Below are 230,686 nucleotides of genomic sequence, written 5' to 3'. Positions count from 1 at the left end.
CAGAGTGACGCCTCCGAGCTTTACGGCATTAACGTCTTTAAGCTGCGGGAAATTGTCCCGATGCCGAGCTTCACCCGCCCTGCCGGAATTAAACCGCCGCTGATGGGGATGGTGAACATTCGTGACCAGATAATCCCGGTTATCGATCTCGCCGCCGTGGCGGGCTGTACGCCTAAAAACGGGCTGAATATTTTACTTATCACCGAGTATGCCCGGAGCGTGCAGGCGTTTGCCGTCGAGTCCGTTGAGAACATTACCCGTCTGGACTGGACGCAAATCCATACCGCTGAAAAAGCGGTGAACGGTAAATACATCACCAGCATCGCCTGCCTCGACGAGCACGTGGAGAGCAACAATCTGGCGATGGTTATCGATGTGGAACAGATTCTCTACGACATCACGCCAGCCAACCATGACCTGCACGCCAAAGAGCTGAGCCCGCGCAAATTCAATATCAAACCGGGCGCGACGGCCATCGTTGCCGAAGACTCCAAAGTGGCGCGCGCCATGCTGGAAAAAGGGCTGAAAGCAATGGATATCCCGGCGCAGCTGCATGTGACCGGTAAAGAGGCGTGGGAGAAAATCGAACTGCTGGCCGAGGAAGCCGCGAAGGAAGGTATTCCGGTGAGCGATAAAATCGCGCTGGTGCTGACCGATCTCGAAATGCCGGAGATGGATGGCTTCACCCTCACCCGCAAGATCAAAACCGATCCGCGGCTGAAGAATATTCCGGTGGTGATCCACTCATCTTTGTCGGGGAACGCCAATGAAGATCATATCCGTAAAGTGAATGCCGACGGCTATGTTGCCAAATTCGAGATTAACGAACTGGCGTCGGTTATCGAGCAGGTGCTAAATAAGGCCAGCACCAAAGGAGCCGGCCCGCTGCACGCGGTGCGGTAATTAGCAAAGAGAAAGCCGCCAGGATACATGCTGCGATTGACCTGGCGGTAAATTGGTAATGTAGCCATTAAATAAAGGCAACGAGATGTCGGTTGTTCTCCAGTTAGCCAATTCGCTTGTTATCAACCGTCTGCATCATCCATAAATAAATCAGATTCAATTGCGCTATCTTATTTTTAATTGACTGTTCTACGCTGCCATTGATAAGCAGTGGTGACCAGATGGTTAAGTGCGGGGAGACCGGCATCGCGCGGACAACATGGCGACCATCTTTTTTAACCAATGTCACAGCCTGTGTATTTCGTTTTTGATAATCATGTTTTTCATCCAGGCATCCCCGAGCCTCAACTAAAATTGAACACCAACACTCTGGCGTCAACTCGCCGAGAGGAAATATTTTCCCGCCAATATATTTCTCTTTGATTTCAGGTCTGGATGCAACTTGCCATGCATCTCGAGAAAACGTCATAAAAATGGCTTCAGGATTATCTAATTGCGGAATGACATTCAGTAATTCAGGGTTGGATAATTCAGCCTCGATCAATCGGGCTATCGGCCAATCCTTATACATCATCCCTTCAAGATTCACGCCAACACGAATATTACCCGTTTGGGTATTGACAGAAATATTCCACTGCACGCCTTCATGCCCATCGCTCATACCAAAGAAGGGTTTATTGAGCTGACCAAAAGCCCTGCCCTTTACCCCTAGCGTTTCGCAGAATGACTGCAGCAAATCGGCGTACTCAACCGAGTGATGTCTGGAATGAGCGGAATGACTGTTCTTCATTTTAGATTTGGGTTTACTCTCAGAAACGACCGCAGAGTCATAGTCACTTATCAGTGTTATATCATCTTGCACATCAAGAATGGACATCGCTGCTTTATAAGCATCATCGGCGTTGAGATTAAAAAACTCGCGCCTTTTTTGGCGTAATGGACTCAATTTATGATGAAGCAGTTTTTCAAATTTCTTACAGTCATTAACGGCCATACTGTAAGCGACGGCCCAAATAAAATCCCCGGTTGAACTTTTATTTATTTCCTGACATCGGGCGATAGGGTTTCTGGAGGTCATGCCAATTTTACAAACAGGCAAGTCAATATCTGAGACTTCCAGTATATATACATAGCCATTCAATTCTTCAGTCATATTCATCTGTCTGCCGTACGCCAGTCTATTTTTGCATTATGCTGCGATGAAAACGCATAAGCAATTATCATCGCATCCACGCAAAAATCTGTTCGCCTCAATGGTTAAGTTAGCGCCCCTTTGCCGATGGGGGACTAAGTTCATCACCCTGTCACCCGGCCTCCAGCATGCCGAAGCTGACTATCCGCGAGCGCCCCAGCTCTTTCGCGCGATAGAGCGCTACGTCGGCAGCGCGCAGCAGGTTATCGCTCTGCACATGCTGCGGATAGCTGGCCACGCCGATAGAGACATCAACGTGCCCCACATCCACCCCGCCAAAGCGTAGCGGCATCTCGCGCACGCCGTTGAAGATAACCGACGCACAGCGATTAGCGGCCTCTTCATCCATATTGGCCAGCAGAACCAGAAACTCTTCGCCCCCGTAGCGGAAGGCGATGCCGCCTTCACGGACCACGCGTTGAATAATGGCGGCGACGCTTTTGATAACCCCATCGCCCACTTCATGGCCGAAACGGTCGTTGATGTTTTTGAAGTGATCAATGTCGATCATCAAGCAGCTTATTGGTTGTTTATTACGGATTGCCTCGCTCATCTGAGTACCCATAATGTCTTCCAGGTGATGACGGTTACGCAGACCGGTCAGCGGATCGTAAAGCGCTTTTTCCAGCAGGGCATCACGCAGACGCTGGTTGGCTAACGCCAGCCCAAGCGCCTCGGCCATCAACTCCAGATAGCCGCGAAAAGAAGCAGTTTCTTCGTTGATATTCTGGAATGACAGTAGACCGATGGCCTCGCCCTGAGCAATGAGCGGTACACACAGGGTATCTTTCTGACACGACTCTGGCAGGTGATAACAGATGATATCCGGCTCACCGTGCTCCGGGGGATGGCCCTGTCCACGCCGCACCGCCCAGCATTCGTCCGGATGGAATGGCTCATCACTGCCTTGCGGTGAAAGCCACTGGGCAACGCAGCGCATCTGCCAGGGTTCTCTATCAAGAATATAGAGCCGCCCGGCAACGCCTGGAGCGATATTCGGCGCGAAAAGCTCTGCCACATTAATAACATCGGCAAAGTTTTCGCATCCCTGCAAACGCTGGGTCATACGCGCCAACAGTTCACGTATCGCCCAGTTGGCGTCGCGCTCTCTCTCCAGCTGCTGTCGCGCTAAACCATTCTCACGGAAAATACGGATGGCCTGCGCCATATCGCCGATTTCATCAATCTGGTTAAAATTAGGCGTTTCAACAGCGTAATCCTGCGAAGCCAGGCGATGAACCACATCGCTCAGGCGGACCACCGGGCGCAGTACGCGGCGCTTTAAAATAAAACCCATGACGAACAAAAAGAGCAGCGCGGTCAACCCGACCATCACTTCAGACAGGGTGCGTAACGTACGAGAAGCGTTGGTTGCATCGATAATGGCGTCACGCGCACGGTTGTCCAGCATCTGGCGGAAATGGTCTATCCGTTCCTGTACACGCTCCAGCTCCTGTTCATAGACTTTTCCATAGAGCAGCGCTACCGCCTCTTTATCTTCTCCCCGCGCGACGCTTTCGAACGCTGTTTTCTGCTCATCCAGCAATTCATCGGCAATCTGCAGCCCTTCATGCAGCAGCGTCAGCTCCTCCTGGGTGGCACCAGAATCTTTCAGTTTCGATAACCGATATTCTACTTTTTTCTGGGACGCAGCTTTCTGCTGATAATCATTCAACACATCGGGATCTTTCGCCAAAACGTACAGGCGAGCCAGGTCAGATAGCTCCCAGGCATCCGTTTCTACTTCACTGGTAAGCTGATCGAAAACCTGCCGCTGCTCTACCGCCTGGCGTTCGGTATTATCTGCGTTGGACGCCATCACCATGACGATGCCGGAGATAATCGTCAGGCATACCGTCGCGCTATAGGCCCAGTTCGTGATTGTGGCTATTCGCACCTGTTGATTCCTTCTGCGACAGATAATAAATAAGCATTACTGAAATTATAGGAAATGCATGATTTCGCGTAAAAATAAAAAGGCGGCCCCAAGGCCGCCTTCTGTTATCGTCTTCTTACTATAAATCTGGAGGGTTTTTCCCTTCCTCAATAAACTCTTCGTCCAGCCCTTCCACGTTCCCAGCGTGGTCGCGTCCGGAAAACAGATTCCAGCAAGCAAGAAATAGCGCCGCAATCAGTGGGCCTATCACGAAGCCGTTGATACCATATATTTCCATGCCGCCGAGGGTCGTAATCAGAATGAGATAGTCCGGCATTTTGGTGTCTTTCCCCACCAGCAGCGGACGCAAAATATTGTCCACCAGCCCGACGATAATCACGAAGAAGCCGACAATAAACAGCCCTTGCCACACCTGCTGCGTGGCAAAAAGGAAAATGGCCGCAGGTACCCAGATAATCGCCGAGCCGACAGCAGGCACCAGTGAGAGAAACGCCATCAACGCACCCCACAAAACGCTGCCGTCGATACCGACAATCGCGAAGGCGATGCCGCCGAGCGTGCCTTGAACGACCGCAACCACCGCCGTACCTTTTACCGTCGCACGCGTCACGCCGACAAATTTGGCGAACAGATGCTGTTTGGCAAAATCAGAAAGCGGCAGTGAATCCAGAATCTGGCGCACCAGAAACGGCCCGTCTTTGAGCAGGAAGAACAGCAGATACAGCATGATGCCGAAGCTTATCGCAAAGCCGAAGGTCCCCTTGCCGATAAGAAAGGCGCTGCCCGCCAGGTACTGTCCACCCTGTAAGGCAAATTCCGAGAGTTTTTTCTGGATCTGCGCGGCATTATCCAGATTGTGCTCCACCAGAAATCCTTTGGCCCATCCCGGAAGATGAGAAAAAATACTGGCGACCACTTCAGGAAACTGGGTGTTGTTCTGCTGCAGTTTGGTATCGACCACGCTCAACTCAAGCGCCAGCGAGGACAAAATCACCATTAAAGGAATAAAAACAATCAGGCAGATAATGCCGATGGTGAGCAATGATGCCAGCCCATTACGGTCGCCCAGCGCGCTGCGCAGCTTATTTTTAACCGGGTTAAAGACCACGGTTAATACCGCAGCCCACAAAATAGCGGAGAAATAAGGAGAGAGAACATCAAAGAATGCCCAGGTGACGAGGGCAAGAATAAAAATGAAAAAGCCTTTGGCCAGTCCGTTAAAGCGCATTGGTGGATCCTGTAGCGTGGAAACTGTCTCGACTATAGAGGCGTTTAGCCGGATTTACCAACCAGGACACTGACTTTAAACCCAAATGACCATTTTTCCGGATATTTCACCCTCGCCATCAATTCCCGGGAATATCCCCCATGCCGCTACGATAATTTCTGGCTTTGCCGACTTTGCCGATAAATAGCCAGTGCGGGCAGCGTATGGATAAGTAGCATACGGACCAGATGATTGGCCATGACAAATCCCGCATCGGCCTTTAGCATCAGAGCGGCAAAGGACATGGTTTCGACGCTGCCGGGAGCCCAGGAGAGCAGCAATAAATAGAAGGGATAATCCACCAGCAAAGAGGCCATCCAGGCCATCAGCACGGTGATACCCAGCCCTATCGCAGTAAGCTGGAGCGAAGACCACAGGTGGCGGCCAAATTCATGTAATGAAAAAAGGGTGAAATGATGGCCTAGCAGCATCCCCATCAGCACCATGCTCAGCTGATTGAGGACATCCGGGAAATAGAGCGTTTCTGCGGCCAACGGATGCAGCGCGGCGGCGCAAAACAGCGAGGTCAGCATAAACGGCGCGGGGAAATGATAGCGCTCAAGCAGCTTTCCCAACGCATAGCCTGCGGCAACAATCGCGGTCAGCCACAGCAAATTATTCACGGAGTAAAAAGCGGCTGGAGCCGGTTCTAAACTACCTTCCGCGCCACCACGTGAAATAAAGCCAGCCAGTAGAGTCAGCACAATCAGCCGCAATGAATGTGAAATCACAATTTTTTGCGGCGGCGTTTTGATATGCGAGGCCAGGGCCAGCACCGCGGCCATCGCCCCCGGAACGGCGCCCAGCAGGGCCTCGTCTTTACTCCAGCCTAATTTTCGCTGACACCAGAAATAACAGAGCGTGAATTGTAACGATAAACAGAGCAGCAAGAGGCCGAAAAACAGTCCAATCTCCAGCCCTTCGCTAAAGGAAAAATGGCGCATTAACAGCCCAATCGATGTTCCCAGCGAGAGCTGTATCAAGGTAATGCTACCGGATAGCGTTGGCACTGTGCCAACGAAGCGCGTGAGCAGAAAAACCGTCATCAGCGAACCAAACATCATGCCAAGTGGAATATGGCACAGGACAAAAACCTGACCAACCAGGATGCATAAGATGAAGCTTAACAGCCATTTCATATGAGACCCCGATGAATTCGACCGATCACGATTTCAGCTCGCTGCACAGTTAATACAGATTAGCGTAGTGCTGATAGAATAAAACGGGCTATGTATTTATCGCCCGGTTATTCATCCGCTGGCGTTATTGGCTTATTTTACGTAATTCAGTGACGGGTACACCGCCGATCCCCCAGTTATCGGTTTCAACCTCATCAATCACCACAATCGTGGTATTAGGATTTTTATTCAGAACATCAACCAATAATTGGGTGACGCCGGCCATGAGCCGTTTTTTCTGCTCATCCGTTGCGCCTTCTTTGGTAATTTTTATATTGACATAAGGCATGTTCATTTCTCCTGTAGGGTAGAGGTGGTCGTTGTTTTGCTCAATATTAAAATGCGCAGATGCGGTTATGATTTTGTTTTTCGGTATTGTAAATGGCTAATACCCGCCGCGATAAATAATGCCCCCGCGCCGAGTAGCGTCGGCCCGGTAAGACTCTGCCCGCGGCTGTCAAATACGCTAACCATCAGCGGCCCGGCAATTTGCCCCACGCCATAGGTTAAGGTCACAAGGCCGAGCAGATTCACTTTTTGCGGTGCGTTGAGTTTTTTCGCCAGCGGCATCACCAGTGAGCTGGTGCCCATAAATGTCGCGCCAAAGCCGATACAGCCTAGCGTGAGCAGAATAGAAGAATGGGTCATCGCCGCCAGCACCACGCAGCAGGCCTGGACAATCAGATTAATACTCAGGCACGGCAGGAGCTTCCATTTACCGGCAGCCCATAGCCAGCCGTAGCAGCCGGGAATCACCGCCAGACCCACAACCGACCAAATATGTTCGGCGATAAAGGTCTCCCCCAATCCTTTTGCCATCACCGGCAAATAGGTGGCGACAATAATATAGCCAAACCCAGCCAGGCCATATAACAGGGCCAGTAGCCACCATTGAATACTGTTGTCAGCTTTTACTGACTGGGCCATCGCCTTGGGAATATGGGCATCGCGGGGTAATAAAATCCACATGACCGTCAGCAATACGCCTGAAATAAAGGAAGCCCCTAGCCAAAGCATTTTTGCACTCAGCAGATGCGCGACGCCGGCGATGACATATTCATTACCGATAAAAATCCCGACGCCAACCCCGGAAAATAACGAGGCAACCACCGCAGGATGATGGCTGTGCTGGAGAACCAGCATGGCGCCAAATATCATCATTCCCGCACTCGCCACGCCGGCGAGGAATCGAATGAGGATGACCACTTCAGGTATCGTGACGACCGCCATCAATAAAATCAGCAGCCCGGTGATGAGCGCAACCGCCAACAGCATGCTCTTGAGATGGGCCAGACGATTAAAAACGCCAAACGAAAACAGCAGGCTGCCGAAAAGATATCCCGCATAGTTGGCGCTCGCAATCAGCGACAGTTGCGAAAAGGTAAAAAGCCCTTCATGCAACATAACGGGCAGCATCGGCGTATAGAGAAAACGTCCAATCCCCATCCCCAGCGTCAATACGACCATGCCAAATACCGCAGTACGGATTTGGTGACACCGCGCGTCTTTGTGATCAGGCTCCATTTTTAGCACTCAATCCGGCAATTAACTTGATTGTTATCTTACATGAGCAAATGATTATAAAAAGTTAATAAAACAGACCAGATCGTTCACTTTGAGTAACCGTCACAATGAACAGTACCGCGCTTAACTTATTCAAAACGGTAGCAGAAACGGGCTCGATATCCGCAGCAGCCCGGCAGCTTCACTGCGTATCATCCAACGTCACGACCCGTCTTAAACAGCTGGAGACCAGTCTCGACGTCTCGCTGTTCATTCGCGAGAAAAACCGTCTGCACATCACGCCAGAGGGCCAACTTCTGCTGCGTTATGCCAACAAAATCATGGCGCTACTGGAAGAAGCCCAGCTCTCGATGCAGGGAACAAAGGCCGCGGGTCCACTGCGAATTGGCGCCATGGAGACGACGGCAGCGATTCGCTTGCCGCCATTGCTGGCCAGTTTTCACCGCGAAATGCCCGCCGTCGAGCTGAATTTAAAGACCTCGCCGACGGAACTGCTGATGCAACAGGTGAGCAATAACGAACTGGATGTCGCTTTTGTTGCCGACCACCAAAAGCTGCATGATGAAAATTCCTCACTACAATCACAGATCTTATGCCAGGAGACGCTGGTGTTGGTGACGGCGGCCGAGCATCCGGCGGTCACTCAGGGTACCGACCTTCAGGTGACAAAACCGTTGGTGTTTGTGAAAGGCTGTAATTATCGTTCCCGCCTGGAGCAATGGCTTGAATCGCTGGGAGTGGAACATTCAACGCCACTTGAATTTGGTTCATTTCAGGCGATTCTTGGCTGCGTAAGCGCAGGCATGGGGATTGCGCTGCTGCCCGAAAGCGTCGTCCGGCAATATGAGGGCAATTTCAGCATACGCAGCCATGCGATTTCTCCGCAGATTGGTAACGTGAATACGATGGTCGTCTGGCGCAAGAACCGTGAGATAAGCCCGGTGATCAACTGTTTTATCTCGTTTATGACCGCTGAACAAGCGCGCAGCGCATAACGTACGCGGACTGAACGCCGCTCCCGGTCATCTCCCTGCAAAAAATAAATAGCCTGATGAAAAACATCAGGCTATTTTATTAATCAAATATTCTTTATACCGACAACGAGTTAATGTTCTCAGTGATTATATTTGTTTCGTATCGATATCAAGCTTACATTTAAAGAATATAATAAAGTCCCGACAGTGTACCGTCGCAGTGCTGGTCACCAGCACATTTTTTGTCGATGGCTGCACGGGAATTCTTACCTGTTTTGACGCGCCAATATTCACGCAACCCTGTAATAATGTCGTGAGAACCAAGAGTACATAACCTATTTTTTTCATTATAAACCTCTTAATATCTCATTTCGCTTAACTTTATATTCATCAGCGCTGATAAGCTGTTTCTTTTTTAACCCATCCAGTTCAGTCAGTCGCGATGAAGCACTGTCTTTAGCTGTAGTGGCGGTTGATGTCGCCTTTGCTAATGGAGCAGTTGCTATCGTGGAGTCAACGCCACCGACAGGTGTCATCTCAACGTTAAGACGGCAGGTAATGATAAAGAAAATATCCTTACATCGTGCAGACGCGTTGGTATCTACAACAATATGATCAACCCCAGGTTGTGGAATAACCTCAATCGTTTTCGTTGTTGAAACAGTCGCGCATCCTGCTAATAACAATGGTAATAACAATAGCGTCAAATATCGCATAGAGTCCTCATTATAATAATTTTGCTGGCTACTTTACGTCAAAATGCCCCCAAACCTTAAAGGTAAAGGCTTAAATGAAAACTATTAACAGCGATAACATCGCGATTAAAAGAGAGCAATGAGATATTTTACCGAGCAATTAACGCAGCATAAATTAAACATTTTCGACTATCGTATGTTGATCTACGTCACATTTATAGTTGTCAGCAATGATTTACCAAGCATTCATATGCCGTATCAATATTTGATGAGTAAAAACGCGATTGCGTAGACGCATTCGCATGATACAGTATTATGAAACATAGTTTCATTCAGACATTATCTCTAACAAAGACCCCTTATCACCATGAAAACGAATAATAAAAAAGGGCACGCTTTTCACTTTAGTGCTTTCCGCCACCTCTTTTTTGCGCGCCTGCTGACCGTACTCGGCAACGGTATTGCCCCCATCGCGCTGGCGTTTGCGGTACTGGATATCGGCGGGTCGGTCTCCGACCTCGGGATTGTCGTCGCCTCCCGCTCTCTGTTCAACGTGGCCTTTTTGCTCATAGGCGGCGTATTGGCCGACCGCTACTCGCGCAGCCGCGTGCTGGTTTCCTCTTCGCTGGTTGCCGCAATCTCACAGGCCATCGTGGCGTGGTTAGTTCTTGAGGGTTCCGCAACGGTCATGAGCCTGGCCCTGCTGGGTACGCTGAACGGCGCCGCTGCGGGTATTGCGTTACCGGCCTCCTCGGCGCTGGTTCCTCAAACGGTTCCCGCGCAGAATCTGCGTCAAGCCAATGCGCTTATCCAACTGGGTATTTATAGCGGTACGGTCATCGGCGCGTCGCTTGGCGGGATCCTGATAGCTGCCGTTGGCCCCGGCTGGGGTCTGGCGATTGATGCTCTCGGCTTTGCATTCGCCGCACCGCTGTATCGGTTGATTCGCGTGGCAGCCATCAAAGTGGATGAATCACAAAGCAATATCCTGCTGGATTTAAAAGAGGGCTGGAAAGAGTTCGCCAGCCGGGCGTGGGTATGGTCGATTGTCGTCCAGTTCACCATTATCAATGCGGCGTTCAGCGGTATTGTGATGGTGCTGGGGCCGGTGATTGCCGACGCCTCTTTTGGCCGCGCCAGCTGGGGCATAATCATTGCGGCACAAAGCGTTGGCCTGATTGTGGGCTCGTTCCTTGCCCTGCGCTGGCGCCCTCGGCGCGATCTGTTTATCGGCGCTATGTTGGTTGCACTGTGCGCTGTCCCTATCTTCCTGCTAAGCCAACCGGCATCAGCGCCGTGGCTGGTTGCCGCCTTTTTCACGGCTGGCGTCGCCTTTGGCCTTTTTGGTGTCTCGTGGGCTCACTCGCTGCAAACCCATATCCCGCCCGAAAAACTGGCCCGCGTTTATGCCTATGATGCGGTCGGCTCGTTTGTGGCGATCCCCTTTGGTGAACTGGTTGCCGGACCGCTGGCCGCGCGTTTTGGCACCAGCGATGTGCTGCTGGTTGCCGCGTTGGCTGTCGTTGTCGCCACCGCCGGCGTGGGTCTGGTTCCCGCCATCAGGCGCCTCGATAACGCCGCGCAGAGTAAACCGCACGCCGTGTAATCCTACGTCCGTTTGTCTCCCCCACTCCGGCGCCCATTCCTCGGGCCCGGAGATTTAGCGCCCCACCAAAAGCGATCATGAAGATCACTCATGTTGTTATGAAATTAAGTCGCTTTCCCTCATCCGGCGGCTCTGGCATAAATTAACTCATCTTAACTTATCAGCAACATGAACGCTGCTAGATGGCAACCCAGAGTTTTCTGGTGAGACCAGAAACAGGCACAATCTTCATGTCAGAACTCAGGATGCCAAGAGCGATGAATAAAGAATTTACCTTCACTATTTCCAGCAGTATTTTCGACGAGAATTATAACCCTTCGGAAAATACGCGTATTACCACCAACTTCGCCAACCTGGCTCGGGGAGAAAACCGTCAGGAAAACTTACGCAATACGCTGGCGATGATTGATAACCGCTTTAATACGCTGGCGCATTGGGATAACCCAAAAAGCGATCGTTATTCCGTCGAACTTGAAATTATTTCAGTGGAGATGAATATTGATGACCAGGCTGATACCTTCCCGGCCATTGAAATTCTGAAAACCAATATTATCGATAACAAGACTCACGAGCGTTTCGAAGGGATTGTCGGCAATAATTTCTCGTCTTACGTCCGCGATTATGATTTCAGCGTATTGCTGTTGGATCATAATAAGCAGCAGGCGCAATTTAGCATCCCTGAGAACTTTGGCGATTTGCACGGCAATATCTTCAAGCATTTCGTCAACTCTGCTGAATACCAGCAAAGCTTTAGTAAAGCACCGGTCATCTGCCTGAGCGTGTCGAATAAAAACACCTATCAGCGCACCGGCAACCAGCACCCGGTTTTAGGTTTTGAATACCAGCAAAATGGCACCTCTTTGACGGAAACCTATTTCGGCAAGATGGGGCTAAAGGTGCGCTATTTCATGCCGCAGAACAGCGTCGCGCCGCTGGCATTCTTCTTCACCGGTGATTTGCTCAGCGATTACACCAGCCTTGAGCTGATTGCGACCATCAGCACGATGGAGACGTTCCAGAAGATTTATCGTCCTGAAATTTATAATGCCAACTCGGCCGCCGGGCTGTGTTACCAACCGAACCTGAATAACCAGGATCACTCTTTAACCAAGATTGTTTACGATCGCGATGAGCGTAGCCGGTTAGCGATTGAGCAAGGGAAGTTTACAGAAGAGAACTTCATCAAACCATACAAGAACATTCTTGAGCAATGGTCTGCTAACTACGCTTTTTAATTAATTCGCCAGATAAGGTCATCTATTATGAAAACATTGCTTCCGACGTCTACTGCTGGCAGCCTGCCGAAACCATCCTGGCTCGCGCAGCCGGAGACGCTGTGGTCCCCGTGGAAATTGCAGAACGAGGAATTAATCGAAGGCAAACAGGATGCGCTGCGTTTATCTCTGGCAGAGCAACAGCTGGCCGGTATTGATATCGTTAGCGACGGCGAGCAAACTCGCCAGCACTTCGTCACCACCTTTATTGAACACTTAAACGGCGTAGACTTTGAAAAGCGCGAGACCGTGCGCATTCGTAACCGTTACGATGCCAGCGTCCCAACGGTTGTCGGTGCCGTCGAGCGTCAAAAACCGGTGTTTGTTGAAGATGCGAAATTCCTGCGTCAGCTCACCCAGCAGCCGATTAAATGGGCGCTGCCGGGGCCGATGACCATGATCGACACGCTGTATGATAACCACTACAAAAGCCGCGAAAAGCTGGCCTGGGAATTCGCCAAAATTCTTAACCAGGAAGCGAGAGAATTAGAGGCTGCGGGTGTCGATATTATCCAGTTCGACGAACCGGCCTTTAACGTTTTCTTTGATGAGGTCAATGACTGGGGTATCGCCACGTTAGAGCGCGCCATTGAAGGGCTGAAGTGTGAAACCGCAGTACATATTTGCTACGGCTACGGCATTAAAGCCAATACCGACTGGAAGAAAACGCTGGGTTCGGAGTGGCGTCAGTATGAAGAGGCCTTCCCGAAGCTGCAGCAATCGAACATCGATATTATCTCGCTGGAATGCCATAACTCCCGCGTGCCGATGGATCTGCTGGAGCTTATCCGCGGTAAAAAAGTGATGGTGGGTGCCATCGACGTTGCCAGCAACACCGTTGAGACGGCGGAAGAAGTGGCCGATACGCTGCGTAAAGCGCTGCAGTTTGTCGATGCCGATAAGCTCTATCCGTCAACCAACTGCGGCATGGCTCCGCTGGCGCGTCAGGTTGCGCGCGGCAAACTGAATGCCTTAAGCGCAGGCGCTGAGATTATTCGTCGGGAAATTCTGGCGAAATAACGCGGCGCATCGGCCGGATATTCTGAGGCTACGCTTTCGATCTCAGGCGATCACACTCATCGCCTGAGATCGGCAAAACATCATTTTCTGTTAGTCGATGGTCACACCAACCACTTTGCGGCTATCCACATCCTGGTTGAGAAAGGCATTAAATCCGGCCTTCTGCCACGTCACACCGTCTTTACCCACTCGCGTCCATCCCTGTTTGGTCATCACCTTAATTGCTTGAGCGAGATCCTTATCGCGAACCTGCGGCAATATTTTCGCCTGCACCGCTCGTGCGGCCTCCGGGTCCGCTTTCCCGTGGCGCTGACTCGCTTGTGGTTGTGCGGCAGCCTGATTCTGCGCTTTTGACTTATGGATATCGCAGCCATTGCCGTCGGTTAGCTGCGTACAGCCCGAACGTTCAAGCTGGGCACGATAGGCTTCGCTGATAGCGTGCGCCGGAAGTGCGGTAAACCCCGCCAACGCGGCGGCCGCAAGGATGGTCATCGCGATCGTTTTTTCATTGTGGAACCCTGTCTTCATCTCGTTTGACGCGGGGAGAAGCATCAAGCATAACTCCCCCACGTAGCGTTTATTGCCACCGCATTATCCCTGACGGTTGACCTTGCCTGAACTGAGCGTCATTTCAGGCCCTGTAATATGGAGGATGCGGCATCGTTGATACGTTGACGTCTATCAAGAATAGATGACACATTCCGCACGATTCAAATGAGTCAACGCTAAATCTGATTATTCCTGCCCGGCAGAAATTGCGGTAACGTAGCTCACCGCTTCCATTTTGGCTCACCCGTATGCCCACGACTGAAACATTCCTGACCTTCCTCGTCGCCTTAGCCCTGCTGGAAATCTCGCCAGGCCCCGACATGATGCTCACCATCGCGCGTGGCATTGGTCAGGGGCGACGGATCGCACTGCTGACCGTGCTAGGCAACGTCTTTATTGCAGGCACGATTCAGGTTTCGTTTCTGGTCTTCGGCCTGGTCGCCGCCGTCCATGCCTGGCCGCTGGCGCTGGATGTCCTCCGCTGGGTGGGTGCCGCCTACCTGATATGGCTCGGCGTCAAGATGCTCGCGACCTCAGGGGCCAACACCCGGATTGGCAAAACCGTCAAAATATCAGGCCGAAGAGCGGTTAAGGAAGGGGCGATTAACAGCCTGACTAACCCCAAATCACTGCTGTTCATGTTCGCCTTTCTCCCACAGTTTGTAGACCCGGCCGTCGGCCCTATCTGGCTACAGCTGCTTATTCTTGGCAGCATTCAAAAACTGGCCGGCATCCTTTCACTAGGATCAGTCGCCCTCGCCTCAGGCACCTTCGGCAACTGGCTTAGTCAGCATCCGGGCTTTTTAAAATGGCAGGAGCGATTCACCGGCGTGGTGATGATTGGGCTGGGCATTCGCATGCTGTTTAGCGGCGGTATGCCGCAAAGATCAGTGGAATAAGGGGAAGTCTGCGGCCCAGCATTCAGGTTGCGCTTTCTCCCAGGCACTCGCGCATACAGTCGATAAAGATTTTCATTGCCGGGCTGACGGTTCTGTCGGCATGGTAGGCGCAAAGCGCGGTAATGGTCGGCGGATTGGAAGAAAAAGGCAGCGCTTTAAGTTCACCGGATTCAAGTTCCCGCATTACGCTGAAATAAGGCAGGAAGGAAACCCCGAGATTACTGGCCACGCATCGCTTAATGCTCTCAATGCTCCAAAGCTCAATGGTGTTCTCTAAGGTTATTTTTCGCTCACGCAGCGAGGATTCGAATATTTGCCGGAAGATGCACTGTGGCTCATTGATAATAAAGCTGACCGGAATATGCTGCTCTGCCCTGGTAAAATCAACATCTTCGAGCTGCGGAGAGGCAACCAGCACTAACTCCTGCTGGCCAAAATATTCCATGTGAAGCGCATCGTCATGCCCTACCCGATAAAAAACGCCCAAATCAGTGTTATCGGCAAGCAGGGAATCCCGGATGGAATAACAGTTTACTGACTGTAGAGACAACCGAACTTTTGGCGCTTTAATACGAAACAATCTCAGTACTTCCGGCATTTTATAAGCCAGTAGCGTCTCCCCGACCATTATCCGTAATTCTCCCGCGATCTCTTCCTCACTGGCAGAGATCTCACGGATCCCTTCCAGCACGCGCGTTAACTCCCTCACTTTTGGCAGCAGTAGTTTTCCCGCCGGCGTCAGCACCATACGACGGCCGACTTTTTCGAATACCGGGTATGAGAGTTCTTGTTCCAGCTGTTGGATCTGGAAGGTGACGGTGGATTGCGTACAGCACAGCTTGCGGGCAGCCTGCGCAAAAGACCCCTCTTCCACAATCGTTTTAAAGGTGATGAAACGCCGCAAATCCATAAAGCCACTCCGCATCAAACCCATCGAAAAATTGAAAGTCAGATATCAAAAACATTCGCTTTTTTGAATATATATCGCTGGCTAATATGCGCTGACAACAAGGAGAATGCAAGTGACACCAACAATAATCAGTGGCTTTCTCACCTATACATTAATCACTGCGCTGACCCCCGGCCCTAACAATATTCTGGCGCTAAGTTCAGTGAACCAACATGGTTTTCGCCGCAGTTTGCGCGTGCTGGCAGGAATGAGCGCTGGCTTTTTGGTGCTCATGCTCGTCTGTGGCATTTTCACCTATACGCTTATCAGCGTACTTCCGTCACTCACCAACTGGCTAGTATGGATTGGCGCGGCCTATATTTTGTGGCTAGCGTGGAAGATAGCCAATAGCTCACCGGCCGCTGATGACAGCAGCGAAAGGCCCCTGAGTTTTTGGTTGAGCTTCTGGCTTCAATTTGCCAACGTGAAAATTATTCTGTACGGCATTACGGCGCTATCCGCCTTCGTGCTGCCGTATACGCAGAATATTCTCTCCGTGACCGCAGTCAGTGTTCTGCTCGCCGTTATTGGCTGTCTGGGAAATCTGGTGTGGGCATTAGCCGGCCATCTGTTCCAGTCGATTTTTCGCCAATATGGTCGGCTGGTTAATCGGGTGCTGGCCCTGTTACTGATTTACTGTGCCGTCAGGATGTTTTTCTAATGACTGATTCATAATACAAACCCGTCTATTCTCGTCAACCGCCCCTTCGCCCATAAAAAAACCGCCGTTCAATCGGCGGTTTTTTCTTAGAGCCACATCGCTTACATCAGCGGCATCGCTTTTTGCACAATGCTAATCAGCGGTTGCGGATAGATACCCAGCACCAGCACCAGCAGCGCGGAAATCAGCACCACAATACCGCCGGCGCTGTACTGCCAGTTCGACGGGGCATCGCGGTTCGGCTTTTCCGGAGCAGACAGGTACAGGCTCACAGCCACACGCAGGTAGTAGTACAAACCAATCGCGGAGCCCACAACCACGGCACCGACCAGCCACCACAGATGTGCCTGAACACCGACCGCCAGCACGTAGAATTTACCGATAAAGCCCAGCGTCATCGGGATACCGGCCAGAGACAGCATCATCACGGTCATCACTGCGGCCAGAATCGGACGGTGCCAGAACAAGCCACGGTAAGCAAACAGCGATTCTGCATCCGGGCCACGGTATGGGCTGGACATCAAGCTCACCACGCCAAAGGCGCCGAGGCTGCTGAACAGGTAACCGGCCAGATAGACCCCGACGGTCTCCATCGACATTTCGCCGCTTTGCAGCGCAATCATCGCCACCAGCAGATAGCCGAGGTGGGAGATAGACGAATAACCAAGCAGACGTTTGATATTGGTCTGGCTGAGCGCCATCAGGTTACCGAAGATGATAGAGGCGAAGGCGATAAGGCCAAGCACCACGCGCACCGCTTCGCTGTCGCCCACCGGAGCGTACAGGAACAGGCGCATCACCACGGCGAAAATCGCAATCTTGCTGGCGGTTGCCAGGAAGGTTGAAACCGGCGCAGGCGCACCCTGGTAAACATCCGGCGTCCACAGGTGGAAAGGCACCAGCGAGAGCTTGAAGCCCAGACCGACAATCATCATACCGAGGCCAGCCAGCAGCAGCGGTTCGTGCAGCATGTTATCGCCGAGGCTCTTACCGAGCGCGACGAAAAACAGGTTGCCGGACTGCGCGTACAGCAGCGCCATACCAAACAGCAGGAAGGACGATGCAGCTGCGGACAGAATGGTGTACTTGATGCTCGCTTCCAGTGAACGTTTCTGGCGGAACGCATAGCCCACGAGGCCAAACAGCGGCAGGGAAATCAGTTCAATCCCGAGGAACAGCGCCGCCAGGTGGTTGGCGTTCGCCAGCAGAATACCGCCCATGGCAGCAATCAGCACCAGCAGGTAGAACTCTTCCCGGTTATCGGTATAACCCTCAAGCCACGGGTAAGCAAAGGTACAGGTGGCAAGGCTCGCCAGCAGGACCAGCCCGGTGTAGAACATGGCATACGCGTCAACACGCATCAGCGGCGTGACGTCCATTGCGCCTGCCTGGCCAACAAACCAGAGCGAAACCAGCGCGGCGTTAAGCCCAATGACCGACAGCGTGGCATTGAGGAAGTGATTGCGTCGCCACGCAATGGAGAGCATCACAACCACCACCGTCAAGCCGACGATCAGCAGCGGTAACAGCGCGATCAGTTGTTGTGGAGTTATTGTCATGGCGAATTACGGCCTTGTAGTTGGAACAGAATTAACAAACCACTGCTGGATATTGCTCATCGCAGAATGTGACGTGTCCAGGATTGGCTGCGGGTAGAAGCCCAGCAGTACCAGAAGCACGACCAGCAACAGCACGATAAACAGCTCACGCAGCGACATCCCTGGCAGTTCTTGTGCCGCAATTTCAGTCTTCGCTTTACCGAAGTAAGCACGGTGCAGCATCGCCAGCGAGTAAACGGAGGCAAAGACCAGACCGAAGGTTGAAATCACCGTAATCACCGGCACCACTTTATAGCTGCCGAAGAGGATCATAAATTCGCCGACAAAGTTACCGGTCCCCGGCATCCCAAGCGTTGCAACGGCGAAGAACATGGACAGAGCAGGCAACCATTTAATTTTGCTCCACAGACCGCCCATCTGACGCATGTCGCGGGTATGCAGACGTTCGTACAGCTGACCGCACAGGATGAACAGACCCGCAGCCGACAGGCCGTGAGCAATCATCTGAATCACTGCGCCCTGGTACGCCAGCTGGCTGCCGGTGTAGATAGCAATCAGCACGAAGCCCATGTGCGAAACGGAGGTGTAAGCAATCAGACGTTTAATATCGTACTGAGTGAACGCCATCCACGCGCCGTAGAAGATACCGATAACGCCCAGCCACATCGCGATAGGTGCGAATTCGGCGGAAGCATTCGGGAACAGCGGCAGTGCGAAACGCAGCAGACCGTAGGCCGCGGTTTTCAGCAAGATACCGGCGAGGTCGACGGAACCCGCGGTTGGTGCCTGGGAGTGCGCGTCTGGCAGCCAGCCGTGCAGTGGAACCACCGGCATTTTCACCGCGAAGGCGATGAAGAAGCCCAGCATCAGCAGATATTCCACGCCGTGCGACATTGGCGTTTTCAGCAGCTCTTCGTAGTTGAAGGTCCATACGCCGGTTGCGCCGTGGTGAACAAACACCAGGCCCAGAATGGCAATCAGCATCACCAGACCACTCGCCTGGGTGTAGATGAAGAACTTAGTCGCCGCCGTGATACGCGTTTTACCGTCAGAGGCTTTGTGGCCCCACAGCGCAATCAGGAAGTACATCGGTACCAGCATCATCTCCCAGAAGAAGAAGAACAGGAACATGTCGATGGCCAGGAACACGCCGATAACGCCGCCCAGGATCCACATCAGGTTGAGGTGGAAGAAGCCCTGATATTTCTGGATTTCACGCCAGGAGCAGAGTACCGCCAGCACGCCCAACAGCCCGGTCAGCACCACCATCAGCAGCGACAGACCGTCGAGCGCCAGGTGCACGGTGATACCAAAGCGCGGGATCCACGGCAGGATAAACTCAGACTGCCACTGCGGCAGGCCTGCGGATTGAGTCAGCGAATAGCCCCCCTGCAACCACAGTTGCAGAGACAGCGCCAGCGTCAGTCCCATGGTTATCAGCGCAATCCAGCGCGGCATCTTCACGCCAAAGCGTTCAGTCTGCCAGCAGAGGAAACCGCCGATAAAGGGAATCAGTATTAGCCAGGGTAATAACATGGCAATTCATTTCCTTATTCATCTATCCGGTGGCAACGACGCCAGCCGGAACAGGAAAACAGCACGACATTTTCATGGGGAGGAAATCCCTCCCCAACGAATTAACGCAACACCATCAACAGCGCCAGAACAACCACGGCACCAATGCTCATCGACGCAACATACCAGCGCAGATATCCGTTCTCGCTCATCACCAGGCCTTTGCCTGCAAAGCGGGAGAGAATTGCTGGAATGTTCATCAGCGCATTGAGCGGGTCGCTCTTCAGCAGCCAGGCAATGCCCAGGAACGGCTTAACGAACACTTTGTCGTACAGCCAGTCGAAGCCCCAGGCGTTATACCACCATGTGCCTAGCAGACGGCCCGGCGCGCTATTAGCGATAGAGGTCACCAGCGTACGTTTGCCCAGCCACAGCCATGCTGCAATCAGGATGCCGGCAATCGCCACCACACCGGAAGTGATTTCCAGCGTCAGCACGCGACCGTGCTCAAGCTCGGTGGTCGCTGGCAGTACGCCATGCAGCGGTGGCACAATCATCGCGCCGATAAAGGTCGACAGCACCATCAGCACAATCAGCGGCAGGTGGTGGGTAATCCCCTTCCCTGCGTGGGCGTGAATCTGCTCTTTCCCGTGGAAGACGATGAAGATCATACGGAAGGTATACAGGGAGGTCATGAATGCACCGACCAGACCGGCAACCATCAGATTGATATGACCGTTGGCCATCGCCCCGGCAAGGATCTCATCTTTACTGAAGAAGCCCGCGGTAATCAGCGGCAGCGCGGACAGCGCGGCACCACCGACCAGGAAGCAGGCATACACCAGCGGAATCGACTTACGCAGGCCGCCCATCTTGAAGATGTTCTGTTCGTGGTGGCAGGCAAGGATGACCGAGCCGGACGCCAGGAACAGCAGCGCTTTGAAGAATGCGTGAGTCATCAGGTGGAAAATCGCCGCATCCCACGCCTGAACGCCCAGTGCCAGGAACATATAACCAATCTGGCTCATGGTGGAGTATGCGAGAACGCGTTTGATATCGGTCTGCACCAGCGCGGCAAAGCCTGCCAGCACCAGCGTAATCGCCCCGATAATCCCAACCAGATGCAGTACTTCTGGCGTCAGCAGGAACAGGCCATGAGTACGAGCAATCAGGTAGACACCGGCAGTTACCATCGTCGCGGCGTGGATCAGCGCAGAAACCGGCGTTGGGCCAGCCATTGCGTCTGCAAGCCAGGTCTGCAACGGCAGCTGTGCCGATTTACCGACCGCACCGCCCAACAGCATCAGGGTTGCCCACATCAGCATGTCGTTACCCGCAGCGAAGTGTGCCGGAGCCAGTTCAACCATTTCGCGGAAGTTCAGCGTGCCCAGCTCGTTGTAGAGAATGAACAGCGCGAACGCCAGGAAGACGTCACCGACACGAGTCACCACGAAGGCTTTCATTGCCGCCGCGCCATTCTTCGGATCGGTGTAGTAGAAACCGATCAGCAGATAGGAGCACAGGCCCACGCCTTCCCAGCCGAGGTACATCAGCAGCAGGTTATCCGCCAGTACCAACACCACCATGCTCGCGATGAACAGGTTGGTGTAGGCGAAGAAGCGGGAGTAACCCTCTTCACCGCGCATGTACCAGGAGGCGAACATGTGGATCAGGAAGCCTACGCCGGTAACAACGGACAGCATGGTCAGAGACAGGCCGTCCAGCACCAGGTTGAAGCCGATGTTGAAATCACCGACCGACATCCAGGTCCACAGCGGCAGGCTAAATGCCTGTTTGCCGTTGGCGAAGAAGTCCATGCCGACAAACGCGGTGACCAGTGCGGACAGACCAATCGACCCCATACCAATGGTGGCGGACAGGTTTTCCGACCAGCGTCCGCGGGAGAAGGCCAGCAGGACAAAGCCGATTAATGGAAAAATAATGGTTAAGGCAAGCATGTTCATCCGCGCAACTCACTTACTGAATCGATGTTCAGGTTCTGGCGGCGACGATGGAGCTGCAGCAGCAGCGCCAGGCCAATACTCGCTTCCGCAGCCGCAAGAGTAATGGCGAGGATATACATCACCTGACCATCGGTCTGGCCCCAGTAGCTACCGGCGACCACGAAGGCCAGCGCGGCGGCGTTAATCATGATTTCCAGCCCAATCAGCATAAACAGCAGATTGCGACGGATAACCAGACCGGTCAGCCCGAGAACGAAGAGTATCGCGGCGAGGATCAGTCCATGGGTTAAGGGGATCATGCGTGCTCCTCCGTTTTTCTTTTCGCGCTATCGCCTGCGCGATTGCTCAGCACTTCGCCCGCGCGGTCTTCACGGCCGAGGTGGAAGGCGACAACCAGGCCTGCCAGCAGCAGCATCGAAGCCAGTTCAACCGCCAGCACGTATGGCCCGAACAGTGCGATACCAACTTCTTTCGCGCTGATTGCGTTTCCGTCGATACCCTGGTCGTTAATGCCGAGGATGGCATACACCATCACCGCCAGCAGCACGGCGGAAAGAATCGCCGGGCCAATCCAGATTTGCGGCTTCAGCCACTGACGTTCCTGGGCGATTTCAGCCCCGCCCAGGTTCAGCATCATCACCACGAAGACGAACAGCACCATGATGGCACCCGCGTAAACGATGATCTCCAGCGCACCGGCGAAGTAAGCGCCCAGCGAGAAGAACACCCCGGCAATTGCCAGCAGCGAGATAATCAAGTACAGCAGTGCGTGTACCGGGTTAGTGTGCGTAATCACTCGCAGCGTCGCGAGGACAGCAACAAGGCCACAGATATAAAAAGCGAATTCCATTGCCCCTCTCCTTACGGTAACAGGCTCTTGACGTCGATAGGCTTGGCTTCGTTCTCTGCTTCGCCCTTATCTTTGCCGTCGATTGCCATACCCGCCATCCGGTAGAAGTTATATTCCGGGTATTTGCCCGGACCGGAAATCAGCAGATCCTCTTTTTCGTACACCAGGTCCTGACGCTTGTATTCACCCAGTTCGAAGTCCGGGGTCAACTGAATCGCCGTGGTTGGGCACGCTTCTTCACACAGGCCGCAGAAAATGCAGCGTGAGAAGTTAATGCGGAAAAACTCCGGATACCAGCGGCCGTCTTTGGTCTCTGCTTTTTGCAAAGAGATACAGCCCACCGGGCAGGCTACCGCGCACAGGTTACAGGCTACGCAGCGCTCATCGCCGTCCGGGTCGCGCGTCAGCACGATACGGCCACGATAGCGCGGCGGCAGGTAGACCGGCTCTTCCGGGTACATTTGCGTTTCGCGTTTAGCGAACGCATGCAGGCCGATCATCCAGATACTGCGTACCTGGGTACCGAAACCTACGATAATATCTTTTAAGGTCATGGTCTCATCGCCCCTTATGGCTGCTGCCAGAGAATGACAGCCGCCGTTACCAGCAAGTTGATTAGCGTCAGCGGCAGGCACACTTTCCAGCCGAAGGACATTACCTGGTCATAACGCGGACGCGGTAATGAGGCGCGAATCAAAATGAACATCATCATGAAGAATGCCGTTTTAATGGCGAACCAGATGAATGGTGGTAAGAACGGGCCTTGCCAGCCGCCGAAGAACAGCGTCACGATCAGCGCCGATACGGTAACAATACCGATGTATTCACCGACGAAGAACAGACCGAACTTCATGCCGGAATATTCAATGTGGTAGCCATCAGCCAGTTCCTGCTCGGCTTCCGGTTGGTCAAACGGGTGACGGTGACAGACCGCAACGCCCGCAATCGCAAAGGTCACAAAGCCGAAGAACTGCGGGATAACGTTCCACAGGTGTTCCTGGTTATTGACGATGTCGGTCATGTTGAATGAACCGGCCTGCGCCACCACGCCCATCAGGGAGAGACCAAGGAACACTTCGTAGCTCAGCGTTTGCGCAGAAGCACGCATCGCCCCCAGCAGGGAGTATTTGTTGTTGCTCGACCAGCCGGCGAACAGCACCGCGTACACCGCCAGACCCGCCATCATCAGGAAGAACAGGATCCCGATGTTGAGGTCGGCGACCACCCAGCTTGGGCTGACCGGCACAATGGCGAAGGCCAGCAGCAGCGAGGTGAATGCGATTACCGGCGCCAGAGTAAAGATCATACGGTCCGAGAATTTCGGAACCCAGTCCTCTTTAAAGAACATTTTGATCATGTCGGCAACCAGCTGGAGCGAACCGCCCCAGCCGACACGGTTTGGCCCGTAGCGATTCTGGAAGAGACCCAGCAGACGACGTTCGCCGAAGCTCATGAACGCGCCGCAGGTGACGACCACCAGCAGGATGACCACGGCTTTGATGATGCTAATCAGGATCTCAATCAGATCCGGCGTTAACCAACTCATTGCTGTGCCTCCTGCAGATTTTCAAGACGCGCGCCCGCCAGTACAGGAGCAATGCCCGGCATGCCCATCGGCAAACCAACCTGCCCTGCCACCAGCCCGCTGGAAATCACCAGCGGCAGCGTGACCGTCTGACCGTCGTAGCTGAACGCCATCTTCGCACCCGCATTCACGCCAAGCGCCGCGGCATCTGCCGGGTTGAGCTTGAGGTAAGGCTGCGGCATGCGCGTCTGGAATACCGGTGCGCGCTGCGACATTTCATCGCTGCCGAACAGGTGATAGTACGGTGCTACGCGCCATTTGCCCGCTTCCGCCTGGAAGCTTGCCGGTACGGTGGTGAAGTAATCCAGACCGTTTTCCGACGCTTCAATCAGACGTACGCCCGGGTCACCGTGACGCAGTTTACCGCCCACTTCAGCCTGGAACTTGTTCCACGCCTGCGGGGAGTTCCAGCCTGGAGCCCATGCAAATGGGATCTGCGAACGCGGTGCGTCCGGCTGGTTGTTCCCTTCCATCGAGAAGGCAAACATGGTGTCTTTATCCTGCGGCTGACGCGGTTCGTGCACGCTGATATTGGCGCGCATTGCCGTACGACCGCTGTAACGGTGCGGTTCACGCGCCAGTTTCTGACCGCGAATACGGAACGACGCGTCAGGAGCCGCATCTTTAATGCCCGCCAACTGCGGCAGCGCAGCAACGGCGGCGTCAATCACGTGATCCAGCTGAGTCCAGTCAACATGACGGTTTTCCAGGGTGCTGTGCAGCGAATGCAGCCAGCGCCAGCTTTCCAGCATGATGGTTTTGCTGTCGTAGTAGCTTGGGTCATAAACCTGGAAGAAGCGCTGTGCGCGGCCTTCGTTGTTAATCACCGTACCATCGCTTTCCGCAAAGCTTGCCGCCGACAGCACCAGATGCGCGTGATCCATAATCGCCGTGCGCTGATGGTCGATGACCATCACCAAAGGCGCTTTGTCCAACGCAGCATTGACGCGGCTGGCAGAAGCGTGACGGTGCAGGTCGTTTTCCAGCACGATAACCGCATCGGCAGCGCCGCTTTCCAGTTCGTTCAACGCTTCATCGAGTGAACCACCACCAATCAAGCCGAGACCGACGCTGTTCACCGCACGAGCAATCATCGTCACGCCAACATCGGAACCGCGAGCTTTCAGCGCTTTCGCGACGTTAGCCGCAGCCTGAATGACATCGGCGCTACCGGCGTTAGTACCGGAAACAATCAGTGGTTTCTTCGCCCCGGCCAGCGCCTGGACGATGACATCAATTTTGCCCTGCAGGTCACGGTCAATACCGTCAACAGCCGGTGCGTTGTTATCCAGCGCGTGGGCAATCGCAAAGCCTAAACGGGCCTGGTCTTCTACCGGTGCGCGGTAGGTCCACGCGGCGATATCATCCAGACGGGTGTCGTCGACGTTGGTGACGAACAGCGGGTGTTTGGCACGCTGGCCGATGTTGAGGATTGCTGCAATCTGCCAGTCAGCCACTTTCTGGGCTGCCGCCATTTCGCGCGCTTTACCTTTCACCGCCTGGCGAACCGCCAGCGCAACGCGGGCGCCGGTCTGGGTAATGTCTTCACCCAGTACCAGCACCGCATCGTAAGATTCGATATCACGCAGTGCAGGCGTATGGATGCCGCCTTCGCGCAGCACTTTCAGCGCCAGCTGCAGACGTTCCTGCTCGCCTTTGGCGATACCGGTGTAGAAGTTATCCGCGCCCACCAGTTCACGCAGCGCGAAGTTGCTTTCAACGCTCGCACGTGGAGAACCAATACCAATCACTTTCTTCGACTGACGCAGAATATCCGCCGCGCCCTGCATCGCCTGCTCGGCGTTGAGGGTTATCAGATCGTCGCCACGACGCTGAACCGGCTGACGCGGACGGTCTTTCAGGTTCACATAGCCATAGCCAAAGCGACCACGGTCGCAGAGGAAGTAGTGGTTGACGGTACCGTTATAACGGTTTTCGATACGACGCAGTTCACCATAGCGCTCGCCCGGGCTGGTGTTACAGCCAATAGAGCACTGCTGGCAGATGCTTGGCGCAAACTGCATGTCCCACTTACGGTTGTAGCGCTCAGAGTGCGTTTTATCGGTAAATACGCCGGTCGGGCAGATTTCAACCAGGTTACCGGAGAATTCGCTTTCCAGCGTACCGTCTTCCGGACGACCGAAGTAGACGTTGTCGTGCGCGCCGTACACACCCAAATCGGTGCCGTCTGCGTAGTCTTTGTAATAACGCACGCAGCGGTAGCAGGCGATGCAGCGGTTCATTTCGTGAGAGATGAACGGCCCCAGGTCCTGGTTACGGTGGGTACGCTTAGTAAAGCGATAGCGACGGAAGCTATGACCGGTCATCACGGTCATATCCTGCAAGTGGCAGTTGCCACCCTCTTCACAGACCGGGCAGTCGTGTGGGTGGTTGGTCATCAACCACTCCACCACGCTTTCGCGGAACTGTTTTGCTTCTTCGTCATCAATAGAAATAAAGGTGCCGTCAGATGCCGGAGTCATACAGGACATCACCAGGCGACCACGCGTGTCTTCCGCGTTTTGATATTGCTTCACCGCACACTGGCGGCAAGCACCGACGCTACCTAGCGCCGGGTGCCAGCAAAAGTATGGAATATCAAGGCCGTGAGAGAGACATGCCTGCAGCAGGTTGTCCGCCCCATTAACCTCGTATTCTTTGCCGTCTACATGAATCGTAGCCATTAGCGTGCTTCCAAAATAAATAAATCTTTAGATTACCAGCGCGTCTTAAGCAGGTTCGGCTGAATCCCATGAATAGCGTGGGTATTGCTGAACTGCTGCTTAATGCCTGCCTCGAATTCGTCGCGGAAATATTTAATTGCGCTCTGCAGCGGTTCAACCGCACCAGGCGCATGCGCGCAGAAGGTTTTCCCCGGGCCTAAGAATCGACACAGTTGCTCAAGTGTCTCGATATCGCCAGGCTGACCTTCGCCCCGCTCAATGGCGCGCAGAATTTTCACGCTCCACGGCAGGCCGTCACGGCACGGTGTGCACCAGCCGCAGGATTCGCGGGCGAAGAACTCTTCCAGGTTACGCACCAGGCCGACCATGCCAATTTCATGGTCAACGGCCATCGCCAGCGCGGTGCCCAAACGGCTACCGGCTTTACCGATGCTTTCAAACTCCATCGGCAGGTCAAGGTGCGCTTCGGTCAGGAAGTCGGTCCCCGCGCCGCCCGGCTGCCAGGCCTTAAACTTCAGACCATCGCGCATGCCGCCCGCGTAATCTTCCAGGATTTCACGTGCGGTAGTGCCAAACGGCAGCTCCCACAGGCCCGGATTTTTCACGCGGCCAGAGAAGCCCATCAGCTTGGTACCGGCGTCTTTGCTGGTAGAGATGTTCTGATACCACTCAACGCCGTTGGCCAGAATCGCTGGGACGTTGCACAGGGTTTCCACGTTGTTGACGCAGGTCGGTTTACCCCATACGCCGGAGCTTGCCGGGAACGGCGGCTTCGAGCGTGGGTTGGCGCGACGACCTTCGAGAGAGTTAATCAGCGCGGTTTCTTCGCCGCAGATGTAACGCCCTGCCCCGGTGTGCACGAACAGTTCGAAATCGAACCCGGTGCCCATGATATTTTTGCCAAGCAGACCGGCTTCGGTTGCTTCGGCAATGGCGCGGCGCAGGTGCACGGCCGCTTCAATGTATTCACCGCGCAGGAAGATGTAACCGCGGTACGCTTTCAGCGCGAACGCGGAAATCAGCATGCCTTCCACCAGCAGGTGCGGCAGCTGCTCCATAAGTAAACGGTCTTTATAGGTGCCCGGCTCCATTTCATCGGCGTTACACAGCAGGTAACGGATGTTCATGGATTCGTCTTTCGGCATCAGGCTCCACTTCAGACCGGTGGAAAAGCCCGCGCCGCCGCGCCCTTTCAGGCCAGCGTCTTTTACCTGATTGACGATTTCGTCCGGTGCCAGCCCGGTCAGCGCTTTACGCGCACCTTCATAGCCGTTTTTGCTACGGTATTCGTCCAGCCATACCGGCTGTTTGTCATCGCGCAGACGCCAGGTGAGCGGATGCGTTTCGGGAGTACGGATCACGGTTTTCATTATTTATACCGCTCCAGTAGGTCAGGAATGCCCTCCGGGGTCAGATGCGCGTGAGTATCCTCATCGATCATCATGCTCGGCCCTTTATCGCAGTTCCCCAGACAGCAGGTCGGCAGCAGCGTAAAACGACCGTCGAAAGTCGTCTGCCCCGGTTTGATGTCGAGTTTTTTCTCAAGCGCAGCCTGAATACCCTGATAGCCATTAATGTGGCACACCACGCTGTCGCAATAGCGGATCACGTGACGGCCAACCGGCTGGCGGAAGATCTGACTGTAGAAGGTCGCAACGCCTTCAACATCGCTTGCCGGGATGTCCAGCAAGCCAGCGATCGCATGGATCGCGCCGTCCGGCACCCAGCCGCGCTGCTTCTGAACGATCTTCAGCGCTTCAATGGACGCCGCACGCGGGTCTTCGTAGTGGTGCTTCTCGTGCTCAATGGCTTCACGCTCTACCGCACTCAGCTCAAAGGCCTCGGATTGTGGTTGTTGATTTTCGTGCATAATTAGCGGTCCACGTCTGACATAACAAAATCGATACTACCCAAGTGAACGATCAGGTCGGACACCAGGCTGCCGCGTACCGCGACCGGGATCTGCTGCAGGTGCGCATAGCTCGGGGTACGGATACGAGTACGGTAGCTCATGGTGCTGCCGTCGCTGGTCAGGTAGTAACTGTTAATACCCTTGGTTGCTTCCACCATCTGGAAAGACTCCTGCGCCGGCATGACCGGGCCCCAGGAAACCTGCAGGAAGTGGGTGATCAGGGTCTCGATATGCTGCAGCGTGCGCTCTTTCGGCGGCGGCGTGGTCAGCGGGTGATCCGCTTTGAACGGGCCTTCCGGCATGTTTTTGAGGCACTGCTCAAGGATACGCAGACTCTGACGCAGCTCTTCCACCTTCAGCATCACGCGGGTATAGCAGTCGGACACGCCGCCGCCAACCGGGACTTCGAAGTCGAAGTTTTGGTAGCCAGAGTATGGACGCGCTTTACGCACGTCGAAATCAACGCCGGTCGCACGCAGCGCGGCACCGGTACAGCCCCAGTCCAGCGCTTCTTTCTTACCGTAGGCGGCAACGCCCTGCGAACGGCCTTTCAGAATGGTGTTACGCAGCGCGGCTTTCTCATAGGAATCCAGACGCTTCGGCATCCAGTCGAGGAAATCACGCAGCAGCTTGTCCCAGCCGCGCGGCAGATCGTGTGCCACACCGCCGATACGGAACCAGGCCGGGTGCATACGGAAACCGGTAATCGCTTCAACCACGTCATAAATTTTCTGACGGTCGGTGAAGGCGAAGAAGACCGGGGTCATCGCGCCGACGTCCTGAATAAACGTCGAGATGTACAGCAGGTGGCTGTTGATACGGAACAGTTCGGAGAGCATGACGCGGATGACGTCAACGCGCTCAGGAACGGTGATTCCCGCCAGTTTTTCAACCGCCAGCACGTAAGGCATTTCGTTCACGCAGCCGCCGAGGTACTCGATACGGTCGGTATACGGAATGTAGCTATGCCAGGACTGACGCTCGCCCATTTTCTCAGCGCCACGGTGGTGGTAGCCGATGTCCGGTACGCAGTCGACGATCTCTTCGCCGTCCAGCTGCAGGACGATACGGAATGCACCGTGGGAAGACGGGTGGTTAGGACCGAGGTTCAAGAACATGAAGTCCTCATTCTCGGTGCTACGCTTCATGCCCCAGTCTTCTGGTTTGAAGGTCAGCGCTTCCATTTCCAGATCCTGCTTGGCTTTAGTCAGCTCAAACGGATCGAATTCGGTGGCGCGCGCCGGGTAGTCTTTACGCAGCGGGTGGCCTTCCCAGGTCGGTGGCATCAGCAGACGCGTCAGGTGCGGGTGGCCATTGAAGGTAATGCCAAACATCTCCCAGGTTTCACGCTCGTACCAGTTGGCGTTCGGGAAAAGTTTAGTGATTGTCGGCACATTCAGATCGTTTTCAGACAACGCCACCTTGAGCATAATGTCGCGGTTGCGGTCCATTGAGATCAGGTGATAGAAAACGGAAAAGTCCGCGGCAGGTAATCCATCGCGGTGAGTGCGCAGACGTTCGTCCATGCCGTGCAGGTCGAACATCATGACGTAAGGTTTCGGCAGCTTCTTCAGGAAATCGATAATTTCCAGCAGCTGTTCGCGCTTAACCCATACGACAGGTACCCCGGTGCGGGTGGCCTGAACGGTAAATGCATCCGGCCCAAAACGGTTGCGCAGTTCGCCGATGACCGGATCATCAAGGTGATCGCGGGTTTGCCAGGCGGCTACTTCTTGCGCAGTTAAATCGGTCATATTGTTCACCATTGCAAAAGGTCCGTGGTGACTGCCGGGCGTGGCTTCGCGCTGTTGTATGTTGATTTGCGAAGTAAAAATCTGCCACTGCCCGCAGGCGCAAATTAAATCTCGTCCGGAGAGCGGAGATTCGTCACAGCAATGCGTTCGCCGCGTTTACGCTCGCGTTCCGACTGCATATTGGCGCGATAAACGCCCTGATCGCCAACCACCCACGAGAGCGGACGACGTTCTTTACCAATCGATTCCTGCAGCAGCATCAGCGCCTGCATGTAAGCTTCCGGGCGCGGTGGGCAGCCAGGAATGTACACATCGACCGGAATAAACTTATCGACGCCCTGCACCACGGAGTAGATATCGTACATGCCGCCGGAGTTTGCACAGGCACCCATGGAGATAACCCACTTCGGTTCCAGCATCTGGTCATACAGACGCTGAATAACCGGTGCCATTTTGGTGAAGCAGGTGCCCGCCACGACCATCAGGTCGGCCTGACGCGGAGAGGCACGCAGTACTTCTGCCCCAAAACGCGCAACGTCATGCACCGCAGTGAATGACGTCACCATTTCAACGTAGCAGCAAGAAAGGCCGAAGTTGTATGGCCAGATTGAGTTCTTTCGACCCCAGTTGACCATGTCATGCAGCGCGTGTTCGAGTTTCCCCATATACACGCTTTTATTCACCTCTTGCTCCAGGGGATCGGTCACAATCTCCTGTTTTTGCAGGGGGTAACGGTCGTTCTCACCGTTAGGATCTATGCGGGTGAGCGTATAATCCATCTTATTGCCTCGCTTTTACTGCGTATTACGGTTAGTGACGCTGTCGGATTCTGGGTTAACCATCGTGCGGCGAGAACGCGCAGGCGTCCAATCGAGCGCGCCAATGCGAACGAGGTAAACCAGACCGGCCAGCAGCACAAATATGAAAATGGCGGCCTCAATAAAACCAACCCAGCCGCTTTCGCGAATCGAGGTTGACCAGGCGTAAAGGTAAAGCGCTTCCACGTCGAAGATGACGAAGAACATGGCGACCAGATAAAACTTAGCCGACAGGCGCAGACGAGCGGTGCCAACGGAGTCGATACCTGACTCAAACGGGGTGTTTTTGCTTCTGGCGCGCGCGCGACCACCAAGGTACCAGCCGCCGATTAACATCAAGCAGCAAAGGCCAATGGCAATGATCAGAAAAATAGCGAATGCCCAGTGATGAGCGATGATTTCAGTGGATGTTGACATACGCATTGCTTAACCAAATAGGTAGCATGACCACCACTGCTCTTACCGGCAGATGGACGCTACATGATTCATGGGGAGGATTAAAAAACCTACAAACAGCCCAATTCAAAACATAGACCGCAAAATGTTGAGGTTTTTTACTCCTTTCTATAACCTTTTGTCAACTTTAACAAAAGTTTCCTCACATTAGTTTACATCAAAAGCATTTCATTAACATTACGTGCCCTTTGATTCGATTCGCTTCAGTTCGCCTTACGGTTTACCTGTTGTTGAATCGTGTCCGTTTTGTAGCAATAACAAGAATAACCCATCTATTTTGACAGGATTTACTGATGATTCCTCCCCCCATTGAGGAGTATTTTCTTGATCTAAGACACGCTTTTGTTAATTCGACCCGAAAAACGGCAACAAACCATCCGTTTTTTTAACATTAGCAGGTGATGTGAGATTGCGTTTGATGATAACTCATTAGAATTGTGCATTAATGATAATTACATGATTATTATCACATTTTTGAGTTTATTTTTTGAGTTTAGACACGAAAGCGCAAAAAAAGAACCGCAAACTGTGTTTTCTTCGTCTACGATTCTTTTTTGCACTTACATTTTGTTACTACATTTAGGTCACAATGTTAATCGAAATCCCTTTCATGTATAAGGGGATTATCCCCCTCTTCAGGGGTATATGTGCCGGTCTGTGGCCACGGCGCGAGGCGCTGTACCTGAGACTGAAAAATCAACTGCGCCATTTCGTTTTCACTTTGCGGATTATAGGTCAGCATATACTCCGTTTCCGGTAGCTCAGGCATACCGTCAGCCTTACCTAATGCCAGGAGGTCGGGGCTCATCATTTCAACCGGACGCCCAGTGACCCCAAGACCCGCTTTTACTGCCGCACGAACGGCTGAAAGCGTAGAAGCCACGTAGGCCAGACGCCACGGCATCCCCACCGCATCCAGCGTTTTAATAATCGTATCGCGGAACGGACTAGGATTATCGAGCAGCACCAGCGGTACCGGCTCTTCAGGGCGCAGCGTAAACTCAGCGGCGCAGTACCAAAGCGTAGGTGACGAGCGCAGGACTGTCGACTCAAAGCCTTCCAGCGGATGGGTAGTGAGTGCCAGATCCACTTCCCTGTTTTTCAGCATATCCGCCATCACGCAGTGACGTTTAACCCGCACATCAAGTGCCAGCTTCGGATAAGCCGAACTGATCCGGTTTAATAAGAAAGGTAAAATGGTGTCGGCTGATTCATCTGACGAACCTAACGTCAACTGCCCTTGCAGGGAGCTAAACATAAGCGATGTGCATGCTTCGTCGTTAAAACGCAGAATTTTCCGTGCATAACCCAGCAGCTGGATACCATGTTCAGTCAGCAACTTATTACGCCCGTGACGAGCGAAAAGCTCTTTGCCCACGAGTTGTTCCAGACGTTGCATTTGCTGGCTAACAGCAGATTGTGTACGACAAACCGCCGAGGCCGCTGCAGCAAACGTGCTCAGGTCAGCCACCGCGACAAAGGTTCTCAGCAGATCGAGATCGAGATTTAGTATCGGACGATTGGCATTTATCATATAAATCCACTTACAGGTTCGGAAACCGAACTGCCTTATTGATGCTGCACTCTAATAATACAAGCTAATCCTTTAATTTGTCTTTCACCTCATAGCGATGAATGACTGCCTGCTGAGTGTCAGTATTAAAATTGTCTACCACTGCAAACAGTGACAGTTCCTTTTACAATATATCCTTTAGCCCTAAGGCTATTTACCTAGCTCCCGCTCAGCGGTATCCCGCGCAAGGAGTCGTAGATAACAATGCTGCTTTAACGCATCAGGGGGAAAACGGTGTTTTTAACTGAAGCCAATAAATCCAATAAGTAACATTACGTTACATCGCCCACACAGATAGCCATCAGCAAAGATGGCCAATACAGTCGGTAAACGTCATAGCATATTAACTGAAAACCATAAGCTTTATAAGCCTTAAGTAAGCTTATTCTTAAACAAGGTAAGGTTCAGAATCAAAACAATTTAAGGATTCTAACAAATCACTTTCATTACTTTTCAAAATATAAAGAAATATTAATATTTAACTGAAGCCACCATTAACATCGACTTCACAAAAATGGGTATCAGACCTAATACTTATTAACGGAGTTTAATTAAAAATAAAAATTGCTGAAGGAGTTTTAAAGTATATATGGGAAATCTGTCGCCTAAGCTAAATCATTTCTTTTTTGTTGGATGAAAAACCTGAAAAACAAAGGCATTCTGGTTAATTTGACTGTTAAACAATAAATTAACAATAGATACAACAACGATATCCGTAGACAACCAGTAAAAAAGAATGTTCCAACAACATAGAATCCACAAAATCTTCTCCTGTTGACCCTTCAAAACCCCCGGGATGCGGAGTACATTATTCCGTGCTGACTTCCACGGCAGGGAGTGGCAATCACAGCTAAAAAGGTCAAAGATTCATGTCACCAATCGAAAAATCCAGCAAGTTAGACAACGTTTGTTACGACATTCGCGGCCCGGTTCTTAAAGAGGCCAAACGCCTTGAAGAAGAAGGCAATAAAGTTCTCAAACTCAATATCGGCAACCCGGCACCTTTCGGGTTTGACGCGCCGGATGAGATTCTGGTTGATGTGATCCGTAACCTGCCAACCGCGCAGGGCTACTGCGACTCTAAAGGCCTGTACTCTGCCCGTAAGGCTATCATGCAGCACTACCAGGCACGCGGCATGCGCGACGTGACGGTAGAAGATATCTATATCGGTAACGGCGTGTCTGAACTTATCGTCCAGGCTATGCAGGCGCTGCTGAACAGCGGCGATGAAATGCTGGTTCCGGCCCCAGACTACCCGCTGTGGACCGCCGCGGTATCGTTATCCAGCGGTAAAGCGGTGCACTATCTGTGCGATGAATCGGCCGATTGGTTCCCGGACCTCGACGATATCCGCGCCAAAATCACCCCGCGCACGCGCGGCATTGTGATTATCAACCCGAACAACCCAACCGGCGCGGTGTATTCCAAAGAGTTACTGCAGGAGATCGTTGAGATCGCCCGCGAGCACAACCTGATAATCTTCGCCGATGAAATCTACGACAAGATTCTGTATGACGAAGCCCAGCACCATTCGATTGCCGCGATGGCGCCAGATCTGCTGACGGTAACGTTTAACGGGCTGTCCAAAACCTACCGTGTTGCCGGTTTCCGTCAAGGCTGGATGGTACTGAACGGGCCGAAGAAACACGCGAAAGGTTATATTGAAGGGCTGGAGATGCTGGCTTCCATGCGTCTTTGCGCCAACGTCCCTGCGCAGCACGCCATTCAGACCGCGCTCGGCGGGTATCAAAGCATCAGTGAATTTATTACACCTGGCGGCCGTCTGTATGAACAGCGCAACCGTGCCTGGGAACTGATTAACGAGATCCCTGGCGTCTCCTGCGTGAAGCCAAAGGGTGCGCTGTATATGTTCCCGAAAATCGATGCCAAGCGCTTTAACATTCACGATGACCAGCGCATGGTACTGGATTTCTTGCTACAGGAAAAAGTCTTGCTGGTTCAGGGCACCGCCTTTAACTGGCCGTGGCCGGATCACGTGCGTATTGTTACCCTGCCGCGCGAAGACGACCTGGAGATGGCTATCAGCCGTTTCGGTCGTTTCCTGTCAGGCTACCACCAGCTGTAATATTGCTCATGGCCGCTGGCATTTGCATCCAGCGGCCATCTCTGCGCACAATGCCTTCACTGAAGTTAATGAGTAAGGGTTGTTATGAGTCAGAGTCATTTTTTTGCCCACCTCTCCCGCCTGAAGTTAATCAATCGCTGGCCGCTGATGCGCAATGTGCGCACCGAAAACGTCTCTGAACACAGTTTGCAGGTCGCCATGGTCGCCCATGCCCTCGCCGCCATTAAAAATCGTAAATTTAACGGACAGGTGAATGCCGAGCGCATCGCACTGCTGGCGATGTATCACGACGCTTCGGAAGTATTAACCGGCGATCTCCCTACCCCGGTTAAATATTTCAATTCGCAAATTGCTCAGGAATACAAAGCGATTGAGAAAATCGCGCAACAGAAACTGATTGATATGGTGCCAGAGGAACTGCACGATATTTTCGCACCGCTTATCGACGAGCATCAGAGTAGCGACGAAGAGAAAGCCATCGTCAAACAGGCCGATGCGCTGTGCGCCTATCTGAAATGTCTGGAAGAGTTATCGGCGGGTAATAACGAATTTTTGTTGGCCAAGGGACGCCTTGAGAAGACGCTGGCCTCCCGGCGCAGCGAAGAGATGGACTATTTTATGTCGGTGTTTGTGCCGAGCTTCCATCTTTCGCTAGATGAAATAAGCCAGGATTCACCGCTCTGACTTTTCTCCGCGTCACGATGTTCAGCCGGGCTACGCTTTATCGCTAGCCCGGCGTTACCTCTTACTTCGTGGAACCCGATCAGAACGGGAACAAAATCGGAATCAGCAGTACGCAGACAATCATCACCAGCACCGTAAACGGCACGCCGATTTTGATGAAATCACTAAAGCTATATTTACCCGGCCCCAGCACCAAGGTGTTTACCGGTGACGATACCGGGGTCATGAAGGCCGCGGAGGCCGCCATCGCCACGACCATCGCGAACGGGTACGGCGACACGCCCATGGAATTCGCTGCCGCCAGTGCAATCGGCGCCATCAGCACCGCCGTGGCGGTATTGGAGATAAACAGTCCGATTGCCGCACACATTACAAAAAGACAGCCCAGCATCAGATAAGGCCCTTGCCCACCGCCAATATCCATCAGCGCTTTCACGATAAGATCGACGCCGCCGGTTTTTTGCAGCGCCAACGCGAAGGGCATCATCCCGACAATCAAAATAATGCTCGGCCAGTGAATAGACTTATAGGCGCTCTGGGCGTCAATACAGCGGAATTTGCCCATCAGCAGGCAAGCAATAATCGCGGCTATCGGGTTGGGAATTTCATCCGTGAGCATCAGTGCGACCATCAACACCAGACAGAAAATCGCGTGCGGCGCCTGGCTGTGGGCCGGTGACGCATCGCTAACCTCAATCGGCAGATTGAGCACCACGAAGTCGCGCCCGTTTTGCGCCAGCTGGCTAATCAACTTCCAGTTGCCAACCACCAGCATAATGTCGCCAAGCTGCAAAGGCTCATCAACCACCGAACCATCCAGCGCCTGACCATCGCGTTTCATACCCACAATATTCAGGCCATAGCGGGTACGAAAGCCCATTTCACGTACGGTTTTACCCAGCAGTTCAGACTCCGGGATCAGCGACACTTCCGCCATGCCCACGTCCAGGGCCTGGTCGGAGAAATACTCGCCGCGCAGCACCATCGGCTCCAGCATCTGCTCGCTGATAAACTGGCGCAGGTCAATATCCGCCGCTGACATATCGATAAGCAGCACATCACGAGCGCGGAACTCCGATACCCCATTCACATTCACGATAACCCGACGGAAGCGACGCCAGCGCTCAACGCCGATGATATTTGCGCCATAGCGCTCGCGCAGCTTCAGGTCATCCAGACGCTGGCCAATCATCGGCGAACCCGGACGAATCGCTAATCGGCGCGCACGGCCGGTCAGACGGTATTCTTTAATCAGATCGCGGAAAGTGCTCCGCTTGCGCCCTTCGCGCGCCGCATGCCCTTCATCACCTTTCAACATGAATCGCATGACCAGCATGTAGAAAATGCCGAGTACCAGCACCACCAGGCCAATTGGCGTCACGCTGAAGAAACCGAAGCCCTCCAGCCCTTCACGCAGCAGCTCACTGTTGATAACCAGGTTTGGCGGCGTCGCCACCAGCGTCATCATACCGCTGATAAGCCCGGCAAAGCTTAGCGGCATCATCAGACGCGAGGGGGAGATATTCATGCGCATGGAAACGCTCAGAACCACCGGGATGAAGATGGCGACAACCCCGGTTGAACTCATAAACGCGCCGAGGCCAGCAACGGTCAGCATCAGGTAAACCAGCATTTTGGTTTCACTGCTGCCCGCCACCTGCACCAGCCAGGAACCCATTTTGGTCGCCACGCCGGTGCGTACCAGACCGTCACCGATAATAAATAACGCGGCAATCAGAATAACGTTGGGATCGCTGAAGCCAGAGAAAGCTTCGCTCAACGTCAGCGTACCGCTCAGTACGAAGGCGACAATAATGCCTAGCGCGATAGCATCCATGCGTACCTTGCCGCTGGCAAACAGCACCACGGCAATGGCTAACAGACTGAGCACCCAAATCAATTCACCGTTCACAGCACATCCTTGTCATCAAATAAGCGGTAAGGTTTTCAACTCAATGGCGTTAACTATAGTGGCAGAAAAAAGCCCCAACGGTGTGGGGCTAAATCATAAGATCATGCATTCTGCGTGACGTTTACCTGTCCATCCGACAGCTTTTCAACGCGCAGCGTTGTCAGCGTAGAGAGGACAAAATCAACCTCCAGCAGCTCAGGGGTTTCCGCTGGCACATTCACTGCCGCAACATAGCAGCCTGCCGCCAGCCCGGGCTGTACGCCTGCCGGCGCATCTTCCACCACCAGACATTCCTGCGGCGACAGCCCCAGAAGTTTGGCACCTAGCAGATAAGCATCCGGCTGTGGTTTACCGTGCTGCACCTGTTCTGCGGTGACAAACACCGCAGGCGTTGGTAATCCTGCGGCGCGATGACGAGCATGGGCCACCGGAATCGAACCAGATGTAACAATAGCCCACGGAATGGCATTGGCTTCCAGGTGCTCCAGCAGTTCCAGCGCACCCGGCAGCGCACGGATCCCGTTAAGATCGGTCGCTTCGATATGCTCCAGACGCAGAAACTCAGCCTGAATCTCCGCCTCTGACTTGCCCGGCATAAAGTGCCGTAATGTGGTGATGGCCTGTTTGCCGTGGATATACGCCAGCACCGCATCCGGGTCAACGCCATAGCTTTCAGCCCAGAAATGCCAGGAACGTTCCACCACCGCCAGTGAGTCTACGAGGGTACCGTCTAAGTCAAAAAGAAAACCTTTACACTGCACGGAAGCCCCCATCAGGCGTTGATAATCTGATTAATTTCGTTGCTGCTCAGATGATACTGACGCGGGCAGCCGTGCCAGACATTCAGCATGCGCTGATATTTATCCCACATCGGGGTTTGCGCATTAAAACCGTGGGTGCCGGCATCAAAATGGGTATAACGGCCTTCGATATTCACCATAAAGCGGACGTAACCCAGGAAGCGCGCTTCGGTAGCCGCATCAAAACCGAGGAAGGTTACGCGACGTTCGTCGATGGTGGCGGCATCTTTTAGATTGGTCCACGACACGTGCAGCGCGTGATACATCTCCATGATGTCGATGACGATACGACAGGTCTCTTCTTTGAGTTCGCCAAATTCTCTGTCCAGCTCGCGCATCTGTAAACCATAGCCACGTTCAATTATGGTTTGCAGGCGGCGGTAGCGCTCAGCATTGTCGGGGTCAAGCATAGTCATCATTTTGTACTGATTGGACAAAATCAGACGTTGAGCGTGGGTCATTTCCATTTTTCGACTCCTGTTGCGCTTGGCAGCAAAAAAAAAGACACAAATATTGTGTCTTCTTTTATATGCGTTTTTCGCATGTAATTACAAATCATCAAGGAAAGTTTTATCCAGTTGTTTGAAGGCGCGCTTAAGCGTGTCAGCTAACGCCTGATAATCAGGCTTGCCTTCTACCGGTGCCAGCGCTTGTCCGGCTTCCTGTAATTTACCGCGTACCTCATAAAACCACTGTAATGTGGACGGCGGCAACGGGGTAACGGAGCGTTTACCTAACCACCATAATCCCTGCATCGGCAGGCTCAGCGCAAACAGCGCTGTGGCAACGGCTGGGCCAAGTTGCCCACCGAGGGCAATTTGCCAGCACAGCGTAAAAATGGCGAGCGGCGGCATAAAGCGTATGGCGTGGCGAGTCGCGCGAATCACGCGGTTCTCAACAAATACCGGCGCAAGTCGCTTCTCCAACGGCCACGTCTTTGAATAGTGCTGCCCCCGGCTGAACAAACTGAAGAAACTGACCGGGCGTTGCTCGGGTGTCGACATGGCTTACCTCAACTTCACGTATAAAAATTAAAATATTTTTGAAAAACAACAACTGGGTATGACATCGTTCAAAAAATTTTGGCATAGCCCCTGCAATCGGGTATCCTGTGCCAGCCTGAGATAGCCAGATTCTATACCCGTCGCCTTTCAAGTTGTAGATGCGTAGTCTGCGTCCGTTTACCCCCACTCACATAGTCATCTATGCTTAAGGGGTATCGCGGGCCCGTCGCTTTTCTATCACTCGAAATCCAGAGGGTAAATGCTCTCCGGCAAATCAAATTATTGCATATTCTGCCATTGGCTGAAAATTATGCAAAATGACTTAGAATCAATATGTATTTCTTAGATCATGCCTGAAAAACGTTTCGGGCATGATGTTAATCATAAATGTCGGGGTCATCCTGCGCTACGCTTAATGACTCATTGACGTTTTTTTAGCCACGTATCATAAATAGGTACTTCCATGTCGAGTAAGTTAGTACTGGTTCTGAACTGCGGTAGCTCCTCCCTGAAATTCGCTGTAATCGATGCAGTTAACGGTGAAGAGCACCTCTCTGGTTTAGCCGAATGTTTCCATCTCCCTGAAGCACGTATCAAGTGGAAAATGGACGGCGGTAAACAAGAAGCGGCTTTAGGTGCAGGCGCCGCTCACAGTGAAGCGCTGAACTTCATCGTTAATACTATTCTGGCACAAAAACCAGAACTGTCCGCGCAGCTGACCGCTATCGGCCACCGTATCGTACACGGCGGCGAGAAGTACACCAGCTCCGTTGTGATCGACGAATCCGTGATCCAGGGCATTAAAGATTCTTCTTCTTTTGCTCCGCTGCATAACCCGGCTCACCTGATCGGTATTGCTGAAGCGCTGAAATCCTTCCCGCAGCTGAAAGATAAGAACGTTGCCGTATTCGATACCGCGTTCCACCAGACCATGCCGGAAGAGTCTTACCTGTACGCTCTGCCGTACAGCCTGTACAAAGAACACGGCGTTCGTCGCTACGGCGCACACGGTACCAGCCACTTCTACGTTACTCAGGAAGCAGCAAAAGTACTGAACAAACCGGTTGAAGAACTGAACATCATCACTTGCCACCTGGGCAACGGTGGTTCCGTTTCTGCTATCCGTAACGGTAAATGCGTTGACACCTCTATGGGTCTGACCCCGCTGGAAGGTCTGGTAATGGGTACTCGCTCTGGCGATATCGATCCAGCAATCATTTTCCACCTGCATGACACCCTGGGCATGAACATCGACCAGATCAACAAGATGCTGACCAAAGAGTCTGGCCTCCTGGGTCTGACCGAAGTCACCAGCGACTGTCGTTATGTAGAAGATAACTACAAAGAAAAAGCAGATGCTAAACGTGCAATGGACGTTTACTGCCACCGTCTGGCGAAATACATCGGTTCCTACACCGCGCTGATGGATGGTCGTCTGGATGCTGTTATCTTCACCGGTGGTATCGGCGAAAACGCTGCAATGGTTCGCGAACTGTCCCTGGGCAAACTGGGCGTTCTGGGCTTCGAAGTTGATCACGAACGTAACCTGGCTGCCCGTTTCGGCAAATCCGGTTTCATCAACAAAGAAGGCACCCGCCCTGCCATCGTTATCCCGACCAACGAAGAGCTGGTCATTGCACAAGACGCCAACCGTCTGACTGCCTGATATCACACCGCCAGCCTAGCTGGCGGTGCTGTTTTGTATCCCGCCTGAAACTGGCGGTAACGAAAGAGGATAAACCGTGTCCCGTACTATTATGCTGATCCCTACCGGAACCAGCGTCGGCTTGACCAGCGTCAGCCTTGGCGTAATCCGTGCTATGGAACGCAAAGGCGTTCGTCTGAGCGTCTTTAAACCTATCGCACAACCGCGTAGCGGTGGCGATGCGCCAGACCAGACTACCACCATCGTTCGCGCGAGCTCTTCAACGACGACCGCCGCTGAACCGATGAAAATGAGCCACGTAGAAGCCCTGCTCTCCAGCAATCAGAAAGATGTGCTGATGGAAGAGATCATCGCTAACTACCATACGAACACTAAAGATGCAGAAGTTGTACTGGTTGAAGGCCTGGTCCCAACCCGTAAGCATCAGTTCGCTCAGTCTCTGAACTACGAAATCGCTAAAACACTGAACGCGGAAATCGTGTTCGTGATGTCTCAGGGTACCGATACTCCGGAACAACTGAACGAGCGTATCGAACTGACTCGCAACAGCTTTGGCGGCGTAAAAAACACCAACATTACCGGTGTTATCGTCAACAAGCTGAATGCACCGGTTGACGAACAGGGCCGTACTCGCCCAGATCTGTCTGAGATCTTCGATGACTCTTCCACCGCGAAAGTTATCAAAATCGATCCTGCTAAGCTGAACAGCACCAGCGCCCTGCCAGTTCTTGGCGCGGTACCATGGAGCTTCGATCTGATTGCAACTCGTGCAATCGACATGGCGCGTCACCTGAATGCCACCGTCATCAACGAAGGCGACATCAACACCCGTCGCGTGAAGTCTGTGACCTTCTGCGCACGTAGCATTCCACACATGCTGGAACACTTCCGTGCAGGTTCCCTGCTGGTAACTTCAGCAGACCGCCCAGACGTTCTAGTTGCCGCTTGCCTGGCAGCAATGAACGGCGTGGAAATCGGTGCTCTGCTGCTGACCGGCGGCTACGACATGGATCCACGTATCAGCAAACTGTGCGAACGCGCATTTGCTACCGGCCTGCCGGTATTCATGGTGAACACCAACACCTGGCAGACCTCTCTGAGCCTGCAGAGCTTCAACCTGGAAGTTCCGGTTGACGATCACGAGCGCATCGAGAAAGTTCAGGAATACGTTGCTAACTACATCAACGCTGACTGGATTGAATCTCTGACCGCTACCTCTGAGCGCAGCCGTCGTCTGTCTCCGCCAGCATTCCGTTACCAGCTGACCGAGCTGGCGCGTAAAGCGGGCAAACGTGTTGTTCTGCCAGAAGGCGACGAACCACGTACCGTTAAAGCTGCCGCTATCTGTGCTGAACGTGGTATCGCTACTTGCGTACTGCTGGGCAACCCAGATGAAATCACCCGTGTTGCAGCGTCTCAGGGCGTTGAACTGGGCGCAGGCGTAGAAATCGTTGATCCAGAAGTGGTTCGCGAAAGCTACGTTGCTCGCCTGGTCGAACTGCGTAAAAACAAAGGTATGACCGCAACCGTTGCCCGCGAACAGCTGGAAGACAACGTGGTTCTCGGCACCCTGATGCTGGAACAAGACGACGTTGACGGCCTGGTTTCCGGTGCGGTTCACACCACCGCGAACACCATTCGCCCACCGCTGCAGCTGATCAAAACTGCACCGGGCAGCTCTCTGGTTTCTTCCGTGTTCTTCATGCTGCTGCCTGAACAGGTTTATGTTTACGGCGACTGCGCGATCAACCCGGATCCAACTGCAGAACAGCTGGCTGAAATCGCTATCCAGTCCGCAGACTCCGCGATTGCTTTCGGTATCGAACCACGCGTTGCGATGCTCTCCTACTCCACCGGTACTTCTGGTGCAGGTAGCGATGTAGAGAAAGTCCGCGAAGCAACTCGTCTGGCACAGGAAAAACGTCCTGACCTGATGATCGACGGCCCACTGCAGTATGACGCCGCCGTGATGGCTGACGTTGCGAAATCCAAAGCACCGAACTCTCCGGTTGCAGGTCGCGCTACCGTGTTTATCTTCCCAGATCTGAACACCGGTAACACCACCTACAAAGCGGTACAGCGTTCTGCCGACCTGATCTCCATCGGGCCGATGCTGCAGGGTATGCGCAAGCCGGTGAACGACCTGTCTCGTGGCGCGCTGGTAGACGATATCGTCTACACCATCGCCCTGACCGCGATCCAGTCTTCACAGCAGCAGTAATCCTTTCACCACCCGTTCGCGGGTGGTTTTAAGGCAAAAAAAATCCGGAAGCGGGAAACCGTTCCGGATTTTTTTATGCCTGTGATAGCGCGAATTTATTCGGCTTCTTCCTCAACATGCGCTTCATTGTTCGCGTTGCGGGTCATCCACAGCGCCAGCGCTTTCAGCGAGTCATCGGTGAAGTCGTCGCAGCGAGCGGTGATCTCTTCCGGCGTCATCCAGCGAACCTCGCTGACCTCTTCTTCCTGCAGAGCAAACGGCCCGTGGGAAACACAGCTAAACAGGCTTCCCCACACCCGACAGTTCTTATCTTCAAAATAGAACTGGCCGTGATCGGCAAACGGTACGCCAGCAATCCCTAACTCTTCTTCCGCCTCACGGCGAGCAGAGTCCAGTAATGGCTCATCAGCCTGAACGACACCCCCAGCGGTGGCATCCAGCATACCCGGCTGGTAGTCTTTCGTCTCAGTGCGACGCTGAACCAGGATTTTCCCCATGCCGTCATGGACGACGATGTAGGTTGCCCGGTGACGCAGGCACTGCGCGCGCATTTGTTCACGGCTCGCTTGCGCGATGACCTCATTGTCTTCGTTGACAATATCGACCCATTCCGTGCTTGCCAAATGATTCTGCTCGACCATCAGAAAACCTTAAATTGAAAGCGCTCTTACGGCGCGTTTTATGATTGATGGGTAACTTACGGGTTAATAGCAACCTCTGCAATAACCCGCTGATCATTGAGTGCTAAAACCTGCAGATTTCTTCCGTCCATCAGCCCATAGCTAGCAGCAAAGCCGCCTTTAGGAATGCTAACCGAACCGGGATTAAATAAGAATATCTCGCCGCGTTTTTCTGCCACCGGCAGGTGCGTATGGCCAAAAATCAGCACATCGCCAGATGCCAGCGGTGGAAGATTATCAGGGCCGTAAAGATGACCGTGAGTCAGAAAAAGCCGCTGCGTGTCGGTTAACACCTGCTGCCAGGGTGCGGTAATGGGAAAGTTCAGGAGCATCTGGTCAACTTCGCTATCGCAGTTGCCGCGAACGGCAATAATTCGCGCGGCAAGGGTGTTCAGGCGATCGGCGACCTCGGCTGGCGCATAGCCTTCCGGAAGCGCATTGCGCGGTCCGTGGTTAAGCACATCCCCCAGAATCACCAACCAGTTCGCGCCGCTGTCGGCAAACAGCGACAACACACGTTCGGCGGCGGGCAACGAGCCATGAATATCCGATGCAAACATCAGCTTCATTAATCAAATCCCTACAGTGATAATCCTTACTATCATAATGGATTACCTCTTCTTTTTCAGCCTACACGTTTAGCCGATAACGCTGCATAGCGCTGAACAGAGGCACGTTGCCACTGGAAAGCCGCGTACTCAGCGAGTACTTCCGGAACATCATCCCCGTTTAGCACCAGCCGGTTAAGCATCAGCGCCAGGTCACTGTCGGCGATACACCATTCGCCAAACAGATTGGGCCTACCGTGGGCCAGAAGCACGCTGGCGGTGTCAAAAAGTTTAGCCGCGCTTTGGCGTCCTGCTTCACTTAATGGTGCTTTTTTCTCACCGGCAAAAACCACCGCGGTGGAGCGCTCTTCACGGATAGGCATGAGATCGCTGCGCAGCCACGCCTGCACCTGCCTGGCGCGGGCACGTTTTTGTATATCGTGAGGATACAAACGTTCCCACTCCGGCGGCGCAAAACGTTCGTCGAGGTATTCGGTAATGGCAGAGGATTCGCTGAGTTCAAAACCATCCACGTCAAGAAGCGGTACCCGGCGGGTAGCGGTATAGCCTTTCCAGCCCGGTTTCAGCTGTTCACCCAGATTCAGATTGATGGTTTTGAGCGTGAATGGCAGCCCTTTTTCCTTCAAGGCAACATACACGGACATCACATAGGGGGAGAAAAAATCGGAGTCTGACCAAAGGGTTATTACAGGCTGGCTCATGGCGCGTCCTCAATCACAGACAAAAGATGCACGAACGATGGGCGCAGAAACTGCTGCCCATCTAACATAATAGCCAAAATAGCCTGTCTACCGGGCGATGTCACTTGCCCACAACATGAGGATTTTGCAATTAGCCAACCACCAGCGTTTTGGGCTCCAGGTAGGCCTGCAATCCCCATTTGCCCATTTCACGCCCCAGACCAGACTGTTTAAAGCCGCCAAACGGCGCCAGATGCTCGTGCTCCAGAGTATTAACCTGCACGCGACCAGACTCAATCTGCAACGCCATTGCCTCACCGCGCTGCCGTGAGCCGCTTAATACCAGCGCGCTCAATCCATAATCCGTGTCGTTGGCGATAGCCAGCGCTTCGGCATCATCGGCATAAGGAATGACCACCAGCACCGGTCCGAAGATCTCCTCTCTGGCAATGCGCATTTGATTGTGCACATCGGTAAAGATTGTCGGCTTCACGCTCCAGCCGTTTTCCATCCCCGCAACGCGCCCTTCTCCACCGGTCAGCAATCTCGCGCCTTCCTGTACACCCAATCGAATATAGTCCTGCACGCGCTGCCACTGCTTGCGGCTAACCATTGGGCCGATAACCGTCTGCACATCGCGCGGAGAGCCTGCGGGGAACTGCGCGATAGCGGCAACCATTTCCTGCTCGAACTCCGCTTTACGCGACGCCGGAACCAGAATACGCGTACCGGCAATGCACGCCTGTCCGCTATTCATAAAACCCGCCTCCAGCGCCAGGTGTACCGAAGTTTTCAGGTCGGCATCATCAAGGATAACCGTTGGTGATTTGCCACCCAGCTCCAGCGTTACGCGCTTCAACGTGCGAGCCCCGCTTTCCACGATATGTTTCCCCACCGCCGTCGAGCCGGTAAAGGAAATTTTAGCAATATCCGGGTGATGATTAATAACATCGCCCACCACGTCACCACGACCGGTGACGATGTTAAATACGCCAGCCGGAATTTGCGCCGCGTGCAGCGCCTCGGTGATAATCTGAGTCTGCCAGGCACTCATTTCGCTTGGCTTAATGACGGCAGTACAACCCGCCGCCATCGCCGTCGCCAGCTTATTGCAGATAAAGCCAGCATCGCTGTTCCACGGCGTAATCAATCCCGCGACCCCGACCGGGGTCATAACAACTTTGGCCCGTCCAACCGACTCTTCAAAAGCAAAGGTCTTCAGCGCGTCAATTGCACAGCAGATAGTCTGCGCAGGCCAGGCCGCCATCCAGCTAGCGCGTGATGATGGCGCACCATATTCGGTGATAATGGCCTCCAGCAGGTCGGACTCACGTGCCACCACAGCCTGATGCATGCGTTCCAGTACCGCAATACGCTCTTCTCGTGAGGTCCGGGACCAGGTTGGGAATGCCGCTTTTGCTGCCGCAATCGCCCGCTGAGCATCATCGGCATCCGCCAGGCGAACCTGGCCAATCACCGCTTCCGTTGCCGGGTTAAACAAGTCAAATAGCTCGCTGCCGTGCGGGGTAACAAATTCGCCGTTGATATAAATTTTGTCGATGTGCTGCATTATTCTGTCCTCTCATCATGGGATGTCGCACAGTATAAGAAACGTCTATCATCGCGATAAGAGGGTATAATGAGGACAAGCTGTCACGAAAATCGGGATAATCATGCACCGTAGCGGTCTAACCGAACTTGAAGTTGTCCTTGCCGTCGCCCGGCAACAGAGTTTCCGCGCGGCTGCACGCGAGCTTGGGCTGTCGGCCACCGCCGTCAGCAACGCCGTCGCGGGGCTGGAGGCACGTCTTAACGTGCGCCTGTTTAACCGTACCACCCGCAGCGTAGCCCTGACCGAACAGGGGCGGCGGTATATTGCACGTATTGCCCCTGCGCTGGCGGAAATTCAGCGCGCGGCGGAAGAAATCACCGCCGAACCCGGAATACCGACGGGCACACTGCGAATCAATGCCCCGCGCGAAAGCGTATCGTTGCTGTTTAATCTGTTTGACACCTACTTGCAACGTTATCCGCAGATGCGGCTGGATATCACCACCGAATCAAGGATGATCGATATTGTCGCTGAGGGCTACGATGCCGGGATCAGGCTCGCCGAATCAGTGCCGCAGGATATGATTGCCAGCGCACTCACGCCGGACGCCAGAATGGTTATCGTCGGCTCGCCAGACTACTTTGCCCGCCATGGGATCCCGCAAACGCCAGATTCACTCGCAGACCACCACAGCATTGGCATGCGAATGTCACATGGTGGGGTTTATCACTGGGAACTGGAGCGCCATCAGCATAAATTCACCGTCAACGTCCCACCGCGGATGATCGTCAGCGAAATGCAGGTTATCCATCGAGCGACCCTGGCCGGGCTGGGGCTGGCGTTTATTTCAGAGTGGTTTATCCAGGACGATCTCGCTAATGGTAAGCTCATCAGCGTACTGGATGAATGGTGCCCTGTCTTCGGCGGTTTACGTCTTTACTATCCGGGCCACCGCCACATTCTGCCCGCGTTACGCGCATTTATTGAACTGGCGCACGAACTGAATACCCGCCAGACACTGCCGCGATAAAGATGCTTTCGTGTATGATGCCCAAGACAACAATAAATAAGGAGAATACCTGCAATGTCCGAGTCCAACGCCATTATTCGCATTAAGAATCTACGCCTGCGCACGTTTATCGGCATTAAAGAAGAAGAGATTGCCAACCGCCAGGACGTGGTCATCAACATTGAAATTCGCTATCCGGCGGAGCAAGCACGCAATAGTGAAGACATTAACGATGCGCTGAACTACCGCACCATCACCAAGAGCATTATTCGCCACGTGGAGAATAACCGTTTCTCTTTGCTGGAAAAATTAACTCAGGATGTGCTCGATATCGCAAGCGAACATCACTGGGTCACTTATGCTGAAGTGGAAGTCGATAAAGTTCACGCGCTACGCTATGCCGACTCGGTCTCTATCACCTTAAGCTGGCAACGTTAGGCGCCCCTTCCCAGGGAGGTCGCATGAAGATTCTGATTACCGGTGGTACCGGCCTCATAGGCCGCCACCTGATTCCGCGCTTATTAACGCTTGGCCACACGGTCTGCGTAGTGACCCGTTCCCCGGAAAAAGCGCGCCAGGTGCTTGATGCGCGCGTTGAACTCTGGCCAGGGCTACAGAATATTTCATCGCTCGACGGCATAGACGCCGTGATTAATCTTGCCGGTGAAGCTATTGCCGACAAGCGCTGGACCGACGCACAAAAGCAGAAGCTTTGCGACAGTCGTTGGACCATAACTCAGCGTATCAGCGAGCTGATTCTGGCCAGCACCACCCCGCCAGCGGTGCTGATTTCTGGCTCCGCCACCGGCTATTACGGCGATCTCGGCGAAGTGGTCGTGACGGAAGAAGAGCCGCCGCATAATGAATTTACCCATAAATTGTGCGCACGCTGGGAGCACATTGCCAGCAGCGCAGAAAGCGACCGCACCCGTGTCTGCCTGCTGCGTACCGGGGTTGTTCTCGCCGCACAAGGCGGTATTCTCGCTAAAATGCTGCCGCCATTTAAACTCGGTCTCGGCGGCCCTATCGGCAATGGCCGTCAGTATCTGGCGTGGATACATATCGACGATATGGTCAACGGTATTCTCTGGCTGCTTGATAACGATCTGAGTGGGCCATTTAATATGGTTTCGCCCTACCCCGTTCGCAACGAACGGTTCGCCCATGCGCTGGGGCATGCGTTAGATCGTCCCGCGATTTTACGCGTTCCCGCCACCGTGATACGCCTGCTGATGGGAGAGTCTTCGGTACTGGTACTCGGCGGACAGCGTGCGTTACCCAAACGGATAGAAGCCGCTGGTTTTGTCTTCCGCTGGTACGATCTGGATGAAGCGCTGGGCGATATTCTCGGCAAACGACACTGACAGTACGGTGATAGCGACCCGCTATCACCGCCTTCCCATGGAATACGCCTCGCATTTCAACTCTCTGATCGATTCCCCGTAAATACAAACGTGAAGCCGGTTCCAACACGCCGTAAATCCTCCTGTCATAACTGCCTGAGCTATCACTTATCGAACAATTACCGTTGACATTCGTCAACACCCATTTGATACTCAACAGGACAGATAGATGAAGGAACATCCAGACAAACATATCCGGGCAGCGATTGAATATGCGCTAGCGCGTGGATGGTTATTGAGTCCCGCCGGTCATAGCGCTCACTGTTTCGGTCGTTTGAAATGCGGCCTCGCGGAACACCGCGACCATATGATGAGTATCTGGTCGACACCGGCGGTTCCCCTTCATCATGCGCGGCAGATAATGCGGATGGTTGACCGCTGCCGGCGAAAACATTCATAGCTATGGAGGAAGGAACGATGTCGTTATTCAATTTCACGCTGACGCTTTCCGGCGTCACCCGCAGTACGCCTCACCTGGAAGACGCCTTGTATAAAGCACACTGCGACGATGCCCTAATCTGTTTTTATGGTACGGCGGTGTACCTCGATTTTGACCGTGAAAGCGACACGCTCGAGCATGCCATTTTGTCTGCTATCAAAGATATTGAATCCGCCCCAACGCTTAATGCCCGTGTCGAATCCGTCGATGCGGTGCTAGTTGGCTTGAGCGATATCGCCGAACTCACCGGCGTCTCCCGGCAGGCTATTTCGCTGCTGAAAGAGGGTTCCCGTGGTGCTGGTCAGTTTCCCGGCCCGATACAGCGCGTAAAAGGCAGTTCACCGCTATGGCGCTGGCAAACGGTGGTTAAGTGGCTGGTTGACGAGGGACGTTTGCCCGCGCAATCGCCGATGGTAGCCCACGCCCGCACACTGGACAGCCTCAACCTGGCGCTACAGCTACGCGCGTCACAGGAGAGCCAAACGGTACTGAATTATTTCCAGGGGTTGAATTGCCCCGTACCGATTAACCGTTAACACCCTGTTATTGCTGTCTTTCAGGTGCTAAGGTAGCCCTTTACTTCGCGCACTGGCACTCTGATGGCAACCCTCTCCACCGCACGTTTACAACTTTCGCCCTTTCATGAACACGACTGGCCTTTTTTCCTGGCGCTTCGACAAAACAATGAAGTGATGCGCTTTATGGGAGAAATTCTGGACGAGTCGGCGATACGCGGGGTGTTTGAACAGCGCTGTAAGGAGCCGGGGATTTTCGTCATCCGCGATGAAAAAGGCACTGCGCTCGGCGATATTGGTCTGCGGATCAGCCATAAAAACCCGCATGAGGCCGACATAGGCTACGCGCTATTGCCGCAGGCTCAGGGCCACGGCTATGCCAGTGAGGCGCTCAATGCTATCTGCGACTATGGTTTTAACCAGCTTTCGCTGTGGGCCATTAATGCATGGGTATTAGGCGATAATCGCGGCTCAGCGCGACTTCTGGAAAAACGTGGATTTATCCGCACGCAGGTGCTGGAAAAAGCCTATCAGCTGAACGGCGAGTACTACGACGACTGGGTTTACCGGCTGGAAAACGCCCCCACCGCCAGGTGAGGGCGAAAGACTTTTACTTGAGCGCTCCGCTCAGGAACTGCTGTAGGCGGGCACTCTTCGGGTTGCCGAAAACTTCATCCGGCGCTCCCTCTTCCTCGATTTTTCCCTGATGAAGGAAAATCACATGCGAGGAAACATGGCGAGCGAAGCCCATTTCGTGAGTCACCACCACCATGGTTTTCCCCTCTTCCGCCAGTTGCTGCATTATGCGCAGTACTTCCCCAACCAGCTCAGGATCGAGCGCGGAAGTCGGTTCATCGAACAGTAGCACTTCCGGTTCCATTGCCAGCGCTCGGGCAATAGAAACGCGCTGCTGCTGGCCACCGGACAAATGCACCGGGTATTTATTCTGCTGGCGTTCGTCAATGCCCACTTTCGCCAGGTATTTCACCGCCCGCTCGCGCGCTTCAAGCTTGCTGAGCCCAAGCACCTGAATAGGCGCTTCCATCACGTTCTCCAGCACCGTCATATGGCTCCAGAGGTTAAAGTGCTGGAAGACCATCGTCAGGCGGGTACGCAGTAAACGCAGCTGGTTCTTATCCGCCACCTTTAGCTGCCCGTCGGTATCGCGAACCAGGCCAATATTCTGCCCATTGACGATAATGGAACCTTCACTCGGTTTTTCGAGGAAGTTGATGCAGCGCAGGAAGGTACTTTTGCCCGAGCCGGATGAGCCGATGATGCTTATCACATCACCCGCATCAGCCTTAAGCGACACGCCCTTCAGCACTTCCTGCTCGCCGTAACGTTTGTGCAGGTCGATTACGTTAAGTTTTTTATCAGACATCATATTCTCAGTGCGTAGAAGACGGTTTCATATGCTGCAACCAGCGTTTTTCCGCTTTACGGAACAGGCTTATCAGCACATACGAGATGATTAAGTACAGCACGGCCGCGATCCCGAAGGCGGTAAAGGGCTGGTAGGTTGCGGAGTTAATATCACGGGCAATTTTCAGCAAATCGGGCACGGTGGCGGTAAACGCCAGCGCCGTCGAGTGCAGCATCAGGATCACTTCATTGCTGTAGGCCGGCAGCGCAATGCGCAGTGCCGATGGCAAAATGATGCAGCGATAGAGCTTAAATGACGAGAAACCGTAGGCCCGCGCGGCCTCTATTTCCCCTGCGGGTACCGAACGAATGGCACCGGCAAAAATCTCGGTGGTGTAGGCACAAGTGTTGAGCGTTAAAGCCAGCACAGTACAGTTGAGGCCACTGCGGAAAAAGGCATTGAGCATCTCGGTGCCCTTGACGATTTCCAGCGTGTACATCCCGGAGTAGAACACCAGCAGCTGCACGTACAGCGGCGTACCGCGAAAAATATAGGTGAACAGCCATACCGGGAATTTGATGTACTTGTTGCTGGAGACGCGAGCAATCGCCAGGAACAGAGCCATAAATCCACCCATCACTACCGACAGCACCAGCAGCCAGAGGGTGATTGCCACGCCGGTAAAACGATAACCGTCGCTCCACAGCAGCGCTTTCCAGTACTCCTGAATAATTTCAATCACAGGTCAGCCCTCTTCACACCCACGGAGTAGCGGCGTTCGAGCAGCAGCAACACGCCATTGGAAACGGTAGTAAACAGCAGATAAATCAATCCGCAGACGATGGCGAAGTAGAACGGCTCCCAGGTGCTTTTGCCCGCAAGCTGAGTCGCTTTGACCACATCTTCCAACCCAAGCAGCGATACCAACGCGGTGGCCTTTAAAATCACCTGCCAGTTGTTGCCAATCCCCGGCAGCGCATAGCGCATCATCGCCGGGAACAGAATGCGGCGGAAGGTTTGCGCGCCGGTAAACCCGAAGGCCGTGGCCGCTTCAATATGCCCTTTCGGCACCGCCATAAAGGCACCGCGGAAGGTTTCGGTAAAATAAGCCCCGTAGATAAAACCGAGGGTGATGATCCCCGCGATCATCGGGTCGATATCAAACTGCGATAACCCGAGCGCGTCAGTCACCAGATTAAGCGCCATCTGCAAGCCGTAAAAAATCAGCAGCATTAGAACTAAGTCGGGCACCCCGCGAATCAGCGTGGTGTAGCCCTCAAAAATTAACGCCAGTACGCGATTTTGGGAGAGCTTGGCTCCCGCGCCGACCAGACCAATAAGCACGGCCAGAACCACTGAGCTGAGAGCCAGCTCGAGGGTAACAACGGCGCCCTGAAAAATAACCTGTGAAAACCCGTACAGCATGCTGCCAGTCCTGTCTTGACGCCCATCGCCCGGTAAAGCCGAGACGATGGGTTACTGGTGATGATTACTCGCCGTAAACGTTAAAATCGAAGTATTTTTTCGCCAGCTTGTCGTAGGTGCCGTCAGCGCGCATCTCAGCAAATGCCTTGTTGAGCGCGTTCAGCAGTTCGGTATCGTCTTTACGCAGACCCATACCGGTACCCACCCCAAACAGCTTCTCGTCTTTAATCGACGGGCCGCCGAACTGGTAGTCTTTACCGATAGGCTGTTTCAGGAAACCCTCACTCGCCGCCACTTCGTCCTGGAATGCCGCGTCGATACGACCGGCGGTCAGGTCGGAGTAGATATTGTCCTGTCCCTGGTAGGAGACAATTTCAATACCTTTCGGTGCCCAGTGCTCGTTACCGTAAGTTTCCTGAGTGGTGCCCTGTAACACGCCAACGCGCTTGCCTTTCAACGTGGCGAGATCTGGCGTCACCGGGGAACCCTTTTTCACCACCAGACGGGAATCGGCGGCGTACAGTTTGTCGGTAAAGGCAATTTCCTGCTGACGTTTTTCAGTGATCGACAGCGACGACATAATGGCATCGATTTTCTTCGCTTTCAGCGAGGGGATCAGGGCGTCCAGCGGGTTTTCCACGAAGGTACATTGTGCCTGGATGCGCTTACACAGCTCTTTTGCCAGATCAATGTCAAAACCCACTAATTCACCCTGTGCATTTTTTGACTCGAACGGTGCATACGTTGGGTCAGTACCAATACGCACTTTTTGCGGGATTGCTGCAAATGCGCTTGAAGCAGAAGCAAGCGCTAAGACCAAAGAAAAAGATAACGCCAGTTTTTTCATATTATCCTCAACAGACAGTAATTCTTGTGGGTTTTTTAGAAATAATCTGAGCAGTTATCGTGCCATCTTTCGGCCTATCAAGGCAAAGCATTCTGCCCTGACTGATGGCTTTTTTCTCATTAAAAATGCTTAATTATGCAACCACGCGCAATTTTCGAGCAAAAAGCGCACCACCGTGGTGCATCACAAAATCAATGCACCACGATGATACATTTACTGCAGTTAGTCGCCGTAGACGTTGAAGTTGAAATATTTCTTCGCCATCTTGTCGTAGGTACCGTCAGCACGCAGCTCCGCCAGCGCTTTATCAAACGCTGCTTTCAGCTCAACGTCGTCTTTACGCAGCCCGACGCCGGTGCCATCACCAAAGAATTTCTTGTCTTTGACGGACGGACCTGCGAAATCAAAATCTTTACCCGCTGGTTGCTTGAGGAAACCTTCGCTAGCCGCCACTTCATCCTGGAACGCCGCGTCAAGACGACCGGCTGCCATATCGGAGTAGATCAGATCCTGGTTTTGATACGCTACAACATCGATGCCTTTGCTACGCCAGTTTTCGTTGGCATAAGCTTCCTGAGTGGAACCCTGCAGAACGCCGATATGCTTGCCTTTCAGCGCATCAAGGGTAGGCAAAATCGCCGAGCCTTTCGCCGCAATCAGACGTGAGTCCGCCGCATACAGCTTGTTGGAGAAGGCGATTTCCTGCTGGCGTTTTTCGGTTATCGACAGCGAAGAGATGATGGCGTCGATTTTCTTCGCTTTCAGCGACGGGATCAGCGCGTCAAAGTCGCTGCCCACCCAAGTACATTTGATGCTGGCGCGTTTACACATTTCATTGCCCAGATCGATATCAAAGCCGATGAAATCGCCTTTGGCATCTTTCGAGGAGAACGGTGCGTAGGTAGTATCGGTGCCGATACGAATGCTCTGTGGCAGTGCGGCAAATACGCTGGATGCGCTGCTGAGACCCAGCAGCAAAGAGAGAGCCAGAACCGTCTTCTTCATACGTTCCCCTATTAAATCGTGATGTCGTTAACTACTCATAATTATGTTGTGTGCGTCTGCAGAATCTTATTTGCATCTTCTGTGCCATCTTTAACGCTAATAAACACACTGTTAAAAATGTTAATGAAAAGATAACAAAAGGTGACCACAAAGAAAGATATCAGCCGCAGCGCATAAATCGAGCACAAATAGACAATCGGGATGATTAAATATCGAGGATTTGATCGGCGTTACAAAATCGCCCTGAAACAGGGCAAAGAATACATCATGCGCCCTGGTTGGGCGCGCTACGCGCCGGTCCAGCGCGTAAAGAGATCCTGCGGCAGGTCGATATCGAAAAGATCGAGCACGCGATTTACCGTCTGGTTAATCACATCGTCCAGCGTTTGTGGGCGGTGATAAAATGCTGGCACTGGCGGCATGATAATTGCGCCAATCTCGGCGGCCTGGGTCATCAAACGCAAGTGCCCCAAATGCAGCGGCGTTTCTCGCACGCACAGCACCAACGGACGGCGCTCTTTGAGCACCACGTCAGCGGCACGCGTTAACAAGCCGTCGGTATAGCTATTGACGATACCAGAGAGGGTTTTGATTGAGCACGGCAGAATAATCATCCCGGCCGTTTTAAAAGAGCCTGATGAGATACTGGCACCGATATCGCGGGCATCGTGCACAACGTCGGCCAGCGCCTGAACCTCACGCAGCGAAAAGTCGGTTTCCAGCGCCAGCGTCTGGCGTGCCGCCTGGCTCATCACCAGATGCGTTTCGACATCCGGGAGGCTACGCAGCACCTGTAGTAAGCGAACGCCGTAAATGGCGCCGCTGGCGCCGGAGATTCCAATGATGAGTCGTTTCACACAAACCGCCCTGTTTCCATAATGAAGCAAACTTTGCCGGATTACGGCGCCAGACGCAACCGCGAGGCGTGATTATCGATATTAGTTGGCTTAAAGGGGGTTGAGCCATAACTATAAAAACGGCTGTCTGAATTTGCTCAAAGCCAGATGACGAAAAACAAACGGGACGGTGTGCTATTTCGGCGCATCGAGGGACTGGGTTAGGGAAGGCGAAACGGAGATAGGAACTGATCCAGATGAAAAAATCGGATGCGAATCGATTCGCATCCGGCCTTTACCAACTTAACCTTCGTTGTGCATCTCTAAGTTTTCGACTTCATTTTGCAACAGCATCGCTTTGGCGTCGTCATTGCGCAGTGAATCGAGGAAATCAAGATAGGTCTGGTCAACGTCTTTGGTAACGTACACGCCGTTAAATACCGAGCATTCAAACTGCTGAATGTCCGGGTTCTCAGCGCGGACGGCTTCAATCAGATCGTTAAGATCCTGGAAGATAAGACCGTCTGCACCAATGATCTGCCGGATTTCGTCCACTTCACGCCCGTGAGCAATCAGCTCGGTAGCGGTTGGCATATCAATACCGTAGACATTTGGGAAACGAATCTCCGGCGCGGCAGAGGCCAGATAGACCTTTTTCGCTCCGGCTTCGCGCGCCATTTCGATAATCTGCTCAGACGTGGTACCACGCACGATGGAATCATCCACCAACAGGACGTTCTTACCGCGGAACTCGGCGCGGTTGGCGTTGAGCTTACGACGCACTGACTTACGACGCAGCTGCTGACCCGGCATGATAAAGGTACGGCCAACGTAACGGTTTTTCACAAAACCCTGACGGTACGGTTTATCCAGAATACGGGCAATCTCCAGCGCGATATCGCAAGAGGTTTCTGGAATCGGGATAACCACGTCGATATCCAGATCTTCCCACTCGCGCGCGATTTTCTCGCCAAGCTTGGTGCCCATGTTAACGCGAGCGCTGTAGACGGAAATCTTATCGATAAAGGAGTCCGGGCGCGCAAAGTAGACGTATTCGAACAGGCATGGGTTGCTCACCGGGTTGTCAGCACATTGACGGGTAAACAGCTGCCCTTTCTCAGTGATGTAGACCGCTTCGCCCGGCGCCACATCGCGCAGGAATTCAAAGCCCAGCGTATCCAGCGCCACGCTTTCGGAAGCCACCATATACTCGGTACGACCGTCGCCAATATCACGTTTGCCCAGCACCAGCGGACGGATGCCGTTAGGGTCGCGGAAAGCAACCATGCCGTGACCGATAATCATCGCGACGCACGCATAGGCACCACGAATCTGACGATTCGTCGCGGCAATGGCGGCAAAGATATTGTCGGCTTCCAGCGGGTAATGGCGGAAGTTATCCAGCTCGCTGGCAAAAATATTGAGCAGGATTTCAGAATCAGAAGTGGTGTTGATGTGGCGGCGTTTCTCTTCAAACAGCTTCTGACGTAACTCATGCGCGTTGGTCAGGTTGCCGTTGTGCGCAAGCGTAATACCGTATGGCGAGTTAACGTAGAAAGGCTGAGCTTCAGAAGCGCTGGAGCTGCCCGCCGTTGGGTAGCGCACATGGCCAATACCCATATTGCCCTGCATACGCTGCATGTGGCGGGCTTCAAAGACATCGCTGACCAGGCCGTTTGCCTTACGCAACCGGAAGCAGTTGTTGGCATCAATGGTGATGATGCCAGCGGCATCCTGTCCACGGTGCTGCAGCACCGTTAGCGCATCATAAATCGACTGGTTAACCGGCATGACACCGGCGATACCGACAATACCGCACATACGTCTTTTCCTCGTTAAGCAACGACCCAAAGTTTATACTTTGGGCAAGAAACTTGACGAGCTTTGGAGGTATTCGAAAAACCATCTGATAACCGGTGAAAAATAGGGAATAAACTGCGAGTGCAGCCAGTCATCGCTCTTCGCCATCCCGGTAAAGGTATCAAGGAAGAACAGGATGGCGGCGATAATCAGCACCCCACGTAAAGCGCCAAAGCAGATCCCCAACACCCTATCTGTACCCGACAGACCGGTTTTTTCCACCAGTTGGCCTATCACATAGTTCACGATAGCACCAACGATGAGCGTTACGATAAACAGCGCTGCAATCGCAATCCCGTTTCGAACCCGTTCATCTTCAAAGCCCGTAAACCAGACAGACAGTTCCGTGTAGTAATGGCTGGCAACATAGAAGGCACAGCCCCAGGTTACCAACGATAATGCTTCACGAACAAAGCCGCGGATAAGACTCACTAAGCAAGAAAAGCCCAGTACCGCGATAATGGCATAATCAATCCAGACCATAAATGTCCCACGATTTTACGCCCTGTCATCCAGTTCGGGCGCATTCTAACAGAAAAAGAAAACGTTTGCGTAGGGATTTCCTTCCCTGGCGTAAATAAAAAATGGCGCTGAAAAAATATTCAACGCCACGGTTTCGGGCCCACACCCACGGGCAAAAAAATGCCCCTCATCCCGCGGTGGGAAGGGTTTGGGTGCAGGGTAAAGCTGCGTTAGTTCGGGGTATATCCCATCACAACACCGCTTAATCCCGACAGCTGTTTCAGTTCGCCAAGCGAACCTTTCAGCTTATCTTTTGAGGCTTCCGGGCCAACAAGAATACGCGTAATTTTACCCTGAACCGGCGTAGAAGGCGACGTGTAAGCGCGATAACCCGCACCGCGCAGGCTGGCGACAATTTCATTCACCTTATCGGCGTTCTTCAGTGCCCCCAACTGCACCACGTAGGCTTTCCCCACCGGCGCTGGCTGCTCTTCCGGCGCGGCTTTTGGCGGTGGCGTGACGGCAACCTGTTCTGTTACCGGCTGTGGTTTAGGCTTAGGCTTTTCAACCGGCTTCGGTTTTGGCGGTTCAGCCGTCGGCGGGATCTGTTCCAGATCGCCGTTGCCGTTGACCGCAAGGCGGCTGGAATCCAGCGACGGTGCCGCAGCATCCCCTGCCCTGACTTCTTCTGCCGCGCCTTCAGGTGGCTGCGCTGGCAGCGCCTGCGTGGCGGTTGGCAACATATCGGGCTCGTCGCGATCGCCTGGTTTTGGCACCAGCGGAATAGCCGCGAACTCATCCTGATAATGTTTTTTTTGCCCGTCAAGAAGCCCTGGCAGCACGATAACGCCCAGGGCAACTAATACTATCGTCCCGACAAGACGGTTTTGAAACTTACTTGCCACCAGCTATCCCCGCGTCCAACTCTTCCATCACATGCGCTACCGTGTGGAACGAACCACACACCAGCACCGTATCCTCCGGCGTCGCGTCGGCCATTGCGGCACTCCATGCCTGTGCCACGCTAGCGAAGACGGTACCTGCGCGCAGATGTTCACGCAGCTGTTCCGCTGTCGCCCCTCGAGGCCCTTCCAGCGGTGCGCAATACCAGTCGTCAACGACCTCTTCCAGACATGCCAGCGTACCGGCAATATCCTTATCATGCAGCATACCAATAACCGCCCGCACTCGCCCATTTTTCGGCAGTGATTTGAGACGTCCGGCAAGGTAGGCCGCCGCATGCGGGTTATGCGCAACGTCTAAAATGACGCGCGGCTCAGTTTGAATTGTCTGGAAACGGCCGGGCAAAATCGCGTTAGCAATGCCGTCACGAATGGCATCTTCACTCACTACAAGCCCACTGGCACGCAGCGCTGCCAGCGCCGTGGCGGCGTTAGGCTGCGGCACGTTCGGCAGCGGCAGATTCCGCATCTCGCCCTGTGCGTCGCTAAAGCTCCAGCTGTCGGCCTCAATCGTGTAACGCCAATCAACGTCACGCTGGCGCAGCAGTGCACCTTTCTCGCGTGCCACATCAGCAATGGTATGCGGCATATCTGGCTCACCGACGACAGCCGGACGGCCAGCGCGAAACACGCCCGCTTTCTCACGACCGATACTTTCGCGATCCGGCCCTAACCAGTCGGTATGATCCAGCGCGATGCTGGTCACTACGGCAACATTGGCATCCACAATATTGGTGGCATCCAGACGACCGCCTAAACCTACTTCGAGGATAACCACATCGACCTTAGCCTGCTTAAACAGCCATAGCGCGGAGAGGGTGCCGTATTCAAAATAGGTCAGCGAGATTTCACCCCGCGCCGTTTCAATCGCCGCAAAGGAAGCTGTATGGTCGCTTTCCGCAAGCTCCGCGCCCTGAATGCGCACGCGCTCGGTGTAGCGTACCAGGTGCGGAGAGCTATAAACGCCTACCGTATAGCCTGCCGCCATCAGAATCGTTTCCAACGTACGGCAGGTGGTGCCTTTGCCATTAGTTCCAGCAACCGTAAACACAAACGGCGCAGGCTGGAGCACGTCCAGTTGACCCGCAACCTCGCTGACACGCGCCAGACCCAGGTCGATAGTTTTTGAATGGAGGTTTTCCAGATAAGAAAGCCACGTAGCCAGGGGCGACGTGGCCTGAGGAATAAGATGTTTTTCCATGGTGCCCGCAACTTTCAACGGTGAATAAAAGCAAAAAGGGCAGCGCCATCCGGCCCTGCCCTTTGCATTATCAGGCCTCGGGTTCCTGATCCGGTACCGGCGGTACCACCACGCTATCGCGCGGCGCATCCGGGTTCGGTGCCGGGAGATTCATCAGCTTCGCCAGAACGCTGGCCAGCTTCAGACGCATTTCCGGACGGCGAACAATCATATCGATCGCGCCCTTCTCGATGAGGAACTCGCTGCGCTGGAAGCCCGGCGGCAGTTTCTCACGAACGGTCTGTTCGATAACGCGTGGACCTGCGAAACCGATCAGCGCTTTAGGTTCAGCGATGTTCAGGTCGCCCAGCATCGCAAAGCTTGCGGAAACGCCGCCCATAGTTGGGTCGGTCAGCACGGAGATATACGGTAAACCGCGCTCCTGCATTTTCGCCAGCGCAGCAGAGGTTTTTGCCATCTGCATCAGCGACATCAGCGCTTCTTGCATACGTGCACCACCGGATGCGGAGAAGCAGATCAGCGGACAGTTATCTTCCAGCGCCTGCTCAACGGCACGGACAAAGCGCGCACCTACCACGGAACCCATTGAGCCACCCATAAAGGAGAACTCAAAGGCGGCGGCAACCACCGGCATGGTGTGCAGAGTGCCTTTCATGACAATCAGCGCGTCTTTTTCACCCGTCTCTTTTTGAGCGGATGCCAATCTGTCTTTATACTTTTTAGAGTCACGGAACTTCAGCACGTCTTTCGGCTCAAGTTCACTACCCAGTTCTACCAGGGACCCTTCATCTAACAAGCTATGCAGGCGATTACGCGCTGACATACGCATGTGATGATCGCACTTAGGGCAAACCTCGAGGTTACGCTCCAGCTCGGCGCGATACAAAACCTGACCACAGCTATCGCACTTGGTCCATACCCCTTCCGGGATGCTCGCCTTGCGGGTAGGTGTGATGTTGCTTTTAATTCGTTCAATCCAGCTCATTGATAACCTTTCTGCCTGAACCTGGTCGATGCCAGTTTTGCCATTAAGGGGGCGCGCATAATGCCACTTTTGCCCCTCATAGACCATGAATGTTGCACATTAAAACATAACAGCCCGAAACTTGGCATAAAAAAGTGGTCGAACCGCGAAACATGCCGTAACAGGGCACGGCTGAATCGTGCCCTTTGTGCTGCGTTTATTTTGCCTGCTTTGCTGCGGCGCGACGATGGCGAATCACTTCGATAACGCCTGGCAATATCGACAGGACGATAATCGCCACAATCAACAGCTTCAGGTTTTCCTGCACTATCGGCAGATCGCCAAACAGATAACCCGCGTAGGTAAACAGCAGCACCCACAGCAGCGCTCCGGTCACGTTATAGAATGCAAAATGACGATAGGACATATGGCCCATTCCCGCCACAAAAGGCGCAAATGTTCTGACGATGGGCACAAATCGCGCCAGAATAATGGTTTTTCCACCGTGCTTATCGTAGAAGGCGTGGGTCTTATCCAGGTAACTGCGACGGAAAATCTTCGAGTTTGGATTGCTGAACAGTTTCTCGCCGAACAGCCGTCCAATGGTGTAGTTCACCGCATCGCCAAGAATGGCAGCAATCACCATCAGCAGCACCATCAGATGCACGTTGAGATCGTTGGTCGGCAGCGCGGAAAGCGCACCGGCAACGAATAACAGCGAGTCGCCCGGCAGGAACGGCGTAACCACCAACCCCGTTTCACAAAACAGGATCAGGAACAGAATCGCGTAAACCCAGATGCCATACTGCGCGACCAGTTCAGCCAGATGCACATCGATATGCAGGATGAAATCAATTAAAAAACGGATAAGATCCATATTGTTTTAGCCCCAAATGACTACATTAGTCCGCCAGGAAAAGCGGCCCCATCGGCACGGAAGGCAGGTCAAAGTGCGCGGGATAATCTACCGCCACCAGATACAGCCCTTCCGCTTTCGCCGTCGCGGCGGCAAGCGTCCTGTCTTTTGCCGCCAGCAGTTCTGCAATCCAGCTCTCCGGCTGGTTTCCTGCGCCAACTTCCATCAGGCTGCCAACAATATTCCTTACCATGTGATGCACAAAGGCATTCGCTTTGATGTCCACCACGATGTACGCGCCGTAGCGGGTCACGTTGATGTGCATCAGATTGCGCCACGGCGTGCGTGACTGGCACTGCACCGCCCGAAACGAGGTGAAATCATTCTCGCCCAACAGACTTTGCGCCGCGCGGTGCATCCGCTCGGCGTCCAGCGGCTGGTGATAATGCGTCACGCCCTGGCCCAATACCGCCGGACGCAGCCGGTGGTTATAGATAATGTAGCGATAGCGACGCGCCGTCGCGCTAAAGCGCGCGTGGAAATCGTCGGGAACAGCTTTCACCCAACGTACCGCGATGTCACCAGGCAAATTCGCATTTACGCCCAATGTCCACGCCGCGTCTTTACGCGCAGCGTGGGTTTCGAAGTGCACAACCTGACCAGTACCGTGTACGCCGGAATCTGTACGCCCGGCGCAAAACACGTTAATCGGCTCATTCGCCACCTGCGAAAGCGCTTTTTCAAGCTTCTCCTGCACGCTACGCACTTCGTTTTGCCGCTGCCAGCCGTAGTATTTGCTGCCGTCATATTCAATGCCCAGCGCAATTCGGTAGACAGGCGGTTGCTCCATCCCGGACATTAGTACATATACTCCTGCACCAGCTTCTCAGCCGTTTTCACCGCCATCAGCGCGCCGCCGAAACGTACGTTATCGGCAACGGACCAGAATTGGATCTGCTCCGGCATACCGTAGTCGTTGCGAACGCAGCCAACAGAAAGGTGCGCACTGTTCGTCGCATCACCCACCTGTGTTGGGAATTCACCCTCTTCAGACAACACGACATCGTCGCCGCGAGAGAACGCATCACGCGCTTCTTCCGCTGCCAATGGGCGCATCGCCTCAAAGGAGACCATCTGCGCGTGACCGTAGAACACCGGTGACTGGATGCAGTTGGCGGAAATCATCAGGCCGTCGTCCTGCAGAATTTTACGCACCTGATCGACGATACGACGTTCGTCGCGCACGCTACCTTCGCGGTCTGGCAGCATCGGCAACATATTGAACGCCAACTGACGTCCAAAGAAGTCACCTTCATCAATCGGCATCCCGTTCAGCAGCTTGGCGCTCTGTCCCGCCAGCGCGTCGACCGCTTTTTTACCGTGCGCGGAAGCGGAGATCAGGCTGGTCACGTTAATGCGCGATAGGCCACCTTCATCAATCAGCGGCTTCAGCGCGCTCAGCAGCTGACTGGTCTGGCTATCGGCAACGGCAATCAGGTTACGGTTACGATAATCCGCAAGAACAGATGGATTCACATCCGGCACTACTAACGGTACATCTGGCTCCAGCGCAAACAGGCCGCTGAGATCGATAATCAGACAGCCTGCGTTACTGGCTTCTTCGACGTAGGTCGCCGTTGCTTCCTGACCGGCCACAAAGAACGCCAGCTGCGCCTGAGTCCAATCGAACTCCGCCGCATCCTGCACCATTACCGATTTACCATTAAAACGCAGATGCTCACCGGCGCTTTCATTGCGCGCCAGCGCATAGATATCACCCACCGGGAACTGACGTTCAGCAAGGGTTTCAAGCAGGGCTTCGCCTACGGCGCCGGTTGCGCCCAGGATGGCAATATTCCAGCCTTCAGACATGGTGATTTACTCCAGAAAAAATGGCGACCCTGCCGGAGTATCCGACAGGGGCATTAAGAAGACATTAACGATGTACGGCGTTAAACCCGATTTGTTGCAGCAGCGCGGCGGCGTCAGCATCGTCACACTCAACGGTGAGTGATGACCATTCGCGGCGCTCAAGGTAATTCTTACGCAGCTTGTCAAATTCGCCCGGGATCCCCGCGACTTTTCGCAGCGGTGCGTCATCGCGGCGCACATCATACACTAAATGAACCAGTCTTTTCAGCGTTGGCTGATCGAGCGGGCCGTGTAGGCTAATGTGGCCAAATTCCGGTGCCGGCAGCAGCGAGGAGAGCGCCACTTCCTGCGGCTGGCCGATAAACTGGCTATAGGCTTCAAACACCTGGGTGGTGCCGCGCGCTTTACCTTCAAGGGTATAGCCAGCGATGTGTGAGGTGCCCAGATCTACTTTATCCAGCAGCGCCAGGTTGAGATCCGGCTCCGGTTCCCACACGTCCAATACCACGCTTAGCTCCTGCCCTGCTTCCAGGCGAGCAAGCAGCGCCGTGTTATCCACCACCGGACCACGGCAGGCGTTGATCAAAATGGTTCCCGGCTGCAGGCGGCTAATCAGCGCGTCATCTGCCAGATGCAGCGACTTGTACGGCCCTTCTTTATACAACGGCGTGTGGAAGGTCAGAACATCGGCTTGTTCAACCAGCTCGTTGAGCGATTTGAAATCACCCGCGTCACCATTATCAGCACGCGGCGGATCGCACAGCAGCGTTTTAATGCCCAACGCTTCCAGTCGTTTTTGCAGACGACCGCCGACGTTACCGACACCCACAATCCCCACGGTACGATCGGTCAATGCGAAACCATCGCGTTCGGCCAGCATCAGCAGCGCGGAAATGACGTATTCAACCACCGCAATCGCGTTGCAACCCGGCGCCGCGGAAAACCCGATGTCAGCCTGTTGCAGCCACGCCTGATCAACGTGATCGGTGCCCGCCGTCGCAGTGCCGACAAACTTAATCGCTTTGTCACCCAGCAGCGCTTCATTAACCTTCGTGACGGAACGTACCATCAGCGCATCGGCATCGGTTAACGCTTCCATCGGGATCGGACGGCCAGGAACAGCCCTCACCTCACCCAAACGGCTGAAAAGCTCGCGGGCATAGGGCATATTTTCATCAACAAGGATTTTCACGATTAGTACCTGTCTGAGAACGAGAGTAAACCGGGGAAGTGTGCCATAATCTCGCCGCCAGGCATACTTGCGCCCGGCATTAAGTAATATGGAAAGGATGAATCATGACGCAACCCATTTCAGGTATGCCTGCGCGCCCTCCGGGGACCGGCACCACTCCCCTCTCCCCAGCGGGAGAACAGCCGTTAAGTACCCAGCAACGAACGGTGCTGGAACGGCTTATTACGCGCTTAATCGCCATGACTTCGCAGCAAAATGCCGAAGTTTGGGCGGGGGTTAAACACGATCTGGGGTTGAAGAATGACACGCCATTACAGGCGCGCCACTTTCCCGCCGCTGAACAAAATCTGAATCAACGTATTGGCACCGCTGAGCAAAAACTGAGTGTGCGCCAAACGCTGTCGCAGCTTACCGAACTGCTCGGCCAAGGCAATAATCGCCAGGCAGTGAGTGACTACATCCGCCAGCAGTTTGGGCAAACAGCCCTCAGCCAGCTAACACCGCAGCAGTTGAAAAGCGTTTTGCAGTTATTGCAGCAGGGGCAGCTGTCTATCCCGCAGCCGCAGCAGCGCCCGGCAACCGATCGCCCGCTGCTTCCGGCGGAGCAAAATACGCTGAATCAGCTGGTAACCAAGGTTTCTGCGGCCACTGGCGACTCGAGTAAACTGATCTGGAAATCGCTGCTGGAGCTTGCCGGCGTGAAGTCGGGAGACCCGCTGCCCGCGAAGCATTTTAACGCCATGGTAACGCTTTTACAGGCTCGCCTAACGCTCAGCACACATCCGGCGCCAACGCTCCATACGCTGCAGGCCGCACTCAAGCAGCCGATGGAACCGCAGGAGTCTCAGTTGGTTCGCGATTTTGCCCAGCAAAACTGGAACGGGACACCGCAAACGGTACTGACCCCGGTGCAAATCCAGGAGCTGCTGACGCTGCTGTTCTTAAAGCGTATTGAACGTGAGAAAATTTCGCAGGCTCACACGCTGGAAGCTCGCGATGTGCAGCCGATTTATGCGCCATTCGCCCCGGTCATCACCTCGCTGAAATCGCTGTCGGCACGTCCGGGGCTGGCATTCGTGGTTATCATGGTGGTGTTCGCACTACTTTGGCTACTGCTGTAGTTTTAGTACCTGCTCGATGGTGGTCATCACCGCGTCGTCATCGTTGTAGCCGGTAATAAACCGCGCAGCCTGTTTAGTTTCGTCAAAAGCATTACGCATAGCGAAACTCCAGGCGGCGCGGGTCATCAGCTCAATATCATTAAGCCCATCGCCAAACACCATCGTCTCTTCTGCACTCACGCCCAGCCTTTGCTGCAATATCTCCACCGTGTGGCCTTTGTGGACGCCAACATCGGCAATATCAATCCACGCATCTTCCGATACCACGATATAAGCCTTATCAAAATACGCAGCTAGATGCGGCTTGATTTGCGGGCATCGGCCCTTGATATCAAACAGCGAGATTTTCACGAAGTCATGTTTAACCTCAGTAAAACTCGTTACCTGCACCACGTTGGCGTAGGACATCTTCACCTTCGCCAGCATCTCCTGCGATAACGTCGTTTTGACATAGGCACCGACCGGCGTACAGGCAATGACCACGGGCTCGCTGTTCACCGCTTCGAGCGTGGCAATGATTTCCCGCCCAAGGCCGTTTTTTATCAGCGATTGATAAACGTATTCCCCCGCGTGTTTAATCCGCGTGGCGCTGTCGCCGAGAATCCAAAAGTCGTGTACCTGCTCGCCAAAAAGTTCTTCAACGCGCTCGCACTGTTTGCCGGTACAAAGAGCAAATGCCACGCCTTTTTGCTGCATCAGGTTTTTGATGTGTGGAAACAGAACACGATTATAGTCACCGTGACGGTTTAAAAAGGTCCCGTCGAGATCGGTAATAATCAGCTTAATCATAGGTTCTCCCCTTATTGAGTCGGTCACATGAGCGCATGGCTGATAGATTGCCCGGAGTCGGCAAAAATACCGCTCCGGGCGACAACACGTTTACCACCACACCTCAGCCTGAACGCCGGCCATAAACTCGTTTTTGCTGTCGTCGTTAAACTTAAACTGCGACAGTTCATTGTCGAGAATATTGATGTAGGTGCCGTAGAAGCGGATTTCAGGACGCGACCCCAGCAGGCTCGGCCCCACTTTTAAGGCGTGATAAAGCGTGGTTTTGTACGCTGACTCTTTCAGATCCTGACCCTGATGAGTGGTGTTCTTCTGAGCAAACCACGCCAACTCTACGCCGGTCTGGTTCCAGGTATCCCAAATCCACGCCGGGCGAATCACCGCCCGCAAGCTGTTAAAGTCGCTGTGTGCGCCACTTTCATAGCTATAGACATCTTCACCGTGCGACCACACCAGCGCGTTAGCCATAATAATGCGATCGGCCAGATACATTTCGCCCTGAGATATTAACCGCCAGGCGATACCGTTTGAGTGATCGCCATAGTAGTAGCGTCCCTGAGCCATCGAGTTGCTAGCGCCGGAGAAGTTGGAGAAGCTGCTGGCATAGGAATTATTCGCCACCTGCAGGGTAAATTCATTAAATCCGTCGCGTTCCAACGCCTGCCGCACGATGCCGGTCGCCATCCAGGTATCTTTCAGCTCGAAGTAGCTGTTGTTGCTCTCATTCTTTTTCTGCTCATCGGTCTTATTGGCAAAGGCGTATTTACCCATTAGCGACAAAGAGCCATCCTGCCATAGCGGAATATTGCGATAACGCAGGTCGACGGAGTTAGTATTCATTTGGGTGGTGTTGTTGAAATCACGCGAGTAAACGTCAACATCGTTTCGGCTAAGTGAGGCATCCAGTTGCCCAGCGCCCAGATTCCAGTTCTGAATCCCGACCGCTGCCGCCACATCGGTGGTGAGCGATTTCCAGTCCAGCATCTGGATTTCATACTCCGGCAGCTTATGCTTACCGACCCAGAAATCTGCTTCGCGCGCGAACGGCATGAAGCCCTTGGTGGTCAGGAAGATATCGCTGAACTGGAGAATATTTTCGTTATCGCTATCGCCAAACCAGGCGTCGTTATACTGCTCCCCCACGTTGCCGTCGTACGTCACGACGGCGTTGGCCGTTTTACCATCCTGATTGTAGACCCGCTGATTCATGGTTAAGTCGAACCAGCCGCTCATTTCGTTACCAAAACGGCCCAATGAACCGGCCGCATAGGTCTGCGTCGAACCGTGGTTGGAAGTGCCCCAGCCGGAACGGAAGTAACCTTCGTAGCTAAAGCCAATGTCTTCCTTCACAAACTTGCTGATATCCTTCATGGTCACGCTTTCAACCTTTGGTTTATTCCCGTCGGTATTGATTACGGCAACCTGCTGGGTGGCTTTAACTTCTGGTTTCACTACTGCATTTGTTTTTTCGCTATTCTCATTTTCAATATTATCCGCCACCGGCGACTGCGGGGCTATATTTGTCGCAGTCTGACTTTTCTTTTCATTATCTTTAATATTCTGCTGAAGCTCGGCCACTTTATTTTTATAACTTGATAACTCCGCCTCTAACAATTCTAAACGCTGTTCCACCGTTAATTTAGCAGCCATTACGTTTAATGGCGATAAGGCGGCAAAGACTGAAAAAGCCAATAAGCTAACCTTCAATTTATTTGAATTCATCGGAAACCCTTAAGATTTAATTATAATGTTCCCTCAGCCATTGCTGACTGAGGGTGAAATGAAAATTAGAATTTATATTAAAATATCGTCAATCCCTGGCGAAAATATCCTGAATGGAATTAACTGTTCTGCTCAGCAGCGGTGGACACATTCACTTTGTTAGCCGCAATCACGAATGGCAGATAGATAAGAGTCGCCACGGCCAGACACAAAATACCGACAAACAGTGCCATCCAATTTCCTCCAGTACCGAAGAAAGCAATCAATGGCCCAGGCGTTGTCCACGGTACGGCGTAGGCAATCGGTGGAATAATCTCCAGAGTGATGAAGGCATAACCAATCAACGCATTCACAAACGGTACCAGGATAAACGGAATCACCAGAATCGGGTTCAGCACAATTGGCAGGCCAAACATCACCGGTTCGTTGATATTAAACAGACCGGGTACAAAGGCCATTTTGGCCAGATCGCGATAATCTTTACGGCGTGAAGCAATAAAAATCGCCAGCAGCAGACCTAAGGTCATCCCGGAGCCGCCGCAGTTGGCGAAGGCATCATTGATGCCGGTCCAGGTGATCGGATACGGCGCACCCCAGGTGGAGCCATGAGATGCCGCATAGGAGAGGTTTTCCAGATTCGCTTCGGAGAAAATGGTTTCGCGAATCGCCGCAACCGTATTGGGCCCATGAATGCCGAGGATCCATAGGAAGTTGGCGACCAGCCCCAGAATCAGCACGGTAAAGATGTTGGTCCCCATGTCCTTCAGCGGTGCCTGAATCAGAGTGTAGATCAGGTCATTCAAGCCGTTAGGCGAGATTTTGGACAGCAGGTAGTTGAGGACAGAGAAGAAAATCATCACGAAGAAGATAGGCAACAGCACCTTGAAAGAGCGTGCCACCGCTGGCGGCACCGCATCAGGCATGGTGATCGTTACTTTCGGGTTACGCGCCAGACGGCAGAAAATCTCGCTGGAAAGCAGTGCGACAATTACCGCGACGAACAGCCCCTGCGGCCCGAGGTATTTAGTGGTCAGATAGGCCTGTCCATCAATAATGACATACGGGGTATACACCACGAAGAAGGCACCAATCGCCGTCAGGCCACACAGCAAATCATCCTGCTGGTAGCTAATCGCCATGTTACGCGCGACGAGGAAGGTTATCAGCACCGCCATAATATTGACCGAGCCGTTCATCACCGGAGTAAAGATTTGCTGGGCATCGGCAAGATTCGGGAACAGCGTGCCTAAATGCAGAATGCTGGCAATGAAACCATCCGGCGATAAAATTGCAAAGTTGATCAAAATAATCAGCGAACTGGCCATGACAATTGGGAATGACAGAATAAACGCATCACGAATTGCCGAAACGTGTATCTGAGAGTTCAATTTAATAGCAACAGGAACGAGGATTTTTTCCATCCCTCGTTCAAACGAATTCATAAATCCCATAGCTAACCCTTAATCTTAATATTGGAGTTATTTATTTAATAGCTGACAAGCCTTTTCAAATACCGTTTTACCATCCATTTGGCCGTAGCTTTTCATATCAATGACGGCGACTGGAATCTTCCCTTGTGAAATCGCTTCAATTTCATTTTTTTGGAAACGAACCTGTGGCCCTAATAGCACCACGCTAACTTCATTTTTCTTTATTTTCTCTTTAGCTTCAGAAATAGCCAATGCATTAATATTCGCTGGATTATTAACCGCCTCTGCGTGTTCACGCATGCGTTTTACCAACATACTCGTCGACATCCCTGCAGCACACACCAACAATATATTTTCCATACCCTGTATCCTTTCCCATAAAATATGTCATAAATTGACGTACACTTTAATAATTGTTAATTTTCGTAACTCGTCTTCCGATCACAGTTAACGGCGGCCAAGTTGTTCAAAAATGGACTAAAAGCTGAACATATCAGCCATAAATTGTGTGAATGTATTTTCAACACATTGTATTAAAAGGATTTAAGGAGGTTCAAAAGTGGTTTATCAAAACATCATCAATCTGCTTAAAAACAGATTAAACAGTGCGATCTACAATATTGGCGATCTTCTGCCGTCAGAAAAAGAATTGGCAGAACTTTATGATGTCTCGCGTAATACCTTGCGCAAAGCATTAAAGGTACTGGAAGAGGAAGGGATGATTGAACGGCGGCATGGCTCTGGCACCTATCTGCGAAACAAGCATTTTCAGGCCTCTGTCACCCACCTTGATAGTTTTACTGAAATAGCGAAAAACGAAGGTAAAACACCCACCAGTCAGATCCTCAAATTTGAGCTACAGACGGCATCAGATGAAATTGCCAATAACCTGCAAGTCACGCTTGGCGAACCGGTGTATTACGCCAAACGCCTGCGTCTTATCGATAATATCGCCATGCAGGTCGAAGAAACCTGGCTTTCCGCCAGCCGTTTCCCAGACCTGACGATTGCGCATATGAAGAAGTCTAAATTTTCCTACATTGAGAACGAGTGCGGCGTAAAAATCATGGGCTGCTACGAATCTATTCAGCCCATACTGCCCTCGCCAGAAGTGGCGAAACTGCTGCATATCAGCGCGTTAGATCCCATTATTCGCATGCAAACGCAGGCCGTAGATGAGCAGTCAACGCCCATTGATTACTCGATTCTCTACACCAACATGTACGAATTTCAGGTGAAGTATTTCTTACCACGAAAAGCGGCGGCCGGCCCTACTGTGCGCAGAGCCGGAACCTAAACGCTACTTACGAAACGCCCACAGCGTCAGCATAATGCCCAGCACGGCGGAAATTGCCCCACCGAGGAATACCGATGGGTAGCCAAACGAGGTGGCGAGCATTCCCGCCAGCGGGCCGGAAACGCCAAGCGCGATATCCTGAAACGCCGCATAGCCGCCCAGCGCCGTACCGCGTACCTGTTGCGGCACGCGTTTGACAACCTCAACCCCCAGCGCCGGGAAGATCAGTGAACAGCCGGCCCCGGTCAGCGCCGCACCGGATAAAGCCACCCATGCGTCAGGTGCCTGCCATAGCAGAAGCAGGCCAACGGTTTCCACCAGCAGCGAAACCACCGCCACCCTGACGCCGCCGAAGCGGTCCGGCATCCAGCCAAACAGAATGCGCACCAGCACGAAAGTGCCACCGAAGGCAGTCAATGTGAAGCCCGCCATCGTCCAGCCTTTACTGACAAAGTACAGCGAGACGAAGGTGCCAATCACCGCAAAGCCCACGCCCTGCAGCGCCAGCCCCATTCCGGGTTTCCAGATGAGCCCAATCACGCTAAACAGCGACGGACGCTCACCGGCCATCGCCGCCACCTTGCGCACCGAGCCGTTAAAAGCCCAGGCGAGCAGCGGCAGCATCATGGTTACCCCAGCCAGCACGGCAAAACCATAGCGGGCGTTGATGAACAACCCCAGCGGCGCCCCGACGGCCAGCGCGCCAAAAATCGCCATACCATTCCAGGACATCACTTTTCCGGACTGCTTCGGGCCAACCAGCCCCATCCCCCAGGTCAGCGTCCCGGTCAGCAGTTGACTCTCGCCAAAACCGAGGATCAGACGCCCAACGATTAACAGCCCAAATTTAACCATCGTATCGACCGGCAGCAGCGCGGCGCCAAGCCAGGCGGCACCGGCAAACGCGCAGGCAAACATCCCTTGCAGAGCGGAGCGTTTACCGCCGTACTGATCGGCCAGCCGCCCGGCATAACCGCGCGTCAATACGGTGGCGAAGAATTGAACGCCCACGGCGATGCCCACCATGGTATTGCCGTAGCCCAGCTCCTGGTGCACAAATAGCGGAATGACCGGCAGCGGTATACCGACGGTTAAATAGGTCAGAAACACCGCGAAAGCGATGCGAAATAGTGAAACGTTTGATGAAGCTGAACGTTCAGTTTGAGTTACTGCGGTCATGCTTTACTCCAGAATGCTGAGTAAGGCGAGGATCTGTAGCCACGCCCCCTCTACCCGATTATCAGGATTAAGGTGCGTTGGTTGACGTTAAACGCTTACGCATTATCAGAATGATAACGTTGAGGCGGAAGTTTGCCCGTTATTTCAGGTCATTGTCAACGCATAAAAAAGGAGCCATCAGGCTCCTTTTTCACATTAGCTTGCCAGACTTAGGCTTTCAGCTTACGCATCACCAGCGTGGCGTTGGTGCCACCGAAGCCGAAGCTGTTGGACATCACGGTGGTCAACTCACGATCGGTCGCTTCAGTCACGATGTTCAGGCCAGCAGCTTTTTCGTCCATCTCGTCGATGTTGATGCTTGGGGCCACAAAGCCATGTTCCAGCATCAGCAGAGAGTAGATAGCTTCCTGCACGCCAGCGGCACCCAGAGAGTGGCCGGTCATTGCTTTGGTTGCGGAGATGGCCGGGCTGTTGTCGCCGAACACTTCCTGAATCGCGCCCAGCTCTTTCACGTCGCCTACTGGAGTAGAAGTACCGTGGGAGTTCAGGTAGTCGATTGGGGTGTCAACGCCATGCATCGCCATCTGCATGCAGCGTACTGCGCCTTCGCCGGATGGAGCAACCATATCGGCACCATCGGACGTTGCGCCGTAGCCAACGATTTCTGCATAAATATGCGCGCCGCGAGCCAGAGCGTGCTCCAGTTCTTCAACCACAACCATGCCACCGCCGCCAGCGATAACGAAGCCATCGCGGTGTGCATCATAAGTACGGGAAGCTTTATCTGGAGTTTCGTTGTACTTGGTGGACAGTGCGCCCATCGCGTCGAATTCACAGGCCATTTCCCAGCCCAGCTCTTCGCCGCCGCCGGCAAATACGATGTCCTGTTTGCCCAGTTGGATCTGCTCTACCGCGTTACCGATACAGTGCGCGGAAGTGGCGCAGGCGGAGCTGATGGAGTAGTTAACGCCGTGGATTTTGAACGGCGTGGCGAGGCAGGCGGAAACCGCTGAGCCCATCGCTTTGGTCACGACATAAGGACCCACTGCTTTCAGGCCGCGCGGGCTACGCATTGCATCTGCACCGAATACCTGTGCTTTTGAAGAACCACCGGAACCGGCAATCAGGCCGACGCGCGGGTTGTTCTGATATTCTTCTTCCTTCAAGCCAGCATCTGCAACAGCCTGCTGCATAGAAAGGTAAGCGTAGATAGAGGCATCGTTCATGAAACGGACCACTTTGCGGTCGATAAGACCGGTGGTGTCCAGTTTGACGTTACCCCAAACGTGGCTACGCATACCAGAATCTTTGAATTCTTGAGAGAAAGTGATCCCCGAGCGTCCTTCACGCAGGGATGCCAGGACTTCCTGCTGGTTGCTACCGATGCTGGAAACGATACCCAGGCCAGTAATCACTGCACGTTTCATTCAATACCTCTGTAAGTCATCACTATTTTAAGTTTCGAGTGGCAAGATAGCGTACACTTGTACGCCGAACAAGTCCGATCAGCAATTTTATGCAGAAATTTGCACCTGCGGGCACGCATCGTTAAGATCGGCTGACTCCTTGCCGCGCGAGTAACTTACGTGAAACATAACGCCATACAATCCGCCAACCTCGAATTCAACAGTGAGGGTACACCTGTTTCCCGAGACTTCGATGATGTCTACTTCTCTAATGATAACGGACTGGAGGAAACGCGTTACGTTTTCCTCGGCGGTAACCAGTTAGAGGTACGTTTCCCCCACCATCCGCATCCGCTATTTGTGGTAGCGGAAAGTGGCTTTGGTACCGGCCTCAATTTCCTGACGCTATGGCAGGCTTTCGATGCCTTCCGCCACCAGCATCCTGACGCTACGCTACAAAGATTACATTTCGTCAGTTTTGAAAAATTTCCGCTGAAAGCTGACGATCTGCGTCTGGCACACCAGCATTGGCCAGAACTGGCCGAATGGGCCGAGCAGTTGCAGGCGCAGTGGCCGCTACCGGTTGCCGGGTGCCATCGCCTATTGTTAGATGGCGGGCGGGTGACGCTGGATTTGTGGTTTGGCGATATCAATGAATTGACCGATAAGCTCGACGACTCGTTTAACCAACAGGTTGATGCGTGGTTCCTCGACGGTTTTGCCCCAGCAAAAAATCCAGATATGTGGACCCCGGCACTATTTTCCGCCATGGCCCGTACCGCCAGACCCGGCGGTACTCTGGCAACCTTCACCTCGGCGGGTTTTGTCCGTCGTGGACTGCAGGATGCTGGCTTCACCATGCATAAACACAAAGGATTTGGCCGTAAACGCGAGATGCTTATCGGTGAAATGACGCAGCCTCAGCCAGACGCGACGCGAACACCGTGGTTTGCCCGTACCGGCAGCCAGGTACACGAAGCAACGATTATAGGCGGCGGTATCGCCAGCGCCCTGCTCTCACTTGCTTTACTGCGTCGTGGCTGGGCCGTCACGCTGTACTGCGCCGACGATGCCCCCGCACAAGGTGCGTCCGGCAATCGCCAGGGCGCGCTCTATCCGCTGCTGACGGCTCACGATCCTGCGCTGGCGCAGTTCTTCCCGGCAGCGTTTCTCTTTGCCCGCCGCCTGTATGATGCTTTGCCTATCGAGTTTGATCATCAATGGTGCGGCGTCACCCAGCTGGGTTGGGATGACAAAAGCGCGCAAAAAATTGTCCAGATGCTGTCGTTGAATCTTCCTGAGGAGATTGCCCATGCTTCTTCTGAGGCTGAAGTTGCGGCGACCATCGGCCTTGAAACCGGCTGCGGTGGCATTCAGTATCCGCTCGGCGGCTGGCTGTGCCCGGCCGAGCTAACCGCTGGCGTGTTTGCGCTGGCCCGCCAGCAAGGGCTACAGGTGCACTGGCAAAAAACGCTGACGGCGCTTGAGTCCTCTGAAGATGGTTGGCAGCTACAATTTGCCGACGGCGAAACAGCTAGCGCCCCGAGCGTCGTGCTGGCGAACGGTCATAACCTCAGCCAGTTCACGCAAACCGAACACCTGCCGGTGTATGCAGTCGGTGGTCAGGTCAGCCATATTCCCACCACTGAAAATCTGGCCAAACTGCGCCAGGTGCTCTGCTATGACGGCTATCTGACGCCGCAAAACCCGCGTAACCAGCAGCACTGTATCGGGGCCAGTTATCACCGCGGTGAACGCGAGATGACCTTCAACGAAGACGACCAACTGCATAACCGTCAGCGTTTAATTGACTGCTTCCCGCATGAAGCCTGGACGCAGGAAGTGGACGTGAGCGCCAATGAAGCCCGCTGCGGCGTGCGCTGTGCGACCCGCGATCATCTGCCGATGGTCGGTAACGTGCCGGACTACGAGCAGACTCTCGCACAATATGCATCGCTTTATGAAAACGCGCAGGAAGCCGAACCGGCGCCGGTTTACCCAAACCTGTTTGTGCTGGGCGCGCTGGGTTCACGTGGGCTTTGTTCAGCGCCACTGGCGGCAGAAGTGCTGGCAGCACAGATGAGTCAGGAGCCGTTACCGCTGGATGCAGTGACGCTGGCAGGATTAAATCCGAATCGGTTATGGGTAAGAAAACTGCTGAAGGGAAAAGCGGTGAAATAAGAGAGTGGATTGCCCGGCAGCGATTCCGGGCAATCGGCAAACTTAGCGGGAGGCCTGCTGATACAGGTTATCCCACATATCTTTGACCAGCGCCTGATCACGCGGCGACAGTTCACCTGCACTGATTGCCGTTTCCAGACTGCGGGTCACATTACGGTACAGCGCTTCGGCGCTATGGGCTTCGCCCTCTTCCAGATCGGCAACGGCTAACGTCAGGTGACCGCGCAGATAACCGCTGGCAAACAGCTCATCATCACTGGCGTGTTCCACCATATCGTCAATTAACGCCAGAATGCGCTCTTCAAACTCCGCGATCATCTTCTTTCCTCTTTCGGTAACATGGCCTTAGAGATCTTCCGGCCATGGGAATTGTTCCGCCGTTAGGGCCGGCGTATGGTAGTAATCCTGTAATGCTTTGATAAGTTTGGCCGGGCGAGGTGGAATACCTTCTTTCAGATAGGTCATCACCTGCGCATGAACGCGTCGCTGGAATACGATACGGTCCGGCTCAAAATCACCTTCCAGGTTGTCGCAACTGACGTTAAACGGGAAACCCGCCGCCACGCAGAACAGCCAGTCAAAAGCCTGCGGCTTCACTTCCACGTCTTCAAACTGCCCCTGGGTTTTGGCATCGCGTCCGTCCGGGCAGTACCAGTAGCCAAAGTCAACCTGCTCGCGGCGCGCTTTCCCGGCAATACACCAATGGGAAATTTCATGCAAACCACTGGCGTAAAAGCCATGGGCGAAAACGATGCGGTTGTACGGCACGTCGGCATCAGCGGGAAGATAAATCGGTTCGTCATCGCCTTTAATCAGACGAGTATTAAACTCTTCGGCAAAGCAGCCGTCGAAAATCGCAATCAGCTGCTGATAATCATGGGTCGTTGTCATCAGTTCATCCCTAACCATTGAAGTATTTCCTGTCCATGGCTGTCATACAGCAGCTTGGCACTCATGACGGCGGAAACCACCACAATCATCGGCCGGATCAGCGCCTGCCCTTTGCTTAACACTAAGCGTGACCCCATACGCGCGCCGAAAAACTGCCCCACCATCATCACAAAACCGGTCGCCCAAATCACTTTGCCGCCAATGATAAACAGCAGCAGGCCGCCGACGTTTGAGGTGGCATTCAGCACTTTGGCATGCGCTGTTGATTTCGCCAGGTTAAAGCCCATCAGCGTGACAAACGCCAGCGCATAAAACGAACCCGCGCCAGGGCCAAAAAATCCGTCGTAGAAACCCACGCAACCGCCGGCCACCAGCGCAAACGGCAGGCCATACAAACGCTGCTGGCGATCGGATTCCCCGAGTTTTGGCATCAGGAGAAAATAGAGGCCAATACCGATAACCAGAATCGGCAGGATTTGGCGCAGAATATCCGACTTCACGTACTGCACCAGCAGCGCGCCGCTCATCGAACCGATAAAGGTCATCAGAATATTCAGTTTCTGATCCGCCAGGTTCACCACCTTACGGCGAATAAAATAGAGCGATGCGGAAAGCGAACCGCCGCAGGCCTGCAGCTTATTGGTTGCCAGCGCCTGTGCGGGCGGCATTCCCGCTGCCATTAGAGCGGGAACGGTGAGTAAACCACCGCCGCCGGCCAGTGAGTCGATAAATCCCGCCAGGATGGCGATAAAGAAGAGCGCCACCAGCATCAGCGGCTCGACCATAAATAACGTGGAGAAACTGTCCATCAGAGTACGTGCTCATCCAGTAGCGCCTGGCAGGAAGGCGGCAACGGTGGAGGCGTCTTCTTCACAGGTTTGGTGGTGCCAGGTTTTGGCGGTTCGAACCAGCTTTGCAGCTCAGCGCCGCAACCGTCTCCAGCAGGCGGTGGTGCCTGTTCTTCGCACTCAAGGCTATTAGCCGGGCATTTCAAGCGCACGTGCATATGCGCGCGGTGTTGGAACCACGGACGCACTTTATGCAACCAGTCGCGATCGTTGCCCGCCTCCAGGCACAGCTGCTGCTTAATCGCCGGGTTGACGAAAATGCGCGTCACTTCCTTGTCTTCGGCCGCCAGCTTAATCAGTTGGCCGATTTCCGGTTTCCACAGCGTCGGCACCACGCGTTTGCCATCGGCAGCCACTAAATCCAGCGCCTGTGGTTTAAGTAACTGCGCGGAGCTCCAACGTGCTTTCGGTAATTGCAGGAAAATATCAACGTCCAGCCCACTTTGATGGCTGGCGTGTCCGCCGTTAAAGCGTCCGCCGGCAGGCATGCCCATATCACCAATCAACATGGTGCCCATACCGTGCTGCTGCACCTGGCTACCCAGACGCTGGATAAACTGCACCAGTTCCGGGTGGCCAAAGTAGCGGCGCTGATCGGTACGCATCACCTGATAGGTATCAGCCTGTAGCGGCAGCGGCTGCGCCCCCACAATACAGCCGTTGGCAAACGCCCCGATTGACTGGGCGCTGCCGTTAATCGGCTGGGTGATTTTTTGCCAGGGCGTTGCCGCCAGCGCCGTACTGCTGACTACCAGAGCCAGCAGCGCAATAACGGTTTTTTTCATGATTACCAGCGTGGAATTGACGTCGTCACATCGGCGTTTTGCGCGCGTTGACGCATAAAGTGATCCATCAGAACGATTGCCATCATTGCTTCCGCAATTGGCACCGCACGAATACCGACGCAAGGATCGTGACGACCTTTTGTGATCATCTCAACCTCTTCACCAAAGCGGTCGATCGTACGCCCCGGGACGGTGATGCTCGAAGTAGGTTTCAGCGCCATATTAGCGACGATCTGCTGACCGCTGCTAATCCCGCCCAAAATGCCGCCGGCGTGGTTGCTCTGGAAGCCCTCTTTGGTGATTTCATCACGGTTTTGACTACCGCGCAATTTCACCACCTCAAAGCCATCGCCAATTTCAACGCCCTTAACGGCATTGATACTCATCAGCGCATGGGCGATGTCGGCATCCAGACGGTCAAAGACCGGTTCGCCAAGGCCCGCCGGTACGCCATCCGCCACGACGGTGACTTTCGCACCAATCGAGTCGCCCTCTTTTTTAAGGCCACGCATCAGCTCATCCAGCGCGTCGATTTTGTCCGGATCAGGGCAGAAGAACGGGTTTTGCTCAACCTGCTCCCAATCTTTGATCTCCAGCGGAATATCGCCCATCTGGGTCAGACAGCCGCGGATAACGATGCCGAATTTAGCGGCAAGGAATTTCTTCGCAATTGCCCCTGCCGCCACGCGCATCGCCGTTTCACGAGCCGACGAACGACCGCCGCCGCGATAGTCACGCAGGCCGTATTTCTGCTCGTAGGTATAATCTGCGTGCCCCGGACGGAAGACATCTTTAATCGCGCCGTAGTCCTGCGAGCGCTGATCGGTGTTTTCAATCAGCAGACCAATACTGGTGCCGGTGGTTACGCCATCAAAGACGCCGGAGAGAATTTTCACCTGATCCGGTTCGCGACGTTGGGTGGTATAGCGCGATGTACCCGGGCGACGACGATCAAGGTCGTGCTGAAGGTCAGCTTCGGTTAACGGGATGCCCGGAGGCACGCCGTCAACGATGCAGCCCAGCGCCAGGCCATGCGATTCACCGAAGGTGGTTACGCGAAAGAGTTGTCCAATAGTGTTTCCTGCCATCACGACTCCGTTATCGTTGTTCTGTTGTTGTGTGCTGGAATAATCAGTCTTTGTACTGGCCGAAGTGATTCTGCGCCGCTACCAGCTGCGCTTTGGTCAGCATAAAGACACCGTCACCGCCGTTATCAAACTCAAGCCAGGTGAACGGCACATCCGGATATTGATCCATCAGATGTACCATGCTGTTACCCACTTCACAAATCAGAACGCCGTCATCGGTCAGGTAATCCGGCGCACAGCCAAGAATACGGCGAGTCAAGTGCAGACCATCGCTACCGGAAGCCAGACCCAGCTCCGGCTCGTGGCGATATTCTGACGGCAGATCGTCCATATCTTCTTCATCCACGTACGGCGGATTGGTGACAATAAGATCGTATTGCAGGGTTGGCAGGTCGCGGAACAGATCGGAGCGAATCGGCGTGACGTTGTGGATCATGCCGTGTTCTTCGATGTTGTATTCAGTCACCGCCAGCGCATCCGGGGAAACATCAATCGCGTCGACTTCCGCTTCCGGGAAAGCGTAGGCGCAGGCAATGGCGATACAGCCGCTGCCGGTACACATATCCAGAATATGCTCAGGCTGATGATTGATTAAACCGGCAAAGCGGTTGTTAATCAGTTCACCAATTGGCGAGCGCGGTACTAGCACGCGATCGTCGACATAGAATTCGTGACCACAGAACCAGGCTTTATTGGTCAGATAGGCGACCGGAATGCGTTCGTTGACGCGACGAATGACGCGCTCAACAATTAGCTGTTTTTCGCTGGTTGTCAGGCGGGCAATACGCATATCTTCAGGGATATCGAGCGGCAGATACAGCGTTGGCAGTACCAGCTGCACGGCTTCATCCCACGGGTTATCGGTGCCATGACCGTACCAGATATTGGCCGCGCTAAAGCGGCTTACCGCCCAGCGTAACATGTCCTGAATGGTGTGCAGCTCACTGACTGCTTCTTCAACAAATATCTTATCCACGTTGTCCTCCAGGGCATGCGTCGGGGTAAATTCGGCGGCTAGTTTGCCATGAAGACGGCGATAAATCAGCATTCTTGCGTAGGCTGCGGGGAAAAAAGCGTTTTCGCTGCAGGGAGCGGCGTGAAAAGGTAAACTAGTGGAAAAAATGACTGAGAAGAATCAATGAAAAAGACACCCTCTCTGAGCGAGGAGGATCAGGCGCTCTTTCAGCAACTGATGACCGGGACGCGTAAAATTAAGCAGGACACCATTGTCCATCGTCCGCCGCGTAAAAAAATCAGCGAGATCCCGCCCAAGCGTTTGCTGCAGGAGCAGGCGGACAACAGCCACTTTTTCTCCGATGAATTCCAGCCACTGCTGAATACCAATGGTCCAGTGAAATACGTGCGCGAAGACGTCAGCCATTTTGAGCTTAAAAAACTGCGCCGCGGTGATTACTCCCCGGAGCTGTTCCTCGACCTACACGGCTTAACGCAGATGCAGGCTAAACAGGAGCTGGGGGCGCTTATCGCCGCCTGCCGCCGGGAGCATGTCTTTTGTGCCTGCGTGATGCATGGTCATGGTAAACATATTCTGAAGCAACAAACGCCGCTGTGGCTGGCACAACACCCGCACGTGATGGCTTTTCATCAGGCGTCGAAAGAATACGGCGGTGATGCCGCGCTGCTGGTATTAATTGAAGTTGAAGAGTGGCTGCCGCCGGAATTGCCTTGATACGATCCCTGGAGTTGGTATCAACGCCTCGTCCGGGTTATCGCTAAAGCGCCGTTTACAGGCCGGGTAAATCGGCTCCGGGCTGCCTGATGGCGTCATGATTATCACAAGGCGGCCGCTGGAAGTGTCCAGAGGCCGGTGAGTGCCGTCGTTAAATGGCCTTCGCCATTCTGAGATTGCACGGGCTCATTTGCCAGTTGAGGGTACCCTGCCCATTCGCGTCCAGAGTGACGCTGGCAATGGCAGAAGTTGTAAACATCGGTGGCACCTCGCCTGGGCACAGTTCCGCGACCAGGTAGCCAACCAGCGGTAAGTGAGAAATCACCAGCACCGATGACGTTCCTTCATTGGCTAACGCTTGCAGGTAGGCGCTGACCAGGCCGATATCGCCGCACGGCGTTAACTCCTGCAGAACGTCGACCTCTTTTGGCAGGGTCATACACTCCCCAACCACTTCCAGCGTCTGTTCCGCACGCAGGTATGGACTGACCAGAATACGGTCGATGTCCACTTTTTGGCCTTTCAGCCATGTTGCCATCTGACGAGATTCATCACAACCACAACCGGTGAGAGGACGAACCGAATCACTTGCTGCATCGAGAGCAGCATCGCCGTGACGCATAATAAAAACTTGCATATTGCACCGCTTTTGTTAACCAGAAGCACCAGCGTCACCATAACGGTGACGCGGTAGCCGGGCATTGTGCCTTATCCATTCACTGAATGAAACGCTGCTTTTTACCTTACTGCCGTAAGTATAGTCAACATCTGTTTACAAAATAGCCAGAAACCTTGTATTCAATCGGGGTTCTCCTACTTTGACCTCAATTCAGCGGAACTGTTTCATGACCTGGCCAAAAGGTTAGCTCACGCTCTGCCCGCTGGATGAGTGCCTCACAAGGGGAGAACCGCGAACCGTACTGGGTAGCCAATCGTTGCAATTGAGCAACCACTTCACCCGCTCCCAGCGTATCCATATAACGGAGCGGGCCACCGAGGAACGGTGGGAATCCAATACCAAATACCGCGCCAATGTCACCATCACGCGCGCTACGAACGACGCCCTCTTCAACACAGCGGGCGGCTTCGTTAAGCATCAGCATCACGCAGCGTTCGGCAATTTGCGCCGCTGAACACTGGCTGTGTCGAGCGGCCATTCCGGCCAGAGAGTAGACTGCTTTATCGACCTGTTTCTTGCTTTTACGCCCTTTCACACCATAAAGATAGAAACCCCGACCATTTTTTCTACCTTTGCGATCGTCATTCAAAATTGCCTGAATCAGCGTTGCAGGAGCACTGAAACGCTCGCCATAAGCCGCTTCAAGAATAGGCAAAATTTTGGTGCCAGTATCAATTCCCACTTCATCTAAAAGCTGGATTGGCCCTACCGGAAAACCAAATTTAACCAGTGCGTTATCAATATCCTCCACGCTTTCACCTTCCACCAGCATGCGCATGGCTTCGGCAATATAAGGTGCCAGAATGCGGTTAACGTAGAAGCCCGCTTTATCGGCAACTACAATCGGCGTTTTACCCTGTTTTTTCGCCAATTTTACGGTGGTCGCAATTGTCTGCTCAGAGGTACCGGTATGAGGTATCACTTCCACCAGTGGCATTTTCTCTACCGGACTGAAAAAGTGCAGACCAATAACCTGATCCGGCCGCTGGGCAAGGGCTGCAATATCACCAATCGGTAAAGATGAGGTGTTTGATGCGAAAACGGTGTGAGGTGCACAATTCTGTTCAACTTCCGCCACCATCTTCTGCTTCAGCGCCAGATCTTCAAACACCGCTTCGATAACCACATCACGATGCGCAAAGCCGCGATAATCAGTACCGCCGGAAATCAGCGCCAGCTGGCTATCACGCTCAGCAGCCTTCATATGACGACGACGGACTTTTTGTTCCAGCTGATCCCAGCTGTATTTCAGCGCATGGTTAATGCCATTCGCGTTAATATCTTTAATTCGCACCGGCAGCTTTCCTTTCACCGCCGTGACATAGGCAATACCACCGCCCATCAGACCGCCACCCAGGATCCCCACAGATCGCAGCGGGCCAGCCTCGACGCTGGCGCCAGGATCTTTTTTCAGTTCGGTACTGGCAAAGAAAATATTACGCAACGCCTGCGATTGCGGCGTCATCGCCAGTTCACCGAAGGCACGCGCCTCCGCCTCGTATCCACTGGAGGCCCCGTGCGCGAGGCCCGTTTCGATCACCTGCAAAATTTTATCGGTTGCCGGGTAGTTACCCTGGGTTTTTTGCGCCGTTTTTTTACCCGCCATACTGAACAGCAGGTTTCGTCCCAGCGGACCGGCAAGAATGCGTTCCCGAATCGGCAAACGACGATGTTCATGCTGGGGCTTGCGCGCACATTCAGCGGCCGCCTCCAGCAAGATTGAGTGCGGTACCACTTCATCAACCAGACCAGCTTTGAGTGCCTGCCGAGCACGGAGTTGCTTGCCGGTCAGGATCATATCCAGCGCGGTGCTTACGCCCACCAGCCGCGGTAATCGCTGAGTTCCCCCAGAGCCAGGTAACAGGCCAAGCTGAACTTCCGGTAGCCCCAGAACTGTACGCCCATCGTCGGAACAAATACGGGCATGACAGGCCAACGCCAATTCCAATCCTCCGCCAAGGCAAGCGCCGTGAATTGCCGCCACTACAGGGATTGATAAGCTGGCGATTTCAGCCATCACCTGCTGCCCCTGACGTGCTAGCGCTTCGGCCTCCAGGGCACTTTTGCATCGGCCAATCATGTTGATATCGGCCCCGGCAATAAAATTGTCGGGTTTAGCTGAGATAATCACCACGCCCAGCAAAGCTTTATTCTCACGGATTTGTTTGAGAATTGCCCGTACCTGAGCGCCAAATTCGGCCTTCAGGGTATTCATCTTTTCATCGGGTACATCAATCGCGACCACGGCGACATTATCAGGGCGTACGGTGAGTGTGAATGCAGATTTCATGTCCATTATTCAGCCTCCAGAACCATCGCAGCACCGAGTCCACCCGCCGCACAGGCGGTGACCAGCCCGAAACCACCGCCGCGACGGCGCAGTTCGTTGAGCGTCTGGGTGATCATGCGCGCGCCGGTAGCAGCAAATGGATGACCATAGGCAATCGAGCCGCCCAGCACGTTAAATTTACTTTCATCCACCTCGCCGGTGGCATGGCTGCGCCCCAGCACCTCACGGGCGAATTTCTCGCTCGCCAGACACTGAATATTCGCGAGCGTCTGGGCTGCGAAGGCTTCATGCATATCAATAAGCGTCAGGTCAGCGAAGCTCAGCCCCGCACGCTCCAGCGCCAGCGGCGTCGACCAGGCCGGTCCCAACAGCATGTCCTGCCAGACATCAATGGCGGTAAACGCGTAGCTGCGCAGATAGCCCAGCGGCGTGAGCCCAAGCTCTTTGGCGCGGGATTCGGTCATCAGGATCACCGCCGCAGCGCCATCGGTTAAGGGGGTGCTGTTCGCCGCCGTCACCGTGCCATGCTGGCGATCAAATGCCGGGCGCAGCTTGGCATAGTCGGCAAGCGTCGAATTGGCGCGAATGTTATTGTCCTGCTCCAGAGGATTACGGTACGGCGGAGAGTAGGCAGTCATCACTTCATCATTAAGTTTTCCCGCCGCCCAGGCCTGTGCCGCCAGCTGATGCGAGCGGTTAGCCAACGCATCTTGTTGTTCACGGGTAATGCCATAGGTTTTCGCCATCTGTTCGGCGGTATCGCCCATCCGCAGGCCGGTCGAATATTCGGCAACCGCTGGTGGCACTGGCATCAGGTCGCGCAAACGTAAGCGAGAAAAGAGTTTGAGCTTCTGCCCAAGCGTGCGAGCTTTATTGGCATCTACCAGGGTGCGCGCCAGAGCTTTACTGACGCCAATCGGCAGAACGGAAGACGAATCGGCACCACCGGCGATGCCCGCACGGATTGTCCCGGCCATTAAACTTTCCGCGACGTTCGCTACCGCCTGGAAACTGGTTGCGCAGGCGCGGCTCACGCTATAGGCATCGGTGTGCACGTTCATACCGGTGCCGAGAACAATTTCACGGGCAATATTTGGCGCAGCCGGCATTTGTACCACCTGACCAAAGACCAGTTGCTCAATCACGTCCGGGGAAATTTCACTACGCGCCAGCATTTCACCCACCACCATCTTCCCGAGATCCACGGCGGGAACGCCATGAAAAGCGGTCGCCTGACGGGCAAACGGGGTGCGTAACCCACTCACAATAGCAATGCGATCGCCCTGACGGGTGATTAGCGGTAGCGCCTGACTCATAACTCTCCCCTGTTATCGGAAATCGACCAAGTGGTCTGACCTGATAACATTCTTAACTAATTTTTTACACTTAGCCAATCGAAGAGAAGAAAAATTGGGAGCTAAAACACATTGAGCACAAAAGAAAACGCCCCTGCGGCATCAGCAGCAGGGGCGTTATTAAGAGCAGTGAGTCAGAATGCGATTAACGCAGACCCAGCTGGAAGATCAGGGTTTCAGCTTCACAGGCGAAAACGAAGTCGATGTCCAGCTGTACGCCACCTTCCACTTCTTTAAAGGTAGAGGTGATTTGGCATGGTTCAGACTCAACGCCGCGTGCTTTTTCAGTCAGCGCAGCCAGAGTTTCTTCTGCTTGTGCACGGTTAGCGAATACGCGGCTATAGGATGCGGTGCAGTCGGTATTGTCCATGATGGTACCAACATCCATGCAGCAGCAAACTGGGGTTTCATCAGCACTACATTTACTCATTGCAGATTTCCTCTGTTTTGTGCACCCAAGGTGCCAGATAAACTATGTGCCTATTTTACGCCCGCCCGCGGTCCCTCTCCAGTCGTTAATGAGATGAAATCGGATAAGTGACCGAAATCACAATTAAAAATGATCTAAAACAAATTCAGCGTTTGGTTACCCATGACCAGACCCGCAATTTTGCCAACCAGATCTCGTTTCAAACAACATCTTTGAAAATATTAATAAACAATATTGCAACATCCCATCTGGTCAGACCTATACTCTCGTCACTGGTCTGATTTCTAAGTTGTAGTCCAGCCCCTACACTTCGCGCTTCTGTTACTACATGTAACATTGTTTGTATAAAAATAACTCAATGAGGTTATGGTCATGAGCCAAAAAACCCGTTTCACGAAGTCTGCTCTTGCTGTTGCAGTGGCACTTGTTTCTACCCAAGCCTGGTCAGCAGGTTTCCAACTGAATGAATTCTCGTCCTCTGGTCTGGGCCGCGCCTATTCTGGCGAAGGTGCTATCGCAGATGATGCGGGTAATGCCAGCCGTAACCCGGCGTTGATTACAATGTTCGACCGCCCGGAATTCTCTATCGGTGCCGTGTTCATTGATCCGGATGTGAATATTACCGGTAAATCTCCGGCTACCGGCAAAAGCACCGACGCTGACAATATCGCGCCAACCGCCTGGGTGCCAAACGTCCACTTCGTGATGCCAATTAACGAGCAGTTTGGCTGGGGGGCTTCCATCACCTCCAACTACGGTCTGGCAACCGAGTTTAATAATAGCTACGCGGCCGGCATGTACGGCGGTAAAACTGACCTGCAAACTGCGAACCTCAACCTGAGCGGCGCATACCGACTCAGCAGTAACTGGAGCTTCGGCCTCGGTTTTGATGCCGTGTACGCAAAAGCCAAAATTGAGCGTTATGCAGGTGATACGAGCCTCTCTCTGAGCCGACTGCCTGGCTCTGGAGTCACCGGACCGGACACTCAAATCGCTCATTTGAAAGGTGATGAATGGGGTTACGGCTGGAATGCGGGTATTTTGTATGAGCTGGATAAAAATAACCGTTGGGGTCTGACCTATCGCTCAGAAGTAAAAATTGACTTCGATGGCGATTATAAAAGCAACATCTCAAGCCGCTACAACGGAAGACTTCCCGCAGAAGTGCCTTACGGCACCGATGGCCGCACCATCGGCGGTTCTCTGACCCTGAACCTGCCTGAAATGTGGGAAATCTCCGGTTATAACAAGGTCGATCCACAGTGGGCTATCCACTATAGCATCGCCTATACCAGCTGGAGCCAGTTCCAGGAGCTGAAAGCGACCGGTTCAAACGGCCAGGAGCTGTTCTATAAAGACGAGAGCTTTAAAGACGCTTACCGTATCGCGTTGGGTACCACCTATTACTACGACAAAAACTGGACCTTCCGTACCGGTATTGCGTTCGATGATAGCCCGGTTCCCGCAAACCATCGCTCTATCTCTATCCCAGACCAGGACCGTTTCTGGCTGAGCGCCGGTACCACCTATGCGTTTAACGAAGATGCCTCTATCGACTTTGGCGCCTCTTACATGCATGGCCAGACCGTCACTGTGCAGGAAGGCAACTACACCTTCAAGTCTGAAGGTAAAGCCTGGCTGTTTGGTTCTAACTTCAACTATCGCTTCTGATAGTCTGCTGACATAAAAAAAGGGTGAACATTATGTTCACCCTTTTTTATTGCCGCTGATGGCTTATTCTGAATCGATGTCCTTCAGATCGCCCTCAATCGCCTGCGCGTTCGGGTTTACTTCCGGTTTCAGCTTACCGCCATTAGCAATAAAGTCATGCTGCTGGAAGTAGGCTTCACGCACCATAATGTACGGATCGGCAGACTGACGCAGCAGGCCATCAGAGTCAAGCAACTGGGCGCGGGTTTCAACACCTTCAACCACCCATTTACCAATCGACATTGGCCAGGTCAGCCAGGAGAGCACCGGATAGGTGGTATCTGCCATGTCGCCAACATCTTCACGCAGAGTGAAGCTGCCGTAAAACGGCAGTTGCACATATGGCCCATAGCCCACGCCATAATGCCCCAGCGTGCTGCCAAAACGGTGTGGCTGAACGCGCTGCAGTTTCGGGTTAGCCATACCTGCAACATCAATAAAGCCGCCCATCCCAATAACGGTATTCAGGAAGAAACGCGTAAAGTGGACCATCCCCTGGTACGGATCCCCCTGCAGGAAGGAGTTCACCATAATGGCCGGCTCTTCCAGGTTGCTGGTAAAGTTGCCAAGGCCATTTCGCGCAGGCTGTGGAACATAATCACGCCATGCTACCGCTACTGGACGAAGGACATACGGATCCAACACGTTGAAGTTGAAGCTGTACATGGTCCGGTTAAATCCTTCAAGCGGGTCTGAACGCCCCTGCTGTTCTGTAGCGGAACTCGCACAGCCCATCAGTAGTGTGGTTCCCAGCGCCAGCGCCGACAGGCGAAGCTTCATAAATGTCTCCCTGTTGATAATGGCTATCACTGATTGCCATCCATGACGGAACGCACGCGTATCCGCCTGTTTAGATGTGAGCGATTGTAACAGCCCATCGAACGATGTCTATATAACCGGCCTCGTTGATTTGATCATAGCCTGGTAACGCCGCCGCAGCGGTACATCTGTTTCTCCAGGTCGATAAAGCTAAGGCCAGGGTTCTCGTAATTTCAGAATACATCCAACCGCATGTCAAACATAAGCCGCTACGCTTAGGCTATACGTGCTTATTTCAGGAATACTGAGATGAATGACATCGAAAATGAAAAGATTGATAAACACAGCGACGAATTAGCGGTGGAGAGTGAAGAGAAACAAACGGGGACAAAGATAGAGGTTGATGAGGATAGTCTCCCCTCCCGCGCAATGGCAATTCATGAGCACATACGTCAGGAAGGCGAAAAAGAAATGGAGCGCGATGCCATGGCGCTACTTTGGTCAGCTATCGCCGCGGGATTATCAATGGGGGCATCATTGCTGGCAAAGGGTATTTTTCATGTCGAACTTGAAGGTGTTCCCGGCGGTTTTTTATTGGAGAACCTCGGCTATACCTTCGGTTTTATTATTGTCATCATGGCCCGGCAACAGCTGTTTACCGAGAATACCGTGACTGCCGTCCTCCCGGTGATGCAGAACCCAACCCTCGGTAATTTTGCTTTGCTAATGAGGCTATGGGGCGTCGTGCTGCTCGGGAATATAATCGGTACCGGAATTGCCGCATGGGCTTTTGAGTATATGCCTATTTTCGATGAGCGCACGCGTGATGCTTTCGTGAAAATCGGTATGGATGTGATGAAAAACAGCCCAACCGAGATGTTTGCGAATGCAATTATCTCCGGCTGGCTCATTGCCACGATGGTCTGGATGTTTCCCGCAGCGGGTGCGGCAAAAATCGTGGTGATTATTTTGATGACCTGGCTTATTGCGCTGGGTGATACCACGCACATTGTGGTCGGTTCGGTGGAAATTCTCTATTTGGTGTTCAACGGCACGCTTCATTGGAGCGATTTTATTTGGCCTTTTGCGCTCCCGACTCTCGCCGGAAACATCTGCGGCGGTACGTTTATTTTCGCACTAATGAGCCACGCACAGATCCGTAATGATATGAGCAACGCGCGTAAAGAAAAGCTTCGTTTACAGAATACAGAACGGGTTAAAAAGAACAGCGGCCGGGATAATCCATCCTGAATGGCGACGGTTTGAGCAGTCAGGCAGCTATGTACTTACTCCAGCGGACAAAAAACGCTATACTCTTGCCGCTTCGTCCCCTTAGTTAAATGGATATAACGAGCCCCTCCTAAGGGCTAGTTGCAGGTTCGATTCCTGCAGGGGACACTTTACCGCCACGTCTCTATTCGACGTTACCCTCTGCGTAATCAGCCGAAAAACGTATCCCCCTTCAGCATTAAGCTTCTTCGTCACGAACCCGCAATCTGGCACAGCCTACACGGATAAGGTTATAATCCCCGATATTCTTTTATTGGGTTTAGACACGAACATGACAAAATTAACATTACAAGAGCAGATGCTTAAGGCTGGGCTCGTCTCCAGTAAAAAAATGGCGAAAGTGCAAAAAACAGCGAAAAAATCTCGTGTTCAGGCCCGTGAGGCCAGAGAGGCGGTTGAAGAAAACAAGAAGGCACAGATCGAGCGCGATAAGCTGTTAAGCGAGCAGCAAAAACAAGCGGCGTTGTCGAAAGAGTACAAAGCGCAGATAAAACAACTTATTGAAATGAATAAAGTTGTTATCTCAAGAGGCGATATTGGGTTTAACTTCACCGATAATAATGTCATCAAAAAAATCTACGTGGACAAAACCGCTCAAGCACAGCTTATCAGCGGCCGCCTGACGATTGCGCGTCTGACCGCCGAAGCCAGTGCCGAAAGCGAGTATGCGATAATCCCCGCAGTCGTCGCCGATAAAATTGCCCAGCGCGATGCCAGCTATATTGTTTTAAGCAATGAGATAAGCAAAGAGACGCAGGACGAAGAAGATCCGTACGCCGCTTTTGTTGTTCCTGATGATTTGATGTGGTAATCGCAACAATCTGATTTCCCGCCCAATTGGCCCGAGTAGTTCGACTCATAACATCGCTTAAGTATGGCAACGTGAGTTTAGCGGGCCTCAGCTCGATAGACCGGAACAAGCCGCGTAGTGTCGGTGAGATTATCGAAAACCATCGTTTCTGCCGTTGCGATTACCATGCCTGATTTCCTCAGTCGCTGCACATCAGCGGCGATCCGCTGAATCCCGAACCAGAATAATCCGTCCAGCGCCGTGACGTGTAGGCCACTTTCCAGCGCTTGTTTAAGACGCTGACGCGGCGCTTTAACCTCTTTAGCGATTTTCTGGAAGGGCGTGGCCGTGGTTCCTGTAGGATCAACGCGCTGAATACGGGTTGCCAGACTGTACTGAAACGCATCCGGGACTGCACTCAAATCAGCCTTCAGACTGTAGACGCAGCCAAACCGCTTACCGTTAAAAATGACATTTTTCTGGTTAAGCCGAAGCTCGTCACGAATGCCGGCAATAAGCTGCGGCGCGCGGGTTAACATCAGCCGAAAAGGCAGCTCAAAGCTGGTGACATAGTCCACATTCAGCAAGGCAATTCGCAAGCGCTCTTGCGCACCAGCATGGGATTGTCGACATTCGTCGATCACTTCACGCCACTGATTAGCGAGACGCTCTGGCTCACTGGCTTCTGTAAAACTGTACTTTTCAATCTGATAGTCAATTTTTCCCGCCACGTTGAGCGTCCTTTTCGTCATTGTTTAGTGACCGTGGTTTACTTTACCAGCACACTGAAATAATTGGGGGTGATTACCACCGTAAACTTTTTCCCAGACGGTAAAAAGAATTACAGACTTTTATCAACTACAAAAGTGGCCTGGATATCAGCACTACCGCCAATACCATTTCAGTAAATCAGGATAGGGAAAAATTGGCAAACCCAGTTCTTCACTTGCTCTGCGGGTTCTGTCACCCTGACGCCATACGGTAATCCCCCCCCAATTCATTAATCGACAAGGTCATCCTGATGAAACAAATTACCATGAGCGATATGCAGCAACAGAGCGCAGCGGCTGTGCAATCGCCTCGGCTCCGCGCGCACCGTAATTTCCATCTAGAATTAAGCGATTCGGTCCAACGTCTGGCTATTGCCATGGAACCAGGAACCTACGTGCGCCCGCACCGACACCCTCACACCTTCGAGCTACTGTTGCCATTAAGGGGTCGTTTCGTGGTGCTGAATTTTGACGATCGGGGTACCGTCACCCATCGGGCGATATTGGGGGAAACCTGTACGGTGCTGGAGATGGCCGCAGGAACCTGGCATGCCGTGCTGTCGCTGGATACCGGTGGCATAATTTTTGAAGTAAAACACGGTGGCTATCAACCCGTGGCTGCCGATGACTATGCGCACTGGGCTCCAGCGGAAGGAGAACCAGGAACCACGGAGCTTATGGCCTGGTATGCGCAAGCGCAGGTGGGCGACAGCGCTTTTGCCGTCTAAGGCGATAAAAAAAACGGAATGAGTTTCCCCATTCCGTTTCCGCTATTACAAACCGTCGGTGACGATTTTAGCCGCCGACGCTAATACATCGCGACGGCTTTCTGCCTTAGGTTGAGGCTGGGTGAAGTAAGTGACCAGAATCAGCGGCGCACGATCTTTTGGCCAGATCACCGCGATATCATTGGTGGTGCCATAGTCACCGCTGCCGGTTTTATCCCCCACAACCCAGGAAGCAGGCAGTCCAGCCTGAATGCTCGCTGCACCGGTGGTATTGCCTTTCATCCATGTCACCAGCTGCGCCCGTTGGCTGTCGCCCAATGCTTTACCCAGCGTCAGATTCCGCAGAGTTTGCGCCATTGCCCGAGGTGAAGTGGTATCACGCGGATCGCCCGGAATGGCGGTGTTTAACGTCGGCTCGGTACGGTCGAGACGGAACGTTTCGTCTCCCAGCTGTCGGGCGAACGCGGTGACGCTAGCCGGGCCGCCAACGTGAGCAATCAGCTTATTCATCGCCACGTTATCGCTGTACTGTAGCGCGGCCGCGCTAAGCTCAGCCAGTGACATCGTCCCATTGACGTGCTTTTCCGCAATCGGATTATAGTTAACAAGGTCAGATTTTTTGATCTCAACTCGCTGATTTAACAGATTCGGTTCGCTTTCACTTTTCTTCAGCACCGCGGCCGCGGCCATCACTTTACTGGTGCTGCACATCGCAAAGCGCTCATCAGCACGATAAAGTATTTGCGAATTATCCGCTGTGTTAATCAATGCCACCCCCAGTCTGCCTCCCGACTGCCGCTCTAATTCGGCAAGTTTTTGCTGTACGTCCGCCGTTTGCGCATACAGCGGCACACTTCCTAACAACAGCGTGACGGTTGCCGTCGCCATCAGCGTGAACTGGCGCAGTGATTTTTTAACCATGGGATTCCTTATTCTGGAAGAGACGAATTAACAACAACATGAATAGTCAATATTTTACCTGAAGCGAGCCACAACGCGTCCGATTTTATGCTTCCGAAAGGCAAATACGGACGTCGCCAGAATGAAATTTATTACCGAATGAAATTAATGTGTCGCCGAATCACGACACTCGTAAGTAACTAAAAATTAATAAAAAAATCCCTCTTGTCTCACCACATCTTTAGGCGTACATTAGCGCCATCTGGAGCACAAAAGCACAGAATTCTGAAGTGATGCCAACCGCGAAAATGCACAGTTTGAGTTTCCATCGGTTGATATCAGTTCGCAGTACCAACGTTCATGAGTGCGTAGAAAAAGATACGCGGAGAGATGAGTCGTGAAATATTTCTTTATGGGCTTTTCCTTTATGGTCATCGTTTTTGCCGGTACATTTGCCCTGATGATCTAGTGAATAAAATGCATAAAAAAACAGGAGCCATTTGGCTCCTGTTTGCATTTCTGGGATGCAGAAAATCATTCTGCAGATTTATGCTCAGACGGCAGCAACCCATCGGCGCGGAACATCGCTTTAATCCCGCGAATCGCCTGGCGGATACGGTCGCGGTTCTCAATTAGCGCAAAACGCACGTGGGTATCGCCATAATCGCCAAAACCAATACCCGGCGAAACGCAGACCTTCGCATCCTGCAGCAATTTTTTGGCAAACTCTAGCGATCCCATGGCAGCGTACTTGTCGGGAATTTTTGCCCACACGTACATCGATGCCTTCGGCATCTCGACCATCCAGCCCGCTTCGTGTAGCCCTTTGACCAGCACATCGCGACGACGTTTATACTGCTCAGCGATATCGCGAACGCACTGCTGATCGCCCTCCAGCGCGGCGATAGCCGCCACCTGCAGCGGTGTAAAGGTACCGTAATCGTGATAACTCTTAATCCGCGCCAGCGCGTTAACCAGCGTTTTATTGCCGACCATAAAACCAATACGCCAGCCGGCCATATTGTAGCTTTTTGACAGCGTGAAAAATTCCACCGCCACATCGCGCGCGCCCGGCACCTGCATAATCGACGGCGCTTTCCAGCCATCATAGACAATGTCAGCGTAAGCCAGATCGTGAACCACCAGCACATCGTAGCGCTTGGCCAACGCCACCACTTTTTCGAAAAACTCCAGCTCAACGCACTGGGCGGTTGGGTTGGATGGGAAACCTAAAATCATCATCTTCGGTTTCGGGTAGCTTTCGCGGATCGCGCGTTCGAGTTCGTTAAAGAAATCGACCCCTTGCACCAGCGGCACCGAACGAACCTGCGCACCGGCAATCACCGCGCCGTAGATGTGAATCGGGTAGCTTGGATTGGGCACCAGTACCGTATCACCGTGGTCGAGCGTGGCGAGCATCAGATGTGCCAGCCCCTCTTTCGAGCCAATCGTGACAATCGCTTCGCTTTCCGGGTCAATTTCGACATCGTAGCGATCGTGATACCAACGCGAAATTGCACGACGTAAGCGCGGGATCCCACGTGAAGTGGAATAACCATGGGTATCAGGCCGTTGCGCCACGGTACACAGTTTTTCGACAATATGCGGCGGCGTGGCACCGTCGGGGTTCCCCATACTGAAATCAATGATGTCCTCGCCGCGCCGACGCGCAGCCATCTTTAATTCAGCGGTAATGTTAAAAACATACGGGGGTAAGCGATCGATACGCGTAAAGCGACGTTCTGGACTGGAGTCAGCCATAAATTCCTCAGGATAACGTGAGCGCCCGAACCGTTCGAGCGACGCTGCCACCGATGTGGCATGAATAGAAAATAACCTGAATAAAATGTGTCTGTCGAGGGACAATGAAAAAAATGATGACATCGCTGAAAAGAGGAAGTCGTACAAATAAAAATCATTTCTTAACGCCAACATATAGGCGAATATAAAACATATTAGCAACAATGTGTTATCGATATGGTTTCATTGCACTTTGCTTATCCCGCCGTAAGTTGGTCATTGTGCTCTGTTAAATACCTTTCCTTATCAATCCCCTTTTTAAATTAAGGTTTTTCCCTATTCAGTAAGCCGCTGGTCATCTGACGCCGGGTTACTTATCATAAGACTTTCCTGAAGACACCCGGCGCCGCCATGCACGAAATATTCAATATGCTGCTCGCAGTTTATGACAGAGCCGCATTAATGCTGATTTGCCTCTTTTTCCTGATCCGTATTCGCCTTTTCCGCGAATTACTGCACAAGTCGGCCCATACCGCGAAAGAACTGCTCGCCGTCACCGTTATTTTCTCGATGTTCGCTATCTTCAGCACCTGGTCCGGTGTGCCGGTGGAAGGCTCGCTGGTGAACGTACGCATTATCGCGGTGATGTCCGGTGGGATTTTATTCGGCCCATGGGTCGGCGGTATCGTTGGGCTCATCGCCGGGATCCACCGCTATTTGATTGATGCGGGCGGCGTCACGGCCATTCCGTGCTTTATTACCAGTATTATCGCCGGGATCTTAGCTGGCCTGATTAACCGAAAAATTCCAAAAGAGTTGCACTGGAAAATAGGCATCCTCGGCGGAATGCTGTGCGAAACGCTGACCATGATTCTGGTTGTCGTCTGGGCGCCCAATATCCCGCTGGGGGTGGATATTGTCTCGAAAATCGGTATTCCAATGATTGCCGGTAGCGTCTGTATCGGTTTTATTGTGTTGCTGGTGCAGAGCGTAGAGGGCGAAAAAGAAGCCAGTGCCGCGCGTCAAGCCAAGCTGGCGCTGGATATTGCCAACAAAACGCTGCCGCTCTTTCGCCAGATTAACAGCGATACCCTACGACAGATTTGCGACATCATCCGCCAGGATATTCATGCCGACGCGGTAGCAATTACCAATACCGAGCGCGTGCTGGCCTACGTTGGCGTGGGGGAAGATAACTACCACAACAATGATGATGCCATCAGCCCGACCACCAAACAGGCGATCATTAGCGGCGATATCATTATCAAAAACAATGATGAAGCCTACCGCACGCCGGAGATCCACTCGATGCTGGTGATCCCGCTGTCGGAAACGGGGGTCGTGACCGGTACGCTGAAAATCTACTACTGCCACGCCCACCAAATCACCTCTTCTTTGCAGGAGATGGCAATCGGTTTGTCGCAGATTATCTCGACACAGCTCGAGGTTTCACGCGCTGAACAGCTGCGTGAAATGGCAAATAAGGCAGAGCTGCGCGCGCTGCAAAGTAAGATCAATCCTCATTTCTTGTTTAACGCTCTGAACGCCATTTCGTCGTCGATTCGCATGAATCCGGATACTGCGCGGCAGTTGATTTTTAATCTGTCCCGCTATCTGCGCTATAACATTGAATTAAAAGACGATGAGCAAATTGATATCCGCAAAGAGCTGTACCAGATTAAGGATTACATCGCCATTGAGCAGGCACGTTTTGGCGATAAGCTGACGGTTATCTACGATATTGACGAAGAGGTGAGCTGTTTTATCCCGAGCCTGCTTATCCAGCCGCTGGTCGAAAACGCTATCGTCCACGGTATTCAACGCAGTAAAGGCAAAGGCGTTGTTACCATCAGTATTACCGAATCCGGCAACCGCGTGCGTATCAGCGTGCGCGATACCGGGCCGGGCATCGACCCGGAGGTGGTGGCACGAGTTGAAGCTAACGAAATGCCGGGGAATAAAATCGGCCTGCTCAACGTTCATCATCGGGTCAAGCTGCTGTATGGCGAAGGGCTGCACATTCGTCGCCTGGAGCCAGGAACGGAGATCGCCTTTTACATTCCCAATCAGCGCACGCCGGTCACGACTACCGCCGCCACTTTACTGCCTTAACCTGGAGTACACATGAAAGTCATCATTGTTGAAGATGAATTCCTGGCACAACAGGAGCTAACCTGGCTGATTCAACAGCACAGCCAGATGGAGATTGTCGGTACTTTTGACGACGGTCTGGACGTGCTGAAGTTTTTGCAGCACAACAAAGTGGATGCCATCTTCCTCGACATCAACATTCCCTCTTTAGACGGAGTGCTACTGGCGCAGAATATTAGCCAGTTCGCCCATAAACCGTTTATTGTGTTTATTACCGCGTGGAAAGAGCATGCGGTGGAAGCCTTTGAACTGGAAGCATTCGACTATATTCTAAAACCCTACCAGGAGATGCGTATCGTCTCCATGCTGCAAAAGCTGGAGTCCAGCTGGCAACAGCAGCAGTCAGGTAACGTCAACAGCCCGGCGGGCGTGACCCGTGAAAATGACACCATTAATCTGATTAAAGATGAGCGCATCATCGTCACGCCGATAAATGACATTTACTACGCCGAAGCGCATGAAAAGATGACGTTTGTTTATACGCGACGAGAGTCCTACGTCATGCCGATGAACATCACTGAATTTTGCAACAAGCTTCCCACCAGCCATTTTTTCCGCTGCCACCGCTCGTATTGCGTGAACCTGAATAAAATCCGCGAGATTGAACCATGGTTTAATAACACCTACATTCTGCGCCTGCGCGATCTGGAATTTCAGGTGCCGGTGAGCCGCAGTAAGGTGAAAGAGTTTCGGCAGATAATGCATCTGTAGAAGAGATGCTGGCGACAGACGTCGCCAGCGAAGAAAGCGCTTACAGAACCTGTCCCAGCGTCTGGCGCAGATGCGCGCCGGAGCCCAACAGGCCTGGATTGTCATGAACTATCAGATACACCGGGATTGGGTGTACGTAGTCTTTAAAGCGGCCTTTATCTTCAAAACCGCCGCGGAAGCCGGATGCTTTAAAGAACTCAAGGAAGCGCGGTACGATACCGCCGGCAATGTAGACGCCGCCAAATGTCCCCAGCGTTAATGCCAGATCGCCGCCAAAGCGCCCCATAATGACGCAGAAAAGCGACAGCGCGCGACGGCAGTCGGTGCAGGTATCAGCAAGCGCACGCTCGGTAATGTCTTTTGGCTTGTAGTTTTCCGGCAGACGATTATCGGCTTTAACGATAGCCCGGTACAAATTCACCAGCCCCGGTCCCGACAACACGCGCTCCGCCGACACGTGACCAATCTCTTCGCGCAGTACTTCGAGGATAATCCCCTCTTCTTCACTGTTTGGCGCAAAGTCGACGTGCCCACCTTCACCCGGCAGGCTAACCCAGCGTTTATCAACGTGGACCAGATGCGCCACGCCAAGGCCAGTGCCAGCACCATAAACGGCGATCGGTTTACCTTCTATCGGCTCGGTGCCGCCAAACTGGATCAGATGCTCTTTTTTCAGCATCGGGATCGCCATGGATACCGCGGTGAAATCGTTAATGATTTCCAGGTGGGAGAAACCAAGGTTCTTTTTCATTTCCGCAATCGAGAACGCCCAGGTATGGTTGGTCATCGCCACCCAATCGCCGGTAATCGGACAAGCAATGGCAATACAGCCATCTTCGACCGATACGTTATGCTCGTCGAGATAGACGCGAACGACCGCTTCCAGGCTTGGGTAATCCAGGCCAGAATAGGTTTTCGCCAGGGAGATCTCCCCGCTGGCAATATCGCACAATGCCAGACGCGCATTGGTGCCCCCCACATCCCCTACTAAAGCAAACTTTGTCATTCCGTTACGGCTCCGCTAAAGTCAGAATAAATCTTTGTCACACTGTAAATTCAAGGCGCTTTAACAACAATGGCGTTTGCATGAGCACCCCAGGATTATCGATCTTCGTCACATTTTTTGCGCATTTTTTAGCTCATGTGAAGAGAGATAAACGCTAAGGTCGTATCGTTTCAGCACCATTTGCGCTGAACAAAAAATCGGGAAAATGCAAAGTAGCCCAGGCATTCAGCAAAAAGGATAAAACCATGCTCCACCCGCGAGCCAGAACCATGTTGTTGCTGTCTATACCTGCCGTGCTGATCGGTGTCGCATCCAGCTTGTTGTTAATGGTGGTCGTGAAAATCGCCGCCGTGCTGCAACATTTGCTGTGGCGTAACCTCCCTGCGGCTTTCGGCGTGGACTTTACCTCTCCGTTTTGGATAATCCTGATGCTGACTCTGACCGGTATTGCTGTCGGTCTGGTGATTCGCTACAGCCCAGGTAACGCGGGTCCCGATCCGGCAAGCGAGCCCTTAATCGGGGCCGCCGTTCCCCCTTCTCATCTGCCCGGTTTGGTGATTGCGCTCATTCTCGGCCTGGCGGGCGGCGTGAGCCTTGGTCCAGAACATCCGATTATGTCGGTCAATATCGCGCTGGCCGTGGCGCTGGGCGCGCGATTTTTCCCGCGGGTCAGCTCGCTCGATTGGACGATTCTGGCGGCCGCAGGCACCATTGGCGCGCTGTTTGGTACGCCCGTTGCCGCAGCACTCATTTTTTCCCAGACGCTCAGCGGCAATAACGATACCCCATTATGGGATCGTCTCTTCGCCCCATTGCTGGCCGCAGCTGCCGGTGCTTTAACCACCGGCCTGTTTTTCCATCCGCAGTTCTCATTGCCGATTGAGCATTATCAGGAAATGCGCGTTGTCGATATCTTCAGCGGGGCGATTGTGACTATCTTCGCCATCGCCGTAGGCATGGTGGCAGTCTGGTGTCTGCCGCACCTGCACGCGCTGATACACCGCCTGAAAAGTCCGGTCGTTATTCTGGGAATCGGCGGTTTTGCGCTGGGAATTATTGGCACCTTCGGTGGGCCAATCACCCTATTTAAAGGGCTGGATGAGATGCACCAGCTCACGACCGGGCCAGGTTTCAGTGCCGGCGAGTATATGCTGTTTGCACTCAGTAAGCTGGCCGCGCTGGTCGTGGCCGCAGCCTGTGGTTTCCGTGGTGGGCGAATCTTCCCGGCGGTATTTGTCGCCGTAGCGCTCGGGCTAATGCTGCATGCCCACGTCGAGGCGGTTCCGGCGGCGATCACCGTCTCCTGCGCCATTCTGGGACTGGTACTCGTGGTGACTCGTGATGCCTGGCTTAGCCTGTTTATGGCCGCCGTGGTGGTCCCGGATACGACATTGCTGCCGTTACTGTGCATCGTGATGCTCCCCGCCTGGCTGCTGTTGGCGGGGAAACCCACGATGATGGTGCCACGTAAACGCCGGGATTAGCGCCCGCTATTGCGCGCCTCCAGCGCCTGGGTCACCGCTTTTAGCAGCGGCGGGATATCCATTTTCGGCAGCATGACTTCCAGTAAAGTCAGTTTATCCCCCCGCTCTGCCCGCGCCAGCGCATCGTTTAACTGCGATGCGTTGGTCACTTTCCAGCATTCAGCCTGGCAATCCAGATTCAATGCCTGCGGCACCTGCGTCCAGTTCCATAGACTGATGTCGTTGTAGCGTTGCTCAGGCCCGTGGATCGCGCGCTCAACCGTATACCCTTCATTATTAAGCAGCAAAATTAGCGGCCGCTGGCCATCGCGCAGCATTGAGCTTAACTCCTGAATAGTGAGCTGCGCGGCGCCATCGCCAATCACCAGCACCACGCGCCTGTCCGGCTGCGAGGTCTGCGCACCGAAGGCGGCGGGCAATGTGAAACCAATCGATCCCCATAGCGGCTGGACAATCAGGCTACTGTCGGTCGGCAACGTTAACGCGGCAATACCAAATGCGGCTGTCCCCTGGTCTCCCAGAATAATGTCATGCGGCCGGAGGTATTTTTCCAGCGTGTGCCAGAAATGGCGCTGGGTCAGGTGCCCGCTATCAACCGTGGACGGTGCGCTAATCCTCCGGCGATAGGTTTGCCACTGGGCAGAAAAGTCTTTGCTGAGCGCAATCAGCGCGTTTACCGCCTCCTGCATTGCAATCCCGCTGAACCAGCGTTCGCCTACGCGAGCGGCAAACGGCTGAATTTCAATTGAGCGCTGTGCCGTAATGCGGTGGGTGAAACCGGCAGTGATCGTGTCGGTAAAACAGGTACCAATGCAGATAATCACCTCGGCGTCCTCAATCGCCTCGCGCGTTTGCGGCAGACTAGCTCCTCCGCTGTAGGTCCCGGCAAACCCCGGCTGCTGTTCGTTAAATAGTCCTTTGCCCATCAGCAATGTGGCATGGGGAATCGACACCTCTTCCATCCACTGATTGAGCACAGATTGCTGCCCAAACCGCAGCGCCAGCACATCTGCCAGCAAAGACACTCGATGGCAGGGTTGCAATAACTTTCGCGCCTGCAGGATAAAACCGTCCAACTGCGCGTTATCTCTTGCCGCTGATTGCACGGTGAGAGCGCTCCCAGGACGCGCAACGGGCAGCGACGCGACATCAGCGGGTAGCAGCAGATAGCCCGGACGCTTGCGCCGCACGATTTCGCTCAGCACCCGGTCAATTTCTTCGCAGGCATTGCGGGCATTCAGCACTCCCTGAGCCACCGAAATAGGCGCGCTCATCTGGCGAAAATGATCAAAATTGCCGTCGCCCAGAGTGTGGTGTAAGCACTCGCGTCGCTGCTGAGCTGCTGTACAGGGCGCTCCGACAATATGCAGGACCGGTACATGCTCAGCAAAGCTGCCGGCCACACCGTTGAGCGCGCTAAGTTCGCCCACTCCGTAGGTAGTGAGTAGCGCGCCGAAGCCCTGCGTCCTGGCATAACCGTCCGCCGCGTAGGCCGCGTTGAGTTCATTGGCGCATCCCACCCAGCGGACAGTCCGATGGGCAATCACGTGGTCGAGAAACTGGAGGTTGTAGTCGCCCGGTACGCCAAACAGGTGGTCAGCGCCACAGTCAGCAAGGCGGTCAAGTAGATAATCTGCAACGGTATAAGGCGCGTTCATCATGCACTTCCCCCAGCGGTTTGTTTCTTTGAGTATTGAAGAAGTGTTAAGGCTGTCCAGAATTGGCAAAAAAGTCTGCTGGAAAGCAAAATTTACAGATTTCAGGAGTGTACGAGCCGATGGACATTGGTTAGTGTAAACGTATACACACGTGGATATTCTGGAGGACACTATGGTTTACCAGGCAAGCCCAACGCGTTATGAAAGCATGACGTATCAACGCTGCGGCAACAGCGGTCTCAAGCTCCCTGCCGTTTCGCTAGGGCTTTGGCACAATTTTGGCGACGAAACGCACGTCGAAAATAGCCGTCAGCTACTACGTCATGCCTTCGATCTCGGCATTACTCATTTTGATTTGGCAAATAACTACGGCCCGCCTCCGGGATCGGCGGAAAGCAACTTCGGTCGTATTCTGCGGGAAGATTTTCTCCCCTATCGTGACGAGTTGATTATCTCCAGCAAAGCCGGTTACACCATGTGGGACGGGCCTTACGGTGATTGGGGTTCTCGTAAGTACCTTATTTCTAGTCTCGACCAAAGCCTGAAACGGATGGGGTTAGAGTACGTCGATATCTTTTATCATCATCGTCCGGACCCGGAAACCCCGCTGTTGGAAACCATGCGCGCGCTCGATCATATCGTCCGTCAGGGTAAAGCGCTGTACGTTGGGCTTTCCAACTATCCGGCTGAACTTGCACAGCAGGCCATCGACATTCTTAACGATCTCGGAACGCCTTGCCTCATCCACCAGCCGAAGTACTCCATGCTGGAACGCGGAGCGGAAAACGGTTTGCTGGATGTCTTACAGCAAGAAGGTGTCGGCTGTATTGCCTTCTCGCCGCTGGCCGGGGGACAGTTGACCGACCGTTATCTGCACGGTATTCCGGCAGATTCCCGCGCTGCCAGCAACAGTATCTTCCTGAAACCTGAGCAGCTTACCGACGGTAAAATCAATGCCGTTCGTCAGCTCAATACGCTGGCGGAAAATCGTGGGCAGAAGCTGTCACAAATGGCGCTGGCGTGGGTGCTGCGCCAGCAGGCGGTGACTTCCGTGCTGATTGGTGCCAGTAAAGTGGCGCAGCTTGATGATGCGGTCGGGATGCTGGCAAATCGCCATTTCAGCCCGCAGGAATGTGCGGAAATCGATGGCATTTTGAACGGTATAAAATAACAGCGACTTTAACAAAAAATGCTCTCTCCTGACGGTTTAAGAGTTAACCCAATAATCCGGGGTTTTACCGAATTGTAATATTGCGTTAACAGGTCTTACTGACCACGATCGTATAGGAGAGAAGTATGTTCAGGTCACTGATTCTGGCGGCGGTATTGATGGCTTCGGCCCCGATGTTTGCTAATGCTGGTGAAATCACCCTGCTGCCATCCGTAAAACTACAAATTGGCGATCGCGATAATTACGGCAATTACTGGGACGGTGGTCGCTGGCGCGATCGCGACTACTGGCATAAAAACTGGTATCACCGTGATAACGGCCGGCATCGCGGCTGGGATAAAAATAAGGCCTATGAACGCGGCTATCGGGATGGCTGGGGCGATCGTGACGATCACCGTGGTCGCGGACGCGGCCATGGGCGCGGTCATGGACACGGCCACGGCCACCATTAACAAAGAGCCTCCGGGCTCTTTTTTAATGGTCAAATCCTGCGCTTCTTATTCACCACCATTTGCCCTTGAGCAAAAAAATCCTGCCAGTATCTTATCGTTAAGATATTCCACGTCAGGATTTACATCATGAATACCAATTTTAAAAATGAAATTCAGATATTCGGTCGTTCGCTATTATTACCTATTGCGGTTTTAGCTCCCGTCGGGATGGTAATGGGAATTAGCTCGGCGTTAGGTCAGAGTTATATGATCGATAAACTGCCTTTTTTAGGCAATGATATCTTCAAGGCCGTTTTATCTTCTTTGGGATTAATCAGCAGCGTTGTTTTTAATAATATTCCTTTATTATTTGCGATGGGCGTAGCCTACGGAATGTCAAAAAAAGAAAAAGGTATCGCCGTATTTGCTTCTGTTGCCGCTTATCTGACCCTCTTAATTTCGATGCATGTCCACCTCAAGCTCGCAGGAACGCTCGCCAAAGGCGATCTTTCATTGGTGGGTCAGGGCATGGTGCTTGGCGTACAAACGCTAAAAATTGAGGCACTCGGTGGGATTATCGCCGGCCTTCTTGCCGCGAAAGTCACTGACCGCTTCTACCGCTTACAGCTGCCTTTGGCCTTTGCCTTCTTTAGCGGCAAAAAATCAGTGGCTATTCTCGCCATCGCCTTTGCCATTCCCGTTGGGCTGATTATCCCCTTTATCTGGGATCTCTTTACCGCCGGAATGCGCGCAATCTCAACCATCATGATGGCACCGGATATTGGCGCGGGGATATACATGACGCTCAACCGCCTGTTGATCCCCTTCGGCCTGCACCATGTGCTGAGTTCAACGGTACGCTTTACCGCCGCTGGGGGAACCTACCTGATTGACGGGCAAACCTACGTTGGGATATTACCGGCGATGAACAAAATCCTTTTTGAGCTTGGCCCGACGCATCCGGCGTGGAAAGAGTACATGCCAACGTTGACCAGCTATCTTGCCTCATCACAAATGCTGACCACCTTATTTCGCGTGCCTGCTATTGGTCTGGCGATGTATCACATGGCCTATTTCAAAAACAAGAAATTTGCCAAAGGGATGATTCTGACCGTGGTACTCACCGCGATGTTAGGCAATATCACCGAACCGCTGGAATTTTCCTTCCTGTTTATCGCGCCAAAACTCTTTGTCATCTACGCGGTACTTTGCGGTTTACTGACTATTCCACTGCAAATTCTGGAAGTGTCCATTGGCTATATTCGCGGCACTATCTTTGATTTTGGTATATTCGGTCTGATGTATGAAAACACGCATTGGGTTAATTTAATTCTGCTCGGTATTGTTAACTTTGTAGTCTTTTATTTCGTATTCCGCTTCGCCATCAGCAAGTTTGATATCAAAACACCGGGGCGCGAAAGCGAAATGGCCGACAGCACCTTACTCAATAACAAAGAATACGACAAAGTTGCCGAGATGGTTATCGAGGGACTTGGCGGTAAAGACAATATTAAACGCGTCGAGAACTGTGTCTCCCGCCTGCGTATCGACCTGCAGGATCAGAAAATAATCAATATGGATTTACTCAAAGAATCCGGGTCATTGGGGACCTTTATCCCCTCGAATAACCATATCCACGTGGTCTTCGGCCCGCACGTAGAATTTGTCCGTAATGCGGTTGATGACCGTCTTGTCGGCGCTAAATAAGCTAAAGGAGAGGGCAATGCGCGCATTGTATGATTCAAAAAGTAAAACCATTAACGATCGCGGCATGAAAGCGCTGCTGGGTCAGCAGGCGAGAGTCCAGTCATGGCTGGATGTTGAAGCCGCTCTGGCACTGGCCCAGGCCGAGCACGGCATGATTCCGGAAAGCGCGGCGAAGAACATCTCCGCTAACTGCCAGGTTGAAAAGATCGATCTGGACGAAATGGAACGCCTGCTGCGTGAAATAGGTCACGGCTTTGTGCCGGTTATCAAAGTGCTGGTCAAAGCCTGCGACAGGGAAAGTGGCAAATACGTGCACTACGGCGTGACCACCCAGAATATTCAGCAAACCGCCCAGTTGTATCTGGCAAAACGGTTTAACGCGCTGATGCAAGAGTTCGTCAACGATACGCTGCGCAATCTGGCAACCATGGCGAGCGAGCATCAGTCTACCCTGATGGCTGGACGCACCCACGGCAAGCATGCGCTTCCCATTACCTGGGGCTATAAAGTGGCCGTCTGGATTGACGAATTATTAAGCGCACAGGAACGAATGCTGGAAGCGGAAAAACGCGTCTTTACGGTGATGATGGGGGGAGCCGTTGGAGCCTTCCACGCGACGGGAGAAACCGGCCGCCAGGTTCAGGATAGCGTCGCGCAGCGGCTCGGAATGCACTCCATGGCCATTCCATCCCGCAACTCGCGCGTGTACCGGATGGAGTACATCAGTAACTTATGTCTGCTGGCCACCACTCTGCATAAAATTGCCGAAGAGGTTTATCAAACCTCGGGGGAAGAGTTTGGCGAGGTTTCTGAAGCCTTTACCAAAGGCACCGTGGGCAGCAGCACTATGCCACAGAAAGTGAACCCAAAGCTGGCCAAAGGCATTATCGCCAATGCGCAAAAGCTTTACTCCGTGCTGACATCCTGCCTGTACGTCAGCCCGCGCCCGTTTGAAGCGGACAGTTCAGCCTACTTTATCTTCGACGCCAATATTCAGGAGAGTATGGAGTGCATTGCTGAGATTGTGATGCGTGCTGAAGAGCTGACGCGTACGCTGGTCATTAACAGCGATCGGATGCAGCACAACGTCCAGCTCACCCATGGGCTGATTAACAGCGAAAAAATCATGATGCATCTGGTCGAGAAACTGGGCAAAGATGCCGCACACGAGCGCGTTTACCATCTGGCCATGCGCAGCACTCATGAAGTTCTTCCTTATGCGGATGTCCTGCGCCACGATGCGGTTATTCGCCAGAATTTCAGCGATAGCGAAATTGATGCGCTGATTGACCCCGCGCATTACACCGGGCTATGCGCGGTGATTGCCCAGGAAACGTCTGACCGGGTTAAGGAGAAAGATCGTGGCTGATGCCCTTCTCTCTCTGGCCTGCGAGCGAATAATTACCCCGGACGGCATCCGGTCCGGATATCTGCATCTAAACGGCGACAAAATTGTGGCGCTGGACGATAAGCCTCGCGGACGTGTTATCGATTACCGTCACGCCATGCTGATGCCGGGCTTTGTTGATATTCACGTCCACGGCTGGGGACGTGGCTCTTTTGCCTGGAAAGGTGAGCGGAATTCGCTACGGGCGATGAGCCAGGATCTGGTCAATGCCGGCGTCACCTCATGGCTGGCAACCTCCGCCACCCAGTCGGAAGATTTTTTACTGGAAAGCCTGGCGGCCGCAGCGCAGTGGATTACCGACGCCAGGCCTGAAGATGGTGCGCAAGCGGTGGGCATCCATATGGAAGGCCCCTACATAAATCCAAAATTTATCGGCATGCAGCGCCTGGACTGCGTCCAGCAGCCCAGTATAGCCGGGTTCGAGCGCTATCAGCGCGCGGCAGGTGGCCATGTTCGCTTAATGACGCTGGCGCCGGAGCTACCCGGCGCGCTAGCGCTGATTCGTCATCTTCATCAATCTGGTGTGACTATTTCAGCCGGGCATACCGATGCCACTTTTGATGAGATTGGACTCGCTATCGATGCCGGACTCAACCACTTCACCCATGCCTTCAGCGCAATGCGCGGGCTGCACCACCGCGAACCCGGCGTGGTCGGCGCGCTGATGTACTATCAGGAGACTTTCGCCGAAGTCGCTAAACAGAGCGGTATCACCTTGCGACCGGAGGTCTTTGATATCCTCTATCGCTTAAAAAAAGACCGCCGGATGGTGATGATGAGCGACTGTTTGGGCTACGTCGATTTTCCGGAAGGATTCGAGTTTAAGCACTATTTGCGTCAGGAAACGTTCCGTATTCAGCACCATACGCTGGAGATTACCGACTGCCACGGCTGCACCCGCACAGTCTCTCCTGACGACTGGCCGGCAGTGCGCAATCTGGAGATGAGTTTTCTTGATTCGGTGAAAAATGTCGTGACCCGGCTGGAAAACGGCTGGGTTTCTGCCGCTCAAATTGCCAGCCTTAACCCGGCGATTCTGGCCGGTGCGGCACAAAGCAAAGGCAGCCTGGAACCTGGAAAAGATGCCGATATTCTGGTGCTGGACGCCGAAGAGAACCTACACGCCGTATGGTGCCGCGGCGTCCAACAGGCGCTCGCTAAATAAAGGCATCGTCGTAATGCTGTTCCAGATAGGCTTTTAACGCCTTCGGGCTCATCCCCTGTACCTGTTGAACGAAAGTATCAACAGGTATTTTTTTGCGCGTTGGGCTAAGGCCATGCTCACGCAGCAGCTGAAAATCATCCTGAGTAAGGTAGAAATTAACCTTCACGTAGTCCAGCTTCGCATGGCGGAGATGGCTGGAGATTTTATTGGTGAAGGTAATCAGCAGATCGAAATCCTGCTGTAAAAGGTGGTCGATTTCATTGATGTTAACGCAGGCCAAAACCTCAATGTGAAAACGAGACCGTAGCACCTCTTTGAAATAACCGACTTTGCTTTCCGATGAGTTGGTGACAATGATGACCCGCTTTTTCGCATCCCCGACCACGCGATTTTTGAGCTCATGTTTCTTGATGATGAGCACCAGCGTGGCCAAATGAATTGCCGAAAAAGACATCTGCCAGTGAAGTTCAATCTCGTTAAGCGCCTGCTGAACGTGGTGCCAAAGCTGCGGGTAACGGCGCTCTACATCGTGGAGCTTTTTATCATCAAACCACAGGTGGAATTTATTCTGAATAATTGCCGCATAAATGAAGTTGTAAATATCGGCATACCAGCTGTGATAGCTATGAATAGTGGCGTTCAGGCAGCCTGAAAGCGCTTCGCTGACCCGCAAAACATGCGCCGCCAGCGCGGGATCATAGAGCGTAAAGGGACGATGGATAAACGTGAGCGAGGCGATCAGCATGTCGAGGCAGGCGTTTTCATCGTTATCAGCCAGAACCTCATAGGGATAAGTGGTCAGAAAGTGGCTCATCTCGCTGTCGATAATGCCGCGACCGCGTTTGATGCGGTGTAGCGCCAGGCTTAGATAAACCAGCAGATATTTGCGGCCGTTATAGCCAAGGCGGGTGGCGGGGCTAATCACATCGACGTAATAATCCGCTGCCTGCGCGATTTCCGGCGCGCATTCGCGCAAAAACTGTTCGGCGATAGAACGGTTAATCGGTTCGTTGGCCTGATGGGCAATCAAACGGTTATCCGCACCTATCTCAACGGTTTTCAGAATCGACATGCACGCGGCAAGGCGAAGACGAAACTCATCCCCCACCAGCTGTGATCCTTTCCGCGGAATGCTTAACAGCGTGAGCCCGCTCTCCTGAACCCGGCTCAGCATGAGCGGGTTATCGTTTTTGACCGTCCCGGCGCTAACAAAAAACTTTTTGTAGTACTCGTTCTTATTCACCACATCGTACAGGCACAAAGCGACGAACAGATCCTGGACGCGTTCTTCGGCGGTGGTGAGATAACGATTAAACTGCACCCGTTGCAGAAACTGAATGTAGTCGCTGTAGCCAATGTTCGTAGTAATACATTGATTATCCTGATGTAGCTGAACGTGAGTCGGCAACAGCTCGTTCAACTCTTTCATCGTGCGTTTCAGCGTGGAAAGCGTTTTACCAAACCGCTGTACGGCATGTTCAATCCCGAGAGGGCTGTTATCCTGAAGATATTTTAAGAAGGAGAGATCAAAATGGTTCATAGCCGTTCGCTGAGAGGTCAAACCCAGCAAAGGATAGCGGAAAAGGTGAAGGAAAACCGTGACCTGTCGCGAGTCACGGTGCACCGATTATAAATTCAGCAGCGTTCCCACCAGCAGCCAACCGTTTAACGTCACCACGATAGCCACAATAACCCAGCCAGTACGTTTAACCCACGGCGTGTTAACCAGTTCGCCCATCAGTTTACTGTCGCTGGTAAACATCAGCAGCGGCACCAGCGCCAGCGCAATCCCAAAGCTCAGCAGAACCTGGCTCATCACCAGAATTCGCGTAGGGTCCAGGCCCATCAGAATCACGATAAACGATGGCAGCATCGTCACCACACGACGGAACCACAGTGGAATATGGAAGCGGATAAAGCCCTGCATCACCACCTGGCCGGCGAGTGTCCCCACGACCGTTGAAGATAACCCGGCGGCAATCAGGCTAAGCCCGAAGATGGTCGCTGCCGCATGGCTGAGCAGTGGCTCCAGCGTGAGATAAGCCTGATCCAGGTCGGCAATCCCGGTGTGCCCATGGGCGTGGAATGCCGCAGCGGCGGTGGCCATCATCGCCAGATTGACGAAACCAGCAATGGTCATGGCGATTGCCACATCCCAGCGCGTGGCGTTATAGCGTTCTTTCGCACTGCCACCGTGTAAATGCTGGGTCAACGATGAGTGCAGATAGATAACGTGCGGCATGATAGTCGCGCCTAACACGCCAGCGGCCAGGAACACGGCTTCAGAGTTGGGCAGCGACGGTAAAATCATACCTTTTGCCAGCGGTGCCAACGCAGGCTGGGAAAAAATCAGTTCGACAATGTAGGCGGCAGCCACAAACAGCAGCAGGCCGCCAATGACTTTCTCCAGCGGTTTTTGCCCACGGCGCTGCAGCATCAGGATTAAGAAGGTGGCAATCCCCGTCAGCACTGCCCCCTGAAGCAACGAAATACCGAGAATGAGTTTAAAGCCGATAGCCGCCCCGATAAATTCGGCAAGGTCAGTGGCCATGGCGATAATTTCTGCCTGAACCCAGTAAAACCAAACCAGCGGGCGCGGATAGTGATCGCGAATCTGTTCCGCCAGGTTTTTCCCGGTCGCAATGCCGAGCTTGGCCGACAGCACCTGAATCAGCATCGCCATCAGGTTCGCCCAGACCACCACCCAGAGGAGCTGGTAGCCGAAACTTGCCCCGGCCTGAATGTTGGTCGCAAAGTTACCGGGGTCGATATAGCCGATTGCAGCAATGAATGCTGGCCCCATCAACGCTAACCGCATACGGCGCGCTGCCCGACTGGTGTTATTCTCAACGCGACTGTTGGTCATTCTCTGCCTCAAAAACATAGCCTTTGCTATGTTTCATGCTAACAAAATGAGAATGATTATCAAGTTCATTTGCGAGGGATGATAATAATTGCTCTGATAGCCGGAACCGATAGCCAGACTGGAGGTTAGGATGGATTGGTATACGCTTAATGACAGAGTAGTACAACGTGGAAACTTTTCATACATTTACTTAACATCACAAAAATGTATCGAAGATCACTATTTTAGAGTTTGCTCACAGGTTCTAAATATAGTGAGAGACAGATCTCGTTTTATTTGACCATGTTACATAGAATGTGCACGAAAACTTAACCCGCCTCATGTTTGGAGCAAATATGGACCGCGTCTTCCATTTTATTCTCGCGCTCGTTGTGGTTGCGATCCTGGCCTTACTGGTCAGTTCCAACCGTAAACAGATTCGCATTCGTTATGTTATTCAGCTACTTGTCATCGAAGTATTGCTGGCATGGTTCTTCCTGAACTCCGATGTCGGTCTGGGTTTCGTAAGAGGCTTTTCCGAGATGTTCGAAAAACTGCTCGGTTTTGCCAACGAAGGGACCAACTTCGTCTTCGGCAGTATGAACGATAAAGGCCTGGCATTCTTCTTCCTGAAAGTCCTGTGCCCAATCGTCTTCATCTCCGCGCTTATCGGTATTCTGCAGCACATCCGTATCCTGCCGATTATCATTCGTGCGATTGGTACCGTGCTGTCTAAAATCAACGGCATGGGTAAACTGGAGTCTTTCAACGCCGTCAGCTCGCTGATCCTCGGCCAGTCTGAAAACTTCATTGCCTATAAAGATATTCTTGGCAAAATGTCCCGCAACCGCATGTACACCATGGCAGCAACGGCGATGTCTACCGTTTCCATGTCTATCGTGGGCGCGTACATGACCATGCTGGAACCAAAATACGTCGTTGCGGCGCTGGTTCTGAACATGTTCAGCACCTTTATCGTTCTGTCGCTGATCAACCCTTACCGCGTTGATGAGAGCGAAGAGAATATCCAGATGTCTAACCTGCACGAAGGACAGAGCTTCTTCGAAATGCTGGGTGAATACATTCTGGCAGGCTTCAAAGTAGCGATTATCGTTGCAGCTATGCTGATCGGCTTTATCGCCCTGATCGCCGCGCTGAACGCCCTGTTCGCGACCGTCACCGGTTGGTTTGGCTACAGCATCTCCTTCCAGGGCATTCTGGGCTACATCTTCTATCCGGTTGCCTGGATTATGGGTGTTCCTGCTAACGAAGCCCTGCAGGTGGGTAGCATCATGGCAACCAAACTAGTTTCTAACGAATTCGTTGCAATGATGGATCTGCAGAAAGTTGCCGCTGAGCTCTCTCCACGCGCAGTGGGCATCATCTCCGTATTCCTCGTTTCCTTCGCTAACTTCTCTTCCATCGGTATTATCGCCGGTGCGATTAAAGGCCTGAACGAAGAACAAGGTAACGTGGTTTCCCGCTTCGGTCTGAAACTGGTTTACGGTTCTACGCTGGTGAGCGTGCTGTCTGCTTCTATCGCCGCGCTGGTTCTGTAATTCCTGAACGTTAAAAAAGGGCCTGTAACGTTGGTTACAGGCCCTTTTTCTTTAGGTTTCGGTCGGGTACCCAATCTCATAAAGCGGCCGGGGTTTATCAATCAGATATCCCTGCATGTAATGAACGCCTAGTTTGACCAACAGCGCCTGCTGTTCTTCGGTTTCCACAAATTCAGCCACCACTTCCAGATTCTGTACCTTAGCCAATTCGCAGATTGAGCGAATAATCATGGCATCCATTGGGTTGGTCAACACATCCCGCACAAAGCTGCCGTCAATCTTGATGATATCGGCCTCAAGGCGCTTTAAACGCTCATAGTTGGCATAGCCAGTACCGAAGTCATCAATCGCAATCTGGCAGCCGAATTCACGCAGCTGGTTGAGGTTTTTAATACTGACATCGGAGTTTGAGAACGCCTGTTCCTCGGTAATTTCCACAATAATGCGCTTGACGTTGACCTGGTATCGGCGAAACAGCGCAATAATCTCCGTCGCACTCTCTGCTTGCATCAACGTATAAGGCATTAAATTGACGGAGAAGCGCTGGACGGGGAAAGCTTCCAACGAGCAAAACAGTTTTTCCAGCACCAGCATGTCAAAACGCTTACTGAGGTTAAACTGGGTCAATATCGGGATAAATTTATCCGGTGTCACCAGCCCATTGGCGTCCACCAGACGGCTAAGGATTTCATAATACCCTTCTCCCGATGGTTTTCTGATTGGCTGGGCATAGAGCACAAAGCCATCCCCATCGAGCGCGTTTTTAATGCGGTTAAGCAAAATGACCCGTTCGCTGGTTTGATCAAACGCCTCCACCTGGCCGTTATCGAGCTTGAGGATTTGCCCCGTTTCACCCGCCTGTTCAGCAAGCCAACTAAGCTGTCCCAGCGTATGGTAAAGATTACCGCCCTTAGAACGCACGCGCCCCCAGGAAATGCCATATTCCAGATTCAGCAACGAATTATTCCAGCGAATATCCTGGCTGCGCAGAAACGCGGCCAGATGGCGCAAACGTGCTGCGGTATCCGGCCCGTAGAGCACAAGCAGCAGCTCGTTGCCCGGCAGCTGGAACAGCTTCTCATCGGCAGCCAGTATCGGTTGCAGCACTTGCGTAATGCTGCGTTTGCACTGAATACGCATCATCATGCCGTAGTGCCGGCTAAGAAAATCGAGGTTTTCGATATGCAGGCAACAAATGCTCGGTGAGCCAGGCTTCTCCAGATACCCCTCCAGCGCTCGCAGGTTGGGTAGCCCGGTTAACGGATCGATCATCGCCTGCTCCTGCCACTTTTGCTTAACTCGCTTACTGCGATGGTAAATCTGCAGCATATACAGCAGGCAAATGGTGAAAGAGATCAGCGAAGATAAAACAAAAGAGAGCGAGTGTTGCGTCTGAATACCGTGTAGAAAGTTGGTGTTATTTATCACCAGTATGAACGCTGATAACGTCCAGGCCATGATGACAACCTGATAGGTTAACCGACTGATTCCAAATGCAAAAAACACGCATATCATCGGAACGAGATAACCTGCAAAGTAATCGTTACCGAACGGAGCGCATAAGAAAAACAACAGAATGGCCAGACCCAGGAACCAGCTGTAGACGTTTAGCCGACATGAAAAATGACGATAAATAGCAAAGTTCCGGTGCCAGAAGGCCCTCGCGTAATTGGGATTCAGACACATCCTCATCGGGTAATAGAACAGTTTTGTGAAAATTAACGATGCGCAGACTAAACCCTGAATATTAACAATCGTGTAAATCGTCGTTGTTATATTAAAATAATTAAACAGTGATTGTGGAGTTTCTATAAACTCGCCCACCAAATACATCATAATCTTTGCCATCACAGGGGTAGCAAAGCCAAACCAAAAAACATGTAACCCTAGGTTATAAATCACTAAACCATGCCGCCAGCGGCGCCCTAAAATAGAGCGTAAAATAAAACTAGAGATACATACCGCGGTCAACTGACAGAATAGCAATATTAATGAATTGAAGGGGGAAAGGTTGATCTGCCAGTAACTTGCGACGGTAAACCCAATAATCAGCGGCAGTACCGCATGACGACCAAACAGCCTCACCATTGCTATCATGACGCCAAGCGGTAACCAAGCCAGATATACAGAGTGACCGTCGTAAATGGCAGTGGGTGATATATAGCGAGATAAAGGAATAGCCACCAGGCTCATTATCAAAGCCAGGAAAAATTTTCTTAATGAGGTACTCCATTTAACAGTCATGCGTAGCAGCCGATATCCTTTATCGTACATAGAGTGACTGTCTGAATATTATTGTTACTAATTATTCTAAGCAAGCGTGGGTGATAAAATACTGAGCCATACCCGCATTTTATATTATATCTGCTACTTTTTTACGCATGGAATAAATGCAAAAAACCCCCGCCTTTCGGCGAGGGTTTCATAATTTGGTGGAGCTAAGCGGGATCGAACCGCTGACCTCTTGCATGCCATGCAAGCGCTCTCCCAGCTGAGCTATAGCCCCACAGTGCGTTTACGTTCCAAACCTGATGGGAGCAGGATTTGGTGGAGCTAAGCGGGATCGAACCGCTGACCTCTTGCATGCCATGCAAGCGCTCTCCCAGCTGAGCTATAGCCCCAACGTAAAGCTGTCGTGTTGACGGGCGGCATAATATGAATTCCCTTGCGCAGTGTCAACGGCAAAATACGTTAATGGAAGTTAATCGCTGAAAAAGCAGACAAATGCGCAACATTACGCGCCAGGTCGCAAACAGGAGTTATCCGCGTCACGTTTTCCAGTAAAACGATGATATAACATGAACCTGTAATTCCCACACTGCGATTCAGGAAATAGCATGCTCAAGGAACGAATGACGCCGGAGGAGATTGCCCACCTTACGGGATATAGCCGACAAACCATCAACAAATGGGTGCGTAAAGAAGGCTGGACAACATCGCCACGTCCCGGCGTTCAGGGCGGTAAAGCCCGCCTGGTACACGTTAACGAGCAGGTCATGGCGTTCATTAATAGCGCCCAACGCGTTTGTGAGGCAACCGCCCCCTACGCGGCGAACGGCAACGATAATCCTTTCCATACGCTGCTGCTCACGCTGGGTGATGAAATGACCGAATCTGAACAGAAGCAGCTCACCACATTGCTGCTGCGTGAAGGAATCAGCGGTTTATTACAACGTTTAGGGATCCGTGGTTAAGCATTCGTCATGAAAAAATTGCCTGCAAAAATGTCCACTGAAGAGCTAGCCAACCGTCTGGGAATGACCCGACAGACAATCAATCACTGGATCCGCGAGCAAGGATGGCGTACCGAACCCATGCCGGGGATAAAAGGTGGCCGAGCGCGACTCATTTATATTACCCAGCAAGTTCTGGATTATCTGGCCAACATGCCTGCCCTGCGTGATGTATCCGCAGATAATCAGATGCAAGAGCCCGTGCGCAGCTACAGCGCTAAAGAGTCTGATGTGCTCTGGCGACAAATAACCGATGTGCTGCAAAATATGACGCCCGTCGAACAACAACGACTTCAGCTTTTGCTTTCCCGGGAAGGAATTAGTGGGTTCTTAACGCGACTCGGACTAAACCGCGACGACGAGGCGTAAAAAAAGCGGGTTTCCCCGCTTTTTTATTATTTATGCTGCAGGAGATTACTGCTGGCTTTCGCGCTCAGCGATAAAGCCCAGAGCTTTGTTAATGCGCTCGATGCTGCGGGATTTTCCGATAGCATGTACGGTAACGTCCAGCGCTGGCGACTGCCCTGCACCAGTGACTGCTACGCGCAGCGGCATACCGACTTTCCCCATACCCACTTCCAGTTCATCAGCGGTAGACTGAATGGCGTGATGAACGTTTTCAGCGGTCCATTCGGTGATAGCAGCAATTTTGTCACGCACCACTTCCAGCGGCTGACGCGCAACCGGACGAAGGTGTTTCTTCGCAGCGTCTGCATCAAACTCAGCGAAGTCTTCGTAGAAGTAGCGGCAGCTCTGCGCCATCTCTTTGAGCGTTTTGCAGCGCTCGCCCAGCAGTTTGATAAGCTCAGACAGCTGCGGCCCAACGCGAGTATCAATATTTTCCTGCTCAATGTGCCACTGCAAATGCGTCGCCACATACTCTGCTGGCAGAGTATTAATGTAGTGATGGTTCAACCACTGCAGTTTTTCGGTATTGAACGCACTGGCGGATTTACTTACGGCATTCAGCGCGAAGTATTTGATCATCTCTTCACGGGTGAAGATTTCCTGATCGCCATGGGACCAGCCCAAACGCACCAGGTAGTTCAGCAGCGCTTCCGGCAGATAACCGTCATCGCGATACTGCATTACGCTGACCGCACCGTGGCGTTTAGACAGTTTTTTACCGTCATCACCGTTGATCATCGACACGTGCGCGTAAACCGGCACCGGCGCATTCAGCGCTTTCAGGATGTTGATCTGACGCGGAGTGTTGTTGATATGGTCTTCACCACGAATGACGTGGGTGATTTCCATATCCCAGTCGTCAACAACGACGCAGAAGTTATAGGTCGGGGAACCATCGGTACGGCGGATGATCAGATCGTCCAGCTCCTGGTTGCTGAATTCGATTGGCCCACGGATCTGGTCATCAAAGATAACGGATCCTTCCTGCGGGTTAGCAAAACGCACAACGCACGGTTCATTATCAGCATGATGCTCGTGACCATGGCGGCAGCGGCCGTCATAACGTGGCTTTTCACCGTTCGCCATTTGCTCTTCGCGCAGTGCTTCCAGACGCTCTTTTGAGCAATAGCATTTGTAGGCGGTACCGGCTTCCAGCATTTCATCAATCACCGCGTTGTAGCGGTCGAAACGCTTGGTCTGATAGTACGGGCCTTCATCCCACTCCAGATTCAGCCAGTTCATCCCATCCATGATGGCTTCGATGGCTTCCGGCGTTGAGCGCTCGAGATCGGTGTCTTCAATACGCAGCACAAACTCACCGTCGTGGTTACGTGCAAAAAGCCAGGAATAAAGAGCAGTACGAGCACCGCCGACGTGCAGATAGCCGGTCGGGCTAGGCGCGAAGCGAGTTTTGATTTTCATGAAATGGCCTTACGTTTATAAAGATGCCGACAACCGGCAAATACTGGAAATAAAAGTGGGCAATATTCTATCACTCCCACTCGGTTGTTCCCACCGCCAGCGCATGCTTTACTGTTTTTGCTTAGAATTCATACATAATAGGACGTTTTGCGATCGCTTTGCTTAATTTTACGACGAACGAACAATTTCTTTAGAAAATGCGTTGACTCATTTTCAACTCTCCCTATAATGCGACTCCACACAGCGGGGGTGATTAGCTCAGCTGGGAGAGCACCTCCCTTACAAGGAGGGGGTCGGCGGTTCGATCCCGTCATCACCCACCAACTACTTTATGTAGTCTCCGCCGTGTAGCAAGAAATTGAGAAGTGGGTGATTAGCTCAGCTGGGAGAGCACCTCCCTTACAAGGAGGGGGTCGGCGGTTCGATCCCGTCATCACCCACCACTTTCTCGCCAGCTGGATTTCTTGCAAAAATGTGAAGTACCGAAGTGGGTGATTAGCTCAGCTGGGAGAGCACCTCCCTTACAAGGAGGGGGTCGGCGGTTCGATCCCGTCATCACCCACCACTTCGGGGCGTTAGCTCAGTTGGTAGAGCAGTTGACTTTTAATCAATTGGTCGCAGGTTCGAATCCTGCACGCCCCACCAATGTAAAAAGGCGCCCTAAAGGCGCCTTTTTGCTATGCGCAATATTTGACGATTCGAACCTGCCGCAGGTTTGGGTCGAACGCAGTGAGACAACGGAGCCGTTCACGGCGACGGCCCGAAGGGCGAGCGTAGCGAGTCATCCTGCACGCCCCACCAATGTAAAAAGGCGCCCTAAAGGCGCCTTTTTGCTATGCGCGATTCACCTTTTTACTTCCTCCTCAAGTCCTGCCTCATTCTGCCGATATTGCTTATATTTCCCTTTAGAAGGCGAACATCATGAGCACTATCAGCGCAACTGCTGTTGCGACGTTACAAAACTCCGGCAGTTCCAGCATATCAAGCAATAACGATGCGGCATCCCAGATGACGCGGATTACCCAGCAGATCGTTAAGCTGACCCAACAGTTGAAAGAAATTGCCGACGGCAGCGGCAGCGCGGAAGAGAAACAGAAACAAGCGGAGATGATTCAGGAGCAAATTGCCATGCTGGAAGCGCAGCTGGCACAACTTCAGAACCAGCAAGCGGAAAAAGCGCAGGAAAAGCAGGAGCAATCCGCTGCCGCTATCACTGGGGTTAATAACCCCAGCGACGCGCATAAAATTGACATCTATATCTGATACAACGGATCCTGCAAACGCGCATCCATCAGACACTGGCCCTGCTCACGGGCCACATCCCACAGCGCCTGTGCCGCCGTTGAAAGCGAACGTTTTTTACGCCGCGCCAGCATCAGTTGCCGTTCGACGCCCGGAGCCAGTCTTTTCACTACCAGCGGGCTTCCCTCCGGCAATGGCAAAGCCAATGCCGGAATAATGCTGATGCCAATTCCCGCCGTCACCATCGGAAACAGCGTCGCCGGGTGGCCAATCTCCTGCACAATATCGGCCTCAATATCATGCAAACGCAGCGCCGCATCAATCAGCATACGGCTTCCTGAAGCATAATCCTGTAACACCAGCTTTGCTCCCTGAAGCGCTTGCCAGCTCACGCTCGGTAAATTCGCAAAAGGATGGTCATTGCGACAGAGTAAAAAGAACGGCTCCGACAATACGGTTTCACATTGCAAATCGCTGACCGCGCCGGGGTCAATCACAATGCCAAAGTCGACATCACCCTGACGAATACTTTCCAGCACCCACTGCTGAGGACGGTCATGCAGCACAAAACGAATGTCCGGATAGCGTTGGTTGCTCTGGGCAATGCATTGGGGAATCAGATGCGCCGAGATAGTCTGGCTTGCCGCCACGCGCACCGTACCGCTTAACTGCTGCCCAGAGCGTCCTGCCTCGCGCAACGTACTGTGCAATTCATCAAGCTGGCGCTCAAGCCGCTGCGCTAGCTGCTGTCCGGCCTCCGTCAGCACCACCTCGCGGGTGGTACGATCCAGCAGGCGTACGCCGGTCTGGTTCTCCAGCTCCTTCACGCTGTGGCTCACCGCCGACTGGCTCAGGCCAATCATCTCCCCTGCCCGGCTAAAGCTTTTCGCCTGAGCCACCGTCACAAACACCTTTAACTGCCGTAGCGAATAATTCATCTGTTTTATTCATGAATGGATGCAATAAATCAATTTTATTTCTCAAAAATAAAAAAGCAAAATGTCTGCATCGATCTTCAGGAGTTTTTATGAAACTTTTCCGCATTCTGGATCCCTTTACGCTGACCCTTATCGCCGTCGTCCTGCTCGCCACCTTCTTCCCGGCGCGCGGCGACTTTGTCCCTTTCTTTGAAAACCTGACCACTGCCGCCATCGCGCTGCTGTTCTTTATGCACGGCGCCAAGCTGTCGCGTGAGTCAATCATCGCCGGCGGCAGCCACTGGCGGCTGCATCTGTGGGTGATGTGCAGCACTTTTGTGGTTTTCCCGGTACTGGGCGTATTGTTTGCCTGGTGGGCACCGATTAACGTCGATCCGCAGCTCTACGCGGGTTTCCTGTATCTGTGTATTCTGCCCGCCACCGTACAGTCGGCCATTGCCTTTACCTCACTGGCCGGTGGCAACGTTGCCGCGGCAGTATGTTCGGCATCTGCCTCCAGCCTGCTGGGGATTTTCCTCTCTCCGCTGCTGGTGGGCCTTGTGATGAACGTCCACGGCGCAGGTGGCAGCCTTGAGCAGGTGGGCAAAATTATGCTGCAACTGCTGCTGCCGTTTGTACTCGGCCACCTGTCCCGTCCATGGACGGCGGCGTTCGTGACCAAACATAAGAAATGGATTGCTAAAACCGACCAGACGTCAATTCTGCTGGTGGTTTACTCAGCCTTTAGTGAGGCGGTAGTGAACGGTATCTGGCATAAAGTCGGCGTCGGTTCACTGCTGTTTATCGTGGTGGTCAGTATCGTACTACTGGCGCTGGTCATTCTGATCAACACCGTGGTGGCACGCCGACTGGGCTTCGATAAAGCGGATGAGATTACGATTGTCTTCTGCGGGTCGAAAAAGAGTCTGGCCAACGGTATTCCGATGGCCAATATTCTCTTCCCGACGTCAGTATTGGGGATGATGGTGCTGCCGCTGATGATCTTCCACCAGATCCAGCTGATGACCTGTGCAGTGCTGGCGAGGCGTTACAAAGCCCAGACAGAGAAACTGCAGGCCAAAGAACAGGCCCGCGTCGGAAGCTAACGCTTCAGGGGCTGCACCAGCTGGCTCAGCCCTTCTGTTTTAATCAGTAGCGTTAGCTGCATTAGCTCGCCAAGATGCCCGGCAGGAAACTCATCCTTCCGGGCAAACCACAGCAGATACTCCTCAGGCACATCAATCAAACGCCGCCCCTTATATTTGCCAAACGGCATTTCGGTATTGGCTATCTCAATGAGCTGTTCTTTATCCACTTTAGACTCCTAACAGCCGCAGCATTTCAGCCTCATCAATCACTTCAATGCCCAGTTCCTGTGCCTTCGCAAGCTTAGAGCCTGCCGCTTCGCCGGCAATGACCAGATCCGTTTTCTTCGACACGCTTCCAGCAACCTTTGCCCCCAGCTCAACCAAACGTGCTTTGGCATCATCACGGGACATCTGGCTCAGACTACCGGTCAGAACCACGGTTTTTCCCGCAAACGGACTGTCAATTTCGTCAGCATTGATAACCACCGGCGCAGGCCAGTTCACGCCTTCTTTAAGCAGCTGCTGGATAACCTCGCGGTTGCTCTCTTCAGCAAAGAAGTTAAACACGTGATTGGCCACTACCACGCCGACATCGGGCACTTTTTGCAGCTCATCAACCGTCGCTGCTTCCAGCGCCTCCAGCGTACCGAAGAAAGCCGCCAGCCCAGCGGCCGTCGCTTCGCCAACTTCACGAATGCCCAGCGCATAGAGGAAGCGGGCAAAAGTAGTCTGTTTGGCTTTTTCCAGCGCGCTGACCACATTCTGCGCCGACTTAGGCCCCATGCGGTCAAGCCCGGTGAGTTTGCCAGCGGTCAGGGTAAAGAGATCGGCTGGCGTATGGACGTACTCTTTTTCCACCAACTGATCGATAATTTTGTCGCCCATGCCGTCAACATCAAGCGCACGGCGGGAGACAAAGTGTTTGAGCGCTTCTTTACGCTGCGCACCGCAAATCAAGCCGCCGGTACAGCGCGCGACGGCTTCACCTTCAACGCGTTCAACATCGGAGTTACACACCGGGCAACGGGTCGGGAAGACCACTTCCTGGGTGTTATCCGGACGCTCTGAGAGCACCACGTTCACCACCTGCGGGATAACGTCACCGGCACGGCGAATTACCACTTTATCGCCAATACGCAGCCCCAGACGTTCAATTTCATCGGCGTTATGCAGCGTGGCGTTACTGACCAGTACACCCGCAACCTGAACCGGTTCAAGACGCGCCACCGGCGTAATCGCGCCGGTACGGCCAACCTGAAACTCCACGTCGCGGACAAAGGTCATCTGCTCTTGAGCCGGGAACTTGAACGCTACCGCCCAGCGCGGCGCACGCGCCACAAAGCCGAGCTGTTCTTGTAATTCCAGCGAGTTAACCTTAATCACCACACCATCGATATCAAAGCCCAGCGTCGGTCGGTCTTCTTCAACCTTGTGGTAGTAAGCAAGTACTTCCTCCGGCGAATCACACAGCTTCACGCGATCGCTGACCGGCAGACCCCACTCCTTAAACTGCTGCAAACGCCCAAGGTGGGTGTCCGGCAGTTCACCGCCTTCCAGCACACCCCAACCATAGCAGAAGAAAGTGAGCGGTCGCTTCGCGGTAATGCGAGGGTCAAGCTGACGCAGTGAACCGGCGGCGGCGTTACGCGGGTTAGCAAACACTTTGTTGCCGGTGCGCCGCGCTTCTTCGTTGATTTTTTCAAAACCAGGCTGCGGCATAAACACTTCGCCGCGTACTTCCAGGCGAGCCGGAATATTGTCGCCACGCAGCTTGAGTGGAATGGCGCGGATAGTACGCACGTTGGAGGTGATATCCTCGCCGGTAGTGCCATCACCGCGCGTTGCCGCACTCACCAGCACGCCGTTTTCATACAGAATACTGACCGCCAGACCGTCTAGCTTGAGTTCACAGCACCAGGTCAGTTTATCCGTGCTTTTCAGGCGATCCTGAACGCGTTTGTTAAAAGCGAGAAAGCTTTCTTCATCAAACACGTTGTCCAGAGACAGCATCGGGACTTCGTGGCGAATCTGACTGAACGCCGCCAGCGGCTCGGCACCAACGCGTTGGGTTGGCGAGTCAGAAGTGATGAGCTCCGGATGCTGGGCTTCCAGCTCGCGCAGCTCGCGCATCAGGCGGTCATACTCCGCATCCGGCAGTTCTGGCGTATCTAAGACATGATAAAGGTATTCATGATGGCGAAGCGTCGCTCGCAGTTCAGTCAGTTGTTGTTCTATCGGTTGCATAACACACCATCAATGATAAAAAACCCCCGACAGGCGGGGGTTCAGGAAAGATTGGAAAAGCGCGGGCCTATCAGGCATTAGCGTCGATAACGTCGCGGATACGATCCTGATACTCACGCATTTTTTGCGGGGTCATCATGCGACGCTGATCGTCCAACACCACACCACCCACTTCGTCGGCAATAAACTGTGCCGACTGGAGCATCAATTTGAAGTTTTGCAGCTCATCGCCGTAGGCAGGCACCTGCATGAAGATGGTCACGCCTGGCGTTTGCATCTCGCTCATATTTTCCGGGTCGAATGTTCCCGGCTTCAACATGTTGGCAAGGCTAAACAGCGCTGGACCACTACCGTCAGGGCTGAGATGGCGATGGAAAATATTCATGTCGCCAAATTTGAACCCTGCCTGTTGAATGCTGTTCAGCAGCACTTCGCCATTAATAGACGAGCCCTGATGCGCGGAGACGTTCATGACGATAACCGTCTCTTTACGCTCTTTCACCGGCGGTGCTGGCTCTGGCGCTGGCGGTTCAACCGGCGCAGGTTGCGGCGCAGTCTGTACCACCGGCGCTTCTACCGACTGAGCAGGCTGTGGAGCTGCGGGCTGCGGAGCCACTGGCGCGTGCTGCACGGGCTGCTGCGGTTCAACCACCGGCGGACGTACCGGCTGCGGAGGCGGAACTGGCGCATGCTGTACCGGCTGATACGGCTGTTGCACAGGCGGCTGCTGTACCGGCTCCTGCGGACGTGCAGGCTGAGGCGCCTGACGCTCGTAAGGCGGCTGGTACTGGTGTTGAGGCGGACGAGGCGCGTCATGCTCCCCAGCAACCCCAGGGGCGTGATTGACCTTGTGGACACGAACTTCACCCACGCCTTCAACATTGTCATCAAAGTCTTCTTCCGGCTCATCGTCGGCATCACGAGACTTCATACGTTTTATTGGACGATCGCGAAACATCGAAGAACGTTCTTTACGGCTCGTCCAGAAACCATGAACCAGTAAAGCGAGTATGGCGATCGCGCCAACAATGATTAATATCAGACGCAAATCCTGCATCATTATATTCTCTGTTGTTCTAACACCTTGCCACCACGGCAAACATTTACTCACTAAGAGTATTTGCCCATCACGTCAAGTGCAAGTGTACTTGAGACATTCACTGCATAAAGATGGACTAAATCGTGCTTTTTGCTGGTTTTTCGAACATTTCCTAACTGGTCATTGTCCAACAACCCGATAATATATAGTCGTCTTTTTAATGCAGTCAGACAAAGGAGCACCACCTGACCATGGTTTCATCGTCCACCCCTGCCGCACGCAGCGGCGTCTACTATTTCTCTCAGGGCTGGAAATTGATCGGCTTGCCGGGCATCCGCCGTTTCGTCATTTTACCGCTGTTAGTCAACATTGTCCTGATGGGTGGCGCCTTCTGGTGGCTGTTCAGTAAGCTCGGAAGCTGGATCCCCTCATTGATGAGCCGCATCCCCGACTGGTTACAGTGGCTGAGCTACCTGCTGTGGCCGGTTATCGTTCTTTCCATCTTACTGGTCTTCGGTTATTTCTTTTCTACTATCGCCAACTGGATTGCCGCACCGTTCAACGGACTGTTGGCCGAACAGCTTGAAGCGCGTTTAACCGGCGCGACGCCGCCCGATACCGGCGTTGTTGGCATCATGAAAGATCTGCCGCGCATCATGAAGCGCGAATGGCAAAAACTTGCCTGGTATCTGCCGCGCGCCGTCGTTTTACTGCTGCTGTACTTTATTCCCGGTATTGGTCAGACGGTTGCGCCGGTGCTGTGGTTCCTGTTCAGCGCCTGGATGCTGGCGATTCAGTACTGTGACTATCCGTTCGATAACCATAAGGTGTCGTTCAAAACCATGCGTGAAGCGCTGCGCACTCGTAAAGTCACCAATATGCAGTTTGGCGCACTCGCCAGCCTGTTCACGCTGATCCCGGTACTCAACCTGGTGATTATTCCCGTCGCTATCTGCGGCGCGACCGCCATGTGGGTTGACTGCTATCGCGATAAACACGCGATGTGGAAGTAATCTGACTACGAGATAACCAGCGCAACACCAGCATACATGCCCCATTCTAAATGGATGGGGCTTATGCCTTGCCTTATTCCATCCCGCTTACCATTATTTCCCTTCAGTATATAGATATGCGAAATCCTTACTTCCGCAGAATCTTTAAGCAGGTATGCTGGTCCAGTACCCCAAATTTCATACAGTTAAGGACAGGCCATGAGTAAGATTTTTGAAGATAACTCCCTGACTATCGGTCATACGCCGCTGGTACGACTGAACCGCATCGGTAACGGGCGCATCCTGGCGAAGGTTGAATCACGTAACCCAAGCTTCAGCGTCAAATGCCGTATCGGTGCCAATATGATTTGGGATGCCGAAAAACGTGGCGTACTGAAAGCAGGCGTTGAACTGGTTGAGCCAACCAGCGGTAACACCGGTATCGCCCTGGCCTACGTTGCCGCCGCTCGCGGTTACAAACTGACGCTGACCATGCCGGAAACCATGAGCATCGAACGCCGCAAGTTGCTGAAAGCACTGGGCGCGAACCTGGTTCTGACCGAAGGCGCGAAAGGCATGAAAGGTGCCATTCAGAAAGCGGAAGAGATTGTCGCCAGCAATCCAGAAAAATTCCTGTTGCTGCAGCAGTTCAGCAACCCGGCTAACCCGGAAATTCACGAAAAAACTACCGGTCCAGAAATCTGGGAAGATACCGACGGTCAGGTTGACGTATTTATTGCCGGCGTGGGCACCGGCGGTACATTGACCGGCGTCACCCGCTATATTAAAGGCACAAAAGGCAAAACGGATCTGATTTCCGTCGCCGTTGAGCCAACCGACTCACCGGTTATCGCCCAGGCGCTGGCAGGTGAAGAAATCAAACCAGGCCCGCATAAGATCCAGGGGATCGGTGCTGGTTTCATTCCAGGCAACCTCGATCTGAAGCTGATTGATAAAGTTGTCGCCATCACCAACGAAGAAGCCATCTCCACGGCGCGTCGCCTGATGGAAGAAGAAGGTATTCTGGCCGGTATCTCTTCCGGTGCGGCGGTTGCTGCAGCGCTGAAATTGCAGGAAGATGAAACCTTTACCAATAAGAATATTGTGGTTATCCTACCGTCCTCGGGTGAGCGCTATTTGAGCACGGCATTGTTCGCAGATCTCTTCACAGAGAAAGAACTGCAACAGTAATGCCAGTACGTTAAAATCGTGTAAAAAAGCACCCTTTCGGGTGCTTTTTTGTGGCGCACATCAAACTTTTACCCCCCCTGGCATTGATTCACCCCCGCAGGTCTGGTATTTAACCATCATATTTATTTTGAGCCGCGAAATTATTCGACGCAGGTTTTCATTTGCTGAATCGATTTTATGATTTGGTTCAAATCCTGCTTTCACGGCATAATGTTTAATGATAAGCGAAACGTCAAAGGCCAGAAGCGTCTGCGTCGGAAGTTTGTCTCCGATGGTAGTGCTGATTAGTGGGCGTCGCTTGATTGAGTAATACAGGCTAAAGTGTGGCCACCAGGCTAGACTTTAGTTCCACAACACTAAACCTATAAGTTGGGGAAATATAATGTTCCAGCAAGAAGTTACCATTACCGCTCCGAACGGTCTGCATACCCGCCCTGCTGCTCAGTTTGTTAAAGAAGCTAAAGGCTTCACTTCAGAGATCACTGTGACTTCCAACGGCAAAAGCGCTAGCGCGAAAAGCCTGTTCAAACTGCAAACTCTGGGCCTGACTCAGGGTACCGTTGTCACCCTGTCCGCTGAAGGTGAAGACGAGCAGAAAGCAGTTGAACATCTGGTTAAACTGATGGCTGAACTCGAGTAAGTTCAACGAGTTCTTTTAAATATCAGTCACAAGTAAGGTAGGGTTATGATTTCAGGCATTTTAGCATCCCCGGGTATCGCTTTTGGCAACGCATTGCTGCTGAAAGAAGATGAGATTGTCATCGACCGGAAGAAAATTTCTGCCGATAACGTTGAGCAGGAAGTTGAGCGTTTTCTTAGCGGCCGTTCTAAAGCGTCCGCACAGCTGGAAGCTATCAAGACCAAAGCTGGCGAAACTTTCGGTGAAGAAAAAGAAGCCATCTTCGAAGGGCATATCATGCTGCTGGAAGATGAGGAGCTGGAGCAGGAAATCATAGCCCTGATTAAAGATAAGCACATGACGGCTGACGCAGCTGCGCATGAAATTATCGAAGGTCAGGCGACTGCCCTGGAAGAACTGGATGATGAATACCTGAAAGAACGTGCGGCCGACGTGCGTGATATCGGTAAGCGCCTGCTGCGCAACATCCTGGGTCTGGCAATCATCGACCTTAGCGCTATTCAGGATGAAGTTATCCTGGTTGCCGCTGACCTGACGCCGTCTGAGACTGCACAGCTGAACCTGAAGAAGGTGCTGGGCTTTATCACTGACGTTGGTGGCCGTACCTCCCACACCTCTATTATGGCGCGCTCCCTTGAGCTGCCAGCAATCGTGGGCACCGGTAGCGTCACCTCTCAGGTGAAAAATGGCGACTATCTGATTCTGGATGCGGTAAACAATCTGGTTTACGTCAATCCAACTAACGAACAAATCGAAGAGCTGCGTGCTGTACAAGAGCAGGTTGCTTCCGAGAAAGCCGAACTGGCGAAACTGAAAGATCTGCCGGCTATCACCCTTGATGGTCACCAGGTTGAAGTTTGCGCGAACATCGGTACCGTACGTGATATCGACGGTGCTGAGCGTAACGGTGCGGAAGGCGTTGGCTTGTACCGTACTGAATTCCTGTTCATGGACCGTGATGCGCTGCCAACTGAAGAAGAACAGTTTGCTGCGTATAAAGCCGTTGCTGAAGCCTGTGGCTCGCAAGCGGTTATCGTCCGTACCATGGACATCGGTGGTGATAAAGAGCTGCCGTACATGAACTTCCCGAAAGAAGACAACCCGTTCCTGGGCTGGCGCGCCGTGCGTATCGCAATGGATCGTAAAGAGATCCTGCGTGATCAGGTTCGCGCTATTCTGCGTGCATCCGCCTTCGGTAAACTGCGCATCATGTTCCCGATGATCATCTCCGTTGAAGAAGTGCGTGCACTGAAGAAAGAGATTGAGATCTACAAACAGGAACTGCGTGACGAAGGTAAAGCCTTTGACGAAACCATTGAGATTGGCGTGATGGTGGAAACACCAGCTGCGGCAACTATTGCACGTCACCTGGCCAAAGAAGTTGATTTCTTTAGTATCGGTACCAATGATTTAACGCAGTATACTCTGGCAGTTGACCGTGGTAATGATATGATCTCGCATCTTTACCAACCAATGTCACCATCCGTTCTGACGCTGATTAAGCAGGTTATTGATGCTTCTCATGCTGAAGGCAAATGGACTGGCATGTGTGGTGAGCTTGCAGGCGACGAACGTGCTACACTTCTGTTGCTGGGGATGGGTCTGGACGAATTCTCTATGAGTTCCATTTCTATCCCGCGCATTAAGAAGATTATCCGTAACACGAACTTCGAAGATGCGAAGGTATTAGCAGAGCAAGCTCTTGCTCAACCGACAACGGACGAGTTAATGGCGCTGGTTAACAAGTTCATTGAAGAAAAAACAATCTGCTAATCCACGAGATGCGGCCCAAATTACTGCTTAGGAGAAGATCATGGGTTTGTTCGATAAACTGAAATCTCTGGTTTCTGATGACAAAAAAGACACAGGAACAATTGAGATTATTGCACCGCTCTCTGGCGAGATCGTCAACATCGAAGACGTGCCGGATGTAGTGTTTGCTGAGAAAATCGTTGGTGATGGCATTGCTATCAAACCGACTGGCAACAAAATGGTTGCGCCGGTTGACGGCACCATCGGTAAAATTTTTGAAACCAACCACGCTTTCTCTATCGAATCCGATAGCGGCATCGAGCTGTTCGTTCACTTCGGTATCGATACCGTTGAACTGAAAGGCGAAGGTTTTAAACGTATCGCGGAAGAAGGCCAGCGCGTTAAAGTTGGCGACACCGTAATCGAGTTCGATCTGGCTCTGCTGGAAGAGAAAGCCAAGTCTACCCTGACTCCGGTTGTTATCTCCAACATGGATGAGATCAAAGAACTGATCAAGCTGTCCGGCAGCGTAACCGTGGGTGAAACCCCGGTTATCCGCATCAAGAAGTAATTCTTGCTGCAAAGAAAGATGGCGCCAATTGGCGCCATTTTTTTTGGCTGACTTATAGCGCCGAAGTTACTGGGCGAAAACACGGCTCACGCATCAGGATTTTCATCCCCTCCGGGCCGCTTTCCAGCATTCTCCGTTCGCTATCGGATACCTGCAGCTCACACTGATAGCCGCCGGTGACACCAAAAATGGCCCGCGCCACGCAGGCATCTTCCAGCGCATCCTGACCGCTGGTATCAAAATGGCCAACCAGACGCCCGTTGTGACGGACAACCAGACGATAACTCTTCATCGCACCTCCCCTGCCGGTGGCAGTATTAACTCATCGCAGCCGCACTTCTGCGTCCAGCTCATGACTTCAAGGACGCGTTCTGCCGCATCACGCGCGGCGTCTGCCAGCGTTTTTTTCTGCACAATTCCGCTAATTAACTCGGCGCAGAACAGATCGCCAGTACCTTTAAGATCGGTTTCCAGACGGGGATGCTCAATCACATCTACCGAATCAGAAGTCACGACAGCCACCGTAATATTGTCTGCATTACGGGCCGGCGCGCTGGTGATAATCACCCATTTCAACGTTTCGGTGAGCAGCGATTGCGCCGCCGTAACCGCTTCATCCAACGTCCGGCAAGGTTTACCGCTCAACATCTCCAGCTCAAAGACGTTAGGCGTCAGCCCCTGCGCGAGCGGCAGCAGATGGGTACGATAGGCCTGCGGAATTTCGGCCTGTACGTAAATACCGCTATCCACATCACCAATCACCGGATCGACCAGAATCGGGATCTGCGGGTGCGACAGCTGGACCGTTTTAAGCCATTCGGCGAGTAGAGCAATCTGCTCCGCACTCCCCATATAACCCGTGGTGACCGCTTTCAGCTCGCGCAACGCGTCGCGTTCATTGAGCGCCCGCAGATAACCACCAAACCACTCGCCGGGAATAATGCCGCCATAATAGGTCTCATAGTGCGGCGTATTGCTAAACAACACCGTGGGCACTGCTGTCACCCGCAGGCCGTGCGCCTTAATCGCCGGGACGGCAATACTATTGCCGACGCTGCCGTAAACCACCAGCGACTGCACGGCAACGATATCCGTTTGCTGCGCCCGGTGCTTGTCGTTAAAGAGCACCGACTGTATTTCACTCTCCTGCCCCATCACCTTCTCCTCTGACTCTGGACAGCGGGCTCGCGCCTCACTATTATCGTCATATGCTAAAATTCATTTTGTCATAGGTCAATAATGATCGACGGAAAAAGCGCCAACGAAATCTTTGACAGTATTCGTCAGCATATCACCAGCGGTAAATTGGCCAGGGGTGAAACGCTGCCGCCGGTCCGTGAACTGGCGGCGCAACTTGACGTCAACCGTAATACCGTGGCTTCGGCCTACAAACGGCTGGTCACCTCCGGGCTGGCGCTGAGCCTTGGGCGTAACGGTACGGTGGTCAAAGAGACGCTGCAGCCGGTCGCGCTGGAAGGAGGCTGTCCGCACACGCCGCTGACCGATCTCTCCAGCGGCAACCCAGCACCTGACAGACTGCCGGACCTCAATCGCTATTTGTCGCATATTAGCCGCACGCCGCGTCTGTACGGCGATGCGCCGGTCACTCCTCAGCTTCAGCGCTGGGCTAATGCGTGGATGCAAGAAGCGATGCCAGCGCCAGGTGAAATCGACTTGAGCAGCGGCGCCATCGACGCCATTGAGCGTCTTCTGTGCGCTCACCTGTTGCCAGGCGACAGCGTGGCGGTGGAAGACCCCTGCTTCTTAAGCAGTATCAGCATGCTGCGCTACAGTGGGTTTACCGCCAGCCCGGTCGGTATGGATAGCGAGGGAATGTTGCCGGAAATGCTGGAGCTCGCGCTCAGCAAAGGCGCGCGCGCGGTTATCCTGACGCCACGCGCCCATAATCCGACTGGGTACAGTCTGAGCAAGGCCCGTGCCGCCGCATTACAGAAAATCCTCAGTCGCTACCCGCAGGTTCTGGTGATCATCGATGACCACTTTGCCCTGCTATCATCCGCCACCTGGTATCCGGTGATATCAGCCCAGACGCTGCATTGGGCGGTAGTGCGTTCAATGTCCAAAACGTTGGGCCCAGACCTGCGGCTGGCGTTTGTTGCCAGCGATACGTCGACGTCAGCAAAACTGCGCCTGCGTCTTAACTCAGGCAGTCAGTGGGTGAGCCATTTACTGCAGGATTTGGCCTATGCCTGCTTAACCGACGACGATTATCAGCACACACTTGCGCAAACCCGGCAGTTCTACGCCAGCCAGCAGCACAGCCTCACCCAGGCATTGCGCACGCAAGGCATCGACAACGTCATCCCCGGCGATGGCCTGAACCTTTGGCTTCCGCTGGCAACAGCCAGTCAGGCCACCGCATTCGCCCTCGCTAAATCCGGCTGGTTGGTGCGCGAAGGCGAAGCATTCGGCGTTAACGCGGCGGCACATGGTTTACGCATCACGCTTGCAACGCTCGACGATAGCGACATTACCCGGTTGGCCGCTGATATTCAGCGGGCGCTTAAGCCATAACAGGAGAACCTGCGTGCGAGTCCATTTTGTTATTCATGAATCATTCGAGTCAGCGGGAACTTACCAGCCGTGGGCGCAAGCACGTGGCCACCAGGTCACCTGGAGCCGCGTCTACGATAGTGAGCCAGTTCCCGCTAACGCCGACGGCTTTGATATGCTGGTGGTCTTTGGCGGCCCACAATCGCCGCACACAACCCTTGCCGAGTGCCCCTACTTCGACTCAAAAGCGGAGCAACGGCTGATTAACCAGGCGATTGACGCAGGCCGTATTGTGGTCGGTATTTGTCTCGGTTCGCAGCTGATTGGTGAAGCGCTGGGCGCGGAAGTATGTCAAAGCCCGAACAAGGAGATTGGCCACTACCCGATAACGCTGACGGAAGCCGGCACACAGCATCCGCTGCTCAGCGATTTTGGTTCATCGTTAACCGTTGGCCACTGGCATAACGATATGCCGGGACTGACCGCCGAAACGGTAATCCTTGCAAAGAGCGCAGGTTGCCCGCGCCAGATTGTGCAATTCAGCGACAAAGTATTCGGTTTTCAGTGCCATATGGAATTCACCGCAGAGGCGGTGGAAGGGCTTATCCAGCACTCTGAACAAGAACTGGCGGAGGCGAAAGGCAAACCGTTTATTCGTTCTGTCGAAGAAATGCGCGGCCATGACTACCGCGAAATGAACCAAAAACTGTGGTCGTTTCTCGATAAACTGACCGAATCCCGCTAACCCACAGCGTCAGGAGTGCAGATGTCAGAATCATCGTTAAAAGCCGTTATCGAAGCCTGCGACCGCGCCATCTCGCAGGAAGATTACGCCACGCTAATGGAGTACTACGCCGAAGACGCCACCCTGGTGGTAAAACCGGGGATGGTTGTCAGCGGCAAAGAGAATATCCGCAAAGCCTTTATCGCCATCGCCGACTTCTTTCAGCATCGGTTAGTGGTGACTCAGGGGCGAATGGAGATTATTGAAGGCGGCGATAACGCGCTGGTGATTATGGAAACCCATCTGGACATTCCGCTGGCCGAAGGCGGCACTACGCAGGTCACGCGCCGCGCGACCTATGTGTTTCGCCAACAATCCGGGCGCTGGCTGTGTACCGTAGATAACTCCTACGGCACCGACCTGCTGGATAGCCCGGAAGTTTAAATCCCCGCGCCCTGGCTGAAATGTTCTTCGCCAAAAACGCCGGTTGAGAGGTAGCGATCGCCGCGATCGCAAATGATCGCTACCACTACTGATCCTGGATTTTGCTCGGCAATCCGTCGTGCCCCGGCCACGGCTCCGCCGGAACTCACGCCGCAAAAAATACCTTCCCGAACGGCCAGCGCACGCATGGTGTTTTCCGCATCGTTCTGGTGAATATCCAGCACCTGATCAACCAGTTGAGCATTAAAAATCCCCGGCATATATTCCGCCGGCCAGCGGCGAATACCGGGAATGCTGCTGCCCTCTTCCGGCTGTAGGCCAACGATAGTGACCGCTTTTTCCTGCTCACGCAGAAAACGCGATACGCCGGTAATCGTGCCGGTGGTACCCATGCTGGACACAAAATGAGTAATACGACCGCCCGTTTGCTGCCAGATTTCCGGGCCGGTGGTGGTGTAATGCGCGTACGGATTGTCCGGGTTGTTGAATTGATCCAGCAGCGTACCTTCGCCGCGCTGAGCCATCTCCAGCGCTAAATCACGCGCCCCTTCCATACCCTGTTCTTTACTCACCAGAATCAGGTCGGCACCGTAAGCACGCATCGCGGCGCGACGCTCCTGGCTCATATTATCCGGCATCAGCAATTTCATCCGATAACCTTTAAGCGCGGCAATCATCGCCAGCGCGATACCGGTGTTGCCGCTGGTTGCCTCGATAAGCACGTCGCCCGGCTTAATCTCACCGCGCTTTTCAGCTTCGACAATCATCGACAGCGCAGCGCGGTCTTTCACCGACCCCGCCGGGTTATTGCCTTCGAGTTTGACCCAGATTTCGCTGCCGTTGTTTGGCCCCAGACGTTGTAATTTCACCAGCGGCGTATTGCCGATGGTTTGTTCTAATGTGTTCACGTTTTTTGCTCGAAAAAAAGCCGGGTAGCGCAATGCTTACCCGGCGATAAACATAAGAATTAAGCTATCAGGCTGTTTCGGCCAGAGCAAGCGTCTCATGGGATTCGATACGCTCATTGCCGTGGTACAGGCGCGCGTTTTGCAAGCCAACAAACAGGCGATCGCCGCGCAGCGGCGTATCGTCGCCGCGCATCACCACCGTCAATGGGTCTTTGTACCACCCGAGGGGCTGCACAACTAATTGGGTGTAGTGGCCTTTCGGGCTCGCTTCTAAAACCTGTACCGGCAGCGGAGAATCGAGGCTAGTACGGCGGCTAACGTCCACTTCCCACGGACGCAGGAACAGATCCACTGGCCCCTGATAAGACGGCGTATAGCCCAGCGGCCAGCGGTGCGCGCCAACGTGGAACTGCCCGCCGCGAATGGTGCCCTGCAGGCGGTTAACTTCGCCCATGAACTCCAGTACAAAGCGCGTTGCGGGTTCACGCCACACCTGCTCTGGTTCATCGGCCTGTTCGATATGCCCTTGGCTCATCACCACCACGCGGTTGGCCACTTCCATCGCCTCTTCCTGATCGTGGGTCACGAAGACGCTGGTGAATTTCAGCTCTTCATGCAGCTGGCGCAGCCAACGTCTGAGCTCTTTACGCACCTGTGCATCCAGCGCGCCGAAGGGTTCATCGAGCAGCAGGATCTGCGGCTCTACCGCCAACGCACGGGCTAACGCCACGCGCTGTTTCTGTCCACCAGAAAGTTGCGCCGGATAGCGCTCGGCCAGATGGGCCAGCTGCACCATCTCCAGCAGTTTGGTGACTTTAGCTTTAATGGTCGCCGCGTTTGGACGCTCGCGACGCGGTAGCACGGTCAGACCAAAGGCGATGTTGTCGAATACCGTCATATGACGGAACAGCGCATAGTGCTGGAACACGAAGCCAACCTTACGGTCACGCGCATGCAGACGACTGACATCAGTGCCCTGGAAACGAATACTTCCGCTGGTCTGGTGCTCCAGCCCGGCGATAATTCGCAGCAGCGTAGTTTTGCCTGAGCCGGACGGCCCGAGCAGCGCCACCATCTGGCCGGAAGGGATATCCAGAGAGATATCATTCAGCACCTGGGTGCGACCAAAAGACTTCTTAATATTGGCAATCTCAATGCTCATGATTTCCCTCCTGTTGCGCGCGTTTTTCCTGATTATGCAAACGCCACTGCAACGCACTCTTTAAAAATAAGGTCAGAATCGCCATCAACGTCAGCAACGCCGCCGCGGTAAAGGAGCCGACGGTGTTGTAATCCTGTTCCAGCAGTTCAATCTGTAATGGTAACGATAAGGTCTCGCCGCGAATCGAGCCGGAAACCACCGAAACCGCACCAAACTCACCAATCGCACGGGCGTTGGTCAGTACCACGCCGTACAGCAGCGCCCAGCGAATGTTCGGCAGGGTTACGCGTTTAAACATCTGCCAACCGGATGCACCGAGCAAAATAGCCGCTTCATCTTCCTGACTGCCCTGACTTAGCATCACCGGCACCAGCTCGCGGACCACAAACGGACAGGTGACGAAGATAGTGACCAGCACCATACCCGGCCAGGCAAACATAATTTGCAGGTTATTGGCTTCCAGCCAGCCGCCCAGCGGGCCGTTAGAGCCGTAAAACAGCAGATAAACCAGGCCCGCGACCACCGGAGAAACGGCAAACGGGATATCCAGCAGCGTTAATAGCAGCTGGCGACCCGGGAAGTTAAAGCGCGTCACCAGCCAGGCCAGCAGCACGCCGAACACCAGGTTCACCGGCACCGTAATCAGCGCAATCATCACCGTCAGCCAGATGGCGTGCAGCATGTCCGGGTCGGCCAGGTTTTGCAGTACCGGCATCAGCCCTTTGCTGAACGCCTGGACGAAGATATAAATCATCGGCACCAGCAGGATAAAGGCCGAAACCAACATCCCGGTACCAATCAGAAACCATTTTCCCCAGTTAAAACGGGGTGCGTCATAACGCTTCAATTGAGTCACTTCCGCCATTAATGACCTACCACACGCCGACCAAAGCGACTTTGCAAGGTATTGATAGAGAACAGCAGCAGCAGAGATGCCGCGAGGATCACCGACGCAATTGCGCTCGCCGCCGGATAATCAAACTCCTGCAACCGGACAAAAATCATCAGCGAAGTCACTTCCGTTTTCCACGCAATGTTACCGGCGATGAAGATAACCGCGCCAAATTCACCGAGGCTGCGGGTAAACGACAGCGCCACTCCGGCCAACAGCGCCGGAGAAAGCTCAGGCAGGACCACTTTGCGGAAGCTCTGCAAGCGGGTCGCGCCCAGCGTTTCCGCCGCTTCTTCATACTCCGGGCCTAACTCTTCCAGCACCGGCTGTACGGTACGCACAACGAATGGAATACTGGTGAATGCCATTGCAACGGCAATGCCAAGCCAGGTGTAAGTCACTTTAATATCAAACTTCGCCAGCCACTCGCCGTAAAAACCGTTCACCGAGAACAGCGACGCTAGCGTCAGGCCAGCAACCGCCGTCGGCAGCGCAAATGGCAAATCCATCAGCGCATCCAGCAACGTACGGCCGGGGAAACGATAGCGGGTTAAAATCCACGCCATCAGCAGGCCGAAAACGCCATTAAAAATAGAAGCTACAAACGCCGACAGCAGCGTCACCTTATAGGCAGCAACCACCTGCGGGTTGGTAACGACTTCCCAATACTGCGACCAGCTCATTTCAGATAACTGCATCACCAATGCGCTAAGCGGCAATAGCAGAATCAAGCAAACAAACAGCAGACTGGTGCCGAGGCTCAGGGTAAAGCCCGGCAGCACGCGTCTGGAAGAAACTGCAAACATTACTTACGCCCCGCCGCTAACAGCTTGTCTAACTCGCCACCGCTGGCGAAATGGGTTTTCATCACTTCAGGCCAGGAACCGAACTTATCTTCCACGCGGAACAGATCGGTCTGCGGGAATTTATCCTTCAGCTTGTCCATCACCTGCGGGTTGTTCACGCGGTAGTAGTAATCGGTAATGATGGTCTGCGCCTGCGGGCTGTAGAGATAGTTCAGATAGGCTTTCGCCGCTTTCTCGGTGCCGTTGGCTTTAACATTTTTATCGACCCACGCAACCGGGAATTCTGCCAGGATGTTGGTTTTTGGGATAACCACTTCAAAACCCTGAGCTTCATACTGCTTGCGGATGTTATTCACTTCCGATTCAAAGCTAATCAGCACATCACCCAGACCGCGTTCGGCAAAAGTGGTTGTCGCACCGCGACCGCCAGTGTCGAAGACTTCAACATTTTTCAGGAACTGGGTCATAAACTGCTGAGTTTTCGCCTTATCGCCGCCGTCGGCTTTATCCGCCGCGCCCCATGCAGCCAGATAGGTATAACGTGCGTTACCCGAGGTTTTCGGGTTAGGGAAAATCAGCTTCACGTCCGGACGCACCAGGTCGCTCCAGTCGTGGATATTTTGCGGGTTGCCCTTACGCACCAGGAATCCCATGGTGGAGTAGAACGGCGAGCTGTTATTTGGCAAACGTGACTGCCAGTCAGCCGGAATCAGGTTGCCTTTGTCGTGCAGGATCTGCACGTCAGTCACCTGGTTATAAGTTACAACGTCTGCTTTTAAGCCCTGCAAAATCGCCAGCGCCTGTTTGGATGAACCGGCATGAGACTGTTTAATCGTCAGCTTATCGCCGCCGTTGTCTTTCGCCCATTGCTGCTCAAACGACGGATTCAGGGCGGCAAACAGCTCGCGGGAAACGTCATAAGAGCTATTGAGCAGCTCAGTCGCCTGCGCTTGTGCAACCAGCAGCATTGAAGCCGCGAGCGTCAGATATCCTTTTTTCAGTAAGTTCATCGCCATTGCGCACCCTATAGTGTGAGGACTTTCTAAGCCTCAGTGTATTTATAACGGGTACTAAAGGAGTAACGGTTTTATATACCGTTTGGTGATTTGGAAGTTGAAAAGAGAATAAGGAGATTAATGCCGTTTTCTGAAGCCTGATTCCATGACGATAACGCGCTTCAGACAACCGGCACTATCGATGTCAGAGTGCCGCAATGGAAAGCAAATATGATTTCGTCCGGCAGCTAAGACGCCAGCTCACGCCACAGGAGCGCCGGCTATGGTACTTACTTCGTGACCGCCGATTCGCGCATTTTAAATTTCGCCGCCAGCATCCGATCGGACCTTATATTCTGGATTTTGCCTGCTGTCACGCTCATCTGGCAATCGAGCTGGATGGTGGGCAGCATGATGAAAGGGCTGGATATGATGCCCGAAGAACGGCGTGGCTGAGGTTACAGGGGTGGCGAGTGTTGAGATTCTGGAATAATGAGTTAATGGAGAATGAGGAGGCGGTATTGGTGAGGATTCTTGAGGCGCTTGTGTCGTCTGCACCCTCACCCCGGCCCTCTCCCTGAAAGGGAGAGGGGGAGTAGCTGGCCTCACCGTTAGTTCGGCCATGCCAGACCATCGCCACTCAATCCCAAGAGAACGAGCGACTAATGGTTAATCTCATCTTCAGTTTCAATACAACAAAGCGCAGCGAACGATCCCCTCTCCCCTATGGGGAGAGGGTTAGGGTGAGGGGGAAAGCTCAGCCTTACAGCGCCACCAGCTTATCCAGCGAAGGCGCGAAGTAGTACCCGCCGGTCACTGGTTTGGTAAAGCGCAGCATTGCGTCACGTTTACCGTCGGTATCGCCAAACATGCTCAGCAGTTGCTGTTCAATATTGTGCAGACGCGCGCAGTAGGCGCAGAAATACAGGCCGTGGGTGCCGCTTGCGGTACCGTATGGCAGGCTCTGGCGAACAATCTTCAGCCCTTTGCCGTCTTCTTTCAGGTCAACGCGGGTCAGGTGCGAGGTTTCCGGACGATCGTCGCCGTCGATCTCTTCGTTGGCTTCTTTCGTACGGCCAATCATCATCTCCTGATCCGGTACGCTCATGCGGTTCAGCTGCTTAAGATTGTGCTCCCAGCGCTGGACGAAAACATAGCTGCCGCCCGCATCCACGCCGTCTTTGATCACCGCCACTTCACGACGCGTCTCTTCACCCGCCGGGTTCTCGGTACCGTCAACGAAGCCGCTCAGATCGCGTTCTTCAACCCAACGGAAACCGTGGACTTCTTCCTTCACATCCAGCGCATCGCCAAAGGCGGCCAGCGCAGCCTGAGCCACGGAGAAGTTAACATCATGACGCAAAGAGAGAATGTGGATCAGCACATCAAACTGCGTGGATGGCGCCAGTCCTTTGCCATACGGAGGAAAATCTTTCAGCTCTTGCGCGCCAACGCCGCCGCTCAGCTCACGCCAGGTATTGTGGCCAAACGCAACAACCGCACCTAAATGGGCGTCCGGGAATTTATCCTGAAACGCCGCCAGCTTTTCGGCAAAAATTTTGCTGCCGGCACGCAGGGCGTTGACGTCCCCTTTTACATTGGCTTCAATCCAAATCGCCGCGCGGCAATGTTCCGGCAAAATGCCGCTCTGAACCTGAGACATCGCTCCTCCTGAAATAAAATGCCACGACATCGTGGCATATAAAAACCTCACATATTGTACCCGCTTTTCAGCAAGCCGGGGCAACTGCGGTCAAATTTAGCGTCGCCAGATGATTTTCGACAGCGTCCAGTTTTTCAGGGTGTCGTCCGGCGGCATCAGGCCCTGCGGCCCCTGCCAGTTACCGGAGAACTGATAGCTAATGTGGGTGCTGTCTTTGGCCTTACACTCCACGACGTTACTTTCGTCGGCGGTGGCCGCCTGGCAGTTACCAAACGCTTTTTCGTAGACATCGCTAAATTTCGTGCCCACTTTTACGCCACCGGCCGCAGTCACGTCATTATCCAGCACATCAATACGGCTCACCGTGCCGCCATCACCATTGATGACCATGGCCAGCTTGTCGCCGCGCAGTGCTTCAAAATAGTGAACCACGCCGCCGCTCTGCGCCTTCATGCCGCTGCGCAGGCGATAGTCGCTGCCCAACGCATCGCCAATGGCCTGTTCATTCAGCGCCGTTGAGCCCGTCAGACCACCCACACCCTGCTCGCTCACGGCTGCAGAAGAGCCAAACCAGTTCCACGGATAGGCCGCAGACCAGTTCACCGCAGAAAGCGTAGAACAGCCGGTCAGGGCCAGCGGGAGGGCGCACAACAGTAAACGCAGCGATTTCATTGATACTTCCTATTTATTTAAGTCAGGCCTATTGGAGTCCAGGAAACCCAATTAGTGCCGTTTAATCTGCCACTTCATTGAAACAGGCGCGGAGTCGTGAATTAGTCAGCAGCCACCACAGCGCAAAAACATCCAGTAAAAACAGACTTAAACCGATACCAGAAAGCGGTTCTCCGCTGAGCCAAAGCCAGGGCTGCCAGCACAGCAAAATTACCTGTGCGACGACAAGCATCGGCCGCAGCCAGCGCCAGACGCGGGGATAGACGTGACGCCGTCCGCTGAGTAAGAAAGCTAAAACCGCCGGAACGCCGGGCAGCAGCCCTATCCAGAAAAGGCTATGGTCGGGATAAAACAGGTTCAGCAGCACGTCACCCTGATCGCGTGACGCGCCAGCCATCAAAAACAACACCCATGTCCGTGCCTGTAACAGTAACAGGCACCAAAACAGAAAAGGGAGACGTAAACGACCTTGTGAGTCGAAATCAGCGGCGGAGAAATCAGTACTCTTCATCTTCAATCAGACGCTTACCCAAACTTTGCGCATCGGCATGTTCATAGCCCAGGCGCTCATACATCCCCAGCACAACGTCGTTCTCTTCCCGCACCATTATCTGGATTTTCGGGCAGCCTCGGGCGATGAGTTTTTTCTCCAGGCGATTAAGCAGCGCATTGGCGATGCCGCGTCCACGATATTCCGGGTGCACGCCAAGGTAATAGGCCGACCCGCGATGGCCATCGTAGCCACCCATAATCGTGCCAACCACTTCGCCGTTGACTTCAGCCACCAAAAACAGGCTCACGTCGTGATTGACCTTACGTTCAATATCCATTTCCGGATCGTTCCATGGGCGCAGTAGATCGCATCGCTCCCACAGAGTGATGACCTCTTCAAAATCTGTCTGGCGAAAAACGCGTATCTCCATGGTATTGACCACCTTTTCAGGTTTAAAAACAGTGATTATGGCGTGAACGGTCAATTAAGCCAATATCTGACGCAGCATGGTGAAAAAAATGGCATAATAACGTGCAGACACGTATTGAAATGAAAAGTAAAACAATTCTCATCACGAACAGTCGTAACGGAAAACGCGATACGATATAACACATGGATTCTTGTTTTTACAACTCAGGCCGGAATGAGCACTTTTAAACCATTAAAAACACTGACTTCGCGCCGGCAGGTGCTAAAAGCCGGGCTGGCTGCGTTAACCTTGTCCGGTATTGCCACTCAGGCAGCAGCGAAGAACGAGCCATTAAAAACCAGCAGCAGTCACAGTAAACCGGCGAAGAAATCTTCCAGCCGACGTCTGGTGATGCTCGATCCCGGCCATGGCGGTATTGATACCGGTGCGATTGGCCACGGTGGCTCTAAAGAAAAACACGTGGTGCTGGCGATTGCCAAAAACGTGCGGGCGATTTTGCAAAAAAACGGTATCGACGCCAAACTGACGCGTACCGGCGACACCTTTATTCCGCTGTACGACCGGGTTGAAATCGCCCATAAACACGGCGCTGACCTGTTCATGTCGATTCACGCCGACGGCTTTACCAACCCTTCCGCTGCGGGCGCCTCCGTTTTCGCGCTCTCCAACCGTGGGGCCAGTAGCGCCATGGCAAAGTACCTGTCGGATAAAGAAAACGCCGTGGATGAATTGGCAGGTAAAAAGGCCAAAGATAAAGATCACCTGTTGCAGCAGGTGCTGTTCGATCTGGTACAAACCGATACGATCAAAAACAGCCTGACTCTGGGTTCACACGTACTGAAAAATATTAAGCCGGTGCATAAACTGCACAGTAAAGGCACGGAACAAGCGGCGTTTGTGGTACTGAAGTCACCGTCTATTCCGTCAGTGCTGGTGGAAACCTCGTTTATTACCAACCCGGCCGAGGAGCGCTTGCTAGGCACCGCTGCGTTTCGGCAGAAAATTGCCAACGCTATCGCTTCCGGCATCATCAGCTATTTCCACTGGTTTGATAACCAGAAAGCCCACGCCAGGAAACGTTAATGTCCATCGATGTTCAACAAATCAAAGCGTTTCTGCTTAAGCTGCAGGACGATATCTGTCAGCAGCTTGCGCAGGTCGACGGCGGCGTCTTCATTGAAGACAACTGGCAGCGTGAAGCGGGCGGCGGGCGTAGCCGCGTACTGCGCGACGGTGCGGTGTTTGAACAGGCGGGAGTCAACTTCTCCCACGTGCATGGCGATGCTATGCCAGCCTCTGCTACCGCGCATCGTCCAGAGCTTGCCGGGCGCAGCTTTGAAGCGATGGGCGTCTCGTTGGTCGTTCATCCGCGCAACCCGTACGTCCCGACCAGCCACGCTAACGTGCGCTTTTTCATCGCCGAAAAACCGGGCGCAGAGCCGGTGTGGTGGTTTGGCGGCGGCTTCGACTTAACCCCCTACTACGGTTTTGACGAAGATGCGATTCACTGGCACACCACCGCGCGCGACCTGTGTCAGCCCTTCGGAAATGACGTTTACCCGCGCTACAAAAAGTGGTGCGATGACTATTTCCATCTCAAGCATCGCAACGAGCAGCGCGGAATTGGCGGTCTGTTCTTTGACGATCTCAACACGCCGGACTTCGCCCAATGTTTTAGCTTCATGCAGGCCGTTGGACAAGGGTTTACCGACGCTTATCTGCCTATCGTCAACCGTCGCAAGACGATGGCATACGGCGAGCGCGAGCGTGAGTTCCAGCTCTATCGCCGCGGGCGCTACGTCGAGTTCAATCTGGTGTGGGATCGCGGGACGCTGTTCGGTCTACAGACAGGCGGACGCACGGAGTCGATCTTAATGTCGATGCCACCGCTGGTGCGCTGGGAGTATAACTACCAGCCAGAAGACGGTAGTCCGGAAGCGGCGCTGGATGAGTTTATCAAAGTCAAACAGTGGGTCTAAGCGGAGCCGCTCACCGCGACCTAAGAAGAAAGCCCCGGATTTCCGGGGCTTTTTGTTTTTACAGCGGTTGGGTCTGCGCTTCAACCACCGCCAGCGCCACCATATTGACGATACGGCGAACGGAGGCAATTGGCGTCAACACGTGTACCGGTTTCGCTACGCCCATCAGCACCGGCCCGACGGTAACACCTTCAGAACTGGAGACACGCAGCAGGTTGTAGCTGATACGCGCCGCTTCCATATTCGGCATCACCAGGATATTCGCGGAACCTTTCAGCGGGCTATCCGGCATACGGTCGTTACGGATGCTTTCCACCAGCGCAGCATCACCGTGCATTTCACCGTCAATCATCAGCTCAGGCGCACGTGCTTTCACCAGCTCTAACGCATCGCGCATTTTGCTGGCCGACGGGCAATCAGAAGAACCGAAGTTAGAGTGCGACAGCAGCGCTACGCGCGGCTCAATACCGAACCGACGAACGGTTTCCGCCGCCATCAGTGAGATTTCAGCAATCTCTTCTGGCGTAGGGTCGTTGTTAACGTAGGTATCAGCGATAAAGGTGTTCCCGCTTGGCAGCAGCAGCGCATTCATCGCCCCGGCGGTGTGGACACCGTCGCGGTAGCCAAACAGCGGCTTAATCACGTTAAAGTGTTCGTGGTAGTCGCCGATGGTGCCGCAAATCATCCCGTCCGCTTCGCCACGCTGAACCATGATGGCGCCGATAGCGGTGGTGTTGCTGATCATCTCACGCTGCGCCTGCTCTGGCGTAATACCGCGGCGTTTCATCAGACTGTAGTATTCCTGCCAGTACTCTTTAAAGCGCGGGTCAGACTCATTGTTGACGATTTCGAAGTCGACGCCCGGTTTAATCTGCAGGCCCAGCTTCTGGATACGCATCTCGATAACGCCTGGACGACCAATCAGAATCGGTTTTGCCAGCCCCAGCGTCACCAGCTCCTGCGTTGCGTGCAGCACGCGGTTATCTTCACCTTCTGCCAGCACGATGCGCTTCGGCTCTTTACGTGCCTGCGAGAAAATCGGCTTCATGAACAGGTTAGTTTTGTAGACAAATTCGCTCAATTTTTCGATATAGGCATCAAAATCGGCAATCGGACGAGTCGCCACGCCGGAGTCCATCGCCGCTTTCGCCACCGCCGGGGCGATCTTGACGATCAGGCGTGGATCGAACGGTTTTGGAATGATGTATTCCGCGCCAAAGCTCAGATCCTGGTCGCCATAGGCCGACGCCACCACTTCGCTTTGTTCGGCGTGCGCCAGCTCGGCGATTGCGTGTACCGCCGCCAGCTTCATCTCTTCGTTGATAGCCGTTGCGCCAACGTCCAGCGCACCGCGGAAGATAAACGGGAAGCACAGAACGTTGTTCACCTGGTTTGGATAGTCTGAACGACCGGTACAGATGATGGCGTCCGGACGCACTTCTTTCGCCAGCGGCGGCAGAATTTCCGGCTCAGGGTTAGCCAGTGCGAGGATCATCGGCGCACGCGCCATTTTCTTAACCATCTCCTGGGTCAGTACTTTCGGACCGGAGCAGCCAAGGAAAATGTCGGCGTTAGCAATCACATCGTCCAGCGTCCGTTTTCCATCATCCTTCACCGCGTAAGCGGCTTTGGTTTCGGCCATATTTGGCTCACGGCCTTCGTAGATAACGCCTTTAGAGTCGCAGACCACAATGTTGTGTTTCTGCATGCCCAGCGCCACCAGCAGATTCATACAGGCAATAGCGGCCGCGCCAGCGCCAGAAACGACCATACGGATATCGGAGATATTTTTTTCCACCACGCGCAGGCCGTTTATGATAGCCGCGGTGCTGATAATCGCCGTACCGTGCTGATCGTCGTGGAACACCGGAATGTTCATGCGTGCACGCAGCTTCTGCTCAATGTAGAAGCATTCCGGGGCTTTAATATCTTCGAGGTTAATGCCGCCAAACGTGGGTTCCAGCGCCGCAACGACATCAATAAATTTGTCGGGGTCCAGTTCGTCCACTTCGATATCAAAAACGTCGATACCCGCGAATTTCTTGAACAACACGCCCTTGCCTTCCATAACCGGTTTACCGGCCAGCGCGCCGATATTACCTAAACCGAGTACGGCGGTACCGTTAGACACCACCGCAACCAGGTTGCCACGCGCCGTATATTTATATGCCGCCAGCGGATCTTTTTCGATTTCCAGGCACGGTGCAGCAACGCCCGGCGAGTAGGCCAGCGCCAGATCGCGCTGAGTCGCTAATGGCTTGGTTGGCACAACCTGAATTTTTCCTGGGATTGGGAATTCATGAAAATCGAGGGCACTTTGTTTTAATTGGTCGTCCATTTAGGGTTCCTTTCACGTATCGAACTAAAAGGGTGAAGCGCAATTACGTTCCTGATGCACTCCCGAAGGAAGCGCCTAGTATCGCCTTTGACCGCCCGGTAAACTTTGAAGGCCGCCATACTCTTGCGAACACGCCATGCTTTGTTATTGATTTATTATCTATATGTTATCAATTATCAGTAGCAAGATCATGATTTCCAAATATGCTTTTTCGTTATGCCCGCCATAACCAAACTACCACCCCGTTAGTCCAGCAGACCTTCCCGTGCCGCACGAACCAGTTCATCCACGGCATAGCGTATTTTCGGCAGCGGCTGGCGGTTCTTCGGCCATATGGCGCTGATTGGCATTTCCCCACCGGCATATTCTGCAAGCACTTCGACTAACTCGCCGCGCTGCAAATGTTCTGCCACCAACCAGCGCGGCAGCTGCGATAGGCCGCATCCGGCCAGCGTCGCGGCAAGCATGGCGTCACCGTCGGCAAACTCATGGGTTGCAGGCGGAGTCACCCGGACGGTCTGCCCATTTTGCTCTTTGAACAGCCACGAAATGGGCTGGTTACGACGAAAACCCACAACGCAATGATGGTCTGACAGCTCATCCGGTTTTTGAGGCTCTCCGTGGCGTTGCAGATAGGCGGGAATCGCGCAGAGCACCAGCTTTTGCGTCGTCAAACGGCGGGCAACTAAGCCGCTGCTATCCGCCAGTTCCCCAATACGCACCACCAGGTCAATGCCCTCTTCAATGAGATCAACAAAACGTTCGCTAAACGTTACCGTGAGCGACAGCGCCGGGTACTGGCGAGCAATGGCTAATAGAATGGGCAGGACACGCTGTCGGCCAAATGCCGACGGCAGATCGACACGCAGACGCCCCGCCGGTTGCACGACGTGAGAAGTCAGCTCCGCTTCGGCCTGTTCAAGGATATCAATAGCCTGCTGGCAGCGAGCCAAAAACATCTCGCCATCGGGAGTAAGGCTTAACCGCCGCGTTGAACGGTGGAACAGCTTGAGCCCCAGCCGAGCCTCAAGGCGACCGACGCTTTTCCCTACCGCGGATTTGGTCAGCCCCAGCCGCTCGGCCGCGGCGGTAAAACTCCCCAACTGGGCCGTTGTGGCGAAGGCAGTGATCCCGCCAAGATTATCTGTTGTACGCATCAGTAAAGCCCCCTGAATAAGGAATCACTATGCTGTACCTCACTGGAGAATCTATGTCTACAAAGATGCGAACAAAACCCTATTTATCGCCTTAAATAAATCAATCATAGTATGCCTCGTGATGACTAACGCTCATCATGTGGCAAAGCGGGCCCGTTAAGCCATCATCTTTAATCGTTAAATTAATCATGATGTTAATACATCTCTATCAACTGTGGAGTAAGTGATGACGACGGCAAACGGTTTTAAACATGTCGGCCTGCTGACTAAAAAAGAGGGGCAGAGTTTCGAGGAATTTGTTGCTCATTGGCAGGAGGTACATAGCAAAATCGCCCTTGAGCTGCCTGGGCTGCGGGGGTATGTATTGAACCCTATCGACCGTCGGGTCTATGCTGATTCGCCGATCGACGGTTTCTCAGAGCTGTGGTTTGATTCACTTGATGACGCCATAGCGGCCTTTGACTCCCCGGTTGGCCAGCAAGCATTCGACGATGTGCCGAATTTTGCCGCCCACGTCGCCGTAACCTACATTACGGAAATCAGGAAACGTTAACCGGAAACCCACTGGGTCGCCCAGGCATCCGCCCCCTGCCAGTTATCGCACTGCGGCTGCGCGGCATAGCGCACCAGACGAAAACGCTGGCCATCATATCGCCAGCGCGTCTGGACGCCGCAATCGCCCAGCCCACGTCCTTTTTCCAGCGTCACGAGCTCGCGACTTTTTTCGTTGAAAGTCAGGTTAACCAGTTCGATATCGCGTCCTTCACTACCGGTAGGTAAAAAAGGCAGCCGTAGTCGTATCGGCGTGGTGACAAACGGTTTTTTACGCGATACCAGCCAGGCGCGGTAAATGGTGTTGTAGGCTCCGGCCTCGCAGCTGGTCATCATCAGGGCTTTGTCATCGGTTAGCGCCGTTATCCATACCTCACGACGTACGGGGTCCAGCGAGCATTGGTTATTGTTCATCCGCCAGGTCCCAAAATCGAGCAGATCGTTGTACTCGTCATGGCCCAGCGGCGTGGGTTCGGGATTAACCTTCACCACTGACTTTAACGCCGGGGCGGGCGGCACGCTCAGCGGCGGTTGGCTGCCTTTACGGATCCACGCGGTTTCATTGCCAACGCGCTTTTGCTGGGCATCGATAAACAACAGCGCCGCCTTCAACCCTTGAAGCGACATAACCTGCACGCCTTTCACCAGCGTGATGGCGCTGGCATCCTGAATTTGCTGCAAAAAGGCATCAATAGTGGCGCTATCGCCGGTGGTCAACAGCTTCGGCTGAATTTTCCAGTGTTCACCATCCAGCTTTAGCGGTTTGTCGTCCAACAGCAGGCGCGGTTCAATGGCTGGCACCGCCGCCACCGGGTTGACCAGACCGCCCAATTCAATGCGTAGCTGGGCGTCAGTGTGCGCCCCCGCGCTACGGCTCAGGGTCATCACCAAACCGTGATGAAGGCCAACGTTACGAGCCACGCAGAAATTCTGGTTATTGCAGGTGACTAACCAGTCGGAAAAGAGCTGCTGTGCCGGGGCCGCCCACGTCAACGACGTCGGGAGTAACCCGATGCAGAAGAATAAAAGGAAAACGCGGTAACGCATGGACGGTACTACCCCAGAAGAAAAAAGCATCAACTTACTGAGGGTATCTTCACCACCGAGGCGACAATGCTCAATCGGATTTGTCGGATTGAGCATTGTACTGAGTTACGCCATAAGCCCAGAATGCTGAAGATATTGAAGTAAAATCACGGTCTTACCATCGCAAATTTCACCGCGACGAATCATCTCCAGCGCCTGGCTAAACGGCAGTTCCAGCACGTCAATCGCCTCATCTTCGACCCCGCCTCCGGCATTTTCACGCAGGCTATCGTCATATTCGGCGATAAAGAAGTGTACGATTTCCGTCACTCCGCCCGGCGACATGTACAGCTGAAAGACTTTGCGCACGTTTTTCACCTGGTAGCCGGTCTCTTCAATCGCCTCTTTGCGGATGCAATCTTCCGGCTCGTCGTCGTCCAGTAGCCCGGCGCAGGTTTCAATCAGCATCCCATCAGCATTCCCGTTCACCCAGGTCGCAATGCGGAACTGGCGCACCAGCACTACGCTCTGTTTTTGGCTGTTGTAGAGCAGGACAGTAGCGCCATTACCCCGGTCGTAGACTTCACGTTTGTGCTGCACGACCTGCCCGTCTCGTTGGGTTAAATCGTAGGTAATATTGCGCAGGACGAAGTAGTTTTCAGAGAGAATTTTATTTTTGATAACGTTGATGTTAAGGGACATTCTGGCTCCACGGCGGTAACACGGATGAACCATATTACGCCGTGGAGCCGGGGTTGCGTCAATGCGCGCGGGTAACTTTAACGTCCAGCCAATCGAGGATCCCCTGCGCCGCATGACGGCCTTCCGCCATCGCCGTCACCACTAAATCCGCGCCGCGCACCGCATCGCCGCCGGCGAAGATTTTCGGATTGCTGGTCTGATAGCGGTAGCGGGAATTCACGTTGGCGCGAATGCGTCCCCAGTCGTCGACCTCAACGCCCTGGGCATTGAGCCACGGCATTCCGTGTGGATGGAAGCCGAAGGCCATGATCACCGCATCGGCCGGCATCACAAACTCACTGCCAGGGATCGGCGTTGGGCGACGCCGCCCGTTGCTGTCCGGCTCGCCAAGCTGGGTGCGCAGGAAACGGATACCGCTAACGCCGCCCTCGTTATTCAGCTCAAGCGTTACCGGCTGGACGTTAAATTCGAATTCAGCGCCCTCTTCCTTCGCGTTTTTGACCTCTTTTTTCGAGCCCGGCATATTGGCTTCATCGCGACGATAGGCACAAGTCACTTTCTGCGCGCCGTGACGCAGCGCGGTGCGCACGCAATCCATCGCCGTATCCCCGCCGCCGAGCACCACCACATTGAGCCCTTTGGTATTGATGTACGGCTCGTCGGGCAATTCAGCAAGGCCCATCACATTTTTGGTATTGGCAATCAGGAACGGCAGCGCATCGTAAACGCCCGGCGCGTCTTCGTTGGGTAGATCTGCCTTCATCGAGCGATAGGTGCCTACGCCAATAAACACGGCGTCATACTCTTCCAGCAGCGCGCTGAGCATGATGTCTTTGCCAATCTCGCAGTTCAGCTCAAATCGAATGCCCATATCGGTGAAAATTTCGCGACGGCGGGCCATCAGCGATTTATCCAGTTTAAAGGCCGGGATGCCGAAGGTCAGTAGGCCGCCTATTTCTGGATGACGGTCGAACACCACCGGCTCGACGCCCTGACGCACCAGAATATCTGCACAGGCCAGCCCCGCCGGACCTGCGCCGATAATCGCCACTCGCTTGCCGCTGCTGGCGACATTGCCAATATCCGGACGCCAGCCTTTAGCCAGCGCGCGGTCGGAGATATAGCGCTCAATATTGCCGATAGTCACCGCGCCGTGCTCGTCGCGGATGGTGCAAGCACCTTCACAAAGCCGGTCCTGCGGGCATACCCGACCGGTAATTTCCGGCAGCGGGTTGGTTTGATGCGACAGTTCAACCGCTCCGTCGATATCCCCGGCGTTAACTCGTTCAATCCACTGAGGAATATGGTTATGCAGCGGGCAGGTCCACTCGCAAATGCTGTGTTCACCGCAGGTCAGACAGCGTGATGACGCCTGCTGCGCCTGCGCTTCGTGGAGCGGCAGATAAATTTCAGCAAAGCCGGTTTTACGCGCCGTCAGATTCAGCTTATCAGCCTCCTCACGCGGCGGCGTGGCAGCCATCTGCTGGACTTTACTACGTACCGCCTGTGGGGCAGCCGCACGGATATCGCTATGCCACGGCTGCGCTTCACGGCAGGCCGTTTGCAGCCGACGCGCACCGGCGATTTCGCTGAGCCGCTGATTGGTCATCAGTTGCAACGCATCAGCCGGGCAGTTTTCCACACACGCTGGGCCCGCCGGGCGCTCATGACACAGATCGCACTTATGGGCGCTGGCTTTAACCCGCCCATCGTTGGCTGGCGTCAGGACAATTTGCATGGTGCCAAACGGGCAGGCGACCACGCAGGATTTGCAGCCGATACACTTTGCCTGGTTAACTAAAATAGCGTCATTGTCATGACGTATTGCGCCATTTGGGCAGCTACGCGCACAGGGGGCATCTTCACAATGATGACAGGTTGCCGCTCCGCGCTGGTTGTTCATTTTCACTACCGTAATTCGCGGAACAAACTGGGACGCGTTAAGGACGTGCTGCTCCTCGTTATGCGACATTACACAGGCGACTTCACATGCCTTGCATCCAATGCATTTTTGGCTATCTACCCGAATAAAACGGTTCATACATTCTCAGCCTATGGTTATAAAACCTTATATTTATAAGTTCTATTTATTAGCTGAGGAATCCCTGTGCAGGCAATGTCCATTTGCCCAGAAATGGTGACTATCTGTCAGTATAATGTGGCAGATCAATAAATTTCAGCTTAAATGAAATTACGTTTCATGCATCTACTGACGGTGGCGTAAGGATGTGCAAACCGTTTCAGCAAAGCAGCACGATAATTTACATTATCTTCTTATTTTCTCCACGATTGCTGGCAGCCATACGGCTACAGTGTTTGACGCAATTCAGTACGTATAAAAATGAATAATATGAGGTCCGGATCCTGATGGCGAATTTCTTTATCGATCGCCCCATTTTTGCCTGGGTGCTGGCAATCCTATTGTGCCTGACCGGTACGCTGGCAATATTTTCACTCCCCGTTGAGCAATACCCTGACCTCGCGCCGCCAAACGTACGCATCTCCGCCAACTACCCTGGAGCATCAGCGCAGACGCTGGAAAATACCGTCACTCAGGTTATCGAACAGAACATGACCGGCATCGATAACCTGATGTATATGTCATCGCAAAGTAGCGCCACCGGCCAGGCCAGTATTACCCTGAGCTTTGTGGCGGGCACCGACCCGGACGAAGCCGTACAGCAGGTGCAAAACCAGCTACAAACCGCCATGAACAAGCTGCCGCAGGCAGTGCAGACTCAGGGCGTCACAGTGCGTAAAACCGGCGATACCAACATTCTGACCATCGCTTTCGTTTCCACCGACGGCAGCATGGATAAACAAGATATCTCCGACTATGTCGCCAGTAACATCCAGGACCCGCTAAGCCGCGTGGACGGCGTGGGCGACATCGACGCCTACGGCTCGCAATATTCCATGCGTATCTGGCTCAATCCGGCCAAACTCAATAGCTTCCAGCTCACCGCCGGCGATGTCACCAACGCCATTAAATCCCAGAATGCGCAGATTGCGGTCGGCCAGCTAGGGGGAACGCCATCGGTCGATAACCAGGCGCTGAACGCCACCATCAACGCCCAGTCTTTACTGCAAACACCGGAGCAATTTCGCGATATTACTCTGCGCGTAAATCAGGACGGTTCGCAGGTCACGTTAGGTGACGTCGCCACCATCGAAATGGGCGCGGAAAAATACGACTACCTCAGCCGCTATAACCGCAATCCGGCATCCGGTCTGGGCATCAAGCTCGCTTCCGGCGCCAATGAAATGGCCACCGCCGAGCGCGTTATCCAACGGCTGGATGAACTCAAGCAGTACTTCCCGCACGGGCTGGAATATAAAGTGGCCTACGAGACTACCTCGTTCGTCAAAGCATCCATTAAGGATGTCGTAAAAACGCTGCTTGAAGCGGTATTGCTGGTATTCCTGGTAATGTACCTGTTCTTGCAAAACTTCCGCGCTACGCTGATTCCAACCATCGCCGTTCCGGTGGTGCTGATGGGGACATTCTCAGTCCTCTACGCCTTTGGATACAGCATTAACACCCTGACGATGTTCGCCATGGTGCTCGCCATCGGGCTGCTGGTGGATGACGCCATCGTGGTGGTTGAAAACGTCGAGCGAATAATGAGTAGCGAAGGGCTCACGCCGAGGCAGGCCACGCGAAAATCGATGGGGCAAATTCAAGGTGCGCTGGTGGGTATCGCCATGGTGCTGTCGGCGGTGTTTATCCCGATGGCCTTTTTTGGCGGCACTACCGGGGCGATTTACCGCCAGTTCTCGATAACCATCGTATCGGCAATGGTGCTCTCGGTGCTGGTGGCGATGATCCTCACACCCGCGCTATGCGCCACTCTCCTGAAACCTATCCACAAAGGCGAACTCCACGGGACAAAAGGCTTCTTCGGCTGGTTTAACCGCAAGTTTGACGCCAGCTCCCGCCGCTATGAGTCCGGCGTGGCGAAGATTCTTCAGCGCAGCGTCCGCTGGATGCTGATTTATGTGCTGCTGCTTGGTGGCATGGTATTCCTGTTCCTGCGCCTGCCCTCTTCATTCCTGCCGCTGGAAGACCGCGGCATGTTCACCACTTCCGTTCAGTTGCCAAGCGGTTCAACTCAGCAACAGACGCTGAAGGTGGTGGAGAAAGTTGAGGATTATTTCTTCAAAAATGAGAAAGACAATATCACCTCGATCTTCGCCACCATCGGCTCCGGCCCCGGCGGTAATGGTCAGAACGTGGCGCGGATGTTTGTGCGCCTGAAGGACTGGGACGAGCGTGACAGTACCACCGGGACGTCATTCGCCATTATTGAACGTGCCACCAAAGCGCTGAACAAGATTAAAGAAGCCCGCGTCTTTGCCAGCAGCCCACCGTCTATTAGCGGTTTGGGGAGCTCCGCAGGGTTTGATATGGAATTGCAGGATCACGCCGGGGCCGGGCACGATGCGCTAATGGCGGCGCGTGACCAGCTGTTAGAGCTGGCAGGCAAAGACCCGCAGTTGACCCGCGTGCGTCACAACGGTCTCGACGATAGCCCACAGCTGCAGGTGGATATCGACCAGCGTAAAGCCCAGGCACTGGGGGTTTCCATCGACGATATTAACGACACGCTACAAACAGCGTGGGGTTCAAGCTACGTTAACGACTTTATGGATCGCAGCCGCGTGAAGAAAGTGTACGTCCAATCTGCCGCCAAATACCGCATGCTGCCAGATGATATTAATCTGTGGTACGTGCGGAATAATACCGGTCAGATGGTGCCATTCTCAGCGTTTGCCACCTCACGCTGGGAAACCGGATCGCCGCGCCTGGAACGCTATAACGGCTACTCGGCGGTAGAAATTATCGGGGAAGCCGCGCCGGGCGTTAGTACCGGTACCGCGATGGACGTTATGCAAAATCTGGTGAAACAGCTTCCTACCGGTTTCGGCCTGGAATGGACAGCAATGTCCTATCAGGAACGCCTCTCTGGGGCGCAGGCTCCGGCGCTGTATGCTATTTCCCTGCTGGTGGTCTTCCTGTGTCTGGCTGCGCTGTATGAAAGCTGGTCGGTACCATTCTCCGTGATGTTGGTAGTACCGCTCGGGGTTATTGGTGCTCTATTGGCAACCTGGATGCGCGGGCTGGAGAACGATGTTTACTTCCAGGTCGGGCTGCTCACGGTAATCGGGCTATCGGCGAAAAACGCTATTCTGATTGTCGAATTTGCCAACGAGAGAAACGAACAAGGCGAGGATTTAATGTCGGCCACGCTGGAAGCCTGCCGCCAACGTCTGCGTCCGATTCTGATGACCTCACTGGCGTTTATTTTCGGCGTGCTGCCGATGGCGCTCACCACCGGCGCGGGCTCCGGCGGACAACACGCGGTAGGCACCGGCGTGGTTGGCGGGATGGTCTCGGCCACTATCCTGGCGATTTTCTTCGTACCGTTGTTCTTCGTGCTGGTACGCAGACGCTTCCCGCTCAAAGAGAAGCCAGAGTAAGAAACAAAAAGGCGACATTAATAAATGTCGCCTTTTTGTATTGGAATGTGACCCGACTACTCTGTACAACAACACCATCATGGTTATTGAAAGAACACAGCGCTTAATTCACATTACTGAAAACTATTTACGAAGCATGACTTCGATAAAGTCTTTCCAGTTCCCCAGTTCACGTTCAATCATAACAACCTCTCTTATTATTATGCGTATTTTACGTACTAATGTGTGACCTGTGAATACGGTTTACCCGATTGCTTTAAGTGTCACTGCCAACATATGTTTACTGCGTGCCGCCACTATGAGCCGGAACGTTGACATTTAATGTGACGAGCAGCAACATTCCGAAATAGTTATGATTATGTGAATAATATGATAATAATTTTAGGTAGGAGCACGCTAAACCACTACAACTTAAGTTGTAGCCAGCATGATAAACCGGACGCTTTTCAACCGTTTTACGCAGCCGAAATTAAAACGGGCGATGCGCCAAATAACGTGTATATTCGAATCCCCTAAAACCTGCTGATATAACGGTGGAACATGACCATCCTCTATGGAATAAAGAACTGCGACACAATTAAAAAAGCCCGTCGTTGGCTGGATGACCATCAGGTTGAATATCGCTTTCATGACTATCGCGTCGATGGGTTGCCACCTGAACTGCTGGCGACCTTTATTGCCGAGCTTGGCTGGGAAGCGCTGCTGAATACCCGCGGCACCACCTGGCGTAAACTCGATGAAAGCGTACGTACCACGGTAAACAATGCCGAAGCCGCCGCTGCGCTGATGCTGGAAATGCCGGCTATCATCAAACGCCCATTGCTCTGCGCGCCAGCACAGCCTATGCTGCTTGGTTTTAGCGACGCCAGTTACGGACAGTGGCTCGCACAGACGCGCTAACGCCGTCGCCCTGTTTTACTTTTTTGTCGATAACGAAAAATAACGAGGTCTAGTTTATGTCTTGCCCAGTCATTGAGCTGGCTCAGCAGCTTATTCGCCGCCCTTCTCTTAGCCCCGATGATGCGGGCTGTCAGGCGTTAATGATCGAGCGCCTGCGTGCGGCGGGGTTCACCATTGAACCCATGGATTTTGGTGATACCCAGAACTTCTGGGCATGGCGTGGCAAAGGGGAAACGCTGGCGTTTGCAGGCCATACCGATGTGGTGCCCGCAGGTGATGCCGACCGCTGGATAAATCCACCGTTTGAACCGACTATTCGTGACGGCATGCTGTTTGGCCGCGGCGCGGCCGATATGAAAGGCTCGCTGGCAGCCATGGTTATCGCCGCCGAGCGTTTTGTTGCCCAGCATCCAAACCACAAAGGCCGCCTGGCATTCCTGATAACCTCCGATGAAGAGGCCAGCGCAACGCACGGTACGGTCAAAGTGGTTGAAGCGCTGATGGCCCGTAATGAACGCCTGGACTACTGCCTGGTGGGCGAACCTTCCAGTACCGAAGTAGTGGGCGACGTAGTTAAAAATGGCCGTCGCGGCTCAATGACCTGCAACCTGACCATTCATGGCGTGCAAGGGCATGTGGCCTATCCGCATCTGGCCGACAACCCGGTTCACCGCGCTGCGCCGTGGATGAATGAGCTGGTATCAATCGAGTGGGATAAAGGTAACGAATTCTTCCCGCCAACCAGTATGCAGATTGCCAACATTAAGGCCGGTACCGGCAGTAATAACGTGATCCCAGGCGATCTGTTTGTGCAGTTCAACTTCCGTTTCAGCACCGAGCTGACGGATGAGATGATCAAAGCGCGCGTTATCGCGCTGCTGGAAAAATATCAACTACGCTACACCCTTGACTGGTGGATCTCCGGGCAACCATTCCTGACCGCGCGCGGTAAGCTGGTGGATGCGGTCGTTAACGCCATCGCGCACTATAATGAAATTGAACCGCAGCTGCTGACTACCGGCGGGACCTCGGACGGGCGCTTTATTGCCCAGATGGGTGCGCAGGTCGTGGAACTGGGGCCGGTGAACGCCACCATTCATAAAATAAATGAGTGCGTTAACGCCGCCGACCTGCAGATGCTGGCACGGATGTATCAACGGATAATGGAACAACTCGTCGCCTGAGGGCGCAACGGTAAGTAAGAGGTAACACGCATGGACTGGCTGACAAAATACTGGTGGATTTTGGTACTGGTGTTTTTGGTTGGGGTAATCATCAACGTCATCAAAGATCTGAGCCGCGTTGATCATAAAAAATTTCTCGCCAACAAACCCGACCTGCCGCCGCATCGTGACTGCAACGACAAGTGGGATGATGACGACGACTGGCCGAAGAAGGATCAGCCGAAAAAATAGTTCACGGTCGATCCCAACGCCCTGTTATTTGAACGGGCTACCGCAATGGTAGCCCGTTCAAACGCAGTCATTTTTTAATCCTTACATCATTTCAATAACGTCATCATCTTTCGGCGTTCCGCCGCTCAACGCTTCATCGAAATAGTGCTTAGGCACGGTATAACGCAGGTGATCGAGCGCAAACTGCATGCTGCGGTCGTCAATGGCGTGACCTAAATCCTCGACGATATCCAGCGTCACATCGCCGCCGGCGGCGAGAATTGCCTCCTGCCCTTTCACCGCCCACGCTAAATCAATCACCCGGTCTTCACCGCCGTGAATAAGGTGTACGGTAGTTGCCGTGCTAGCGGTTTCCGGCAACGTCGCATAGCGGCCGTTAAAGGCAATCACCCGCGATGCCAGGTTCGGCTCGGCCTTGACCCCTTCGAGCGACATAATCGCCCCCTGCGAGAAACCGATAAGCGCGGTAGCCTGCGGGCCAACGCCACTCTGTTTCTGCCAGTAGCGCACCGTCTCAATAAAGGTCGGCATAATCGCGTTAATACGCGCCTGACGGTTTTCTTCCGTCACGCCCTGCACAGAAAACCACTGACGTCCCGGAGCCGGTCCGCACGGTTCGACGCCGCCTACGCTGACGATTAACGCATCCGGGAACAGCGGTGCAAACCAGCTACCGATTTGTCCCATTGCCACCGGATTATCACCCACGCCATGAAACAACAGCAGCAGCTGTTGAGCGGGCTTCGCGGGGCTTTGAACAACAAAATGATCGTGTGTCATGGCTGTCTCCTTGGTTTTGTCGGTCAGTTTACGCCGCACCAGAATAATGACCATGCCATTTAACTGAATGAGTCAGTTAAAAAAATTGCAGTTGCTGAATCTGTTCCATGAGCATATTTGTACGTTCGCTGTTCGCTGCACGCATCGCTTGTCCCGCTTCGTCGCGAAGCCGACTCAGCAGCGATTTACGCCCGTTAATGCCCAGGCGCGCGCAGAGCTCTGCTTCACCCTCACCGTTCAAGCGCCCCCGCAGAGCAGGAAGCGGTAGCTCTAGCTGCCCGGCAAGCAGATTCAGGTTCGCCAGGACCGCCAGCAGCGGACGATGGGCGAAGGCAAAACCGGCCAGATCCCACCAGTCATCATCACTAAGAGTAGCCTCCTGGATGTCGGGGAGTGGCACTTTTTCATCCACCCAATGCTGAAGCCAGTGCCATTCACGACACAAGCGAGCGTGTTCACGCTGCATCAGCGCTTCTCCCGCCGCCGTTAGTGGCCGTAGCGCCATGGCAGCATAGCAACCGCTACTCGCCTCACGCTGGGTCCCTATCCGCACCAGCGTGAAGCCACAGCGCTGCCAGAAGCGCCAGAGTTCATGGGTATAGCCAAAGCTAACCGACAGATAGTCGCAATCGACAGCGCTTTCCCACGCCTGCGCCACCAGTCGCTGGCCGATACCTTCGCGCTGGCGAAGCGGGTGCACGGCGATACGGCTGATACGTCGCCCAATAAGCGTGGCCGCAAGCTTGCTTCCCCCGTGAGCCGCCAGTGACTGCGCCACCAGATTGCCTCTGGGGCGACGAAAACCGGCCCAGACGGCCTGGCTTAACGCAGGCGTTAATCCGCCCTCATCCACCAGCCACAGTGCGCCCGCTGGCCCGCTGGCGCTGAGGGCAGCCAGGAAATGTTGTCCAGGCGCATCCATCATGCGGCGGAGATCCAGCGGTGAAGTGCGGTAATGCGCTCCGGAGAGCAGCTGATAGAGTGCGGAAGGCAGTTCAGGCTGACTCTGCCAGCTCGACTGCGCTACCGGCATCAGAGCCAGTTCACCGTCCGGCCGCTCAGCGAAGGAATCATCGTGAAAAATAAGCGCATCGTTGACCACCGCTTCGAGCGGACACCCTGCGGCCCAGCGAATAGGCTGCGCCAGGGTAAAGGCTTCGTGCTGCGGGAACTCGGCGCAAAACTTCAGTAAGAAACCTCGACCGGTGCCCTCATAGCCCTGGACCGTGGTAGTCAGCAGCGTATGGGGAAAGCGAGCAATGAGCTTTTTCAGCATCGGGGCAGGAATGGCTGCGGCTTCATCGACAACCAGCCAGTCAGCGACGGCATCGGATGCCAACAGCGCGTCAGGAGCCATAAAATGAAAGCGCTCACCGGCAAATTCGGCAATCACGTCAGCGGAAGCACGCGAGGGCGCGGTGACGATGACATCGCCGCGCAGTCGCTGAATATGCATACCCGCCAGCGCCGACTTTCCTCGCCCGCGCTCGGCTGTCACCACGCACACTTTGGCTGGGGTATTCGATAGCGCCTGTAAAATAGCCTGCTGCTCACGCTCCGGCTGGCCGCTAGCACGCTGCCAGTCTGGCCTCGTTATCTCGGGTTGTTTTGGTACAGGCAGTCCCTGCCGCCAGACAAGCGTCTGCGGGCTCGCGGCAACCGTCCGGCAAAAATGGTCAACAAAGTTAGGGGTGGTAATCGGTTCCGGCACATCGCTCCAGCGCAGTGAATCGGCATCGGTTTGTTGACGCCAGTTCTGCCACTCCGGTACCAGCAGCAGCATCCAGCTTCCGGCGCGCAGCGTACCGGCCAGCGCGGCAAAAGCCGAAACGTCAAAGCCATTACGGGCATCAAAAATAGCATGCTGAAACTCGCGCCCCAGCAGGGTCGTGAGTTTAGACGGAAGGCAAGAAGGTGCATCCACAGGTGCTGGGCCAACCCACAGTACATCCGCGCTGGCGGCATGGCGGAACGCGGCTGCCTGCTGTTCGCACCACGTGGCCTCACCGCTCACCACCAGCAGGCGGCGAATTCCCGCCTGTGCCATGCGCGCGGCCTGCGCGAACAGCTCATCCATGATGCTCGACATCTGGTTAGAGTGATTTACTGAAGGTATTGCACTGGCCCGGATCGCCGCTGTCAAAGCCGCGTTTCAGCCAGGTGTAACGCTGCTGAGAGGTACCGTGAGTAAAGCTGTCCGGTGCCACGCGTCCCTGGCTTTGCTGTTGCAGACGGTCATCGCCAATCGCTTCGGCAGCGTTCAGCGCCTCCTCCAGATCACCGGCTTCCAGGATGCCCTGTTTTTGCATATTGTGGCCCCAGACGCCGGCAAAGCAGTCGGCCTGCAGCTCCATACGCACCGACAGACGGTTCACTTCTGCTTCGGAAGCATTTTGCTGCATCTGGCGCACTTTCGGCTCAATGCCGAGCAGTTTTTGTACGTGGTGGCCCACTTCATGCGCAATCACGTAACCCTGCGCAAAATCACCGCCCGCGCCGAGTTTACTTTTCATGTCGTCGTAGAAGGAGAGGTCGATATAGACCGTGGTGTCGGCTGGGCAGTAGAACGGCCCCATAACGGATTGCCCGGTACCGCATCCGGTACGGGTGGCACCCCGGTACATCACGAGGCGCGGAGGCTGATAGGTTTTGCCCATCTCTTTGAACTGCTGCGCCCAGGTATCTTCGGTTGTTGCGAGGATCACCGAGGTAAATTTGGCGGCTTCGTCATCTTTTGGCTGACTCACGCGCTGGGAGGACTGCTGCTGGCCAATCGGCTCGCCGGTCATCAGGCCGGTTAAATCAACGCCGTAGTAGCCCGCAACCACCACGACAATCAGCAGAATAATTCCGCCCTTGCCGCTGGGAATACGAAAACCGGGGCCGCGCCCCATTCCTTGAGAGTCGGAACTGTTCCGCCGGTCTTCCACATTGTCGCTTTCACGACGACCTTGCCAACGCATAACTACCTCGATCTTATCTTATCAATATTCTGGTATGATCGTAGGCGGTTACGGGCGGGATTACCACTGGAAATGTCTTATGCGTTATCCCGGCATCGCGTCGCCTGAGCGGGCTTAGCGACGCCGGAGAGGGGGCAAACTTAGTCCAGCTTGACGCCTAAACGGTGGGCAACTTCTTCGTACGCTTCAATCAGGCCACCCAGGCTCTGGCGGAAACGGTCTTTGTCCATTTTATCCATGGTCTTTTTGTCCCACAGACGGCTGCCATCCGGAGAGAATTCATCGCCCAGCACCACTTCGCCTTTAAACAAACCGAACTCCAGCTTGAAGTCCACCAGGATGAGCCCAGCGTCATCAAACAGTTTTTTCAGCACGTCATTGGCTTTATAGGTCAGTTCCTGCATACGAGCCAGATTCTCTTTGCTCACCCAGCCAAAGGTTTCGCAGTAGGATTCGTTAACCATTGGATCGTGCATCGCATCGTTTTTCAAGAACAGGTCGAACAGCGGCGGATTCAGTTCAATACCTTCTTCAATCCCTAAACGTTTCACCAGCGACCCGGCTGCGCGGTTACGCACCACGCACTCCACCGGCACCATATCCAGTTTTTTAACCAGACATTCGGTATCGGACAACAGCGCTTCCATTTGAGTCGGGATGCCGGCTTGCGCCAGTTTGCTCATAATGAAATGGTTGAACTTGTTGTTCACCATGCCTTTACGATCGAACTGTTCAATGCGGGCACCATCTCCTGCTGACGTATCGTTACGGAATTCGAGTACCAACAGATCCGGGTTTTCGGTGCTGTATACGGTTTTCGCTTTACCACGATACAACTCAGCTAGCTTTTGCATCTTTGTCACTCCAGTGATGTTTAACGATACGCTCGTCGTCTTTCAAGCATCAGGTACGTTGCGTACGTTCCTGCAACTTAAAATCCAAAGAGTCTAAATATTTGTGCTTTTTCTACTGACGCACACGTTTGCGTCACTATACAGAAAAAAGGGCTGGATTGCTCCAGCCCTGATTAATTACTTCGTAAATGCGGCCTGGAATGCGGCTACCAGGGCGTCATTTTGAGACTGAGTCAGCGGATGACCTTTCGGATCGATGAACTGCAGGCTACTACGGTTGTCCAGATCGCCGACCTGAAGTTTGTAGTCGCCGGAAGCCATACCCGGGTCGCTCGCGCCAAGATCGCGCCAACGGCTGTCAGACAGTGGCTTGTAGGTTACTGCCACGCTGCCCTGAGAACGGGTGCTATCGGTCACTTTCATGCCCACTTTTTCCAGCGTAGCTGGCAGACGCTGCCATACCTGGTTGAACGGAGCACGAACCACCAGCATTGGCAGGCCGGTATCGTCAGCTGCGCTCTGGACGTCGAAGGTTGCCCCAGCGGTACCTTTGGAAGCGTTCGCCGCATCGGTAGCGTTCTTATCAAGGCCAGCGGAAATCACGTTCAGCATTTCAGCGCTGTAGCGCTGCAGCGATGCACGATCGGCAACGGCTTTACCTGCTTGTTCGAGGTTAACCAGTTTTACCATCACCGCCTGCTGATAGCCCTGCGGCTGCACGGAGATTTGATAACGACCGCGGTACTGCTGGTCTTCATCAAGACGGTTCCAGTCAACCCAGTCCGTGGTCAGCGTTTGGCTTGCATCATCACGTTTGGTAATAGTGTAGTTTTTCGCCTGAACGATGCTGACAACCTGTGGCCACAGGGAACCGCTACGGCTATTTTCAACCAGTAGCGTAGCTGTGTCGCCGGTAAACTGGGTACGCGCACCGGATACCAGCGCCAGCGCCTGAGCCGGTGGACGGATATCCAGCGCCTTACCTACGGCACCGCTGCCGTTAGCGACCGGGATGTTGTAGTCGCCATTTTCAATCGGCAGGATCATCCCCGCAGGGGCGTGAAGTTCACTTAACGGTGCTGCATCCAGGTAGGATTCATCACCGCTCACCTGGCGCTTATAGCGCGAGTCGGAACTACAAGCTGCAAGCAGTAGAACCAACGAAACACCCGCGACCTTCGCCAGGCGCGACTTCTGTACTGAGTAAGCCATCAAATCTCCCTAAACTTTACAGCAAACCGGCATGCTTCAATGCGGATGCCACAACATCACGACCGTGGTCGGTGATGGGTGTCATCGGCAAGCGCATGATATCGGTCGCCACAAGTCCCAATTCCTTACATGCCCATTTCACTGGGATAGGATTGGGTTCGACAAATAATTTATTGTGAAGCGGCATCAAACGTTGGTTGATGATACGCGCCTGCTCAAACTGGCCTTCTGCCGCCAGCTTGCACATTTCTGCCATATCACGTGCTGCAACGTTCGCCGTCACCGAAATGACGCCGTGACCGCCCAACTGCATGAAATCCAACCCGGAAGCATCATCACCGCTGAGCAGGATGAAATCGTCTGAAACCAGCTCTTTGATCTGGTGAACACGACTTAAGTTCCCCGTGGCTTCCTTAATCGCGATAATATTTTTAATTTTCGCAAGGCGACCTACGGTTTCCGGCAGCATATCGCAGCCGGTACGCGACGGCACATTATACAGGATTTGTGGCAGGTCAGTATGCTCAGCAATCGCTTTGAAGTGCTGGAACAGACCTTCCTGGGTCGGACGGTTGTAGTACGGGGTGACCGTCAGGCAGCCGACAACGCCGGTATTGTTAAAACGCTGGGTCAGGCTAATCGCCTCTGCGGTTGCATTTGCCCCCGTTCCTGCGATAACTGGAATGCGGCCATCGGCCAGTTCCAGCGTGGTCATCACCACGTCGCCATGCTCTTCGTGGCTGAGCGTTGCGGACTCGCCGGTAGTCCCTACCGACACGATCGCCGAGGTTCCGTTGGCGACATGGTAATCAATCAGTTTTTTCAGGCTTGAACGGTCGACATTACCTTTTTCATCCATCGGCGTGACAAGCGCTACAATACTTCCCGTGAACATGGGCCATCCTCTGTGCTGACGTGCGGACATGAGTCTCAATGGTACGTTTGGTCTTGTAATAAAAGCAAGAGACTGAAGCCCTTCAGAATGTTGTATGCCGGTTTTTTTTATGCTTTCCTAGGGTATACCGCACCTTTTTAAAGGAAGAACAGGTTTGACAGCCTCATTACAACACTATCTGGTCATCACAGCCCTGGGCGCGGATCGCCCTGGCATCGTCAATACGATCACTCGTCACGTCAGTAGTTGTGGCTGCAACATCGAAGACAGTCGTTTGGCTATGCTGGGAGATGAGTTCACTTTTATTATGCTGCTTTCCGGCACCTGGAACGCCATTACCCTCATTGAATCAACCCTGCCGCTAAAAGGGGCAGAACTGGACCTGCTGATTGTGATGAAGCGCACCACCGCTCGCCCTCGTCCGGCAATGCCCGCCACCGTGTGGGTTCAAGTGGAGGTTCCCGACTCTCCGCACATCATTGAGCGTTTTACCGCGCTCTTCGATAGCTGGGAGATGAACATCGCCGAGCTGGTTTCACGCACTCAACCGGGGACCGACGCAGCCGCCGCCCAGCTATTCATCCAGATTACTGCCCATAGTCCGGCTACGCAAAATGCATCAAATATTGAGCAAGCGTTCAAAGCCCTATGTACAGAATTGAAAGCGCAAGGCAGTATAAACGTGATCAATTATTCACAGCATGATGAACAGGATGGAGATGAGTAATGAACCCACTGAAAGCCGGTGATATCGCACCGAAATTTAGTTTGCCCGATCAAGACGGCGAGCAGGTAAATTTGACCGACTTCCAGGGACAACGTGTTCTGGTCTATTTCTACCCGAAAGCGATGACCCCTGGCTGCACCGTGCAGGCTTGTGGCCTTCGCGACAATATGGACGAACTGAAAAAAGCGGGCGTAGAGGTTCTGGGTATCAGCACCGATAAACCAGAAAAACTGTCCCGTTTCGCCGAAAAAGAGCTGCTTAACTTCACGCTGCTCTCCGATGAAGATCATCAGGTCTGCGAACAGTTTGGTATCTGGGGCGAAAAATCCTTCATGGGTAAAACCTATGATGGCATTCACCGCATCAGCTTCCTGGTGGACGCTGACGGTAAAGTTGAACATGTGTTTGATGACTTCAAAACCAGCAATCACCACGACATCGTGCTGGGCTGGTTGCAAGCGAACGCGTGATAGACCAATGAATTAAAAAAGCCGACGTAATGTCGGCTTTTTATTATCAGGACTCTTCGTCTACCGCCAGACCGTCCGGCCAGGCATGAACCACCGCCTTAATCAGCGTCGCGAGTGGAATCGCAAAGAAGACGCCCCAGAACCCCCACAGCCCACCGAAAATCACCACCGACAGAATAATCACCAGCGGATGCAGGTTTACTGCCTCAGAGAATAGCACCGGCACCAGCAGGTTGCCGTCCAGCCCCTGAATAATCAGATACACCGCGAACAGACTCCAGAATTCGGTGCCAAGACCGAACTGGAACAGCGCTACGCAGACCACCGGAATCGTCACCACAAACGCCCCGATGTAAGGAATCAGTACCGATAGCCCCACCAGCACCGCCAGCAGCAGCGAGTAGTTGAGGCCAAACATCAGGAAACCAAGCCAGGTGGCGATACCCACCACCACCATTTCCAGCACTTTGCCACGGATATAGTTGGTGATTTGCTGGTTCATCTCTTTCCATACCTGCCCTGCCAGCCCGCGGTTACGCGGCAGCACCCGGCGAACGGCATTAAGCATTTGCTCTTTGTCCTTAACCAGGAAAAAGACCATCAGCGGCACCAGCACCAGATAGACCGCCAGCGTTAACAGCCCGACCAGCGATGCGACCGAATACTTCACCACCGAGTCGCCCATGGTCAGCATACGGCTGCGCATATTTTCGGCCATCGCGTCGATAATGCCCGCATCCATTAGCGCCGGATAGCGGCGCGGCAGCGTGGCGGCAAAGTCAGACAATTTATTGAGCATGCCCGGCATATCATGGATGAGATTAATCCCTTGCTGCCAGGCAATTGGCATCACCACGAATGACATCAGCAACAGGATGCCGACGAATAGCACCAGCACGACGCTGGTCGCCCAGCGTCTCGACCAGCCCAGACGCTCCAGACGCACGGTAGGCCACTCCAGCAAATACGCCAGAACCAACGCCACCAGTAGCGGCGCCAGCAGGCCGCTGAAGAAAAATAGAATGCAAAAACCGGCCAGCAGAATCACCAGCAGCGCTATCGCTTCGGGGTCGCTAAATCGGCGACGGTACCACTGCATCAACATCTCGAGCATAAATCTATTCCCTGAGGCCTGTGCTTTCATACAGAACGTGAATTGTATCTAAGTGTCACAAAAAAGACTCCGCTTTTTATAATTATCCCACAATCACGCAATTATCATTTTCAATGATGAAGCAGATAGATACACTCGCAGAGCGGCTTTTTACGGAACGTAAGGGTACGCTATTGGTCAAAACAGGCACATCCCACATTACAGGACAGAGGTTATGTTCAGGCAGTTGAAAAAAACGCTGTTGGCATCCCTTATTGCGACGCTTGCACTCGGTCAGATAGCCCCTGCATTTGCGGACTCAACGGACAATCTGCCGGATATGGGCACGTCCGCAGGAAGTACGCTCTCCATTGGTCAGGAGATGCAAATGGGGGATTACTATGTTCGTCAACTGCGCGGAAGCGCACCGCTGATTAACGACCCGCTGTTAGTTCAATACATTAATTCGCTGGGTATGCGGCTGGTATCGCACGCCTTTTCAGTCCGTACGCCATTTCATTTCTATCTGATCAATAACGACGACATCAACGCCTTCGCCTTCTTTGGCGGTAACGTGGTGCTTCACTCCGCACTATTCCGCTACTCGGATACGGAGAGCCAGCTGGCGTCGGTGATGGCGCACGAAATCTCCCACGTGACCCAGCGCCACCTGGCGCGTGCGATGGAAGACCAGAAACGTAACGCTCCGCTAACGTGGGTCGGCGCGCTAGGCTCGATCCTATTAGCAATGGCAAGCCCGCAGGCCGGTATGGCAGCGCTGAGCGGTACGCTTGCAGGTACCCAACAGGGCATCATCAGCTTCACCCGTCAGAACGAAGAAGAGGCCGACCGCATTGGTATTCAGGTATTGCAGCGTTCGGGCTTTGACCCGCAGGCCATGCCAGCCTTTATGGAAAAGCTGCTCGACCAATCTCGCTACTCTTCGCGTCCGCCGGAAATGCTGTTAACCCACCCCCTGCCAGAGAGTCGTCTGTCGGATGCGCGTAACCGCGCCAACCAGATGCGTCCGGTGGTGGTGCAGTCCTCTGCCGATTTCTACTTCGCCAAAGCACGTACGCTCGGCATGTATAATTCCGGCAAAAATCAGCTCGGCACCGACCTTCTCGACAGTTGGTCGAAAGGCAATATTCGCGAGCAGCATGCCGCCCAGTACGGACGGGCACTGCTGGCAATGGAAGCCAAAAACTACGCGGAAGCCAGCAAACAGCTACAGCCGCTGCTCAGCGCCGAGCCGCAAAACGCCTGGTATCTGGATCTCGCCACCGATATCGACCTCGGCCAGAACAAAGCGACGGAAGCCGTCAACCGCTTGAAGAATGCCCGCGAGCTACGTACCAACCCGGTATTGCAATTAAACCTCGCCAACGCCCTGCTCGAAGCCGGTCAGCCAGGGGAAGCTGCGACCATACTGAACCGCTACACCTTTAACTATAAAGAAGATACCAACGGCTGGGATCTGCTAGCCCAGGTGGAAAACAAGCTGGGTAATCGCGACCAGGAATTAGCCGCTCGCGCCGAAAATATGGCGCTGGTTGGAAGGCTCGATCAGGCCATTTCGCTGCTTAGCGCTGCCAGCGCGCAGGTTAAGCTACGCAGCCTGGAGCAGGCGCGCTACGATGCCCGCATTGACCAGCTGCGCCAGTTGCAAGAGCGCTTCCGCCCTTATCAGAAAATGTAACAGGAGAGACTATGACGGATTCGGTCACCATCTACCATAACCCGCGCTGCTCAAAAAGCCGCGAGACCTTAAGCCTGTTGAAGGACAACGGCATCGAGCCAAGCGTGGTGCTCTATCTGGAGACACCGCCGGATGCCGCCGCGCTGCGCAAGCTGCTAAAAATGCTGGGCATGACCAGCGCTCGCGAGCTGATGCGCCAGAAAGAAGATCTTTATAAGGCGCTTAATCTTAGCGACAGCCAGCTTAGTGAAGAGGCATTAATCCAGGCGATGATCGACAATCCCAAGCTGATTGAGCGCCCAATTGTCGTTAGCAACGGTCAGGCGCGAATTGGTCGCCCACCGGAACAAGTACTGGAAATTGTTCGCTAGTTTCCATTAAGGCCGCAGCGCTTCCAAAAAGGCCTGCGGCGTCATATTCCCCAGTTTTTTCTGTTCCTTTCCGCGATTAAAAATCGAACACAGCCTGGCGACCAGTTCATCCGGCGTGCAGATCCGCGCGGCGGGAATAATTTCTGCCAGCGGCAGCGTCACCTGAACCGCTAATCGCTTATTTACCGCCTGCGTCGTGCGCCCGGAAATTCCCCGCTCGCTCAACCGATGACTGAGCGCATTCACCAGCCCCTCGTTCAACCACTCGTCGGTTTGTATCTCAACAGATTGGATATCACCCGGGAACTGCGCCAATATCTCATCCAGCCAATTCACCACCAGGGAAGAAGACATACCGGAATAGATTCGCGCATAGCACCAACCGCTAACCGGCTCCTGCGCCCACAGTAAATGGTGGTCGCCATCGTCATCCATGTGCAGCGATAAAAAACGGTAGTGCAGCGTCAACGACTGCGCTTTGGCTCCCGCCTTTAGCGCTTTTTTGCCGCACAGCACCTCACCGGTCCCCCGCTGATACGAAGGCTTCAGATAGCGATTTAACGTTGCGCGGGACAGCGGGATCTCAAGCCCCTCCACCACCATAAACAGCAGATCGTCCAGCGGAGCCCGGAGTATTTCCCGTAAAGCGTTAATCAATACAATCTGCTCTTGTCTCATCGCTTTGTGTACAACAACGGGAGTGGTACTCCGATCCGCCGTCTGCTCCCGATTTCGCCAGCGGCGTACCGTCGTTACCGAAATCCCCAGCTCACGCGCCAGTTCACGGTCGCTTTTATCCGACTCCTGCAGATACTTCCTGACTCTAGGCGTCGTCGTGGCGTTGGCGTGCAGCTTAATTTCCATAAAAACCCTTTCGTTTTTCGTGACTAATCATATGAGATTTACATATATTAAGTCGATACGATGTGACCCGTTTCACCTTTCCACTTTCGGTTTTCTTCAATAATCCCTTCGTCGTTTTCTATTACATAACACACACAATGTCCGTTAATCTTATACGGAGTTCACAATGAACAATGTTCTGGGATTTTTAGAAGAGAAATTGATGCCGATTGCCGCGAACACCGCGCAGCAGCGTCATCTCGGTGCCATTCGCGGCGCATATGTCTCCTTCATGCCTTTCATTATCGTTGGTTCCATTCTGCTGGTTATTTCGTCGTTCCCGAATCAGGCCTATCAGCAGTTTATGTCTCACTACTTTGGTGCCAACTGGAGTGCCATCATCGAGATCCCGTTTAACGCGGTGTTCTCCACCATGTCACTGTTTATCAGCTTCCTCGTTGCCTACCGCCTGGCCGAACACTACGAGAGCGATCGCCTCTCGTGCGGCATCCTGGCACTGGTCAGCTTCTTAATACTGACGCCGTTTATCAAAGTCGCCGAAAATGGCGGCATCACCGTGATGCCGGTCGAATGGATTGGCACCAAAGGTCTGTTTGTTGCCATGATTGGTTCGCTGCTGTGGACCGAGCTGTTCTGCTGGCTGAAGCGCAAAAAGCTGGTTATCAAGATGCCAGAAGGCGTGCCGCCTGCGGTGCAAGAGTCATTCGCCGCGCTGCTCCCAGCATTAGTGGTAATGATTCTGGTGCTGGCTATCCGCATCGGTTTTGAAAACACTCACTATCAGACCATCCACCAGTTTATTTATGACGTGGTTGCAACGCCGGTTCGCCACTTCGGCACCTCCTATTTCGGCGCGCTGATGACGGTCTTCAGTATCACTATTCTGTGGTCGGTGGGCATTAACTCCGGCTCAATGGTCAACGGCATCATTCGCCCACTGTGGATGGAAAATCAGACCGATAACATCGCTGCCATTCAGGCCGGTGTTACCCCGCCGCATATCATCACCGAGCAGTTCTTCGACATGATCTGGATGGGCGGTGCCGGTGCAACGTTGTCGCTGGTTATCGCGATGCTGATTTTTGCCCGCAGTAAAAGTATGCGCGAAGTGGCGCGACTTGGTGCCGGGGCCTCGGTCTTTAACATCAACGAACCGGTGCTGTTTGGCCTGCCGGTTATCATGAACCCTATCATGCTGATCCCGTTCAACCTGGTGCCGCTGGTACTGGTGACGATTCAGTATGTAGCAATGAAAATTGGCATGGTCGCGGTGACTACCGGGGTGTTTATTCCATGGACGCTGCCGCCAGTCATCAGCGGCTTCGTCGTCACCGGACATATTTCCGGCAGTGTGATGCAAATACTCAACCTGCTGATTGGCGCGATGCTGTATCTGCCGTTTATGCGCATCCTCGACAAGCAGTACCGCAGTGCAGAAATAAGTGAAACTCAGGGATCTAATACGCTAGCAAAACAGGAGTAAGTGATGTGGGGAATAATTGCAACCTGGCGTATGGCGCTGGAAGGGGTTAGCGAATCAGCCACGGCGCTGGCTAGCGGGAATAAAGCGACGACCTCAGTGGTGGATGCCGTAGTCGCCGTGGAAGATTTTCCATTCTACAAATCAGTCGGCTACGGCGGACTGCCTACCGAGAATGGCGAAGTCGAACTTGACGCCGCATGGATGGACGGCGATACGCTGGCCTTCGGCGCGGTGGGCAATCTGGTCGATATCGCCAACCCGGTAAAAGTGGCCCACGCGCTGGGCCGCCAGCGTTATAACTCACTGCTGGTCGGCCAGGGCGCGCGCGAATGGGCGCTAAGCCAGGGGTTTAGCGATAAAAAAATGCTCACCGAGCGAGCAATGCAGCACTATCGTAAACGCTGCCGCGAGACGCTGGATAAGGGGCTCAGCCCGTACGACGGTCATGACACCGTTGGCGTCATCGCGCTGGATAAACAAGGTTCGATGAGCGTGGCAACCTCCACCAGCGGCCTGTTTATGAAAAAGCGCGGGCGCATTGGCGACTCACCCATCATCGGTTCCGGGTTCTACTGCGACAGCGAAATTGGCGCAGCAACGGCGACCGGCGTCGGTGAAGACCTAATGAAAGGCTGCACCAGCTATGAAATCGTCCGCCGCATGGAACAGGGCATGACCCCGCAGCAGGCGGCCGATTCGGTGGTATACGAGCTGGAAGATAAGCTGATGTCGCGCTTTGGTCGCGCAGGCGACCTGTCCGTCGTCTGTATGAACCGCAAAGGCGAGTTTGGTGCAGCCACCAATATCAAAACCTTCTCTTTTGTGGTGGCGACCGCGACCCAGCCGCTGACGGTATTCCGCGCCGAACGCATCAAAGAGAAAACCCACTACCAGCCGGTGGACGATGCCTGGATGCAGGCCTATGCCGACCGCATCCGCGCGCCCATCGAGGAGTAAATGATGATTAACTACCGTCTATTCACAACGCTTTCCAGCGAACTGGCGCAGGGCCACCTCATTACTTTTCCCGGCAGCCCTCTGCTAAAGGAAAACCTGTTGCAGGATAATCCGCTCATTGCGGAAATGACTGAGCTGGCCGAACACGGCAAACTCGCAGATACCCGCTTCGGCTGCGGGCCATTCGCTCGTATCACCCTCATTCCGCTCAGCGCCTGGCAGGACAGTCTTACCGACTCACTGCTGACGTATCTGCGTCCGCTGTTTTCCGCCCCGGTCTGCGATGAGGTGCTGCTGGACTGTAGCGATATTGATGACACGGTGCTGGCAAAAAACCTGCGTTTTCTCTTCAATCAGGCGCACAAATTGACCGACCTGGGGTTAAAAAAACTGCCCAGCAGCAGCGTGCATCTTCGCCGTATCAACGCCTATTGTGCGGGCACAGATGCATCGCGCATGGAGAGGGTCTTCAACCAGCAGCAGGCCATCGCCAACGGCATGGTTGCCGCGCGTCGGCTGGCGGATATCCCGTCGGAACAGTGCACACCGCAGTTTGTGGTGGAAGAAGCCCAGCGCCTGTGCGCCGCCTTCCCAAATCTGCGCTGCGAAGCGCTGGATGAACGGGCTATCGTTGAGCAGGGTCTTGGCCTGCTGCATGCGGTGGGTAAAGGTGCCAGCCGCCCTCCTCGCCTGCTGGCGATTCACTATGACGGCGCCAGCAGCGGCCCGGTACGCAGCTATGTCGGTAAAGGCATTACCTTCGATACCGGCGGGCTGTGGCTGAAAGAAGGTGCCGGCATGTACACCATGAAATACGACATGTGCGGCGCGGCCAACGTGCTTGGGCTGATGCTGAGTATCGCCGAGTTGAAGCTGCCGGTGCGCGTCATGGGTGTGCTGGCGCTGGCGGAAAATGCCATCGGGCCTGACGCCATGCAGCCGGGCAGCGTGGCTCGCGCTTGTAACGGCATGACGGTAGAGATTAACAACACCGATGCCGAAGGTCGACTGGTGCTCTCCGATGCTATCGCCTGGGCAAGTCAGCGCCATGAAGACACGCGTTATATCATCGATTTAGCGACGTTGACCGGTGCAGTCGTCAAGGCGCTGGGCTACGAGTTGAGTGGGTTGATGACGCAGGACAACGCGCTGCGTAGCGCCCTGACCGCCGCCGGTGAGCAGAGCGGAGATGAAGTCTGGTCGCTGCCGCTGGATGCGCGCATGAAAAAGCAAACCGAAAGCGCGATTGCCGATTTGTACAACACACCGACCAACAACGCCGCTATCAGTGCTTCTGCAGCATGGTTACTGCATCACTTCTGCCCGGCCAATATCCCGTGGGCACATCTTGATGTCAGCGGCACGGCGCTGTGGCGCGAAGGTGGAAAAAGCGTGGCGTCGGGCAGACCGATTCCGCTGCTGATGCAGCATCTGCTGAATGATTTGGCGATTGAAGAATAACGTTTCGTGTTACGACAAAAGGCCTGATGGCACTACGTCTATCAGGCCTTTTTGTTGGCTAGAGCTTAAGGATCTCTTTCACAAACGGGATCGTTAGCTTGCGCTGAGCGGTTATCGAGGCGTGATCGAGTTGATCGAGCGTTAAGAACAGCGTACGCATTTCACGATCGAGGCGTTTAAGCAGGAAGCGGCAAACGTCTTCCGGCATCTCAAAACCACGCAGACGCGCGCGGAGCTGCAACGCCTGTAGTTTATCTTCATCTGAGAGCGGCTGAAGTTTGTAGATCTGCCCCCAGTCCAGACGTGACGCCAGATCCGGCAGGCCCAGATTAAGCTGCCGAGGTGGGCGATCGCCGGTTATCAGTAAACGCGTATTGCCCGACTCAAGAATGCGGTTATACAGATTGAAGATCGCCATCTCCCACAGTTCATCCCCGGCAACACATTCGATGTTGTCGATACAAACCAGTGAAAGCTGCTCCATTCCATCGAGAACTTCCGGCACAAACCAGGTGCGCTTATCCAGCGGCACGTAGCCTACCGCATCGCCACGCTGGGACAGTTCGGCGCAGGCGGCATGCAGCAAATGGCTGCGGCCAGCACCTTCGCGCGACCAGATATAGATGTATCCGCTATGTTCCTGCCGCAGCACGTTTTGCACGGCAGCAAGTAAAGAGGGGTTATCGCCCGGCCAGAAACTCGCAAAAGTTTCATCATCGGGAAGATAAAGTGGCAAAGAGAGCTGTGCCGGTGCGTTCAGAGAGACCTCAACATGGGCTTACGAAAAAACCCGCTGAGTTTACCACAGAAATGAGCGGGGAGAGAACCGGGCGGCGATCCCGCCCGGCTTTAGGATCAATGGGTAGTTTGATCGCTATCTTCGGCATCCAGCACCACTTCTTCCGGGCGCAGTACGCTAATCAGTTTGAACACCAGGCTCAAACAGATCCCGACGATGGTCGCCAGCGCCATGCCTTTGAGCTCAGCGGCACCGATATGCACTTTAGCACCGCTCACGCCGATAATCAGGATAACGGAGGTCAGGATCAGGTTCTGCGCTTTGCTGTAATCCACTTTGGACTCGATCAGTACGCGAATACCGGATGCACCGATTACCCCGTACAGCAGCAGAGAAACACCGCCCATCACCGGCAGAGGGATTATCTGAATTGCTGCCGCCAGCTTGCCAACGCAGGAGAGCAGAATCGCGATAATCGCCGCGCCACCGATAACCCAGGTGCTGTACACACGGGTAATCGCCATCACACCGATGTTCTCACCGTAAGTGGTGTTCGGCGTAGAGCCGAAGAAGCCGGAGATAACGGTCGACAGGCCGTTAGCAAACATCGAGCGATGCAGGCCCGGGTCACGAATCAGATCTTTCTTCACGATATTCGCCGTCACCACCAGGTGGCCGACGTGCTCGGCAATCACTACCAGCGCCGCAGGCAGAATGGTGAAGATAGCAAACCATTCAAAACGTGGTGTGTAGAACGTTGGCAGCGCGAACCAGTGTGCTTCGGCAATCGGCGTGGTATCAACAACACCCATCACGAATGAGAGCGCATAGCCAACCAGAACCCCAATAAGAATCGGGATAATCGCGAGGAAGCCACGGAACAAGACGGAGCCAAACACGGTAACGCCCAACGTCACCAGTGAAATGATGATGGTTTTGGAGTCCGCAGATTGACCGTCCGGTGGCAGCAGGCCTGCCATATTCGCCGCCACACCCGCCAGTTCCAGACCGATAACGGCAACGATTGCGCCCATTGCCGCCGGAGGGAACATCACGTCAAGCCAGCCGGTACCGGCTTTCTTGACAATAAAGGAGACGATGCAGAACAGCACGCCGCACATGATAAAACCGCCCAGCGCCACTTCGTAGCCCAGCGGTAACAGCAGCAGTACCGGAGAAATAAAGGCAAAGCTGGAGCCCAGATAAGCTGGGATTTTACCTTTGCAGATGAAGAGATACAGCAGCGTCCCGAGGCCGTTGAACAGCAGCACGGTGGCCGGGTTAATGTGGAACAGAACCGGCACCAGCACGGTTGCGCCAAACATGGCAAATAAATGCTGCAAGCTAAGCGGGATAGTTTGTAAAAGCGGCGGTCTTTCACTTACCCCAATGGCACGGCGCGTCATGGTGTTTTTCCTCTGTTGTGTTGTTAGCCCAGTTGTTTTTATTCAAAAAAAAGCCGACTTTCAAAGTCGGCTCTTTTTTATTTTTCGTTTACTTGGTACCAAAAATCTTATCGCCGGCATCGCCGAGTCCCGGAATAATGTATCCGTGCTCGTTGAGGCCCTGGTCAATTGACGCAGTGTACAGCTCTATGTCCGGGTGCGCTTTTTCCAGCGCCGCAATACCTTCCGGTGCTGCAACCAGGACCAGCACTTTAATGCTGGAGCAGCCCGCTTTTTTCAGCAGGTCGATGGTGGCGATAACGGAACCGCCGGTAGCCAGCATTGGGTCGACGATCAGCGCCATGCGCTCATCAATGTTGGAAACCAGCTTCTGGAAGTAAGGTACTGGCTCCAGCGTCTCTTCGTCACGATACATGCCGACAACGCTAATGCGCGCGCTCGGTACGTTTTCCAGCACGCCGTCCATCATGCCCAGGCCTGCACGCAGGATTGGCACAACGGTAATTTTCTTACCTTTAATCTGGTCAATTTCTACCGGGCCGTTCCAGCCTTCGATAGTCACTTTTTCCGTTTCCAGACCGGCGGTGGCTTCATAAGTCAGCAGGCTGCCGACTTCGGAGGCGAGTTCACGGAAGCGTTTGGTGCTGATATCGTTCTCGCGCATCAGGCCCAGCTTGTGTTTGACGAGTGGGTGTTTAACTTCCACAATCTTCATTCTCTTTCTCCTTTGAATGGGGCAGCCACAAAAAAATCGCCGGATTATACCGCTTTTTTTTGATTGCGCCATACCCATGATGATTGACCAGGATCAAGCAAAGCGGCGAATGGGGCTGCAGACAGTATAAGTCAGGATAAAAATAAACCCCGACTAGCGGGGTTTTATTATTCATATTCAGTGAGTTAAAGTTCACTGCCGTTGGTCGCAATCACCTTCTGATACCAGGCAAAAGATTTTTTCCGGCTACGGGCCAGTGTGCCGTTACCTTCGTTGTCTTTATCGACGTAAATAAAGCCGTAACGTTTTTTCATCTCGCCGGTACCGGCGGAAACCAGGTCAATACAGCCCCACGGGGTATAGCCCATCAGATCCACGCCATCTTCGACGACCGCTTTCTTCATTTCGGCGATGTGCGCCGCAAGGTAATCGATACGATATTGGTCATTCACCGTGCCATCTTTTTCCAGCACGTCGATGGCACCAAAACCGTTTTCGACGATAAACAGCGGCAACTGATAGTGGTCATAGAACCAGTTCAGTGAGTAGCGCAGGCCCACTGGGTCAATCTGCCAGCCCCAGTCAGACTTCTGCACGAACGGGTTGGAAACAAGGCTGGTGGTTTCATCGTAGTCCAGCTGCGGGTTATCCGGCGTGGCTTTTGTCGCGAACGACATGTAATAGCTAAAGCCGATATAGTCGACGCAACCCTGGGTCAGCGCCTGACGGTCTTCGTCGGTGATATCCAGTTCAAAGCCGCGACGCTCAAAGTAGTTCAGCAGATGCTGCGGGTATTTGCCACGCACGTGTACGTCGGTGAACCAGTAACGGCGATGCATGGCGTTCATCGCCATCATCATATCGTTTGGCGCACAGGACAGCGGATAGATTGGGCACATCGCAATCATACAGCCCACCTGCAGCGCAGGGTTAATCTCACGTGCCGCTTTCACCGCCAGGGCGCTCGCCACCAGCTCGTAGTGCGCCGCTTGATACATTACCGGCTCGCGGTCTTCACCCGGCAGATACTTCAGGCCAGAGTTGGTGAACGGGGCGAAGTCTTCGTGGAAGTTAGCCTGGTTGTTGATTTCGTTGAACGTCATCCAGTACTTCACTTTGTGCTGGTAGCGAGTAAACACCACTTTCGCAAAGCGGACGAAGAACTCAATCAGCTTGCGGTTGCGCCAGCCGCCGTATTCAGTCACCAGATGATACGGCATCTCAAAGTGCGACAGGGTAATGACCGGCTCGATACCTAACTTCAGGCACTCATCGAACAGATCATCATAGAACTGCAGGCCCGCTTCGTTCGGCGTCAGCTCGTCGCCATTGGGAAAAATACGCGTCCAGGCAATGGAGGTACGGAAGCATTTATAGCCCATCTCAGCGAACAGTTGCAGATCGTCTTTATAGCGATGATAGAAATCAATGGCTTCGTGGTTTGGGTAGTTCTTCCCCGGCAGTACGCCGTCGGTAATTTCACGTGGTACGCCGTGCGCACCGGCGGTCATCACATCCGCGACGCTGGCGCCCTTGCCGCCCTCTTTCCAGCCACCTTCCAGTTGATGTGCAGCTACCGCGCCGCCCCAGAGAAACCCAGCTTTAAATCCAGACATATCTTTCCCTCGTTAATCAGTAAGTTATCGCTGCGAGTATTGCTGATTGAAATGATAAACCGCGCCAATCAGCCCGGCGTCATTACCGTGGCTGACCGTATCGATGTAGTCGGCGATACCGAACCAGGCCAGATGCTCACGCATCAGCGCCAGAAAACCGGGGCGTTCAACGATGCCGCCGCCGATGAGAATGGTTTGTGGATCAAACAGATTGACCAGGTTATAGAGCCCCGTTCCAATACCGTTGAAAAACTCTGCAACCAACCGCCGGCAGACGGCATCGCCCGCGTCGAAGCGGTCGAAGATCTCCTCGCCGGTCACTTCGTCCAGCGGTTTGCCAATATGCTGCGCATAGCGATAGCGCAGTACGCGCAGGGTGCAGTTTTCGTTCATTGAGTAGCGTCGAACATCGCGGGAGCCGGGACGTGAAGTTTGCATATAGCCAAATTCACCGGCGCGAAAACGCGCACCGTGCACCAGTTGGTTATTGCAGAAAATAGCGCCGCCGATGCCGGTGCCGATAGTCAGCACCAGGAAATTCGCCATCTCAGTCGCTTTGCCCTGCCAACGCTCGGCCAGCAGTACGCAGTTCGCATCATTCTCGATGGCGACGGGTAAACCGCAGCGCTCCTCAAGCCACTCTTTAATCGCGAAGTTGTCGAACCGACGGATAGCACCGCCCATCTCGATATAGCCGGTGTGCGGGTTAACGTAGCCCGGTGCGCTTATCGCGATACCGGTACACTGAGGATGTGCAGCAATCCAGGCTTCAATGGCTGAAAGAATTTGCTCACCGTCGCTATTGCTGATGGGCTGTTTTCCTTTTTCCAGCAATCCACCATTTGCATCGACTACGCCCATTTTTAACGCCGTACCACCAATATCAAAAGCAGCGATTTTCATTCCATTCATCCCTTCTGGCTGCGTTCAAATCTCTTGTTCGGTCATCTGTAACAAAAAACAGAAACCGGTTTCAGTCATATGATGTGGATTATGCACAATGGATGCAAGGACAAGGATGTACCCGGTTTCATTTTCGTGAGCAGTATCATATTCAACCAATTTAATTGCTGAATAGGTGGAAAAATCAGGTGTTAAAAAATGGGTGCAGAATAGGCTCGCAAACGTTTGCCTGGGCTGATAGAATTGCGCCGATTTTTCTTGCTAACGCAAACGCGTGGAGACTTAGCAGTGACCGACAAAACCTCTCTCAGCTATAAAGATGCCGGTGTTGATATTGACGCAGGAAACGCTCTGGTTGACCGTATCAAAGGGGTGGTGAAGAAAACTCGCCGTCCGGAAGTGATGGGTGGATTAGGTGGATTCGGTGCATTGTGCGCACTGCCGCAAAAATATCGCGAACCGGTGCTGGTTTCAGGCACTGACGGCGTTGGCACAAAATTACGCTTAGCGATGGATTTAAAGCGTCACGATACTATCGGTATCGATCTGGTCGCCATGTGCGTTAACGATCTGGTGGTTCAGGGCGCCGAGCCGCTGTTCTTCCTCGACTACTATGCCACTGGCAAACTGGACGTTGATACCGCAGCTAGCGTTATCAGCGGTATCGCCGAGGGCTGCCTGCAGTCCGGCTGCGCGCTGGTCGGCGGTGAAACGGCTGAAATGCCGGGGATGTACCACGGTGAAGATTACGACGTCGCGGGCTTCTGCGTTGGCGTAGTTGAAAAATCAGAAATCATCGACGGCAGCAAAGTTGCCGACGGCGACGTGCTGATTGCCCTTGGCTCCAGCGGCCCGCACTCCAACGGCTACTCTCTGGTTCGCAAAATTGTGGAAGTAAGCGGCTGCAACCCGGACACGACTCAACTGGAAGGCAAAACGCTGGCCGACCATCTGCTGGCACCAACCCGCATCTACGTGAAGTCTATTCTTGAACTGATCGCGAGCGTTGACGTCCACGCTATCGCCCACCTGACCGGCGGCGGTTTCTGGGAAAACATTCCGCGCGTTCTGCCGGATAACACCCAGGCCGTGATCGATGAATCCTCCTGGCAGTGGCCAGCCGTATTCAGCTGGTTGCAGGATGCCGGTAACGTCAGCCGTCATGAAATGTACCGCACCTTTAACTGCGGCGTCGGTATGGTGATTGCACTGGCTGCCGATCAAGCGGACAAAGCGATTGCGCTGATGAACGAAAAAGGTGAAAACGCGTGGAAAATCGGCTATATCAAAGCCACTGATTCCGAACAGCGTGTGGTCATCGAATAAATGAAAAACATCGTGGTGCTGATTTCCGGCAACGGCAGCAATTTGCAGGCAATTATCGACGCCTGTGAGCAAAAAAGGATTAATGGCACCATTCGGGCGGTTTTCAGCAATAAGGCCGACGCATTCGGCCTTGAGCGCGCGCGCGATGCGGGTATCCCGCAGCACGCGCTGGCCGCCAGCCAATTTGCTAGCCGGGAAGCATTTGACCGTGAGCTGATGCATGAAATCGACGCCTATGCCCCCGATGTTGTGGTTCTGGCGGGCTATATGCGTATTCTCAGCGCCGATTTCGTTCAGCACTATCAGGGGAAATTGCTCAATATCCACCCTTCCCTGCTGCCAAAATATCCGGGTCTGAACACCCATCGTCAGGCGCTGGAAAATGGCGACGCCGAACACGGGACTTCCGTGCATTTCGTTACCGAAGAGCTGGACGGCGGGCCGGTAATTTTACAGGCTAAAGTGCCGGTTTTCGACGGCGATGACGAAGATGAAATTACCTCGCGAGTGCAGGTTCAGGAACATGCTATCTACCCGCTGGTGGTGGGCTGGTTCCTCGATGGACGCTTGAAAATGCAGGACAATCATGCCTGGATTGATGGCGTCAGGCTGCCTCCGGCAGGCTACGCGGCGGACGAGTAATATCGCATCAGCACACGACTTAAAGAGGGCCACTGCGGCCCTCTTTTTTATGCCTGTAATCTGCCTGGTTAGGGTCAGCACAAACGGCAAAAAAGACTTAGATATCAAAAAGAATAATGAATATTTTCTTATGGGAAATAGGATTACTGTCATACTTAGCTGACACAGTTGGACATCGTCTGGCAAAGCTAGCAATATAAACAGTGAGACGACTTTGCCGCGTCCCGTGGACAAACCGGAGTGTGAGTAGTAATGGGTCAGGAAAAACTGTACATCGAAAAAGAACTAAGCTGGTTGTCATTCAACGAGCGTGTCCTTCAGGAAGCGGCAGACAAAAGCAATCCGCTGATTGAGCGTATGCGTTTTCTGGGGATTTACTCCAACAACCTCGACGAGTTCTATAAAGTCCGCTTCGCCGAACTGAAGCGACGGATTATCATCAGCGAAGAACAGGGCGTGACCACGCATTCTCGCCATCTTCTGACCCGGATTCAGGCGCGAGTGCTGAAAGCCGATCAGGAGTTTGATGGTCTGTACAATGAGCTGCTGCTGGAAATGGCACGCAACCAAATCTTCCTGATTAACGAACGCCAGCTTTCCGCCAACCAGCAAGGCTGGCTGCGCCACTATTTTAAACAGCATTTGCGCCAGCATATCACCCCGATTCTGCTGAACCGGGAAACCGATCTGGTGCAGTTCCTGAAAGATGATTACACCTATTTAGCGGTGGAAATTATTCGCGGCGATGAAATTAACTACGCGCTGCTGGAAATTCCATCCGATAAAGTACCGCGTTTCGTCAATCTGCCGCCAGAAACACCGCGTCGCCGTAAGCCGATGATCTTGCTGGATAACATTCTTCGTTACTGCCTGGATGATATCTTCAAAGGCTTCTTTGACTATGACGCGCTGAACGCCTATTCGATGAAAATGACCCGTGACGCCGAGTACGATCTGGTGCACGAAATGGAATCAAGCCTGATGGAGCTGATGTCTTCCAGCCTCAAGCAGCGCCTGACCGCCGAACCGGTGCGCTTTGTTTATCAGCGCGATATGCCTGATGCAATGGTCGAAATGCTGCGTAAGAAGCTGACTATCTCACGCTATGACTCCATCGTTCCGGGCGGCCGCTATCACAACTTTAAAGACTTTATTGGTTTCCCGAACGTCGGCAAAGCCAATCTGGTCAACAAACCGATGCCGAGATTGCGCCATGTTTGGTTCGATAAATTCCGCAACGGTTTTGACGCCATTCGCGAACGCGACGTGCTGCTCTACTACCCTTATCACACCTTTGAGCACGTGCTGGAGCTGCTGCGCCAGGCTTCATTCGATCCCAACGTGTTGGCCATCAAAATCAATATTTACCGAGTCGCCAAAGACTCGCGCATTATTGATGCCATGATTCACGCCGCCCATAACGGTAAGAAAGTCACCGTGGTGGTCGAACTGCAGGCGCGCTTCGATGAAGCCGCCAACATCCATTGGGCAAAGCGCCTTACCGAAGCGGGCGTGCACGTTATCTTCTCGGCTCCAGGCCTGAAAATTCACGCCAAACTGTTCCTGATTTCGCGTAAAGAAGGTGAGGAAGTGGTGCGCTATGCCCACATCGGTACCGGTAACTTCAACGAAAAAACCGCGCGTATTTACACCGACTATTCGCTGATTACCGCCGACGCGCGTATCACCAATGAAGTACGTCGGGTATTTAACTTTATCGAAAACCCTTACCGCCCGGTGAGCTTCGACTACCTGCTGGTGTCGCCGCAAAACTCCCGTCGTCTGTTGTACAAGATGATCGACCAAGAAATTGCCAACGCCCAGAATGGATTACCGGCAGGCATTACGCTTAAACTCAACAACCTGGTGGATAAAGGGCTGGTCGATCGCCTGTATGCGGCATCCAGCTCCGGCGTACAGGTGAATCTCCTGATCCGCGGAATGTGCTCCCTGATTCCAGAATTAGAAGGAATCAGCGATAATATTCGAGTGATCAGCATCGTCGACCGTTTCCTTGAGCACGATAGGATCTATATTTTTGATAACGGCGGCGATAAACGCGTCTACCTCTCCTCTGCGGACTGGATGACCCGTAATATCGATTACCGTATTGAAGTCGCGACGCCACTGCTCGACCCGCGCCTCAAACAGCGGATCCTCGATATTATCGATATCCTGTTTAGCGACACGGTGAAAGCCCGTTATGTCGATAAAGAACTGAGTAATCGCTATGTTCCGCGCGGAAATCGACGCAAAGTCCGTGCGCAGCAGGCGATCTACGATTATCTCAAATCACTTGAACAGCCTGACTAACCTATGCCAATAAAAAGCAAAGCACCCCGGCCGCAGGAGTTTGCGGCGGTTGATCTTGGTTCAAACAGTTTTCATATGGTCATCGCGCGCGTTGTTGATGGCGCAATGCAGATTATTGGCCGTCTGAAGCAGCGTGTGCATCTGGCCGACGGGCTGGATGAAAACAACATGCTCAGCGAAGATGCCATGGAACGCGGCCTAAGCTGCCTGTCGCTGTTCGCAGAGCGACTGCAGGGCTTTTCCCCTTCCAGCGTCTGTATCGTCGGCACGCACTCGCTACGTCAGGCGGTGAACGCTACCGATTTTTTGAAGCGCGCGGAAAAGGTTATCCCCTACCCGATTGAAATTATCTCCGGCAACGAAGAAGCGCGTCTGATTTTTATGGGCGTAGAGCACACGCAGCCGGAGAAAGGCCGCAAGCTGGTGATTGATATCGGCGGCGGTTCCACCGAGCTGGTGATTGGCGAAGATTTTGAACCGATGCTGGTCGAAAGTCGCCGCATGGGCTGCGTGAGCTTCGGCCAGCAGTTCTTCCTTGCGGGCACTATCAACCGGGAAAACTTCCAGCGCGCGCGCCTTGCGGCCGTGCAGAAGCTGGAAACGCTGGCGTGGCAGTACCGTATTCAGGGCTGGAACGTGGCAATGGGGGCGTCTGGCACCATTAAAGCGGCGCATGAAGTGCTGCTGGAAATGGGCGAGAAAGACGGTTTTATCACCCCTGAGCGCCTCGAAATGCTGGTTGAAGAAGTGCTGAAGAGCAAAAACTTCAACTCTCTGAGCCTGCCTGGGCTTTCTGAAGAGCGTAAATACGTGTTCGTTCCGGGACTGGCAATTCTCTGCGGCGTGTTTGACGCGCTGGGGATCAAAGAACTGCGCCTTTCTGACGGTGCGCTACGCGAAGGCGTGCTGTATGAAATGGAAGGCCGTTTCCGCCATCAGGACGTCCGTAGCCGCACCGCGCAAAGTCTGGCAAATCAGTACAACATCGACCGTGAACAGGCGCAGCGCGTCCTGGAAACGACAATGCAAATGTACGATCAGTGGCTGGAGCAGAATCCGAAGCTTGGAAATCCACAGCTAACCGCGCTATTGAAGTGGGCGTCAATGCTGCATGAAGTGGGGCTGAACATTAACCACAGCGGAATGCATCGCCATTCGGCCTACATCCTGCAAAACAGCGACCTGCCCGGCTTTAACCAGGAACAGCAGTATCTGATGGCAACCCTGGTACGCTTCCATCGTAAAGCCATTAAGCTGGATGAATTGCCGCGCTTCACGCTGTTTAAGAAGAAGCAGTTCCTGCCGATGATTCAGTTACTGCGTCTTGGCGTGCTGTTGAATAACCAGCGTCAGGCAACCACAACGCCGCCAACGCTGAAGCTGACGACCGAGGCTAACCACTGGACGCTCTGTTTCCCATATGACTGGTTTTCCCAGAACGCGCTGGTGTTGCTCGATCTGGAGAAAGAGCAGCAGTATTGGGAAAGCGTCACCGGCTGGTTGCTAAAAATCACCGAGGAGAGTGCGCCCGACGAGGTCGTCGCCGCCTGATGCGTTAGCTTTAGTTTTAGGTAACGCCAGCTCCTCAAGCGGGGCTGGCTTACCAATCGCATATCCCTGAAGATAATCAATGCCTAGCGCAATCGCCGCCGCGCGAATTTCTTTATTTTCAACATATTCCGCCACCACGCGCATTTTCTTCATCCGCGCCAGATGGCAGATAGATGAGACAATCTGGTAGTCGAGACTGCTGGTCGCAATATTACGGATAAAGCTGCCATCAATTTTGAGGATGTCCGCGCAGATGTGCTTCAAGCGCGCATAGCTGGCATAGCCCGTGCCAAAATCATCAATCGCCACCCGGCACCCAAGTTCCTGCAGTTCATGCAGCGTTTGTCGCGCCTGCTCCACGTTGACCAACGAATGGCTTTCTGTAATCTCAAACACCAGTTGCCATGCCTCAATACCGTATTCACTGAGCAATGTTTCGACCTTACGCGCAAAACCCAACCCGCTGGCAGTCGACGGCGATAAATTCACAGCCAGACGCATTCCCGGGTGGCTTTCTCGCCGGCTGGCCATAAAGCGCAATGTATGTTCAAGCACCCAAAGGTCGATACGCGATGCCATACCAAATTCGTGGGCGACCGGTAAAAATAGCGCCGGTGAGATCAGTTCATTCTCATCATCGAGCATTCGCAGCAGGACTTCATGATAGTCATCGCCGCGGATACCGACAATTGGCTGCGCCATCAGGCAGAAGCGATCGTTTTCCAGCGCCTGTTGGACGCGAACCATCATCGCAATCTTACCCTTCAACTCCTGCTGAAGGTGCTGTGCGCCGCGCCGCTGCATGTTTTCTGGGCGATCGGTCACTAACGACAGTTCAGCCACCGTATTCAGCTCTCCCAACATCAACGGAAGGTGCGCGATAGGTGATTGGATATAGCAATAGCTTAAGCCAATTTGCGGCTGGAGCGGCATTCCATTCCAGCTGTAGCGGAACATTTTCAGACGCGCATAAAGCTCATCGATGCGATCCTTGTAGGACTCTGTATGCAGTTGTACGGCTAAATCACTACCGGTCAACTGATACACATTCTCCCCCGGTCGCAAAACATCCCGCAGGTATTCCGCCAGATTTTGCTTATAGTTGATACGCAGCATAATGCCGTAGTGGCGTGCCAGGATTTCAAGATCCGGCATGCGCAGGAAGCACAGTACCGACCACGGCGCTTTGCTAATCGCCCGGTTCAAAGCACGCATATTCGGCAAATTCACCACTGGGTCGATAAAGGCCATACGCCGTACCCGCTCGTGAATAGCGCGCTGGCGGCTGGAGAGCATTGCAATATAGGCAATAATAAACGAGAACACCAGAAAGCTAGACGAGGTGATTGCCAACTGAACGCTATACCCTTCAGTGCGCGGAATATAGCGAGAATGGTAATGAATGGCCACAATCAGCAGTAACGTCCAGACAACGGAAATGAACCGATAGCCAAAGCGCATTGAGCCCCACAACATCACCGGCAACAGCAAGGAAATGGTGTAGTTGGTGCTGAAAATCGTGCTGGCTTTATCCAGCGGCATCATCAACATGGAGAATATCCCCAGCACCACGACTCCCCACACCGTCATTTCCGGCCATTTGACCTTTGCGTCAAAATCGCGACGAGTCTGGGAGACAAAGCTGCGAATATAATAGGGATTGCGGATAATACGGATCAACAAGTAGCACAGAGGTACGCCGGTGAGATACCCCATCAGCAGCGACTGGTAGTTAATCAAATTACGCTGGGTCAACGGCGACGTCAGTTGAGCCTCACTGAGGCTAGGATAGACACCGATATACAGCGTGAACTGTATCAGGAACATAAACAACGAAGCGGGGACAAACATCTGCCAGAACAGCCGGTGCGCCATCAGGCGGGTGTCGCCGTACGTCACCATTTTTCGCCCACCGGTAAAAAACTGATAACCGCCCCATGCCACCAGCGTTGGAATAAGAAACTGCAGCGTGAGGCCGACTTCTTCAGCGGCAAGCAGGTCGCGCGTCAGATAGCAGGCAATCCCCGCAATGAGCCCCGGAAGCGCTTTCCAACCGAAAAATAACATCATGCTCAGCAAAAAAGGCAGTGGCAGATAATAAAGGTAAGCCTTACCGTCACCAACATAGGCGTAAGTATTAGCAATTTTAATTATTGGCAACACCAGAAGCGGCAGTATCAGGGGCAACCCCCACCAACAATCGCGATATTGCTTATACCATTTACAGAAATTCATAGGTGCTCAACGGATACCCCAAATCCTGCTGGGTATTTTGAGACAGGCATCCAACCTGGCTTAAAATTCCGCGAGATGAGTAATACGCGGGTCAGGCGCAGTATTTTAGTGAGCAGTTCCGAATGAAACTTGATATACGTCAAAAAAAGATGCACATCCAATTAATAAATCACTTTTTAATGGACAAATGCAGATATATTTTCAGGTTTGTGAATACGTATATTATCTTATATAACATTAATTAATGTTTACCCTGACGGTTTTTTACATTCAATGCAATTGACCCTCACGTCACTCTGTGCCTTAATGTAGCAATCGCCCGTGTATGGGTATACCTAAAGGACCCCTTTGTGAGCCAGGTTACCAGCCTACGAAAACGACACCGATTTAACAGTCGCATGATCCGAATCGTACTGCTTATCAGTTTGATCTTCTTCTTCGGACGTTTCGTCTACTCCTCCATTGGTGCGTGGCATCACCACCAGGACAAAAAAGAATCCCAGCAAAGCAGCCTTTCGCAGCAGACTCCCGCAGTGCAGACCAACGATCGCTAATCTTCTTTACGCTCCTGTCATACCTTCTTTTTCAAGATTCCTTACCGGATGGCTAATCGACCGACATTTAACCATCCGGTAAGGGATTTGAGTTCCCTTGCTCTCTTTTCCACTACGCATTCGGACATATCGCTCAATTACCCCGCCGCCCGCACAATTACACAATCTTTTATTTTCACTTCGCCGCACCATTTGGCGAATTTTTTGTGTGGCTTTTATTACGCATAAAAATATGGCTAAAACAGCCATTAACCCATCACAATTAAAAATATAAACGGCATACGCATTATTATTTTGCATATGGCGATTAATTTTTACTTGAATGTTTATATAGTATTTTTAAATTCAGCAAGGTAATACCATGAGTGGCTTTGCATTATTCCCTAAAATAAGAAGCAGTATTGAGTGGCTTTTTGAGCACGGTGACGCCGTCGTCCAGTTTGGCTGGAGCATTGTTGCCGCGATCATTTTATTGTTCGCCGGTAAATTTGTTTCTCGCCTGCTCGCACATACCCTGGAGAAACTACTTTTAAGGCGAAGCGTCGATATCACCATCGTGCAATTTTTTACCGCGCTGGTCCGCTATATCACGCTCGCATTTTTTACCGTCGCCGCGTTGGGCCGCATCGGCATTGAAACATCATCGATTATTGCCGTGATTGGTGCCGCTGGGCTGGCTATTGGCCTGGCATTGCAAAGCTCGTTGTCTAACTTTGCCGCAGGCGTCATGCTGGTTTCCTTGCGCCCATTCCGCGCAGGTGAAATCATACAAATTGGGCTCATAATAGGGACGGTTGAAAAAGTGCATATCTTTTCAACCACCTTACTCACTGGCGACAGTAAATCGGTGGTGATCCCTAACGGTAAAATTATCGCCGACAATATCATCAACTACTCTCGCCACCCAATGCGCCGTATCGATCTGGTCATTGGCGTCGGCTACCACAGTCGGATTGCCGATGTAAAAAGAGTGATTACCAGTATTATCGAGCAGGACAGTCGTATCGACCAGAAGCGCGGTTTTGTTGTTCGTTTGGGGGAGCTTGCCCCTTCATCGCTGAACTTCTATGTTCGCGTGTGGGTACCCAATGCTGAATACTGGAACACCTACTACGACATGCTGGAAAAAATCAAAGAGGCGCTGGACGCCAACCATATCTCCTTACCGTATCCGCAAATGGACGTTCGCATCGAAAACATTACCGCCAAAGTACCCACCCAACTTCAGCTAGTCGATTAGCCATCGGGACAAAAGATTGCCATAAAAAAACCCTCTGCTGAGCAGAGGGTTTTTAGCACTAACATAAAGGGGAAATTATTCCCACTCAATGGTAGCCGGTGGCTTGCCGCTGATGTCATAAACGACACGCGAGATACCGTTCACTTCATTGATGATGCGGTTGGATACGCGTCCCAGGAAGTCGTACGGCAGGTGCGCCCAGTGTGCGGTCATAAAGTCGATGGTTTCGACAGCACGCAGGGAAACAACCCAGTCATACTTACGGCCATCGCCCATCACACCTACGGAACGAACCGGCAGGAACACGGTGAACGCCTGGCTCACTTTGTTGTACAGGTCGGCTTTGTGCAGCTCTTCGATGAAGATAGCATCCGCACGACGCAGCAGGTCGCAGTACTCTTTCTTCACTTCGCCCAGCACGCGTACGCCCAGACCTGGACCCGGGAACGGGTGACGGTACAGCATGTCGTACGGCAGGCCCAGTTCCAGACCAATTTTACGCACTTCATCTTTGAACAGCTCACGCAGCGGTTCAACCAGGCCCATCTTCATCTCTTTCGGCAGGCCGCCCACGTTGTGGTGAGATTTGATGACGTGTGCTTTACCGGTCGCGGAAGCGGCGGATTCGATAACGTCAGGATAGATAGTCCCCTGCGCCAGCCATTTCACGTCCTGCAACTTCAGTGCTTCTTCGTCAAATACTTCAACGAATACGCGACCGATGATTTTACGTTTAGCTTCCGGATCGTTTTCACCCGCCAGCGCGTCGAGGAAGCGTTTTTCGCCTTCCACGTGAACGATGTTGAGGCCGAAGTGGTCGCCGAACATGTCCATAACCTGCTGAGCTTCGTTCAGACGCAGCAGACCGTTATCAACGAAGACGCAGGTCAGGTTTTTGCCGATGGCGCGGTGCAGCAGCATCGCGGTAACGGAGGAGTCAACGCCACCGGACAGGCCGAGGATCACTTTGTCATCACCCACCTGCTCGCGGATGCGCACAATCGCATCTTCGATAATTTTGTCAGCGGTCCACAGCGCTTCGCACTGGCAGATATCGCGAACAAAACGCTCAAGCATGCGCAGGCCCTGGCGGGTGTGGGTCACTTCCGGGTGGAACTGCACGCCGTAGAAGCGTTTTTCTTCGTTAGCCATAATGGCGAACGGGCAGCTCTCTGTGCTGGCAACGGTGACGAAGTCAGCAGGGATGGCGGTGACTTTATCGCCATGGCTCATCCATACGTCCAGCAGCGGTTTGCCGTCTGCGGTCAGTGCATCTTCGATACCGCGAACCAGCGCGCTGTCGGTTTTCACTTCAACCTGGGCGTAGCCAAACTCGCGTTCGGTAGAGCTTTCAACATGACCGCCCAGCTGCATCGCCATGGTCTGCATGCCGTAGCATACGCCGAAGACCGGTACACCAGCTTCGAAGACGTATTCTGGTGCACGTGGGCTGTTATCTTCGGTGGTGCTTTCCGGGCCACCGGAGAGGATGATCCCGCTCGGATTGAACTCACGGATTTGTGCTTCAGTAACATCCCATGCCCACAGTTCACAGTAGACGCCCAGTTCACGTACGCGACGTGCCACCAGCTGCGTATACTGCGATCCGAAATCAAGGATAAGAATGCGATGTTTATGAATATTATCAGTCATTTGACGTTAATTCCGAGGCAAGTGAAACAATAACAAAACGCCCGGTTAAAACCGGGCGCGGAAACTTATCAGGAGCCCATGCGGTAGTTCGGGGACTCTTTGGTGATGGTCACATCGTGAACGTGGCTTTCCTGGATACCCGCACCGCTGATGCGAACGAATTCAGCTTTCGTACGCAGCTCGTCAATGGTACCACAGCCGGTCAGCCCCATACAGGAGCGCAGGCCGCCCATCTGCTGGTGAATGATCTCTTTCAGGCGACCTTTATAGGCAACGCGACCTTCGATACCTTCTGGTACCAGTTTGTCTGCGGCGTTATCGCTCTGGAAGTAACGGTCGGAAGAACCTTTAGACATCGCGCCCAGGGAGCCCATACCACGGTAAGATTTGTAAGAACGGCCCTGGTAAAGCTCGATTTCACCCGGGGATTCTTCGGTACCAGCCAGCATTGAACCCACCATCACCACGGCGGCGCCAGCAGCGATAGCTTTCGCGATGTCACCGGAGAAACGAATACCACCATCGGCGATAACCGGAATGCCGGTACCTTCCAGCGCTTCAACCGCGTCGGAAACCGCAGTGATCTGTGGAACACCTACGCCGGTAACGATACGGGTAGTACAAATGGAACCCGGGCCGATACCCACTTTAACTGCGCTACAACCGGCTTCCGCCAGAGCACGAGCGCCTGCGCCAGTCGCCACGTTACCGCCGATGATTTGCAGGTCAGGGTATTTAGCACGAGTTTCACGGATACGCTGCAAAACGCCTTCAGAGTGGCCGTGAGAGGAGTCAATCAGCAGCACGTCAACGCCTGCCGCAACCAGAGCATCAACGCGCTCTTCGTTACCAGCGCCTGCGCCTACTGCCGCGCCAACGCGCAGACGACCCTGCTCATCTTTACACGCGTTAGGTTTACGTTCGGCTTTTTTAAAGTCTTTAACGGTGATCATGCCCAGCAGGTGGAAGCTGGAATCAACAACCAGCGCTTTTTCTACGCGGCGTTCGTGCATTTTTGCGAAGACCACGTCACGCGCTTCGCCTTCGCGAACGGTCACCAGGCGATCTTTCGGCGTCATATACACGCTCACCGGCTGGTTCAGATCGGTTACGAAGCGAACATCACGACCGGTAATGATACCGACCAGTTCATTATCTTCGGTCACAACCGGATAGCCTGCGAAGCCGTTACGCTCAGTCAGCGCTTTGACTTCGTGCAGAGTGGTGGTTGGCAGAACGGTCTGCGGGTCGGTCACGACGCCGGATTCGTGTTTCTTCACGCGGCGAACTTCTTCCGCCTGGCGCTCAATGGACATGTTTTTGTGGATAAAACCGATGCCGCCTTCCTGTGCCAGTGCAATTGCAAGGCGCGCTTCAGTCACGGTATCCATTGCCGCAGAGAGCATAGGAATGTTCAGACGAATAGTTTTAGTCAGCTGGGTGCCAAGATCAGCCGTGTTCGGCAGAACGGTAGAATGAGCGGGAACGAGGAGGACGTCGTCAAACGTCAGGGCTTCTTTTGCGATACGTAGCATGGGCAATATCTCACCTGGGAGGTTAATAAATATTGCCGCGGCATTATACAGAGCGTAAGCGATTGCATCTACACTTTTCTTAAAAAAATACTTGCGATCGTCGTTGGGCAGGTTACTATCGACTGAATAACCTGCTGATTTAGAATTTGATCTCGCTCACATGTTACCTTCTCAATCCCCCTCAATTTTTACCGTTAGCCGCCTGAATCAGTCGGTTCGTCTGCTGCTCGAGCAAGAAATGGGGCAAGTGTGGATTAGCGGCGAGATTTCAAATTTCTCCCAGCCCTCTTCCGGTCACTGGTACTTCACCTTAAAAGACGATAACGCCCAGGTGCGCTGCGCGATGTTCCGCAACAGTAACCGCCGCGTGACGTTCCGCCCGCAGCATGGGCAACAGGTGCTGGTGCGCGCCAATATCACGCTGTATGAACCGCGCGGCGACTACCAGATTATTGTCGAAAGCATGCAGCCGGCGGGTGAAGGCCTGTTGCAGCAAAAATATGAGCAGCTGAAAGCCAAACTGCAGGCTGAAGGATTGTTCGACCAGCAGTTCAAGCAGCCGCTTCCTGCCCCAGCCCACTGCATTGGCGTGATTACGTCTAAAACCGGGGCTGCGCTGCACGATATTCTCCATGTCCTCAAACGCCGCGATCCCTCTTTGCCGGTGGTGATTTACCCCACGGCTGTTCAGGGTGACGATGCGCCGATGCAAATCGTCCGCGCCATTGAGCTGGCTAACGCCCGTAACGAGTGTGATGTTTTAATCGTCGGGCGCGGCGGCGGTTCGCTGGAAGATTTATGGAGCTTTAACGACGAGCGCGTGGCGCGGGCTATTTTTGCCAGCCGCATTCCGGTGGTGAGCGCCGTCGGCCATGAAACCGACGTGACCATTGCCGATTTTGTCGGCGATCTGCGCGCGCCAACGCCATCTGCCGCGGCAGAAATTGTCAGCCGCAATCAGCAGGAATTATTACGCCAGATCCAATCCGTTCAGCAGCGTCTGGGCATGGCGATGGATTACTACCTCGCCAACCGCAGTCGTCGTTTTACGCAGACATATCACCGTCTACAACAGCAGCATCCTCAGCTACGCCTGGCGCGCCAGCAAACCACGCTGGAACGACTGCGTCAGCGCATGAGCTTTGCGCTGGAAAACCAAATCAAACAGGCCAATCAGCGCCAGCAGCGCATTTTGCAGCGTCTGAATCAACAAAATCCCCAGCCGCGCATTCATCGCGGCCAGTCGCGCATTCAGCAGCTGGAATATCGGCTGGCGGAGAATATCCGCGCTCGTCTTAGCGAACAACGCGAGCGTTTTGGCAATGCGGTAACGCATCTGGAAGCCGTCAGCCCACTAGCCACTTTGGCACGTGGCTACAGCGTCACCACCGCCAGCGATGGCAAAGTACTAAAACAGACAAAACAGGCGAAAGCGGGCGAGCTGTTGACCACCAGGCTGGCGGATGGCTGGGTTGAGAGTGAAATCAAAACGGTGACGGCGGAAAAGAAAACCCGCGCACGTAAAAAAGCGGTCTGATTTCCGGGTAATACCGGGCTTCAGCGCCCGGTCAGGTATCGTGCTTATTCGCCGACGGGCACCCATTCGACCCGTTTTTTCGAAACCAGCCCGTGTCCGTTCTGGCACAGGAAATCTACCGCCCCACAGGCTTTTAATACTTCCAGCGGTTTATGACATTCAGGGCAACGCGCCTCGAGGATGAATTCCTTTTCACAGCGCTCACAGTGCGCCTGATTTCCCTGCACTTCCAGCGATGCCTGACAGCCTGGGCAGATGAACTCCATAGCAACTCCTTAACTTTTGTTTTGTACCGCTATTTTACCACGGCTCGGGCCTTAATGAGCGCCGCGCAGTTGCTGTTGAAGCTGTAATAGCACCTCAACTTCCGTCATTCTACGCTGAGTCAATCTGGCCACTTCTTCCGGCGCTCGCGTAAAAAGGCTACTGGCGCCAAAAATATGTTCACCGAGACAATGGGCATACACCGCACCGTCTCGCGTCCAGCTCATCGCACTGTCGCCTGTTATCAACTCGACTCGTTCACCGCCTGGGCCACGATTCTGGCTAATCATTCGACCATCACGCAGATAGATGCATATCCCTTTGCGCTCGACGCCAGGCCCGGCATATTTATTTAGCCACAGATTCACCGGTATCCCGGCAAGGGTTCCCTGCAGGTGTGCCTCACCTTCTGCGGTGTCGAAATCACCGGGGGAGATTGCTCTTCCCAGACGATCTTTAGCCAATAGTACATTCAGGTTCAGCTCATCGCTGCCGCCGAGATAACGTACCGTTTCGCGCATCATCGCCAGCACGTGAGTGCCAACATCCACAATCACCCCATCCGGGTGGCGTAGCTGGCGGGTATCAGGTTCACCGGTGGCAAAATTGAGTGCGATAGGTTCGCCGGCTGCGTTAAAACCACTTGGCTCTAGCAGAAAACCGTCAATACCAACAATATCATCAAGCGTTGTTACCGGCGGATAAGCCACCTCGGCATGACCTTCTGGCCGCCAGCGATCGTCCATTTTACCTTGAGCAAGACACAGCGCGCCGTCTCGAGCCATCCAGTGATCCAACGCCAGCACGCGATCGGCGTTATCGGCCAGCGAGAGGATCGCACGCAGGCGCCCTATTTGACCGGGGGTCGCGACAATCGGTTTTTCTACCACAATGCGCGGTATTGAGGTAGCCAGCGCCGCTTCTAGTACCGGCAAATGTTGCAGTGACGCGGTGGTGATGCATAGCGTGTCGATAGGCTGTGCCAGCAGGGCCGCGAGTGATTCACAGCAGGTCACACCGGGTAGCGTTCGCTGAGCGTCGAGGTCGTATCCCCACAGGGTCGATACCGGTAAAGACAGTCGGCGTAGCGCAGGAAGCCAGGCCGTTTCAACCACGGCGCCCAAACCGACAAAACCAATATTCATAATCTCTGACTCACAAATAAGAAAGTGGTATCAGAGATTATTATCTGTGAAGCGCCATCGTGAAATATTGCGCACGATGGCCTAATGCATCACAACGTAGAACGTAATCGGTCAAACCCTTCCGCCAGATCGGTTTTCAGGTCATCCATATCTTCGAGACCAATTTGTAGTCGCAGCGTTAAACCGCCCGGCTGCCAGTTCGTTGCGGTACGGTAGTCGGCGCAGTTAAACGGGATAATCAAGCTTTCAAACCCGCCCCACGAGTAGCCCATCCCAAAAATGCTCATATTATCGAGCATCTTCGTCACTCCCGCTTTAGAGAACTCCGGCTTAAGCACCAGGGAAAACAGCCCGGAGGAACCGGTGAAATCTCTTTTCCAAATCTCGTGCCCCGGGCACTCCGGCAGCGCAGGATGGAGGACCTTTAAAACCTCTGGACGTGATTTCAGCCAGCGCGCCATTTCGAGGCCGCGTTTTTCCGCCTCTTTGAGCCGAATATGCATCGTACGCAGGCCACGCAGTGCCAGGAAGCAGTCCTCCGCGCCCGGCAACATTGCCATCAAGTCATAAGTTTTGCGAAGCTGCGGCCACCAGGCGTCATTGGCAGACACCAGCCCCATAAGCAGATCGGAGTGACCGCCAAGATACTTAGTACCAGCCTCCAGCGAGAGGTCGCATCCGTGTTCGTGAGCGCGAAAGAAAATCGGCGTCGCCCAGGTATTATCAATAATGGTGGTCACGCCATGCGCTTTCGCCGCCCGGGTCATCGCCGGAACATCCTGAATCTCAAAGCTTTGTGAACCAGGCGACTCAAGAAACAGCGTGGTGGTATTGGGCCGAAACAGAGTCTCAATCCCAGCACCAATACACGGATCATAATAGGTAGTCTCAATCCCCATTTTCGCGAGCATACCGGCGCAAAAGTTACGCGTTGGTCGATATACGCTATCCGGCATCAAAAGATGATCGCCAGACTTAAGCGTCGTCAGCAGAGAGAGCGCGATCGCCCCAAGCCCTGAGGGGGATAAAACCGTTCCGGCGGCACCCGCCAGTGAGCTCCAGGCATTTTCCAGGCTGGCAATCGTTGGCGTGCCCATGGTGCCGTAATTGAACTCGGCGCGGTTATGCTCGAGATCGTCAACCGTGGGGAAAATGACCGTCGAACCACGGTACACCGGAGCGTTCACAAAGCCTGATTGCTTCGAAACATCCCGGCCTAGCTGGGTGATTTGCGTGCTGATGTTAAAATCGGAGGTGGAACGGTGACCCATAAATTACCCCATAAATTTCAGCGAGATTTCATTAGTCATATCCATCATCTGGGATGAATAACGGCAAAACGATAACTATCCTGCGTTAGGCGCAGCGAAGTCAACGCGCGTTTCACATTGAGAGGATTATCGTTTGGATAGAATGAAGAGGTAGTACGGAAGCGAGGTGTTGATGTGTTGTCATGCGACGACATCAGCACGAGCGGAAAAGTGATGGAAAACCGTGGGGAGAGCGCGGCATGATTAACACGCCGCTTCTATCTTATTAGCCCTGGGTTGTGAGAGTGGGTGCTATTCGTTGCCCCATTCATTGAGGAAATTGGCAATTTCATCAATGCGCTGCTCTGCAATACCTGCTTCACGCGCCATCTCTTGCTGCGCTTCTTCACTGATTTCTTCATTGTTCATCAGGCGGGTCAGCAGCAGTTGGAAATAATGTGCTAACGCATCACGTTCAGAGTCGCTCACAGGTTTCGCGCATTCCGTCGCGTACTCGTCGGCGATGTCATAATACTTGATATCTACTTCATGGCTCATAAATTACTCCCCGGATTAACGTCTATGTCAATTGTCGCCCGCTGCGCCAGTACCCGGCTTAGGGTCGTGAGAAAATGGCGCAGGGTGAGTCCGAATGGTTCAGACCTTCAGCATTTTTACCGTTGCTTCGATATCGATTTCATCTTCCGTGAAAATTAACGTTGTTCCCTGGAAGGTAGTGATCGCCAGTTTTTTCAGCGAGCGCATTTCACCCGGCTTAGTCGCCGATTTTGGCTTGATACTGTTCATCAAAGCCCCGACAGACAGCACCGCGTTCTCTTTATCGATTCGGGTGTCCGCAGGCACTTCTTCGCTGTAAACCAGATAAGATTTGATTGCCGTGAGTTTAAGGCGCTCACCCGCGATATAGATGTATTTGCTTTCCGGGATGACTTTCACCGCGAAAGCCGACAACCCTTTGTTGTTGGTCGTCGGTTCGAAAGTCACCGCCGCATCTTTCTTAATCAGTTCAGGGTTGGCAACCTTAATCACATGAAAATAACGGTTATCACCGTTTTCATCTTTGATAAATCCAAAACCTTTATCTTCAAACCAGGTTGTGATTGTTCCGTTCATCGCCATTACCGCCTACTTAATCGTTTATCTGCTCAATTTTTGCAGCGCGCAGTGTAAAACACAATGCCCGCGCAGACTACGTCTTTGGTGTAAGTCTGGCTGATTAATTTCAGCTACGCGAGGGGGGCCACCCGTAAGGGTCCTGAATCGCTCACCAATGACAATACAAGACCAAACGCAACGTGGATTTTCATCGCGTTTGTGCGTTCTGATAGAGATCCCAACGGTTGCCATACAGATCTTCAAATACAACGACCGTTCCGTACTCTTCTTCACGCGGCTCCTCACAAAAATGAACGCCTTTGGCCTTCATCGCGTGGTAATCACGCCAAAAATCATCGGTCTGCAGGAACAAAAACACCCTGCCGCCGCACTGATTACCAATAAAATCCTTTTGTCGGTCGTTCGATGCTCGAGCCAGTAAAATATGGCAGTCGCTTTCCGGTCCCGGCGACACTACGACCCAACGTTTTCCTGGCTGTGGCGTATCCTCAACAAGGATAAAGCCCAGTTTATCGGTGTAGTACTCAATCGCACGGTCATAGTCGTCGACGACGACAGCTACATGCCCCAGGCACCGTTTCTGTGTTCTCATTTTTTTGCTCCGTTACGCTTTCACTATCACAGCTCAGGTATACCTTTTACCACAAAAGCGTTTTGACCTACCCTGCACCACAAAAAGAAAAGCCCGCATCATGCGGGCTCCTCATTTTACTCAGCGGTGATAAACCCTGCGGTCTATTACTTGCTCTTTTTGATGTGCTTCATCAAGCGCTGGCGCTTACGCATCTGGGTTGGGGTCAGCGTGTTGCGTTTGTTCGCATACGGGTTTTCCCCTTCCTTGAACTGGATGCGGATTGGAGTCCCCATGACGTCCAGCGACTTACGGAAGTAGTTCATCAGATAGCGTTTATAGGAATCCGGCAGGTCTTTTACCTGATTACCATGGATAACTACAATTGGCGGGTTGTAACCACCGGCGTGGGCATACTTCAGCTTCACGCGACGACCACGAACCAATGGCGGCTGGTGATCTTCGGTTGCCATGCTCATGATGCGGGTCAGCATCGCCGTGCCGACACGACGGGTGGAACTGTCATAGGCTTCACGGATGGATTCGAACAGATTACCTACGCCGCTGCCGTGCAGCGCGGAGATAAAGTGCACGCGAGCAAAGTCGATAAAGCCCAGACGATAGTCCAGAGTCTCTTTCACCTGCTCTTTCACTTCCATGCTCAGGCCGTCCCACTTGTTGACGACAATAACAAGTGAGCGCCCACTATTGAGGATAAAGCCCAGCAGTGACAGGTCCTGATCGGAGATACCTTCACGAGCATCGATAACCAGCAGACAGACGTTGGCGTCTTCAATGGCCTGCAGGGTTTTGATAACGGAGAATTTTTCTACCGTATCGGTCACTTTACCGCGCTTACGTACACCGGCGGTGTCGATGAGCACGTATTCACGCTCATCGCGTTCCATCGGGATGTAGATACTGTCACGGGTGGTACCCGGCATATCGTAAACCACCACGCGGTCTTCGCCGAGGATACGGTTAGTCAGCGTTGACTTACCGACGTTAGGGCGACCCACGATAGCGATTTTAATCGGCAGATCCTGCGGGTTGAAGTCATCTTCTGGCTCTTCGACTTCACCGCCGTTCTGCTCGGCTTCAAACTTCGCCCAGTACTCCGCGTCTTCGTCCACTTCTTCCGGCGGGTTAACATCATCAACGAATGGCAGCAGAACGGTTTCCAGCAGCGTGGTCACGCCGCGGCCATGGGAGGCAGCGATCGCGTGAATCTCACCAAGGCCCAGCGACCAGAAGTCAGCCACCGCCTGATCCGGGTCAATCCCGTCCGTTTTGTTCGCCACCAGGAAGGTTGGCTTTTCGCGCGAACGCAGATGCTTGGCGATGCCTTCATCCGCAGGCATCAGCCCCGCACGTGCATCAACCATAAACAGCACCACGTCGGCTTCTTCAATCGCCAGCAGCGACTGTTCAGCCATGCGCGTTTCCACGCCTTCTTCCGTACCATCGATACCGCCGGTATCGATACAGATAAACTCACGCCCTTCAACTTCAGCACGACCGTACTTACGGTCACGAGTCAGACCCGGGAAATCCGCGACCAGCGCATCACGAGTGCGCGTCAAGCGGTTAAAGAGCGTGGATTTTCCGACATTAGGGCGCCCGACAAGCGCGACCACAGGAACCATGATAAAGCCTCATATACTCAAAATTTGTGACAATTTGCTTTGCCGGGCGGCATTTCGCTTATCCGGTCTGCGCTTGTGCGGCAGGCTCGATAAGTGAAGCGCCATCGGGCATAAAAATCAGTAACAATACAAATAGCAAACGGCCCCTGACTAAACAGGAGCCGTCCATCGCTGAAAAACTACAGACGTTAACGCGTAATCGCGTAAACCGTACCGTCTTTCGCCTGAATCAGCAATTTACCGTCAGCAACAACCGGTTCGGTCAGGAAGCCGGAGCTGTCAACTTTCTGCTGGGCCACAAAGCGCCCATCTTCTGGATTAATCCAGTGCATGTAGCCTTCGCTATCGCCTACCACCAGGCTGCCATTATACAGCGCCGGAGTGGTCAGCAGACGGTGCAGCAGATCGCTTTGCGTCCACAGCGTCACACCACCGTCGGTGGTCAGCGCCAGAACGCGGTCATTCTGGTCGGCAATGTAGATACGGTTGCCATCAACGATGAAGTCATTCACCGAACCCAGCTCACGTTTCCACAGGATCTGGCCGCTGCGCAGATCCAGCGCCGTCAGATTACCATTGTAGGCTAATGCATAAACAACGCCATTCACGATAACCGGCGTGGTATCAACATCGCTCAGACGGTCGATTTCAGTGGTACCGGTAGCCTGAGAAATACGTTGCTGCCAGATAAGCTGGCCTTGCTGCATCAGCACCGCACTCACACGACCGTTATCACCACCCACAATAGCTGCGCCGAATGCGACGGCCGGTGCAGATTCACCGCGCAGAGAAAGCGCAGGCATATCCAGGTTCACCGTCCATTTCACCACGCCGCTGTTCTCATCCAGCGCCTGCAGCTGACCGTTGCTGGTATGAACCAGAACCAGGCCATCGCTTGCCGTTGGACGAGACAGAACTTCACCTGCCGCCGTGGTCTGCCAGACGATAGCACCGGTGCCGGCATCCAGCGCGTAAACCTGCGCTTTTTCGCTGCCGACGTACACGTGGCCGCCCGCAATGGTCAAGCCGCCAGACAGCAGAGCCGGTTTACGGCTAAACCAGCCGTCTTTTTCCGCCAGATTCACGGACCAGACTTCTTTACCATCGTCAGCGTTAACCGCTTTCACGGTGCCTTTACGATCGGCCGCATAGACTACGCTGTCGGCATAAGCAGGATGCAGGTTCGAGTAGAAGTCACCAATACCGCTACCGACGGAAACATCCCATGCGGTAGATGGCGTAAACTGGTTTTCTACGGTTGGCAGAGGAGACATTTTAACAACGTCTTCTTCGCCGCTGAATAACGAACAACCACTCAACAGAGTGACAGAAAGCAGTCCTGGCAAAAGTACTTTACGCAATTGCATCGGGTCCCTCTCAGACGGACAAATTATTAATTTTCATGCGCATCATTTCACTCAGCGCCGGTGATGCATCGCTCTTAGCGCCAGCTTCCCACGCTGCACGAGCACCCTGTTTGTCACCTTTACTGAGCAGGATTTCCCCGCGTAAATCAGCAACAATAGCCGTCCAACCTTCACCTTTCACGCCTTCCAGCGTTTTCAGCGCCGCATCAGCCTGCTTCATCTGCAGCTGAACGCGCGCCAGGCGCAGATTAATCACGGACTTCAGATTCTCATCAGACGCAGCGGCTAAGCCTTGCTGCAGCTGCTTTTCCGCCTGTGCCAGATCGTTTTTATCAACAAAGGCCTGCGCCAGTTCCAGAGAAGCAAACGCCCCGTAGGTGTTTTTCGTCTCCGCCGCAAACTTCTGGGCTGAGGCCAGCGCTTCCGGTTTCCCTGAGGACAGAGAAGAAACGGCATTTTCATAAGCCACGGAAGATTCCCGGGCCGAGTCTACCTGATGAGAATTCCAGTAACGCCAGCCAACCAGCGCACCGATCCCCAAAATCACCCCAACGGCCAGCGCTTTGCCATTTTCAGCAAAGAAGCGTTTGATCGCATCAACCTGGTCATTTTCGTTATTGTAAATTTCCACGCAGCCCTTCTCCTGATAATAATGTTCTGGAGATCAACCCAGAATAGTGCGCAAATGCGCGGCAACGCCTTCCTGCGTTACGGTTGTCTGCTCACCAGAGCGCAAATCCTTCACGACAACAGTGGCCTGTTCAACCTCAGATTCACCCAACACCAGGGCAATGCGAGCACCCCATTTATCAGCACGTGCAAACTGCTTCTTAAAGTTGCCGCCGCCGTGGTTGGTCATCAGCTTCACGTCCGGTAACGCATCACGAACCTGCTCAGCCAGACGCATTGCCGCTGACTGAGTATCGGTGCCTGAAGCGACCAGGTATATATCGACAACAGGATCGGCTTTAAATTCCGGATTAACTGCCTGAACCAACAAAACAAGTCGTTCGAGACCCATGGCAAAACCAACCGCCGGAGTCGCGCGACCACCCAGTTGCTCAACCAGACCATCATAACGACCACCTGCACAAACGGTACCCTGCGAGCCAAGGCTGTTAGTTACCCATTCGAAAACGGTACGGTTGTAGTAATCCAGGCCGCGAACCAGGCGCTGGTTAACGGTGTAAGCAATACCCGCGGCATCCAGCTGTGCACACAGGCCAGCAAAGTGCTCACGAGAATCTTGATCCAGATAATCGCCCAGCGCCGGTGCATCATTCAGCAACGCCTGAACGTCTGGGTTTTTGGAATCCAGCACGCGCAGCGGGTTGCTGTACATACGGCGTTTGCAGTCTTCATCCAGCACTTCAACGTGCTGCTCGAGGAATGCCACCAGCGCATCGCGGTAGTTTGCGCGCGCTTCCAGAGAACCGATGGAGTTCAGCTCCAGATTAACGTGTTCAGAAATGCCCAGCGCACGCCACCAGCGAGCGGTCAGCATAATCAGCTCGGCGTCGATATCCGGACCCTGCAGGCCAAAGACTTCGCAACCCAGCTGATGGAACTGGCGGTAGCGCCCTTTCTGCGGACGTTCGTGGCGGAACATCGGCCCGATATACCACAGACGCTGCTCCTGATTGTACAGAAGACCATGCTCGATGCCGGCGCGTACACAGCCCGCGGTACCTTCCGGACGCAGCGTCAGGCTATCGCCATTGCGGTCTTCAAAGGTATACATCTCTTTTTCAACCACGTCGGTCACTTCACCGATAGCGCGTTTGAACAACGGGGTCTGCTCTACAATCGGCAAACGGATTTCGCTATAACCGTAGCTGCCGAGCACCTGCTTAAGTGTGCCTTCAATGCGCTGCCAGATGGCGGTGTCGCCAGGCAGATAATCGTTCATGCCGCGAATGGCTTGAATGTTTTTTGCCACGTTAATTCTCTTTATATATAAAAATGAACCCTCAGCACCAGGGTGCCAGCGGGTTCAATCATACACGGGAAGCAAGACGCTTCCCATCTCGTTATTTTTCAACCTGCTGAACATCGATACGATTGGCGGCATCGAGAATCGTCGCTTTCGCACGAATACGCGTTTCAAGTTGGCTAATCATATCGTCGTTGTCGAGGCGGTCTTTACGTACGCCGTCTTCGTACAGGCCGCTTTTCTTATTACCACCGGTAACGCCCAGGGTCGACACCAGCGCTTCGCCAGGGCCGTTCACCACGCAACCGATAATGGAAACATCCATTGGGGTAATAATATCTTCCAGGCGCTGTTCTAACGCGTTGACCGTACCGATAACGTCAAATTCCTGACGTGAACAGGTTGGGCAAGCGATGAAGTTGATCCCACGCGCACGGATACGCAGCGATTTCAGAATATCAAAACCAACCTTGATCTCTTCAACCGGATCCGCCGCCAGCGAAACGCGCAGCGTATCGCCGATCCCTTCAGACAGCAGCAAACCGAGGCCGATCGCCGATTTCACCGAACCGCTGCGAGCGCCGCCCGCTTCGGTGATCCCTAAGTGCAGAGGCTGATCGATGCGCGATGCCAGCAGGCGATAGGATTCAACCGCCAGGAAAACATCAGACGCCTTGACGCTGACTTTGAACTGATCGAAGTTCAGACGATCGAGGTGATCCACGTGACGCATGGCCGATTCGAGCAGCGCCTGCGGCGTAGGCTCACCGTATTTTTCCTGCAGATCTTTTTCCAGCGACCCGGCGTTAACGCCGATGCGGATAGGAATATTTTTGTCGCGCGCACAGTCGACGACCATGCGAATACGCTCTTCGCTACCGATATTTCCTGGGTTAATACGCAGGCAGTCAACGCCGTATTCCGCCACTTTTAGCGCAATACGGTAGTCGAAATGGATATCAGCGACCAGCGGGACATTAACCTGCTGTTTGATGAGTTTGAAAGCTTCGGCAGCGTCCATCGTTGGGACGGATACACGAACGATATCCGCACCAACGCGTTCTAAAGCTTTGATCTGATTGACCGTCGCTTCGACATCTGTCGTACGCGTATTGGTCATCGACTGGACGGCGATAGGAGCCCCATCGCCGATCGGCACGTTCCCAACGTAAATGCGTGTGGATTTTCTACGTTGAATAGGAGCCTGATTGTGCATGAAAAATCTCCCGCATTACGCGTCTGTTATTGTGCCGGTGATTGTTCAGCATTCACCGTCAGGCGCGCAACCTGGTTAGTTCTGATAAAACGACTCAGATCGACAGGTTTACCCTGGAATTCGATCTGTACTGCAGCCGGCGCGCCAATTTTCAGTTTATAAGGCGCCTGGCCTGCCAGATTCAAGTTACCGCCTTTGCGCTGCAGACCGCTGAACAGTTTTTTACCTGTCGCATCGGTCACTTCCAGCCAGCAATCGGCGGAGAAGTTCATCACCAATGCGTTAGCATCAGCAACCGGTGCCGCGGTCTGCGCTGGGTCAGTTGGCAGTGCGCCCGGCGTTGCGGTTTGCGCGGCTGGGGCAGTTTGTGCAGCTGTTGCGTCAACGCCCGCCTGCGACGGTGCCACAACGGCGTTATTCTGGGCGGTATCCGCTGGCGCAGTGGTAGCAGCCGGAGCGGTTTCAACCGGAGTAGCCGCGCTGTTATCAGCGGTAGCAGTCATATCGGTCGGCGCTGGGGTAGTAGAGGTAGTGTCTGTACCCGTATTCAGCGGAATATTCTGTGCATCATTGCCGCTGGCCTTCAGCTCAACGGAGGATTGATCGGCCATGGTGCTGATCTCTTCCTGCTGCGCTTTATGGTTCTGCCACCACCAGGCTACGGTTAAACCGATAACCACGAACAGCACGAGCCAGGTAAAGCTCATCAGCCAGCCATCGCGTTTTTTACGACGTTTGCCCAAAGAGAAAGTCTGCATCGGCGCGACTTTTGCCGCTCTTATCGGTGCCTGCTTTTCCATCATCGGCAGCAGTTCTTCTTCAGGAATATGCACGAGGCGAGCATATGAACGGATATAACCACGCAAGAATGTTGAAGCAAGTTCAGCAGGTGCCTTATCGTCTTCAATATCACGAACGGTGGAAACCTTCAGACACAAGCGTTCTGCAACAGCTTGCTGACTGAGTCCGAGTTGTTCACGGGCATTACGCAAACGGACACCCGTAGTTTGTGCTTCTGGTTGGTCGTGGTTGGTTTCAGTATTCATTCGCTACAACTGCTGATTCGTGAAATTTAGGTTCTGATGCAAACAGCGTTCGCACCGCGAAACATCCGGTCGTGTGTAGAGAAGGCAGACAGACGGTCAGCGCTTACCCTACGGCAAACAGCGTCAAAGGCCCTATTTCCGCTGTTGTGGCAACGCTACATACTGCCTCAATACTTGAGGAAACGCACCGTAATTATTAACCAGATCAGTGCGTTTCGCCTAATCCTTAAGCACTTAACCCCGTGTGCGCCATTTCTGGCGCACACGATACCGCATTACAGCTCTTTGACCGAGATAGATTCACCCTGCATACGCTTACGCATTGTACGCTTGGTACGGTCAATCACGTCACCGGCCAACTGACCACAGGCAGCATCAATATCATCACCGCGCGTTTTACGAACGATGGTGGTAAAGCCATAGCTCATCAACACTTTACAGAAACGATCGATGCGGCTATTAGAGCTGCGGCCATACGGCGCGCCCGGGAACGGGTTCCATGGGATCAGGTTGATCTTGCATGGCGTATCTTTGAGCAGTTCTGCCAACTCATGCGCATGCTCGGTACCGTCGTTGACGTGATCCAGCATAACGTATTCGATGGTGACGCGGCCCTGGTTGGCGTTGGACTTCGAAATATAGCCGCGAACCGACTCGAGGAAGGTCGCGATATTGTATTTCTTGTTGATCGGTACGATTTCGTCGCGAATCGTATCGTTCGGTGCGTGCAAAGAGATAGCCAGCGCGACATCAATCATATCGCCCAGTTTATCCAGTGCAGGAACAACGCCTGAGGTAGACAGGGTCACGCGACGTTTGGACAGGCCAAAACCGAAATCATCAAGCATGATTTCCATTGCTGGAACCACGTTGGTCAGGTTCAGCAGAGGTTCACCCATGCCCATCATCACCACGTTGGTGATAGGACGCACGCCCGTCGCTTTTACGGCACCGACGATCTTCGCTGCGCGCCAGACCTGGCCGATGATTTCAGAGACCCGCAGGTTACGGTTAAAACCCTGCTGAGCCGTAGAACAGAATTTACACTCTAATGCACAACCAACCTGTGAAGATACGCACAGGGTCGCGCGATCGTCTTCCGGGATATACACGGTTTCAACGCGCTGATCGCCTACGGCAATCGCCCATTTGATGGTGCCATCGGAAGAACGCTGCTCTTCCACCACTTCCGGGGCGCGAATCTCAGCAACTTGTTTCAGTTTGCTACGCAGGACTTTGTTGATATCGGTCATATCATCGAAGTCATCGCTGCAATAGTGATACATCCACTTCATCACCTGATCGGCGCGGAAGGGTTTTTCGCCTAAGTCTTTAAAAAACTCGCGCATCTGCTGACGGTTAAGATCCAGCAGGTTAATTTTTCCATCTTTATTGGGAACCGCCGGGATGGCGCTCTCAGGCGTGACAATTTGTTCAGACATTTTCTATTCCGGCCTCGTTGTTACACGTTATGGCCCCTGGAGGGTGAATGATAAAAAGAAGCGCCCCAGGAAAGCGGTCTGCTCGTCCGGGGGCGCTGCATTGTACAAATTCTGGCGCATGGATGCCACGTCTGCACGCGGCATTCGCTAAATAAAGTGTAAACGTGCCCTTAGCGGGTACGTGGGCACACTTCACCTTCTGCGAAGAAGAACGCGATTTCACGAGCGGCAGACTCAACGGAGTCAGAACCGTGGGTGCCGTTCTCGGTGAAGCTGTCCGCGTAATCAGCACGCAGAGTACCAGCCAGCGCGTTGTCTGGGTTGGTTGCACCCAGCAGATCGCGGTGACGCTGAACGGCGTTTTCGCCTTCCAGTACGGAAACCACGATTGGGCCAGAGGTCATGAATTCAACCAGACCGTCGAAGAATGGACGACCGTCGTGCTCAGCGTAGAAACCGCGAGCCTGTTCAACGGTCAGGTGCAGCATTTTGGTGCCGACGATTTTGAACCCTGCTGCTTCAAAGCGAGCAAAGATGCTACCAATAACGTTTTTTGCCACCGCGTTTGGCTTGATGATGGAAAAAGTACGTTCAATTGCCATGATTACCTCTAATAATAAAATTTGTTCTGTTGTCGTGCATACAGCGGCTGTATGACCTGGCGCGGATTATAATGACCCGTTGCGTTGTTGCCTATGGATGAAGGTAACATTTTTTTAAAATAAAACACTTTTAAGCAACACATTGTGTAACAAATTCGTATTCACCTTCACGCGGGTGACTATGGCGTATAGCACGGCGTTTACTCAGCGGCTCCAGTACCCCTCGCCTGACTCGATATCGAGCGGTTCTGCTCACTGCAGTGAAAAATTCACCACAGCCATCTGTCCGGCATCATCCATTACTACCAACTGGTAGCGTCCGGCTTTCTCAAGCGTCAGGATCAGATTATCACCATTATTGCTCGCCGGCTCGCCGTTAAGAAACCACCAGCGCCGCCCTTCTCCCCCGCTGGCCTGTAGTACCACTTTGGCACTCGTTTCGCCCGGTAAACGACGAATCACCGCCTCTTCGCGAATCCCGGTAAGCATCAGCGGAGCGGCATTCTGTAACTGCCGCGGCGGGCAAACCACCGAAGCAGGAGGAAGCCGTGCTGCCCGACGTTCTCCCACCGGCAGCCAGGGTTCTAGCGGCAGCGGCCAGACGTCCATGCTGACTTCCCGCGCGTCCGGACAACCTGCCGCCACCCTCTGGCCTGAATTATCCAGCCAAAGAGGGAAACGAATGCCCTGCACGCCTTCTTGCCCCGGTAGCAACAGCGTCGGCGGCAGACCGTTATCCAACACCCAGGTCGACAGACGACGGCGACAATTGCTGTCGCCCGCAGGCAACGGCTGACCACCGGGCCAGCAAATCTCCGCTGCACTCACCGATGCAGGCCGCGGATCTCGGTCCTCCTGCTGGCGCGAAGCCCCCGAAAGCAGCAGATTACTCACCTGGTTTAGCAGCGGTATCGCGCTGGCAAAACCAAACTGCCCGGCAACCGGCGTGCCGTCAGGTCTCCCCGTCCAGATGCCGATACTGTAGCGGGCATTGACGCCAATCGCCCACGCATCGCGGTAGCCGTAGCTGGTGCCGGTTTTCCACGCCAGCGGCACCACCTGCGGCAGCGAGTCGTCCGGCAGCGGCTGCGCTTCCCCAGCCAGAATCCGGCGGATTATCCACGCGGAACCCGGTGAAAGCAGCGGACGTTCAACCAGCGGATCGCTGGCCAGCATACGCAGCTTGCCCACCTTTCCGTGACGAGCAAACGCGCTATAGGCGGCGGTAATATCCGCCAGACGCGCACCGGCACCGCCGAGAATCAACGACAGATTCGGTTGTGCATTAGCAGGTAAAATCAGCGGCAGCCCCGCATTACGCAAACGCGCGGCAAACTGTTTCGGGCCGTAAGCGTCCAACACCTGGACCGCCGGAAGGTTGAGCGAACGCACCAGCGCTTCGCTCATGCTCACCGGGCCGTGGAAGCCGCTATCAAAATTACCGGGCCGATAGTCGCCTACCCGACGTGGAACATCCTGCAGCAGCGATGCCGGATGGACAAGCGCGCTGTCGAGCGCCATGCCGTATAAAAACGGTTTCAGCACCGATCCCGGCGAGCGGATGGCCGTGACCATATCGACGTGACCAAACCGGTTGTCGTCGGCAATATCGGCCGACCCAACCCAACCGCGAACTTTCATATTGCGGTTATCTACCACCACCATTGCCAGCGAACTGCGCGGCGGCAGACGCGATTTCCAGCTCATCGCCAGCTCTTCCAGTTGACGTTGCAGCCCGGCATCCAGCGTGGTCACCACTTTCTCGGCCCGGCTGCGCGCCAGCATCTGTCGCGAAAACAGCGGTGCCAGCTGCGGCATCTGGCGCGGGAACAGCCATACGGCCTCTTCTTTGGCTTCTTTCACCACGCTTACGGGCCACACCTGCTGGGTGAGCATACGGTCGAGCACTTTATTCCGTGCCGCCTGTGCGCGCTGCGGCCAGCGGTCCGGGCGCAGTCGACTCGGCGCCTGCGGCAGTACCGCCAATAGCGCAGCGTCGGCGTAGCTAAGCTGGGCCGGTGGTTTGCCAAGATAAGCCCAACTGGCGGCACCAATCCCCTGAAGCGTGCCGCCAAACGGTGCACGGTTGAGATAGAGAGTAAGAATATCGCGCTTGGAAAGATGCCATTCAAGCTGGAAGGCGCGCCAAAGCTGGCGCACTTTCCCCCCGAAAGTACGGGAATGCGGATCGAGCAGGCGCGCCACCTGCATGGTAATCGTACTGCCGCCGGAGACTACCCGGCCAGCGGCCAGATCCTGCCAGGCCGCGCGGACAATTGAGAACGGGTTCACGCCGGGATGATCCCAGAACCAGCGATCCTCGTACTGGATCAACGCTTCGAGATAGCGGGGAGATACCTCCTCGATAGTGACCGGATAGCGCCAGATCCCCTCGCTGTCCGCAAAGCGCCACAACGGGCTACCATCCTCGGCGACTACCACGCGTGCGGGCGTCACTTCGTGTAGCGGCAGCGGCCAGAGCCTGTCCGCCAGTACAATGCTGGCAACCAAAATCACCACCGCAGCGGCCAGCCAGCGCCAGCCGCGGTGTTTAAAGCAGCGAAAACGCATCTTACGGAACGACGATCAGCATATCGTCAGCCGTACCGGTTGCGCGCCAGCCAGGGACATACATTGATTCAACCTGCGACGGCGGAACATGATAAGTGCCTGGCATTACCGCTCGCGCCAGATATACCAGCGTGACCGGCTGATTGGTGTTAACCGCCACAGCCGCCACGAAGCGATCATCGCGGAACTCCATATGCTGGATATCCGCTTGCTGCATCTGGTTTAGCCACTCCTGCACCGCACTACCGTTATCCTGCAGATTCGCACTACTGTTAGCCAGGTTTTGGTTTTCCAGCTCCAGACCGGCCGGCAACATATCGACCACCAGCGCATCCGGCACGTTCTGGCTGGCCGTCACGTCCAGCTTCACCAGCACCAGATCGCCGCTGCGCAAAGAAGAGAGTGATTTACTCTGTCCGTCTGGACCAAAGAATTGACGCTCAATCTGCAACACGTTGCTCTCTGCCGCCGGCGCGCTGTTTGGGTAGCCTGTGCTGTCAAGACGCAGCCACAGCGGCTGTTGACCTTTGTTAGTGACCTTCAGCGTCGAGAGCTGTTCGCCGTCGAGATTACGCGTCAGCGATTTGTCTCCCTGTAACGGCTGAGCCTCCAGCGAAGTCTGCGCCTGCCAGTTACCCGGCAGACTCAGCAGCCCTTTAGCCGCCAGGAACAGGGCATTGTTTTCCTGCGTCGACAACCAACGTTCACCAAATGCCTCTTCCGAAAGGGTTTGCAGCAGCATATTTTGCACGTCAGGCAGCAGCTTGTTCTCTTCCAGCAGGGAGAGCATCAGCGCATTGTCGCGCAGAGTGCTACCGTAATCCGCCAGCCAGCGCGACGCGTCCGCACGTTTAGTGGTTAGCGCCAGTTGTATCGCCTGTTCACTGCGAGGGGCATCCCCCATCGCTTTAAGGGCGATGCCCAACTGCATTAATGACAATCCGGAGCGCGATTGTTCGTGGCGATCCCACAGCTCGCGCAGCGCGCCTAGCGGCGCTTTTTGCTGCCGCGCCAGCACCAGTCCGGCATAGGCCTGAATGGCGAAACGGCTGGCCGCGGTATCGTCGGTATAGCGTACGCTCATCAACCCCGGCTCCTGCAAATAACGCAGCATCCGATTGTTGCCTTTGTTGATAGCCTCGGCCGGAACGCTGTAGCCCTGCTCACCGGCGCGTACCAGGAAGTCCATGGCGTAGGCGGTCAGCCAGTACTCTTCCGGACCGTCTTTATCCCATAGGCCAAAACCGCCGTTATCTTTCTGCATTTGCAGCAAACGTGAGATACCGATATCCACGGCAGCGCGGCGCTTGTCGTCGCTGTCACCGGCGATACCCAGCGTTTTAAGCTGTTCGGCATTGGTATAAAGCTGCGGGAAGAGTCCGCTGGCGGTCTGCTCCAGACAGCCGTATGGATAGGCTTTCAGTTCACGAATATAACGCGCCAGATTCAGCGGTGGTTTGCCGCTGAGCAGCAGTTGCCCTTGCAGCGTGGTCGGTGAAAATGCTGCATTCTGATTTGCCGGCAGGCTCCAGTGTTCACCCGGCTGGAGCACCGCACCGAGACTCACCGTTTGCGCCGGGAAGGCCGGACGGATGCCGATTTTCCACTGTTTATGCATATCCGCCAGCGTTTCACCCGGCAGGTTGACACCCGAAACAGTCACGCTAACGTCGCCATCACCATAACCTTCGCCTGCGCTAATTGGCACAAACAGCGTGCTGCGTACGCCTGGCTCCAGGGTCAACGGTGACGGCTGGGCGCTATTTAGCTGCAACAGGCCGCTAGCGGCAATCTGCACCGTCAGGGTTTGCGGCTGGTCGGTCAGGTTGGTGACGTCCAGCGTCATACGTGCACTGTCGCCGCTGGCCATAAAGCGCGGGGTATTCAGCTCGGCGACGATCGGCGCGGCAACCACCACTTTGTCCTCGCTGCTGCCGAAATCTTCCGTCGTCCACGCCTGCGCCATCACCCGCAGTTCGCCGTTAAAATCACCGATAGGCATCGTAATCGTGCCTTCGCCGTTGTCGTCCAGCGTCACCGGCTGCGCCTGTTGGGCAATAATGGTGACGTGGTTGACCGGCGGTTTACCGCCACGGTTGAGTTCATCGCCATCGCCGCCGAAGCGCAGGCTGGCAAGACGTCCCTCGCCTTCGATAACCTGGCCATAAATGTCATAGATATCCGCACCGTAACGTTTCTGGCCAAAGAAGGCCTGCCACGGATCCGGCGTCGTATAATCGGTAATATTCAGAACACCGCTATCGACCGCCGACAGCAGAACGTTCACCTGTTTTGGCGTAGCGCCATCTTTGCGATTGACCTTCACTTTGACGGTCAGCGGCTGGTTCGGCCGCATTTTCTGCGGCGCATCCAGTGCGACATTCAGCCGACGCTGTTCATCGCCTAGCGGTAGATGAAGCACTCCAACCGCGCGTTTCGGTGTCGCAGAACGCGATTTATCCCCCGGACGCACCACCAGCGTGCTCAGATAAAGGTCGTGACGGTTCCAGCTTTTATCCACCGGAATGGTCAGATCCAGCCCTTTCTCCGGGACGTCAATTTCCTGCCACCACAGCGGCCCCTCGCTGGACTCCACCATCGCATAGCCTTTACCCGCCGCCGGTGCGGCAACGTGCAGCTTGATAGTGTCTCCCGGCTGGTAGTTCGGCTTATCCAGTTTCAGCGTCACGCGATCGGGACGCGCAGCACCGCTGCCGTCGCTGTTATCCTGCCAGCTGTAGCCTGCCCAGAAGCGCACGCTGCTGACCGCATCGTTCGGCGCTTTCACCTCCAGACGATAGGCGCCCCACTCCACCGGGAAGCTGACCTTTCCGGTTTCATCGGTTTTCAGATCCAGCGTTTCCTCACCTTCCACCAGATCTTTTTGATCAAAGCGAGACTGCCAGCCGTCGCCTTCCGACCAGTTCCAGTAATAATCGCGACGCTCGCGAATCAGCCGTACCTGCAACCCGGACACCGCTTTTTTATCGCCCTGCGCGTTGCTGTAGACGATATCGAACGCCGCCTGACCATTTTCATCCACGATCGGCTGATTGACGGTGGTGTCGGTGCGATAGTCATACACCGCTTTGCTGGCAAACTGCGGGCGGATCCCCGGCAGTTCGGCTGCAGGCCAGATAGCCTGAGTTGCCCGACGCGTCACCGGACAACCGCCCGACTCCAGCAGGCTGGCCTGTAAAATCACCTGCAGCGGCGAGTGGGTTTCCTGCCACTGGCTGGCGGTGGTCACTTCGCCGTGCCCTTTGTCATCCAGCGTCAGATTCATTTCATCGAGGCTGCGAGTGATATTTTCCTCAGCGATATCGCCAAACTGGAAGCCCGGCAGCGCCGCCACGGCATCACGCAGCGGACGTAAAAACAGCTTACCTTGCAGGCTATTGCCGTTGGCCGGTGCGCCGTAGAGGTAGTAACCTGCGACGCTGAATTTCACATCGTCACCCGGTGCCAGCGGCGTAGTCTGAGGCGTCAGATTCAACGCCATACGTTCGGGCATAAAATCTTCAACATGGAAATCCCACTCCTGCAGCTGGTTGTCGCCGGTATTGGCGCGAATGTGCCACATCCCGGTCGCCGCGCCGCTGTCCAGTGCCCAGCTAAACTGGTACAGACCGTTGACGGCCTGGCTGACCACGCTGCGTACCACCGTGCCGTCTGGTTTCACCACATCAAGTTTCACCGGCTGGTCGGGTAGCGGTTTGCCGTCGCTGTCGCGCAGCAAACCGTTTAAAATCACCGTTTCCCCCGGGCGATAGAGATCGCGCGGGCCAAACATGAAGAACTGCTTACGGTAGCCCGGCGCACCGGCAATATCGAACTCGGCCAAATCCAGCGCGGGTTGTTTAAGATCGAGAAGCGTAGTTTGCCCCTCTTTACGTGCCAGCAGCAAAGCCGCCTCTTTATCGGTTTTCAGCATGGCGTGACCTTTGCCATCGCTGGTTGCCTGCGCCAGGGTTTGCCCTTTATCGTTTAGCAGCGTGAGCTCAACCGCCGACTGGGCGGCGCCGTTTTCCAGACTCTGGGTAAAGACATCCAGCTGGTCGTGATAGCGGTGCAGCGATACGCCAACGTCGCTGAGGGTAAACAGCGTGGCGGCATTGCTATAGCTGTACTGCCCGGCCGGATTCATCACCGCGATATAGACGCCGGACTGTTGCAAAGGCGCAATGTCCTTCAGCGGTAGCAGCAGTTTTTCCCGGGTATTGCGCGCCGGGTTGAGATCGAAGCGTCCGGTATAGACCAGATCGGCCATTTTCAGCAGCTCGTCCGATTCCCAGTTGCTCAGCGAGCTACGGTATTCCCACTGGCTGACAAACCCCGCCAGCGCTTCAGGCTTGACGCGGAAGAAGTTGACGTCAACGTGCGGCACGTTAAGCACCATCACCGGCAGCCCTTCAATCACTTTGCCCGGCAGCAGCGAACCGCGGCTGGCAAAGCCGACGCTCGGCGCAATATCGCGGGTAGTCAGCGTTTTCTCAACGCTGGTGCCAAAGGTGGCTTTATTCAACGCCACCAGCTGCGGGTCAACCGTCACAATCAGGTCACGTTTCGGTTCAAGATGGCGTAAGCGCAGCTCTTTAAGATTGGGTGACAATTCCCAGGCACCGTCGACCTTGCCGCTCTTTTTATCCACCACGTGGACCGTTTTGCTGAAGTCCTGGTCGGGATTAAGTGCAATCGAGAAGGTGAGCACCAGCGTCGCCGCACCATCCAGCTGAACTTCAGATGCGTCAAGAAGCGAAAGGGATTTTCCCTGGCTTTGCTGAGCCAGTTTTTCCAGCGTGGCGGCATCCGCTTTCGCTGCGGCATTATGGTTTTTTGCGCCGTCATTATTGCTCGGCGTAGCGGAAACGGTGGGCTTGTCGTCGTTGTTATTGTCGCAACCCGCCAGCGTGAACGTCATTGCCAGCGCGAGGGCTAGCGTGGCCAAACGAAAGGGTTTCATCCTGTAACCTCTGACTGGTGATGTCTGATTGTGTGGTCAACACAGTATTATGCCTGAGGCCGTAGCCCGCCAGTAGTCGTTAAACTCCCAAAAATCCCTTCCTACTCTCCATCTGCCCGCGATGTTACTGCGATCACAGGTCATAACGTAACATGTGACGTTGAGCGTACTTTGTTTTTAAAACAATAAGATAGCTAGATTAACTTAGCGGAGTGCTGCTACCGTCAGCGGGTCTTATCCTCTTATCGATGCGGTTCAAAATTTGGAGAACAGAATGAAAAGAGCCGTTAATGCCCTACAAAATTTTGGCAAGTCGCTTTACGGACCGGTGCTGATCCTGCCTATCGTCGGCCTGTTTATCGCTTTTGGTAACGTGCTGGGTAACGGCAGCCTGGCCGAATATATTCACGTGCTGGGCTATCCGGCGGTGCAAAACCTCGGGCAGCTGATTGCCAAATCGGCGGTGTCGCTGCTGGTCAACCTGGCGATGATCTTCGCCGTCGGTATCCCTATCGGCCTTGCCGCTCGTGACAAAGGTTACGCCGCTCTGCTGGGGCTGGTGACCTTTATCGTGTTTATCAACGCCATGAACGTCACGCTTCAGCTGCAAGGTGAACTGGCCCCGGCGGATCAAATGCGCACGGCAGGGCAAAGCATGGTGCTGGGCGTGCAGGTGCTGGAGATGGGCGTCTTTGCAGGGATCCTGACCGGCGCGCTCACCGGCTATCTGTATAACCGCTACTCCGGGGTGCAGTTCTCCGGCGCGATGGCGATTTACTCCGGCCACTGCTTTGTCACCATAATTATCCTGCCGGTGGCGATTGTGCTCGGCGTAGTCATGAGCGAACTGTGGCCGTGGGCGCAGCACGGCATCAGCGCGCTGGCGCTGGCGATTAAAGGCTCAGGCCCCTTCGGCGTCGCCATTTACGGTTTCCTGGAACGTATTCTGGTACCCACCGGACTACATCATCTGGTCTATACCCCGTTCCTGTATACCGAGCTGGGTGGGACGCAAGAGGTGTGCGGTACGATGTACCAGGGCGCGCGTAATATCTATTTCGCCGAGATGGCCTGCCCGGATGTGACCCAATTAAGCAGCACGGTGGTATGGGACGCGCGCGGCATCAGTAAAATGTTCGGCCTGCCTGCGGCCGCGCTGGCGATGTACGTCACCGCCAAACCGGAACGCAAAGCGGCGGCAAAAGCCATTCTTATCCCGGCGGCGCTGACTTCAATGCTGGTCGGCGTTACCGAACCTATCGAGTTTTCCTTCCTGTTCGTCGCCCCGCTGCTGTTTGTGGTGCACGCGGTGCTGACCGGTATCGGCATGATGCTGTTCTCGCTGTTCGGCGTCCACGCCATCGGTGCCAACGGCATTATCGATTTTATTCTCTACAACCTGCCGCTGGGCACCGCCAAATCCAACTGGCCGATGTACATCGTGGTCGGGCTCATCATGTTCGCGCTGTACTTCGTTATCTTCCGCTTCCTGATCCTGCGCTTTGACATGAACACGCCGGGCCGCGAAGAGGACGACCAGCAGACGAAGCTCTACAGCAAGCAGGAGTATCAGGCGAAGGGCAATAACGACGGGCTGGGAGCCAGCATCATCGAAGGGTTAGGCGGTCGCGACAATATTGAGGTCGTGGACAATTGCTACACCCGCCTGCGCGTCACGGTGAAGGACGTGGCACAGATTAACGAACCACAGCTTAAAGCGACCGGTGCCAAAGGCATCATCAAGCAGGGTAATAACGTTCAGGTGGTCTACGGGCTGCATGTCAAAAAAATGCGAGAAGCCGTTGAAGCGGTTCTCTGAAGGAGGCTATACCATGTTGAAATCCCCATTTATCCTCGCGATCGCCGGCGGCGGCAGCACCTACACCCCCGGTATCGTGAAAAGCCTGATGGTGCGGCTTGAAGACTTTCCACTGGCAGAAATCCGTCTCTACGATATTGACGAAGCTCGCCAGAACACCATTGCCCCGGTGGTGGAAAAAGTGATTCGCGACCACAGCCAGAGCATCAAATTTACCGTCACCACCTGCCCGGAGACGGCGTTCAGCGGCGCCCATTTCGTCTTTGCACAAATGCGCGTTGGGCAGTACAAAATGCGCGAGCAGGACGAAAAAATTCCGCTGCGCCACGGCGTGGTTGGCCAGGAGACCTGCGGCCCCGGCGGGTTGGCCTACGGCTTACGCACGATCCTGCCGATGGCTGAGCTTATCGATCTGGTGGAGCGCTACGCCGATCCAAAAGCGTGGATCGTCAACTACTCCAATCCAGCCGCGATCGTGGCGGAAGGGATCCGCCGCCTGCGTCCGCAAGCGCGCGTGCTGAACATCTGCGATATGCCGGTAGCGGCGATGCGTAATATGGGCGCCATCCTCGGCGTTGATCGCCATAAACTCGACGTCGACTATTTCGGCCTCAACCACTTCGGTTGGTTTACCCAGGTGCGCGTTGACGGCGAGGACAAAATGCCGGAACTGCGCCGCCACGTGGCGAAATTCGGCCTGCTGACGGAAGACGCCGCGCAAACCGACCCGCAGCATGCTGACCCATCGTGGGTGAAAACCTGGCGTAACATTCAGCCGATGATGGAGTGCTTCCCGGAGTATCTGCCTAACCCGTACCTGCAGTACTACCTGATGCCCAATCAAATTGTTGAGCATCAAAACCCGGACTATACCCGCGCCAACGAAGTGATGGACGGGCGTGAGAAAAAGCTGTTTGCTGCGGCGGTGGAATACCAGAAAACCGGCATTCTGCCCGACGCTTTCCACGTCGGCGTACATGGCGCATTTATTGTTGATGTTGCCTGCTCGCTGGCGTTCGACCTGCGTCAGCGTCATCTGGTGATTGTTGAAAACCAGGGCGCTATCGCCAATCTGCCAGACGATGCGATGGTTGAGGTTCCCGCCTATATCACCGCCAATGGCCCGGAACCGGTACGAATGGGCAAAGTGCCGCTGTTCCACCAAACGCTGCTGATGCAACAGTTGGCCTCAGAGCAGCTGCTGGTTGAAGCCACGCTGGAAGGCAGCTACGAAAAAGCGCTGCAGGCTTTTACTCTCAACCGGACGGTACCTACGATGGCTCACGCCAAAGCCATTCTCGATGAGATGATTACTGCCAACCAGGATTACTGGCCGCATTTGCAACGCGCCTGGCAAAATGGTGAAGCAACGCGCTAATAAACCGCTGGTCACTTGTCGGTGTGACGAAAAACACCGACAATCCCTTTGTAATTCATCAATGGAGGGTAATATGACCACTTCGTTTTTCGTTGCCGCCGACTGGCTGGCAGAGCACGTTGATGACCCGGAAGTGCAGATTATTGACGCCCGTATGGCGCCACCGGGCCAGGAACACCGCGATCTCAACGCAGAATTTCGCGCCGGGCACCTGCCGGGCGCCGTTTTTTTTGATATTGAAGCCCTCTCCGATCACACCTCTCCCCTGCCACACATGCTGCCGCGCCCGGAGGCATTTGCCGTCGCCATGCGCGAGCTAGGCGTCAGCCGCGATAAACATCTGGTTATCGTTGATGAAGGCAATCTGTTCTCCGCCCCGCGCGCGTGGTGGATGCTGCGCATCTTCGGCGCACAGCGAGTGTCGATTCTGGCGGGCGGTCTGGCCGGCTGGCAGCGCGACGATCTGCTGCTGGAACAAGGTGACGCGAAAGCAGCCGAAGGTGAGTTTGAAGCAGAATTTACTCCAGAAGCCGTCAAACGGCTCACCGACGTACTGCTGGCCAGCCATGAAGGCACCGCGCAAATCGTGGATGCCCGTCCGGCACCGCGTTTTAACGCGCTGGTCGACGAACCGCGTCCGGGCCTGCGTCGCGGGCATATTCCCGGCGCACGCAATGTGCCGTGGGGCGATTTGGTTATCGATGGCGAACTGAAAACCACCGATGAGCTGGAAGCCATTTTTGCTCGCCAGGGCGTTGATTTACATAAACCGATCATCGTCAGCTGCGGTTCCGGCGTCACGGCGGCGGTCGTCGCGCTGGCGCTGGCCACTCTTGATGCCGCGGACGTGACGCTGTACGACGGTTCATGGAGTGAATGGGGCGCGCGGGCCGACCTGCCAATCGAGCCAGCCCAGTAGATGGATAATCGCCTGACGACGCTGCTGACGCGCGGGGAATCGCTCACCCGTGCCGAGTACAGGGTATTGGCTCACCTGACGGAACATCCGTTACTGGTGGGCAAAATCACCGTTCGCCAGCTGGCTCAGGCGACCTTTGTCTCCACGGCAACCATTATGCGGCTATGCCAGAAGCTGGGCTTTAGCGGCTACAGCGAGTTTATCTGGCATTGCAAAAGCCTACTGGCGGAGACGCCGCACATTGCCATACAGCAGCCGGACAACGCGGGCGAGAGTTCGGCGCTATTCAACCACTTTTTGGCTAATTACCAGCTCACCTTCCAGTGGGCCACGGCGGATAAACGTCAGCAGTTCACCCGCCTGCTGCGCCAGCAGGAGCGTTTCTTTCTCTACGGCGCCGGGTTTTCCTATCTGTTCGCCGAGTATCTGACAAAAAAGCTGCAGGTACTGGGCAAGACGGCGTTTATTTCCGGGCCGGGCGATAGCCGCAATATTTTTCTCAGCAACGCCGCGCGCTATCAGGTGTTTATCGCCGTGTCGCGCAGCGGGGAAACCGAGCAGGTGCTCGACAAAGCGCGTATCGCTCGTAACGTCGGAATGACGGTGGTCGCGTTTACCCGCGCCTCGGCGAACTCCCTTGCCGGGCTGGCCGATCTTCATTTCGCGCTCTACGACGAAGCGGTGCATTTCGCCGCCGAGGCCGCAGGCGTCACCTCTTTCGAGTCGAATCTGGTTTTATTGATGGATTTACTGCTGCTGGAAGCGACGGGATAATTTGCCGCCTATCGGCCGATGTCTGGCCAATAAGCGGCGCGAACCGCCGTTTAGATGATGCGGTTTTGTTTGAAATCGCGCAGGAAACTGCCCCAGCGTTTTTCATAGAACGGGGTGATGTGGGCCAGCATAAAGTGGCTGATGCCCTTTTCGCCTTCGACCACCTGGCAGATATCAATCGGCTCATCGCCCGGCAAAGTATCGGTCGCCACGCTTCCGGCGGCGTGAATAATCTCTTCGATATCCCCTTCCGCTTCGATCCCGATCAGCAGGTTTGGCTGTTCATCGGCATGCTCTTTAATCGAGCACAGGAATGCACGCTTCACCGTTTTCAGGGTTTTAAACAGCGTGGTCAGCGATTCGACCATTTGCGCCGGTGGTTCTGCCACTTCGGAGAGCAGCAGCGCACTGCCGCCTTCCAGCACTTCCTGCGTACTGAGCGGGTTGCCCTCTTCGCCAATCAGGTGGCTGATTTCGCGTGGGGTAAATTCTTTCCCGGTCGGCAGCTTCGCGTTCAGGAACAGCGTCTCACCGAGGGTCATCTCAAATAGCGTGCGCACCGGCATGGCGACAAACGCCTGTTCGGTAGTGACCGCCTGCTGCAAGGCCTCAAGCGAGGTAAAGAAGGGAATCACCGAAGTGCCGTCATCTTTTTCCCAGTGCTGCAGCTCAAGCGCGCTGTCGTCGACAACCTGCTGGTCATCAGCGGCGGTGCCCGGTACCCAGACGGTAGATTCCAGCAGTGTACGGAAAAATGCCGGACGGTGCGCAGGCTCGGTTGCCGCCTGCTCGAGTAGGGTTTCTAATTCGTTTTTGGTTTCGGACATAGTGGTTCCAGATGGCATGATTTCCCCTCACCCCGGCCCTCTCCCCAAAGGGGCGAGGGCGGAAACCGGCACTTCTCTTCAACCCTCAAGTCGAGGCAGAAAACCGGCGCCTGACCTCATCTCATGCATTAAGGGAGAGAGCCGAACGGTTCCCTCTCCCCTATGGGGAGAGGGTTAGGGTGAGGGGCAAAGATTATTCGGCGGTCAACAGATTGGCAATCGTGCGTACGCCCAGCCCGGTCGCGCCCGCCGACCACTGCTCAACGGCAGATTTGCGGTAGGTTGCGGAGCAGTCAATATGCAGCCAGCCCTTGTGGTAGTTTTCCACGAAGTGGGACAGGAAGCCCGCCGCGGTGCTGGCACCCGCCGGATAGGCGGCGCTACCGGTGTTGTTCAGTTCGGCAAAGTTAGACGGCAGCTGATTGCGATGGAACTCGGCCAGCGGCAGACGCCAGAAGGCTTCGTTCTCAGCCTGTGCACTTGCCAGCAGACGGTTCGCCAGTTGGTCATCGAAGCTGAACAGCGCGTGGTAATCGTTACCCAGCGCAGTTTTTGCCGCCCCGGTCAGGGTCGCCGCATCGATAATCAGCTCAGGTTTCTGCGCGCTAGCGTCAATCAGACCATCGGCCAGCACCAGACGGCCTTCAGCGTCGGTGTTCATCACTTCGACGTTTTTACCGTTACGATAGTGAATGATATCGCCGAGCTTAAAGGCATTGCCGCTGATCAGGTTGTCCGCACAGAGCAAGAACAGCTTCACGCGCTTGTTAAGGCCACGAGTGATAGCCAATGCCAGCGCGCCGGTTACGGTCGCCGCGCCGCCCATATCGGACTTCATCGAATCCATAAAGGCGCTCTGCTTGATGCTGTAGCCGCCGGAATCGAAAGTAATGCCTTTGCCCACCAGGCAGGCATAGACCGGCGCTTCTTTATCACCGGTTGGGTTGTAGTCCAGGGTCAGCAGAACCGGCGGGCGATCCGAGCCACGACCCACGGTGTGCAGCCCCATATAGTTCTGCTCACGCAGATCGTCGCCTTTGGTAATGCGGTAGGAAACGTGGTCGCACGCCACGCCGCACAGCAGATCCACCGCACGCTGCGCCAGTTGCTCAGGACCCAGTTCTTCCGCCGGGGCGTTGATGGTGTCGCGAACCCAATCGATATAGGTCAGACGGTTATTCAGTTCAGCCTTCTGCGCATCATCCAGTTCAGGCCACTCGATCTGGCGGCTGCCTTTTGGCCCTTTGTAACCAGACCAGAAAGCCCAGGCGCGTTCAACGTCCCAACCTTCACCGGTCAGGGAAACGTGCTTGATGCCCATACCGTCAATTTTGCGCGCTGCGCGCTGAATCAGGCCAGCATCATCGCGGCCGGTGAGGTGCAGGGAGATGCCGTCATCATTAATGCTATAAGTCGCTTTGTCACCCCAGCGCGCGTCGGCTGGCTGGGTAGACAGGGTAATTTTCATCGCTTCTGTCATTATATTTATCCTTATTAGCAAACGGGCCGCCGAATGGCAGCCCGTTAAGATTTATTCACTCAATGATTCACGCCGCAGGCTGGCGGAAAATCCGCGGAGGGCAGCGAGAATCTTGAGGCGAAATTAGTCTGCTTCATCCAACCAGACTAACAGAATTGCCTCAAGAATTTTTTCATTTGATGCCTGAGGGTCATCATCAAAATCTTCGAGGTCGCAAATCCATTGGTGCAGGTCGGTGAAACGTACGGTCTTCGGATCGGTATCCGGGAAGGCATCGTACAGCGCTTCGCCGATTTCGCGGCTGTCAGTCCACTTCAGTCCCATACTATCCCCTGTTAGTGCTCGCGCGCGTGGTTAATTGTGTAACGCGGAATTTCGACCACCAGATCTTCGTCGGCAACGCGCGCCTGACAGCTTAAACGGCTATCCGGCTCCAGACCCCACGCTTTATCCAGCATGTCGTCTTCGTCTTCCGTACTTTCCGCCAGCGAGTCAAAACCTTCGCGAACGATGCAGTGGCAGGTGGTGCACGCACAGGATTTTTCACAGGCGTGTTCAATCTCAATACCGTTACGCAGAGCAACGTTGAGAATGGTTTCACCGCTTTCAGCTTCCAGAACCGCGCCATCCGGACACAGGTCCTGATGAGGCAAAATCACAATCTTTGGCATATTAAACCTCGTCCACGGATTGGCCTTTCAGCGCCATACGGACGGATTGGTCCATACGACGAGCGGCGAATTCCTGGGTTTGTTTGTCAACGTTTTTAATGGCTTGTTCTATGGCGTCAGTATCATCGCCCTCGGCTGCCGCACTCAGTTCGGCAGCAACGCGGTCAATTTCCTGACGCTCTGCGGCGCTTAGCAGCGCGGCATCAGCAGCGAGCGCACCGTGCAGGCTTTCCAGCACACGCGCCGCTTCCACTTTCTGCTCCGCCAGCATGCGTGCTTTCACGTCCTGCTCGGCGTAGCTCATGGAATCTTTAATCATGGTGGCGATTTCGCCATCGGTCAGACCGTAGGACGGTTTCACCTGGATAGAGGACTCAACGCCGGTGGATTTCTCCATCGCCGTGACGCTCAACAGACCGTCAGCATCGACCTGGAAGGTGACGCGAATATGCGCACCGCCCGCCGGTAATGCCGGAATACCGCGCAGCGCAAAGCGTGCCAGCGAACGGCAGTCCTGCACCAGTTCGCGTTCACCCTGCATGACGTGGATAGACATCGCGGTCTGGCCATCTTTAAAGGTGGTGAACTCCTGCGCACGCGCCACCGGGATGGTGGTGTTACGCGGGATCACTTTCTCTACCAGGCCACCCATGGTTTCGAGGCCCAGCGACAGCGGGATAACATCAAGCAGCAGCATTTCGCTATCTGGCTTATTGCCCACCAGAATATCGGCCTGGACGGCGGCGCCAATAGCAACCACTTTGTCCGGGTCGATGGAGGTCAGCGGTGTACGGCCAAAGAATTCACCCACGCGCTCACGCACCAGCGGAACACGGGTAGAACCACCGACCATCACCACTTCCAGCACTTCATCAGCTTCCACGCCCGCATCTTTCAGCGCACGGCGGCAGGCCAGCAGAGTGCGCTTCACCAGCGCAGAAATGAGCTCATTAAACTGTTCGCGGGTGACTTCACCTTGCCAGCCGGCAACGTCAACGGCAACGCGGTCGGCATCGCTCAGCGCGATTTTGGCCGCGATAGCGGCATCGAGCAGCTCACGCTGTACGCGGTTGTCGCTGCGATCGGCAATGCCCGCCTGTTCGCGGATATGGTCAGCCAGCAGGTGGTCGAAGTCATCGCCGCCCAGCGCGGAATCACCGCCGGTCGCCAGCACTTCAAACACGCCGCGGCTCAGACGCAGAATCGAGATATCAAAAGTCCCGCCGCCCAGGTCATACACGGCAATCACGCCTTCCTGACCGGAATCGAGGCCGTAGGCAATCGCTGCGGCTGTTGGTTCATTGAGCAGACGCAGGACGTGCAGGCCCGCCAGACGCGCGGCGTCCTTGGTGCCCTGACGCTGAGCATCATCAAAATAGGCCGGAACGGTGATGACTACCCCGTCCAGTTCACCGGCAAGTGATTCGCTGGCACGGGCGGCCAGCGCTTTCAGAATGTCTGCGGAAACGCGAATCGGGTTCAGTACACCAGCCTCTGTGACCAGCATCGGCAGGCCATTTTCACTGGCCTGGAACTGGTACGGCAGATGTGGATAACGCGTTTGGATGTCCGCCAGCGAGCGGCCCATCATGCGCTTCACGGAACTGATGGTGTTGGCCGGATCCTGCGCAGCGTTGGTACGCGCGTCATAGCCGACAACGTGGCCCTGCGCCTGGTAATGAACGACGGATGGCAGCAGGTGACGTCCCTGGCTGTCAGCCAGCGTCTCAGCCTGGCCGCTACGTACGGTCGCAACCAAAGAATTGGTGGTGCCTAAGTCAATGCCCACCGCCAGACGACGCTGGTGCGGTGCAGCACTCAGCCCCGGCTCACTAATTTGTAATAAGGCCATGTTATGCTTCCAAAATCAGAAATCGAGCAGCTTTTCTTCGAGTAATTCAGCGCTGCTTTGGAGTTTATCGAGAAAACGCAGTTTACGCACGGTATCCGCCGCCGCGTCCCACGTCTTAGCGTCTAATTCCGCCACCATCTGCTGCTGGCGTTGGGTATACATTGTTTTAATGCGTTTTTGCAGGTTTTCAAGGCGGTCAGCGTCTTTTGCCTGTTCAATCTCATCAAGCTCTTCGCGCAACTCCAGCTGTTCCATCAGGAACGCGGTGTCGCGTACGGTGTGCTGTTCGGATGAGAGGTCAAAACCGTGCAGGGAGAGCAGATATTCCGCGCGCGTCAGCGGGTGACGCAGAGTTTGCCATGCCTGATTAATGTTGGCGGAGCGCTGAACCGCTACAAGCTGTTCGGCGTCGCTGGCGCTGGCAAAACGATCGGGATGATTCTGACGCTGCAGGTCCTGGAAACGTGCCGCAAGGGCCTGAGTGTCTACGTGATAACCGACTGGCAATCCAAAGAGAGTAAAGTAATCCATGACGATCTCAGGGTTAACTATTTAAAACAAACCCCACGCACAGCAATGAAACCATGAGTGGGGTTGGCAGGACTCAACATTAGACGTGGAAGCTTTCGCCGCAGCCGCACTCGTCTTTCACGTTAGGGTTGGTGAATTTAAACCCTTCGTTCAGACCTTCTTTCACGAAGTCCAGCTGCGTACCGTCAAGAAATTGCAGGCTTTTACCGTCGATGACAACCTTCACGCCTTTGTCTTCGAATACGGTATCTTCTGCCGCCGGCTCGTCAACAAATTCCAGTACATAGGCCATACCTGAACAGCCGGACGTTCTGACGCCCAGACGCAGGCCAAACCCTTTACCGCGGTTTGACAGGAAGGTATTGACTCGCTCTGCTGCACTGTCGCTTAAGGAAATCGACATAATAACCTCAACTCTTAATTATTTTGCTTCACGTTTGCTTTTGTAGTCCGCAATGGCGGCTTTAATCGCGTCTTCTGCCAGAATAGAACAGTGAATTTTCACTGGTGGCAGTTCAAGTTCGTCTGCGATATCGGTGTTTTTAATCGCCTGTGCTTCGTCCAGAGATTTCCCTTTGACCCATTCGGTCACCAGGGAGCTGGAGGCAATGGCGGAACCGCAGCCGTAGGTCTTGAAACGCGCGTCTTCAATGATACCTTCATTGTTGACTTTAATCTGCAACTTCATCACGTCGCCGCAGGCCGGTGCACCGACCATGCCGCTGCCGACGCTATCGTCGCTGTTGTCGAAAGAACCGACGTTACGTGGGTTCTCGTAGTGATCGATTACTTTTTCGCTGTAAGCCATGATGAATTCTCCTTATCTACCGATTAATGATGTGACCATTCAATGCTGTTCAGATCCACGCCCTGCTTGAACATTTCCCACAGTGGAGAAAGGTCGCGCAGACGGCCAATGGAGTTGCGAACCAGATTGATGGCGTAGTCAATCTCTTCTTCGGTAGTGAAACGACCTAAAGAGAAACGAATGGAGCTATGCGCCAGCTCGTCAGTCATGCCCAGCGCGCGCAGCACGTAGGATGGCTCAAGGCTTGCGGAAGTACAGGCAGAACCGGAAGAGACGGCCAGATCTTTCAGCGCCATGATCAGCGACTCGCCTTCAACAAAGTTGAAGCTGACGTTGAGGATGTTTGGTGCGCCCTGCTCGAGGTCACCGTTGAGGTACACCTCTTCCATATCTTTCACGCCGTTCCACAGACGGTTACGCAGACCGCGCAGGCGCGCCATCTCGGTTTCCATCTCTTCTTTGGCGATACGGTAAGCTTCACCCATACCGACGATCTGGTGGACAGGCAGAGTACCGGAACGCATGCCGCGCTCGTGACCGCCGCCGTGCATCTGCGCTTCGATACGGATACGTGGTTTACGACGAACATACAGCGCGCCGATACCTTTTGGACCGTAAATTTTGTGACCGGAGAAGGACATCAGGTCAACTTTCAGCTGGCTCAGGTCGATTGGCAGTTTGCCCACGCTCTGAGTCGCATCAACGTGATAGATGATGCCGCGCGCACGGCACATTTCGCCGATAGTCGCGATATCCTGCACCACGCCGATTTCGTTGTTCACGTGCATGATAGAAACGAGGATGGTGTCATCACGCATCGCCGCTTCGAGTTCTTTCAGGTCGATAATCCCGTTGCGCTGTGGCGCCAGATAGGTAATTTCAAAACCTTCACGCTCGAGCTGACGACAGGTGTCGAGCACGGCTTTATGTTCGGTTTTGCTGGTGATGATGTGCTTGCCTTTTTTCTGATAAAAGTTGGCAGCACCTTTAATCGCCAGGTTGTCGGATTCAGTCGCACCGGAAGTAAATACGATTTCGCGCGGGTCTGCACCAACGAGCTCGGCAATCTGGTTACGGGCGATATCTACCGCCTCTTCAGCATGCCAGCCGAAACGGTGTGAACGGGAAGCGGGGTTACCAAAGTTTCCGTCCAGGGTCAGACACTGCATCATTTTCTCGGCAACACGCGGGTCCACCGGCGTGGTTGCGGAGTAGTCGAGATAGATCGGTAATTTCATTGCTCTTTAACTCCGTACATCACTCAATGCAAGGAATCAGGCAACCGGCTGGATGTACGACCGTGTTGACGGGACCAAAGTCCCGGCCTGACTCTGAAATCTCTTTTTTATTTAACCAGGCCTGCCGGATGTGCCCTGGTGGCACACGGCAGGAGCGGTTGATTATGCACGTAACTTAACGTCGATTGCGTCTTGTACGCGATTATTGCGGGTGGTGTCATGCGTATGCTGGCGGCCAGACACATCCAGAACTTCCTGGTTATTCACCAGTTCACCCAGGGTGATGTTGTTCAGGAAACCGGTCAGACGGTCGCTCAGATCGCGCCACAGTGCGTGGGTCAAACATTTATCGCCGCCCTGGCAGCCGCCTTTACCCTGACAGCGGGTCGCGTCAACGGACTCGTCCACTGCGCTAATCACTTCACCCACTGCGATGTGGATAGCTTCTTTCCCCAGCAGATAACCGCCGCCTGGTCCGCGAACGCTGGACACTAATCCATTTTTACGCAGACGGGAAAACAGCTGCTCCAGATAGGAGAGTGAGATTCCCTGACGTTCAGAAATATCGGCCAACGGTACCGGGCCCGATTCGGAGTTGAGTGCAACGTCCAGCATCGCGGTCACGGCATAACGCCCTTTAGATGTCAGTCTCATGTCTTACTTAACCTCAAAACTCGCCCCTGCCCGGGGTTTTTAATAATATAATGGGGGTATTGCATAGCAGGGCCAAGTCTGACATTCCCGACTAAAACAGTCAACTATTTACTTGAGTAAATTAGTCAGGTATTTGGCGTTCCGTGCGGTAATAGCAACGAGCCGTTCCCGGCGGCGTTCTGTCTGGACGGGGCATAAATCACGCGCCCCGTAGGTCGGATAAGCAAAGCGCCATCCGACACTAACGCGGCTACTTACCTTTATTCTGCTGCTCAATCGACGCCAGAATACCGCGCAGGATGTTCAGCTCCTGGCTTTCCGGACGCGCGCGGGTGAACATGCGGCGCAGCTTATTCATCACCTGCCCCGGATGGTTTTCACGGATAAAGCCGGTAGACAGCAGCGTCTGCTCCAGATGGCCGTAAAAACGTTCCAGGTCATCAACTAGCGGATAAGGGGTTTCATCCTGTTCAACGACCGGGGCATCGTTTTCCTGCGCTGCCAGCCAGGCCATACGCACTTCATATGCAATGACCTGCACCGCCATCGCCAGGTTCAGCGAGCTGTACTCTGGATTCGCGGCAATCGCCACGTGATAGTGGCACTTCTGCAATTCGTCGTTGGTCAGGCCGACGCGTTCACGACCAAACACCAGCGCAACCGGCGCGTGTGCGCCTTCCGCGACGCTTTTCAGGCCGCATTCACGCGGATCAAGCATCGGCCACGGCAGCGTGCGGGAACGTGCGCTGGTGCCAACCACCAGGCTGCATCCGGCCAACGCTTCGTCAAGAGTATCGACGATCTGGGCGTTACCGATGACATCGCTGGCCCCTGCCGCGAGGGCGATGGCCTGTGAGTCCGGTTTGACCAGCGGGTTAACCAGCCACAGATTAGTTAAGCCCATGGTTTTCATAGCGCGGGCCACGGAGCCCATGTTGCCGGTGTGGGATGTTTCGACCAGTACGATTCGGATATTTTGCAGCATTGTCATTCTTCGTCTAAAGATTATTCAGCCATATTATCATAAAACGAAGACATGTTCTGTTCTCGCTGCTATACTCTGCGCCGTTTTCCCGTTCTTTAACATCCAGTGAGAGAGACCGATGCATCCGATGCTGACCATCGCCGTGCGCGCAGCGCGCAAGGCGGGTAATGTAATTGCCAAACACTATGAAACGCCTGACTCAGTTGAAACGAGCCAGAAAGGCAGTAACGATTTCGTGACTAACGTCGATAAAGCCGCCGAAGCGATTATTATCGAAACGATCCGCAAATCTTACCCGCAACACACCATTATCACCGAAGAAAGCGGTGAACATGTTGGCGAAGATCTGGATGTTCAATGGGTTATCGATCCACTGGATGGCACCACCAACTTTATCAAACGTCTGCCGCACTTCGCGGTATCCATCGCAGTACGCATCAAAGGCCGTACTGAAGTCGCCGTTGTTTACGATCCAATGCGTAACGAACTGTTCACCGCTACCCGTGGCCAGGGCGCACAGCTCAACGGCTACCGTCTGCGCGGCAGCATCGCTCGCGATCTGGACGGTACTATCATTGCTACCGGCTTCCCGTTCAAAGCCAAGCAGCACGCTCCGGCTTATATGAAAATCCTCGGCAACATGTTTACCAAATGCGCGGACTTCCGTCGTTCCGGTTCCGCTGCGCTGGATCTGGCCTACGTTGCCGCAGCACGCGTTGACGGCTACTTCGAAATCGGCCTGAAGCCATGGGACTTCGCCGCTGGCGAACTGATCGCTCGTGAAGCAGGCGCACTGGTGTGCGACTTCACCGGCGGCCACAACTACATGATGACCGGCAACATCGTTGCAGGTAATCCGCGCGTTGTGAAATCCATGCTGGCGAACATGCGTGACGAACTGAGCGAAGCGCTGAAGCGCTAAGTGATTTCCCGGTAGCGCGATGCTTACCGGGATAACAAGATTAAAGGTCGGATATGGCGTTAGCCTCTATCCGGCCTTTTTTTTAAAAGGGACGCAGCCCACGCCCGACCGGCACCGCACTACCCCACATCACTACTGCCGCAACGACCAGAATGATACCGCCGGCTAATGCCAGCGTGCTCCAGCCCACCTGCCGCCACAGCGCTGGCGTTTTATTGCCGCTGAGTTTAACCGCCAGCGAGCGAAACGCATGCACCAGCAGCGCCAACGAGGTAATCGTCAAGGATGTGCCCGCCGCCATCGCCAGCGCCGATGCCATTCCCCAGGCGAAAACGCCAATCACTTTACTGAACAGCAGCACCATAATGGCCCCGGAACACGGGCGCATTCCCATTGAGAGAATGATCACCAGCCGAGTACGCCAGTCATCGTCGCGCGCAAGCCTTTCGGGATCAGGCATATGCTGATGACCGCAGCCACAACCGTCATGGTGAACATGATGCGGCGTAAAAGCGGTGAATTTCGGTTTTCGCAGCAGCGCGCGCAGCTTTTTCAGCGCCCGCCAGCTCAGTAGCAGACCCAGCCCCCCCACCAGCGCGTAGCTGCCTTTTTCCAACCAGAAGCTGCTGAGATGCAGCTGGCGCGCCGGCAATTGCAGAATGCTTAGCACCACCACCACCAGAGCAATAGCCACCAGTCCCTGTAATAAAGAAGCGGCAAGGGTCAGGCCAATACTCGACTTCAGTTTGGATGGATGCGTGGCAAGCCAGGTGGTGATCACCACTTTGCCGTGCCCCGGCCCTAACGCATGCAGCACGCCATAGACAAAGCTAAACAGCAGCAACGTTCCACCCGCCTGAGCGGGATTAGCCGCCACCGACTTCAGCAGGCTGCTCATCTGCTGATTCACTTCGCGCTGCCAGATAACGCTTTTTAGCATGACCTGCGGCCAGACCTGCCACAGCCATAGCAACCCGGCGATGGCCGCGACGGTGAAAATCAACAAGGGCCATAGCTGTAGCCAGCGGCGCGTGGGACGGCGGTTAACGGAGATCACGGACATTGGACGGTCACCTTCTGGGCAAACTGTTTACCGAGCTCCATGTCCTCTGCCGGCGCATCCTCTTTATCAAGCGACTGGGCGTACGAGAGCATGTCGTCATTGGGTTTTGGCGTATGCACGCTCACTTTGCACGCACCTTTATAGTCAGGCGCAAAGGCAACATCGCCGTCTTTTTCATAACTCATGTCGACATAATAGGTCGGGTCGAAAGTGGAGAAGGTATAGGTCTGCCCGGCCAGAGGTTGGGGTTTGGCCAGCGGTAGCGTAAAGGTCAACACCGCCTGATGCCCCTGACGCGCCAGACCGTAGGCAGTGGGCAAATTGTCAAACTTCACCTTTTGGCCGTTATGCCAGAATTCAGAAAAATAGTGCTGCCCCAGCACGTTGGCCATCACCTCCGCCGCCAGTTTTTTCCACACTTCATCCCCCGGTTTGGCATTTCCGGCGTCGTAGAGCAGATCGGCAGACGTCAGTTCGTCCATCGTCCAGCGCATTTTCATGCCGGTGAGCTGGCCGTCACTGACCACCAGCTGATTGGTGATGGTAATAAAACTGTGCGGGTGCGCGCGGGCGCTTAACGATAAAACCGCAAGAAACACCAGAACCACGCATTGTTTCACTCTCTTCATCCGTTCCTCAGTGAAAAATTCTGTGACCGCCGCCAGCATTCCTAAGCGAAAGCCCATTAGCTGCCCTTATCTTTTGTCTACGCTTATTCCTAATACCTGCTGCTGGATGCCAACAGATGATGACCGTACTTGAACCGCCATCTGTGCTTTCCAGTCCGCAGCGCCGCTGCCAGGCGCTGCTGATGCTATATCTCCCAGGACATGTCATTACGCCGGAATATATTGGCAACGTGAATAATGTCGATGTTTCAACGGCCCGGCAAGATATCGTTGAGGCCGGCCTGGAGATCGAGCGTTACCATCGTCTGGCAATCGCCACTTCGGCGGATGGCAGCTATCGGATTGAAGGCACTAATCTCGACCTGCGCCTGTGCTTACTGTACTGGCTGCGCCGCGCGTTGCGCCTGTGTCCGCATTTCGTCTCCCACTATTTTACGCCAGCGATTAAAACGCAGCTTAAACAGCTAAAAATCGCCCGCAACCTTTATGATGAAACCAATCTTCAGGCGCTGGTCAATCGCTGCGGGCGCAGTTTACAGCGACAGTTTGAATCCCGCGATGGGCAGTTTTTACGCCTCTATTTGCAATACTGTTTATTACAGCATCATCAAGGGGAAAGCCCGTATTTCAATCCGCAACAAGGCGCATGGGCCAGCGCGACCGTCGAATTTCAAACGGCAGCGGAGATCGTGCGCCACTGGCAGAG

General features: G+C 53.9%; 214 protein-coding genes, 7 tRNA genes and 1 other RNA gene (2 of these 222 only partly in view). 81 read left to right on the top strand and 141 right to left on the bottom strand.

The features are described from left to right. Positions 1-903: the 3' portion of a chemotaxis protein gene (locus ABOC97_RS03525; RefSeq protein WP_349594328.1), read on the top strand. The gene continues 93 nt to the left of window position 1, outside the view; the window shows 903 of its 996 coding nt (coding positions 94-996); the start codon falls outside the window, past its left edge; its stop codon occupies positions 901-903. A gap of 103 nt (positions 904-1,006) precedes the next feature. Here ABOC97_RS03525 and ABOC97_RS03520 read toward each other — a convergent pair whose 3' ends face one another. The 6 genes from ABOC97_RS03520 to ABOC97_RS03495 form a co-directional block, all read right to left on the bottom strand. Further along, complete coding sequence (locus tag ABOC97_RS03520) at positions 1,007-2,062, bottom strand: GIY-YIG nuclease family protein (RefSeq protein WP_349594130.1); 1,056 nt, start codon at positions 2,060-2,062, stop codon at positions 1,007-1,009. A gap of 145 nt (positions 2,063-2,207) precedes the next feature. Next, positions 2,208-3,992 carry a diguanylate cyclase gene (locus ABOC97_RS03515; RefSeq protein WP_349594127.1) on the bottom strand — a complete coding sequence of 595 codons (1,785 nt, stop codon included), beginning with the start codon at positions 3,990-3,992 and terminating at the stop codon, positions 2,208-2,210. 118 nt (positions 3,993-4,110) lie between these two features. After that, positions 4,111-5,220: an AI-2E family transporter gene (locus ABOC97_RS03510; RefSeq protein WP_349594124.1), complete on the bottom strand. Its 1,110-nt coding sequence runs from the start codon at positions 5,218-5,220 to the stop codon at positions 4,111-4,113. A 146-nt stretch (positions 5,221-5,366) separates the two neighbouring features. Further along, positions 5,367-6,398: an AbrB family transcriptional regulator gene (locus ABOC97_RS03505; protein WP_349594121.1), complete on the bottom strand. Its 1,032-nt coding sequence runs from the start codon at positions 6,396-6,398 to the stop codon at positions 5,367-5,369. Between the two features lie 124 nt (positions 6,399-6,522). Then, positions 6,523-6,726 (bottom strand): tautomerase family protein, encoded by a 204-nt coding sequence (locus ABOC97_RS03500; protein ID WP_234502588.1) that lies wholly within the window; start codon positions 6,724-6,726, stop codon positions 6,523-6,525. 65 nt (positions 6,727-6,791) lie between these two features. After that, complete coding sequence (locus ABOC97_RS03495; RefSeq protein ID WP_349594118.1) at positions 6,792-7,961, bottom strand: MFS transporter; 1,170 nt, start codon at positions 7,959-7,961, stop codon at positions 6,792-6,794. 107 nt (positions 7,962-8,068) lie between these two features. Between ABOC97_RS03495 and ABOC97_RS03490 the strand changes: the two genes are divergently transcribed. Then, positions 8,069-8,956 (top strand): LysR family transcriptional regulator, encoded by an 888-nt coding sequence (locus tag ABOC97_RS03490; protein WP_349594114.1) that lies wholly within the window; start codon positions 8,069-8,071, stop codon positions 8,954-8,956. A gap of 326 nt (positions 8,957-9,282) precedes the next feature. Here the strand turns inward: ABOC97_RS03490 and ABOC97_RS03485 are convergent, their stop codons facing one another. Continuing rightward, positions 9,283-9,651: a hypothetical protein gene (locus tag ABOC97_RS03485; RefSeq protein WP_349594111.1), complete on the bottom strand. Its 369-nt coding sequence runs from the start codon at positions 9,649-9,651 to the stop codon at positions 9,283-9,285. A gap of 346 nt (positions 9,652-9,997) precedes the next feature. Here ABOC97_RS03485 and ABOC97_RS03480 point away from each other — a divergent pair, with 346 nt between their 5' ends. The 3 genes from ABOC97_RS03480 (at position 9,998) to ABOC97_RS03470 (ending at position 13,530) form a co-directional block, all read left to right on the top strand. Further along, positions 9,998-11,236, top strand: a complete 1,239-nt coding sequence (locus tag ABOC97_RS03480) for an MFS transporter (RefSeq protein WP_349594108.1) — start codon at positions 9,998-10,000, stop codon at positions 11,234-11,236. A 257-nt stretch (positions 11,237-11,493) separates the two neighbouring features. Next, positions 11,494-12,471: a DUF1852 domain-containing protein gene (locus tag ABOC97_RS03475; protein WP_349594105.1), complete on the top strand. Its 978-nt coding sequence runs from the start codon at positions 11,494-11,496 to the stop codon at positions 12,469-12,471. A 27-nt stretch (positions 12,472-12,498) separates the two neighbouring features. Next, positions 12,499-13,530: a methionine synthase gene (locus tag ABOC97_RS03470; RefSeq protein ID WP_349594102.1), complete on the top strand. Its 1,032-nt coding sequence runs from the start codon at positions 12,499-12,501 to the stop codon at positions 13,528-13,530. Positions 13,531-13,620: 90 nt separating this feature from the next. Here the strand turns inward: ABOC97_RS03470 and ABOC97_RS03465 are convergent, their stop codons facing one another. Beyond that, a complete protein-coding gene (locus tag ABOC97_RS03465; RefSeq protein WP_349594099.1) occupies positions 13,621-14,022 on the bottom strand; it encodes a hypothetical protein in 402 nt (133 codons plus the stop codon). Positions 14,023-14,327: 305 nt separating this feature from the next. On the opposite strand from ABOC97_RS03465, the gene ABOC97_RS03460 reads away from it, so the two are divergent. Further along, positions 14,328-14,978: a LysE family translocator gene (locus ABOC97_RS03460; RefSeq protein WP_349594096.1), complete on the top strand. Its 651-nt coding sequence runs from the start codon at positions 14,328-14,330 to the stop codon at positions 14,976-14,978. A 22-nt stretch (positions 14,979-15,000) separates the two neighbouring features. Here ABOC97_RS03460 and ABOC97_RS03455 read toward each other — a convergent pair whose 3' ends face one another. Continuing rightward, positions 15,001-15,888: a LysR family transcriptional regulator gene (locus tag ABOC97_RS03455; RefSeq protein ID WP_349594093.1), complete on the bottom strand. Its 888-nt coding sequence runs from the start codon at positions 15,886-15,888 to the stop codon at positions 15,001-15,003. 112 nt (positions 15,889-16,000) lie between these two features. On the opposite strand from ABOC97_RS03455, the gene eamB reads away from it, so the two are divergent. Next, on the top strand, positions 16,001-16,588 hold the full coding sequence (gene eamB / locus ABOC97_RS03450) for a cysteine/O-acetylserine transporter (protein WP_061284093.1): 588 nt from the start codon (positions 16,001-16,003) through the stop codon (positions 16,586-16,588). Between the two features lie 101 nt (positions 16,589-16,689). Here the strand turns inward: eamB and nuoN are convergent, their stop codons facing one another. The 14 genes from nuoN to lrhA all read right to left on the bottom strand — a co-directional run bounded on the left by nuoN (position 16,690) and on the right by lrhA (position 33,219). Further along, entirely contained in the window at positions 16,690-18,147 is a 1,458-nt protein-coding gene (nuoN, locus tag ABOC97_RS03445) for an NADH-quinone oxidoreductase subunit NuoN (protein ID WP_349594090.1), read from the bottom strand. A gap of 6 nt (positions 18,148-18,153) precedes the next feature. Next, positions 18,154-19,683: an NADH-quinone oxidoreductase subunit M gene (nuoM, locus tag ABOC97_RS03440; protein WP_349594088.1), complete on the bottom strand. Its 1,530-nt coding sequence runs from the start codon at positions 19,681-19,683 to the stop codon at positions 18,154-18,156. 101 nt (positions 19,684-19,784) lie between these two features. Then, positions 19,785-21,626 (bottom strand): NADH-quinone oxidoreductase subunit L, encoded by a 1,842-nt coding sequence (nuoL, locus tag ABOC97_RS03435; protein WP_349594085.1) that lies wholly within the window; start codon positions 21,624-21,626, stop codon positions 19,785-19,787. Further along, entirely contained in the window at positions 21,623-21,925 is a 303-nt protein-coding gene (nuoK, locus tag ABOC97_RS03430) for an NADH-quinone oxidoreductase subunit NuoK (RefSeq protein ID WP_052284921.1), read from the bottom strand. Before nuoK ends, nuoL begins: the two co-directional genes overlap by 4 nt. Beyond that, the gene (gene nuoJ, locus ABOC97_RS03425; protein WP_052284920.1) at positions 21,922-22,476 is read right to left on the bottom strand and encodes an NADH-quinone oxidoreductase subunit J; all 555 of its coding nucleotides are present in this window, start codon (positions 22,474-22,476) and stop codon (positions 21,922-21,924) included. Before nuoJ ends, nuoK begins: the two co-directional genes overlap by 4 nt. Before the next feature lie 11 nt (positions 22,477-22,487). Further along, positions 22,488-23,030 carry an NADH-quinone oxidoreductase subunit NuoI gene (gene nuoI / locus ABOC97_RS03420; protein ID WP_052284919.1) on the bottom strand — a complete coding sequence of 181 codons (543 nt, stop codon included), beginning with the start codon at positions 23,028-23,030 and terminating at the stop codon, positions 22,488-22,490. Positions 23,031-23,044: 14 nt separating this feature from the next. Beyond that, positions 23,045-24,022, bottom strand: a complete 978-nt coding sequence (gene nuoH, locus ABOC97_RS03415; protein WP_052284918.1) for an NADH-quinone oxidoreductase subunit NuoH — start codon at positions 24,020-24,022, stop codon at positions 23,045-23,047. Continuing rightward, positions 24,019-26,745: an NADH-quinone oxidoreductase subunit NuoG gene (gene nuoG, locus ABOC97_RS03410; RefSeq protein ID WP_349594080.1), complete on the bottom strand. Its 2,727-nt coding sequence runs from the start codon at positions 26,743-26,745 to the stop codon at positions 24,019-24,021. The genes nuoH and nuoG overlap by 4 nt, the downstream gene beginning before the upstream one ends. Before the next feature lie 32 nt (positions 26,746-26,777). Then, the gene (gene nuoF, locus ABOC97_RS03405) at positions 26,778-28,115 is read right to left on the bottom strand and encodes an NADH-quinone oxidoreductase subunit NuoF (RefSeq protein ID WP_349594078.1); all 1,338 of its coding nucleotides are present in this window, start codon (positions 28,113-28,115) and stop codon (positions 26,778-26,780) included. Further along, positions 28,115-28,615, bottom strand: a complete 501-nt coding sequence (gene nuoE, locus ABOC97_RS03400) for an NADH-quinone oxidoreductase subunit NuoE (RefSeq protein WP_349594075.1) — start codon at positions 28,613-28,615, stop codon at positions 28,115-28,117. Before nuoE ends, nuoF begins: the two co-directional genes overlap by 1 nt. A gap of 2 nt (positions 28,616-28,617) precedes the next feature. Further along, the gene (nuoC, locus tag ABOC97_RS03395) at positions 28,618-30,423 is read right to left on the bottom strand and encodes an NADH-quinone oxidoreductase subunit C/D (RefSeq protein ID WP_349594072.1); all 1,806 of its coding nucleotides are present in this window, start codon (positions 30,421-30,423) and stop codon (positions 28,618-28,620) included. Between the two features lie 92 nt (positions 30,424-30,515). Then, complete coding sequence (gene nuoB / locus ABOC97_RS03390) at positions 30,516-31,190, bottom strand: NADH-quinone oxidoreductase subunit NuoB (RefSeq protein WP_052284914.1); 675 nt, start codon at positions 31,188-31,190, stop codon at positions 30,516-30,518. Positions 31,191-31,205: 15 nt separating this feature from the next. Beyond that, positions 31,206-31,652 carry an NADH-quinone oxidoreductase subunit NuoA gene (nuoA, locus tag ABOC97_RS03385; protein ID WP_052284913.1) on the bottom strand — a complete coding sequence of 149 codons (447 nt, stop codon included), beginning with the start codon at positions 31,650-31,652 and terminating at the stop codon, positions 31,206-31,208. A 625-nt stretch (positions 31,653-32,277) separates the two neighbouring features. Further along, the gene (lrhA, locus tag ABOC97_RS03380; RefSeq protein WP_349594067.1) at positions 32,278-33,219 is read right to left on the bottom strand and encodes a transcriptional regulator LrhA; all 942 of its coding nucleotides are present in this window, start codon (positions 33,217-33,219) and stop codon (positions 32,278-32,280) included. A gap of 908 nt (positions 33,220-34,127) precedes the next feature. Between lrhA and alaA the strand changes: the two genes are divergently transcribed. After that, positions 34,128-35,345 (top strand): alanine transaminase AlaA, encoded by a 1,218-nt coding sequence (gene alaA / locus ABOC97_RS03375; protein WP_234502246.1) that lies wholly within the window; start codon positions 34,128-34,130, stop codon positions 35,343-35,345. An 84-nt stretch (positions 35,346-35,429) separates the two neighbouring features. Then, entirely contained in the window at positions 35,430-36,029 is a 600-nt protein-coding gene (gene yfbR, locus ABOC97_RS03370) for a 5'-deoxynucleotidase (protein ID WP_349594064.1), read from the top strand. 79 nt (positions 36,030-36,108) lie between these two features. Here the strand turns inward: yfbR and ABOC97_RS03365 are convergent, their stop codons facing one another. From ABOC97_RS03365 to yfbV, 4 genes are all read right to left on the bottom strand, one after another. Beyond that, entirely contained in the window at positions 36,109-37,941 is a 1,833-nt protein-coding gene (locus tag ABOC97_RS03365; RefSeq protein ID WP_349594062.1) for an SLC13 family permease, read from the bottom strand. A 101-nt stretch (positions 37,942-38,042) separates the two neighbouring features. Further along, positions 38,043-38,714 (bottom strand): sugar phosphatase, encoded by a 672-nt coding sequence (locus ABOC97_RS03360; protein WP_349594059.1) that lies wholly within the window; start codon positions 38,712-38,714, stop codon positions 38,043-38,045. Beyond that, positions 38,714-39,208, bottom strand: coding sequence for a YfbU family protein (locus ABOC97_RS03355; RefSeq protein ID WP_234502250.1), 495 nt, complete (start codon positions 39,206-39,208; stop codon positions 38,714-38,716). The genes ABOC97_RS03360 and ABOC97_RS03355 overlap by 1 nt, the downstream gene beginning before the upstream one ends. Positions 39,209-39,289: 81 nt before the next feature. Then, positions 39,290-39,745, bottom strand: a complete 456-nt coding sequence (yfbV, locus tag ABOC97_RS03350) for a terminus macrodomain insulation protein YfbV (RefSeq protein WP_062772630.1) — start codon at positions 39,743-39,745, stop codon at positions 39,290-39,292. A 463-nt stretch (positions 39,746-40,208) separates the two neighbouring features. Between yfbV and ackA the strand changes: the two genes are divergently transcribed. Both ackA and pta read left to right on the top strand, forming a co-directional pair. Beyond that, the gene (ackA, locus tag ABOC97_RS03345; RefSeq protein ID WP_234502252.1) at positions 40,209-41,411 is read left to right on the top strand and encodes an acetate kinase; all 1,203 of its coding nucleotides are present in this window, start codon (positions 40,209-40,211) and stop codon (positions 41,409-41,411) included. A gap of 76 nt (positions 41,412-41,487) precedes the next feature. Then, on the top strand, positions 41,488-43,632 hold the full coding sequence (gene pta, locus ABOC97_RS03340; RefSeq protein WP_349594054.1) for a phosphate acetyltransferase: 2,145 nt from the start codon (positions 41,488-41,490) through the stop codon (positions 43,630-43,632). A gap of 95 nt (positions 43,633-43,727) precedes the next feature. Here pta and yfcD read toward each other — a convergent pair whose 3' ends face one another. From yfcD to ABOC97_RS03320, 4 genes are all read right to left on the bottom strand, one after another. After that, a complete protein-coding gene (yfcD, locus tag ABOC97_RS03335; protein ID WP_234502254.1) occupies positions 43,728-44,273 on the bottom strand; it encodes an NUDIX hydrolase YfcD in 546 nt (181 codons plus the stop codon). A gap of 56 nt (positions 44,274-44,329) precedes the next feature. Continuing rightward, complete coding sequence (gene yfcE, locus ABOC97_RS03330) at positions 44,330-44,881, bottom strand: phosphodiesterase (RefSeq protein ID WP_349594050.1); 552 nt, start codon at positions 44,879-44,881, stop codon at positions 44,330-44,332. 56 nt (positions 44,882-44,937) lie between these two features. Continuing rightward, on the bottom strand, positions 44,938-45,582 hold the full coding sequence (gene yfcF / locus ABOC97_RS03325) for a glutathione transferase (protein WP_349594047.1): 645 nt from the start codon (positions 45,580-45,582) through the stop codon (positions 44,938-44,940). 130 nt (positions 45,583-45,712) lie between these two features. After that, the gene (locus ABOC97_RS03320) at positions 45,713-47,131 is read right to left on the bottom strand and encodes an aldehyde dehydrogenase family protein (protein WP_349594044.1); all 1,419 of its coding nucleotides are present in this window, start codon (positions 47,129-47,131) and stop codon (positions 45,713-45,715) included. Positions 47,132-47,234: 103 nt separating this feature from the next. Here ABOC97_RS03320 and ABOC97_RS03315 point away from each other — a divergent pair, with 103 nt between their 5' ends. From ABOC97_RS03315 to ABOC97_RS03290, 6 genes are all read left to right on the top strand, one after another. Continuing rightward, entirely contained in the window at positions 47,235-48,143 is a 909-nt protein-coding gene (locus ABOC97_RS03315; protein ID WP_349594041.1) for a LysR family transcriptional regulator, read from the top strand. 54 nt (positions 48,144-48,197) lie between these two features. Further along, positions 48,198-48,560, top strand: a complete 363-nt coding sequence (gene folX, locus ABOC97_RS03310) for a dihydroneopterin triphosphate 2'-epimerase (protein WP_349594038.1) — start codon at positions 48,198-48,200, stop codon at positions 48,558-48,560. Between the two features lie 23 nt (positions 48,561-48,583). Then, on the top strand, positions 48,584-49,486 hold the full coding sequence (locus tag ABOC97_RS03305; RefSeq protein ID WP_349594034.1) for a TIGR01777 family oxidoreductase: 903 nt from the start codon (positions 48,584-48,586) through the stop codon (positions 49,484-49,486). Between the two features lie 208 nt (positions 49,487-49,694). Then, positions 49,695-49,925 carry a hypothetical protein gene (locus ABOC97_RS03300; protein ID WP_349594031.1) on the top strand — a complete coding sequence of 77 codons (231 nt, stop codon included), beginning with the start codon at positions 49,695-49,697 and terminating at the stop codon, positions 49,923-49,925. Positions 49,926-49,942: 17 nt separating this feature from the next. Next, on the top strand, positions 49,943-50,500 hold the full coding sequence (locus ABOC97_RS03295) for a helix-turn-helix transcriptional regulator (protein WP_349594028.1): 558 nt from the start codon (positions 49,943-49,945) through the stop codon (positions 50,498-50,500). 63 nt (positions 50,501-50,563) lie between these two features. After that, the gene (locus ABOC97_RS03290) at positions 50,564-51,076 is read left to right on the top strand and encodes a GNAT family N-acetyltransferase (protein WP_349594025.1); all 513 of its coding nucleotides are present in this window, start codon (positions 50,564-50,566) and stop codon (positions 51,074-51,076) included. Positions 51,077-51,089: 13 nt separating this feature from the next. On the opposite strand, the gene hisP is transcribed toward ABOC97_RS03290, so the two are convergent. The 15 genes from hisP to pdxB all read right to left on the bottom strand — a co-directional run bounded on the left by hisP (position 51,090) and on the right by pdxB (position 65,327). Further along, the gene (gene hisP, locus ABOC97_RS03285; RefSeq protein ID WP_349594022.1) at positions 51,090-51,863 is read right to left on the bottom strand and encodes a histidine ABC transporter ATP-binding protein HisP; all 774 of its coding nucleotides are present in this window, start codon (positions 51,861-51,863) and stop codon (positions 51,090-51,092) included. Between the two features lie 7 nt (positions 51,864-51,870). Beyond that, on the bottom strand, positions 51,871-52,587 hold the full coding sequence (locus ABOC97_RS03280; protein WP_052285432.1) for an ABC transporter permease: 717 nt from the start codon (positions 52,585-52,587) through the stop codon (positions 51,871-51,873). Continuing rightward, the gene (locus ABOC97_RS03275) at positions 52,584-53,270 is read right to left on the bottom strand and encodes a histidine ABC transporter permease HisQ (RefSeq protein WP_234502265.1); all 687 of its coding nucleotides are present in this window, start codon (positions 53,268-53,270) and stop codon (positions 52,584-52,586) included. Before ABOC97_RS03275 ends, ABOC97_RS03280 begins: the two co-directional genes overlap by 4 nt. Positions 53,271-53,334: 64 nt before the next feature. Beyond that, a complete protein-coding gene (hisJ, locus tag ABOC97_RS03270) occupies positions 53,335-54,117 on the bottom strand; it encodes a histidine ABC transporter substrate-binding protein HisJ (RefSeq protein WP_163448740.1) in 783 nt (260 codons plus the stop codon). 222 nt (positions 54,118-54,339) lie between these two features. Next, entirely contained in the window at positions 54,340-55,122 is a 783-nt protein-coding gene (argT, locus tag ABOC97_RS03265) for a lysine/arginine/ornithine ABC transporter substrate-binding protein ArgT (protein ID WP_349594018.1), read from the bottom strand. A gap of 287 nt (positions 55,123-55,409) precedes the next feature. Continuing rightward, a complete protein-coding gene (locus ABOC97_RS03260; RefSeq protein ID WP_349594015.1) occupies positions 55,410-55,979 on the bottom strand; it encodes a UbiX family flavin prenyltransferase in 570 nt (189 codons plus the stop codon). A 282-nt stretch (positions 55,980-56,261) separates the two neighbouring features. After that, positions 56,262-57,779, bottom strand: coding sequence for an amidophosphoribosyltransferase (gene purF, locus ABOC97_RS03255; protein WP_349594012.1), 1,518 nt, complete (start codon positions 57,777-57,779; stop codon positions 56,262-56,264). A gap of 33 nt (positions 57,780-57,812) precedes the next feature. Then, entirely contained in the window at positions 57,813-58,301 is a 489-nt protein-coding gene (cvpA, locus tag ABOC97_RS03250) for a colicin V production protein (RefSeq protein ID WP_052285426.1), read from the bottom strand. Between the two features lie 209 nt (positions 58,302-58,510). Then, the gene (gene dedD / locus ABOC97_RS03245; RefSeq protein ID WP_349594009.1) at positions 58,511-59,185 is read right to left on the bottom strand and encodes a cell division protein DedD; all 675 of its coding nucleotides are present in this window, start codon (positions 59,183-59,185) and stop codon (positions 58,511-58,513) included. Next, positions 59,175-60,443 (bottom strand): bifunctional tetrahydrofolate synthase/dihydrofolate synthase, encoded by a 1,269-nt coding sequence (folC, locus tag ABOC97_RS03240; RefSeq protein ID WP_349594006.1) that lies wholly within the window; start codon positions 60,441-60,443, stop codon positions 59,175-59,177. The genes dedD and folC overlap by 11 nt, the downstream gene beginning before the upstream one ends. A 70-nt stretch (positions 60,444-60,513) precedes the next feature. Beyond that, positions 60,514-61,428 carry an acetyl-CoA carboxylase, carboxyltransferase subunit beta gene (gene accD, locus ABOC97_RS03235; RefSeq protein ID WP_234502275.1) on the bottom strand — a complete coding sequence of 305 codons (915 nt, stop codon included), beginning with the start codon at positions 61,426-61,428 and terminating at the stop codon, positions 60,514-60,516. Between the two features lie 196 nt (positions 61,429-61,624). Continuing rightward, complete coding sequence (locus tag ABOC97_RS03230) at positions 61,625-62,284, bottom strand: DedA family protein (RefSeq protein ID WP_349594002.1); 660 nt, start codon at positions 62,282-62,284, stop codon at positions 61,625-61,627. A gap of 25 nt (positions 62,285-62,309) precedes the next feature. Continuing rightward, on the bottom strand, positions 62,310-63,122 hold the full coding sequence (gene truA, locus ABOC97_RS03225) for a tRNA pseudouridine(38-40) synthase TruA (protein ID WP_349593999.1): 813 nt from the start codon (positions 63,120-63,122) through the stop codon (positions 62,310-62,312). Beyond that, complete coding sequence (locus tag ABOC97_RS03220) at positions 63,122-64,135, bottom strand: aspartate-semialdehyde dehydrogenase (RefSeq protein WP_349593996.1); 1,014 nt, start codon at positions 64,133-64,135, stop codon at positions 63,122-63,124. The genes truA and ABOC97_RS03220 overlap by 1 nt, the downstream gene beginning before the upstream one ends. Before the next feature lie 64 nt (positions 64,136-64,199). Continuing rightward, positions 64,200-65,327, bottom strand: a complete 1,128-nt coding sequence (gene pdxB, locus ABOC97_RS03215; protein WP_349593993.1) for a 4-phosphoerythronate dehydrogenase PdxB — start codon at positions 65,325-65,327, stop codon at positions 64,200-64,202. A gap of 104 nt (positions 65,328-65,431) precedes the next feature. Between pdxB and flk the strand changes: the two genes are divergently transcribed. Then, positions 65,432-66,448, top strand: coding sequence for a flagella biosynthesis regulator Flk (flk, locus tag ABOC97_RS03210; RefSeq protein WP_349593990.1), 1,017 nt, complete (start codon positions 65,432-65,434; stop codon positions 66,446-66,448). On the opposite strand, the gene ABOC97_RS03205 is transcribed toward flk, so the two are convergent. From ABOC97_RS03205 to ABOC97_RS03190, 4 genes are all read right to left on the bottom strand, one after another. Beyond that, positions 66,437-67,237 carry an HAD-IIB family hydrolase gene (locus tag ABOC97_RS03205; protein ID WP_349593988.1) on the bottom strand — a complete coding sequence of 267 codons (801 nt, stop codon included), beginning with the start codon at positions 67,235-67,237 and terminating at the stop codon, positions 66,437-66,439. The genes flk and ABOC97_RS03205 overlap by 12 nt on opposite strands. Positions 67,238-67,327: 90 nt before the next feature. After that, complete coding sequence (locus ABOC97_RS03200; RefSeq protein ID WP_349593985.1) at positions 67,328-68,959, bottom strand: carbohydrate porin; 1,632 nt, start codon at positions 68,957-68,959, stop codon at positions 67,328-67,330. Between the two features lie 119 nt (positions 68,960-69,078). Further along, entirely contained in the window at positions 69,079-70,410 is a 1,332-nt protein-coding gene (locus tag ABOC97_RS03195) for a PTS sugar transporter subunit IIC (protein WP_349593982.1), read from the bottom strand. A gap of 27 nt (positions 70,411-70,437) precedes the next feature. After that, the gene (locus ABOC97_RS03190) at positions 70,438-70,749 is read right to left on the bottom strand and encodes a PTS sugar transporter subunit IIB (protein WP_349593979.1); all 312 of its coding nucleotides are present in this window, start codon (positions 70,747-70,749) and stop codon (positions 70,438-70,440) included. Positions 70,750-70,948: 199 nt separating this feature from the next. On the opposite strand from ABOC97_RS03190, the gene ABOC97_RS03185 reads away from it, so the two are divergent. Then, a complete protein-coding gene (locus ABOC97_RS03185) occupies positions 70,949-71,686 on the top strand; it encodes a GntR family transcriptional regulator (protein WP_349593976.1) in 738 nt (245 codons plus the stop codon). Positions 71,687-71,689: 3 nt separating this feature from the next. Here ABOC97_RS03185 and ABOC97_RS03180 read toward each other — a convergent pair whose 3' ends face one another. After that, positions 71,690-72,865, bottom strand: a complete 1,176-nt coding sequence (locus tag ABOC97_RS03180) for an MFS transporter (protein WP_349593974.1) — start codon at positions 72,863-72,865, stop codon at positions 71,690-71,692. A gap of 209 nt (positions 72,866-73,074) precedes the next feature. Further along, on the bottom strand, positions 73,075-74,292 hold the full coding sequence (gene fabB / locus ABOC97_RS03175) for a beta-ketoacyl-ACP synthase I (RefSeq protein ID WP_234502287.1): 1,218 nt from the start codon (positions 74,290-74,292) through the stop codon (positions 73,075-73,077). Between the two features lie 159 nt (positions 74,293-74,451). Between fabB and mnmC the strand changes: the two genes are divergently transcribed. Beyond that, positions 74,452-76,452, top strand: a complete 2,001-nt coding sequence (gene mnmC, locus ABOC97_RS03170; RefSeq protein WP_349593970.1) for a bifunctional tRNA (5-methylaminomethyl-2-thiouridine)(34)-methyltransferase MnmD/FAD-dependent 5-carboxymethylaminomethyl-2-thiouridine(34) oxidoreductase MnmC — start codon at positions 74,452-74,454, stop codon at positions 76,450-76,452. 42 nt (positions 76,453-76,494) lie between these two features. On the opposite strand, the gene ABOC97_RS03165 is transcribed toward mnmC, so the two are convergent. Genes ABOC97_RS03165 through prmB form a run of 6 tightly spaced genes read right to left on the bottom strand, consistent with a single transcriptional unit; the run spans position 76,495 to position 81,040 of the window. Then, positions 76,495-76,770: a YfcL family protein gene (locus tag ABOC97_RS03165; protein WP_234502289.1), complete on the bottom strand. Its 276-nt coding sequence runs from the start codon at positions 76,768-76,770 to the stop codon at positions 76,495-76,497. A gap of 27 nt (positions 76,771-76,797) precedes the next feature. Then, positions 76,798-77,343, bottom strand: a complete 546-nt coding sequence (locus ABOC97_RS03160; RefSeq protein ID WP_349593967.1) for an elongation factor P hydroxylase — start codon at positions 77,341-77,343, stop codon at positions 76,798-76,800. Beyond that, positions 77,343-78,152: a sulfite exporter TauE/SafE family protein gene (locus tag ABOC97_RS03155; protein WP_349593964.1), complete on the bottom strand. Its 810-nt coding sequence runs from the start codon at positions 78,150-78,152 to the stop codon at positions 77,343-77,345. The genes ABOC97_RS03160 and ABOC97_RS03155 overlap by 1 nt, the downstream gene beginning before the upstream one ends. Beyond that, positions 78,152-78,976 carry a penicillin-insensitive murein endopeptidase gene (mepA, locus tag ABOC97_RS03150; protein ID WP_349593961.1) on the bottom strand — a complete coding sequence of 275 codons (825 nt, stop codon included), beginning with the start codon at positions 78,974-78,976 and terminating at the stop codon, positions 78,152-78,154. The genes ABOC97_RS03155 and mepA overlap by 1 nt, the downstream gene beginning before the upstream one ends. Positions 78,977-78,978: 2 nt before the next feature. Further along, positions 78,979-80,064, bottom strand: coding sequence for a chorismate synthase (gene aroC, locus ABOC97_RS03145; protein ID WP_349593957.1), 1,086 nt, complete (start codon positions 80,062-80,064; stop codon positions 78,979-78,981). A gap of 43 nt (positions 80,065-80,107) precedes the next feature. Then, entirely contained in the window at positions 80,108-81,040 is a 933-nt protein-coding gene (gene prmB, locus ABOC97_RS03140) for a 50S ribosomal protein L3 N(5)-glutamine methyltransferase (RefSeq protein WP_234502294.1), read from the bottom strand. A gap of 162 nt (positions 81,041-81,202) precedes the next feature. Here prmB and smrB point away from each other — a divergent pair, with 162 nt between their 5' ends. Then, complete coding sequence (smrB, locus tag ABOC97_RS03135) at positions 81,203-81,754, top strand: endonuclease SmrB (protein WP_234502295.1); 552 nt, start codon at positions 81,203-81,205, stop codon at positions 81,752-81,754. A gap of 151 nt (positions 81,755-81,905) precedes the next feature. On the opposite strand, the gene sixA is transcribed toward smrB, so the two are convergent. The 4 genes from sixA to ABOC97_RS03115 form a co-directional block, all read right to left on the bottom strand. Further along, positions 81,906-82,391 carry a phosphohistidine phosphatase SixA gene (gene sixA / locus ABOC97_RS03130; protein WP_234502296.1) on the bottom strand — a complete coding sequence of 162 codons (486 nt, stop codon included), beginning with the start codon at positions 82,389-82,391 and terminating at the stop codon, positions 81,906-81,908. Between the two features lie 187 nt (positions 82,392-82,578). Then, positions 82,579-84,729, bottom strand: a complete 2,151-nt coding sequence (gene fadJ, locus ABOC97_RS03125; RefSeq protein ID WP_349593952.1) for a fatty acid oxidation complex subunit alpha FadJ — start codon at positions 84,727-84,729, stop codon at positions 82,579-82,581. Beyond that, on the bottom strand, positions 84,729-86,039 hold the full coding sequence (gene fadI, locus ABOC97_RS03120; protein ID WP_349593949.1) for an acetyl-CoA C-acyltransferase FadI: 1,311 nt from the start codon (positions 86,037-86,039) through the stop codon (positions 84,729-84,731). Before fadI ends, fadJ begins: the two co-directional genes overlap by 1 nt. Before the next feature lie 184 nt (positions 86,040-86,223). Continuing rightward, a complete protein-coding gene (locus ABOC97_RS03115) occupies positions 86,224-86,508 on the bottom strand; it encodes a YfcZ/YiiS family protein (RefSeq protein WP_234502299.1) in 285 nt (94 codons plus the stop codon). A 372-nt stretch (positions 86,509-86,880) separates the two neighbouring features. On the opposite strand from ABOC97_RS03115, the gene fadL reads away from it, so the two are divergent. Beyond that, positions 86,881-88,179 carry a long-chain fatty acid transporter FadL gene (gene fadL / locus ABOC97_RS03110; protein WP_349593946.1) on the top strand — a complete coding sequence of 433 codons (1,299 nt, stop codon included), beginning with the start codon at positions 86,881-86,883 and terminating at the stop codon, positions 88,177-88,179. A 63-nt stretch (positions 88,180-88,242) separates the two neighbouring features. On the opposite strand, the gene mlaA is transcribed toward fadL, so the two are convergent. Beyond that, the gene (mlaA, locus tag ABOC97_RS03105; RefSeq protein WP_349593943.1) at positions 88,243-88,998 is read right to left on the bottom strand and encodes a phospholipid-binding lipoprotein MlaA; all 756 of its coding nucleotides are present in this window, start codon (positions 88,996-88,998) and stop codon (positions 88,243-88,245) included. Between the two features lie 288 nt (positions 88,999-89,286). Between mlaA and ABOC97_RS03100 the strand changes: the two genes are divergently transcribed. From ABOC97_RS03100 to ABOC97_RS03090, 3 genes are all read left to right on the top strand, one after another. Beyond that, a complete protein-coding gene (locus ABOC97_RS03100) occupies positions 89,287-90,228 on the top strand; it encodes a formate/nitrite transporter family protein (protein WP_349593940.1) in 942 nt (313 codons plus the stop codon). A 75-nt stretch (positions 90,229-90,303) separates the two neighbouring features. Next, positions 90,304-90,375, top strand: a tRNA-Arg gene (locus ABOC97_RS03095). A 163-nt stretch (positions 90,376-90,538) separates the two neighbouring features. Then, on the top strand, positions 90,539-91,078 hold the full coding sequence (locus ABOC97_RS03090) for a DUF2058 domain-containing protein (protein ID WP_261627612.1): 540 nt from the start codon (positions 90,539-90,541) through the stop codon (positions 91,076-91,078). 77 nt (positions 91,079-91,155) lie between these two features. Here the strand turns inward: ABOC97_RS03090 and ABOC97_RS03085 are convergent, their stop codons facing one another. Further along, on the bottom strand, positions 91,156-91,788 hold the full coding sequence (locus ABOC97_RS03085; protein WP_349593936.1) for an ECs1377 family protein: 633 nt from the start codon (positions 91,786-91,788) through the stop codon (positions 91,156-91,158). Between the two features lie 290 nt (positions 91,789-92,078). Here ABOC97_RS03085 and ABOC97_RS03080 point away from each other — a divergent pair, with 290 nt between their 5' ends. After that, positions 92,079-92,555, top strand: coding sequence for a WbuC family cupin fold metalloprotein (locus ABOC97_RS03080; protein ID WP_349593933.1), 477 nt, complete (start codon positions 92,079-92,081; stop codon positions 92,553-92,555). 45 nt (positions 92,556-92,600) lie between these two features. Here ABOC97_RS03080 and ABOC97_RS03075 read toward each other — a convergent pair whose 3' ends face one another. Beyond that, the gene (locus ABOC97_RS03075) at positions 92,601-93,476 is read right to left on the bottom strand and encodes an extended-spectrum class A beta-lactamase CTX-M-3 (RefSeq protein WP_011091028.1); all 876 of its coding nucleotides are present in this window, start codon (positions 93,474-93,476) and stop codon (positions 92,601-92,603) included. Between the two features lie 376 nt (positions 93,477-93,852). Here ABOC97_RS03075 and ypdK point away from each other — a divergent pair, with 376 nt between their 5' ends. Continuing rightward, the gene (gene ypdK, locus ABOC97_RS03070) at positions 93,853-93,924 is read left to right on the top strand and encodes a membrane protein YpdK (RefSeq protein WP_112204148.1); all 72 of its coding nucleotides are present in this window, start codon (positions 93,853-93,855) and stop codon (positions 93,922-93,924) included. A 65-nt stretch (positions 93,925-93,989) separates the two neighbouring features. Here ypdK and alaC read toward each other — a convergent pair whose 3' ends face one another. Next, positions 93,990-95,216, bottom strand: coding sequence for an alanine transaminase (alaC, locus tag ABOC97_RS03065; protein WP_234502306.1), 1,227 nt, complete (start codon positions 95,214-95,216; stop codon positions 93,990-93,992). A 390-nt stretch (positions 95,217-95,606) separates the two neighbouring features. Here alaC and ABOC97_RS03060 point away from each other — a divergent pair, with 390 nt between their 5' ends. Then, a complete protein-coding gene (locus tag ABOC97_RS03060) occupies positions 95,607-97,307 on the top strand; it encodes a sensor histidine kinase (protein WP_349593928.1) in 1,701 nt (566 codons plus the stop codon). Between the two features lie 12 nt (positions 97,308-97,319). Then, positions 97,320-98,057 carry a LytR/AlgR family response regulator transcription factor gene (locus ABOC97_RS03055; RefSeq protein ID WP_349593926.1) on the top strand — a complete coding sequence of 246 codons (738 nt, stop codon included), beginning with the start codon at positions 97,320-97,322 and terminating at the stop codon, positions 98,055-98,057. Positions 98,058-98,097: 40 nt separating this feature from the next. On the opposite strand, the gene glk is transcribed toward ABOC97_RS03055, so the two are convergent. Beyond that, positions 98,098-99,063: a glucokinase gene (gene glk / locus ABOC97_RS03050; RefSeq protein ID WP_349593924.1), complete on the bottom strand. Its 966-nt coding sequence runs from the start codon at positions 99,061-99,063 to the stop codon at positions 98,098-98,100. Positions 99,064-99,308: 245 nt separating this feature from the next. Here glk and ABOC97_RS03045 point away from each other — a divergent pair, with 245 nt between their 5' ends. Then, on the top strand, positions 99,309-100,547 hold the full coding sequence (locus ABOC97_RS03045; protein ID WP_349593921.1) for an ion channel protein: 1,239 nt from the start codon (positions 99,309-99,311) through the stop codon (positions 100,545-100,547). On the opposite strand, the gene ABOC97_RS03040 is transcribed toward ABOC97_RS03045, so the two are convergent. Next, positions 100,544-102,205 (bottom strand): alpha-keto acid decarboxylase family protein, encoded by a 1,662-nt coding sequence (locus ABOC97_RS03040; RefSeq protein WP_349594325.1) that lies wholly within the window; start codon positions 102,203-102,205, stop codon positions 100,544-100,546. The genes ABOC97_RS03045 and ABOC97_RS03040 overlap by 4 nt on opposite strands. A gap of 172 nt (positions 102,206-102,377) precedes the next feature. On the opposite strand from ABOC97_RS03040, the gene mgrA reads away from it, so the two are divergent. The 5 genes from mgrA (at position 102,378) to ABOC97_RS03015 (ending at position 108,087) form a co-directional block, all read left to right on the top strand. Continuing rightward, positions 102,378-103,376, top strand: coding sequence for an L-glyceraldehyde 3-phosphate reductase (gene mgrA, locus ABOC97_RS03035; RefSeq protein WP_349593918.1), 999 nt, complete (start codon positions 102,378-102,380; stop codon positions 103,374-103,376). A 125-nt stretch (positions 103,377-103,501) separates the two neighbouring features. Next, on the top strand, positions 103,502-103,828 hold the full coding sequence (locus tag ABOC97_RS03030) for a DUF2502 domain-containing protein (RefSeq protein ID WP_349593915.1): 327 nt from the start codon (positions 103,502-103,504) through the stop codon (positions 103,826-103,828). Between the two features lie 126 nt (positions 103,829-103,954). Then, a complete protein-coding gene (locus ABOC97_RS03025; protein WP_349593912.1) occupies positions 103,955-105,514 on the top strand; it encodes a PTS transporter subunit EIIC in 1,560 nt (519 codons plus the stop codon). Positions 105,515-105,530: 16 nt separating this feature from the next. Further along, entirely contained in the window at positions 105,531-106,883 is a 1,353-nt protein-coding gene (locus ABOC97_RS03020) for a class-II fumarase/aspartase family protein (protein ID WP_349593910.1), read from the top strand. Further along, positions 106,876-108,087, top strand: coding sequence for an N-acetylglucosamine-6-phosphate deacetylase (locus tag ABOC97_RS03015; RefSeq protein WP_349593907.1), 1,212 nt, complete (start codon positions 106,876-106,878; stop codon positions 108,085-108,087). The genes ABOC97_RS03020 and ABOC97_RS03015 overlap by 8 nt, the downstream gene beginning before the upstream one ends. Here the strand turns inward: ABOC97_RS03015 and ABOC97_RS03010 are convergent. The 3 genes from ABOC97_RS03010 to ABOC97_RS24025 all read right to left on the bottom strand — a co-directional run bounded on the left by ABOC97_RS03010 (position 108,080) and on the right by ABOC97_RS24025 (position 110,990). Next, the gene (locus tag ABOC97_RS03010) at positions 108,080-109,627 is read right to left on the bottom strand and encodes a BglG family transcription antiterminator (protein ID WP_349593904.1); all 1,548 of its coding nucleotides are present in this window, start codon (positions 109,625-109,627) and stop codon (positions 108,080-108,082) included. The genes ABOC97_RS03015 and ABOC97_RS03010 overlap by 8 nt on opposite strands. Positions 109,628-109,714: 87 nt before the next feature. Beyond that, entirely contained in the window at positions 109,715-110,953 is a 1,239-nt protein-coding gene (locus ABOC97_RS03005; RefSeq protein ID WP_349593901.1) for an Nramp family divalent metal transporter, read from the bottom strand. Beyond that, positions 110,934-110,990 (bottom strand): hypothetical protein, encoded by a 57-nt coding sequence (locus ABOC97_RS24025; RefSeq protein ID WP_420883590.1) that lies wholly within the window; start codon positions 110,988-110,990, stop codon positions 110,934-110,936. Before ABOC97_RS24025 ends, ABOC97_RS03005 begins: the two co-directional genes overlap by 20 nt. Before the next feature lie 298 nt (positions 110,991-111,288). Between ABOC97_RS24025 and nupC the strand changes: the two genes are divergently transcribed. After that, the gene (nupC, locus tag ABOC97_RS03000) at positions 111,289-112,491 is read left to right on the top strand and encodes a nucleoside permease NupC (protein ID WP_052285731.1); all 1,203 of its coding nucleotides are present in this window, start codon (positions 111,289-111,291) and stop codon (positions 112,489-112,491) included. 51 nt (positions 112,492-112,542) lie between these two features. On the opposite strand, the gene ABOC97_RS02995 is transcribed toward nupC, so the two are convergent. The 3 genes from ABOC97_RS02995 to ABOC97_RS02985 form a co-directional block, all read right to left on the bottom strand. Next, on the bottom strand, positions 112,543-114,684 hold the full coding sequence (locus tag ABOC97_RS02995) for an EAL domain-containing protein (protein ID WP_349593899.1): 2,142 nt from the start codon (positions 114,682-114,684) through the stop codon (positions 112,543-112,545). A 237-nt stretch (positions 114,685-114,921) separates the two neighbouring features. Then, a tRNA-Ala gene (locus ABOC97_RS02990) sits at positions 114,922-114,997 on the bottom strand. Positions 114,998-115,036: 39 nt separating this feature from the next. Beyond that, a tRNA-Ala gene (locus ABOC97_RS02985) sits at positions 115,037-115,112 on the bottom strand. A gap of 216 nt (positions 115,113-115,328) precedes the next feature. Here ABOC97_RS02985 and ABOC97_RS02980 point away from each other — a divergent pair. Both ABOC97_RS02980 and ABOC97_RS02975 read left to right on the top strand, forming a co-directional pair. Continuing rightward, complete coding sequence (locus tag ABOC97_RS02980) at positions 115,329-115,685, top strand: YfeC-like transcriptional regulator (protein ID WP_349593896.1); 357 nt, start codon at positions 115,329-115,331, stop codon at positions 115,683-115,685. Between the two features lie 9 nt (positions 115,686-115,694). Beyond that, on the top strand, positions 115,695-116,093 hold the full coding sequence (locus ABOC97_RS02975) for a YfeC-like transcriptional regulator (RefSeq protein WP_349593893.1): 399 nt from the start codon (positions 115,695-115,697) through the stop codon (positions 116,091-116,093). 45 nt (positions 116,094-116,138) lie between these two features. Here the strand turns inward: ABOC97_RS02975 and gltX are convergent, their stop codons facing one another. Next, the gene (gene gltX, locus ABOC97_RS02970) at positions 116,139-117,554 is read right to left on the bottom strand and encodes a glutamate--tRNA ligase (RefSeq protein ID WP_234502320.1); all 1,416 of its coding nucleotides are present in this window, start codon (positions 117,552-117,554) and stop codon (positions 116,139-116,141) included. A 247-nt stretch (positions 117,555-117,801) separates the two neighbouring features. Here gltX and ABOC97_RS02965 point away from each other — a divergent pair. The 6 genes from ABOC97_RS02965 to ABOC97_RS02940 all read left to right on the top strand — a co-directional run bounded on the left by ABOC97_RS02965 (position 117,802) and on the right by ABOC97_RS02940 (position 118,817). After that, positions 117,802-117,877: transfer RNA gene (locus ABOC97_RS02965), tRNA-Val, on the top strand. 44 nt (positions 117,878-117,921) lie between these two features. Continuing rightward, positions 117,922-117,997 (top strand) — tRNA-Val (locus ABOC97_RS02960). A gap of 46 nt (positions 117,998-118,043) precedes the next feature. Then, a tRNA-Val gene (locus ABOC97_RS02955) sits at positions 118,044-118,119 on the top strand. A 4-nt stretch (positions 118,120-118,123) separates the two neighbouring features. Further along, positions 118,124-118,199, top strand: a tRNA-Lys gene (locus ABOC97_RS02950). 31 nt (positions 118,200-118,230) lie between these two features. Continuing rightward, a non-coding RNA gene (locus ABOC97_RS02945) (RtT sRNA) lies at positions 118,231-118,355 on the top strand. 120 nt (positions 118,356-118,475) lie between these two features. Beyond that, positions 118,476-118,817 (top strand): FlxA-like family protein, encoded by a 342-nt coding sequence (locus ABOC97_RS02940; protein ID WP_349593890.1) that lies wholly within the window; start codon positions 118,476-118,478, stop codon positions 118,815-118,817. Here the strand turns inward: ABOC97_RS02940 and ABOC97_RS02935 are convergent. Then, positions 118,808-119,734, bottom strand: coding sequence for a LysR family transcriptional regulator (locus ABOC97_RS02935; protein ID WP_349593887.1), 927 nt, complete (start codon positions 119,732-119,734; stop codon positions 118,808-118,810). The genes ABOC97_RS02940 and ABOC97_RS02935 overlap by 10 nt on opposite strands. Before the next feature lie 89 nt (positions 119,735-119,823). Here ABOC97_RS02935 and ABOC97_RS02930 point away from each other — a divergent pair, with 89 nt between their 5' ends. Beyond that, the gene (locus tag ABOC97_RS02930) at positions 119,824-120,819 is read left to right on the top strand and encodes a bile acid:sodium symporter family protein (protein WP_349593884.1); all 996 of its coding nucleotides are present in this window, start codon (positions 119,824-119,826) and stop codon (positions 120,817-120,819) included. On the opposite strand, the gene ABOC97_RS02925 is transcribed toward ABOC97_RS02930, so the two are convergent. The 3 genes from ABOC97_RS02925 to zipA form a co-directional block, all read right to left on the bottom strand. Then, positions 120,816-121,028 carry a DUF3820 family protein gene (locus tag ABOC97_RS02925; protein ID WP_052282371.1) on the bottom strand — a complete coding sequence of 71 codons (213 nt, stop codon included), beginning with the start codon at positions 121,026-121,028 and terminating at the stop codon, positions 120,816-120,818. The genes ABOC97_RS02930 and ABOC97_RS02925 overlap by 4 nt on opposite strands. A gap of 1 nt (position 121,029) precedes the next feature. Next, entirely contained in the window at positions 121,030-123,045 is a 2,016-nt protein-coding gene (gene ligA / locus ABOC97_RS02920) for an NAD-dependent DNA ligase LigA (RefSeq protein ID WP_349593881.1), read from the bottom strand. Positions 123,046-123,115: 70 nt separating this feature from the next. After that, positions 123,116-124,105, bottom strand: a complete 990-nt coding sequence (zipA, locus tag ABOC97_RS02915) for a cell division protein ZipA (protein WP_349593878.1) — start codon at positions 124,103-124,105, stop codon at positions 123,116-123,118. A gap of 230 nt (positions 124,106-124,335) precedes the next feature. On the opposite strand from zipA, the gene cysZ reads away from it, so the two are divergent. From cysZ to crr, 5 genes are all read left to right on the top strand, one after another. After that, the gene (gene cysZ, locus ABOC97_RS02910; RefSeq protein ID WP_349593875.1) at positions 124,336-125,097 is read left to right on the top strand and encodes a sulfate transporter CysZ; all 762 of its coding nucleotides are present in this window, start codon (positions 124,336-124,338) and stop codon (positions 125,095-125,097) included. A 198-nt stretch (positions 125,098-125,295) separates the two neighbouring features. Continuing rightward, positions 125,296-126,267: a cysteine synthase A gene (gene cysK, locus ABOC97_RS02905; RefSeq protein WP_234502327.1), complete on the top strand. Its 972-nt coding sequence runs from the start codon at positions 125,296-125,298 to the stop codon at positions 126,265-126,267. Between the two features lie 382 nt (positions 126,268-126,649). Beyond that, positions 126,650-126,907, top strand: a complete 258-nt coding sequence (gene ptsH, locus ABOC97_RS02900) for a phosphocarrier protein Hpr (RefSeq protein WP_002913505.1) — start codon at positions 126,650-126,652, stop codon at positions 126,905-126,907. 45 nt (positions 126,908-126,952) lie between these two features. Further along, a complete protein-coding gene (ptsI, locus tag ABOC97_RS02895) occupies positions 126,953-128,680 on the top strand; it encodes a phosphoenolpyruvate-protein phosphotransferase PtsI (RefSeq protein ID WP_234502328.1) in 1,728 nt (575 codons plus the stop codon). 40 nt (positions 128,681-128,720) lie between these two features. Continuing rightward, positions 128,721-129,230 carry a PTS glucose transporter subunit IIA gene (gene crr / locus ABOC97_RS02890; RefSeq protein WP_015959941.1) on the top strand — a complete coding sequence of 170 codons (510 nt, stop codon included), beginning with the start codon at positions 128,721-128,723 and terminating at the stop codon, positions 129,228-129,230. A gap of 52 nt (positions 129,231-129,282) precedes the next feature. Here crr and ABOC97_RS02885 read toward each other — a convergent pair whose 3' ends face one another. Both ABOC97_RS02885 and pdxK read right to left on the bottom strand, forming a co-directional pair. Beyond that, the gene (locus tag ABOC97_RS02885; protein WP_234502329.1) at positions 129,283-129,522 is read right to left on the bottom strand and encodes a cytoplasmic protein; all 240 of its coding nucleotides are present in this window, start codon (positions 129,520-129,522) and stop codon (positions 129,283-129,285) included. Continuing rightward, on the bottom strand, positions 129,519-130,385 hold the full coding sequence (gene pdxK, locus ABOC97_RS02880; protein ID WP_349593859.1) for a pyridoxine/pyridoxal/pyridoxamine kinase: 867 nt from the start codon (positions 130,383-130,385) through the stop codon (positions 129,519-129,521). The genes ABOC97_RS02885 and pdxK overlap by 4 nt, the downstream gene beginning before the upstream one ends. Positions 130,386-130,469: 84 nt before the next feature. Between pdxK and ptsJ the strand changes: the two genes are divergently transcribed. From ptsJ to ABOC97_RS02865, 3 genes are read left to right on the top strand one after another with little or no spacing between them, the layout of a single operon-like run. Beyond that, positions 130,470-131,765 (top strand): MocR-like B6 salvage transcription factor PtsJ, encoded by a 1,296-nt coding sequence (ptsJ, locus tag ABOC97_RS02875; protein ID WP_349593856.1) that lies wholly within the window; start codon positions 130,470-130,472, stop codon positions 131,763-131,765. A gap of 13 nt (positions 131,766-131,778) precedes the next feature. Then, the gene (locus ABOC97_RS02870) at positions 131,779-132,489 is read left to right on the top strand and encodes a type 1 glutamine amidotransferase (RefSeq protein ID WP_349593853.1); all 711 of its coding nucleotides are present in this window, start codon (positions 131,779-131,781) and stop codon (positions 132,487-132,489) included. Between the two features lie 21 nt (positions 132,490-132,510). Further along, a complete protein-coding gene (locus ABOC97_RS02865; protein ID WP_416013193.1) occupies positions 132,511-132,912 on the top strand; it encodes a YybH family protein in 402 nt (133 codons plus the stop codon). Here the strand turns inward: ABOC97_RS02865 and cysM are convergent. From cysM to ABOC97_RS02840, 5 genes are all read right to left on the bottom strand, one after another. Further along, complete coding sequence (cysM, locus tag ABOC97_RS02860) at positions 132,909-133,820, bottom strand: cysteine synthase CysM (protein WP_349593846.1); 912 nt, start codon at positions 133,818-133,820, stop codon at positions 132,909-132,911. The genes ABOC97_RS02865 and cysM overlap by 4 nt on opposite strands. Positions 133,821-133,887: 67 nt before the next feature. Beyond that, positions 133,888-134,982: a sulfate/thiosulfate ABC transporter ATP-binding protein CysA gene (gene cysA / locus ABOC97_RS02855; RefSeq protein WP_234502335.1), complete on the bottom strand. Its 1,095-nt coding sequence runs from the start codon at positions 134,980-134,982 to the stop codon at positions 133,888-133,890. Further along, positions 134,972-135,847 carry a sulfate/thiosulfate ABC transporter permease CysW gene (gene cysW / locus ABOC97_RS02850; RefSeq protein ID WP_234502336.1) on the bottom strand — a complete coding sequence of 292 codons (876 nt, stop codon included), beginning with the start codon at positions 135,845-135,847 and terminating at the stop codon, positions 134,972-134,974. The genes cysA and cysW overlap by 11 nt, the downstream gene beginning before the upstream one ends. Further along, positions 135,847-136,680, bottom strand: coding sequence for a sulfate/thiosulfate ABC transporter permease CysT (gene cysT, locus ABOC97_RS02845; protein ID WP_234502337.1), 834 nt, complete (start codon positions 136,678-136,680; stop codon positions 135,847-135,849). Before cysT ends, cysW begins: the two co-directional genes overlap by 1 nt. Then, a complete protein-coding gene (locus ABOC97_RS02840) occupies positions 136,680-137,696 on the bottom strand; it encodes a sulfate ABC transporter substrate-binding protein (RefSeq protein ID WP_234502338.1) in 1,017 nt (338 codons plus the stop codon). The genes cysT and ABOC97_RS02840 overlap by 1 nt, the downstream gene beginning before the upstream one ends. 197 nt (positions 137,697-137,893) lie before the next feature. Here ABOC97_RS02840 and ABOC97_RS02835 point away from each other — a divergent pair, with 197 nt between their 5' ends. Further along, complete coding sequence (locus ABOC97_RS02835; protein ID WP_349593840.1) at positions 137,894-138,256, top strand: endonuclease domain-containing protein; 363 nt, start codon at positions 137,894-137,896, stop codon at positions 138,254-138,256. A gap of 182 nt (positions 138,257-138,438) precedes the next feature. Here ABOC97_RS02835 and ABOC97_RS02830 read toward each other — a convergent pair whose 3' ends face one another. The 4 genes from ABOC97_RS02830 to ABOC97_RS02815 all read right to left on the bottom strand — a co-directional run bounded on the left by ABOC97_RS02830 (position 138,439) and on the right by ABOC97_RS02815 (position 140,933). After that, on the bottom strand, positions 138,439-139,338 hold the full coding sequence (locus tag ABOC97_RS02830; RefSeq protein ID WP_234502340.1) for a Dyp-type peroxidase: 900 nt from the start codon (positions 139,336-139,338) through the stop codon (positions 138,439-138,441). Positions 139,339-139,434: 96 nt separating this feature from the next. After that, positions 139,435-140,010 carry an RpoE-regulated lipoprotein gene (locus ABOC97_RS02825; protein ID WP_349593837.1) on the bottom strand — a complete coding sequence of 192 codons (576 nt, stop codon included), beginning with the start codon at positions 140,008-140,010 and terminating at the stop codon, positions 139,435-139,437. Between the two features lie 61 nt (positions 140,011-140,071). Further along, positions 140,072-140,521 (bottom strand): DUF2919 domain-containing protein, encoded by a 450-nt coding sequence (locus ABOC97_RS02820; protein WP_349593834.1) that lies wholly within the window; start codon positions 140,519-140,521, stop codon positions 140,072-140,074. Beyond that, positions 140,508-140,933 carry a GNAT family acetyltransferase gene (locus ABOC97_RS02815; RefSeq protein ID WP_234502343.1) on the bottom strand — a complete coding sequence of 142 codons (426 nt, stop codon included), beginning with the start codon at positions 140,931-140,933 and terminating at the stop codon, positions 140,508-140,510. Before ABOC97_RS02815 ends, ABOC97_RS02820 begins: the two co-directional genes overlap by 14 nt. A 213-nt stretch (positions 140,934-141,146) precedes the next feature. Between ABOC97_RS02815 and amiA the strand changes: the two genes are divergently transcribed. Together amiA and hemF are read left to right on the top strand one after the other, a co-directional pair. Beyond that, positions 141,147-142,016, top strand: coding sequence for an N-acetylmuramoyl-L-alanine amidase AmiA (amiA, locus tag ABOC97_RS02810; RefSeq protein ID WP_349593830.1), 870 nt, complete (start codon positions 141,147-141,149; stop codon positions 142,014-142,016). Then, positions 142,016-142,912, top strand: a complete 897-nt coding sequence (gene hemF, locus ABOC97_RS02805) for an oxygen-dependent coproporphyrinogen oxidase (protein WP_349593827.1) — start codon at positions 142,016-142,018, stop codon at positions 142,910-142,912. Before amiA ends, hemF begins: the two co-directional genes overlap by 1 nt. A 58-nt stretch (positions 142,913-142,970) precedes the next feature. On the opposite strand, the gene maeB is transcribed toward hemF, so the two are convergent. Together maeB and ABOC97_RS02795 are read right to left on the bottom strand one after the other, a co-directional pair. Beyond that, positions 142,971-145,250, bottom strand: coding sequence for an NADP-dependent oxaloacetate-decarboxylating malate dehydrogenase (maeB, locus tag ABOC97_RS02800; RefSeq protein WP_349593825.1), 2,280 nt, complete (start codon positions 145,248-145,250; stop codon positions 142,971-142,973). Between the two features lie 245 nt (positions 145,251-145,495). Further along, a complete protein-coding gene (locus ABOC97_RS02795) occupies positions 145,496-146,407 on the bottom strand; it encodes a LysR family transcriptional regulator (protein ID WP_349593823.1) in 912 nt (303 codons plus the stop codon). A gap of 226 nt (positions 146,408-146,633) precedes the next feature. Here ABOC97_RS02795 and ABOC97_RS02790 point away from each other — a divergent pair, with 226 nt between their 5' ends. Beyond that, positions 146,634-146,960, top strand: a complete 327-nt coding sequence (locus ABOC97_RS02790; protein WP_349593821.1) for an EthD family reductase — start codon at positions 146,634-146,636, stop codon at positions 146,958-146,960. Here ABOC97_RS02790 and ABOC97_RS02785 read toward each other — a convergent pair. From ABOC97_RS02785 to aegA, 3 genes are all read right to left on the bottom strand, one after another. After that, positions 146,957-148,006, bottom strand: coding sequence for a DUF1176 domain-containing protein (locus tag ABOC97_RS02785; protein WP_349593819.1), 1,050 nt, complete (start codon positions 148,004-148,006; stop codon positions 146,957-146,959). The genes ABOC97_RS02790 and ABOC97_RS02785 overlap by 4 nt on opposite strands. Before the next feature lie 105 nt (positions 148,007-148,111). Then, on the bottom strand, positions 148,112-148,687 hold the full coding sequence (nudK, locus tag ABOC97_RS02780; protein WP_349593817.1) for a GDP-mannose pyrophosphatase NudK: 576 nt from the start codon (positions 148,685-148,687) through the stop codon (positions 148,112-148,114). Positions 148,688-148,745: 58 nt separating this feature from the next. Next, positions 148,746-150,728, bottom strand: a complete 1,983-nt coding sequence (gene aegA, locus ABOC97_RS02775; RefSeq protein ID WP_349593814.1) for a formate-dependent uric acid utilization protein AegA — start codon at positions 150,726-150,728, stop codon at positions 148,746-148,748. A gap of 326 nt (positions 150,729-151,054) precedes the next feature. Here aegA and acrD point away from each other — a divergent pair, with 326 nt between their 5' ends. Further along, a complete protein-coding gene (gene acrD / locus ABOC97_RS02770) occupies positions 151,055-154,168 on the top strand; it encodes a multidrug efflux RND transporter permease AcrD (RefSeq protein WP_349593811.1) in 3,114 nt (1,037 codons plus the stop codon). A gap of 123 nt (positions 154,169-154,291) precedes the next feature. Here the strand turns inward: acrD and ypfM are convergent, their stop codons facing one another. Beyond that, positions 154,292-154,351: a protein YpfM gene (gene ypfM, locus ABOC97_RS02765; RefSeq protein ID WP_001386977.1), complete on the bottom strand. Its 60-nt coding sequence runs from the start codon at positions 154,349-154,351 to the stop codon at positions 154,292-154,294. 357 nt (positions 154,352-154,708) lie between these two features. Between ypfM and ABOC97_RS02760 the strand changes: the two genes are divergently transcribed. Genes ABOC97_RS02760 through ABOC97_RS02750 form a run of 3 tightly spaced genes read left to right on the top strand, consistent with a single transcriptional unit; the run spans position 154,709 to position 156,483 of the window. After that, positions 154,709-155,068 carry an ArsC family reductase gene (locus ABOC97_RS02760; protein ID WP_349593808.1) on the top strand — a complete coding sequence of 120 codons (360 nt, stop codon included), beginning with the start codon at positions 154,709-154,711 and terminating at the stop codon, positions 155,066-155,068. 56 nt (positions 155,069-155,124) lie between these two features. Beyond that, complete coding sequence (gene dapE, locus ABOC97_RS02755) at positions 155,125-156,252, top strand: succinyl-diaminopimelate desuccinylase (RefSeq protein ID WP_349593805.1); 1,128 nt, start codon at positions 155,125-155,127, stop codon at positions 156,250-156,252. 30 nt (positions 156,253-156,282) lie between these two features. Then, complete coding sequence (locus tag ABOC97_RS02750) at positions 156,283-156,483, top strand: YpfN family protein (protein WP_234502355.1); 201 nt, start codon at positions 156,283-156,285, stop codon at positions 156,481-156,483. Positions 156,484-156,564: 81 nt separating this feature from the next. On the opposite strand, the gene ypfH is transcribed toward ABOC97_RS02750, so the two are convergent. The 6 genes from ypfH to dapA all read right to left on the bottom strand — a co-directional run bounded on the left by ypfH (position 156,565) and on the right by dapA (position 163,187). Then, positions 156,565-157,263: an esterase gene (gene ypfH / locus ABOC97_RS02745; protein ID WP_349593800.1), complete on the bottom strand. Its 699-nt coding sequence runs from the start codon at positions 157,261-157,263 to the stop codon at positions 156,565-156,567. A gap of 76 nt (positions 157,264-157,339) precedes the next feature. Next, the gene (locus ABOC97_RS02740; protein ID WP_349593797.1) at positions 157,340-159,340 is read right to left on the bottom strand and encodes a tRNA(Met) cytidine acetyltransferase TmcA; all 2,001 of its coding nucleotides are present in this window, start codon (positions 159,338-159,340) and stop codon (positions 157,340-157,342) included. Positions 159,341-159,356: 16 nt separating this feature from the next. Further along, entirely contained in the window at positions 159,357-160,226 is an 870-nt protein-coding gene (ypfJ, locus tag ABOC97_RS02735; RefSeq protein ID WP_234502358.1) for a KPN_02809 family neutral zinc metallopeptidase, read from the bottom strand. A gap of 140 nt (positions 160,227-160,366) precedes the next feature. Further along, complete coding sequence (gene purC, locus ABOC97_RS02730) at positions 160,367-161,080, bottom strand: phosphoribosylaminoimidazolesuccinocarboxamide synthase (protein WP_349593793.1); 714 nt, start codon at positions 161,078-161,080, stop codon at positions 160,367-160,369. A 177-nt stretch (positions 161,081-161,257) separates the two neighbouring features. Beyond that, positions 161,258-162,292, bottom strand: a complete 1,035-nt coding sequence (gene bamC, locus ABOC97_RS02725) for an outer membrane protein assembly factor BamC (protein ID WP_349593790.1) — start codon at positions 162,290-162,292, stop codon at positions 161,258-161,260. A 16-nt stretch (positions 162,293-162,308) separates the two neighbouring features. Beyond that, on the bottom strand, positions 162,309-163,187 hold the full coding sequence (dapA, locus tag ABOC97_RS02720) for a 4-hydroxy-tetrahydrodipicolinate synthase (RefSeq protein ID WP_234502360.1): 879 nt from the start codon (positions 163,185-163,187) through the stop codon (positions 162,309-162,311). 154 nt (positions 163,188-163,341) lie between these two features. Here dapA and ABOC97_RS02715 point away from each other — a divergent pair, with 154 nt between their 5' ends. Together ABOC97_RS02715 and bcp are read left to right on the top strand one after the other, a co-directional pair. Further along, on the top strand, positions 163,342-163,914 hold the full coding sequence (locus tag ABOC97_RS02715) for a glycine cleavage system transcriptional repressor (RefSeq protein WP_349593787.1): 573 nt from the start codon (positions 163,342-163,344) through the stop codon (positions 163,912-163,914). After that, the gene (gene bcp, locus ABOC97_RS02710) at positions 163,914-164,384 is read left to right on the top strand and encodes a thioredoxin-dependent thiol peroxidase (protein WP_234502362.1); all 471 of its coding nucleotides are present in this window, start codon (positions 163,914-163,916) and stop codon (positions 164,382-164,384) included. The genes ABOC97_RS02715 and bcp overlap by 1 nt, the downstream gene beginning before the upstream one ends. 46 nt (positions 164,385-164,430) lie before the next feature. Here bcp and ABOC97_RS02705 read toward each other — a convergent pair whose 3' ends face one another. Further along, complete coding sequence (locus tag ABOC97_RS02705; RefSeq protein WP_349593784.1) at positions 164,431-165,498, bottom strand: AI-2E family transporter; 1,068 nt, start codon at positions 165,496-165,498, stop codon at positions 164,431-164,433. A 214-nt stretch (positions 165,499-165,712) separates the two neighbouring features. Here ABOC97_RS02705 and bepA point away from each other — a divergent pair, with 214 nt between their 5' ends. Together bepA and arsC are read left to right on the top strand one after the other, a co-directional pair. Next, positions 165,713-167,176, top strand: a complete 1,464-nt coding sequence (bepA, locus tag ABOC97_RS02700; RefSeq protein ID WP_349593781.1) for a beta-barrel assembly-enhancing protease — start codon at positions 165,713-165,715, stop codon at positions 167,174-167,176. An 11-nt stretch (positions 167,177-167,187) separates the two neighbouring features. Further along, positions 167,188-167,547 (top strand): arsenate reductase (glutaredoxin), encoded by a 360-nt coding sequence (gene arsC / locus ABOC97_RS02695; protein WP_349593777.1) that lies wholly within the window; start codon positions 167,188-167,190, stop codon positions 167,545-167,547. 6 nt (positions 167,548-167,553) lie between these two features. On the opposite strand, the gene ABOC97_RS02690 is transcribed toward arsC, so the two are convergent. Next, positions 167,554-168,411: a helix-turn-helix domain-containing protein gene (locus tag ABOC97_RS02690; RefSeq protein ID WP_349593774.1), complete on the bottom strand. Its 858-nt coding sequence runs from the start codon at positions 168,409-168,411 to the stop codon at positions 167,554-167,556. Between the two features lie 166 nt (positions 168,412-168,577). Here ABOC97_RS02690 and ABOC97_RS02685 point away from each other — a divergent pair, with 166 nt between their 5' ends. The 3 genes from ABOC97_RS02685 to ABOC97_RS02675 are packed head-to-tail and all read left to right on the top strand — an operon-like array spanning position 168,578 to position 172,312. Further along, the gene (locus ABOC97_RS02685) at positions 168,578-169,894 is read left to right on the top strand and encodes a PTS sugar transporter subunit IIC (RefSeq protein ID WP_349593772.1); all 1,317 of its coding nucleotides are present in this window, start codon (positions 168,578-168,580) and stop codon (positions 169,892-169,894) included. 3 nt (positions 169,895-169,897) lie between these two features. Next, positions 169,898-170,851 (top strand): N(4)-(beta-N-acetylglucosaminyl)-L-asparaginase, encoded by a 954-nt coding sequence (locus ABOC97_RS02680; protein ID WP_234502368.1) that lies wholly within the window; start codon positions 169,898-169,900, stop codon positions 170,849-170,851. Positions 170,852-170,854: 3 nt separating this feature from the next. Continuing rightward, entirely contained in the window at positions 170,855-172,312 is a 1,458-nt protein-coding gene (locus ABOC97_RS02675) for a leucyl aminopeptidase family protein (protein ID WP_349594323.1), read from the top strand. 58 nt (positions 172,313-172,370) lie between these two features. On the opposite strand, the gene ABOC97_RS02670 is transcribed toward ABOC97_RS02675, so the two are convergent. The 5 genes from ABOC97_RS02670 to bglK all read right to left on the bottom strand — a co-directional run bounded on the left by ABOC97_RS02670 (position 172,371) and on the right by bglK (position 177,691). Continuing rightward, positions 172,371-173,072, bottom strand: coding sequence for a DnaA inactivator Hda (locus tag ABOC97_RS02670; RefSeq protein WP_072129040.1), 702 nt, complete (start codon positions 173,070-173,072; stop codon positions 172,371-172,373). A gap of 95 nt (positions 173,073-173,167) precedes the next feature. Next, positions 173,168-174,457 (bottom strand): uracil permease, encoded by a 1,290-nt coding sequence (gene uraA, locus ABOC97_RS02665; RefSeq protein WP_349593767.1) that lies wholly within the window; start codon positions 174,455-174,457, stop codon positions 173,168-173,170. An 88-nt stretch (positions 174,458-174,545) separates the two neighbouring features. Beyond that, positions 174,546-175,172 carry a uracil phosphoribosyltransferase gene (gene upp, locus ABOC97_RS02660; protein ID WP_035891452.1) on the bottom strand — a complete coding sequence of 209 codons (627 nt, stop codon included), beginning with the start codon at positions 175,170-175,172 and terminating at the stop codon, positions 174,546-174,548. Positions 175,173-175,357: 185 nt separating this feature from the next. After that, on the bottom strand, positions 175,358-176,788 hold the full coding sequence (locus ABOC97_RS02655; RefSeq protein WP_349593762.1) for a 6-phospho-beta-glucosidase: 1,431 nt from the start codon (positions 176,786-176,788) through the stop codon (positions 175,358-175,360). A gap of 24 nt (positions 176,789-176,812) precedes the next feature. Then, entirely contained in the window at positions 176,813-177,691 is an 879-nt protein-coding gene (gene bglK / locus ABOC97_RS02650; RefSeq protein WP_349593760.1) for a beta-glucoside kinase BglK, read from the bottom strand. A gap of 288 nt (positions 177,692-177,979) precedes the next feature. On the opposite strand from bglK, the gene purM reads away from it, so the two are divergent. The 4 genes from purM (at position 177,980) to ppx (ending at position 183,523) form a co-directional block, all read left to right on the top strand. Continuing rightward, the gene (gene purM / locus ABOC97_RS02645; RefSeq protein ID WP_349593758.1) at positions 177,980-179,017 is read left to right on the top strand and encodes a phosphoribosylformylglycinamidine cyclo-ligase; all 1,038 of its coding nucleotides are present in this window, start codon (positions 177,980-177,982) and stop codon (positions 179,015-179,017) included. Beyond that, positions 179,018-179,659, top strand: a complete 642-nt coding sequence (gene purN, locus ABOC97_RS02640; RefSeq protein ID WP_349593756.1) for a phosphoribosylglycinamide formyltransferase — start codon at positions 179,018-179,020, stop codon at positions 179,657-179,659. Positions 179,660-179,911: 252 nt separating this feature from the next. After that, positions 179,912-181,972 (top strand): polyphosphate kinase 1, encoded by a 2,061-nt coding sequence (gene ppk1, locus ABOC97_RS02635; RefSeq protein ID WP_349593753.1) that lies wholly within the window; start codon positions 179,912-179,914, stop codon positions 181,970-181,972. A gap of 3 nt (positions 181,973-181,975) precedes the next feature. Then, a complete protein-coding gene (gene ppx / locus ABOC97_RS02630; protein WP_349593750.1) occupies positions 181,976-183,523 on the top strand; it encodes an exopolyphosphatase in 1,548 nt (515 codons plus the stop codon). Here the strand turns inward: ppx and ABOC97_RS02625 are convergent. Beyond that, positions 183,476-185,758 (bottom strand): EAL domain-containing protein, encoded by a 2,283-nt coding sequence (locus ABOC97_RS02625; protein WP_349593747.1) that lies wholly within the window; start codon positions 185,756-185,758, stop codon positions 183,476-183,478. The genes ppx and ABOC97_RS02625 overlap by 48 nt on opposite strands. Positions 185,759-186,108: 350 nt before the next feature. On the opposite strand from ABOC97_RS02625, the gene ABOC97_RS02620 reads away from it, so the two are divergent. Both ABOC97_RS02620 and mscS read left to right on the top strand, forming a co-directional pair. Further along, a complete protein-coding gene (locus tag ABOC97_RS02620; protein ID WP_234502377.1) occupies positions 186,109-186,312 on the top strand; it encodes a YfgG family protein in 204 nt (67 codons plus the stop codon). 361 nt (positions 186,313-186,673) lie between these two features. Continuing rightward, on the top strand, positions 186,674-187,552 hold the full coding sequence (gene mscS / locus ABOC97_RS02615; protein WP_349593743.1) for a small-conductance mechanosensitive channel MscS: 879 nt from the start codon (positions 186,674-186,676) through the stop codon (positions 187,550-187,552). A gap of 75 nt (positions 187,553-187,627) precedes the next feature. On the opposite strand, the gene guaA is transcribed toward mscS, so the two are convergent. Next, entirely contained in the window at positions 187,628-189,205 is a 1,578-nt protein-coding gene (guaA, locus tag ABOC97_RS02610; RefSeq protein ID WP_349593740.1) for a glutamine-hydrolyzing GMP synthase, read from the bottom strand. A 68-nt stretch (positions 189,206-189,273) separates the two neighbouring features. Then, positions 189,274-190,740, bottom strand: a complete 1,467-nt coding sequence (gene guaB / locus ABOC97_RS02605) for an IMP dehydrogenase (protein WP_349593737.1) — start codon at positions 190,738-190,740, stop codon at positions 189,274-189,276. 160 nt (positions 190,741-190,900) lie between these two features. Here guaB and xseA point away from each other — a divergent pair, with 160 nt between their 5' ends. Then, on the top strand, positions 190,901-192,277 hold the full coding sequence (xseA, locus tag ABOC97_RS02600; protein ID WP_349593734.1) for an exodeoxyribonuclease VII large subunit: 1,377 nt from the start codon (positions 190,901-190,903) through the stop codon (positions 192,275-192,277). A gap of 44 nt (positions 192,278-192,321) precedes the next feature. Here the strand turns inward: xseA and ABOC97_RS02595 are convergent, their stop codons facing one another. The 16 genes from ABOC97_RS02595 to ABOC97_RS02520 form a co-directional block, all read right to left on the bottom strand. Beyond that, positions 192,322-192,543, bottom strand: coding sequence for a zinc ribbon domain-containing protein (locus tag ABOC97_RS02595; protein WP_349593731.1), 222 nt, complete (start codon positions 192,541-192,543; stop codon positions 192,322-192,324). Between the two features lie 51 nt (positions 192,544-192,594). Then, positions 192,595-193,686: a Gfo/Idh/MocA family oxidoreductase gene (locus tag ABOC97_RS02590; protein ID WP_349593729.1), complete on the bottom strand. Its 1,092-nt coding sequence runs from the start codon at positions 193,684-193,686 to the stop codon at positions 192,595-192,597. Positions 193,687-193,775: 89 nt separating this feature from the next. Continuing rightward, on the bottom strand, positions 193,776-194,957 hold the full coding sequence (metC, locus tag ABOC97_RS02585; RefSeq protein ID WP_349593726.1) for a cystathionine beta-lyase: 1,182 nt from the start codon (positions 194,955-194,957) through the stop codon (positions 193,776-193,778). 291 nt (positions 194,958-195,248) lie between these two features. Next, positions 195,249-195,494, bottom strand: a complete 246-nt coding sequence (locus ABOC97_RS02580) for a DUF2543 family protein (RefSeq protein ID WP_349593723.1) — start codon at positions 195,492-195,494, stop codon at positions 195,249-195,251. Positions 195,495-195,593: 99 nt separating this feature from the next. Then, complete coding sequence (locus ABOC97_RS02575) at positions 195,594-196,076, bottom strand: cold-shock protein (protein WP_349593720.1); 483 nt, start codon at positions 196,074-196,076, stop codon at positions 195,594-195,596. Positions 196,077-196,260: 184 nt separating this feature from the next. Beyond that, positions 196,261-196,665, bottom strand: coding sequence for a VOC family protein (locus tag ABOC97_RS02570; protein ID WP_349593717.1), 405 nt, complete (start codon positions 196,663-196,665; stop codon positions 196,261-196,263). Positions 196,666-196,811: 146 nt separating this feature from the next. Further along, positions 196,812-198,290, bottom strand: a complete 1,479-nt coding sequence (gene der / locus ABOC97_RS02565) for a ribosome biogenesis GTPase Der (RefSeq protein ID WP_052282297.1) — start codon at positions 198,288-198,290, stop codon at positions 196,812-196,814. Positions 198,291-198,478: 188 nt separating this feature from the next. Beyond that, positions 198,479-199,657: an outer membrane protein assembly factor BamB gene (gene bamB / locus ABOC97_RS02560; RefSeq protein ID WP_349593714.1), complete on the bottom strand. Its 1,179-nt coding sequence runs from the start codon at positions 199,655-199,657 to the stop codon at positions 198,479-198,481. 10 nt (positions 199,658-199,667) lie between these two features. Continuing rightward, the gene (locus ABOC97_RS02555; protein ID WP_061282914.1) at positions 199,668-200,288 is read right to left on the bottom strand and encodes a YfgM family protein; all 621 of its coding nucleotides are present in this window, start codon (positions 200,286-200,288) and stop codon (positions 199,668-199,670) included. 33 nt (positions 200,289-200,321) lie between these two features. Beyond that, positions 200,322-201,596 carry a histidine--tRNA ligase gene (hisS, locus tag ABOC97_RS02550; protein WP_349593711.1) on the bottom strand — a complete coding sequence of 425 codons (1,275 nt, stop codon included), beginning with the start codon at positions 201,594-201,596 and terminating at the stop codon, positions 200,322-200,324. A 91-nt stretch (positions 201,597-201,687) separates the two neighbouring features. Further along, entirely contained in the window at positions 201,688-202,806 is a 1,119-nt protein-coding gene (gene ispG / locus ABOC97_RS02545) for a flavodoxin-dependent (E)-4-hydroxy-3-methylbut-2-enyl-diphosphate synthase (RefSeq protein WP_349593707.1), read from the bottom strand. A gap of 26 nt (positions 202,807-202,832) precedes the next feature. After that, positions 202,833-203,852 carry a cytoskeleton protein RodZ gene (gene rodZ / locus ABOC97_RS02540; RefSeq protein WP_349593704.1) on the bottom strand — a complete coding sequence of 340 codons (1,020 nt, stop codon included), beginning with the start codon at positions 203,850-203,852 and terminating at the stop codon, positions 202,833-202,835. 275 nt (positions 203,853-204,127) lie between these two features. Beyond that, a complete protein-coding gene (locus ABOC97_RS02535; protein WP_349593701.1) occupies positions 204,128-205,294 on the bottom strand; it encodes a bifunctional tRNA (adenosine(37)-C2)-methyltransferase TrmG/ribosomal RNA large subunit methyltransferase RlmN in 1,167 nt (388 codons plus the stop codon). Between the two features lie 170 nt (positions 205,295-205,464). After that, a complete protein-coding gene (gene ndk / locus ABOC97_RS02530; RefSeq protein WP_052282290.1) occupies positions 205,465-205,896 on the bottom strand; it encodes a nucleoside-diphosphate kinase in 432 nt (143 codons plus the stop codon). Positions 205,897-206,148: 252 nt separating this feature from the next. Further along, complete coding sequence (gene pbpC, locus ABOC97_RS02525; protein WP_349593698.1) at positions 206,149-208,467, bottom strand: peptidoglycan glycosyltransferase PbpC; 2,319 nt, start codon at positions 208,465-208,467, stop codon at positions 206,149-206,151. 1 nt (position 208,468) lies between these two features. After that, positions 208,469-213,430 carry an alpha-2-macroglobulin family protein gene (locus ABOC97_RS02520; protein ID WP_349593695.1) on the bottom strand — a complete coding sequence of 1,654 codons (4,962 nt, stop codon included), beginning with the start codon at positions 213,428-213,430 and terminating at the stop codon, positions 208,469-208,471. Positions 213,431-213,704: 274 nt separating this feature from the next. On the opposite strand from ABOC97_RS02520, the gene ABOC97_RS02515 reads away from it, so the two are divergent. The 4 genes from ABOC97_RS02515 (at position 213,705) to ABOC97_RS02500 (ending at position 218,320) form a co-directional block, all read left to right on the top strand. Next, a complete protein-coding gene (locus ABOC97_RS02515) occupies positions 213,705-215,249 on the top strand; it encodes a PTS transporter subunit EIIC (protein ID WP_349593694.1) in 1,545 nt (514 codons plus the stop codon). 13 nt (positions 215,250-215,262) lie between these two features. Next, the gene (locus ABOC97_RS02510) at positions 215,263-216,627 is read left to right on the top strand and encodes a 6-phospho-alpha-glucosidase (RefSeq protein WP_349593692.1); all 1,365 of its coding nucleotides are present in this window, start codon (positions 215,263-215,265) and stop codon (positions 216,625-216,627) included. A 73-nt stretch (positions 216,628-216,700) separates the two neighbouring features. Beyond that, a complete protein-coding gene (gene sseA / locus ABOC97_RS02505) occupies positions 216,701-217,546 on the top strand; it encodes a 3-mercaptopyruvate sulfurtransferase (RefSeq protein ID WP_349593689.1) in 846 nt (281 codons plus the stop codon). Next, positions 217,547-218,320, top strand: coding sequence for a MurR/RpiR family transcriptional regulator (locus ABOC97_RS02500; RefSeq protein WP_349593686.1), 774 nt, complete (start codon positions 217,547-217,549; stop codon positions 218,318-218,320). A 50-nt stretch (positions 218,321-218,370) separates the two neighbouring features. Here the strand turns inward: ABOC97_RS02500 and sseB are convergent, their stop codons facing one another. From sseB to trmJ, 11 genes are all read right to left on the bottom strand, one after another. After that, on the bottom strand, positions 218,371-219,147 hold the full coding sequence (gene sseB / locus ABOC97_RS02495; RefSeq protein WP_052282283.1) for an enhanced serine sensitivity protein SseB: 777 nt from the start codon (positions 219,145-219,147) through the stop codon (positions 218,371-218,373). A 193-nt stretch (positions 219,148-219,340) separates the two neighbouring features. After that, positions 219,341-220,627, bottom strand: a complete 1,287-nt coding sequence (pepB, locus tag ABOC97_RS02490) for an aminopeptidase PepB (RefSeq protein ID WP_349593682.1) — start codon at positions 220,625-220,627, stop codon at positions 219,341-219,343. A gap of 123 nt (positions 220,628-220,750) precedes the next feature. Next, positions 220,751-220,951 (bottom strand): Fe-S cluster assembly protein IscX, encoded by a 201-nt coding sequence (gene iscX / locus ABOC97_RS02485; protein WP_052282281.1) that lies wholly within the window; start codon positions 220,949-220,951, stop codon positions 220,751-220,753. 11 nt (positions 220,952-220,962) lie between these two features. Further along, on the bottom strand, positions 220,963-221,298 hold the full coding sequence (gene fdx / locus ABOC97_RS02480) for an ISC system 2Fe-2S type ferredoxin (protein ID WP_052282280.1): 336 nt from the start codon (positions 221,296-221,298) through the stop codon (positions 220,963-220,965). Between the two features lies 1 nt (position 221,299). After that, on the bottom strand, positions 221,300-223,150 hold the full coding sequence (gene hscA / locus ABOC97_RS02475; protein ID WP_349593679.1) for a Fe-S protein assembly chaperone HscA: 1,851 nt from the start codon (positions 223,148-223,150) through the stop codon (positions 221,300-221,302). A gap of 15 nt (positions 223,151-223,165) precedes the next feature. Then, a complete protein-coding gene (hscB, locus tag ABOC97_RS02470; RefSeq protein WP_349593676.1) occupies positions 223,166-223,681 on the bottom strand; it encodes a co-chaperone HscB in 516 nt (171 codons plus the stop codon). Between the two features lie 79 nt (positions 223,682-223,760). Then, entirely contained in the window at positions 223,761-224,084 is a 324-nt protein-coding gene (iscA, locus tag ABOC97_RS02465; protein ID WP_234502402.1) for an iron-sulfur cluster assembly protein IscA, read from the bottom strand. An 18-nt stretch (positions 224,085-224,102) separates the two neighbouring features. Then, positions 224,103-224,489 (bottom strand): Fe-S cluster assembly scaffold IscU, encoded by a 387-nt coding sequence (gene iscU / locus ABOC97_RS02460; RefSeq protein WP_004866383.1) that lies wholly within the window; start codon positions 224,487-224,489, stop codon positions 224,103-224,105. Between the two features lie 23 nt (positions 224,490-224,512). Next, a complete protein-coding gene (gene iscS, locus ABOC97_RS02455) occupies positions 224,513-225,727 on the bottom strand; it encodes a cysteine desulfurase (protein WP_052282276.1) in 1,215 nt (404 codons plus the stop codon). 162 nt (positions 225,728-225,889) lie between these two features. Continuing rightward, entirely contained in the window at positions 225,890-226,381 is a 492-nt protein-coding gene (gene iscR / locus ABOC97_RS02450; RefSeq protein ID WP_234502403.1) for a Fe-S cluster assembly transcriptional regulator IscR, read from the bottom strand. A gap of 250 nt (positions 226,382-226,631) precedes the next feature. Next, positions 226,632-227,366: a tRNA (cytosine(32)/uridine(32)-2'-O)-methyltransferase TrmJ gene (gene trmJ, locus ABOC97_RS02445; RefSeq protein WP_234502404.1), complete on the bottom strand. Its 735-nt coding sequence runs from the start codon at positions 227,364-227,366 to the stop codon at positions 226,632-226,634. A gap of 118 nt (positions 227,367-227,484) precedes the next feature. Here trmJ and suhB point away from each other — a divergent pair, with 118 nt between their 5' ends. Beyond that, positions 227,485-228,288, top strand: coding sequence for an inositol-1-monophosphatase (suhB, locus tag ABOC97_RS02440; protein WP_349593669.1), 804 nt, complete (start codon positions 227,485-227,487; stop codon positions 228,286-228,288). Positions 228,289-228,370: 82 nt separating this feature from the next. Here the strand turns inward: suhB and ABOC97_RS02435 are convergent, their stop codons facing one another. After that, positions 228,371-229,351 (bottom strand): nickel/cobalt transporter, encoded by a 981-nt coding sequence (locus ABOC97_RS02435; RefSeq protein WP_349593667.1) that lies wholly within the window; start codon positions 229,349-229,351, stop codon positions 228,371-228,373. Continuing rightward, positions 229,342-229,980, bottom strand: coding sequence for a DUF1007 family protein (locus ABOC97_RS02430; RefSeq protein WP_349593664.1), 639 nt, complete (start codon positions 229,978-229,980; stop codon positions 229,342-229,344). The genes ABOC97_RS02435 and ABOC97_RS02430 overlap by 10 nt, the downstream gene beginning before the upstream one ends. 116 nt (positions 229,981-230,096) lie before the next feature. On the opposite strand from ABOC97_RS02430, the gene csiE reads away from it, so the two are divergent. After that, positions 230,097-230,686 carry the beginning of a stationary phase inducible protein CsiE gene (gene csiE / locus ABOC97_RS02425; RefSeq protein ID WP_349593663.1) on the top strand. The gene runs 688 nt beyond the window's last position, so the window shows 590 of its 1,278 coding nt (coding positions 1-590); it begins with the start codon at positions 230,097-230,099; its stop codon lies beyond the right edge, outside the window.

The sequence above is a fragment of the Kluyvera huaxiensis genome (genome assembly GCF_040149365.1).
Taxonomy (GTDB): Bacteria; Pseudomonadota; Gammaproteobacteria; order Enterobacterales; family Enterobacteriaceae; genus Kluyvera; species Kluyvera intermedia_A.
The sequence above is the reverse complement of the archived record's forward strand: the minus strand, read 5'-3'. Positions and strand labels throughout refer to the sequence as shown.

Bases quoted from the DNA above. Each gene is read 5' to 3' on its own strand.
- ABOC97_RS03520 (WP_349594130.1), bottom strand. From the start codon at position 2,062: ATGAATATGACTGAAGAATTGAATGGCTATGTATATATACTGGAAGTC.
- ABOC97_RS03510 (WP_349594124.1), bottom strand. From the start codon at position 5,220: ATGCGCTTTAACGGACTGGCCAAAGGCTTTTTCATTTTTATTCTTGCC.
- ABOC97_RS03505 (WP_349594121.1), bottom strand. From the start codon at position 6,398: ATGAAATGGCTGTTAAGCTTCATCTTATGCATCCTGGTTGGTCAGGTT.
- ABOC97_RS03500 (WP_234502588.1), bottom strand. From the start codon at position 6,726: ATGCCTTATGTCAATATAAAAATTACCAAAGAAGGCGCAACGGATGAG.
- ABOC97_RS03495 (WP_349594118.1), bottom strand. From the start codon at position 7,961: ATGGAGCCTGATCACAAAGACGCGCGGTGTCACCAAATCCGTACTGCG.
- ABOC97_RS03490 (WP_349594114.1), top strand. From the start codon at position 8,069: ATGAACAGTACCGCGCTTAACTTATTCAAAACGGTAGCAGAAACGGGC.
- ABOC97_RS03485 (WP_349594111.1), bottom strand. From the start codon at position 9,651: ATGCGATATTTGACGCTATTGTTATTACCATTGTTATTAGCAGGATGC.
- ABOC97_RS03480 (WP_349594108.1), top strand. From the start codon at position 9,998: ATGAAAACGAATAATAAAAAAGGGCACGCTTTTCACTTTAGTGCTTTC.
- ABOC97_RS03475 (WP_349594105.1), top strand. From the start codon at position 11,494: ATGAATAAAGAATTTACCTTCACTATTTCCAGCAGTATTTTCGACGAG.
- ABOC97_RS03470 (WP_349594102.1), top strand. From the start codon at position 12,499: ATGAAAACATTGCTTCCGACGTCTACTGCTGGCAGCCTGCCGAAACCA.
- ABOC97_RS03465 (WP_349594099.1), bottom strand. From the start codon at position 14,022: ATGACCATCCTTGCGGCCGCCGCGTTGGCGGGGTTTACCGCACTTCCG.
- ABOC97_RS03460 (WP_349594096.1), top strand. From the start codon at position 14,328: ATGCCCACGACTGAAACATTCCTGACCTTCCTCGTCGCCTTAGCCCTG.
- ABOC97_RS03455 (WP_349594093.1), bottom strand. From the start codon at position 15,888: ATGGATTTGCGGCGTTTCATCACCTTTAAAACGATTGTGGAAGAGGGG.
- nuoN (WP_349594090.1), bottom strand. From the start codon at position 18,147: ATGACAATAACTCCACAACAACTGATCGCGCTGTTACCGCTGCTGATC.
- nuoM (WP_349594088.1), bottom strand. From the start codon at position 19,683: ATGTTATTACCCTGGCTAATACTGATTCCCTTTATCGGCGGTTTCCTC.
- nuoL (WP_349594085.1), bottom strand. From the start codon at position 21,626: ATGAACATGCTTGCCTTAACCATTATTTTTCCATTAATCGGCTTTGTC.
- nuoK (WP_052284921.1), bottom strand. From the start codon at position 21,925: ATGATCCCCTTAACCCATGGACTGATCCTCGCCGCGATACTCTTCGTT.
- nuoJ (WP_052284920.1), bottom strand. From the start codon at position 22,476: ATGGAATTCGCTTTTTATATCTGTGGCCTTGTTGCTGTCCTCGCGACG.
- nuoI (WP_052284919.1), bottom strand. From the start codon at position 23,030: ATGACCTTAAAAGATATTATCGTAGGTTTCGGTACCCAGGTACGCAGT.
- nuoH (WP_052284918.1), bottom strand. From the start codon at position 24,022: ATGAGTTGGTTAACGCCGGATCTGATTGAGATCCTGATTAGCATCATC.
- nuoG (WP_349594080.1), bottom strand. From the start codon at position 26,745: ATGGCTACGATTCATGTAGACGGCAAAGAATACGAGGTTAATGGGGCG.
- nuoF (WP_349594078.1), bottom strand. From the start codon at position 28,115: ATGAAAACCGTGATCCGTACTCCCGAAACGCATCCGCTCACCTGGCGT.
- nuoE (WP_349594075.1), bottom strand. From the start codon at position 28,615: ATGCACGAAAATCAACAACCACAATCCGAGGCCTTTGAGCTGAGTGCG.
- nuoC (WP_349594072.1), bottom strand. From the start codon at position 30,423: ATGGTGAACAATATGACCGATTTAACTGCGCAAGAAGTAGCCGCCTGG.
- nuoB (WP_052284914.1), bottom strand. From the start codon at position 31,190: ATGGATTATACGCTCACCCGCATAGATCCTAACGGTGAGAACGACCGT.
- nuoA (WP_052284913.1), bottom strand. From the start codon at position 31,652: ATGCGTATGTCAACATCCACTGAAATCATCGCTCATCACTGGGCATTC.
- lrhA (WP_349594067.1), bottom strand. From the start codon at position 33,219: ATGATAAATGCCAATCGTCCGATACTAAATCTCGATCTCGATCTGCTG.
- alaA (WP_234502246.1), top strand. From the start codon at position 34,128: ATGTCACCAATCGAAAAATCCAGCAAGTTAGACAACGTTTGTTACGAC.
- yfbR (WP_349594064.1), top strand. From the start codon at position 35,430: ATGAGTCAGAGTCATTTTTTTGCCCACCTCTCCCGCCTGAAGTTAATC.
- ABOC97_RS03360 (WP_349594059.1), bottom strand. From the start codon at position 38,714: ATGGGGGCTTCCGTGCAGTGTAAAGGTTTTCTTTTTGACTTAGACGGT.
- ABOC97_RS03355 (WP_234502250.1), bottom strand. From the start codon at position 39,208: ATGGAAATGACCCACGCTCAACGTCTGATTTTGTCCAATCAGTACAAA.
- yfbV (WP_062772630.1), bottom strand. From the start codon at position 39,745: ATGTCGACACCCGAGCAACGCCCGGTCAGTTTCTTCAGTTTGTTCAGC.
- ackA (WP_234502252.1), top strand. From the start codon at position 40,209: ATGTCGAGTAAGTTAGTACTGGTTCTGAACTGCGGTAGCTCCTCCCTG.
- yfcD (WP_234502254.1), bottom strand. From the start codon at position 44,273: ATGGTCGAGCAGAATCATTTGGCAAGCACGGAATGGGTCGATATTGTC.
- yfcE (WP_349594050.1), bottom strand. From the start codon at position 44,881: ATGAAGCTGATGTTTGCATCGGATATTCATGGCTCGTTGCCCGCCGCC.
- yfcF (WP_349594047.1), bottom strand. From the start codon at position 45,582: ATGAGCCAGCCTGTAATAACCCTTTGGTCAGACTCCGATTTTTTCTCC.
- ABOC97_RS03320 (WP_349594044.1), bottom strand. From the start codon at position 47,131: ATGCAGCACATCGACAAAATTTATATCAACGGCGAATTTGTTACCCCG.
- ABOC97_RS03315 (WP_349594041.1), top strand. From the start codon at position 47,235: ATGCACCGTAGCGGTCTAACCGAACTTGAAGTTGTCCTTGCCGTCGCC.
- folX (WP_349594038.1), top strand. From the start codon at position 48,198: ATGTCCGAGTCCAACGCCATTATTCGCATTAAGAATCTACGCCTGCGC.
- ABOC97_RS03305 (WP_349594034.1), top strand. From the start codon at position 48,584: ATGAAGATTCTGATTACCGGTGGTACCGGCCTCATAGGCCGCCACCTG.
- ABOC97_RS03300 (WP_349594031.1), top strand. From the start codon at position 49,695: ATGAAGGAACATCCAGACAAACATATCCGGGCAGCGATTGAATATGCG.
- ABOC97_RS03295 (WP_349594028.1), top strand. From the start codon at position 49,943: ATGTCGTTATTCAATTTCACGCTGACGCTTTCCGGCGTCACCCGCAGT.
- ABOC97_RS03290 (WP_349594025.1), top strand. From the start codon at position 50,564: ATGGCAACCCTCTCCACCGCACGTTTACAACTTTCGCCCTTTCATGAA.
- hisP (WP_349594022.1), bottom strand. From the start codon at position 51,863: ATGTCTGATAAAAAACTTAACGTAATCGACCTGCACAAACGTTACGGC.
- ABOC97_RS03275 (WP_234502265.1), bottom strand. From the start codon at position 53,270: ATGCTGTACGGGTTTTCACAGGTTATTTTTCAGGGCGCCGTTGTTACC.
- hisJ (WP_163448740.1), bottom strand. From the start codon at position 54,117: ATGAAAAAACTGGCGTTATCTTTTTCTTTGGTCTTAGCGCTTGCTTCT.
- argT (WP_349594018.1), bottom strand. From the start codon at position 55,122: ATGAAGAAGACGGTTCTGGCTCTCTCTTTGCTGCTGGGTCTCAGCAGC.
- purF (WP_349594012.1), bottom strand. From the start codon at position 57,779: ATGTGCGGTATTGTCGGTATCGCCGGTGTCATGCCGGTTAACCAGTCG.
- cvpA (WP_052285426.1), bottom strand. From the start codon at position 58,301: ATGGTCTGGATTGATTATGCCATTATCGCGGTACTGGGCTTTTCTTGC.
- folC (WP_349594006.1), bottom strand. From the start codon at position 60,443: ATGGAAAAACATCTTATTCCTCAGGCCACGTCGCCCCTGGCTACGTGG.
- accD (WP_234502275.1), bottom strand. From the start codon at position 61,428: ATGAGCTGGATTGAACGAATTAAAAGCAACATCACACCTACCCGCAAG.
- ABOC97_RS03230 (WP_349594002.1), bottom strand. From the start codon at position 62,284: ATGGATCTTATCCGTTTTTTAATTGATTTCATCCTGCATATCGATGTG.
- truA (WP_349593999.1), bottom strand. From the start codon at position 63,122: ATGTCCGGGATGGAGCAACCGCCTGTCTACCGAATTGCGCTGGGCATT.
- ABOC97_RS03220 (WP_349593996.1), bottom strand. From the start codon at position 64,135: ATGTCTGAAGGCTGGAATATTGCCATCCTGGGCGCAACCGGCGCCGTA.
- flk (WP_349593990.1), top strand. From the start codon at position 65,432: ATGACGCAACCCATTTCAGGTATGCCTGCGCGCCCTCCGGGGACCGGC.
- ABOC97_RS03205 (WP_349593988.1), bottom strand. From the start codon at position 67,237: ATGATTAAGCTGATTATTACCGATCTCGACGGGACCTTTTTAAACCGT.
- ABOC97_RS03200 (WP_349593985.1), bottom strand. From the start codon at position 68,959: ATGAATTCAAATAAATTGAAGGTTAGCTTATTGGCTTTTTCAGTCTTT.
- ABOC97_RS03195 (WP_349593982.1), bottom strand. From the start codon at position 70,410: ATGGGATTTATGAATTCGTTTGAACGAGGGATGGAAAAAATCCTCGTT.
- ABOC97_RS03190 (WP_349593979.1), bottom strand. From the start codon at position 70,749: ATGGAAAATATATTGTTGGTGTGTGCTGCAGGGATGTCGACGAGTATG.
- ABOC97_RS03180 (WP_349593974.1), bottom strand. From the start codon at position 72,865: ATGACCGCAGTAACTCAAACTGAACGTTCAGCTTCATCAAACGTTTCA.
- fabB (WP_234502287.1), bottom strand. From the start codon at position 74,292: ATGAAACGTGCAGTGATTACTGGCCTGGGTATCGTTTCCAGCATCGGT.
- ABOC97_RS03165 (WP_234502289.1), bottom strand. From the start codon at position 76,770: ATGATCGCGGAGTTTGAAGAGCGCATTCTGGCGTTAATTGACGATATG.
- ABOC97_RS03160 (WP_349593967.1), bottom strand. From the start codon at position 77,343: ATGACAACGACCCATGATTATCAGCAGCTGATTGCGATTTTCGACGGC.
- ABOC97_RS03155 (WP_349593964.1), bottom strand. From the start codon at position 78,152: ATGGACAGTTTCTCCACGTTATTTATGGTCGAGCCGCTGATGCTGGTG.
- mepA (WP_349593961.1), bottom strand. From the start codon at position 78,976: ATGAAAAAAACCGTTATTGCGCTGCTGGCTCTGGTAGTCAGCAGTACG.
- aroC (WP_349593957.1), bottom strand. From the start codon at position 80,064: ATGGCAGGAAACACTATTGGACAACTCTTTCGCGTAACCACCTTCGGT.
- smrB (WP_234502295.1), top strand. From the start codon at position 81,203: ATGAAAAAGACACCCTCTCTGAGCGAGGAGGATCAGGCGCTCTTTCAG.
- sixA (WP_234502296.1), bottom strand. From the start codon at position 82,391: ATGCAAGTTTTTATTATGCGTCACGGCGATGCTGCTCTCGATGCAGCA.
- fadJ (WP_349593952.1), bottom strand. From the start codon at position 84,729: ATGGACATGAAATCTGCATTCACACTCACCGTACGCCCTGATAATGTC.
- fadI (WP_349593949.1), bottom strand. From the start codon at position 86,039: ATGAGTCAGGCGCTACCGCTAATCACCCGTCAGGGCGATCGCATTGCT.
- ABOC97_RS03115 (WP_234502299.1), bottom strand. From the start codon at position 86,508: ATGAGTAAATGTAGTGCTGATGAAACCCCAGTTTGCTGCTGCATGGAT.
- fadL (WP_349593946.1), top strand. From the start codon at position 86,881: ATGAGCCAAAAAACCCGTTTCACGAAGTCTGCTCTTGCTGTTGCAGTG.
- mlaA (WP_349593943.1), bottom strand. From the start codon at position 88,998: ATGAAGCTTCGCCTGTCGGCGCTGGCGCTGGGAACCACACTACTGATG.
- ABOC97_RS03100 (WP_349593940.1), top strand. From the start codon at position 89,287: ATGAATGACATCGAAAATGAAAAGATTGATAAACACAGCGACGAATTA.
- ABOC97_RS03090 (WP_261627612.1), top strand. From the start codon at position 90,539: ATGACAAAATTAACATTACAAGAGCAGATGCTTAAGGCTGGGCTCGTC.
- ABOC97_RS03080 (WP_349593933.1), top strand. From the start codon at position 92,079: ATGAAACAAATTACCATGAGCGATATGCAGCAACAGAGCGCAGCGGCT.
- ABOC97_RS03075 (WP_011091028.1), bottom strand. From the start codon at position 93,476: ATGGTTAAAAAATCACTGCGCCAGTTCACGCTGATGGCGACGGCAACC.
- alaC (WP_234502306.1), bottom strand. From the start codon at position 95,216: ATGGCTGACTCCAGTCCAGAACGTCGCTTTACGCGTATCGATCGCTTA.
- ABOC97_RS03060 (WP_349593928.1), top strand. From the start codon at position 95,607: ATGCACGAAATATTCAATATGCTGCTCGCAGTTTATGACAGAGCCGCA.
- ABOC97_RS03055 (WP_349593926.1), top strand. From the start codon at position 97,320: ATGAAAGTCATCATTGTTGAAGATGAATTCCTGGCACAACAGGAGCTA.
- glk (WP_349593924.1), bottom strand. From the start codon at position 99,063: ATGACAAAGTTTGCTTTAGTAGGGGATGTGGGGGGCACCAATGCGCGT.
- ABOC97_RS03045 (WP_349593921.1), top strand. From the start codon at position 99,309: ATGCTCCACCCGCGAGCCAGAACCATGTTGTTGCTGTCTATACCTGCC.
- ABOC97_RS03040 (WP_349594325.1), bottom strand. From the start codon at position 102,205: ATGAACGCGCCTTATACCGTTGCAGATTATCTACTTGACCGCCTTGCT.
- mgrA (WP_349593918.1), top strand. From the start codon at position 102,378: ATGGTTTACCAGGCAAGCCCAACGCGTTATGAAAGCATGACGTATCAA.
- ABOC97_RS03030 (WP_349593915.1), top strand. From the start codon at position 103,502: ATGTTCAGGTCACTGATTCTGGCGGCGGTATTGATGGCTTCGGCCCCG.
- ABOC97_RS03025 (WP_349593912.1), top strand. From the start codon at position 103,955: ATGAATACCAATTTTAAAAATGAAATTCAGATATTCGGTCGTTCGCTA.
- ABOC97_RS03020 (WP_349593910.1), top strand. From the start codon at position 105,531: ATGCGCGCATTGTATGATTCAAAAAGTAAAACCATTAACGATCGCGGC.
- ABOC97_RS03010 (WP_349593904.1), bottom strand. From the start codon at position 109,627: ATGAACCATTTTGATCTCTCCTTCTTAAAATATCTTCAGGATAACAGC.
- ABOC97_RS03005 (WP_349593901.1), bottom strand. From the start codon at position 110,953: ATGACCAACAGTCGCGTTGAGAATAACACCAGTCGGGCAGCGCGCCGT.
- nupC (WP_052285731.1), top strand. From the start codon at position 111,289: ATGGACCGCGTCTTCCATTTTATTCTCGCGCTCGTTGTGGTTGCGATC.
- ABOC97_RS02995 (WP_349593899.1), bottom strand. From the start codon at position 114,684: ATGAGCCTGGTGGCTATTCCTTTATCTCGCTATATATCACCCACTGCC.
- ABOC97_RS02980 (WP_349593896.1), top strand. From the start codon at position 115,329: ATGCTCAAGGAACGAATGACGCCGGAGGAGATTGCCCACCTTACGGGA.
- ABOC97_RS02975 (WP_349593893.1), top strand. From the start codon at position 115,695: ATGAAAAAATTGCCTGCAAAAATGTCCACTGAAGAGCTAGCCAACCGT.
- gltX (WP_234502320.1), bottom strand. From the start codon at position 117,554: ATGAAAATCAAAACTCGCTTCGCGCCTAGCCCGACCGGCTATCTGCAC.
- ABOC97_RS02940 (WP_349593890.1), top strand. From the start codon at position 118,476: ATGAGCACTATCAGCGCAACTGCTGTTGCGACGTTACAAAACTCCGGC.
- ABOC97_RS02935 (WP_349593887.1), bottom strand. From the start codon at position 119,734: ATGAATTATTCGCTACGGCAGTTAAAGGTGTTTGTGACGGTGGCTCAG.
- ABOC97_RS02930 (WP_349593884.1), top strand. From the start codon at position 119,824: ATGAAACTTTTCCGCATTCTGGATCCCTTTACGCTGACCCTTATCGCC.
- ligA (WP_349593881.1), bottom strand. From the start codon at position 123,045: ATGCAACCGATAGAACAACAACTGACTGAACTGCGAGCGACGCTTCGC.
- zipA (WP_349593878.1), bottom strand. From the start codon at position 124,105: ATGATGCAGGATTTGCGTCTGATATTAATCATTGTTGGCGCGATCGCC.
- cysZ (WP_349593875.1), top strand. From the start codon at position 124,336: ATGGTTTCATCGTCCACCCCTGCCGCACGCAGCGGCGTCTACTATTTC.
- cysK (WP_234502327.1), top strand. From the start codon at position 125,296: ATGAGTAAGATTTTTGAAGATAACTCCCTGACTATCGGTCATACGCCG.
- ptsH (WP_002913505.1), top strand. From the start codon at position 126,650: ATGTTCCAGCAAGAAGTTACCATTACCGCTCCGAACGGTCTGCATACC.
- ptsI (WP_234502328.1), top strand. From the start codon at position 126,953: ATGATTTCAGGCATTTTAGCATCCCCGGGTATCGCTTTTGGCAACGCA.
- crr (WP_015959941.1), top strand. From the start codon at position 128,721: ATGGGTTTGTTCGATAAACTGAAATCTCTGGTTTCTGATGACAAAAAA.
- ABOC97_RS02885 (WP_234502329.1), bottom strand. From the start codon at position 129,522: ATGAAGAGTTATCGTCTGGTTGTCCGTCACAACGGGCGTCTGGTTGGC.
- pdxK (WP_349593859.1), bottom strand. From the start codon at position 130,385: ATGGGGCAGGAGAGTGAAATACAGTCGGTGCTCTTTAACGACAAGCAC.
- ptsJ (WP_349593856.1), top strand. From the start codon at position 130,470: ATGATCGACGGAAAAAGCGCCAACGAAATCTTTGACAGTATTCGTCAG.
- ABOC97_RS02865 (WP_416013193.1), top strand. From the start codon at position 132,511: ATGTCAGAATCATCGTTAAAAGCCGTTATCGAAGCCTGCGACCGCGCC.
- cysA (WP_234502335.1), bottom strand. From the start codon at position 134,982: ATGAGCATTGAGATTGCCAATATTAAGAAGTCTTTTGGTCGCACCCAG.
- cysW (WP_234502336.1), bottom strand. From the start codon at position 135,847: ATGGCGGAAGTGACTCAATTGAAGCGTTATGACGCACCCCGTTTTAAC.
- cysT (WP_234502337.1), bottom strand. From the start codon at position 136,680: ATGTTTGCAGTTTCTTCCAGACGCGTGCTGCCGGGCTTTACCCTGAGC.
- ABOC97_RS02840 (WP_234502338.1), bottom strand. From the start codon at position 137,696: ATGGCGATGAACTTACTGAAAAAAGGATATCTGACGCTCGCGGCTTCA.
- ABOC97_RS02835 (WP_349593840.1), top strand. From the start codon at position 137,894: ATGGAAAGCAAATATGATTTCGTCCGGCAGCTAAGACGCCAGCTCACG.
- ABOC97_RS02830 (WP_234502340.1), bottom strand. From the start codon at position 139,338: ATGTCTCAGGTTCAGAGCGGCATTTTGCCGGAACATTGCCGCGCGGCG.
- ABOC97_RS02825 (WP_349593837.1), bottom strand. From the start codon at position 140,010: ATGAAATCGCTGCGTTTACTGTTGTGCGCCCTCCCGCTGGCCCTGACC.
- ABOC97_RS02820 (WP_349593834.1), bottom strand. From the start codon at position 140,521: ATGAAGAGTACTGATTTCTCCGCCGCTGATTTCGACTCACAAGGTCGT.
- ABOC97_RS02815 (WP_234502343.1), bottom strand. From the start codon at position 140,933: ATGGAGATACGCGTTTTTCGCCAGACAGATTTTGAAGAGGTCATCACT.
- amiA (WP_349593830.1), top strand. From the start codon at position 141,147: ATGAGCACTTTTAAACCATTAAAAACACTGACTTCGCGCCGGCAGGTG.
- hemF (WP_349593827.1), top strand. From the start codon at position 142,016: ATGTCCATCGATGTTCAACAAATCAAAGCGTTTCTGCTTAAGCTGCAG.
- maeB (WP_349593825.1), bottom strand. From the start codon at position 145,250: ATGGACGACCAATTAAAACAAAGTGCCCTCGATTTTCATGAATTCCCA.
- ABOC97_RS02795 (WP_349593823.1), bottom strand. From the start codon at position 146,407: ATGCGTACAACAGATAATCTTGGCGGGATCACTGCCTTCGCCACAACG.
- ABOC97_RS02790 (WP_349593821.1), top strand. From the start codon at position 146,634: ATGACGACGGCAAACGGTTTTAAACATGTCGGCCTGCTGACTAAAAAA.
- ABOC97_RS02785 (WP_349593819.1), bottom strand. From the start codon at position 148,006: ATGCGTTACCGCGTTTTCCTTTTATTCTTCTGCATCGGGTTACTCCCG.
- nudK (WP_349593817.1), bottom strand. From the start codon at position 148,687: ATGTCCCTTAACATCAACGTTATCAAAAATAAAATTCTCTCTGAAAAC.
- aegA (WP_349593814.1), bottom strand. From the start codon at position 150,728: ATGAACCGTTTTATTCGGGTAGATAGCCAAAAATGCATTGGATGCAAG.
- acrD (WP_349593811.1), top strand. From the start codon at position 151,055: ATGGCGAATTTCTTTATCGATCGCCCCATTTTTGCCTGGGTGCTGGCA.
- ABOC97_RS02760 (WP_349593808.1), top strand. From the start codon at position 154,709: ATGACCATCCTCTATGGAATAAAGAACTGCGACACAATTAAAAAAGCC.
- dapE (WP_349593805.1), top strand. From the start codon at position 155,125: ATGTCTTGCCCAGTCATTGAGCTGGCTCAGCAGCTTATTCGCCGCCCT.
- ABOC97_RS02750 (WP_234502355.1), top strand. From the start codon at position 156,283: ATGGACTGGCTGACAAAATACTGGTGGATTTTGGTACTGGTGTTTTTG.
- ypfH (WP_349593800.1), bottom strand. From the start codon at position 157,263: ATGACACACGATCATTTTGTTGTTCAAAGCCCCGCGAAGCCCGCTCAA.
- ABOC97_RS02740 (WP_349593797.1), bottom strand. From the start codon at position 159,340: ATGGATGAGCTGTTCGCGCAGGCCGCGCGCATGGCACAGGCGGGAATT.
- ypfJ (WP_234502358.1), bottom strand. From the start codon at position 160,226: ATGCGTTGGCAAGGTCGTCGTGAAAGCGACAATGTGGAAGACCGGCGG.
- purC (WP_349593793.1), bottom strand. From the start codon at position 161,080: ATGCAAAAGCTAGCTGAGTTGTATCGTGGTAAAGCGAAAACCGTATAC.
- bamC (WP_349593790.1), bottom strand. From the start codon at position 162,292: ATGGCTTACTCAGTACAGAAGTCGCGCCTGGCGAAGGTCGCGGGTGTT.
- dapA (WP_234502360.1), bottom strand. From the start codon at position 163,187: ATGTTCACGGGAAGTATTGTAGCGCTTGTCACGCCGATGGATGAAAAA.
- bcp (WP_234502362.1), top strand. From the start codon at position 163,914: ATGAACCCACTGAAAGCCGGTGATATCGCACCGAAATTTAGTTTGCCC.
- ABOC97_RS02705 (WP_349593784.1), bottom strand. From the start codon at position 165,498: ATGCTCGAGATGTTGATGCAGTGGTACCGTCGCCGATTTAGCGACCCC.
- bepA (WP_349593781.1), top strand. From the start codon at position 165,713: ATGTTCAGGCAGTTGAAAAAAACGCTGTTGGCATCCCTTATTGCGACG.
- arsC (WP_349593777.1), top strand. From the start codon at position 167,188: ATGACGGATTCGGTCACCATCTACCATAACCCGCGCTGCTCAAAAAGC.
- ABOC97_RS02690 (WP_349593774.1), bottom strand. From the start codon at position 168,411: ATGGAAATTAAGCTGCACGCCAACGCCACGACGACGCCTAGAGTCAGG.
- ABOC97_RS02685 (WP_349593772.1), top strand. From the start codon at position 168,578: ATGAACAATGTTCTGGGATTTTTAGAAGAGAAATTGATGCCGATTGCC.
- ABOC97_RS02680 (WP_234502368.1), top strand. From the start codon at position 169,898: ATGTGGGGAATAATTGCAACCTGGCGTATGGCGCTGGAAGGGGTTAGC.
- ABOC97_RS02675 (WP_349594323.1), top strand. From the start codon at position 170,855: ATGATTAACTACCGTCTATTCACAACGCTTTCCAGCGAACTGGCGCAG.
- uraA (WP_349593767.1), bottom strand. From the start codon at position 174,457: ATGACGCGCCGTGCCATTGGGGTAAGTGAAAGACCGCCGCTTTTACAA.
- upp (WP_035891452.1), bottom strand. From the start codon at position 175,172: ATGAAGATTGTGGAAGTTAAACACCCACTCGTCAAACACAAGCTGGGC.
- ABOC97_RS02655 (WP_349593762.1), bottom strand. From the start codon at position 176,788: ATGTCTGGATTTAAAGCTGGGTTTCTCTGGGGCGGCGCGGTAGCTGCA.
- bglK (WP_349593760.1), bottom strand. From the start codon at position 177,691: ATGAAAATCGCTGCTTTTGATATTGGTGGTACGGCGTTAAAAATGGGC.
- purN (WP_349593756.1), top strand. From the start codon at position 179,018: ATGAAAAACATCGTGGTGCTGATTTCCGGCAACGGCAGCAATTTGCAG.
- ppk1 (WP_349593753.1), top strand. From the start codon at position 179,912: ATGGGTCAGGAAAAACTGTACATCGAAAAAGAACTAAGCTGGTTGTCA.
- ppx (WP_349593750.1), top strand. From the start codon at position 181,976: ATGCCAATAAAAAGCAAAGCACCCCGGCCGCAGGAGTTTGCGGCGGTT.
- ABOC97_RS02625 (WP_349593747.1), bottom strand. From the start codon at position 185,758: ATGAATTTCTGTAAATGGTATAAGCAATATCGCGATTGTTGGTGGGGG.
- mscS (WP_349593743.1), top strand. From the start codon at position 186,674: ATGAGTGGCTTTGCATTATTCCCTAAAATAAGAAGCAGTATTGAGTGG.
- guaA (WP_349593740.1), bottom strand. From the start codon at position 189,205: ATGACTGATAATATTCATAAACATCGCATTCTTATCCTTGATTTCGGA.
- guaB (WP_349593737.1), bottom strand. From the start codon at position 190,740: ATGCTACGTATCGCAAAAGAAGCCCTGACGTTTGACGACGTCCTCCTC.
- xseA (WP_349593734.1), top strand. From the start codon at position 190,901: ATGTTACCTTCTCAATCCCCCTCAATTTTTACCGTTAGCCGCCTGAAT.
- ABOC97_RS02595 (WP_349593731.1), bottom strand. From the start codon at position 192,543: ATGGAGTTCATCTGCCCAGGCTGTCAGGCATCGCTGGAAGTGCAGGGA.
- ABOC97_RS02590 (WP_349593729.1), bottom strand. From the start codon at position 193,686: ATGAATATTGGTTTTGTCGGTTTGGGCGCCGTGGTTGAAACGGCCTGG.
- metC (WP_349593726.1), bottom strand. From the start codon at position 194,957: ATGGGTCACCGTTCCACCTCCGATTTTAACATCAGCACGCAAATCACC.
- ABOC97_RS02580 (WP_349593723.1), bottom strand. From the start codon at position 195,494: ATGAGCCATGAAGTAGATATCAAGTATTATGACATCGCCGACGAGTAC.
- ABOC97_RS02575 (WP_349593720.1), bottom strand. From the start codon at position 196,076: ATGGCGATGAACGGAACAATCACAACCTGGTTTGAAGATAAAGGTTTT.
- ABOC97_RS02570 (WP_349593717.1), bottom strand. From the start codon at position 196,665: ATGAGAACACAGAAACGGTGCCTGGGGCATGTAGCTGTCGTCGTCGAC.
- der (WP_052282297.1), bottom strand. From the start codon at position 198,290: ATGGTTCCTGTGGTCGCGCTTGTCGGGCGCCCTAATGTCGGAAAATCC.
- bamB (WP_349593714.1), bottom strand. From the start codon at position 199,657: ATGCAATTGCGTAAAGTACTTTTGCCAGGACTGCTTTCTGTCACTCTG.
- ispG (WP_349593707.1), bottom strand. From the start codon at position 202,806: ATGCACAATCAGGCTCCTATTCAACGTAGAAAATCCACACGCATTTAC.
- rodZ (WP_349593704.1), bottom strand. From the start codon at position 203,852: ATGAATACTGAAACCAACCACGACCAACCAGAAGCACAAACTACGGGT.
- ABOC97_RS02535 (WP_349593701.1), bottom strand. From the start codon at position 205,294: ATGTCTGAACAAATTGTCACGCCTGAGAGCGCCATCCCGGCGGTTCCC.
- ndk (WP_052282290.1), bottom strand. From the start codon at position 205,896: ATGGCAATTGAACGTACTTTTTCCATCATCAAGCCAAACGCGGTGGCA.
- pbpC (WP_349593698.1), bottom strand. From the start codon at position 208,467: ATGCGTTTTCGCTGCTTTAAACACCGCGGCTGGCGCTGGCTGGCCGCT.
- ABOC97_RS02520 (WP_349593695.1), bottom strand. From the start codon at position 213,430: ATGAAACCCTTTCGTTTGGCCACGCTAGCCCTCGCGCTGGCAATGACG.
- ABOC97_RS02515 (WP_349593694.1), top strand. From the start codon at position 213,705: ATGAAAAGAGCCGTTAATGCCCTACAAAATTTTGGCAAGTCGCTTTAC.
- ABOC97_RS02510 (WP_349593692.1), top strand. From the start codon at position 215,263: ATGTTGAAATCCCCATTTATCCTCGCGATCGCCGGCGGCGGCAGCACC.
- sseA (WP_349593689.1), top strand. From the start codon at position 216,701: ATGACCACTTCGTTTTTCGTTGCCGCCGACTGGCTGGCAGAGCACGTT.
- ABOC97_RS02500 (WP_349593686.1), top strand. From the start codon at position 217,547: ATGGATAATCGCCTGACGACGCTGCTGACGCGCGGGGAATCGCTCACC.
- sseB (WP_052282283.1), bottom strand. From the start codon at position 219,147: ATGTCCGAAACCAAAAACGAATTAGAAACCCTACTCGAGCAGGCGGCA.
- pepB (WP_349593682.1), bottom strand. From the start codon at position 220,627: ATGACAGAAGCGATGAAAATTACCCTGTCTACCCAGCCAGCCGACGCG.
- iscX (WP_052282281.1), bottom strand. From the start codon at position 220,951: ATGGGACTGAAGTGGACTGACAGCCGCGAAATCGGCGAAGCGCTGTAC.
- fdx (WP_052282280.1), bottom strand. From the start codon at position 221,298: ATGCCAAAGATTGTGATTTTGCCTCATCAGGACCTGTGTCCGGATGGC.
- hscA (WP_349593679.1), bottom strand. From the start codon at position 223,150: ATGGCCTTATTACAAATTAGTGAGCCGGGGCTGAGTGCTGCACCGCAC.
- hscB (WP_349593676.1), bottom strand. From the start codon at position 223,681: ATGGATTACTTTACTCTCTTTGGATTGCCAGTCGGTTATCACGTAGAC.
- iscA (WP_234502402.1), bottom strand. From the start codon at position 224,084: ATGTCGATTTCCTTAAGCGACAGTGCAGCAGAGCGAGTCAATACCTTC.
- iscU (WP_004866383.1), bottom strand. From the start codon at position 224,489: ATGGCTTACAGCGAAAAAGTAATCGATCACTACGAGAACCCACGTAAC.
- iscS (WP_052282276.1), bottom strand. From the start codon at position 225,727: ATGAAATTACCGATCTATCTCGACTACTCCGCAACCACGCCGGTGGAC.
- iscR (WP_234502403.1), bottom strand. From the start codon at position 226,381: ATGAGACTGACATCTAAAGGGCGTTATGCCGTGACCGCGATGCTGGAC.
- trmJ (WP_234502404.1), bottom strand. From the start codon at position 227,366: ATGCTGCAAAATATCCGAATCGTACTGGTCGAAACATCCCACACCGGC.
- suhB (WP_349593669.1), top strand. From the start codon at position 227,485: ATGCATCCGATGCTGACCATCGCCGTGCGCGCAGCGCGCAAGGCGGGT.
- ABOC97_RS02435 (WP_349593667.1), bottom strand. From the start codon at position 229,351: ATGTCCGTGATCTCCGTTAACCGCCGTCCCACGCGCCGCTGGCTACAG.
- ABOC97_RS02430 (WP_349593664.1), bottom strand. From the start codon at position 229,980: ATGAAGAGAGTGAAACAATGCGTGGTTCTGGTGTTTCTTGCGGTTTTA.